Source organism: Micromonospora sp. CMU55-4 (genome assembly GCF_011602315.1).
Taxonomy (GTDB): Bacteria; Actinomycetota; Actinomycetes; order Mycobacteriales; family Micromonosporaceae; genus Micromonospora; species Micromonospora chalcea.
Genome location: NZ_JAAOLH010000014.1, coordinates 1 through 202,920 on the forward strand (window position 1 = coordinate 1; position 202,920 = coordinate 202,920).

Below are 202,920 nucleotides of genomic sequence, written 5' to 3' on the forward strand. Positions count from 1 at the left end.
TTTTTTTTTCAGGCGGAAGCCGCCTTCCGGTTTTTCTGATTTTGACGGGTGTTCGGCCGTGTGCTTTCCCGTTCTGTGGCCTCCCCGCCCGACCGGTGTACGCCGGGACAGCCGTCGTGCTCGCCGTGCTCGGCACGGTGCCAGGGCTGCTGCTCGGCTGGCGGGCGGCCCGGCTGATCGGGCCGTGGCGACCGCCGTACGAGCCGCCGTACCCGCCGGCGGTCCCGGTGGACCGCTCGCGGCCCGGCTGACCCGGCGTCAGGGCAGGCCGATGAGGTCCGCCATCAGGCCGATCTGGTGGTCGAAGTACTCGTCGCGGTGTGGCAGCGCCCGGTTGATCCGGCCGAACAGCTCGAAGCTGATCAGCCCGAACAGCTGGGTCCAGCCGGCCATGCCGCGGGCCAGCAGCGCGGGCGGTACGTCCATGCCGATCTGCTCGACCAGTTCGGCCACGTCGCCGCGCAGCGGCTCGGGCAGTTCCTGGTCGGGCGGGGCGAGCCGGCCGGTGGCCAGCCCGTCGCGCAGGATGCCGATCAGCGTCAGCGGTGGACGCTGGGCCGGCACGATGGTCTCGTCGGGGGCCGCGTACCCGGGCACCGGGCTGCCATAGAGCAGCGCGTACTCGGCGGGGTGGGCCAGCGCCCAGGCGCGCGCGGCCCGGCAGGCGGCGAGCCAGCGTCCGCGCAGGTCGGCCTGGTCGGCGGCGGCGTCGGCCGCCTCCACCGCGTCGCCGAGCGCGTCGTACGCCTCCAGGATCAGCGCGGTGAGCAGGTCGTCTCGGCTGGGGAAGTAGCGGTAGATCGCCGAGGAGACCATGCCGAGGTCCCGGGCGACCGCGCGCAGCGAGAGGTTCGCGCCGTCGGTGTCCAGGTGGCGGCGGGCCACCGTCTTGATCTCTTCGATCATCCCGGCGCGGACCCGGGCGCGCAGTGAGGGAGCGACCATGCCCTCACTCTGCCACGGATGAGAGCAGCAATCAAAAGAGAGAGCACTGCTCTTGACGTCGACCTGCATTTGAGTCATGCTCTGTTTCGAGAGCGGTGCTCTCGCTTCGGACAACTGCTTCAGAAAAGGTGGATCTGTCATGGCCCTGCATGTGATCGTCGGCGCCGGCCCCGTCGGCACCGCCACCGCCGACCTGCTCGCCGAGCGCGGCGAGCAGGTACGGATGGTCACCCGGCGCGGCACCGGCCCGGAACACCCGGCGGTCGAACTGGTGGCCGCCGACGCCGCCGACGCGGACCGGCTCACCGAGCTGACCAAGGGCGCGGCCGCGCTCTACAACTGCGCCAATCCGGCGTACCACAGGTGGGCGACGGACTGGCCGCCGCTGGCCGCCGCCCTGCTCACCGCCGCGGAGCGCAGCGACGCCGTGCTCGCCACGGTCGGCAACCTCTACGGGTACGGCCCGGTCGACGCCCCGATGACCGAGGCGACCCCGCTCGCCGCCACCGGCGTCAAGGGCCGGGTCCGCAACCGGATGTGGGCCGACGCGCTGGACGCCCACCGCGCCGGCCGGGCCCGGGTCACCGAGGTCCGCGGCTCCGACTACATCGGGCTCGGCGGCAGCTCCCTGCCCATGATGGTGCTGCCCAAGGTGCTCGCCGGGCAGCGGGTGTTCCTGCCTGTCGACTGGGACGCCCCGCACACCTGGACGTACGTGCCGGACGTCGCCCGTACCCTCGTCACCGCCGCGACCGACCCGCGCGCCTGGGGACGGGCCTGGCATGTGCCGAGCCCGCCGCCGGTGCCCATGCGGCACCTGGCCGAGCGGGCGGCGCAGCGGGCGGGCGTCGCGGCGCCACGGCTGGCCCGGATGCCCTACCCGGTGCTCTGGCTGGGCGGCCTGGCCGACCCGTTCGCCCGCGAGATGCGGGAGACCGCGCACCAGTTCGCCGCGCCGTTCGTGATGGACTCCAGCGCCGCCACCACCACGTTCGGGATCGAGGCGACGCCGCTGGACCGCGTCGTCGACGAGATGGTCTCCGGCCTGCGCGCCCCGGCCCCCGCCGCCCGTTAGGGGCGGGGGCGGGACGCCGCCGGGCTCACTCCTGCTCGGCCAGCGGGCGGCCGTCGAAGTCGACGGCCGAGTAGAGGGCGAGCTTCTCCAGGCGGTGGTACGAGTCGATCACCCGGATCGTGCCGCTCTTCGAGCGCATCACGATCGACTGGGTGTACGCGCCACCGGAGCGGTAACGCACTCCGCGCAGCAGGTCGCCGGAGGTGACGCCGGTGGCCACGAAGAAGCAGTTGTCGCCGGTGACCAGGTCGTCGGTGAACAGCACCCGGTCCAGGTCGTGCCCGGCGTCCAGCGCCTTGCGGCGTTCCTCGGCGTCCTTCGGCCAGAGCTTGGCCTGCATCATGCCGCCCATGCACTTCAGCGCGCACGCGGCGGTGATGCCCTCCGGGGTGCCACCGATGCCCATCAGCACGTCCACGTCCGACTCGCCGCGGGCCGCCGCGATGGCCCCGGCGATGTCGCCGTCGGAGATGAACCGGATCCCGGCCCCGGTACGCCGGATCTGCTTGACCAGGTCGTCGTGGCGCGACCGGTCCAGCACGCACACGGTCACCTCGGCGGCGTCGGTGCCCTTGACCTTCGCGATCCGGTGGATGTTCTCGGCCACCCCGGCGTTGATGTCGACCACGTCGGCGTACATCGGGCCGACGGCGAGCTTCTCCATGTAGAAGACGGCGCTCGGGTCGAACATCGCGCCGCGCTCGGCCACCGCGAGCACTGCCAGCGCGTTCGGCATGCCCTTGCTCATCAGCGTGGTGCCGTCGATCGGGTCGACCGCCACGTCCACCTCGGGGCCGGTCCCGTCGCCGACCTCCTCGCCGTTGAACAGCATCGGCGCGTTGTCCTTCTCGCCCTCGCCGATCACCACGACGCCGCGCATCGGGATGGAGTTGATCAGCTTGCGCATGGCGTCGACCGCTGCGCCGTCGCCGCCCTCCTTGTCGCCCCGGCCGACCCAGCGGCCGGCGGCCATCGCCGCGGCCTCGGTCACCCGTACCAGATCGAGGGCGAGGTTGCGGTCGAGATCCTGGGGCGTCCGCGTCCTGGTGGTTGTCATGGCGGCCTCCTCGCGACGTTGCGGGGTGGGACCGGCGGTCGTCGCCGCCGGTTTTGTCGCTGATCCTCACACGATCTCAGGTTCGCGGTCCCGGCGGGGCGGAGGAGGCCAGGATCACGCCTCCCGGCGGGCTGCGACAATGGCCGGGTGGAAGCCGCACAGCCTGCCGACCGCGCACCGACCGACGCCACCCCGCCGGACGGCCAGCCACCGGTCCGACCGGGTGGCGGCCCGACCCCGCCCGAGGGCCAGCCCGCGCTCGTCGCGGAGCAGGGCGAACCGGCCGCCGCGGGGGACACGCCCGCGCCGCCCGCCGGCAAGGAGAAGGCCCGCTCCGAGCGGTCGCCGAAGGACATGGCGCTGTCCCTGCTGATCCTGCTGGTCCCGATCGCGCTGCTGCTCGCCTTCTACCGCGGCTTCCTCGGCGGCGACTCGCCGGTCACCGTCGACCCGGCGCCCGCGCTGGAACAGGCCCGCTCCGCGAACGTCTTCCCGGTCAGCGCGCCGACCGGTCTGGGCGACGACTGGCGTACGGTGAACGCCCGCTTCCGGACCGAGGCCGACGGCTCGACGCTGCGGATCGGGTACGTGACCCCGGAGGGCCGCGGCGCGCAACTCGTGGAGAGCAACGTCCCGGCGGAGAAGCTCCTCCCGGCCGAGCTGAGTGAGGGCCGGCCGCAGGGGGCGGCCGACCTGCCCGACGGGCTGAGCTGGCAGCGCTACACCGCCCGCGGCAACGAGCAGGCGCTCGTCCTGCTGGAGCCGAACCGCACCGTGATCGTGGTCGGCGACGCCGGGGAGACGGAGCTGCGCAGGCTCGCCACGTCACTGCGCTGACGTCCGCCCTCCGGGTGAGGCGGGATTGCGGATCCCCGCTTCCGGGAACAGAAGGGACATCGAGCCCGGACGACCCACCTGGAGAGGTTGACGTGAAGATACGACGCTTCAGCGCCACCGCGTTCGCCGCGGCGCTGCTCATTCCCGGCCTGGCGGCCTGCAACGGCGACGCGACGACCTCCGGCGCCTCCTCGACACCGAGCGCCTCCGGCAGCGTCGCACCGAGCGCCACGGCGTCCAGCAGCGCGGCCAAGCAGGCCCTGCTCGACTCCACGAACGCGATCCGTGAAGGGAACTTCAAGTTCACCATGACCGGCGCGGGCTCCACCGCCGAAGGGCAGGTGCACGAGCCGAGCCAGAGCGCCGACATGCGGATGACCATCGGCGACCCGTCGTCGGACCTGATGATGAAGCTGGACCTGATCCACGCCAAGCCGGACAGCTGGGTCAAGCTGGAGCTGGGCGGCACGGCGGCGACCCAGATCCCCGGCGTGAAGAACCTCAACACCGGCAAGTACCACCACCTCGACCAAAACCGGATCAAGGGCAACCGGGCGCTGGGCTTCGACTTCGAGAAGCTCGACCCGGCCGGCAGCGCCGTGCTCACCCAGGGCATCACCGAGGTACGGCAGACCGGCGAGGGCACGTACGAGGGCACCGTCGACGTGTCCAAGGCCGCCGAGGCGGGCTCGCTCGACCCGGCCGTGATCACCGCGCTCGGCGCGCAGGCCCAGTCCGTGCCGTTCACCGCCAAGGTCGACACGCAGGGCCGGCTCAGCGAGATGGTGCTCAAGATCCCGGCGGCCGGGCAGAACGCCGCACAGGACCTGAAGATCACCTACACCGACTACGGCAACGCGGCGGCGGCCCAGAAGCCCCCGGCCGACCAGGTCGTCGAGGCGCCCGCCGAGCTGTACAACCTGTTCAACTGACCTCCGCGGTGGGGTTCGGCGATCACGCCGGACCCCACCGTCAGTCCTCGGCGCGCTGCCGCGCGGCGTCGATACGGGCGCGCGCGCCGTCCAGCCAGCGCTGGCACACCCCGGCGAGCTGCTCGCCGCGCTCCCAGAGGGCCAGCGACTCCTCCAGCGAGGTGCCGCCGGCCTCCAGCTTCTCCACCACCGAGGCCAGCTCGGCGCGGGCCTGCTCGTAGCTGAGCTGCTCGTCCTTCGTCCCGGTCATCGTCTCTCTTTCCTCAGCCGTCGACGGTGGCGGTCAGCTCGCCCTCGGCGAGGCGTACCCGCAGTGGATCGCCCTTGGCGACCTCGGACGCCGCGCGGACGACGTGGCCGTCGGCGCGCTGCACGATCGCGTAGCCGCGCTCCAGCGTCGCGGCCGGGGACAGCGCGCGCAGCCGGGCCAGCGTGTGCCGCAGGTCGTCGGTGGCCCCCCGCAGCCGGTGCTCCAGGGACCGGCCGGCGCGGTCACGCAGCGCCGACACGTCCACCGCCCGCTGCTCGACCATCACCTGCGGCCGGGCCAGCACCGGACGGGAGCGCAGCAGGTCGATCCGGTGCTGCTCCCGGTCGACCAGGTGACGAACGGCCCGTTCCAGCCGGGACCGGGCCTGCCCGATCAGCCGGACCTCCTCGGTCAGGTCCGGCACGATGCGCTTGGCCGCGTCGGTCGGGGTGGAGGCGCGCACGTCGGCCACGTAGTCCAGCAGCGGCGCGTCGGTCTCGTGGCCGATCGCGCTGACCACCGGCGTGCGGCAGGCGAAGACCGCCCGACACAGCGTCTCGTCGGAGAAGGGCAGCAGATCCTCGATGCCGCCACCGCCCCGGGCGATGACGATCACGTCGACCGCCGGATCGGCGTCGAGCACCTTCAGCGCGCCGACGATGTCCGGCACCGCGCTCGGCCCCTGCACCGCCACGTTGATCGTGCGGAAGTCGACGGCGGGCCAGCGGCGGCGGGCGTTCGTCAGCACGTCCCGCTCGGCCGCCGAGGCGCGGCCGGTGATCAGGCCGACCCGGCCCGGCAGGAACGGCAGCCGCCGCTTGCGGGACCGGTCGAACAGGCCTTCGGCGGCGAGCAGCTTCTTGAGCTTCTCCAGCCGGGCCAGCAGTTCACCGAGGCCGACCTGGCGGATCTCGTCGGCGCGCAGGCTGAGCGTGCCCCGCGCGGCGTAGAACTCGGGCTTGGCGTGCAGCACCACCCGGGCGCCCTCGCGCAGCTCCGGCGCGCCGGCGTCCAGCACGTCGCGGTTCGTGGTGACGGTGAGGCTCAGATCGGCCGACGGGTCGCGCAGCGTGAGGAAGACGGTGCTCGCGCCGGGACGGCGGCTGATCTGCGCCACCTGGCCGTCGACCCACACCCAGCCGAGGCGGGCGATCCAGGCGCCGACCTTCTGGCTGACCACCCGGACCGGCCACGGCTCCTCGGCCGTGCTCCGCCCGTCCGGCTTGCTCTGCCCGTCCGGCCTGCTCCGCCCGTCCGGCCTGCTCTGCCCGTCCTCTCCCGCGCTCACCAGCCCACCCTACGGCCCGGGACCGACAGCGCCCGCGCGCGCCTCGCGGCCGCTGCCGCGCGGGAGAGCGCCACGTACGATGGGCGGGTGACTGACGCTGAGACGACTCCCCGGACCGGCAAGCGCGTGCTCCTGGCCAACCCCCGCGGCTACTGCGCGGGCGTGGACCGGGCGGTGCAGACCGTCGAGGAGGCGCTGAAGCTCTACGGCGCGCCGATCTACGTGCGTAAGCAGATCGTGCACAACAAGCACGTGGTGCGCACGCTGGAGGCCCAGGGCGCGATCTTCGTGGAGGAGAACGAGGAGGTGCCGGAGGGCGCCACCGTCATCTTCTCCGCCCACGGCGTCGCCCCCGAGGTGTACGAGCAGGCCAAGGAGCGCTCGCTGCGGGCGATCGACGCCACCTGCCCGCTGGTCACGAAGGTGCACCACGAGGCCCGGCGGTTCGCCGCGCAGGACTACGACATCCTGCTCATCGGGCACGAGGGGCACGAGGAGGTCATCGGCACCGCCGGTGAGGCGCCCGCCCACATCCAGCTCGTCGACGGCCCCGACGGCGTCGACAAGGTCACCGTGCGCGACCCGGAGAAGGTGGTCTGGCTGTCCCAGACCACGCTGTCGGTGGACGAGACGCTGGAGACCGTGGCCCGGCTCAAGAAGCGCCTGCCGCTGCTCCAGTCGCCGCCCAGCGACGACATCTGCTACGCCACCTCCAACCGCCAGCACGTGGTCAAGGAGATCGCCCCCGAGTGCGACGTGGTGATCGTGGTCGGCTCGCGCAACTCCTCGAACTCGGTCCGGCTGGTCGAGGTGGCGCTGGACGCCGGCGCCCGCGCCGGGCACCTGGTCGACTTCGCGCACGAGATCGACGACGCCTGGCTGGCCGGGGCGAGCACTGTAGGTGTGACCTCCGGCGCGAGCGTCCCGGACGAGCTGGTCCAGCAGGTGCTCGCGCACCTGGCCGAGCGCGGCTTCGGCGACGTCGAGGAGATCACCACCGCCGACGAGCGGCTGACGTTCTCGCTGCCGCAGGAACTCAAGCGCGACATGAAGGCCGCCGCCGCGGCGCGCGGCTGACGGGAACGCAACGGCCGTCCGCCGCGTCCAACCGACCATGAAGACTCCTCGTACGGTGCTCGTCGCACTGCTCGCCGGCCTCGCGCTGACCGCCTGCGCCGCACCCGGCGACGGGTCCGCCGATCCCAGCCCCAGCCCGAGTACGACGGGAGCCGCCCCGGTGACCAGCCAGCCCGATCCCGGCACCGGCCCGAGCCGGCCGGACCCCTCCTGGAAGGGCGGCCCGTCGACGCCGCCGGGCGTCGGCGGCACCGTCATCACCGGAACCGTGCAGGCCGGGGTCGAGCCGAACTGCCTGCTGCTCGACGGCCACCTGCTCGTCGGCGGCCCCCGCGACGTGCTCAAGGCCGGCGCCCGGGTCGAGGTCACCGGCCGTCCCGAACCGGGCATGATGACCACCTGTCAGCAGGGCACCCCGTTCGTGGTCGAGTCCGCCCGCCCCGCCTGACGACACGAAAGAGCCCCGCCCCCTGCGAGAGGGGACGGGGCTCCGTCGTGTCAGCGGATCAGTTGACCGCGAGAACCTCCACCGAACCGCGGCCGACGACCGCGCCCTCGGTGGTGGTCACGGCCATGTCGCCGTACAGCTCCCGGCCGGCGGCCGGGGTGGACAGGGCGGTCACCGAACCCGTGAGGGTGGCGGTGGCGCCGTTGGCCAGCGACAGCGGCGTGGACGACGCGGAGAGCGTGCCCAGCTCCGGGGAGGCGAACGAGTCCCGGTAGTCGTACGCGGTGCTCGGGTCGCTCATCGAGTAACCGTCGACCACGACGCGGTAGGTGCCCGGGGTCGGGTTGGTCAGCGTGACCGCCTCCTCCGAGTCACCGTCGGCCGACTGGCCCACCCGGGTGGTGCCCAGGAAGACCGTCAGGTCCAGGTCGGCGCTCAGGTCGGACGGGTTGCCGATCCGCGCGGTGAACGAGGTGGCGCCCGCCGGCACCTCCACCAGGTACTCCTGGCTCGCGCCCTGGGTGATGCTGGGCCGCTCGGACCGGACGCTCGCCAGCGGACCGCCGACGCCGGTCACCTGGACCGGACCGAACGCGTTGGTCAGCTTCCAGCTCACCGGAGCCGGCGTACCGGCGGTGACCGACGGGAGCTGCACCACGGCCGGCTCCACCTTCACGCCCTGCACGCGGGCCTGCAGCCGGAACGGGTTGTCCAGCGCCGGCGAGGTGCGGCGCGCCTCCACCTCGATCTCCCACACACCCGGGATCGGGTTCTGGTAGTCCCGCTCCTGCGGCTTGCAGACCGCGGCGTCGGAGAAGTTGGTGTAGCAGGCGGTGCTGGCGGTGCTCTCGACCGGCACGCCGTACGGGTTGATGGCGATGAAGCGGGTCTGCGAGCCGGTCGCGATGCCGGACAGGTTGACCTGCAGCGCGCCCGCGCCCGGCGGGACGGTCACGAAGTACGACCGGAAGTTGTTCCGCTCGACCGAGCCCTCGGCCGAGAAGGAGTACGCCGGAGCGGACACCGGGTTCGAGGCGACCACGACGGTGGCGACCTCGAAGTCGACCACGTTGGTGGCCGGGTCGTCGACGGTCATGATGGCGCCGTGCGCGCCGGCCGTCATCGGCTTGGCCTTCACCTTGACCGTGACGGTCTTGTTCAGCGGCAGCCAGACCACCTTGGGGGCGGAGTAGGTGCCGTCGTTGCCGCGGAACGCGACCTCGTGCTTGATGCCCTTGTTCGGGCCGCTGGTCCGGGTCAGCTTGACCTCGTAGTGGCGGCTCTCCTTGACCTTCTGGCCACCACGGTCGGCGGCGCAGCGGTTGTAGAGGCCGGTGCCGACGTTCGGGTTCGGCACGAACGTGCCGGAGGCCCGGTCGTAGCGGGTCAGGTTCGGCGACAGCTCGGTGCAGACCGGCGCCTCGGAGGTGTACGTGCGGGTCGGCACGCCCTTGGCGAGCAGGCTCCACGCGCCCGGCACGTTGAACATGCCGTAGCCCTGCGCGTACGTCGGGACGCCGGCGATCGGCTGGGCCGAGGTGTAGACGGCCCGGCGCAGCGCGGCCGGGGTGACGCCCTTGCCGGTCGCCTTGGCGGCCGACAGCAGCAGCGCGGCGGCGCCGGTGGCCTGCGGTGCGGCCATCGAGGTGCCGTTGAGCATCTGGTAGCCCGGGGGCAGCGGGTAGCCCGCCTCCGGCACCGGGTTGCCCGGCTGCCAGGTCGGCGCGGTGGAGATGGCCGAGCCGGGGGCGGCGATGTTCGGCTTGAAGCCGCCGTCCTCACGCGGGCCGCGCGACGAGAAGTTGAACAGCGCGTTGTCCTTGCGGACCACCGAGCCGTAGTTGGCCAGCCAGGTGTCCTTGCTGACGCTCGCCGCGACGCTCACCACGTCGGTGGCCACTGACGGGTCGCCGACGGTGTTCAGGCCCGGGCCGGAGTTGCCGGCCGAGATGAACAGCTGCACGCCGTAGGTGTTGATCAGGTCGTTGTAGAGGACCGCGCGGGCGTTCGAGCCGTCGTTGAGCGCGGGCAGACCGCCGATCGACATGTTCACCACGTCGACCTTGCGGTTGATGACCAGGTCGGCCATGCCGGTGGTGAGCGCCGCCGCGGTGCAGCCGCCACCCCACGAGCAGGCGCGGGCGGAGACCAGCTTGGCACCCGGGGCGGCGCCGTCGAAGGCGCTGTTGCCGAGCATGTCGTTGGCGGCGGTGATGCCGGCGACGTGGGTGCCGTGGGTGCTCTCGATGATGCCGATGTTGACGTAGTCGACCAGGCCCGGGCCGCCGGCCGGCGTGGTGTCCACGTTGCGCCGGTACTCGACGACGAACGGGATCTGCTCGCGTACCGCGGTGGCCGGGTTGTCCGTGCCGAAGTGGCCGACCTGGAACTTCTCCTTGTACGGCCGCATCACCTCGTCGTCGGTGAAGTCGTTGTTCTGGTTCGCGTCGACGCGGACGTCACCGTTGGCGGGGTTGTAGAGCACGCCCCAGAAGTCGGTGGTGTCGCCGTCGCGGTTGAGGTCGCCGCGCGCGTCGCTGTTCGCGGTGATGTTCTCGCGGAACACGTTGAACCGGTAGTTGCCGGCCGGCGCGGTCCAGGTGCCCAGCGAGGTGGTGAACGTCGGGCCGCTGACCTCGGTCAGCATCGGTCGCCAGGAGGCGTCCTCCAGCGGGTCGGTGGCGGTGACCCAGTCGACGATCTTGCGCTCGCCGGTGGTGGTCGTCTGCAGCGCCGGCTGGTCGAGGTCCACACCGGAGTCCATGATGCCGATGGTGACGCCGCGGCCGTCCCACTGCGGGTTCGCGGCCTTGAAGGCCTCCGCGCCGGTCTCGTTCGTCGGCATGTACGGGTTCACCGCACCGGTGTCACCGCCCGGCCCGGCGAGCGTCTGGGCCTGCGCGGCGGTCTTCGCGCCCTTCGGGGCCGCCTCCGGCGCCGGGTCGGGGAGCTTGATGGTCTCGTCGAGGTCGACGGCGGCGACACCGGGCAGCGTGGCGGCCTTGAGCGCCTTGTCGGTGGGGACCTTCGCCAGCACGTAGCCGATCTGGTCGTACCGCTGGCTGACGGTCGCGCCCAGGCCGGTCAGGCCGTCAACGACCTTCTTGGCCGATCCCTTCTTGGCCGCGATGATCATCGTGACGGTCGGCGCGTTCTTCGCCTCGGCCTCGTCGAGCAGCTTGGCGTCGTGTGCGCCCAGTGCCTTCGCGGCGGTCGGCTGCGAGGGTTGCGGGGCGGCGGGGGCGGCGCTCGCGGTGCCGGCGCCACCTCCGACGGTCAGGGCGCCGGCCGCGAGGACCGAGGCCAGGAGCGCGGCGGACGGTCGCCGGCTGCGCGTGCGGGGTTTACTCAACGTTCTCTTCCTCCAGAGAACAGGGCCCCCGAGGGGCAGGGCACGTGTGACGGTGATCCTGCGTGCCAGGACGGCAGGTGTCACTACTCGGCCCAGGTTTGTGATCAGTCCGTGATGGAAATCGGCCTACGTCAACACGTGCGACGTGTTAGGCGTCAACGTCGGTCGACCTCTCGGCCGATGTGGACGGCGGACCCAGCAACTCGGGCGCCTGCGGCTGCCTCGGCGCCAGCTCGACCTGCGCCGGGGCGGCCAGCTCGTCGTCGGAGACCCCCAGCTCGGCCAGCTTCCGCGCGCTCACCAGCACCCGGGCCTCAAGCGAACCCACCGCCCGGTTGTACGCCGTCACCGCCCCGCCCAGCGAGCTGCCCAGCTTGCCGACGTGGTCGCCCAGCGTGGACAGCCGCCCGTACAGCTCGCGGGCCAGCGAGTGGACGGTCGCCGCGTTGCGCGCCAGCGCCTCCTGCCGCCACGAGTAGGCCACCGTGCGCAGCAGCGCCACCAGCGTGGCCGGGGTGGCCAGCACCACGTTGCGGGCGAACGCATGCTCCAGCAGCGTCGGGTCGCGTTGCAGGGCCACGTCGAGGAACGGGTCGGCCGGCACGAACAGCACCACGAACTCCGGCGTCTGGTCGAACGCCGACCAGTAGGACTTGGCGGCCAGGCCGTCCACGTGCGCGCGCAGGTGCCGGGCGTGCGCGTCCAGGTGGGTGTCACGCCCCCGCTCGTCGCGTGCCTCCATCGCGGTCAGGTACGCGTCGAACGGCGCCTTCGCGTCCACCACCACCGTCCGGCCGCCGTGCAGCCGGACCACCAGGTCGGGGCGTACCCCCTGGTGGTCGGTAGCGGCGGTGACCTGCTCGCTGAAGTCGCAGTGCTCCAGCATGCCGGCGGCCTCGACGATCCGGCGGAGCTGGTGCTCGCCCCAGCGGCCCCGCACCTGCGGCGCGCGCAACGCGGCCACCAGCTGCTTGGTCTCGGTGCGCAGCTCGCCGGAGACCGCGCTCATGGACCGCACCTGCTCGCGCAGCTCGGCGTACGCGTCGACCCGGTCCCGCTCCAGCTCGGCCACCCGCTGCTCGTAGCGGCGCAGCGTGTCGTGCAGCGGCGCGACCGCGCGGGCCACCGCCTCCTGCGACTGCGCCGTGGCCTCGTAGCTCAGCGCCCGCATGGACTGCTCCAGCCGGCCCTCGCCCGCCTTGGTCGCGGCGAGAGTCGCCTCCAGGCGGGCGATGTCGGCCGCCGCGCGCGCCCGCGCGGCCAGCCAGCCCACCGCGCCGCCCGCGGCGAGGCAGAGCACCACCACGGCCAGCGTCGCAAAGCTCATGGCCAAGAGCTTGCCAAACGGGTACGACGTGCGCCCGGTGGGTACGTTCGAGTCATGGAGTTCGCGTTGTGGCTGTTCCTGATCCTGCTGCTCGGAGGTGCGTTCATGTTCTGGCGGAGGGGGAGCAGATCGCGTCGCTCGAACGAACTGGCCGACGCCCGCGCCGAGGCGCAGCGGTGGTACGAGCGGCTCGGCGGCCAGCTGATGAACCTGCACGGCGACGCCCCGGCGGTCCGGCAGGCGCTCGCCGACGCGGGTGAGCGCTACAACGCGGCCGGTTCCCAGTTGGAGCAGGCGAGCACGCCGCGCCAGTTCGGGCTGGCCCGGGAGACCGCGCTGGAAGGGCTGGCGTACATCCGGGCGGCGCGTACCGCGATGGGCATCGACCCGGGCCCGGAGCTGCCGCCGCTCGCCGCCGCCCAGGGCGCGGGCGCGCTCACCAAGGAGCGGCAGGTCGACGTGCAGGGGCAGACGTTCCGGGCCGGACCGCAGCCGGGCAACGCGACGCCCTACTACTACCCGGGTGGCCGGTTCCAGGGGCGGCCGGTGCCGGCCGGCTGGTACTCCACGCCGTGGTGGAAGACCGCGCTCGGCGCCGGCGTCGGTGTGGTCGGCGGTCTGCTGATCGCCGACGCGCTGTTCTCGCCCGCGTTCGCCGACCCCGGGTACGGCTACGACGCCGGCTACCAGGAGGGCTTCGGCGACGGCCAGGACTTCGGCGACCAGGGCGGAGACATGGGCGGCGGTGGTGACTACGCCGGTGGCGACTTCGGCGGCGGGGACTACGGCGGTGGCGACTTCGGTGGCTTCGGCGGCGGAGATTTCGGCGGTGACTTCGGCGGCGGCGACTTCTAGCCGGCACCGCCGCGCCGGGCGCGGTGCGCCGCGCGTCGGGCGCTGCTCGCGACGCGCCGCGCGCAGGCGTTAAGAAGGGCCCCCTCTTATGCACGAGGCGTTAAGAGGGGGCCCTTCCTTACACCTCAGCCGGTGTTGCGCATGCCGGCGGCGATGCCGTTGACGGTGGTCAGCAGCGCCCGCTCCAGCGCCGTACCGTCGTTCGGGGCACGCCGCCCACCCGGCGCGGTCGCCACCGCCCGCCCGGCCGCACCTGATTCGCGGTACTGCCGCAGCAACGCCACCTGGAGGTGGTGCAGCGGCTCCAGGTAGGTGTCCCGCACGGCGAGCGTGCGCTGCAGCACGGGGGAGTTCTCCAGCAGCGCCGGTGAGCCGGTGACGGCCAGCACCTCCTGCTTGGTCAGCTCGTACTCCTGCTCGATCTTGTCGAAGATCGGGTGCAGCTTCTTCGGCACCAGCGTCTCCACGTACCGCCGGGCGATGGTCAGGTCGGTCTTGGTCAGCATCATCTCGACGTTCGACAGGAACGTGCGGAAGAAGTGCCAGTTCCGGTTCATCTCGGCGAGCACGTCGGCCAGCCCGGCCGCCCGCGCGGCGGCCAGCCCGGAGCCCACGCCGAACCAGCCCGGCACGATCTGCCGGGTCTGCGTCCAGCCGAACACCCACGGGATGGCCCGCAGGCCGGACAGGCCGGCGCCGGTGTTCGGGCGCTTCGCCGGCCGGGAGCCGATGTTCAGCGCGCCGAGCAGCTCGGTCGGCGTGGAGGCCCAGAAGTACGCGGGCAGGTCCGGGTCCTCGACCAGCGACCGGTACGACCGGAACGCCGACTCGGACACCACGTCCATGGCCGCGTCCCAGCGCTCCAGCATCTCGGCCGGCTGCCGGGGCGCGGTGTGCAGCAGCGTCGCCTGAAGCACCGCCGCGACAGTCAGCTCCAGGTTCTCCCGGGCCAGCGCCGGCAGCGTGTACTTGTCGGAGATGACCTCGCCCTGCTCGGTCACCTTGATCGCGCCGTCCAGCGTGCCGTACGGCTGGGCCAGGATCGCGTCGTGCGTGGGACCGCCGCCACGGCCGACGGTGCCGCCCCGGCCGTGGAACAACCGCAGGTGTACGCCGTGCCGCGCGGCCACGTCCCGCAGCGCGCGCTGCGCCCGGTGGATGGACCACTGGCTGGTGGTGATGCCCGCCTCCTTGTTGGAGTCGGAGTAGCCGAGCATCACCTCCTGCACGTCGCCCCGGGCCGCCACGAGCGCCCGGTACGCGGGCAGCGACAGCAGCTCGTCCAGCAGCTCGCCGCCGGCGTTCAGCTCGGCCGGGGTCTCCAGCAGCGGCACGATGCCGATGCGGGCACGGCCGGAGTGCACGTCCACCAGGCCCGCCTCGCGGGCCAGCACCACGGCGGCGAGCACGTCGTCCACGCCGAGCGTCATCGAGATGATGTACGACTCGATCACCTCGGGGCCGAACCGGTCCTGCGCCTCGCGGATGGCCGCGAACACGTCGAACGTCTTGCGGGCCGACTCGGTGAGCGGGCTGTCCTGGGTGGAGAGCGGCCGGCGGCCGGTCAGCTCGTCGGCGAGCAGCTTGGTGCGCTCCAGCCGGGTCAGCGCCGGGTAGTCGGACACCTCGCCGACGGCCTCGTAGAGCTGGGCCAGCACCTCGTGGTGCTTCTCCGCGTGCTCCCGGATGTCCATGGTGGCCAGGTGTAGCCCGAACGCGGACACCGTACGGATGGTCGAGGCGAGCCGCCCGACGGCGGTGAGCTGGCCGGAGTTGCGGGCCAGCGACGCGCGCAGCAGCTCCAGGTCGGCGATCAGCTCGGCCGAGCCCCGGTAGTCGCGCCCCGGCACGTGCGGGGTGTCGGCGCGCAGCCGCTCCCGGGTGTTGGCGAGCTTCGCCTTCACGCACCGCGCCTTGAGCCGGTACGGCTCCTCCGCGTTGACCCGGCGGAACCGGGGCGCCACCTCGGGCAGCGCGTCCAGGTCCTTGGCCAGGCTGGCGGACAGGTCGAGCGACACCGCGCGCAGCCGCCGGGACACGCTGACCTCGGTGATCAGCTCGTCCATCGCCTTCTCGGTGGCGGCGATGCCGTGCTCGTGCTGGATGCGCAGCACCTCGCGGGTGACCACCGGCGTGACGAACGGGTTGCCGTCGCGGTCGCCGCCGATCCAGGTGCCGAAGCTCAGCGGGCGGGACGTCGGTGACGTCTCCACGCCGAGCGTGCGCAGCGTGTCGGCGAGGTCGTCGAGGACCTGCGGCGCGGCCTCGGCGTACAGGTCGCGCAGGTAGTAGATCGCGTTGCGCGCCTCGTCGGTCGGGTCCGGCCGGTCCAGCCGCAGCTCGTCGGTCTGCCACATCAGGTCGAGCAGTTCGGCCAGGCGGCGGTTCGCCGGGCCCTCGTCGCTGGCGCCGTACAGGATCGCGTTCGCGGTCTCGGTGTCCAGCTCGTCGGCGACCGCGCGCAGCTTGGACAGGATGGACCGGCGGGCCGCCTCGGTCGGGTGCGCGGTGAAGACCGGGCGTACGGCCAGCCGGCGGGCCGCGGCGGCGATCTCCTCGGCCGGTACGCCCCGCTCGGCGATCATCTTGGCGGCCTGGTCCAGCCAGCCTCCGTCGGTGGCGCGGCGGCGGCGCAGGTCCCGGGCGCGGTGTACCTGCTCGGTGATGTTCGCCAGGTGGAAGTAGGTGGAGAAGGCACGGGCGAGCTTCGTGCCGGTGGTGACGTCGAGCCCGGCGAGGCGCTGGGCGGCGGCCGGCGCGTCGGAGCGGACCTGGGCGCGGATCTCCTCGACCAGGTCGAGCAGCGGGCGGCCCTCCTGCCGGGCGAGGGTCTGCCCGAGCAGCGTGCCGAGGCGGCGGATGTCGGCCCGGAGAGCGGCGTCGGGGCCGTCGTGGTCGTGCTGGTCGGTCACGGTTGCGCTCCTTACGCGAGGACGAAGGACAGCGCTGTCCGACTCCCCTGGATCGTATCCGCGTACCCCCGGGGGAGAGGAGGGGGACCGCGTGATGATCTGCACTCTGGGACGGCCCGCCGGTCAGCCCCGGTCGACGGCGTGCCGGCCCGGCGCCGGGCGCCGTCGGGCGCGGAACATGGTCGCGGTGAGCAGCCCGGCCAGGCCGGCGACGACCCAGATCAGCAGGCCGGTCAGCGCCCAGCCGCCGCCGCGCCAGTCGAAGTAGATGGCCGACTTGAACAGGTCGGTGGCGAGGCCTGGAACGTTCCAGCGGTGCATGCCGCGCAGGAGCGGCGGCAGGAACTCGGGCGCGTAGATGCCGCCGGACCCGGGGTTGCCGAGCACCACGAGCAGCAGGATCACGATGCCGGTGCCGAGCAGTCCGAGCCAGCCCTGGACGGCGGCGGCGACCATCCCGGCCGCGAACGCGGCGAGCGCACCGACCACCGCCACCGCCGCCACGTGACCGGCGAACACGCCGAGCACCGGTCCGACCAGGATCGCCCCGATGACGCCGAGCAGGATCGCGTGCACCGCGAGCGTGGCGATCCGCAGCCCGGCCCGGCGCAGGTCGCGGGGGCTGGTGCCGAGTGAGATGCCGAGCGCCGTGGACGCCAGGTAGCCGCCCAGCACCACGCCGACGGCCAGGTAGAACGGGACCAGGCCGCGCGGGTCGTCGCCGGAGACCGGCACGTCGTCGGTGACCTGAAGCGGCACCCCGGCCTGCCGGGCCGCCTCGGTGAACACGTCGGTGACGAGTTCGGTGGCGGCGGGCGCTCCGGCGCTGGCGGTGGCGAGCGTCAGGCCGCCGTCCGGGGCGGAGCTGAGCACCGCGTACACCGATCTGTCGGTGAGGCCGTCCTGGGCGGCGCCGCGGCTGTCGTACCCGACGGGTTTGATCGTGTCGGTGCGGGCGCGGACGGCGGACATCACGGCCTGGGCCTGCTGGTCGCCGGTGACGACGGCGACCGGGATGTCGCGCGGGTCGGGCTTGTGCAGCGCGCCGACGTAGGCGGCGATGAACGCGCTGGCCAGCGCCAGGGTGCCGAGGATCAGCGCCGCCGTGCGCGGCAGCCAGTCCCGGGTACGCAGTTCCGGCTCGTCGTCCACGCGCTCAGCCTATTGGCGGCATTTGCCTGGCTGAGGCGGTTTTGTCAGGGCGAAATCCGCTGGTCCGGGCCGATAGCGTCGGGCCATGCAGGCACCCGTCTATCCCCCCAAACCGAAGCCGGGCGACCGCGTCGCGGTCGTCTCACCCTCCGCCGGCCTGCCGGGTCTCTTCCCCCACGTGTACGAGCTGGGGCTGCGCCGGCTCCGCGACGAGCTGGGGCTGGAACCGGTGGAGTACCCGACCACCCGCGTCATGGGCGCCGACCCGCGCGACCGGGCACGTGACCTGATGGCCGCGTTCACCGACCCGACGATCACCGCCGTGCTGGCCACCGTCGGCGGGGACGACCTGATCACTGTCACCCCGTACCTGAACGACGAGGAGCTGTGGGCCAACCCGAAGCCGTACTTCGGCTACTCGGACAACACCAACGTGCTCAACCACCTCTACCGGCTGGATCTCGTCGGCTACCACGGCGGGTCCGTGCTGGTGCACCTCGGGCGCTCCGGCAAGCCGCACCCGCTGACACTCGACTCGCTGCGCGCCGCGCTGTTCACCTCCGGCTGGTACGAGCTGACCGCCGCCCCCGAGTGGGGCGACGAGCCGTGCGACTGGCGCGACCCGGCCACCCTGGCCGAGGAGCCGCCGATGTACCCGTCCGAGGGCTGGCGCTGGCACGGCCCGGCCGAGGTGGTGCAGGGCCGCACGTGGGGCGGCAATCTGGAGATCCTGCACTGGCTGATGGCGACCGACCGCGTTCCGCGCGCGGCCGACCTGGCCGGCTCGGTGCTGGTGCTGGAGACCTCGGAGGAGATGCCGTCCGCGCAGGAGGTCTTCCGGATCGTGCGGAACCTGGGCGAGCGCGGGTTGCTCGCCGGCTTCCCGGCGATCGTGGTGGGCCGGCCCAAGGCGTGGGACTTCGACCGGCCCCACACGGTCGCGGAGCGGCTGGCCTGGGCCGCCGACCAGCGGGCGGCGATCCTGTCGGCTCTTGCCCCCTACGCGGGCGACCCGGTGGTGGTCTTCGACGTCGACCTGGGCCACACCGACCCGCAGCTGATCATCCCGTACGGCGGCGAGATCCGCGTGGACGCGGTGGAGCGACGGATCGCCGTCCGCTACTGACCTCGCACGAACACACCCGCCGCCCGCCGCCCGGCCATGGGTGTCTACGTCCCCGTTTGACACCCACGCCGTTCCACTCACGGATGGAAGTGCCGGTCAGTGGAACGCCGTGGGTGTCTTGGGCCCGTCTTGACACCCGTGCCGTTCCACTCGCTGCTGGCAGCGGTCGGGTGGGCGCAGAGATCTACTGCGCCTCGGCGAGGCGAGCGGTGGGTGTCGGAGAGCGGTGGGCCGCCATCTCGGCTGGGTCAGGCGGCCACGACGGCGAAGGCGCGGACCGGGAACGTGCCCATGCCGGCGACCCGTGGCGGGGCGGCGGTGAACCGGAAGCCGGTCGGCGGCAGCGCGTCCAGGCCGGTCAGGTGCTCCACGATCGGCACCCCGGCGGCCAGCAGACCGGTGTGCGCCGGGCGCTGACCCGCTGCCGCCGGAGTCATGTCGTCGATGTTGATCGAGTCGATGCCGACCAGCGCCGCGCCCGCCTCGGCCAGCCATTGCGCGCCGTCACCGGTCAGGAAGGGCGCCTCCGGCGCGGCGTACCTGTCGGTGCCGAAGTGCGCGTCCCAGCCGGTGTGCAGCAGCACCGCGCACCCGGCCACGTCGTACGGGGCGAGCATCAGCCGGTCCACCGCCCGGGTACCGGCGGGCACGCGTACCACCAGGCCGGGCAGGTCGGCGAGGCGGTCCAGCGGCACCCCGGTCAGGTCCGGGCCGTCGGCGAAGCGGTGCGACGGCGTGTCCACGTACGTGCCGGTGTTGGCGATCATGTCGATCCGGGCGACGTGGAACTCGACGCCCGGCGCGTACCGATTCCGGGACTCCTCCCGGGTCAGCCAGTCGCTGATCGCCGGGCCGGGCCAGCCGGGCAGCGTGACCAGCCCTTCGGCGATCACGTGACTCAGTTCGACGAGCTTCCGCCCACCCGAGGCCGGCACATCGAGGCCCCGTCCGCCCTTGTGCGGCTCCTCGACGACGGTCCGGTTGGTGATCCGCACCTCGCCGACCATGAGCAGCCCGAGGTGCCGGACCAGCAGAGCGGCCACCTCGTCGTCGGTGACGTCCGGGTGCGGCACGTCCAACCGGAACCCGTCCGTGCGCAGGCCACCACCGTTTGCGAAATCCACCTGGGCGTCGAAGACCGCCCGATACTCGACCATCCGCCCACCGCACCACGCCCGGTCACGGCCGGTCAAGATCGAAGATCGGGCGGGCCCGGATCGTCGGTGGAGGGGGATAGGCTCGAACGGTGCACCCCCCGTCCGGCTGGACGCGGGGTCGTCGTCGTGTGTCGATCCGCTGGAAGTGATCACTGATGCTCACCGGACTCTTCTCCGCCGCCCTGGCCGACCCGGGGCTGGCCCGGGCGCGTGACCTGGCGCGCTCCGGTGCCGCGCAGGTCGACGGGCTCGACCTCACCGCCCCCGCCGCGTTGCGCCCGTTCGCGGTGGCAGCGGTCGCCGCCGACGAGCCGGCCGGCGGCGCGGGCCGTCCCGTGCTCGCGGTCACCGCCACCACCCGGGAGGCCGACGACCTGGCCTCCGCGCTGGGCAGCCTGCTGCCGCCGGAGCAGGTGGCGGTCTTCCCGTCCTGGGAGACGCTGCCGCACGAGCGCCTGTCGCCCCGCTCCGACACGGTCGGGCGGCGCCTCGCCGTGCTGCGCCGCCTCGCCCACCCGGAGGCCGCCGACGCGCACGGCCGCACCGGGCCGCTGCGGGTCGTGGTCGCGCCGGTCCGGTCGCTGCTCCAGCCGCAGCTCAAGGGCCTCGGCGACCTGGAACCCGTCCAGCTCGCCGCCGGTGACGAGGCCGACCTGGAAGAGGTCGCCCGCCGGCTCACCGACATGGCGTACGCCCGGGTCGACCTGGTCACCAAGCGCGGCGAGTTCGCCGTACGCGGCGGCATCCTGGACGTCTTCCCGCCCACCGACGAGCACCCGTCCCGGGTCGAGTTCTGGGGCGACGAGGTGGAGGAGATCCGCACGTTCGCGGTCGCCGACCAGCGCACCATCGAGGGCGTCGCGCAGATGTGGGCGCCGCCGTGCCGCGAGCTGCTGCTCACCCCGGACGTGCGGGAGCGGGCCGCCGCGCTCGCAGCCGAGCACCCCGAGCTGGCCGAGATCCTGGACAAGCTCGCCGAGGGCATCCCGGTGGAGGGCATGGAGTCCCTCGCGCCGGTGCTGATCGGCGCCGACGCGCTGGAACTGCTCGTCGACTGCATGCCGGCCGGCACCCACGTACTCCTCTGCGACCCCGAGCGCATCCGCACCCGCGCGCACGACCTGGTCCGTACCTCGGAGGAGTTCCTCCAGGCCAGCTGGGCCGCAGCCGCCGTCGGCGGCCAGGCCCCGGTCGACCTCGGCGCCGCCGCCTTCAAGACCCTGGCCGAGGTACGCACGGCAGCCCGCGCCCTGCGCCAGCCCTGGTGGACGCTCGCGCCGTTCGGCCTGGTCGAGGCGGACGCGGCACCGGCCCGGCAGCCCTGGGAGGACGCGCCGGCCGAGGTCGACGTCACCCCCGACGACGCCATCGCGGTGAGCCTGGCCGCCCAGCCGGCCCCGCTCTACCACGGCGAGACGGCCCGGGTGGTCGAGGACCTGAAGCGCTGGGCCGGCGAGGGCTGGTCGATCGCGCTGGTCTTCGAGGGGCACGGCCCCGCCCAGCGGGCCGTCGAGGTGCTCCGCGACGCCGGTCTCGGCGCCCGGCTCACCGAGGAGGTGCCCACCGCGCCCGCACCGGGCGAGCTGCTCGTGTCGTGCGGCTGCCTGACCGCCGGCTTCGTCGACGAGGCGTCGAAGTTCGTGCTGCTCACCGGCAACGACGTCACCGGCGGCCGGGGCACCTCCACCCGCGACATGCGCAAGATGCCCAGCCGGCGGCGCAACACCATCGACCCGCTGGAGCTGAAGGCCGGCGACTTCGTGGTGCACGAGCAGCACGGCATCGGCCGGTACGTCGAGCTGGTGCAGCGCACGGTCAACGGCGCCAGCCGCGAATACCTGGTCATCGAGTACGCGCCGAGCAAGCGCGGCCAGCCCGGCGACCGCCTCTTCGTCCCGACCGACCAGCTCGATCAGCTCTCCCGCTACGTCGGCGGCGAGCAGCCCACGCTGCACAAGATGGGCGGCTCGGACTGGCAGAAGTCCAAGGCGCGGGCGCGCAAGGCGGTCCGCGAGATCGCCGCGCAGCTCATCCAGCTCTACGCCGCGCGCAAGGCGTCCAAGGGGCACAACTTCGCCCCCGACACCCCGTGGCAGCGGGAGCTGGAGGACGCCTTCCCCTGGCAGGAGACGCCGGACCAGCTGGCCGCCATCGAGGAGGTCAAGCGGGACATGGAACAAACCGTCCCGATGGACCGGCTGATCTGCGGCGACGTCGGCTACGGCAAGACCGAGATCGCGGTACGGGCGGCGTTCAAGGCGGTGCAGGACGGCAAGCAGGTGGCGGTGCTGGTGCCGACCACGCTGCTGGTGCAGCAGCACTACAATACGTTCGCCGAGCGGATGAGCCAGTTCCCCGTCTCGATCCGGCAGCTGTCCCGGTTCCAGACGCCGAAGGAGACCGAGCAGACGCTGGAGATGGTCGCCGCCGGCACCGTCGACATCGTCATCGGCACCCACCGGCTGCTCCAGGCGTCCACCCGGTTCAAGCAGTTGGGCCTTGTGATCATCGACGAGGAGCAGCGGTTCGGCGTCGAGCACAAGGAGCACCTGAAGACGCTGCGCGCCTCGGTCGACGTGCTCGCCATGTCGGCCACCCCGATCCCGCGCACGCTGGAGATGGCGATCACCGGCATCCGGGAGATGTCCACCATCGCCACCCCGCCGGAGGAGCGGCACCCGGTGCTCACGTTCGTCGGCGCGTACGACGACCGGCAGGTGGCCGCCTCCATCCACCGCGAGCTGCTCCGCGACGGTCAGGTCTTCTACCTGCACAACCGGGTCGAGTCGATCGAGAAGACGGCCCGCAAGTTGCGGGAGCTGGTGCCGGAGGCCCGGGTCGCGGTGGCGCACGGCCAGATGGGCGAGGAGGCGCTGGAGAAGGTGATGGTCGGCTTCTGGGAGAAGGAGTTCGACGTCCTGGTCTGCACCACCATCGTCGAGTCCGGCATCGACATCCCGAACGCCAACACGCTCATCGTGGAGCGGGCCGACCTGCTCGGCCTGGCCCAGCTGCACCAGATCCGCGGCCGGGTCGGCCGGGGCCGCGAGCGGGCGTACGCGTACTTCCTCTACCCGCCGGAGAAGCCGCTCACCGAGAACGCGCACGAGCGGCTGGCCACCATCGCCCAGCACACCGAACTCGGCGCGGGCATGTACGTGGCGATGAAGGACCTGGAGATCCGCGGCGCCGGCAATTTGCTCGGCGGCGAGCAGTCCGGCCACATCGAGGGCGTCGGCTTCGACCTGTACGTCCGGATGGTCGGCGAGGCGGTGTCCGCGTTCAAGGGCGAGAGCACCGAGGAGGAGACGGAGGTCAAGGTCGACCTGCCGATCGACGCGCACCTGCCGCACGACTACGTCGGAGTGGAGCGGCTGCGCCTGGAGATGTACCGCAAGCTCGCCGAGGCCCGCGACGCCGAGCGGCTGCGCGAGGTGGTCGCCGAGATGACCGACAGGTACGGCGAGCCGCCCGCGCCGGTGCAGAACCTGGTCGCGGTGGCACGGTTCCGGCTGCTGGCCCGCCGCTACGGGCTCACCGACGTGTCGATGCAGGGCAAGCACATCCGGTTCGGCCCGCTGCCGCTGCCCGACTCGAAGCAGATGCGGCTCAAGCGCTACCACCCGGACTCGGTCTACAAGCAGGCGCTCGACCAGGTCAGCGTGCCCCGGCCCAGCACCCGGCGGATCGGCGGCGAGCCGCTGCGCGACCAGGCGTTGCTGGAGTGGTGCGAGCAGCTCCTGGCGGATGTCCTGGGCAAGCCCGAGGAGCTGGCTCGTGCGGTCCCGGCGGGTGCGCGATGAGGTGGGTGGAGTCACAGGCCGGTACGGGGCGTGAGAGAGTGAGCCACATGCGTGCACGTCGTTCCCTCGTCGCCGTCAGCGTCGCGGCCCTTGCCGCGCTCTCTCTCGCCGCCTGTGGCCGGTCCGCCCCGGACGTCGCCGCCTACGTCGGAGACACCCGTTACTCCGTCGAGCGGGTCGATGCGATCTACGACGACGCGCAGCGGCAGTACGCGGACGCCGTCCGGAACCAGGCGCCGCAGACGCCCTCGCCGGAGGAGCTGCGGTCCCCGGTGACCCGGCAGGACGTGCTGAACCTGCTCGTCGCGCTCGACCTCGGCAAGCGCGTCGCGGCCGAGAAGGGCCTCCAGGTCACCGACGAGGTGTCCCCGGAGCAGCTTCAGCAGCCGCTGCGGATGCCGGCGACCACCGAGTACACGAAGCTGTGGGGCGAGTGGGTGGACCTCTCCGCCACCCTCCAGCAGAGCCTGCCCCCGGCCGACCTCAGCGACGAGTCCCTGATGGCCGTCTACCGCGCCATCGAGAAGACCGGGGCGATCCAGCCGGGCCTGACCGTCGACCAGGTCCGGCAGGCGTTCGGCGAGGCCGGGTTCGTGCGCAGCGCCACCGCGCTCAGCAACGCGCTGCAGCAGCAGGCCGAGAAGGTGGACGTCAGCGTCAACCCCCGGTTCGGCGTGAGCGCCGTGCCGTCGCTCGTCAACACCGGCCAGTCGCTCGTCTTCTACTCGCTGCCCTACGTCAGCCAGGACGGCCCGGTCACCGACATCTCGACGCCGGAGGCACCGGCCGGTGGTTCGCCGGCTCCCGGAACCGCATGACCGCCCGCATCGTCCTGCTCGTCACCTCACCCCGGCTGCCCGCCGGCCTGCTGACCTCGGCCGCCTGGGACGCCGTACGCTCCGCGCCGGTCCTCGCCGGTGCGGAGAGCGAGCTGACCCGGGCGGTCCGGACGGCCGGCGCCGAGGTGAGCGTGGTGACCGAGGGCGCGACCCAGGCGCTGCTCGACGCCGCCGCCACGCACGGCGGGGCGGTGTGGCTGGCCGGCCCGGCCGGCGACGAGACGCTGGCCCGTGAGCTGGGGCTGCGGCTGGCCCGCGAGCCCGGGCTGGCCGAGCTGGAACTGATGTACGGCTCGTGGGACCCACCCGGCGCCCGGCTGCTCGACGCGGTCGAGGTGATGGACCGGCTGGCCTCCCCGGGCGGAGACCCGTGGAAGCGGGCGCAGACCCACCGCAGCCTGGCCGGGTTCCTGCTGGAGGAGTGCTACGAGGCGTACGACGCGATCAGCGCCGACGACACCGACGCGCTCCGCGAGGAACTGGGCGACGTGTTGCTCCAGGTGCTGCTGCACGCCCGGCTGGCCGAGGACCTACCGGACGGCAAGAGCTGGACCGTCGACGACGTGGCCGGAACGCTCGTCGACAAGATGGTGCGGCGCAACCCGCACGTGTTCTCCGGCGAGCCGGCCGGCTCGATCGAGGAGATCGAGGCGAACTGGGAACGGATCAAGCGGGCCGAGAAGACCCGCGAATCGGTGCTGGACGGCATCGCGCTGAGCCAGCCCGCGCTCGCGCTGGCCGCGAAGATCCTGGACCGCGCCGGTCGGGTCGGCCTCGCTGTACCGCCCCCGCTGGCCGAGTCGCAGGTGGACCCGGAAGCGCGGCTGGGGGCGAGCCTGCTGGCAACTGTCGCCGCCGCCCGGCAGGCCGGCATCGACCCGGAGGCCGCCCTGCGTCGTGCCACCTTGGCGTACGCCGAGGCGGTCCGAGCCGCCGAACGCCCCACCTGACCCCGCCCACCCCTCCCGCCCTCCCGCCCTCCCGCCCCGCGATCTTGCACTTGCGGCCCACTGGGCATCGCAAATGTCCCTTCCGTCCGGGCAGGAAGTGCAAGATCGCGGAGGGCTGCCGGGTCGGGTTGCGTGGTGGCGGGACAGGCTGATGGGGGTTGAGTCGAGCCCTCTCGCTTCCCGAGACTCGTAGACCGCATCTCAAGATCTGCCCAGCCACCCGGCGGGCCGTGTCGGTGATCAAGGAGTTTGGGGTCGCGGCGGGCACCACTGGGGACGCGAACTCCTTGATCAACGCGGAGGGTGGCCCGGCGGGCGGGAGCTGGGTCGGGAAAGGGGTCGGGGGTGATCGGTAGGGTGCCGGGTATGGAGTCGTTCGTACCGCTGGCGGAGCGGATCGTGGAGGCGTTGCTGGAGAGCCGGCCCGGGCTGGCCACCTCCGCCGGGGACCACCGCTACGACGACCGGCTGCCCGATCTGTCCGCGGACGCGCTCGCCGCCGATCAGGCGATGCTGAAGGACGCGGCGGACGCGCTCGCCGAGATCGACCCGGACGCGCTCGACGTGGCGGAGAGCGTCGACCACGCGCTGCTCACCAGCATGATCGACAGAGGGCTGTTCGAGGCCACCGAGATCCGCGCCCACGAGTGGGATCCGCTGCGCCACAATCCGGGGCCGCTGCTGCACGCCCTGCTGGCCCGTCCCTTCGCCCCCGCCGAGGAGCGCCTGACCAGCCTCGCCGGGCGCCTGTCGGCCGTACCCGATGCGCTTGCGACAGCGCGCGCGACGCTGCGGGACATGCCGCGCATCCACGCGGAGACGGCGGTCGGGCAGTTCACCGGCACGGCGGCGCTGATCCGCGACGAGGTGCCGGCGTTGCTCGCCCAGGCGCCGGCGCTGCGTGACCGGGTCGGCCCGGCGGCCACGGAGGCGATCGCCGCGCTGGAGGAGTTCGTGGCGTGGCTGCGGCAGGGTCTGGCGGCCGACGCGGGCCCGGGGCGTGACCCGCGGCTGGGCCGGCGGCGCTGGGAGGCGCGGCTGTGGCACACGCTCGACACCGAGCTGAGCGCCGCCGAGGTGCAGCGCCGCGCCTGGGCCAACCTGGAACGGGTCACCGAGGAGATCCGCGCGGCGGCCGTCGAGCTGGTCGGTGGCCCGGCCGACGACGAGACGGTACGCCGGGCGCTGGACCTGCTGGCCGCCGAGCACCCGGACGACGCCACCATCGTCGACCTCGCCTCGGTGACGCTGGACGAGGCGAGTGACTTCGTGCGCCACCACGACCTGGTCAGCATGGTCGGTGACCCGTGTGTCATCCAGGAGATGCCGGAGTTCGCGCGGGGTGTGGCGGTCGCCTACTGCGATTCGCCGGGGCCGCTGGAGACGGCCGACGTGCCGACGTTCTACTGCATCGCGCCCACCCCGGCGGACTGGCCGGCGCAGCGGGTCGAGTCGTTCTACCGGGAATACAACGACCACATGATCCGCAACCTGACCGTGCACGAGGCGATGCCCGGCCACTTCCTCCAGCTCGCGCACGCCCGCCGCTACGACGGGCCGACGCGGGTACGCGCGCTCACCGAGTCGGGCGTGTTCATCGAGGGCTGGGCGGTCTACACCGAGGAGCTGATGGCCGGGCTCGGCTTCGGCGGGCTGCCGGTGCGGTTGCAGCAGCTCAAGATGCAGTTGCGGATGACCATCAACGCGCTGCTGGACCAGCTCGTGCACTGCGACGACCTGCCCGAGGCCGAGGCGATGGCGCTGATGACCGGGCGCGGCTTCCAGGAGGAGGGGGAGGCGGCCGGCAAGTGGCGGCGGGCGCTGCTCACCTCCACGCAGCTGTCGACGTACTTCGTCGGCTACAGCGAGATGGCCGACATCGCCGCCGCCCGTCCGGACGGCGTGCCGGTGCGCGACTGGCACGACGCCATGCTGGCGTACGACTGCCCGCCGCCGCGCCACCTGCGCACCCTGCTGGGGGTGTGAGGGCTCACCGGCGGGCGGCGACCGCGTCGATCAGCCAGCGCGACAGGGAGTACGCGGGCGGCAGCTCGGCGGGCAGCGCGTCGACCGGGAACCAGCGCGCCTCGGTCAGCTCCGTGCCGTCGGCCACCGGTTCTGCGGCCGGGTCGGTCACCTCGGCGGTGAACCCGGCGAGCAGTGTGCCCGGTCCGGTCAGCGCCCACGGCTGGCTGTCCACGTACGTGGGGCGGCGCAGGGTCAGGCCGACCTCCTCGGCGACCTCGCGGTGCACCGCCGCCTCCAGCGACTCGCCGGCCTCGACGAACCCGGCGACGAGCGCCCACAAACCGGTCGGGCCGTGCGCGTGCCGGACCAGCAGGAGTTCGCCCGCTGCGCCGGCCGGGCCGGGGCGGGTGATCGCGGTCAGCACCGCTACGGACAGCGGCACGAACACGGTCAGCCCGCAGTCCGGGCAGCGCCGCGCGGTCTCGCCCGGCACGTCGGACAGTTCGGCCCGGCACGCCCCGCACCACCTGTGCGTACGCCGCCAGGTGACCACGGCGAGCGCCCGTCCGGCCAGGTCGGCGTGGGGTGCGGGCAGTTCGGCGGCGAGGCCGCGCCAGCCGCGCCACCGGCCGGGCAGCGACTCGGGGTCGGTGACCTCGGCCGCCCATGCCGGGGTGCCGTCGAGCGTGCCGACGGGTGTCCAGGCGAGGTCGCCGGGCAGCGCGCCGATGCGCAGCGGCTGCGCGGCGTCCGGGCCGGTCAGCAGTTTCCGGCCGGCGACCGGCAGCGCCAGGTCGCCCGGCTGCGGCGGCCGCCCGTGATCGGCGGCGGGCCGGAACCCGGCGCCGTCGGGCGGGGTCACGACGTGGCGGGGCGGCGGTCCACCACGCCCGCGCCGGCCGGCACGGCGAACGCGGCGGCCTCGACGCTCTCGGTGTAGCGGCTCAGCGTCACCTCGGCCGGCTTGCCGTCGATCGTGCCGGAGAAGCTGCCCAGCACGCCTTCGTTCGTCACGCAGGTGCTGAAGCGCTCACCGTCGTGGGTGACGTTCACGCAGGTGGCATGGTGCCCGGCCAGCGTGGTGTCGCTCTGCTCGATGACCGCGTCCGGCGCGAGCGCGGCCTCGGTGAGCAGCCGGATCACCGCGGGCGGGGTGACCAGGCCCTGCTTGCGTGCCTCGTCGTAGACGATCACCGAGGGCTTTCCGGCGGTGAGCACGGGCGGAGACACGGTGCAGGAGGTGCGGGCGGCGGTGCTCGCGCACCGGGTCACCGACTCCTGGGTCACCGTGATCTTGCCGCCGGGCCAGGTGTACGTGGAGCGCAGCGGCTTCCTGGTCTGCGCGATCGAGGCGGTGCGACCGCCGTCGAGCTGGTAGTCGGCGGCCCAGGTCTGCTCCAGCGCCCGGTCCATCCGCGCGGCGAGGTCGTTGACCAGGTCGGCCCGACCGAGCGCGACGCCCGCGTCGTCCAGGGCCTGGCAGCCGGTGACCGAGAGCGACGCGATGACCGAGGCGGCGAGCACGCGGAGAGTCGTCGAGGCGGCAGGCATGATGCCCAGCCTTGTCGATCGACGCAACCTCTCGCAAACCGGTTGCCGGTTGACGACCGGTAATCCGGGAATGTCCGTCTCAGCAAGCGCCTCGGGGGCCGCCCCGAGCGGCGTACGGCGGGGCGGGGACCGATACGCTGCGTTCAACACCTGCCTCAGCCGCACCGTCGCGGCCCATATCGGACCGGAACCACACAAACGAGGAGCGACTCAGTGGCAACCATCGAGGGAATCGTCGCCCGGGAGATCCTGGACTCGCGGGGCAACCCGACGGTCGAGGTCGAGGTCGGGCTCGACGACGGCACGATCGCCCGCGCCGCGGTGCCGTCCGGCGCCTCCACCGGCGCCTTCGAGGCGGTCGAGCTGCGCGACGGTGACAAGGACCGCTACCTGGGCAAGGGTGTCGAGAAGGCCGTCGCCAACATCGAGGACCGGATCGTCGACCAGCTCATCGGCTACGAGGCCAGCGAGCAGCGGCTGATCGACCAGAAGATGATCGACATCGACGGCTCGGACAACAAGGGCGAGCTGGGCGCGAACGCCATCCTCGGCGTCTCCCTGGCCGTGGCCAAGGCCGCCGCGGGCAGCGCCGAGCTGAGCCTGTTCCGCTACCTGGGCGGCCCGAACGCGCACCTGCTCCCGGTGCCGATGATGAACATCCTCAACGGTGGCGCGCACGCCGACTCGAACGTCGACATCCAGGAGTTCATGATCGCGCCGATCGGCGCGCCGACGTTCCGGGACGCGCTGCGCTCGGGCGCCGAGGTCTACCACGCGCTGAAGTCGGTGCTGAAGAAGAAGGACCTGTCGACCGGCCTGGGTGACGAGGGCGGCTTCGCCCCGAACCTGCCCACCAACGCCGCCGCGCTGGACCTGATCGCCGAGGCGGTGGAGAAGGCCGGCTACCGGCTCGGCACCGACATCGTCTTCGCGCTCGACGTGGCCGCCACCGAGTTCTTCGACAACGGCACGTACACGTTCGAGGGCACCGCGAAGAGCGCCGAGGAGATGAGCAACTACTACACCAAGCTCGCCGGCGACTACCCGATCGTGTCGATCGAGGACCCGCTGGCCGAGGACGACTGGAGCGGCTGGGCCACCCTGACCGCCGCGCTCGGCGACCGGATCCAGATCGTCGGCGACGACCTGTTCGTGACCAACCCGCAGCGCATCGCCCGGGGCATCGCGGAGCGGGCCGCCAACGCGGTGCTCGTCAAGGTCAACCAGATCGGCTCGCTCACCGAGACGCTGGACGCCGTCGACCTGGCTCACCGGGCCGGCTTCAAGTGCATGATGAGCCACCGTTCCGGCGAGACCGAGGACACCACCATCGCGGACCTGGCCGTCGCCACCGGCTGCGGGCAGATCAAGACCGGCGCCCCGGCCCGCTCGGACCGGGTGGCCAAGTACAACCAGCTCCTGCGGATCGAGGAGGAGCTGGCCGACGCGGCGCGGTACGCCGGCGCCGGCGCGTTCCCGCGTTACCGTTCGGCCTGAGCGAGCGCTCCGGGGGAGGGGTGTGACGATGCAGCAGCGCCGCACACCGGGTGGCCAGCGGCCCGCCCGTCGGCCGGGTCAGCCCGGCCGGACGGGCGGCGCCCGGGTCCGGTCCACGGCCCGCGACAACGGCGTCCGCGCGGAGACGCGCGCCGCCGGCCGGTCACCCGGCGCGTCCCGGGCCAGCGACGGCGTACGCTCCGCGAGCCGCCCCGCCGCGGCCCGGCGTACCGCTGCCGGTGGTCCGGTCAAGCGGCTCACCGCACCCCAACCCCGGCGCTTCACCGGGCGCGCCACAGTGCTGTTCGCGGTGCTGATCGCGCTCGCGCTGGCGTACACCTATCCGGTCCGGGTCTACCTGGACCAGCAGGCGGACATCGAGCGGATGGAGGCCGCGCAGGCCGCCCAGCGGGCCGAGATCGAGCGGCTCACCGCCGAGGCGGCCAAGTGGAAAGACCCGGAGTACGTCAAGACGCAGGCCCGGGAGCGGTTCTTCATGGGCAAGCCGGGCGAGACGCTGCTGGTGGTGCTCTCCGACCCGGAGGGCGCGGCCAAGGACGCCGGCAAGGACGCGAAGCCGGGGGCGCCGACCGCGCCGGAGCCCTGGTACGACACCCTGTGGTCGAGCGTGCGGGCGGCGAACGCCGAGCGCCAGGACAAGTGAGCTTTGATTCGAGAGGCACAACCTTGAGCGTCGTACCACCGCAGGAGCCGGCGGCGGACTCCGTACCCCCGCCGGAACGCCAGCCGGCCACCGAGGCCGACCTGGCCGCGGTGGCCGCGCAGCTCGGACGCCCGCCGCGCGGCACCCGTGCGGTGGCCCACAGGTGCCCGTGCGGCCTGCCCGACGTGGTGGAGACGACGCCCCGGCTGGCCGACGGCACGCCGTTCCCGACGCTGTTCTACCTGACCTGCCCGCGTGCCACGGCGGCGTGCAGCCGGCTGGAGTCGGCCGGGCTGATGAAGGAGATGGCCGAGCGGCTCGCCGAGGATCCGGAGCTGGCCGCGCGCTACCGGGCGGCGCACGAGGACTACCTGACCCGCCGGGAGGCGATCGGCGAGGTGCCGGAGATCGCCGGCATCTCGGCCGGTGGCATGCCGGGGCGGGTGAAGTGCCTGCACGTGCACCTGGGGCACGCGCTCGCCGCCGGGCCGGGGGTCAACCCGTTCGGCGACGAGACGCTGGCGCTGGTGGAGAAGTGGTGGGCCGCCGGCCCCTGCGTGGACGTGCCGGCGGAGTGAGATGAGCGCCGACCAGATCACTGTGCGCCGGGCCCGCACCGCCGACGTGCGCGGCATCCGGCGGCTGGTGGACACCTACACCGACGACCGGCGGCTGCTCAGCAAGGCGACTGTGACGCTGTATGAGGACGTGCAGGAGTTCCGGGTCGCGGTGACGCCGGACGGCACGGTGGTCGGGTGCGGCGCGCTGCACGTGATGTGGGAGGACCTGGCCGAGATCCGGACGGTGGCGGTCGACCCGTCCTGCCGGGGCCACAAGATCGGGCACCGGATCGTCGGTGAGCTGATCGACTCGGCGCGCGACCTGGGCATCGCCCGGATCTTCGTGCTCACGTTCGAGACCGGCTTCTTCGGCTCGTTCGGCTTCCGCGAGATCGACGGCGCGCCCGTGCCGCAGCCGGTCTACGAGCAGCTCCTGCGCTCGTACGACGAGGGTGTCGCGGAGTTCCTGGACCTGGAACGGGTCAAGCCCAACACCCTGGGCAACTCCCGCATGCTGTTGCGCCTCTGAGCTGCCCCGGGCGGGCTGCCGTAGGGTGGGCGCCGTGAGTGCGCGTGTGGCAGCCATCGACTGCGGGACCAACTCGATCCGACTGCTGATCGCCGACCTGCCCGAGGCGTCGGACGGGGAGGCCGCGCCGCTCGTGGACGTCAGCCGGCGGATGGAGATCGTCCGCCTGGGGCAGGGCGTCGACCAGACCGGCATGCTCGCCCCGGAGGCCATCGAGCGGACCCGGGTGGCGCTCGCCGACTACGCGGCCGAGATCGAGAAGTCCGGTGCCGACCGGGTCCGCATGTGCGCCACGTCGGCCTCCCGGGACGCCTCCAACGCCGCCGACTTCCGGACGATGGTCGAGCGCACGCTCGGCGTACCGCCCGAGGTCGTGACCGGCGACGAGGAGGCACGCCTGTCGTTCACCGGCGCGGTGCGCGGCCTGCCCGCCGACGCCGAACCGCCGTACCTGGTGGTCGACATCGGCGGCGGCTCGACCGAGTTCGTCGTCGGCACCCGCGCCGACGGCGTCCGAGGCGCGATCTCGGTGGACATCGGCTGCGTCCGGATGACCGAACGCCACCTGCACGGCGACCCGCCGACCGCGGCACAGATCGCCGCCGCCGAGGCCGACATCGCCGCCGCCGTCGACCGCGCGCTCGCCGCCGTGCCCGGCCGCGAGGCCGCCACGCTGGTCGGGCTGGCCGGTTCGGTCACCACCGTGGTCGCGCTGGCGCAAGGGCTCCAGGAGTACGACCCGAGCCGCATCCACCACGCCCGCGTCTCGTACGAGCAGGTGGCCGAGGTGACCGCCGACCTGCTCGGCAAGAGCAGTGAGCAGCGGCTGGCGTACCCGGTGATGCACCCGGGGCGGGCCGACGTGATCGGCGCGGGCGCGCTGGTGCTGCGAGTGATCATGGAGCGGGCCGGGATGCCGTCGGTGGTCGCCTCCGAGCACGACATCCTCGACGGCATCGCCTGGAGCCTCGCCTAGCCCTCTGGCCCCTTCCGGCGGTGATCAAGGAGTTTGTGTCCGATCCGGACGCCTCCGGGGCCGCCAACTCCTTGGTCAACAAGAAGGGGCGGGCGGCGTCAGTCCGTCGCCAGGTCGGGGCGGTGTTCCCTGATCCACTTCTCGACGTCGGACTTCCGCCAGACCTTGCCCATCGCCAGCACGGCGATCGGCTCCGGGAAGTTGCGCTGGTTGGCGATCACGGATGCGCGCTGACGCGACACGTTGCCGAGCATCGCCCGGATCTCCGACACGCCCACCAGCTCCACACGTTGACGATGGCAGCGTCGACGTCGCCGAACAGCGACAACTACGGAGGCTATTGACACTGACAATAGAAGGCGACACGATCGGGGGATGAGCATGGGGAACTGTTCTCCCGTACCCGATCGCGGTCGCCGGGTCGTGCGGCCGCACGTCCCGATGCGGCCGTTGTGGTTGTGCCGGGTGTGCGCGGCCCCCTGGCCGTGCCAGCCGGCCCGCCTGTTGCTGCTGCTCGACTACCGGCGTGACCGCGTCGCCCTGTCGATCCACATGGCCGGCTGCCTGTTCGACGCCACCGCCGACCTGCTGCGCACCAACCCGAACCCGGCCGACCTGTTCGACCGTTTCATCGGATGGACCGCCCGCCTGTAGGTGCTGTGTCGTTGACGGTAGTGCGTATTGCGCACTACTGTGCGGAGCGTGGATACCACGCAGCTCCTCAAGGGCGTGCTCGACCTCGCGGTGCTCGCCGTGCTCAAGGACGAGGACGGGTACGGCTACGACATCCTGCGGCGGCTACGCGAGGCCGGTCTCACCGAGGTCGGCGACGCCTCGGTCTACGGCACGCTGCGCCGGCTGTTCGCGGCCGGTCTGCTCACCACGTACGTGGTGCCGAGCGAGTCCGGGCCGCACCGCAAGTACTACTCGCTCAACGCCGCCGGGCGTGACCAGCTCACCCGCTCCGGCAAGACCTGGCGCTCGTTCGCCACCACCATGGACGCGCTGCTCGACGATCGGGGGATGGCGGCATGACCGTCACGGGGCAGGAGATCACGGACTACGTCGACCGGGTGCGGGCCGCGCTCGCCGACCTGCCACCGGAGGTCCGCGACGAGTTGACCGAGGAACTGCCGGAACACCTCGCCGAGGTCGCCGCCGAGGGCGAGGGCACGCTGGTCGACCGGCTGGGCACCCCCGAGGCGTACGCCGCCGAGCTGCGCGCCGTCGCCGGTGCCCAGCCGAGCCGGCGGCCGGCGCGTTTCCACCGCCTCGCCGAGGCCCGGCGGGAGGCGGCCACCCAGCTGCGTCTGCTCGACCGCCAGCTCGGCCCGGTCTTCGGGCACGAGACGGTGAGCGACTTCCTGCGTCCGCTGCGTCCGGCCTGGTGGCTGGTGCGCGGATGGCTGGCCGCGCTGATCGTGGCGTGGATGGTGGACGGCCGGTCCGGCCTGGTGCCCCGGCTGGACGGCAACAGCTCGACGGGGCTGTTGCTGCTCATCGGCGCGGTCGTCGCGTCGATGTGGTGGGGTCGCCGCTCCGCCGGGATCACCGGGTGGCGGCGGCAACTGCACCAGATCGCCACCGCCGCGCTGCTGCTGTTCTCCTTCGCCGTGCTGGCCCAGGTGGACGAGCGCGCCGACACCGACAGCTACGGCAGTTACGAGCAGACGTCGGTGGACCACAGGTACGACCGGATCGAGGACGTCTTCGTCTACGACCAGCAGGGGCGGCTGATCCGCGACGCGCGGCTCTTCGACCAAAACGGCGTGCCGATCACGCTCGGCTGGCCGAGCTGCATGGCTGACACGGGCGCGGTGCCGGAGATGCGTAACACCTACCCGTACTGCCCCGAGCAGGCCCCGTTCGGCCCACCGCCCTCGCCGTCGATCGCCCCGCCCGCATTCGCGCCCCCCGGCAGCGCCACCCCCACCGGCAGTGCCACCCCCACCGCGCCCACCACCAGCGCTTCCCCGGAACCCACGTCAACTCCCTGAGCGCGCTCGATCCCGCGAGATCTTGGAAGGAAACGGCCCTCATAGGGGCCGCAATCTTCCAAGATCTCGCCGGGGTGTGGTGCGGGGCGTCCGCCACTGGTCTGTGAGGTCTACAGGAGGTGAATGCCACTGTTGTTCTGTCTTCCCCGGGCCGCTGACCGCGTGGCACGCTACCGGCACATAACAGCCAACTGTGCGACCAGCCAACGTTGACTGACCGCAAGGAGGACAGGCCCATGGGCGAGATGGTGAGCTTCACCGGCAACGGGGGGACGAGCGAGGGGTATCTCGCGATACCCTCCGGCGGTGCGGCGAGCCCGGCGGTCATCGTCATCCAGGACTGGTGGGGTCTCGTACCCCACGTACGGGCCGTGGTCGACCGCTTCGCGGAGGCCGGCTTCGTCGCGCTCGCGCCCGACTTCCGGCACGGCGGACCGGCAGTGAAGCCGACCGAGCCGCGGCTGATGCTCAACAGCTCCCAGATGGACGAGGCGGCGAGCGACATCGCCGCTGCCGCCGAATACCTGGCGAGCCGGCCCGAGGTCGCCGGCAAGGTGGGCTGCGCCGGGTTCTGCGCGGGCGCCAGCCTGGCCCTGTGGTCCGGCACGTTCTCCGAGCGCATCGTGGCCACCGCCGGGTTCTACCCGCGCCTGCCCTGGGAGGGCATGGCCGCCGACTGGGCTGACTACGCCGGGAAGGCAGCCCTCATCCACTGCTCCGAGGCGGATGGCCTGTCCGCCGCCGACGGGGTGCAGAGCGTCCGCCGGTCCATCGAGTCGGCCGGTGGCACCTGCCAGACGTTCGACTACCCGGGCACCGCGCACGCGTTCTTCAACGAGGACCGGCCGGAGCACTTCGACCAGCGGGCCGCCGCCACCGCCTGGGCCCGCACGCTGGAACTGTTCCGGGCGAAGCTTGGCTGAGTCGCGTACCCCGCAGGACGTGGTCGCCCGCGCCGCGCGGGCGGCCGACCTGGCCGACCTCGACGGCGCGGTCAGCGACTGCTTCGCCTGCCCGCGCCTGGTGGCGTGGCGGGAGGAGGTGGCGCGGGTCAAGCGCGCCGCGTTCCGCGACCAGGACTACTGGGGACGGCCGGTGCCCGGCCTCGGCCCGCCGGACGCGCGCATCGCCATTCTCGGTCTGGCGCCGGCCGCGCACGGCGGCAACCGCACCGGCCGGATCTTCACCGGGGACCGGTCCGGTGACGTGCTGTTCGCCGCGTTGCACCGGGCCGGGCTGGCCAACCAGCCGACGAGCGTCTCCGCCGACGACGGCCTGACGCTGCGCGAGACCCGCATCTTCGCGGCCGTGCGGTGCGCGCCGCCGGACAACAAGCCCACCCCGGCCGAGCGGGACACCTGCGCGCCGTGGCTGCACCGCGAGGTCGAACTGATCCGGCCCACGCTGCGCGTCGTGGTCGCGCTGGGTGCCTTCGCGTGGGCCGCGTGGTGGCCGGTGCTCCGTCAGGTGTACGGGCAGCGACCGCCCACGCCGCGACCGGCGTTCGGCCATGGGGCACACTGGTCCGGCGAGTCCGTGCCGGACCTGCTGGGCTGCTACCACGTCAGCCAGCAGAACACGTTCACCGGCCGGCTCACACCGGCGATGCTGGACGACGTGTTCACCCGGGCGAAGGACCTGGCCGGGGTGGACTGAGGAACACCTGAGGCGGTGGGATGGATTTCGGCGTACTGCGCAGGTGGTGGCCGGTCGCCGCGGTGACGGTGCTGCTCGCGCTCGCCGCGTTCGCCGCCGGTCACTCCGCCATCGGGGCCAGCCGGATCCCGCCGGCCGCGGACACCATCCCGTACGTGCCGGAGTACCCGTCGCCCGAGGCGGTGCCGTCGTACCCGGTGGAACCCCGCGACGTGGGTGAGTCCACGTCGGGCGGTGTGCCCGACTGGCTGGCCACCGCCGCCGTGGCGTTGCTGTTCGCGGTGGTGCTGGGCGCCATCGGGTACGTCCTGTGGAACGTGCTCCGGGGCGCGCTGCGGCGGACGACCCGGGCGGTGCCGGTGCGGCGCTCCCGGCGTACCGCCGAGGGGACCGCGCGTGAGGTGGTGGCCGCGCTCGACGCCGGGCTCGTCGAACTGGACGACCGCTCCACCGACCCGCGTACCGCCGTCATCGCGTGCTGGGTACGCCTGGAGGAGGCCGCCGAGGACGCGGGCGTGTCCCGGCACACCGGCGACACCCCGACCGACCTGGTGGCCCGGTTGCTGCGCGGCGACCCGGAGGCCGGCATCCCGGCGATCGCCAGCGCCGACGTGCTCGACGGGTTCGCGCACGTCTACCGGGAGGCCCGGTACGCCACGCACCCGGTCGACGAGCACACGCGGGACCAAGCCCGCGCCGCGCTACGCCGGCTGCGCGGCGAGCTGACCAGCCTGGCGGGGGAGGCGTCGTGAGCACCAGCATCGACGACCTGCTGTCGTTCGGCGAGGAGCCCGCCGGGGAGGACGTACGCCCCTCGGGCGGTGGCCGGGCACGCCTGCTGCTGCGGACCGCCGCGGTCACCGCCGCCGTCGTGGTGGTGGTCGTGGTCGGGCTGCGCGCGGTCGGCCTGAAGGTGCCGATCTGGATCATCGTGGCCGGGGTGCTCGCCGTGCTCGCCGTACGCCGGGTCACCGCCGCGCTGTCGCCCCCGCCGCCGCCCCGCGCCGGCGCCCGGACGCCCGCCGGTGAGGAGCCCGGCACCTGGAACTGGTCCGCCCGGGACGCGCTGCGCACCGCGATCAACGGCTGGGAGCGCCCGCTGGACTGGTCCGCCGACAACCGGGAGCGGTTCACCGAACGCATCCTGCCGCGCCTCGGCGAGCTGGCCGACGAGCGGCTGCGCCAGCGCCACGGCGTCACCCGCGAGTCCGATCCGGCCCGCGCCCGGTCGGTGCTCGGCGAGCCACTGTGGACGTTCCTCACCACCCCCGCCCGCCGCCCTCCGTCGCCGCGCGACCTCGCGGCGATCGTCGCCGAACTGGAGAAGATCTGATGAACGACGTGGACCGGAGCATGGCCCCCGCCGAGGTGGGCCGGCTCGCCCGGGCCGTCCTGGAGGCGGTCGGCACCGTCGTGGTCGGCAAGCGGGACGCGCTGGAGCTGGTGCTGGCCGGCATCCTCGCCGGTGGTCACGTGCTGCTGGAGGACCTGCCCGGCCTGGGCAAGACGCTCACCGCGCGCTGTTTCGCGCAGGCGCTCGGGCTGGACTTCCGGCGGCTCCAGTTCACGCCGGACCTGCTGCCCGCCGACGTGACCGGCTCGTTCCTCTACGACCAGAGCAGCGGCGACTTCGCGTTCCGGGCCGGGCCGGTGTTCACCAACCTGCTGCTCGCCGACGAGATCAACCGGACGCCGCCGAAGACGCAGTCGGCGCTGCTGGAGGCGATGCAGGAGAAGCAGGTGTCGGTGGAGGGCGTGACCTACCGCCTGGACGAGCCGTTCCACGTGCTGGCCACCGCCAACCCCATCGAGTACGAGGGCACGTACCCGCTGCCGGAGGCGCAGCTCGACCGGTTCCTGCTGCGGGTGTCGTTCGGCTACCCCAGCCACGACGAGGAGTGGGACGTGCTGCGCCGCCGGATCGCCCGCCGCCGCGAGGAGGCGGAGATCAAGCCGGTGGTGGACGCCGCGACGCTGCGCGCCATGCAGGCAGCGCTGGAGGACGTGGTGGTCGAGGACTCGGTCGGCCGGTACATCGTGGCGCTCACCGCCGCCACCCGGGAGCACCCGTCGGTGCTCGTCGGCGCGTCCCCGCGCGGCTCGCTGGCCCTGCTGCTGCTGTCCCGGGTCCGGGCGGTGCTCGCCAACCGCGACTACGTGGTGCCGGAGGACGTCAAGGCGGTGGCGGCGCCCGCGCTGGCGCACCGGATCACGCTGCGGCCGGAGATGTGGCTCCGCCGGGTGGATCCGGCGTTCGTGGTCGGCGAGGTGCTGGAGTCCACGCCCGCCCCGGCCAGCGGCGCGCTGCCCAGCTACGCCGCCGGGCGCTGATGGATCGGGCCGAGGCGGCGAGCGGCTGGGCACCCACCTGGGCGCTCGGCCGGGCCGTGCTGCTCACCGGCGTGCTGCTCGTCGCGGCGGTCCTGCTCGGCCGCATCGACCTGGTGGTGCTCGCCACGCCGTTCGCGCTGGGCACCGCGTACGCGCTGCGCCGCCGCCCCGCGGGCCTGCCGGAACTGGAGCTGGGCGTCGGGGACACCCACCTGGTCGAGGGCTCCCCGCTGGCCGCGACCGTCGCGGTGGCCAACCCGGACCTGGTCGGGTACGACCTCGCGGTGGTGCGGACGCGGATGTCGCGCTGGCTGCGCGTGGAGCAGGTCGGCTTCGGCGGCGCCGGGCTGGACGTGAGCCGCTCCGGCGGGGCGGACCGCCCGTTCGTCACCTCCGTACCCCGGGGCAGCGCCGTCGACCTGGAGCTGACCGGCACGGCGCTGCGGTGGGGGCGGCACCCGATCGGACCGGCCGGGGTGCGGGTCGCCGTCGCCGACGGGCTGCTGGTCTCCCGCGCGGTGATCACCGACCCGATCCGGGCCCGGGTCTACCCGCGTACCGAGCCGTTCGACGCGGTCGAGGCGATGCCCCGGGCCGCCGGGCTGGTCGGCGCACACCGGTCGCGGCGGCCGGGGGAGGGCGGCGAGCTGGCCGGGGTACGCGTGTTCGCGCCCGGCGACCGGCTGCGCCGCATCGACTGGCGGGTGTCGCTGCGGGCCCGCCAACTGCACGTGGCGGCGACGCTCTCGGACCGGGACGCCGAGGTGGTGGTGCTGCTGGACGTGCTCGCCGAGGCGGGCCGCTCCGGTGGCGTGAACGGCCCGGCGTCGGTGCTGGACACCACGGTTCGGGCCGCCGCCGCGATCGCCGAGCACTACCTGCACCGCGGCGACCGGGTGTCGATGCTGGAGTACGGCCCGGCCGCGCGCCGGCTGCGTCCGGCCACCGGGCGGCGGCAGTACCTGACCGTGCTGGAGTGGCTGCTCGACGTGCACGCCGAGTCGTCCCCGCACGAGCCGTACGACCAGGTCTTCGGCCCGCAACTGCTCTCCTCGGACGCGCTCGTGGTGGTGCTCACCCCGCTGCTGGACGAGCGGTCCGCGCAGATGCTGGCCCGGCTGGCCCGCGGCGGCCGGTTCGTGGTGGCGGTGGACACGCTGCCGGCCGAACTGCCGGTGCCGAAGGAGCGGGGCTGGGCCGAGGTGGCGTACCGGCTGTGGCGGCTGGACCGGGACACGATGATCGGCCAGCTCCGCGAGCACGGCGTGCCGGTGGTGCGCTGGGCCGGCGCGGGCAGCCTGGACGAGGTGCTCCGCGACGTGGCCCGGCTGGCGACCGCCCCGAAGGCAGGGTTGCGGTGAGCGCGAGGAACGCAGCGAAGCGGAGTCCCGCAGTCGCGAACGAAAGGCCGGCTCAGTGACGGACGCCCTGGTCGAGCGGGTACGGGCGCTGCGGTACGCGGCCGCCCGGGTCAGCCCGCTGCCGCTGCTGGTACGCGGCGGCATCTTCCTCACCGTGCTGGCCGGTTTCCTGCTCGCGTACCCGGTGCAGGCCCTCACCGCGCGCTCGCTGCTGGCCCTGGCGGTGGCCGCGGTGCTGCCGGCGTTCGGTCCGCGCCGGATCTGGCCGACGTTCACCGCGCTGGTGACGGTCGGCGGTTGGCTGCTGGCCACGCTCGGCTTCGACCGGCCGCCGGCGCTGTGGCGGCTGCTCGCCGTGGCGACGCTGCTCTATCTGGCGCACTCGCTCTGCGCGCTCGCCGCGCTGCTGCCCTACGACGGGCTGATCGACCCGGACGTGGTGTTCCGGTGGTTGAGCCGGGCGGGCGGGGTGGTGCTCGCCAGCGCTGTGCTCGGCGTGGTGCTGGCGTGGCTGGGTGGCGTCGGCGGGACGGACGGCTCGCAGGCGGCGACGGTGGTGGGGCTGCTGGTGGCGGTGGGGCTGAGCGCGCTGCTGGGCTGGTTGCTGCGTCGCAAGTGACGCAGCGTTCCGGTGACGTTGCGCAGGTCACATGGGTTGTGCTCCGTCACAGAAGGGGGTCTCGCGCGGGATTACCGGGGGCCGCCGGGGAAAGATAGATGACGTGAACCCGAAGCGGATCCTTGTCGTGGGTGCCGGTCACGTGGGCCTGTACGCCGCTCTGCGCCTGTCCAAGAAGCTGAGCAGGCGTGAGGCCGAGGTCATCGTCGTCGACCCGCAGCCGCACATGACGTACCAGCCGTTCCTCCCGGAGGCATCGGCGGGCAACATCTCCCCGCGGCACGCCGTCGTGCCGCTGCGGCGGGAGTTGCGCAAGTGCACCGTGGTGGCGGGCACCGTCACCCGGATCGACCACGACCGCATGACCGCAGTGGTGCAGCCGATCAGCGGCCCGGCCCGGGAGATCCAGTACGACCACGTGGTGGTCGCGCCCGGCTCGGTCTCCCGCACCCTGCCGATTCCCGGCCTGCACGAGCACGGCATCGGGTTCAAGACCATCGGTGAGGCCATCTACCTGCGCAACCACGTGCTGGACCGGCTCGACGTGGCGGCTTCCACCACCGACCCGGCGGTACGCAGCCGCGCGCTGACGTTCACCTTCGTCGGTGGCGGCTACGCCGGCATCGAGGCGCTCGCCGAGATGGAGGACATGGCCCGCGACGCGCTGCGCTACTACCCGGAGCTGAAGCCGGAGGAGATGCGCTGGGTGCTGGTCGAGGCGACCCAGCGGGTGCTGCCCGAGGTCGACCGGGACATGGGCGCCTACACGGTGCAGCAGCTGATGAAGCGGGACATGGACATCCGCCTGGACACCCGGCTGGAGTCCTGCGTCGACGGTGTGGTGAAGCTCTCCGACGGCGACAGCTTCCCGTCCGACACCATCGTCTGGACCGCCGGTGTGAAGCCGTCGCCGATGCTCGACGCCACGGACTTCCCGCGCGACGAGCGCCGCCGGGTCACCTGCCGGCCCACGCTGCAGATCGTGGACGGCGACCGGGTGGTCGAGGGCGCGTGGAGCGCCGGCGACTGCGCCGCCGTGCCGGACCTGACCAAGGAGCCGGGCAACTTCTGCTCGCCGAGCGCCCAGCACGCGGTGCGGCAGGCGGCGCGGATGGCCGACAACATCGCCAACGTGATCCGCGGGCGCGAGCCGGTCGACTACAAGCACAAGCACGCCGGCAGCGTGGCCAGCCTCGGCCTGCACAAGGGTGTGGCGCAGGTCTACGGCATCAAGATGACCGGCTGGCCGGCCTGGTTCATGCACCGGACGTACCACATGTCGCGGATCCCCTCGTTCAACCGCAAGGTGCGCGTGGTGGTCGACTGGACGCTGGCGTTCTTCCTCAAGCGTGAGGTGGTGGCGCTGGGTCAGCTGCACGACCCGCGTGAGGAGTTCGCCGAGGCGTCCGCCCCGCCGGTCGCCGCGCGCGTCTGACGGATCCGGCGCGGGGACTTTCCGAACGGAAGGTCCCCGCGCCGTTTTCGTGGTTCAGAACCGCCAGGTCCAGGCGTCGGCGAGCCGCGTACCCGGCCGCCCGAACAACTGCTCCAGGGTGCGGCGCAGCATCTCCGCGTGCGGCGCGTCGTCGGTCACCGCGACGCAGGACGCGCGCCAGAACTCGACGTCCCGGGCGGCCTGGCGGCGCTGCCGGTCACCGACCGCCGGCGCCACGCCCCGGCGGGCCACGTCGGCGAGCAGGGCCGAGGTGGGGCGTTGCCAGGTGCCCATGGTGGCCGAGCCGCCCCGCCCGTACGGGCCGATGAAGAAGCCCTCCGGCATGGCGAAGCCGACGCCGGTGGCGGTGGCCCAGCGCATCGGCCAGGGGGTCTGCGGAGTGGCGGTGGGCACCGGCACCAGCACCCCACCGGGGCGTACGCACTGCCGCCAGTGGCCGCCGGTGACGAACTCGGGCAGCGGCGGCCGGTCCATCGTGGGCAGCGGCGTCGGCAGGACGCTGAGCACCGCCGCGCCGACCGCGATCGGGACACCCCGGCGGGCCCGGCCGGACTCGCCGAGCGCCCGGTGCACGGCGAGCGTGAGCACGGTACCGACCAGCGGCAGCACTGCCAGCGCGAAGCGCATCGGCAGCGCGCCGTCCACCACCGGCAGCCCGGCCAGCAGCCGGTACGGGCCGGGGAGCCCGGTCCGTTCGCCGCCGACCACGACCTCGGGGCCGAGCGCGAGCGCGGCCGTCACCAGCGCGCCTGCCACCAGCGCCACCACCAGCGGCCGCCGGCCCAGCCAGGCCGCGCAGCCGACCGCGACCAGCAGCAGCGGCCAGCCGAGGAACGTGGTGAACTCGGCCGGACCGGTGGTCAGCCGGACCGCCTCCGGGCTGCCGAACACGGTCAGCGCGGAGAGGCGGGTCCAGCCGGCCAGGTCGGCGGAGAAGTAGGCGGGCGGGAACATCCCGTCGGCGACGCCCTGCGGACCGGCGAACTGCACCCAGAGCGGGTACGCCAGCACGAGCAGCGCCAGCCCGGCCGCGCCCAGCAGCCCGCGGGCGAAGCCGGGACCGGCCCGGCGCAGCAGTTCCCGGTCGGCCAGCCCGTACGCGAGCGTCATCACCGCCAGCGTGAGCGCGGTGAGGAAGAGCACCTCCTCGCCGACGAACACCTGCACGGTGACGACAGCGGCGAGCCCGGCCGCCGACGACACCATCCGGCGGCGGTCCGGGCCGCCCGGGCGCCCGGCCGGGTCGGCGGCGCGCAGCAGCCGGACGACCAGCCAGACCAGCGCCGGGACCAGCCACTGCGCGGTCATGTGCAGGTGGCCGTTGCTCTGCGAGACCATGCCCGGCCCGAAGCCGCACAGTGACGCGCCCAGCCCGGCCGCGAGCGGACGGGCCCGTAGGACGCGGGTGAACAGCAGGTACCAGGCCAGCGCGGTACCGGCCAGGTTGAGCGCGACCAGCAGCGCGAACGTGACCGGCGCGCCGAACGCCAGCGTGACCGGGGCGAGCGGCACGCCGAGCGCGACGACCGAGGTGTTCGCCATCAGGTTGACCCCGTCCGGCGCGTTCAGGCGGTCGCTGACCAGGCTCAGCTCGCCGCGCAGGGCACGCGCGTCGAGCGCCAGGAACCACTCGTACAGCGTCTGGTCGGCCGGGTTGAGCGCGAGTACCCGCGTGCCCGGCGCCGGCCAGAGGCCGTGGGTGAGCCAGGCGGCGAACGCGGCGAACGCCAGCCCCACGAGCAGGTCGGCGCGGCGCCGCCGGACGGCGGCCGTCATCCGCCGCGTGACCGTCGCCGGGCGGGCCGCCCGGACCTGGTCGGGCCCGGAGGCCGTGCGGGCGGCGCTGGTCACGGCCTCGACCATAACGGCCGCAGCCGTCGGGGTACGCCGGGTCGCGGCCGAGCCGCTACGGTGAGATCTGCACCGCGCGTGTCGGCGCGCCGGTGTCACCCGCCCGGGTGGTGGAACGGCAGACACGGCCGCCTTAAAAGCGGCTGCCGCAAGGCGTGCGGGTTCGACCCCCGCCCCGGGCACACGAACTCTCAGGTTTCCCACAGCTAGCCGTCGCACGCGCGATTGCGGCCACGTCTACCCTGGAGTAGCACGTCTACGTGCGATCGACCCCCTGAGGGAGGCCTGAGAAGTGAAGACCTCGAACCCGGTGCTCGCCCGGCTCGGCCAGGCGGCAGAGCGTGAGCGGGCGGCCGGGTACGCCCAGCCCGGGCCTTACGGTCAGCCCGGATACCCCCAGCAGCAGTACCCGCAGCAGCCCTACGCCCAGCCCTACCCGGGCGGCTACGGCCAGCCGGTGGCACCGCCCACCGTGACCCCGATGACGCTCGACGACGTGGTCGTCAAGACGGTCCTCATGCTCGCCATCCTCGGCGCCTCGGCCGCTGCGGCCTGGGTGCTCGTGCCGGACTCGCTCGTCGGCGTGGCGTGGATCGGCGCCGCGGTGGTCGGCCTGGTGCTGGGTCTGATCATCTCGTTCTCCCGGATGGCCAACCCGGCGCTCGTGGTGGCGTACTCGATCATCGAGGGCGTCTTCGTCGGCATGGTCAGCAAGGCGTTCGAGGCGCGGTACGACGGGATCGTGCTTCAAGCCGTGGTGGCGACCTTCGGCGTCTTCTTCCTCATGGCGATGATCTACAAGGCGCGGATCATCCGGGCTACCCCGAAGTTCGCCCGCATCCTGGTCTCGATCATGGCAGGCCTCTTCGCGGTCATGCTGATCAATTTCGTGTTGTCCCTGGCCGGCGTGAACACTGGCTTGCGGGATGGCAGCAAGTTGGCCATCGGCTTCAGCCTGGTCTGCATCGTGGTGGCGTCGCTGAGCTTCGTGCTCAACTTCGCCGACATCGAGGAGGGGGTCCGGATGGGACTCCCGCAGCGCTACTCGTGGACGGCCGCCTTCGGCATCGTGGTCGGCCTGGTCTGGCTCTACATCGAGATCCTGCGGCTGCTCAGCTACTTCCAGGGCGACGACTGACGTCTCGCTTTCCGCCGACGCCCGCCTGCCGCATCCGCGGCGGCGGGCGTCGCCGTTTTCCCGTCCCTACCGTGCCGACCGGGGCAGAGTGGGACTCGGGTACGTGGGCGGGAGGTGGTCACGGTGCGCAGTGCCAATCCGGTGCTGGACCGGCTGGACGACGTCGGCCGCGCCGAGCGGCAGGTGCTCGGGGTCGGAACCGCCGACGCGATGACGGTGGCCGACGTGGTGAGCCGCACCGTGGGCCTGCTGCTGGTCACCGGCGTCACGGCGGCGCTGTCCTGGGTGCTGGTGCCGCAGGCCGCGTGGATCTCCGCCGCGCTGGCCGGAAGCGCGCTGGCCAGCCTCGCCCTGGTGCTCGTCATCTCGCTGAAGCAGATCACCAGTCCGCCGGTCATCGTCGGGTACGCCGTGTTGCAGGGGCTGCTGCTCGGGGTGGCCAGCCGCGCCTTCGAACTGGTCTACCCGGGCATCGTGGCGCAGGCGGTGGTCGGCACGTTCGGCGTCTTCCTCGGCATGGCGGTGCTCTACCGGGCCCGGCTGGTACGCGCCACGCCGCGCCTGGCCCGCCTGGTCATCGGCACGCTCGTCGGGATCGTGGCGATCGGCCTGGTCAACCTGTTCGCGTACCTGTTCACCGGGCGGCAGGGCGTGGCCGTCTACAGCCTCAGTGACCGGGTGGGCTGGCTGCCGTACGTGTTCTCGGTGGTGGCGATCATCGCCGGGGCGCTCAGCTTCATCCTCGACTTCGACCTGGTCGAGCGGTCGGCCGCGAATCGGCTGCCCCGCCGCTACGCCTGGTACTGCGCGTTCGGGCTGCTCGTCGGGCTGATCTTCCTGTACTGGCAGATCCTGCGCCTGCTCAGCTACGTACGCCGCTGAGCACGCTCCGGCCCGGCGTCGCCGTAGACTCGGCGGCGATGAGCGCAGCGGAACTGGACCGGGCGGTGACCCTGCTGGTCCGACAGGTGGGGCACTGGCAGCAGCCGCGCTGGTCGGCCAAGGCCGAGGGCGGCAACGTGTCCCGGGCCGACCTGGTGCACAAGCTGGTCCAGGAGATCGCCAACCTGGCCGCCGACGCGGCGGGCGAGCCGCGCCGCGAGGTGCCCCGGCTCCCCAGCGACCAGGCGCTCCCAGACCAGCTCCGCGTGGTAACCGCCGACCTGACGCTGGCCGATCCCCCCGCCCCCGTCCTGGCCGAGGCCGCCGAGGCGATAACCCGAACTCGCGCCGCCCTCTGACCCGCCCCCTTCCCTTTCGTCGCGTTGATCATGAAGTTGGCGGCGACAAAACGGACGCGGATCCCCGCTAACTTCATGATCGACCGGGTGGCGGGGGCGGTCAGGGGTTGAGCCAGCGGCGTGCCTTGCGGCGTCGGGCCCGGTCGCGTGCCCGCAGGACGGCGGGGCGGTCGTGGCCGGCGGCCTCCGCCTGCCTCCCGTGCAGCAGGCCGTAGGTGAACGTGTTCTCGCCGTCGGCGTACGCCTGGAGCGCCTGCCGCCGCAGCGTCTCCCGGGTCACCACCGAATCCTGGTGGGCGCCGAGCAGATCCTGGAGCGCCTTGAACCGCTTCACCAGGCGGGCGGCCGGTTTGCCGGCGCTCGACTCACGCACCTCCACCGCGTACCGGGCCGCCTTGTGCTTCTTGCGCGCCTCGTGCAGCGCCGCGTCCCCGGCCCACCCGTCGACAGTGAGCGCCCGGTCCAGCCGTTCGTCAGCGCGGCGTACCGCCTTGCGGATCCGCCGGTCCACCCAGCGCCGGCCGACGTCGGCGGGTGCGCCGTCGACCAGCCGATCCAGGCGGGCCAGCAGCTCGGGGTAGCGGCCGGAGTCCAACGCGGACCGCAGCGCCGCCGTCGTCCCGGCCAGGTCGGCCGCGAACCGCTCGCCGATCCGCGCGGCCACCGGGCCGAGCACCAGCTCGTCCGGCAGCTCGTGCACCGCCTCGGTGAGCCGGGCCGCCATCACCTGGGTGTCGCGGACCCGGCCCAGCTCGCCGCCGAGCCAGCGCAGCTCGGCCCGGACCGCCTCGCTCTCCCGGTGGTCCCACAACCCCCGGAAGGTACGCAGCGTCGCCCGCAACCGGCGGGCCGCGACGCGCATGTCGTGGACCGCGCCCTCGTCACCCTGGTACGCGGCCGCGTGGTTGCCGACGATCGCGTCCCGCTGCGCCCTGGCGTACGTGAGGACCGGCCCCGCCGGGCCGTCCGGTTCCCGGTCGTCGAAGCGCTCGATCCGGCCCGCGACGGCCCGGTGCGACTTGCTGACCGCCACCTCCCGGGCACCTGCCGCGCGCAGCCGCTCGCCCAGCGCGTCGAGCAGCGCCTCGTCGCCGTCGACCAGCTCGATCTCGATCTCGTGCCAGGTCCGCGCGGCGCCGTCCACCAGATCCTCGGACCGGACGTCGTCCTCGGCCACCTCGGCCAGCACCCGGCCGTCCGCGTCCAGCAGCCGCCGTTCCCGGCGGCGGTTGACCACCCGGGCGGCCGGAGCGACGGTACGGCCCCGCGACGCGCCCCGGATCAGCGCGACCATCTCGGCCGGCGGGCCGTCGTCGGACGCCCCGGCCGGGAACTGGTGCTCGACCCGCGCGCCGCCGACCGCGCCCACCTTGAGATGCCAGCCCGCGTCGTGCCCCCCGGTACGCCGACGCAGCGCGTGCCCGCTGCGCAGCAGGAGCAGGTCGTCGGTGTCCCAGTAGACGGCGTCCAGATCCGAGACGGTGGCGTCGGACATGGTCACGACGCCACCGCACCCGGTCAGGTCGGGCAGCTGGAAACCCTCGTCGCCGGAGTACTTGCGCTCACGTTCCACGACGGTCGCCATACGGCCTCCCGTACCCGGCCCGCGCGCCGGCGAACCGGTTTCAGCTCAGTCGCTCCAGCACCATCGCCATGCCCTGGCCGCCGCCGACGCACATGGTCTCCAGACCGATGGTCTTGTCGTGCCACTCCAGCGCGTTGAGCAGCGTGCCGGTGATCCGGGCGCCGGTCATGCCGAACGGGTGGCCGACGGCGATCGCGCCACCGGCGACGTTCAGCTTCTCCTCCGGGATGCCGAGCTGCCGGTATGAGGGGATCACCTGCGCGGCGAACGCCTCGTTGATCTCGACCAGGTCGACGTCGTCGATGGTCATGCCGGCCCGCTTCAGCGCCTGCTTCGACGCCTCGACCGGGCCCAGGCCCATGATCTCGGGAGAGAGCGCGCTGACGCCGGTGGAGACGATCCGGGCCAGCGGGGTGAGACCCAGCTCGGACGCCCGCTCGGCGCTCATGATCACTACTGCGGCGGCGCCGTCGTTGAGCGGGCAGCAGTTGCCGGCGGTGATCCGGCCGTCCGGGCGGAACACCGGCTTCAGACCGGCCACGGCCTCCAGGGTCACCCCGGCACGCGGGCCGTCGTCGCTGCTGACAACTGTGCCGTCCGGCGTGGTGACCGGGGTGATCTCGCGGGCCCAGAAGCCGTCCGCGATCGCCTTCTCCGCGAGGTTCTGGCTGCGGACGCCGAACGCGTCCATGTCCTCGCGGGTCACGTCGTACACCTGGGCCAGGTTCTCCGCGGTCTGGCCCATGGCGAGGTAGATGTCGGGGAGCTGCCCGGCCTCGCGCGGGTCGGCCCACACCTCGGCGCCGCCCTGGGCGCGGGCCGCGGAACGCTCCCGGGCCTCGGCGAAGCGGGGGTTCTCCCAGCCGCCGCCGACCAGCGCCTGCGCCTCCGGCGGCAGCGTGTCCGAGTTGCCCCGGGCGTACCGGGAGACCATCTCCACACCGGCGGAGATGAACACGTCGCCCTCACCGGCCCGGATCGCGTGCATCGCCATCCGCGTGGTCTGGAGCGAGGACGCGCAGTAGCGGGTCAGCGTGGCGCCCGGCAGGCCGTCCAGGCCCATCAGCGTGGCGACCACCCGGGCCATGTTGAAGCCCTGCTCGCCGCCGGGCAGGCCGCACCCGAGGTAGAGATCGTCGATGGTGGTGGGATCGAGCGCCGGAACCTTGTCGAGGGCGGCCTGGACGATGGTGGCGGCGAGGTCGTCCGGGCGGACCTCGCGGAGGGAACCCTTGAACGCGCGGCCGATGGGGGACCGGGCGGTGGCGACGATGACGGCGTCGCGGGGCGACTCAATCGGCATGAGCCAACGTTAACGCGCCGGTAACATGCGCGGGAAGGTGTGCGGCGGGCGGGAAATGTCACCCCGTGGGCGGTCGGCGGTGGTGCCGGAACGCGACAGTCGCCGCCGCCTCGACCGCCGGCAGCAGGGCGTGCGCCCAGACCCGGTAGCCGTCGGCGGACGGGTGGAAGCCGTCGCGGCAGAGCGTGCCGGCATCCGCGCGGAACACCGGGCCCGTCTCGGTGCCCAGGTCGACAACCGTGCCACCGGCGTCCAGCACGGCCGCTGTCTGGGCCCGTGCCATCCGCCGGCCGGACCAGCCGAGCACCTGACGCAGCGGGGCGGCGACCGCGCGTACCGCGCCGAGGTCGGGGCAGGTGCCCACCACCACCTCGACGTGCGCCTCCCGCAGCCGGCGCACCGCCGAGCCGAGATAGGCGGCCGCGTCACCCGGGCGGCTCAGCGCCGTCGCGTCGTTCGCCCCGATCAGCACCACCGCCACGTCGGGCCGCTCGCCGAGCAGCGCCCGGGCCACCTGGGTGGCCAGGTCGGTGGCGCGGGAGCCGGAGACCCCGACGCTGGACAGATGCACCCGGCGGCCGTGCGGCCCCTCGGCGAGCAGGTTCGCGAGCTGACCGCCGATCGTCTCCTCGAAGCGGTCGACGCCGACACCGAGCGCCGACGAGTCGCCGAGCAGCACCAGGCGCAGCGGCGGCGCGTCCGCCCGGCCGACCGTCGCGCGCAACACCAGACCCAGCTCGGGCTGGGCGTACTCCCGGCTGCGGGCGGCGATGGCCTGCCCGGCGAGGACCGCCGCGCCGCCCACCGTGCCGGCCAGCAGCGACAGGGCCGCCGCCCGGCCCCACCGGGCCACCTCGTTCCGCTCGCTCATGACAGCACTCCGCTTCGCTCCGTGCCGTCATGAGGCACGTTTGCGCTGAGCTGGCCGATTCGCTCGCTGCGCTCGCTCATGACAGCACTCCGCTTCGCTCGCTCATGCCGTTTCCTCCAGGGTGGCCGAGTCGGCGGCGCTGCCGGTCGGGGGCAGCGCGCCGACGCCGAAGAAGGCCCGTCGGCGAAGCTGCGCCCAGCGTCCGCCGGGCCCGCGGTCGCGGCCCCGGAGCTGGGCGCCGCTGACCTCCGTGCCGGCGTGCCGGGCCGCCTCGTGAGCCGCCTCCGGGAGCGACCGTACGCCTTCCACGCCGGGCAGGACAGGCCTGCGTTCCGGGACCGCGCCCAGCGCGGACAGCACGGTGGGCAGCAACGCCGCCGCGGCTATCGCGTACCCCTCTGCGGAGGGGTGGAACCGGTCCCAGGCGAACATCCGGGCGGGCTCGGCGGCGAACCGCGGCCCGAGCATGTCGCCGAGTGAGACGGCCCGGCCGCCGGCCTCGACCACGCCCACCGTCTGCGCGGCCGCGAGCTGGCGGCTCCAGCGCCGGGCCAGCCAGCGCAGCGGCGGCTGGATCGGCCGGATGGTGCCCAGGTCGGGACAGGTGCCGACGACCACCTCGCAGCCGGCCGCCCGCAGCGTGCGGACCGCGTCCACCAGGTAGCGCACGGCCAGCCCCGGCGGGGTGCGGTTGGTGACGTCGTTGCCGCCCACCAGGATCACCGCCACGTCCGGCTCGACCTCCAGGGCGGACTCGACCTGCGGTTTCAGCCCGGACGAGAGCGCGCCCACCACGGCGAACCGGTGCAGGCGTACCGGCCGGTGCAGGCGGCGGGACAGCCCGGTGGCCAGCAGCGAGCCCGGTGTCTCCCGGCGCCTGTGCACGCCGTAGCCGGCTGCCGAGGAGTCGCCCAGGATGACCATGGTGACCGGCGGGCCGGGCAGCTTCGCGCCGTACACGCCGTCGCAGCGCGGTGGCGGGGCCTGCGCCATCGGGATGGTGCGCCGGGCCTGCCGGGCCTGGCCGAGCAGCACCCCGCCGGTGGCGGCGGTGGCCGCCACCGTGGCGCCCGTGCCGATCGCCGCGAGGCGGGCGATCTGCCGGACGCGCTGCCAGTGGACCGGCGCGACGGAACCAGCGTCCCCCATGAACCGACAGTATCGCGCCGGTACGACCACTGCTGTCCTTGATCGGATGGCTGGGCGGCGCCCGGACTGGGTACCGATGGGGGTGGCGGACGCGGGCTTGCCCCCGGGCCGCACCATGGTCGGGCGGAGAGGGGCGAAGACATGGGGAAGACGTTGAAGCGCAGCGCCGCGTTCGCCGCGCTGGCCCGGGCGCTGGCGGCCGGTACGCGGGGCGGGCCGTCGCTCGGGGCCCGGCTGGCGGCGCTGCCGAGGATGATCCGCGCCACCACCAGGGGCGAGTACGACGGCGGCCTGCGCCTGGCGCTGATGGCCGGCGCGACCGCGTACATCGTCAGCCCGATCGACCTGCTGCCGGAGATTCCGCTGGCGATCTTCGGGCTGGCCGACGACGCGGTGATGGTCACCTGGCTGGCCGGCAGCGTGCTCGCCGAGACCGAACGGTTCCTGGAGTGGGAGGCACGTCGCAGCTCGGTCATCCCGGGGCATGTGGTGCCCTGACGGCACGTACGCTGGTCGGCGAACTGACGGCTGACCGACCGCCCCACGACGGCGGCGCGACGAAGGGCACAACGAGGTGCAGTACTACGACAACGTCGTCGAGCTGATCGGCAACACCCCGCTGGTCCGCCTGCGCAACGTCACCGAGGGCATCCAGGCCACCGTGCTGGCGAAGGTGGAGTACGTCAATCCGGGCGGCTCGGTCAAGGACCGGATCGCGATGCGCATGGTGGAGGACGCCGAGAAGGCGGGCATCCTGCGGCCGGGCGGCACGATCGTGGAGCCGACCAGCGGCAACACCGGCGTCGGGCTGGCCCTGGTGGCCCAGCTCAAGGGCTACCGCTGCGTCTTCGTCTGCCCGGACAAGGTCAGCCAGGACAAGCAGGACGTGCTGCGCGCGTACGGCGCCGAGGTGGTGGTCTGCCCGACCGCCGTCGCGCCGGAGGACCCGCGCTCCTACTACAACGTGTCCGACCGGCTGGCCCGGGAGATCCCCGGCGCGTGGAAGCCCAACCAGTACAGCAACCCGGCCAACCCGCGCTCGCACTACGAGACCACCGGCCCGGAGCTGTGGAAGCAGACCGAGGGCAGGATCACCCACTTCGTGGCGGGCGTCGGCACCGGCGGCACCATCTCCGGCATCGGCCGCTACCTCAAGGAGGCGTCCGAGGGGCGGGTCAAGGTGATCGGCGCGGACCCGGAGGGCTCGGTCTACTCGGGCGGCACCGGCCGGCCGTACCTGGTCGAGGGCGTCGGTGAGGACTTCTGGCCGGAGACGTACGACCGGAAGATCGCCGACGAGATCGTCGAGGTGTCGGACAAGGAGTCCTTCGAGATGACCCGCCGGCTCGCCCGCGAGGAGGGTCTGCTGGTCGGCGGCTCCTGCGGCATGGCCGTGGTGGGTGCGCTGGAGGTGGCCCGCAAGGCCGGCCCGGACGACGTGATCGTGGTGCTGCTGCCGGACGGCGGCCGGGGCTACCTGTCGAAGATCTTCAACGACAAGTGGATGGCCCGGTACGGCTTCCTGGACGACTCGGGCACCGAGCCGACGGTGGCCGACGCGCTCGCCGGCAAGCCCGGTGGCCTGCCCGAGCTGGTGCACGTGCACCCGACCGAGACGGTTCGCGACGCGATCGACTACATGCGCGAGTACGGCGTCTCGCAGCTCCCGGTACTCAAGGCCGAGCCGCCGGTGGTGACCGGTGAGGTGGCCGGTTCGATCGCCGAGAAGGACCTGCTCGACGCGCTGTTCACCGGCCAGGCCCACCTGCACGACACGATCGAGCGGCACATGGGCGAGCCGCTGCCGATGATCGGCGGCGGCCAGCCGGTGAGCGAGGCGGTCGGGCTGCTGGAGAAGGCGGACGCGGCGCTGGTGCTGGTCGACGGCAAGCCCAAGGGCGTGCTGACCCGCCAGGACCTGCTGGCCCACCTCGGCGCCCGCTGACCCTGCTTGTAAGGAAGGGCCCCCTTTTAACACCGCGGTGTTAAAAGGGGGCCCTTCCTCTACCGGAGGCGTTAATAAGGGGCCCTTCCTTACAAGCGGCGGGCGTAGCGGAGCTGGGGGACCAGCACCCGGCCGATGTGTTCGTCCCGCTCATCACCGGTGGCGGTCCAGCCGCCGCGCTCGTAGAAACGGCGCGCGTGGGCGTTGTCCCGCAGCACCCACAGCACCGCGCGCGTCCAGCCCCGGGCCCGCATCGCGTCGAGCGCGTCCACCATCAGCGCCCGTCCGGTGCCCCGGCCCCGCTCGGACGGCTCCAGGTGGATCGCGTTGAGCAGCCCGGTCGCCGGGTCGCCCTCGTCGTCCGGCCCGAGGTAGCTGAAGCCCACCAGCTTCCCGTCCCGCTCGGCCACCGTCATCCGGTGGTCCGCGCCCTCCCAGGTCAGCCGTTCCACCCAGTAGCGGCCCATCGCCTCCGGCGTCGGGTCGGCCAGCGCCTCGGGCGGCAGAAACGACGAGTACGCCGCCACCCGGGAACGCTGGTGCAGGGCGCCGACCGCCATCAGGTCGGCCTCGGTCGCGGAACGTAGGGAGATCGTCACCCGGGCGACGGTACCCGCCGGGGCGGCACCTGTACCGTCTGAAGATCCTCGGCGATCACCAGATCACCGGAGAAGTGCTCGCGGGCCTCGTCGTGGAAGCGGCGCGGGTCGGCGTACCGCTGGGAGAAGTGGGTGAGCACGAGCGTGCGTACCCCCGACTCGGCCGCGACCCGCGCGGCCTGGCCGGCGGTGAGGTGCCCGACCTCGGCGGCGAGCGCCGCCTCCGACTCCAGGAACGTCGACTCGATCACCAGCAGGTCGGCGTGCTCGGCGAGCGCGTACACGCCGTCGCAGAGCCCGGTGTCCATCACGAACGCGAACCGCTGCCCCGGCCGGACGACGCTCACCTCGTCCCGGGTGACGCGGCGCCCGTCGCGGTCCAGGTGGCCGTCGCGCAGCAGCCTTCCGGTGTCCGGACCGGCGATGCCGTACGCGGCCAGCCGCTCCGGAAGCATCCGGCAGCCGTCCGGCTCGACCAGGCGGTACCCGTACGTCTCGATCGGGTGCCGCAGCCGGCGGGCCTCCAGCGTGCCGATGCCCAGGGTGATCCGCTGCCCGTCGGCGTCGATCGGCTCGACTGCCAGTTCGGCGGTCTCGTAGAAGCTGGAGGCGTGGCGCAGCCGGGCGAAGTACTCGGCGCCGCCGGCCGGGAAGTGCACCGCCACCGGGCGCGGTACGCGGTCCAGCGAGAGCCGCTGGATCATGCCGGGCAGCCCGAGGCAGTGGTCGCCGTGGAAGTGGGTGACGCAGATCCGGGTCAGGTCGGTGGCGGTGACCCCGGTGTGCAGCATCTGCCGCTGGCTGCCCTCGCCCGGGTCGAAGAGGATCACCTCGTCGTCCCAGCGCAGCAGGTAGCCGTTGTGGTTGCGCTGCCGGGTCGGGGCCTGGCTGGCCGTACCGAGCACCACCAGCTCACGCATGGACACCGCACCCTCCCGAGCGCAAAAAGCGACCCCCGGGGCTTCCGCGCTCGCGCGCGGGCCGGCTGGACTGGGCCGGCACCCCGGGGGTCGGGTGGCTGTCGTGGTTTCGCCGCACCGCTGCCACACGGTCTCGACGATCCTGCAGGTGCCCGCCTCGCGGCGGGCGAGTTTTCACTGTCGAGGACAGCGGCTAGCGGACAGCCACCTCACGAGTCCGATTGCTATACAAGTCTGGACCACCTCCTTTCCCGTGTACCGCCACGCTATCCACTTCGCGGCGGCCGCGGCAACGGATTTCGATCACAGGCCCGGTCAGTCCAGGCCGATCGGGCCCTCGCGCGGGCCGTCCTCGTTCGCCGGCTGCACGGCGAGCGACGGGAAGTCGGCCAGGTCGCCCTCCGGCTCGGCGTCCCACTCCGGGAACACCAGCGGGCTCTGCAGGTAGAGGCAGAGCAGCTGGGTGAGCTGGTGCAGGCCGTCGAGGTGGGTGCGCTCGTGGCCGTGGGTGGCGTCCACGCCGAACCCGAGCAGCGCCACCCGGGCGTGCGCCCCGGCCTCGACCGCGGCGGCCACGTCCGAGCGGTAGTAGTCGAACACGTCCCGGACCAGGTCGACGCCGTGTTCCTTGGCGATCGAGGCGAGGTTGCGGGTCAGGTGGTAGTCGAACGGGCCGACCCCGTCGCCCATGGCGAGCGTCGCCGCGGTCTCCCGGGACTGCTGGCCCGGCGCGACCACCGCCGCGTCCACCGACACGATCTCCGCGACGTCCGGGTCCAGCCCGTGGCTCGCGCCGTGGCCGATCTCCTCGGTGACGGTGACCAGCAGGTGCGCGGTGACCGCCGGGGTGACACCGGCGTCGACCATCGCCTTGAACGCGGTCAGCACCGCCGCCACGCCCGCCTTGTCGTCCAGGTGGCGGGACTTGACGTACCCGTTCGGGGTGATGGTGGGGTTGGGCAGGAACGCGACGAAGTCCCCGGCGTCGATGCCGAGCGCCCGCAGCCCGGCCTCGTCGTGCACCGGCTCGTCCACCCGCACCTCGACCAGTTCCCAGCCGACGCCCTGCAGGTCGACCGCCTCGTTGTAGCGGTGCCCGCTCGCCTTCAGCGGCAGCACCTGGCCGGTGACGACCCGCTCCAGGTCGTCGGTGAAGATCCGCACGTGGGCGCCCTCGGCGAAGCGGGCGCTGTGCGTGCCGATCGGGTTGACCTCCAGCCGGCCGTTCTCCTTGAGCCGCTTCACCATGCCGCCGATGGTGTCGGTGTGCACCACGATCGCCCGGTCGGCGCCGGTCGACCGGGGGCCGGGCAGACAGGCGCTCAGCGCCCCGCGACGGGTCAGCGTGGAGCTGATCCCGATCGCGGAGAGCCGCTCGCCCACGTACTGCTGGATGTGGTCGGTGCGCCCCGACGGGCTGGGGATCTCCAGCAGCTCCACCAGCACCTGGCGGAGGTAGTCGAGGTCGAGCTTGAGCGGTTGGGGCTTGCGTGCGGTCATGCCCCAGAGCTTGCCGCACCGGCCGGCGACCAGAGTCGCTGCGGTGCCCGGGTACCCGGGAAGAGCAGGTCGACGAAGCGCTCGGCGGTGGGCTGCGGTTCGTGGTTGGCCAGTCCGGGCCGCTCGTTCGCCTCGATGAACACGTGTTCCGGCCGGTCCGGGGCGGGGACCAGCAGGTCCAGCCCGGTGACCGGGATGTCCAGCGCCCGGCTCGCGGTGACGCACGCCTCGGCGATCGCCGGGTGCAGCTCGGCGGTCACGTCGTGGATCGTGCCGCCGGTGTGCAGGTTGGCCGTCCGGCGTACCGCGAGCACCTCGCCCTCCGGGAGCACGTCGTGCATCCGGTACCCGGCCTCGGCCACCACCTCGCGGGTCATGTCGTCGATCGGGATGCGGGACTCGCCCCCGGTGGCGGCGGCCCGGCGGCGGCTCTGCCGCTCGATCAGCTCGGTGATGTCGTGCACCCCGTCGCCGGTGATCTGCGCCGGGCGGCGTACCGCGGCGGCGACCACCTCGTGGTCGATCACCACGACCCGCAGGTCCTCGCCCGCGCGCAGCTCCTCGATCAGCACGTCCGGGCAGAACCGGCGGGCCAGCTCGACGGCCGCGGTCAGCGCCTCGGGCGTACGCACGCCGACGGTGATGCCGTTGCCCTGCTCGCCCCGCGCCGGCTTGACCACCACCGGACCCACGTCGTTCAGGAACGCCACGTCGTCGGGCTCACCGGTGGCGGTACGCCCGCGCGGCACCGACAGGCCCGCCTCGGTGAGGATGCGCCGGGTCACCCGCTTGTCGTCGCAGCGGCTCATCGCCACCGCCGAGGTCAGCTCCGACAGCGACTCGCGGGTGTGGATGGTCCGGCCGCCGGTGGTCAGCTTCAGCTCACCCCAGTGCGGGTCGGTCACCTCCACCCGGATGCCGCGGCGCATCGCCTCGTCCGCGACGATCTTCGCGTACGGGTTCAGCTCGTCGTACCCCTCGGGCATGGCGGGCAGGAACAGGCGCTCGTTGATCGGGTTCTTCCGCTTCACGCAGAGCGTGCCGGTGCGGTGGAAGCCGAGGCGCTCGTACAGCCGGATCGCGCCCGAGTTCTCGGCCAGCACGGACAGGTCCACGAACGCCCGGCCGCGCCCGTCGAGCCGGTCGGCGAGCGCGGTGAGCAGCGCCTGCCCGGTGCCGGGCGGGGCGGTGTTGAAGTCGACTGTGAGGCACCACAGGCTCGCGCCGTTCTCCGGATCGCCGAAGACCGCGACGTGGTCCACGCCGGTGATGGTGCCGACCACCTCACCCGTGGTGTCCTCGGCCACCAGGTGCAGGAACCGGTCCGTGCCGGCGTTGTCCACCAGCACCTCGACCGGGGCGGTGACCATGCCGTTGCGCGCGTAGATCCGGTTCACCGCCTCCGCGTCGGCGGCGTCACGCAGCGGCCGGACGGTCAGCCCGGGCACCTCGCCGCCCTCGGTCGCGGCGGGCCGCTTCTCGCCCAGCGGCAGCCGGTACGTCAGCGACGGGTCGATGAACAGCTCGTCCGGCAGCCGCGACACCAGCACGTGCGGGTCGCGCAGGTAGATGCAGATGTCCCGGGCGCCGACCGCCTCGGAGCGCAGCACGTCGGCCACGTGCACCTGGTCGTCGAACGTCTGCCCGAACACCAGCCGGCCCCAGCCGCAGTCCAGCACCACGCCCGAGGCGTCGGTGGACGTGGGCTCCGGCTGCCGCTGCTCCGGCGTACCCGGTGCGACCGGGTCACCGCCGGGGCCGATGCGTTCCCGGCGGCGCCCCAGCACCCGTTCCCGGTCGGTACGTGCCGTTCCGGTGGCGAGGGTGTCGGTCACGGTCAGTCGATTCCGTGGCTCTGGAGCCACATTTCCAGGAGTCCCAGTTGCCACAGCTTGTTTCCGTTCAACGGGGTCAGTTCGGCGTTCGGGTCGGCGAGCAGCGCGTCGACGTAGTCGGCGCGGAACAGGTCGCGACGGCGCGCCTCGGGCGCGGTGAGCGCGTCGCGTACCCGGTCGAGGAGCTTGCCCTCCAGGTGGGTGAGTCCGGGCACCGGGAAGTAGCCCTTGGGCCGGTCGATGACCTCGTGCGGCAGGACCCGCCGGCCGATCTCCTTGAGCACGCCCTTGCCGCCCTGGGCCAGCTTCAGCTCCGGCGGGCAGCTCGCGGCCAGCTCGACGAACTCGTGGTCGAGGAACGGCACCCGGGCCTCCAGCCCGTGCGCCATGGTCATGTTGTCGACCCGCTTCACCGGGTCGTCGGTCAGCATGACCTGGGTGTCGATCCGCAGGCCGGCGTCGACGGCGGTCTGCGCGCCCGGGCGGCCCAGGTGCGCGGCCACGAACTCCCGCGCCGGGTCGCCGTCGGCCAGCCACGCCGGGTTGAGCACCCGGGCCAGTCCGGCCGCGTCGCGGTCGAAGAACGCCTTCGCGTACGTCTCGAGCGCCTGCTCCCGGTCCACCCCGGCGAGCGGCGGGTACCAGTGGTAGCCGCCCAGGATCTCGTCCGCGCCCTGACCCGACTGGACCACCTTGACGTGCTTCGCGACCTCCTGGCTGAGCAGCCAGAACGCGACGCAGTCGTGGCTGACCATCGGTTCGCTCATGGCCCCGACGGCGGCCTCCAGCGGCGGCAGCAGGTCGCCGGTGGGCACCCGGATCTGGTGGTGGTCGGTGCCGAACGTCTTCGCGACCAGGTCGGAGTAGACGAACTCGTCGCCCTCCCGCCCGCCCACCGCGTCGAAGCCGATGGAGAACGTGGCCAGGCCGGACTGGGCCTGCCCCTCGCCGGCGAGCAGCGCGACGACAAGGCTGGAGTCGAGGCCGCCGGAGAGCAACACGCCCACCGGAACGTCGGCCACCATGCGGCGGCGTACGGCGGTGGTCAGCGAGTCGAGCAGCGCGTCCTGCCAGTCCCGCTCGGACCAGCCGGCCCGCTCGGCGGCGCGGCCGAACGACGGGTCCCAGTAGACCCGCTCGTGGGTGGAGCCGTCCGCCTCGTACACCCGGACCGTGGCCGGCGGCAGCTTGGTGACGCCGGCGAGGATGGTGCGCGGCGGCGGCACGATGCTGTGGAAGCTCAGGTAGTGGGCGAGCGCCACCCGGTCGATGGTGGTGTCGATGCCGCCACCGGCGAGCAGCGCCGGCAGGGTCGAGGCGAACCGCACCACGCCGGGGGTCTCGGCCAGGTAGAGCGGCTTGATGCCGAGGCGGTCCCGGGCCAGCACCAGGCGGCCGGTGTCGCGCTCGCTGATCGCCACCGCGAACATGCCGATCAGGTGGTCGACGAAGTCGAGCCCCCACTCGGCGTACGCCTTGACCACTACCTCGCTGTCGCCGGACGAGAAGAACCGGTGGCCCTTGGCCTGCAGTTCGGCGCGTAGTTCCCGGTAGTTGTAGATGCAGCCGTTAAAGACACCGGTGAGCCCGGCGGCGGCGTCCACGATGGGTTGGCCGCTCGCCGCGGACAGGTCGATGATCTTCAGGCGCCGGTGTCCCAGCGCGGTCGGCCCTTGCGACCAGACGCCGCTGTCGTCGGGCCCTCGGTCACTCATCGTGGCCGCCATCCGCTCCACGGCCGAGACATCGGCGCGTGAACCGTCACGGCGGAACTCTCCCGCAAGTCCGCACATACGAGCCAATGCTGCCAGAGGTTGTTTCGGTTCGCCTGTTGAGACGATGACGAACGTGTGACAGCTTGCTACGATGCGCCGTCACGCAGCGTGGTTGCCTGTCACGCCTTCGGTTCCTGCCTCATTCCACCCGATGTCGGGATTCGGCACCCGCAGGGGTGTGAGGAATGCCGCAGCAGGCTACTTCTGAAGTAGTATTGATGTCATGTCGATGCCCTTGGAGTCGGTGCCGTTCTCCGAGCTGCTGCGCCAGCCGACGGAAACCGCCGAACGGCTGGCCCGAACCCGGGCGCTGCGGCTCCGTCGCCGCGACGCCGCCGACCTGGTGCTGATGTCCGCCGAGCGGGCTGAAGCCGAGGGGGAGGTGGTCGACCTGACCGCGCGGCTGCTGGCCGGCCTGGCGCGGCGAGAGCCGGCCCTGGTCCGGGAGACGCTTCCGACTGTGCTGCCCTGGATGCGGTTCCTGCCGCAGGGGGACGCCGAGCAGATGACCGACGAGTTCATCGCCACGGCCGAGGCCGCAGCGGCTGTCGGCAGCACCGCGGCGGTGTCCCAGCTGCTCACCGAATGGCGGCACACCGCTGAGGTGCACGCCGATCCCGACCTGCATCGGATCCTGGCCGCGCCCAGCGCCGACGACTTCGGGCCGGTGACGCGCCCGACCGACGAGTGAGCGCGAAGCGCGGCGACCGCGCCGCCCCGCCACCCCGGCCCGGCGGGTACGCCCTGCGGTTCGCCACAAACGACGCGGCGAAGGGCTGGGAGGAACTGTGCCGGCAGGCCGCGGCCAACACGCGCGGCGCGTTCGACGCGATCGAGGCGCACCCGTGCCCGTCTCCGCCGAACAGCCGCCAGCACCCCCTCAAGGGCTCCCTCGCCACAGCCGTGCCCAACGGGCGGTCACTGCCGCAGTGGCAGTACGAGGTCACCGCCGGCGGCCGCATCTGGTACCTGGTCGACGACCAGACCCGAACCTGCTGGATCAAGCACGCCGGAACCGGCCATCCCAGAGCCACCGATTGACCGCAGTGCGTTCGGGCCCCCGTCCCTGAGGGGCGAGGGCCCGAATGGAATGGGCAGTGCTCGGTCTGGCTACGCGGTGCGGGCGACGCCGACCGGGCAGCTCAGCCCGTTCGGTCCGTGGTTGCAGTAGCCGTTCGGGTTCTTCGTCGGCGCCAGGTACTGCTGGTGGTAGTCCTCGGCGAAGTAGTAGTCGCCGAGCGGCGCGATCTCGGTGGTGATCTCACCCTTGCCGGCCCGGGCCACGATCGGCGCGAACGCGTCCCGCGACGCCTTCGCAGCGGCGGCCTGCTCGTCGGTGGTGGTGTAGATCGCCGAGCGGTACTGGGTGCCCACGTCGTTGCCCTGGCGCATGCCCTGGGTCGGGTCGTGGTTCTCCCAGAAGACCTTGAGCAGGTCCTCGTAGGCGATCTTCGACGGGTCGTAGACCACCTGGACCACCTCGGCGTGCCCGGTCATACCCGAGCACACCTCCTCGTACGTCGGGTTGGTGGTGTAGCCACCCGCGTAGCCGGCGGACGTGGTGATCACGCCGGGGAGGGTCCAGAACAGCCGCTCGGCGCCCCAGAAGCAGCCCATGCCGAAGACAGCGACCTGCGCGCCCTCGGGGAACGGGCCCTTCAGCGTCGACGGCAGCACCTCGTGCCGGTCGGCGATCGGCATCGCGATCGGGCGGCCCGGCAGGGCCTGGTCAGGAGAGATCATCTCGGCCTTCATGCGGCGGAGGAACACGGTGGGACTCCTCTCTTGGCTTTCCCAGCGTGTGCAACAGCGTGGCCCTCCGGTTCCTTACCCGCCCACCGCGACGTCAGGCCAGCGCCGCCGAGATCCGCCCGGCGAACGCCTCGGCCTCGGCGTCACCTGCGTACCGGGTACGCGGCCAGAAGAAGCCGCGCAGACCGTCGCCCTTCGTCCTGGGAACCACGTGGGTGTGCAGGTGCGGTACGGACTGGGACACCCGGTTGTTCATCGCCACGAACGTCCCACCGGCGTCCAGACCGGTCTCCACCGCCACGGCGATGCGCTGGACCAGCCGGAAGTAGCCGGGCAGTGCGTCGGGCGGCAGGTCGGACAGGGCGACCAGGTGGGTGCGGGGCACCACGAGCACGTGCCCCTTGAACACCGGGCGGGTGTCCAGGAACGCGACCCCGTCCGGCTCGTCGGTGACCCGGAACGCGGGCACCTCGCCCGCCACGATCCCGCAGAACACGCACCCGCTCATCCGCCCACCCTAGGCCCGGCCCGCCCACCCCACCTCCGGGCGAGCGTTGATCATGAGGTTGGCGGCGACAAATCGGACGGCGACCACCGTCAACCTCATGATCGACGAGAAGACCGGCCGTAGGTCAGGCGCGATCGAGGTAGGCGTCCCAGTCGTCGTCGGGGATGCCGGTCGGGCCGGTCTCGCCGTTGGCGAGGCGCGCCCGGATGTCCGCCTCCCACCGCAGCGCCCATCCGCGCAGCTCGTCGACCTGCTGCTCGGTGAGCCCGTACGAACGGAACGTCCGGCTGTCCCGCTCCGTCACACCACCCAGCCGGTCGGCCAGTTCGTCCAACGAGAAGCCGGCCGTGTGCCGGGCGCCGAGATGCTCCAGCTCCGACCGGGTGAGCCGCTCGGAGGCTGCGCGGACGTCGATGTAGTCGCGGTGGGCGGCACGGTCGTGCAGCGCCCGGACCTTCAGCCCGACCGCGTCCTCGAAGGCCAGCACCGGGCCCAGCGCCATGCGGGCTGGCGGCGCGAGTGCCTCCTTGAGCAGATCGACCTCACAGGAAGAGGCGTCGTCCGAGATCAGCAGGCGAGCCATGCGCGGCGTCGCCTCGATGATCCGGGCGGAGAACCCGGCCGCGACGTAGGCGGCGGCGAGCCGGTCCGCCACGGCACTGAGTGGCATCGCGGCGGCCGTGGCGAAGTCGATGTCCTGGGAAGGCCGGTCGACCAGATCGTGGGCACACATGGCGTAGCCACCGGCGAGCATCAGTCCCAGGTCGTCACCAGCGGCGAAACCGATCTCCAGCAGGCGACGGTGCAGCGCGTCCATCACCCGGCGACGAGGTCGGGCAGTTGCCTCTCCCAGAGCCGGGTCACCCGCCGGGCCGTCAACCGTCGAATACGTGGCCAGTCCTGGCGGAGCAGCGCGGCGTCGACGTATCTGATGATGTCGTCCCGCTGGCCGCAGTCAAGCAGGAGGCAGTAGAGGGTCAGTCGCTCACCCGGGTCGCCCACGTCGTAGTCGCCGGGGCCCGACCAGGCAAGGCGCACGGGCAGGCTGACCCGCCCCGACCGCGGGCCGCTCAAAAGACCCAGCGAGGCCGGGATCCGGTCGGCGACGCCGTGCAGGCGGGAGGGGAGCGCCTCGGTCGTACTCACCGGACCAGTATGGCCGACCACCCCGACAGAGTCCTGGTTGTGACAGGCGCGCCCGGCCTACCGGGAGCAAAGGGGAAGCGGGCGGACTAACGTCTGCGGCATGAGGCACGGCTTCGACACACTCGCCATCCACGCCGGTCAGGCCCCGGAGGCCCGCACCGGCGCGGTGATTCCGCCGATCTACCAGACCAGCACGTACGCCCAGGACGCCGTCGGCGCGCCGCGCGAGGGCTACGAGTACAGCCGCTCCGGCAACCCCACCCGGGACGCGCTCCAGGAGTGCCTGGCCGCGCTGGAGGGCGGCCAGGTGGCACTCGCCTTCGCCAGTGGCCTGGCCGCCGAGGACACGCTGCTGCGGACCGTCTGCAAGCCGGGCGACCACGTGGTGATCCCGGACGACGCGTACGGCGGCACCTACCGGCTGTTCGCCAAGGTGGCCGAGCGCTGGGGGCTGGACTACACCCCGGCGAAGGTCTCCGACCCGGACGCCGTGCGCGCGGCGATCCGCCCGGGCGCCACCCGGATCGTGTGGGTGGAGACGCCGACCAACCCGCTGCTCGGCATCGCCGACATCGCGGCGCTGGCCGCCGTGGCGCACGACGCCGGCGCGCTGCTGGTGGTCGACAACACGTTCGCCTCGCCGTACCTGCAGCAGCCGATCGCGTTCGGCGCGGACGTGGTGGTGCACTCCACCACCAAGTACGTCGGCGGACACTCCGACGTGGTCGGCGGCGCGCTCGTCGCGGCGGACCGGGCGCTCGGCGAGGAGCTGCGTTACCACCAGAACGCGATGGGCGCGATCAACGGCCCGTTCGACGCCTGGCTCACCCTGCGCGGCATCAAGACCCTCGGGGTACGGATGGACCGGCACTGCGACAACGCCGAGCGGATCGCGGCCTACCTGGACGGCCACGCGAAGGTCGCGCAGGTCATCTACCCGGGCCTGCCCTCGCACCCCGGCCACGAGGTGGCCGCCAAGCAGATGCGGCGGTTCGGCGGCATGATCTCGTTCCGCGCGGCGGGCGGCGAGGAGCATGCCGTGGACATCTGCAACCGATCCCGGCTGTTCGTGCTCGCCGAGTCGCTCGGCGGCGTCGAGTCCCTGATCGAGCACCCGGGCCGGATGACACACGCAAGCGCTGCGGGCTCGCCGCTTGAAGTTCCCGGCGATCTCGTGCGACTGTCTGTCGGCATCGAGACGGTCGACGACCTGCTCGCCGATCTGGAGCAGGCCCTGGGCTGACCGCTGGCTGGGGAGGGTGGCAGTGCCGGAGATCTTGCCGACGACGTGGGTCGGTGCGACCGCGAAACAGATCGCCCGGGCGGTACGCCGTGGCGACGTCTCCGCCACCCAGGTCGTCGCCGACCACCTGGATCACGTCACCCGGGTCGACGCCGACCTGGCCGCGTTCCGCACGGTACGCGGCGGTGAGGCGATCACCGAGGCGGAGAAGGTCGACGAGCAGGAGGAACTGGCGAACCTCCCGCTCGCCGGCGTGCCGGTGGCGGTCAAGGAGAACACGCCGGTGGCCGGCCTGCCCACGTGGAACGGGTCGGCCGCCATGCGTACACCGGTGGCGGAGGCCGACCACGAGGTGGTCCGGCGGCTGCGCGGAGCGGGCGCGGTGATCCTGGGCGTGACCCGGATGCCGGAACTGGGCCTGTGGGCGCTCACCGACGACGACACCGCTGCCACCCGCAACCCGTGGGATCCGGCGCGTACCCCCGGCGGCTCCTCCGGCGGCGCGGCCGCCGCGGTGGCCGCCGGGCTGGTGCCGATGGCGCACGGCAACGACGGCCTCGGGTCGATCCGCATCCCGGCGGCCTGCTGCGGCCTGGTCGGGCTCAAGCCCGGCCGGGGCGTGGTGCCCTGCCAGCTCGGCGCGGACGACTGGTTCGGCCTGACCGAGCACGGCATGCTCACCAGCACCGTGGCCGACGCGGTGGTCGGTTTCTCGGTGCTGGCCGGTCGCCGGCCGGACAAGCTGGTCCCGCCGGCGCGGCTACGGGTCGGCGTCTCGCTGCGCTCGCCGGTGCGCGGCGTCTCGCCGGACGCCCCGAACCGGGACGCGGTGGCCGCCGCCGGCCGCCTGCTCGCCGCCGCCGGTCACGACACCGTGCCCACCGACCCGGTCTACCCGACCCGGCTCGGCCTGCAGGGCATCGCCACCTGGTTCGCGGCGGCCGCCGCCGACGTGCGCGCCGCCGGGGTCGCCCCGCGCCAGCTCCAGCGCCGCAGCCGCCGGCACGTCACGCTCGGCGAGTGGGCGCAGCGCCGGGGGTACGTGCGGGAGGCCGACCGGGCGGCCTGGCGCGAACGGTCGGTGAACTTCTTCGCGGACAACTCGATCGACCTGCTGCTCACCCCGGCGCTGGCCGGGCCGCCGCCGGAGGCCGCCGGCTGGTCCGGCCGCTCCTGGCTGGCGAACATGTCGGCGAACATCAGGTACGCCCCGTACGCGGCGCCGTGGAACATCGCCGGGCTGCCGTCGATCGTGGTGCCGGTCGGCCGCCGCCCGGACGGGCTGCCGGTGGGCGTGCAGTTCGTCGGCCCGCCCGGCTCCGAGCTGCTGCTGCTCGGCGTGGCCGGTCAGTTCGAGATGCAGGCGCCGTGGGCCCGGCACGCCCCCGGCTACCCCCGCGTCGGAACGGGGTCGCCGGCCACCGCGTGATCGTCTAGCGTGTGCGCACCCTGTCGCGCACACCAACTCGGACGGTCCCCGATGAACTGCCAGACCTGCGGGGACGCCACGTCCCCGGCCTTTGAGGAGTGCCAGCGCTGCGGTACGCGCGTCGGCCAACCCGCCGTGAGTCCCGGCGTGCCCACGTACGGCGTGCGCGGACTGGCGGTGGCCGGGGCGTCCGCGGTCGGCGCCGCCACCCTGTGCTACCTGCTCACGGCTCTGTTCCCGCTGGTTGGTGTGCGGATGGCCCGCTCGGCCGCCGAGCAGCTCGACCGGGACGTGCTGCTCGGCGCGGTGCTGGTCGAGGTGCTGTTCACCCTGCCCTACCTGCTCGCCCTGCTGACCGCGGGGACGCTCGTGGTGATCTGGACCTGGCGGGCGCGCAAGAACCTGGACGCCTTCCCGGGCGCCGTGCCGAGCCTGAGCCCGGCGTGGGCGATCGCCGGCTGGCTGGTGCCGTTCGCCAACCTCGTGGTGCCGGCCCGGGTGCTCGCCGACCTGCTCCGGAACAGCGTCTGGCAGCGCCGCCAGTCGTGGCTGGTCGGGGTGTGGTGGGTGAGCTGGCTGGTGTTCCTGATCGGTGACCGGTTCGTCGCGCAGGCGCAGCAGCAGCGGTACGACCGGCTGACCGAGCTGCCCCGCAACGACGCGGAGTTCGGCACGTACGTGCGCTACTACGAGGAGGCGCTCGCGCCCCGGCTGGTGCCGGCCTTGGCCTGCCTGGTCGCCGGGATCGCGTTCGTCGTGCTGATCCGCCGGATCTCCGCCGCCCAGCAGGACCGGCTCGCCCGGGCCGTGCCCGCGTGGCCGGGTCAGCAGGGGTGGCCGGGTCAGCCGGCGTGGCCGGGTCAGCCGGGCGGGCCGGGGCACCCCGACCGGCCCGCTTCCGTCGCGTCGGTGCCGCCCGCGCCGTCGGCCACGTCGGCGCAGATCCCACCGGGGCCGGGTGGCACGATCGGGGCATGACGGAACTGGTCGGTCTCGCCGACGTTCAAGCTGCGCGGGAACTGCTCGGCGGTGTCACCCGTACCACCCCGCTGGAGCCGTCCCGGCCGCTCAGCGCCGCGCTCGGCGGGCCGGTCTGGCTCAAGTGCGAGAACCTGCAACGCGCCGGGTCGTACAAGGTGCGTGGCGCGTACGTGCGGATCTCCCGCCTCTCGGCCGAGGAGCGGGCCCGGGGCGTGGTCGCGGCGAGCGCCGGCAACCACGCCCAGGGGGTGGCGCTCGCCGCCGGGCTGGTCGGCGCGCACGCCACCGTCTTCATGCCGGTGAACGCGCCGCTGCCGAAGGTCGCCGCGACCAAGGGGTACGGCGCGCAGGTCGAGCTGGTCGGCAACACGGTGGACGAGTCGCTCGTCGCGGCGCAGACCTTCGCCGAGCGGACCGGTGCGGTGTTCATCCACCCGTTCGACCACGCGGACGTGATCGCCGGTCAGGGCACCGTCGCGCTGGAGATCCTCGAACAGTGCCCGGACGTGCGCACCATCGTGACCGGGGTGGGCGGTGGCGGACTGGTCTCCGGGATGGCGGTGGCGGCCAAGGCGCTGCGTCCCGACGTACGGGTGATCGGGGTCCAGGCGGCGAGCGCCGCCGCCTTCCCGCCCTCGCTGCGGGCCGGCGAGCCGGTACGCCTGCCCTCGTTCGCGACGATCGCCGACGGGATCGCCGTCGGCCGGCCGGGGGAGCTGACCTTCACCCACGTCCGCAAGCTCGTCGACGACGTCGTCACGGTCTCCGAGGAGGACATCTCCCGGGCGCTGCTGATGCTGCTGGAACGCGGCAAGCAGGTGGTCGAGCCGGCCGGCGCGGTAGGGGTGGCGGCGCTGCTGTCCGGCGCGGTTGAGGTGACCGCGCCGGTGGTGGCGGTGCTCTCCGGCGGCAACATCGATCCGCTGCTCATGCTCCGGGTGATCGAGCACGGTCTGGCGGCGGCCGGCCGTTTCCTGCGGATCACGGTGCGCTGCGTCGACCGGCCCGGCCAGCTCGCCTCGCTGCTCGGCGAGATCGCCGAGCACCGCGCCAACGTGGTGGACGTGGTGCACCAGCGGGCCAACCCGCATCTGCGCCTGGGCGAGGTGGAGGTGGCCCTGTCCGTGGAGACGCGCGGGGTGGAGCACTCGGACACCCTGATCAGCGCGTTGCGGGCCAGCGGCTACCAGGTGGTCTTCACCGGCGAGGGCTGAGCCCCTCGGTGGAACACCGACGTCACAGCGGAACGCGAACGCCCCGGCCGGATGATCCGGTCGGGGCGTTCGGGTGTGCGGCTCGGGTCCGAGGAGCCTGTCAGCCTCGGTCGGGTTCGGGACCCGAGCCATCCGGCGCGGGTCCGGAAGGTCAGCCGCTGTACGGCTCGAAGGAGACGATGGTCACCTTGATATCGGCGCCGCTCGGCGCGGTGTAGGTGCAGGTCTGCCCCGCCTTGCCGCCGAGGATGGCCTGGCCGAGCGCGGACTCGGGGCTGTACACCGTCAGGTCGGTGGTGGAGGCGATCTCCCGGGAGCCCAGCAGGAACGTCTCGCTGTCGTCCGCGTCGTCGTCGAAGTAGATCGTCACGACCATGCCCGGCGACACCGCGTCGGTGTCCGGAGCCTCACCGACCTTGGCGGTGCGCAGCAGCTCCTTGAGGTAGAGAATGCGGCCCTCGGCCTTGCCCTGCTCCTCGCGGGCGGCGTGGTAGCCACCGTTCTCCCGCAGGTCGCCCTCCTCGCGCCGGGCGTTGATCTCGGCAGCGATGACCGGCCGGTTGGCGATCAGCTCGTCGAGCTCTGCCTGCAGACGGTCGTAGGCGTCCTGGGACAGCCAGGTGGCGGGCGCCTCGTTTCCATTTGTGGACACAGGCGGTCTCCTCGGTTGGTGCGGACTGGCTGACAGGTGAACTTGCAAGGCTACCAGTGCCGCACACGTCGAGGTGTGCTCAATCACCCCGGTGCCGGCGACGGGACCGGGGTGCGGTTGCCGGCGGCTCGCCGGCGCTCCGGCTCAGCCGGCCGGCCGGCAGCGCAACACCTCACCGATGAACGGCCGGGCGCTCGTGGGCACCTCCTGGCGGGTCCGGATGTGGCGCTGGCCCGGCTCGGCGCTCACAGTGGTCTCGATGCTGCCCACCTGGGCACCGTCGTGCGAGCGGGCCCGCAGCAGACAGGTGGCGGAGCCACCCGGCGGCACGGTGACCCGGAAGTCGACTGTCACCCGGGAGTCGGTGATGTCGGAGTAGCTGATCATCTCGCCCTGGTACTCCGGGTCGCCGTACTGGTAGTAGAGCTTCGCCGCGCCCAGCCCGAGGACGGCGAGCAGGACCGCCACCGTCAGGGCGAGCAGGACCGGCCGGCGGCGCCCCGGCTCCCGGCGTCGGCCGTACCGGCCGGGCGGGTAGACCGGCGCCTCCGCGGCGACTGTGGCGTGCGTCTCGCTCACCGGCGGGTATCTCCTGGCGTTGTTGTCGGCGGCATCGGCAAGAATGGCTAGGTCCATCTTCCCAGCCCGGCGCTGAGTCAAGGATGGCAGGTCGGCCTGGACCGGCGGGCGTGGCCCTGGCCACTCCGGTGGCGGCCCCCGACCGGCCGTCACGGGGGCTTTCGCGGGCGCGGGGGGAGATTCCGGCAGGTCAGCCGACCGGAGGGTGGTCGGCGGGCACAGACGAGGAGCGCCGAAGGTGGCAGAACAGCTGCGTCTCATGGCGGTGCACGCCCATCCCGACGACGAGTCGAGCAAGGGTGCCGCCACCATGGCGAAATACGTCGCCGAGGGGGTGGACGTCCTCGTCGTCACCGCGACCGGTGGCGAACGGGGCAGCGTGCTCAACCCGAAGATGGACCGCCCCGACGTGTGGGCCAACATCGGTGACATCCGGCGGGCCGAGATGGACGCCGCCCGGGCGATCCTCGGCGTCGAGCAGGCGTGGCTCGGCTTCGTCGACTCCGGGCTGCCCGAGGGCGACCCGCTGCCGCCGCTGCCGGAGGGCTGCTTCGCCCTGCAGGACGTGGACGTCGCCGCCGCGCCGCTGGTGCGCCTGATGCGGCAGTTCCGCCCGCACGTCGTCACCACGTACGACGAGGAGGGCGGCTACCCGCACCCCGACCACATCATGACCCACAAGGTCACCGTGGCGGCGTTCGACGCGGCCGGTGACCCGGAGCGCCATCCCGAGCTGGGCGAGCCGTGGCAGCCGCTCAAGCTCTACTACGACGTGGGCTTCTCCCGGGCCAAGATCATGAGCCTGCACGAGGCGGTGCTCGAAGCCGGGCTCGAATCGCCGTACGGCGAGTGGATGAAGCGCTGGGACGAGCGCCCCGACAAGGGTGCGCGGATCACCACCCGGGTCGAGTGCGCCGACTACTTCCCGGTCCGCGACGACGCCCTGCGCGCCCACGCCACCCAGATCGACCCGGACGGGTTCTGGTTCCAGGTGCCGATGGAACTGCAGAAGCGCGCCTGGCCGACGGAGGACTTCCAACTCGCCCGGTCGCTGGTGGACAGCCCGCTGCCCGAGTCCGACCTCTTCGCGGGCGTACGGGAGGCGTGCCGTGCCCACTGACCGGGCCGGGGTCTACCCTGGTGCGCAGTCGCACATCGGAGGAACACCATGCTGACCGCCGTCGAGGTGCTCGCACAGAACAACTTCGGTGACACCCGCACGGGTGGTCTGGCCGGTCCGATGGGCCTCTTCCTCATCGTTGCGCTGGCCACCGTCACCGTCCTGCTGATCCGCAACATGAACGCCCGGCTGCGCCGGCTGCCCGACCGCTTCCCGCACCAGGGCGCCCCGGGCCGGGCCGATTCCGCAGTCGCCGATCCGACAGAAGGGCTCGTCGAGCAGGATTCACCGACGAACACGCCCAGCGGCTCCCAGCAGCGACGGAACAGCTGAACGCCGCGTGAATCACGCCCAAGCCGGTCGTCGCCCCCTGTTGCGACCACCGGCTTTGGCTTAGCCTTCCGCCGGGGGGACCGTCAGGCCCCGGACCCTGCGCGGAAGGGGGACGCCGATGTCGAAGGCAGCACCGGCCCCCGGCCATGCCTCCGCCCGGCCCGGTGACGGGGCGGCCCCGTGACCACCGAGCCGGCCGACCGTCCCCCGGACCGGGTCGGCCTGCGCGGGACGCCGACGGGCGTCGTCGTGTTGACCGTCGCGGTCGCGTTCACCGGTCTGCTGGCCGCCGTCCTCGGCCTGGTCGTCCCGCCACACCTCCCGGTGGACCACCCGCTGCCCGGCCCGGCGCGGTTCGGCATCGCCACTGTCGCGTTCGCGGTTGCCCAACTCGCCCGGCTGCGCTTCCGTACCGCTTCGGGGATGGTGAGCATCACCTGGGGCGAGGCCGCGCTGGTGGTCTGCCTCTGGCTGGTGCCGGCCGGCTGGCTTCCGGCCGCCGCCCTGCTGGGCGTGGGCACCGCCTGGACCGTGATGTCGGTGGTGTCGGACCGTCGACCGGCCCTGGAACTGGCGGGGATCGCCGGCTCGCTCACCGCCGCCACCGCGCTCGCGGCGGCCGTCGCGACCGCCCTCGGCCCGCCGCTGCTCGCCGCGCCCACCCCCGAGCTCGCGCTCACGCTCACCGCCGCCGCGGTGACGTACCTGCTCACCACCGCCTTCCTGGGCGCCGTGACGCTCGCGCTGCGGCACGGCATCCCGATGGGGCCGCCGCTGTTCGCCGCGCTGCGCGGCAAGCTGCTCATGTTCGTCGGCAACGTGGCGGTCGGCCTGGTGGTCGTCGCGCTGCTCGAACTCGACGCGCGCTGGCTGCTGCTCCTGCCGCCGCCGCTCTGGCTGCTCCAGCAGACCTACCGGCACCGGCTGCGGGCCGACCATGAACGGCGGACCTGGCGGGCGTTCGCCGAGGCCACCGCCGCGCTCAACCAGCTCGACGAGCGGGGCGTGGCGACCGCCGCGGTGACCGGAGCGCTCACGCTGTTCGGCGCCGAACTGGTCGAGGTCGACGTGGCCCGGGGCGAGGGACGCTGGCGCCGGTACCGGGCCGACCGTGGCGGGCAGGTCCGGGACCGGGAGGTGGAACCCGCCGGGTGCGCCGGCGTCGCCGAGCACGAGTTGATGCGCCGGCTCGTCGTGGGCTCCGCCGAGGTCGGCCGGCTGCGGGTGCGGTTCGCCCGGTCCGCCCCGCCGAGCGCCCGGGAACGCGACGGCGTGGCGGCCTTCGGGGACGCGCTCGCCGCCGCCCTGCACGACGCCGCCACGCATCGGGAGCTGCGGCTTGTCACCGCCCGCTCGTCGTACGACGCGGTGCACGACCAGCTCACCGGCCTGCTGAACCGGGCGGCGCTGCTCACCAAGGGGGACCAGGCGTTGCGGCAGCGCCCGCACGACCACCCGGTGGCCCTGCTGCTGCTCGACGTGAACCAGTTCAAGGAGGTGAACGACACGCTCGGGCACTCGGCGGGCGACCAGCTGCTGCGGCTCACCGCCAGCCGCCTCGCCGCGCTGACCCGGCCGGGCGACCTGCTCGGGCGGCTCGGCGGCGACGAGTTCGCGCTGCTGCTGACCTCGGTGCCGATGGTCGAGGACCGGACGGCCCCGCTGGCGTACGCGCTGCGCCAGGCCCGGGAGGTCGCCGAACGCCTCGCCGCCCCGACCGAGGTGGCCGGGGTACGGATGTCCGTCGAGGTGGCAGTGGGCGTGGTGGTGGCCGACGCGGGCGCGGCCGACCTGACCGAGCTGCTGCGGCGCGCCGACATCGCCATGTACCAGGCGAAGGAGGGCGGCGGCAGCGTCGCCGCGTACGACAGCTCCCGCGACGCGGCGAGCACCGACCACCTGGCGTTGCTCGCGGAGATGCGGGAGGCGCTGGCCGCCGACGACCAGCTGGTCCTGGCGTTGCAGCCGGCGGTGGACCTGGCCACCGGCGCGCCGACCGGCGTGGAGGCGCTGATCCGGTGGCGGCACCCGCGCCGGGGATGGCTCGGCCCGGCCGACTTCATCCGCCCGGTGGAGAACAGCGAGCAGCTCGGCAGCTTCACCCGGTACGTGCTGGACAAGGCGCTGGCCGTGGCGTCCGCGTGGGCGCGGGACGGGCTGGACGTCCCCATCTCGGTGAACCTGTCCGCGCGCAGCCTGCTCGACCCGCGACTGCCCGCCGAGATCGACGAGGCGCTTCGCCGCCACCAGGTCCCGCCGCACCGGCTGGTCCTGGAGATCACCGAGACGGTGGTGATGAGCGAGCTGGAGATCATCGACGAGGTGCTGGCCACGCTGCGCGCCATGGGCGTGCAGCTCGCGGTGGACGACTTCGGCACCGGTTTCTCCTCGCTGACGTTCCTCACCCGGATCGCCGTGGACGAGCTGAAGGTGGACCGGTCGTTCGTGCTCCGGATGGCCGACTCGCCCGAGGCGGCGGCGATCGTCCGGACCACCGTCGGGCTGGCCCACGAGTTGGGGCTGCGGGTCGTGGCCGAGGGCGTCGAGACCGCCGAGCAGCGCACCGCGCTGGCCGAGCTGGGCTGCACAGCCGCCCAGGGCTACCACTTCTTCAAGCCGATGCCCGCCGACAAGATCGCGGCGGTGCTCGGGTCGCTGCGCGACGGCGCCCGGGGCAACGTCTTCCCGCTGCGCGCCGACGGCGCTTCCTGACGCCTGCCGCACCGGCGGCGTCGGAAGGCGATGGTGGATAGGGTCGGGTGGTGAACCGACTCGCCAAGGCCACCTCGCCATATCTGCTCCAGCACGCCGACAACCCGGTCGACTGGTGGCCGTGGTGCGAGGAGGCGTTCGCCGAGGCGAAGCGGCGCGACGTGCCGGTGCTGATCTCGGTCGGTTACGCGGCCTGCCACTGGTGTCATGTGATGGCTCACGAGTCGTTCGAGAACGAGGCAGTGGCCCGGCTGATGAACGACGACTTCGTCTGCGTGAAGGTCGACCGCGAGGAGCGCCCCGACGTCGACGCGGTCTACATGACCGCCACCCAGGCGATGACCGGGCAGGGCGGCTGGCCGATGACCGTCTTCGCGACGCCGGACGGCACCCCGTTCTTCTGCGGCACGTACTTCCCGCGCGCCAACTTCATCCGCCTGCTCGGCTCGGTCGCCACCGCCTGGCGCGACCAGCGCGAGGCGGTGCTGCGCCAGGGCGCCGCCGTGGTCGAGGCGATCGGCGGCGCGCAGGCGGTCGGCGGCGTGACCGCGCCGCTCACCGCCGACCTGCTCGACGCCGCCGCGAGCCAGCTCGCCCGGGAGTACGACGAGACGAACGGCGGTTTCGGCGGCGCGCCGAAGTTCCCGCCGCACATGAACCTGCTCTTCCTGCTCCGGCACCACCAGCGCACCGGCTCGGCGCGCAGCCTGGAGATCGTCCGGCACACCTGCGAGGCGATGGCCCGAGGCGGCCTCAACGACCAGCTCGCCGGTGGGTTCGCCCGCTACTCGGTGGACGGCCACTGGACGGTGCCGCACTTCGAGAAGATGCTCTACGACAACGCACTGCTGCTGCGCGTCTACACCCAGCTCTGGCGGCTCACCGGCGACGGGCTGGCCCGCCGGGTGGCCCGCGACACCGCCCGGTTCCTCGCCGACGAGCTGCACCGGGCCGGTGAAGGCTTCGCCTCGGCGCTGGACGCGGACACCGAGGGCGTCGAGGGGCTCACCTACGTCTGGACGCCCGACCAGCTCGTCGAGGTGCTGGGGGCCGACGACGGCCGGTTCGCCGCCGACCTGTTCGAGGTCACCGCCGAGGGCACGTTCGAGCACGGCAGCAGCGTGCTGCGGCTGGCCCGGGACGTCGACGACGCCGACCCGGCGGTGCGGGCCCGATGGCAGGACGTGGTGGGCCGGCTGCTCGCCGCCCGCGACACCCGCCCGCAGCCGGCCCGCGACGACAAGGTTGTGGCCGCCTGGAACGGGCTCGCGATCACCGCCATCGCCGAGTTCCAGCAGGTCGCCGCGCTGCTCGTGTCCCCGGACGACGAGGACGCGAACCTGATGGACGGCGTGCTGATCGTCTCCGACGGCGCGATGCGGGACGCCGCCGAGCACCTGGCCACCGTGCACGTGGTGGACGGGCGGCTGCGCCGGGTCTCCCGGGACAAGGTCGTGGGCGAGCCGGCCGGGGTGCTGGAGGACTACGGCTGCGTCGCCGAGGCGTTCTGCGCGATGCACCAGCTCACCGGCGAGGGGCGGTGGCTGAGCCTGGCCGGTGAGCTGCTCGATGTGGCGCTGGCCCGGTTCGCCGGCCCGGACGGCGCCTTCTACGACACCGCCGACGACGCCGAGCGCCTGGTCACCCGGCCCGCCGACCCGACCGACAACGCGACCCCGTCGGGCCGCTCGGCGATCGTCGCGGCGCTCGTGGCGTACGCGGCGCTGACCGGGGAGACCCGCTACCGGGAGGCGGCCGAGCAGACGCTGTCGACTGTCGCGCCGATCGTCGACCGGCACGCCCGGTTCACCGGCTACGCCGCCACTGTCGGCGAGGCGCTGCTGTCCGGGCCGTACGAGATCGCGGTGGCGACCGGCGACCCGGAGGGCGACCCGCTGGTGGCCGCCGCCCGGCGCCACGCCCCGCCCGGCGCGGTGGTGGTGGCCGGCGCCCCGGACCAGCCCGGCGTGCCGCTGCTGGCCGGACGGCCGTTCGTCGACGGGCGGCCCGCCGCGTACGTCTGCCGGGGCTTCGTCTGCCAGCGGCCGGTGACCGGCGTCGAGGAGCTGGTCGCGCAGCTCGGCTGAGCGGAGCGGGCCGGGCCGCCCTCGCGGTCCGGCCCGGCACCGGCCCTTATAGGCTGGCGGCGCTATGGACTCCCGTACCGGTCTCCCCGTCGTGGGCATGGTGGGTGGCGGCCAGCTCGCCCGGATGACCCACCAGGCCGCCATCGCCCTCGGCCAGTCGCTGCGCGTGCTGGCGCTCGCCCCGGACGACGGCGCCGCGCTGGTCGCCGCCGACGTCCAGTACGGCGACCACACCGACCTGGCCGCGCTGCGTACGTTCGCCAAGGGCTGCGACGTGGTCACCTTCGACCACGAGCACGTGCCCAACGAGCACATCCGCGCGTTGACCGACGAGGGCGTGAAGCTGTTCCCGCCGGCCGAGGCGCTGGTGCACGCGCAGGACAAGCGGGTGATGCGGGAACGGCTCGGTGAGCTGGGCGCGCCGAACCCGGCCTGGCGTCCGGTGGAGTCCCCGGCCGACCTGGTCGCCTTCGGCGAGGAGACCGGCTGGCCGGTGGTGCTCAAGGCCGCCCGGGGCGGCTACGACGGGCGCGGCGTCTGGATGGTCGACGACGCCGGCGCGGCCGGTGAGCTGGCCGCCACGCTGCTCGCCGGTGGCACGCCGCTGCTGGTCGAGGAGCGGGTGAAGCTGCGCCGGGAACTGGCCGTGCAGGTGGCGCGGTCGCCGTTCGGGCAGGTCGCCGCGTACCCCGTGGTGGAGACGGTGCAGCGCGACGGCATCTGCGTCGAGGTGCTGGCGCCCGCGCCCGACCTGCCGGAGGAGCAGGCCGTCGCCGCGCAGCAGCTCGCCATCGACCTCGCGACCGCGCTCGGTGTGGTCGGCCTGCTCGCGGTGGAGCTGTTCGACACGCCGTCCGGGCTGGTCGTCAACGAGCTGGCCATGCGGCCGCACAACTCCGGGCACTGGACCATCGAGGGGGCCCGGACCTCGCAGTTCGAGCAGCACCTGCGGGCGGTCCTCGACTACCCGATGGGGGACACCTCGCTGACCGCGCCGGTCGTGGTGATGGCGAACGTGCTCGGCGGCGAGCCGGGCGGCATCTCCATCGACGAGCGGCTGCACCACCTGTTCGCCGCCGAGCCCGGGGCCAAGGTCCACCTGTACGGCAAGCAGGTCCGCCCCGGCCGCAAGATCGGGCACGTCACCGTGCTCGGCAACGACCTTGAGGACGTACGGGCCCGGGCCGCGCGTGCCGCCCGCTGGCTTCAGGAGGGGCACTGATGAGCACCGTCGGGCTGATCATGGGCAGCGACTCGGACTGGCCGGTCATGCGGGCCGCCGCCGAGGCGCTGGACGAGTTCGGCGTGCCGTACGAGGTGGGCGTGGTCTCGGCGCACCGCACCCCGGGCAAGATGATCGAGTACGGCCGGGCCGCCGCCGGCCGGGGCGTTCAGGTGATCATCGCGGGCGCGGGCGGGGCGGCCCACCTGCCCGGCATGGTCGCCTCGGTCACCCCGCTGCCGGTGATCGGTGTCCCGGTGCCGCTGAAGTACCTGGACGGGATGGACTCGCTGCTGTCCATCGTGCAGATGCCGGCCGGTGTGCCGGTCGCCACCGTCTCGATCGGCAACGCCCGCAACGCCGGCCTGCTGGCGGTACGCATCCTGGGCGCCTCCGACCCGGTGCTGCGCGACAGGATGGCCGCCTACCAGGCGAGCCTGGAGGATCTGGTCGTCGAGAAGGAAGCCGCGCTGCGCGCCTCCCTCACCTGACCGTTCGTCACTCTTCGTACTTAACTCGGCTGGTTGCTGAGCGTGACCGGCTGGGTGGGCGGCTGTTTGTGCCCTCCGCCGACTTTGCTCTGCAGCCATCGACGCAGCGCGGCCTTGACCTGCGGTTCTGCGTTTCCTTGAAATTGGCTCCGCACCGGCACTCGTCACGGTGGGTGACCGTTGCCTCCGTGGCTGCAGAGCAAAGTCGGCAGGGAGGTGCCCCGCCCGCCCCGGCACTTCGACACGGAGTGTGACCGGACTGAACGGCCGGGGAGACGCCGCGAGCCGGCCGGGCAAGGCGCTGCGGACCGGCCGGCAGAGTGCCGCGGACCGGCCGGGTGAGGTGCCGCGGACCGGCCGGGTGAGGTGCCGCGGACCGGCGGCACGCGGACCGGCGGCGGGCGAGTCGGGCGTGAGTCGGGCGGGCCCGGCACCGCCAGGCCCGCTCGGCTCACCGCATGCCGCGCAGCGCGGTCTGCAGGCGCTCCTGGGCGCGGCGGCGACGCTCGTTGCTCGCGCCCAGTGCCAGCAGCACGATGCCGACCGGGATCAGCACCAGCCACGGGCCGAGGCTGAACAGCGCGTGCACGGCCGCGATCGCGGTCACCGCGGCGCCCACGATCACCGGGGCCTGCTGCCGGCTGGTCGAGCCGAAGATGAGCACCGCGACGGCGCCGAGCAGCAGCAGCACCTGACGCAGCATGCTGGAGTCGGTGGCGATCACGATCGCCAGCGTGGGCAGGAAAGCGGTGACGAGCGCCGGGCCGTACGCCACCCAGCTCGACAGGTCGGGCCGGTGGCGCAGTTGCAGCACCCCGACCAGCAGGGCGAGCGCCGCGAACGGCAGCGTGTACGCCTCCGGCAGCGCCACGTCGGCCACCCGCATCAGGATCCACCAGGCGCTGATCTCGCAGGCCACTACCGCCCAGAACAGCAGGTTGCGCTCCATCGGCCGGCGCCCCGGACGGGTGGCCGCCACCCCGAGGACCGCGCCCCACGCGGCCAGCAGCGCGGCGATGTGCCGGGGCGAGTCGTACGCCAGGGCCAGCGCGATGAGCGCCGCCCCGAAGCCGCTCCACTCGACGGTGGCCGCCTCCCGGTACGCCTCGGGGCGGCGCAGCCGGGGCAGCGTGGCGGCGAAGACCTGCAACGCCGCGCCGACAGCGAGTACCCCGAAGGCGGACCAGACCGCGGCGAGCCCGGACTTCAGGCCGACGGTGAGCACGAAGAGTTGCGCCATCAGCGAGCCGAACAGCCAGCCCAGGATGCGGGCACGCTGGGTGGTGCCGAACAGCGCGGCGACGGCGCCCACGCCCACCGCGCCGCCGAGCGTGAACACGGTCAGGTCGCTGGTGGCGAGGCTGCCGGCCAGCCCGGCGCCACCGGCGGCCAGCCCGAGGGCGAAGACCAGCACCCGGGCCACCCGGATCGACCGGCCCGGCTCGGCCAGCGCCGGCGGTGGGGTCAGCGCCAGGCCGAGCATCGAGATGGTGAACACCGCCAGCGCGGCCAGCGCGGTCACCGGCCAGCCCCGGCCGAGCGCCACCGGCGTGATCAGCAGCGTGACCGCCGCCCCGGGCAGGATCACCGGCACCGCACGGGACCGCCGGCCCCCGCTGAACCCGGTGGCGGCGAGCGCCGCTGTCACTGTGAGCAGCAGCGCGGTGAGCACGTGGGTGGGATTCACCGCGTTCGCCGGCGGGGTCAGCAGCTCCGGTGGCGGCCCCTGCCACACCCGGCTCAGCACCGCGAACGGCGAGAACAACGCCACCACAAGCGCGGGCGCCAGTGTGGCCAGCGCCAGCGCGGTGGGCAACGCCGCGGCGGCGAGCGCGCCGGCGGCCGGGCTGACCCGCCAGCGCAGCACCGGATCGTCCGGGTCACGTCGCATCGCCCCGTTCAGCAGGACGGTCCAGCGGCGTACCGGCCGGGCCGAGCCGGCGGGCGGGACCGTGGAGGCCCGTACCAGTTCGGCGAGCACGCCGAGCAGCGCGGCGGCGGCGGCGAACACGCCCGCCGGCAGGCCGACCGCGAGCGCGGCGGCAGCGGTGACGGTGGCCGCGCCGACCACCGCCACGCTGGCGAACGGGAGGTACTGCGGCACGTACCGGCGCGCGGCCGCGATCGCGGCCAGACCGATGCTGGTGGCGGCCAGCGCGGCGGTCAGCACCACCTGGGGCGGGTGGCCGAACGCGGCGGCCAGGGCGGCCACCGCGCCGGGCAGGGCGAGCACCGCGGCGCCCGCGCCGGCGCCGCCCACCTGCACCAGGTGCGGCGGCATGCCCTCGGCGCGTACGTCGTCCACGAGCGACGGCGCGAGCGTACGGGCCAGGGCGGCCACCGTCGCCCCGATCAGCGCGATGCTGCCGAGCGCCAGCGCCGTGGTCCCCGGGCGGACCAGTCCCGCCCCGGCCGCGTGCAGCGCGACCACACCGGCCACCGTGGCCCGGGACAGCGAGGCCCGGGGATCGACAGCGGCCACGGCCGCCATGCCGTAGACAGTGGCCACCATTGCGCCCACCACCACCGGGGACCACCAGGGCAACTCGAACGCGGCCGGCGCGCCCACCGTGGCGAGCACGACGGCCAGGCCAGAAACGTCGTACTTCCACGGCGCCGGCAGCAGGACGGCGGCGGTCACCGCGAGCAGCACCAGCGCGACCGGTGCCTGCCAGGTCGACCCGCCCGTCGGCGCGGCCGGCCACCCGCTCAGGTCCCCGGCCCAGATCGGGCCGGGGGTGGCCAGCACGCCGAGCCCGCCGCGCAGCGCGCTCCAGGCGGCGATCAGGCCGAGGAGCAGGCCACCGGCGGCGATGCCGAGGATCGGTCCGCGCCGCCACTCCTCCGGCAGCGCCCGGGCCGCCACCGCGACCAGCAGCACCAGCGCGGAGGCCACCACGAGCTGACCGCCGGGGGCGAGCACCGCGGCGATCCGGGCCAGTGTGGCGACGAGCGCCACGGTGGTGGCGGCCAGGGCCAGGTCGGACCCGTCCAGGGACATGTCGGCCCGGCGCCCCGCGTCGATGCGCGGCGCGAGCGCCAGCAGCGCGGCGGCGACCAGGAGCAGACTGCCCACCCAGGCGTCCGCCGAGGTCGCGCCCGGCGCGCCGAACGCGGCGGCGGCGACGGCCACCGTGCCGAGCACGGTGCCCAGCGCGTGCGGAATGCTCAGGTGCCGCTGCGCCACCTGCACCAGGGCGGCGTAGCCGAGCGTGACGCAGACGGCGAGGAAGCTCGCCGCGAGGATCGGAACGGTGATCTCGCGCAGGTTCGCCGGAGTGGCGATCGGCGGGGTCGGCGCGGTGGCGGCGACGAACGCGGCGACGGCGCCCGGCAGCGCGAACGCCGCGCCGCCGGCCGCCCAGGCGCAGACGGTGTCGGTCGCGGCGGCGGCGAGCCGGACCCGAGGGGCGAGGGAGACCAGCGCGCCGGCCAGGAAGAGCAGCGTCAGCGCCGCGGCGGTCAGCGCCGGCCGGGCGAGCGCGGCGCCGGCGCCGATCAGGCCCAGCCCGGCCGCGGTGACCGCGTGTGTCACCGCCGCGCGTTCGGTGCCGGCGCTCAGCCCGAGCACACCGACGACGACCGCGGTCAGCAGCATCGGCCAGCAGGCCGCCGCCCACCCCAGGCCGAGCGACGCGGGTACGGCGAGCGCGGTGAGCGCCGCGCCGACCACCGCGAACTCACGCCGGATCTCGGGCGGCAGCGCGATCACGGCGGCGACGGTGAGCAGCAGCGCGCTGGCGGCGAGCTGCCAGCCGGTCGGGCCGACCGCCCGGGCCAGCTCGGCGTGCCATCCGCTCAGGTCCGCCGACCAGGCCGGCAGCGCGGCCCGGAGCGGCGCCAGCCCGGCGCGCAGCGCGCCACCGGCGACCACCAGGCCGCTGACCGTGAGCGCCACCGCCGACGCGAGCTGCGGACCCCGCCGGGCCGCCTCCGGTACGGCCCGGACGGCGAGCCCGGTCAGCGCGATGACGGCGGAGATCAGCAGCAGGGACCGGCCCGGCAGGGCCACCGAGGCGACCCGGCCGAGCGCGCCGATCACCGCGAGCGTGAGGATGCCGGCGCCGACATCGGGCAGCGGCGGCCGGCGCAGCACGAGCGTGCCGGCCAGCGCGACCAGCGCGGCGAGCAGCAGCACCGCGCCCGATGCGGCGGCCGGCGGGACGGTGGCGGCGCGCAGCAGGCCGGTGACCGCGTACGCCAGCGCGACAGCGACCGCCACGCCGTGCAGCAGCCAGGTCAGCTCGGGCAGCCACGGCACCGGCCGGGCGGTGGCGGCCGGCTCCGGGGGAGCGTCCCCGCCGAGCACCTCGCCGACCTCCTCCGGCGCCGACTCGGGCCGGTCCTCGTCGGCGCGTTGCCGGGGCGGGACGGGCGGGGTCGGCGCGGTGGCGGGCAGGTCACGCCGGACCGGCCGCTCACGTACCACAGCGGAACGGACGAGCGCGAGGTCGAGCACGGCCACCGCGGTGAGCACCAGCGCCCAGCCGACCGGCCCGGTGATCCGCTCGTACGCCAGCAGCGGCAGCACCGGCTGGGCGGCGAGCACTGTGGCGAAGCGTGGCGCGCGCAGACCCGTCCCGTACGCGTACCCCAGGGCGACGAGCGTGGTGACCAGGAAGATCGTCCCGGCGAACGCGGCACCTGATCCGTCGCCGCCGATCCGGTCCACGGCCCAGAGCGCGTACCCGGCCAGCGGCACCAGCAGCAACCCGACCGCGGCGACGGTCTCGGCGGTGGAGGTCAGCCCGCGCCGGGCCAGGACCGGCGGGGCGACGAGCATCAGCGCCGTCGCCACCAGCAGTACGCCGAGACGAGCCAGCGCGTCCATCGAGCTGGTGGCCACCGCCGCGAAGACCACCGCGGCGACGCCGAGCAGGAGCGCGCCCAGCCCCAGCGGGATGTTCTGCACCTCGCGCGAGGACGCCTCGGGCGGGTGCTCCGGGTCGTCCGCATCGAGCCAGCGGGGGCGACCGCGCGGCGGCGACGGAGGCAGGTCCTCCGGCGGCCCGGGCGGCGAGGTGCCCTGGCGGGGCACCCGGGGCGGCGCGCCGGTGGCGGCGGTGGGCGGGCGGCGGCCGGGCCGGCGGCGCAGGACCCGGCGCGGCCGGGTGGCCTGCCGGACCCGTTCCTCACCGGCGTGCGCCAGGATGTCCCGCTGGAAGAGGGCGGCCTGCATCTTGGCGGCGATCTGCCGCTGTTCCCGGGCGATCTCGGCGTCGCGGGCCTTCATCTCGGCGATCGAGCGCTCGATGTCGGCCAGGTGCTCGGCCCACTGCGGCTGGTGCGCGCCGCAGTGCGGGCAGACGACGGCGGGCTTGATGTCCTGCCCGCACGAGGCGCACCTGAAGCTCTCCACGACAGTCTCCCGTCCGCCCGTGCCCTCGCACTGTGGACCTCCCAGAGGCAGCATGCCTTGAGTGGGCCGGGATTTCGACAGTTGCCGCCGCGTTCCGGACAACAAAAAGCGGACCGGCCGCCGGGAGACGTTCCCGGCGGCCGGTCCGCGCGGTCATCGGATCAGGGGCGGCCCATGCCGCGGTACTCCCAGCCGGCCTGCGTCCACAGTGTGGAGTCGAGGCAGTTGCGCCCGTCGACCACCTTGCGGCCGTTGGCCAGCTCGCCCAGGGCCACCGGGTCGGCGTTGCGGAACTCGGCCCACTCGGTGAGCACGCAGACCAGGTCGGCGCCGCGGACGGCGTCGTTCATGGTCTCCTCGTACGTCAGCTCGGGCACCGCGCGGCGCGCGTTCTCGATCCCCTGCGGGTCGAACACGTGCACGTCGGCGCCGGCCTTGCCGAGCAGCGCGGCGACCGCGAGCGCCGGCGCGTCGCGTACGTCGTCGGTGTTGGGCTTGAACGTGGCGCCGAGCACCGCGACGCGGGTGCCGGACAGGTCCGGCCCGGCCGGGCCGGAGCGGCGGCCGAGCAACTCGGCGGCGAGCTGCACGACGCGGCTGCGCCGGCGCAGGTTGATCAGGTCGACCTCGTGCAGGAAGCGCAGCGCCTCACCGGCGCCCAGCTCCTGCGCGCGGGCCTGGAAGGCGCGGATGTCCTTGGGCAGGCACGCGCCGCCGAAGCCGAGTCCGGCCTGGAGGAAGCGGTTGCCGATGCGCGGGTCGTAGCCGATCGAGCGGGCCAGCTGGGTGACGTCGCCGCCGGCGGCCTCGCAGACCTCCGCCATCGCGTTGATGAAGGAGATCTTGGTGGCGAGGAACGCGTTCGCGGCGACCTTGACCAGCTCGGCGGTGGCGAAGTCGGTGACCACGAGCGGTACCTCGCGGTCCTCGGTGGCGGCGAGGTCGAAGACGCCCTTGTGCGCGGCGTAGAGCATGCCGTTTGCCCACTCGCTCTTGACGCCGACCACGATCCGGTTCGGACGCAGCACGTCGTCGACGGCGAAGCCCTCCTGGAGGAACTCGGGGCTCCACGCCACCTCGACGCCGAGGTCGGCCGGGCTGTGCTTGCCGACGAGCTGCTCCACCCACTCGGCGGTGCCCACCGGCACGGTGGACTTGCCGACGATCAGCGCCTTACGGGTCAGGTGCTGGGCCAGGCTGGTCACGGACGCCTCGACGTACGACAGGTCGGCGCCCATGCCGTCGGCCCGCTGCGGGGTGCCGACGCAGATGAAGTGGACGTCGCCGAAGTCGGCGGTCTCGTTGATGTCCGTGCTGAATCGCAGCCGGCCCGCGGCCAGGTTGCGCCGCAGCAGCTCGTCGAGGCCGGGCTCGTGGATCGGCACCTCACCGGCGTTCAGCTTGGCGATCTTGTCCGCGTCGACGTCGAAGCCGAGCACCTCGTAGCCCAGTTCGGCGTAGCAGATGGCGTAGGTCGCACCGAGGTAGCCGGTGCCGAGGAACGTCACCCGGGGGCGGGGGGCGCCGGACGGCGGGGTCACCGCGGCGATGGCGGGCATCGGCTGGGTGTTCGGGTACGGAATCGTCACGCCTGTCTTCTCCGCTCGCACTGGCGGCGCTTCCATGCGTCGCATTCTGCTGGGGGCGCCTGGGCCGGGCACCGAGGGAACTGAATTTCTGCTGTGAGGGTAGTGGGGCCGGGCGGGCGACGCTCGGGCGCGAGCCTACCCGCCGGTAAGGTCCGGCAGGGGCCGGTGGCTATCCTTCAGTTTGCGGCAGTCTTCGGCCCCCGGGCGGTACAGACTGCGCATGATAGCGGTGAAAGGGGAGGGCCGACATGGCCGCAGAGCAGTCGTTCGACGTCTACCGGTTGCCGGAGGAGCACGAGGCGATCCGGGAGGCGGTCCGTGAGGTCTGTGCGGCCAAGGTGGCACCGCATGCCGCTGAGGCCGATGAGACAGGTGAGTTCCCGAAGGCGTCCTACGAGGCGCTGCGGTCCGCCGACTTCCACGCCCCGCACATCCCGGTCGAGTACGGCGGCGCCGGCGCGGACGCGCTGGCCACGGCCATCGTGATCGAGGAGGTGGCGCGGGCCTGCGCCTCGTCCTCGCTGATCCCGGCGGTGAACAAGCTGGGCACCATGCCGCTGCTGCTGGCCGGCTCCGAGGAGCTCAAGCGCAAGTACCTGACTCCGGTAGCGGCCGGGGAGGGCATGTTCTCCTACTGCCTCTCCGAGCCGGAGGCGGGCTCCGACGCCGCCGCGATGACCACCAAGGCGGTACGCGACGGCGACCACTGGGTGCTCAACGGCGTGAAGCGGTGGATCACCAACGCGGGCGTCTCCGAGTACTACACCGTCTTCGCCGTGACCGATCCCACAGCCCGGTCGAAGGGCATCTCCGCCTTCGTCGTGGAGAAGTCCGACCCGGGCGTCAGCTTCGGCGCCCCGGAGAAGAAGCTCGGCATCAAGGGCTCGCCGACCCGCGAGGTCTACTTCGACAACGTGCGGATCCCGGCCGACCGCATGATCGGCGCCGAGGGCACCGGCTTCGCCACCGCCATGAAGACGCTGGACCACACCCGGGTCACCATCGCCGCGCAGGCCGTCGGCATCGCCCAGGGCGCGCTGGACTACGCCAAGGGCTACGTCCAGGAGCGCAAGCAGTTCGGCAAGCCGGTCGCCGACTTCCAGGGCATCCAGTTCATGCTCGCCGACATGGGCATGAAGCTGGAGGCGGCCCGGCAGCTCACGTACGCCGCCGCCGGCAGGTCCGAGCGCGGCGACGCGGATCTGACCTACTTCGGCGCGGCCGCGAAGTGCTTCGCGTCGGACGCCGCCATGGAGATCACCACCGACGCGGTCCAGTTGCTCGGCGGCTACGGCTACACCCGCGACTACCCGGTCGAGCGGATGATGCGGGATGCCAAGATCACCCAGATCTACGAGGGCACCAACCAGGTGCAGCGCATCGTCATGGCCCGTCAGCTGCTCAAGGGCTGACCGGAGGCGTTCGGGCGGGCGGGCCGGTGCACACCGGCCCGCCCGCGCTCGTTCAACGGCTCTCGGTGCCCTCCGGCCGGCCCGCGCCGCGCGGCGGGGCGGACCACGGCGACTCGCCGCCGGTACGGCGGGGCAGCGGCTCGGTCGGGCTCTCGGGGTACGCCAGCGTGAGCGGTGGCGTGTCCGGGTCCTTCGCCGGCGCCGGAGGCCAGTCGGTGAGCGTCGGCTTGTGCTCCACCGGCGCGGCGGCCGGGGTCAGCTCCGCCTCGGCCGGCGCGGGTGTGGCGGGACGCCGCCAGCGGCTCGTGCTGAACACGGCCATCAGCAGCAGCACGCCGATGAGGAACAGCGTGCCGTTGTCGAGCGGGTCGCGCAGCGGCAGCGGGTCACCGAGCAGCTTCAGGTCACCGGGCACCCGGTCCCGCACGCTGAACGGCGCGACGAACAGCCCGAGGTACGGGACCGCGAGCAGCAGGCCGGCCACGAGCGGGCCGAGCGGCGAGAAGCGCAACGTGCCGAGCAGGCCGAGCAGGATGCCGGCGACGCCCAGATAGACGGCCGGCTCGATCAGGTTCGGCGTGCTGTACGTCCCGATCTCCACCCAGCGGTCGACGGTCCGCTCAGATCCGTCCTGACCGAGCGTGACGAGCACCCAGGTGACGGGCGCCACCGCCAACCCGGCGAGGAAGCTCCAGAGATGTCGCATCCGCGCACCGTACCGTTTTCGGCATGACAGATCATCCCGCGGTCCCGCCGGGTAAACCGACCTCGTACTCCCGCGTCACGCTCAGTCGCATCATGACCGCGGTCGATGTCAATCTGTACGGGACCGTGCACGGTGGGGTACTGATGAAATTTGTGGACGACGTTGCCGGCGCGGCGGCGGCCCGGCACAGTGGCGGCACCGCGGTGACCGCCTCCATCGATGAGATCGTCTTCTCCGAGCCGGTCCGGGTGGGCGACCTCGTGCACGCGCACGCCCAGATCAACTGGACCGGCAGCACCTCGATGGAGGTCGGGGTGAAGGTGGTCGCCGAGCGCTGGGACTCGGCCGAGGAGGAACCGGTCCGGGTCGCCACCGCGTACCTGGTCTTCGTGGGCGTCGACGTGGGTGGCACGCCCCGTCCGGTCCGGCCGGTGCTGCCGGAGACGCCGGAGGACGAGCGCCGCTTCCGGGAGGCCGAGATCCGGCGGGCGCACCGGCTGGCCCGCCGCCGGGCGATCCAGGCCCACCGCGCCGGCTGAGGTGTAAGGAAGGGCCCCTTGTTAACGCCTCCGGTAGAGGAGGGGACCCCTATTAACACCCCCGCCGACACACGCCGCCTCCACCGGCGCCTGGACACCCGCGGAGGGCGAGGTGTTAACAAGGGGCCCTTCCTCTACCGGAGGCGTTAATAGGGGGCCCTTCCTTACACGCGGGCCACATGGGGTGGGGGTGCGGGGTGTGGGCGGGCCACGCCCCGTGCGCCGTGCCCGGCGCGGACAATGGCGGCACGAGGTAGGGCAAGATGGCGCCACGGCCCCGGCACACCGTCGTGGCAGGGCCTCAGGGAGGGTGGATCAGTGGCTGACGTGCTGTGGACGCCGCCGGCGGACGTGCGGGAGCGGTCCCGGATCGGTGACTACCTGCGCTGGCTGGCCGAGCACCGCGGGCTGGAGTTCGCCGACTACGACGCGCTGTGGCAGTGGTCGGTGACCGACCTGGAGGCGTTCTGGCGCTCGATCTGGGACTGGTTCGACGTGGTCGCGCACACCCCGCCGACGGCGACGCTGACCGACCGGGCCATGCCCGGCGCCCGCTGGTTCCCCGGCGCGACGCTCAACTACGCCGAGAACGTGCTGCGCATGCCGGGGCTGGGCGACGACGACCCGGCGGTGATCGCGCACGGGCAGACCCGCGCCCCGGAGACGCTCACCGCCGCCGAGCTGCGCGAGCGGGTCCGCCGGGTGGCGGCCGGGCTGCGCCGCCTCGGCGTGGGTGCGGGCGACCGGGTGGCCGCGTACGCGCCGAACATCCCGGAGACGTACGTCCTGCTGCTCGCCACCGCCAGCCTCGGCGCGATCTTCTCCTCCTGCGCGCCCGAGTTCGGCACCCGCAGCGTCACCGACCGCTGGCAGCAGATCGAACCGACGGTGCTGGTGGCAGTGGACGGCTACCGGTACGGCGACAAGCCTGTGGACAGGCGCGCCGAGGTGGCCGCGATCCGGGCCGCGCTGCCGTCGCTGCGGCACACGGTCGCCATCGCGTACCTCGATCCGGACGGCCCGGCCCCCGACGGCGCGCTGCCGTGGGCGGAGCTGGCGGCGCCGACCGACGAGCCGTTGACGTTCACGCCGGTGGCGTTCGACCACCCGCTCTACGTGCTCTACTCCTCCGGCACCACCGGCCTGCCCAAGCCGATCGTGCACGGCCACGGCGGCATCCTGCTGGAACACCTCAAGATGCTGGCGCTGCACCACGACCTGGGTCCGTCCGACCGGTTCCTGTGGTTCACCACGACCGGCTGGATGATGTGGAACTTCCTGGTCTCCGGCCCGGCGGTGGGCGCGGCGATCGTGCTGTTCGACGGCAACCCGGGCCACCCCGACCTGGGTGCGCTGTGGCGGCTGGCCGCCGACACCCGCACCACGTACTTCGGCACGTCCGCGCCGTTCCTGCTGGCCTGCCGCAAGGCCGGCCTGGTGCCGCGTGAGATCGCCGACCTGTCCGCGGTGCGAGGCCTCGGCTCGACCGGCGCGCCGCTGCCGGCCGAGGGCTTCACCTGGGTGTACGAGAACGTCAGCGACCGCCTCCAGCTCCAGTCGCTGTCCGGCGGCACTGACGTGTGCACCGGGTTCGTCGGCGGCGTGCCGCTGCTGCCGGTGTACGCGGGGGAGATCGCCTGCCGGGCGCTGGGCGCGAAGGTGGAGGCCCGCTCGGCCGACGGCAGCGCGGTGATCGGGCAGCTCGGCGAGCTGGTAATCACCGAGCCGATGCCGAGCATGCCGGTCGGGTTCTGGAACGACAGGGACGGCGCGCGCTACCGGGAGGCGTACTTCGAGGTCTATCCCGGGGTGTGGCGGCACGGCGACTGGATCACCGTGAACGAGCGCGGCGGGTGCGTGATCACCGGCCGGTCCGACGCCACGCTCAACCGGGGCGGGGTGCGGCTCGGCACCGCCGAGTTCTACTCCGTGGTCGAGGGCCTGGACGAGGTGGTCGACTCGGTGGTCGTGCACCTGGAGGACGACGAGGGCGGCGCGGGTGAGCTGCTGCTGTTCGTGGTGCTCGCCGAGGGCCTGGAGCTGGACGACGACATGCGTAAGAAGATCTGCCGGGAGCTGCGTACCGCGCTGTCGCCGCGGCACGTGCCGGACGAGATCCACCAGGTCCGGGCCGTGCCGAGAACGTTGAGCGCCAAGAAGCTGGAGGTCCCGGTCAAGAAGATCCTCACGGGTACCCCGGTGGACAGCGCGGCGGCCAAGGGCGCCCTGGCCAACCCCGAGTCCCTGACGGCGTTCGCCGCCCTGGCCCAGCGCCGGTCCACCACCGACAGCCCCGTCTCGCCTCGCTGATCCCGCCGTCCCCGCCGACCCGCCCGTTGATCTTGCACTTTCTGCCCCGGCGAACGGGGCGAATCACCCGCCCCGAGGGCCGAAACTGCAAGATCAACGGGGAGAGGGCGGGCGAGGGTCAGGGCAGGGTGTGGGTGGTCTTCTCGGTTTCGGCGCGGGAAGCCAGGCGGGCCGGGTCGGGGTGGGCGCACGCCACCACGCTGGCTCCTGCCGTGAGCGGGGTGAGCAGCCAGTCGACCGGGTCGGGGTGGGTGGTCACGTCTACCAGGAGGCGGTCGCCCTGGGTCAGGCCCAGCTCGGTGGCGCGGGCCTGCGCGCGGGCCAGCAGCGCCGCGTCCCCCTCGCCACCCTCGGGGTACGGCGTGAAGTGGTCGCCGTGTCCGCGTACCGCCGTCACGAAGTCGGCGTAGCCGGCGGGCACCTGCCGCATCGGCAGCGCGAACGGGTCGAGCGCCAGCGCGTACCGCTCGCCGGCCGGCCACCCGGCCGCCTCGTCGACCCGGTCGGCGGCCACGAACAGCACCTCCACCGGCCCCGGCGCGTCGGTCACCGTCAGTTTCGCCGACCAGCAGCCGAGCAGCACGGCGGCGGTCTGCCAGTGCGGCGGCAGCAACACGCCGGCCGGGTCGCCGGGCGCGGCGCCGATCTCGTCGGTGAGCAGGTTCGCGGTCTTCGCCACCCAGTTCGCAAGCGTCGCGCCGGACAGTTCGGTGCGCTCGCCGGTGGCGTCGTCGTACCAGGTCAGCAGCGGTCGGGTGGGATCCGGCGCGATCGCGTCGGCGAACACCCGGGCAATGTTGTCGGCCATCGGCGCGAACGATACGCGCCCCGCGTGCGTACTCGATGACAACGTCAAGTCGGCGTACCGTCGGGTCGCGGTCAGCGTTGTGCGCCCGGCGCGGCGTACGCTTGCCGACAGTGTTCTTCCCCACAACTGCGCCATCTGAGGAGCCGCCCCGTGACCGCCGGTCGCCCGCCCCGCGTTCTCATCGACGCCACGAGTGTCCCCGCCGACCGTGGCGGCGTCGGTAGATACGTCGACGGACTGCTCGGCGCGCTGGGCCGGGTCTGCGGCACCGGCGTCGACCTGGCGGTGGTGAGCCTCCGCACCGACCTGGAGCGCTACACCCGGATGCTGCCCGGCGCCGAGGTGATCCCCGCCCCGGCGGCGGTGGCGCACCGGCCGGCGCGGCTGGCCTGGGAGCAGACCGGCCTGCCGCTGCTGGCCCAGCAGGTGGGCGCGGAGGTGCTGCACTCGCCCTTCTACACCTGTCCGCTGCGGGCCGGATGCCCGGTGACGGTCACCGTGCACGACGCGACGTTCTTCACCGAGCCGGAGCACTACGACAAGTCGCGCCGGACGTTCTTCCGCAGCGCCATCAAGACCTCGCTGCGGCGGGCCGGCCGGGTGATCGTGCCGAGCAAGGCCACCCGGGACGAGCTGATCCGGCTGCTGGACGCCGACCCGACCCGGATCGACGTCGCCTATCACGGCGTCGAGCAGGACGCCTTCCACGCGCCCGGCGACGAGGAGAAGGCGCGCGTGCGGGCCCGCCTGGGGCTGGGCGACAGCAGCTACGTCGCGTTCCTCGGGGCCAAGGAGCCGCGCAAGAACGTACCCAACCTGATCCGCGGCTGGGCGCGGGCGGTGGCCGACCGGCCGAACCCGCCGGCGCTCGTGGTCGCGGGCGGTCAGGGGCACGACGACGACATCGACCGCGCGGTGGCCGAGGTGCCGTCGCACCTGCGGCTGCTGCGCCCGGGCTACCTGCGTTACGCAGACCTGCCCGGCTTCCTCGGTGGCGCGCTCGTGGCCGCCTACCCCTCCTACGGCGAGGGCTTCGGCCTGCCGATCCTGGAGGCGATGGCGTGCGCGGCCCCGGTGCTCACCACGCCGCGTCTGTCCCTGCCCGAGGTGGGCGGCGACGCGGTGGCGTACACCAGCGAGGACCCGGACCAGATCGCCGCCGACCTGGCCGCCCTGCTGGACGACGAGCCGCGGCGGCTGTCGCTGGCCAAGGCCGGGTTCGACAGGGCCAAGGAGTTCACCTGGGAGTCCAGCGCGGACGTGCACATCGCGGCCTGGCGACGGGCCCGGTCCTGAGGGCCGGCGGGCCGGCCCCGGCCGACCGACCGTGACGACTCGCCCGCTTCGGGCATGATGTGCTGATGTTCTACGCCGTCATCCCGGCGGGTGGCAGTGGCACACGGTTGTGGCCGCTGTCCCGTGCCGGCCATCCCAAATTCCTCCACCCGCTGACCGGTACCCCCGCCTCGCTTCTGCAGGCCACTGTCGACCGGTTGTCGCCGTTGACCACACCGGAGCGCACGCTCGTGGTCACCGGGGCCGCGCACGCCGCGGCGGTGGCCCGGCAGCTGGCCGGCGTGCCGGAGGAGAACATCCTGGTCGAGCCGTCGCCCCGGGACTCCTGCGCGGCGATCGCGCTGGCCGCCGCGGTGATCGCCGCGCGTACGCCGGACGCGGTGATGGGCTCGTTCGCCGCCGATCACCTGATCGGCGACCCGGCCCGGCTGGCCGAGGTGGTACGGCAGGCCATCCGCGGCGCGGAGCAGGGGCTGCTGATGACGGTGGGCATCACCCCGACCCGCCCGGAGACCGGCTACGGCTACCTGGAGACCGGCGACCCGGTGGGGGACGGCACGCTGCGCCCGGTACGCGAGTTCAAGGAGAAGCCGGCCGCCGAGGTGGCCGAGGTCTACGTCAACTCCGGCCGGCACCTCTGGAACGCCAGCATGTTCGTCTGGCGGGTGGACGTCTTCCTCGCCGAGCTGGCCCGCCAGGAGCCCGAGCTGCACGCCGGGATCACCGCCATCGCGGCGGCGTGGGGCACCCCGGAGCAGGACGACGTGCTGGGCCGGGTCTGGCCGACGCTGCCCCGGATCTCGGTCGACTACGCGGTGATGGAGGGCGCGGCGACGGCGGGCCGGGTGGGCACCGTGCCGGGTGACTTCGGCTGGAACGACGTCGGTGACTTCCACACGCTCGGCGAGGTGCTGCCGGCCGACGGCGCCGGCAACGTGGTGCTGGGCGGCGACGCCAAGCCGGGCGTGCTGCTGCACGACACCACCGGCACGGTCGTGGTGTCGCACTCCGGCCGGCTCGTCGCCACCGTGGGGGTGCACGACCTGATCGTGGTGGACACCCCGGACGCGCTGCTGGTCTGCCCGCGTGACCGCGCGCAGGACGTGAAGAAGGTCGTGGACGAGCTGAAGGAACGCGGCGAGGAGGGCCTGGTCTGATCCGGCCGGTGCGGCCGCCCGCTTCCGGTCAGCGGGCGGCGCGACGGGCCAGCACGGCGAGCGCCGGTGGCACCAGCTGGGCCGTCGCGTGGGCGAGCGGCTCGGGCAGCCGGTCCGGCGGGAACCAGCCGAGCGCCTCGGACTCCGCGCTCACCTGCTCGACCGCCCCGGCCGGGGCCAGCACCGCGTACCGGACGTCGTAGTGGAACGACCCGCCCTGGCAGGCGACCTGGTGGATGTCCACGTCGATCGGTTCCGGCTCGATCGTCAGACCGGCGATGCCGGACTCCTCGGTGGCCTCGCGCAGCGCGGCCGCCACCAGCGTCCGGTCGCCCGGCTCGCAGTGCCCGCCGAGCTGCACCCACCTGCGGATCTTGCCGTGCAGGCAGAGCAGCACCCGGCCGTCCGGGTCGAGCACGAGCGCGCTGGCGGTGACGTGCCCCGCCCGGTGTGTCCGGCTCATCGCCGCCGGCCCGTCGGCCAGCAGCGCCAGCGTCCGGTCCCGGGCGGCGCCGGCGGCGGGGCTGGTCGCCGTCCAGCGGCTCAGCGCCGCGACGGCGTCGGCGTGCAGGTCGGCATACGTGGTGAGATCGGTGTCGGGCACCCGGACACTCTACGAGCGCCACCACGGTACGCCGGCGCGGCGACCCACCGGCGGACGAGCGAAAGCCGGGCGGCACCCCTGCGACGATGTCGCAGACCCTCGTGGTGCCGCCCGGCCACGCCCGTCAGCCGGCGACCGGGTCGAGACTGCGCCCCGGCGTCGGCGGGCAAGGAAGAGTTTGCCGAACCGGTCACCTCACCGTCGAGGTCTTTCACCTCAGGCTTAAAGATGGAGATTACTGCCGACGGGTAAAGTCGAGCCGTGGCGGGCACCCCCGCCGTCCGCACGGGAGCACTCCATGTTGAAGATCGTTTTCTCGGGCGAAGACGTCCTGCGGACCCGGGTCGCCCCGCGCGCGGACCCGCTCTGGGAGCTGGTTCTCAGCCTGCACCTGCTCCAGGGGCGCAGCCGCGACCCGATGATGACCACATGGCGGCGGACCGTGGCGCACGGGCTGCGCACCGACAGCGACGCCGAGCAGTACCGCCTGCTCCTCGCGCTCAACCCGCCGCGCGGCTACTTCCCCGACTTCCTCACCCCGTTCGCCAGCCGGGAGGGCTTCGAGGTGGGGCTGGACGCGGTCCGCGGCACCCCTACGGACATGCTGCGCCGCGACCTGACCCGGCTCGCCGAGGAGACCACGTTGCCGCCCTCGGCGACGGCGCTCGCCCGGGGTGAGCCGGAGACACTGCACCACCTCACCGACTCCATGGCGCGATACCAGTCGCTGGCCGTCACGCCGTACTGGGCCCGGGTGCAGGCAGCGGTCGAGGCGGACCGGGCCCGGCGTGCCCGCGCCATGCTCGACGGCGGCGCCGAAGGGCTGCTGGCCAGCCTGCGTCCGAACATGCGGTGGAACTCCGGCGTGCTGGAGGTGCTCGACTATCCGGACACCCGGGAACTGCACCTGGACGGGCGCGGGCTGCTGCTCGTCCCGTCGTTCTTCTGCTCGCGTACCCCGGTGGCGCTCGTCGACCCGACCCTGCCGCCGGTGCTCGTCTACCCGGTGGACCGGCTGGCCGGCCTGACCCCGGCGTCCGGCGCCGCCGGGTCACCGCAGGGCGAGGCGCTCGCGGCCCTGATCGGCCGCACCCGGTCGCGGGTGCTGCATGCCGCCGACGAGGGCTGCACGACCGGCGAGATGGCCCGCCGGCTGCACATCTCCGCCGCCGCGGCCAGCCAGCACACCACAGTGCTGCGCAACGCCGGGCTGCTGGTCAGCCAGCGCGAGCGCAACACCGTCCTGCACACGCTGACGCCGCTGGGCCGAGCCGTCCTCGACGCCTGACCTCCGCCGGGCCGTCTCAGAGCGCCAGCGTGGCGCTGGCGGCGCTGCCGGCCGGGGGCGGGAGCAGGACGGAACCGATTCCCTCGGCGGCCAGCGCGGCGCGCAGGCGTTGCACGTCCGCGCCGAACCGGACCAGGTCCGCCGGGTCGAGCGGGGTCGGCGCCGCGCCGAGCAGCAGGCCGGTGGCCGAGGCGGGCCAGCCGGGCACGGTGGCGGCGAGCCCGGCGCGTACCTCGTCGTCGGTGACGTGCGTGAAGGTCGTGCCCGGCGCTACCACGTCGGCCACCGAGCCGATCGCCCGCCGCACCGCGTCCGCGTCGGCGGGCTCCGGCCCGGGCCGGTCCGGCAGCGTCGCCGCCGCCCGCAGGCCGGCGGCGCGCGCCTCGGCGGTACCGAGCGAGAACAGGTCCATCGAGGCGTCGCGGACGAGCGCCCGGGCGCCCTCGTCGTCGTCCCGGGGGGTGCCGAGATAACCCCGGACCACCGCGACCGGCACCTGGTCGCACTTGCCCTTGATCAGCTCGCCGGCGCCGGCCAGTTCGTCGACCACCGCCATCTGGGTGACGAACAGTTCGTTGCCGTACGGGTCGACCTCGCCCCGGTGGTCGCGGATCGCCGGCATGCCCGCCACCCCGAGCGCCACGTCGGTGAGCCCGTTGCGCCACGGGCGGCCCATGGTGTCGCTGACGATCACGGCGACGTCGAGGCCGTACCGGTCGCGCAGCGCGGCACGCAACGCCCGCGCGGAGGCGTCCGGGTCGGCCGGCAACAGCACCAGGCGGGTCTTGTCCACGTTCGACGCGTCGATGCCGGCGGAGGCCATCACGAACCCGTGGTGGGTCTGCACGATCCGGGTGGCGCCCCGCGTCGCCACCACCCGGGCGGTCTCGCCGTCCAGGATCCGGTCCCGCGCCTCGAGCCGTTCCGGGCCGTCGGCGGGCACGTCGACCAGCCGGCCCTCCGCCTTCGACACGATCTTGCTGGTGACCACCAGCACGTCGCCGTCACGCAGCCACGGCGCCGCGCCGGCGATCAGCGCCGCCAGGTCGTCGCCCTCGGTCACGTCGCCGATGCCCTGCACCGGCAGAATCTCCAGCCTCACATCAGCTCCAGCGCGGCGCGCACCATCGCGGCGGTCGCCGCCTCGTCGGTCATCCGCAGCGGCGCCGCGCGGACCACCACGTCCGGCACCGCCGTGCCCTCGTCCTCCGGCGCCACCAGCCAGCCGTCGAGCAGCCCGCCGGTGGACCGGGCGCCGTAGAGCCCGGCCACCCCGGCCGCGCTGCACTCCACGCCGAGCACGGCGAGGCAGCGGTCGGCCATGCCGCGTACCGGCGCGCCGCCGATGATCGGTGACACCCCGATCACCGGGGCCGGCCCGCCGGTCACCGCGTCGCGCAGGCCGGGCACGGCCAGCACCGGGGCGATGCTGACGACCGGGTTGCTGGGCGCGATCAGCACCACGTCCGCGGCGGCGATCGCCTCCACCACGCCGGGCGCGGGCTTCGCCGCTTCGGCGCCCACGAAGACGAACCGGTCGGTGGGTACGTCGGCGCGGTACCGCACCCACCACTCCTGGAAGTGGATCGCGCGCCGCCCCTGCTCGTCGGTGACGACGGCATGGGTCTCCAGGCGCTCGTCGGTGGCCGGCAGCAGCCGTACGCCCGGTTGCCAGCGCGCCGCCAGCGCCTCGGTGACCTGGGACAGCGGATAGCCGGCGTTGAGCATCGTGGTGCGGACCAGGTGGGTGGCGATGTCCTTGTCGCCCAGACCGAACCAGCTCGGCTCCGCGCCGTACGCGGCCAGCTCGTTCTTCACCGTCCAGGTCTCGCCGACCCGGCCCCAGCCGCGTTCCGGGTCGGCGCCGCCGCCGAGCGTGTAGAGCACGCTGTCCAGGTCGGGGCAGACCTTCAGCCCGTGCAGCAGCAGATCGTCGCCGACGTTCACCACGGCGGTCACCTCGGCGCCCACCTCGCGGGCGTACGCCCGTACGCCGAGCAGGAAACGGGCGCCCCCGATGCCGCCGGTCAGAACCACGATGCGCATGCGTCCATCCTTCCGCACGTGCCGCCGTCGATCGCTCGGTGGCCGGAGAGACTACGCTCACTTCGGCAACTGTCCGCTTTCGTCCCCTGGGGGAGTCCGTGACCAGCCCCGCCGAGCCCGCGTCCGGCGACGCCGCGCAGGCCAGCCAGTTGATCAAGCCGTTGCGCGAACTGGCCGCGCTCGTCCTTCTCGGCGCCAACGCCGTGCTGCTCTTCGTCGGCCTGCTGCGCCTGCTGGTGCCGGTCGACGACTACAGCACGTTCAGCGGCCGGGCGGGAAGCACGTACTTCAGCTTCGTCGGCCTGGAGGCGACGGTCCTGCCGTTGCTCGCCGTCCTGATCGCCACCGTGATCCGCCCGGTCGTGCCGAAGGCCAAGCTGATCACGCAGGTGGCGCTGGTCGAGTACGCCGTGTCCGCCGTGTTCGGCGCGCTGACGTTCCTGATCTGGCTGGTCGGCCGGCTCGCCGACGGTGAGGTGCTCGATGCGTTCCTCGGTCTGCTGACCCGCGCTGCCTGGCTGGCGCTCTTCGCGGTCGCCGCGTTCGTGGTGTTCAAGATCTGGCGCACCCTCTACTACGTGCCGAAGCCCAAGGCGCAGCCGGGCGTGTACGGCCAGGCCCAGCCCGGCTGGCCGCAGCAGCCGGGTCAGCCCGGCGGCTACCCCGGTCCGGGCGGCTACCCGCAGCAGCCCGGCCCGGGCTACCCGCAGGCCGGCTCGCCGCCGCCCGGCTGGCCGCAGCAGCCCGGCCAGTACGGCCAGCCGCAGTCGGCGCCGCCGTTCAACACCGCGCCGCCGCACGCCCCGCAGTCCGGCCCGCCGTTCGCCGACCCGCAGTCGGCCCCGCAGGCCGGCTCGCCGTTCGCCGGTCCGCAGCAGGCGCCGCAGTACGGCTCGCCGCAGTCCGCGCCGCCGTTCGGCCAGCCGCCGTCGGCCGATCCGACGCAGGCGATCCCGCGCCAGTCCGCCGAACCGGGCGCGTCGACGCCCGCCGCCGACGACGAGCGCACCCAGCGGTTCGACCGCGAGGACCCGAACCAGCCCCGCTGAGCCGCGCGGCGGGCGACGGAGCGCCGTCGCCCGCCCGACGGCAGGCTCCCGACGGCCCGCGCCGGCCCGCTGTGAGGCGGGCCACGCGGGCCGTCCCGTTGCCCGGACCGCGAGCGGGCGCGGGCGGCCTGTCGCCCGGCAGCGCATAGGCTGGGCGGATGGTTGATCGCAGCGACCCCGAACCGACCGAGGCGAGCGTCCGGCGGGCGCTGGGACGGGCCGCCACCGGCCGGGCGCTCGACGCCGACGAGGCCGGCGCGCTGCTCGCCGCGCGCGGGCAGATGCTCGACGAACTGCTCCGGATCGCCGGTGAGGTCCGCGACGCCGGGCTGCGCGACGCCGGGCGGCCGGGCGTGGTCACGTACTCGAAGAAGGTCTTCATCCCGCTGACCCGGCTCTGCCGGGACCGCTGCCACTACTGCACGTTCGCGACCGTGCCGCACCGGCTGCCCGCCGCCTACCTGGAGCGCGACGAGGTGCTGGCGATCGCCCGCGAGGGCGCCGCGCAGGGCTGCAAGGAGGCGCTGTTCACGCTCGGCGACCGGCCGGAGGAGCGGTGGCCGGCGGCCCGCCGGTGGCTGGACGAGCGGGGGTACGACTCGACGCTGGACTACCTGCGCGCCTGCGCGGTGGCGGTGCTGGAGGAGACCGGCCTGCTGCCCCACCTCAACCCGGGCGTGCTCTCCTGGTCGGAGCTGCAGCGGCTCAAGCCGGTCGCGCCGAGCATGGGCATGATGCTGGAGACCACCGCCACCCGGCTCTGGTCCGAGCCGGGCGGCCCGCACTACGGCTCACCGGACAAGGAGCCGGCGGTCCGCCTGCGGGTGCTCGACGACGCCGGCCGGGTCGGGGTGCCGTTCACCACCGGCATCCTGATCGGCATCGGCGAGAACCGGGCCGAGCGGGCCGACGCGATCTTCGCGATCCGCCGCGCGATGCGGGAGTACGGCCACCTCCAGGAGGTGATCGTGCAGAACTTCCGCGCCAAGCCGGACACGGCGATGCGCGGCATGCCGGACGCGGAGCTGCACGACCTGGCCGCCACCGTGGCGGTGGCCAGGGTGCTGCTCGGCCCGAAGGCCCGCATCCAGGCTCCGCCGAACCTGATCGCGGGCGAGTACGACCTGCTGCTGCGCGCCGGCATCGACGACTGGGGCGGCGTCTCCCCGGTCACGCCCGACCACGTCAACCCGGAGCGCCCCTGGCCGCACCTGGAGGAGCTGGCGGCGCGTACCGCGAGTGCCGGGTTCACGCTGCGCGAGCGGCTGACCGTCTACCCGGAGTACGTCCGCGCGGGCGGCCCGTGGCTGGACCCGCGCCTGCTGCCGCACGTCACGGCGCTCGCCGACCCGGCCACCGGGCTCGCCGTCGAGGAGGCCCGCCCGGTGGGGCAGCCCTGGCAGGAGCCGGAGGAGACCTACGGCGGCCGGACCGACCTGCACGCCACCATCGACGTCACCGGCCGCACCGAGGACCGGCGGGGCGACTTCGACAGCGTGTACGGCGACTGGGCCGAGGTAGCCGGCAAGGTGGCGCCGCAGGCGCGCGCGGGCGTACCCCTTGCCGGTGGCGCGGACGCCGACCTGCGCGCGGGCCTGCGGCTGGCCGCGGACGACCCGGCCGCGCTGCTGACGCCGGCGCACGAGGCGAAGGCGCTGGCGCTGTTCGGCGCGGACGGCCCGGCGCTGGACGAGTTGTGCCGGCTCGCCGACGACGCGCGCCGGGACGCGGTGGGTGACGACGTGACGTACGTGGTGAACCGGAACATCAACTTCACGAACGTCTGCTACGTGGGGTGCCGGTTCTGCGCGTTCGCCCAGCGGGAGAGCGACGCCGACGCGTTCCGGCTGTCCCTGGAACAGGTCGCCGACCGGGCCGAGGAGGCGTGGACGGCCGGCGCGACCGAGGTCTGCCTTCAGGGCGGCATCGACCCGAAGATGCCGGTCACCGGCTACGCCGACATCGTCCGGGCGATCAAGGAGCGGGTGCCGGGCATGCACGTGCACGCGTTCTCCCCGATGGAGATCGTCACCGCCGCCGCGAAGGCCGGCGTGCCGGTGCGGGAGTGGCTGCTCCAGCTCCGCGAGGCCGGGCTGGACACCATCCCGGGCACCGCCGCGGAGATCCTCGACGACGACGTGCGCTGGGTGCTCACCAAGGGCAAGCTGCCGGCCGCCGCCTGGGTCGAGGTGGTGAGCACGGCGCACGAGCTGGGCATCCGGTCCAGCTCCACGATGATGTACGGCCACGTCGACCACCCGGGCCAGTGGCTGGCCCACTTCCGGGTGCTGGCCGGGGTGCAGGACCGTACCGGCGGCTTCACCGAGTTCGTGGCGCTGCCGTTCGTGCACACGAACGCGCCGATCTACCTGGCCGGCATCGCCCGCCCGGGTCCGACGTGGCGGGAGAACCGGGCGGTGCACGCGATGGCCCGGTTGCTGCTGCACGGGCGGATCGGCAACATCCAGTGCTCCTGGGTGAAGCTCGGCGACGAGGGCACGGTGGCGATGCTGCGTGGCGGCTGCAACGACCTCGGCGGCACGCTGATGGAGGAGACCATCTCCCGGATGGCCGGCTCGGGCAACGGCTCGGCCCGTACCGAGGAGCAGTTGCGGGCCATCGCCACCGCCGCGGGCCGCCCGTTCCGCAAGCGGACGACCGCGTACGGTCACGCCGGCGCCTGAGGTCGAACCTTTCCCCGTCGCCTGCCGTACCTGTGGATGCCGGCGGCGGTTTCGGCGAGGACCGCCGCCGGTGACCCCAGAACCGGGGCCCGGCGGTGTCCGGGCGTCCCGGGCCCGTTGCGGCGCTGCGGCGCCGGTCCGGAAAGGTTGCCGATGAGCACTGACGAGACCACCGACGCGCCGAAGAAACGGCGGACCTGGCCGCGGTTGACCCGCAGGCAGACGCTCACCGCCGCGGCGAGCGCGACGCTGGGCGCCGCCGCCCTCACCGTGCCGGGCCTGTCCGCCGCGCAGAACTCCCCCACGGCGAGCCGGCGCGACGAGCCGATCGTGGCTCACCTCCGCGACGCCGCCACCGGCGCGATCGACGTCTTCGTCGGTACGACAAGGGTCGAGATCCGCGACCGCGGTCTGGCCGACCGCCTGGTGCGCGCCGCCGGCCGGCGCTGATCCCACCCCTCCACCGGCGTGGGCTCCCGGCGCCGGTTCCGTCTTCCGTTCTCCCGACGAAGGTGCGTCCGCCATGTCCTCTCACCGCGAGGCCCCGGAGATCGCCAAGGATCCGGTCGCCGACAGTTCCGACCTGTACGCGTTCGTCACGCCGAGCCAGCCGGACACGGTCACGTTGATCGCCAACTACGTGCCGCTGCAACTTCCCTCCGGCGGCCCGAACTTCTTCGAGTTCGGCGACGACGTCCGGTACGAGATTCACATCGACAACGACGGCGACGGTAATCCGGACGTCACCTATCGTTTCGAATTCACCACGGAGATCACGAACCAGAACAGCTTTCTCTACAACACCGGGCCGATCGAGTCGCTGGAGAGCAAGAACTGGAACCGGCGGCAGTTCTACCGGCTGACCCGGATCGCCGACGGCCGCGCGCGGGTGCTGGCGCACAAGCTGCCCTGCCCGCCCTGCAACGTCGGGCCGCTGTCCACCCCGAAGTACCAGAACCTGGTACGCCAGGCGACGTTCAAGCTGTCCACCGGCGAGAAGGTGTTCGCCGGCCAGCGTGCCGACGGCTTCTTCGTCGACCTGGGCGCGGTGTTCGACCTGGGCACGCTGCGGCCGTTCCAGCAGCTGCACGTGGCCGGCAAGAAGCTGTTCCAGGCCGAGGGTGAGCCGGTTAACGCGCTGGACCGGCTGAACGTGCACAGCCTCGCCGTGCAGGTGCCGCTGAACCAGGTGCGCCGTAAGGCCGCCCGCTACGGCGTGGCCGACCGCGCCTCGACCATCGGGGTGTGGACCAGCGCGTCCCGCCAGCAGGTCCGGGTGCTCGGCGACCGGGTCTCCGCGGACACCGCCGCCGGCCCGTTCACCCAGGTGTCGCGGCTCGGTAACCCGTTGTTCAACGAGGTCATCGTGCCGATGTCCAGGAAGGACGTCTGGAACACGCTGCCGCCGTCGGAGGACAAGCGCTTCGCCGGGTTCGTCGAGCGGCCCGAGCTGGCCGCGCTGCTGCCGGCGCTGTACCCGGGCGTGTTCGGAAATCTGGACGCGCTGAACAAGTCCAAGAAGCCGCGCGCCGACCTGGTGGCGATCCTGCTCACCGGAATCCCGGCCGGACTGATCGACGGCTTCGCCAACACCACCGGCGACGTCCAGGCGGACATGCTGCGGCTGAACACGGCGATCCGGCCCAGCCGCACACCGGACCGGTTCGGCGTGCTCGGCGGCGACCTGGCCGGTTACCCGAACGGCCGTCGCGTCGCCGACGACGTGGTGACGATCGCGCTGCGTGCCATCGCGGGACTGACCGTGCCACTTGTCGACAAGACGTTCCGCCCGGACGCCGCCGCCGCGGCGGTCACGCCGGGTCTGAGCGCGGCCGACGTCACCGCGCCGTTCCTGGCCGACTTCCCGTTCCTCGGCACACCGTACGACGGGTTCGGCAACCCGCAGGCGAAGAAGTCCTGACGGGAGACGCGGATGTCACACCATCACGATCTCGGCCCGTCGGAGGTCGGCAGCGTCGTGCTCGACCTCGGCGGCGACCGCGGCGCGCTGATCATCCACACCGGCCGGGACCTGCACGGCCGGGAAATCGAGATCAGCCGGGCGGACCTCGACAGCCCGCGGACCCACTCCGCGGTACGCGAGCGGCACGTCCTGGACGGGGTCTTCCACAGTGCCGTCTACCCGGACCTGGAGGCGGGTGTCTATACCGTCTGGTGGGACGAGAACACATCGGCCGGCGCGATCTCTGTTACCGGTGGGTGTATCGCCGAATTCGTCTGGCCGACCAGCTCACCCGCCCGGGTGGACTGAACCGGCGACCGCGCCGACGCCTGCGCCCTGTCCACATGGTGGACGGGGCGCAGTCGGCGTTGGACGGCTCGGCGGGCGGTACCGCAACGAGCGCGTTACCCTTTGGCCCACCAATTCTGATCTTGGTACGAGCGGCCGGCGGGGGCGTCCGGCCGGCCCGCCGGCGGTGCGCCACGGCAGAAAACTTCCGGCAACTCGCCGGGGAGGGCGTTACTCGTCCGGGGTCTGAATCGATAGGGCAGGTTGCGAGGCTACGGGCGGCCGCGGCGGTCGTCCCGGACGTGTCGGGAGGGCGACTCCATTATCAAGTTTGGCTTGACGGCGCACGCATTACACGCGTGTAATTTGAATGGGGTTGTTCGCACGGAACGCAACAAATGGTGACCGTACGGACAGGCACGCCTTTCGCGTGGGGGGTTGCAGCGGCGAATGACGCCGGTGCGCGACAAGGAGGCAATCGATGGACGGCCAGCTCGAGGTGGCCGACCTGCTCGGGAACGCGCCGGAGTGGCAGGAGCGGGCGCTCTGCTCGCAGACCGACCCGGAGGCGTTCTTTCCCGAGAAGGGCGGCTCGACCCGCGAGGCGAAGCGCATCTGCTCGCGGTGCGAAGTGAAGACGGAATGCCTGGAGTACGCGCTCGGCCACGACGAGCGGTTCGGAATCTGGGGTGGCCTCTCCGAGCGGGAGCGGCGCAAGCTCAAGCGGCGGGTCGCCGCCTGATCCACGTACGGGCCGACGGGCGGTGGGGGCCGCCCGGGCCCGGGTCGCTGTCCGGCCGGCGGGGGCCGGCCGGGTGGCGGCGTCAGGCCAGCTCGTCCGGGTCCACCCCGAGCAGATTCGCCACCTGCTCGATGATCACGTCGTGCACCAGGTCGGCGAGGTCCTCGCGGTCCATCGCGCGGAACTCCAGCGGCCGCCGGTAGAGCACGATCCGGGGCGGCACCTCCTGGCGGCCGGGCCGCCCGGGCAGCAGCCGGGCGAGCGGCACCTCGCCGTCCTCCAGCACGTCCGAGTCGTAGACGTTCAGATCCGGCGGGACGTCCTCGACCGCGAACTCCACCCCGGCCAGCTCCTTGGCGAACCGGCGTTCGAGCGTCTCCACCGTGTCGAGCACCAGGTCGTCGAAGACCTCGGCCTTCGTCCGGGCCAGCGGGACGGTGGCCGGCACCAGCCGCCCGCGCAGCCCGCGACCGTGCCGGTCACGGTGGGTGCGCCGGCCGGAGCCGGGGCGGCGGTTCTGCGGGCTCGTCATGACGGACAGGGTAGCCCGGGGTGGCGGTCCACCCGTCGCCGCGCGGCTGTCCGGCGCGCCGGGGAGCCGATCGGAGGAATTGTGATCACCATGACGGGCGTGTCGTAACGCGAAGCGGTGCGCCGGACCCGGTAATGGGGATACCCTGCCGCCGTGAGGTCACCACGGCGCTGCTCCCGTAACGGCTGCCCCCGGCAAGCGGTCGCCACATTGACCTATGTCTACAACGAGTCGACGGCGGTGGTGGGCCCGCTCGCCGCGTTCGCCGAACCGCACACGTACGACCTGTGTGAGCCGCACGCCCGCAGCCTGACCGCCCCGCGCGGCTGGGACGTGGTGCGGCACGAGGGTGAGTTCGAGCCGCCGCCGCCCACCACCGACGACCTGGTGGCGCTGGCCGAGGCGGTCCGTGAGGCCGCCCGCCCCGCCCCGCCCCGTCCCCCCGAGGACGAACCCACCACCAAGCCCCAGGCCCCCCACCAGCAGGGCCGCCGGGGCCACCTCCGGGTCATCCCACCCCACCACTGACCCCCTCCGCCGGCCTCCGCGCGTTGATCAAGGAGTTTGTGTCAAGGAAACCGTGTCCGGAAGACACAAACTCCTTGATCAACGGATTGGGAACCCGGGGTCAGTGGCCCAGGAAGCGGTTGAAGAGATCGGCTCGGCGGGACGTGCGGGACGTACGGTGCTCGGTGTGGTCGGCTGAGGACATGATCCTCAGGCCGGCGTTCATCGCCAGCCAGCGCAGCGGCTCCGGTTCCCAGCGCGGGGAGCGGTGGCCCACCCAGGGAAGTGCCGTGAGGTCGGTCTCCACGCCGCGGATCAGGTCGGCCAGCGTACGACCGGCGAGGTTGCTGGTGCCCACTCCGTCACCGACGTACCCGCCGGCCCAGGCGAGCCCGGTGCGGCGGTCCAGCCCCACCGACGCGGCCCAGTCCCGGGCCACGCCGAGCGGCCCGCCCCAGGCGTGCGTCACCGGCACGTCCGGCCCGAGCACCGGGAACAGTTCCCCGAGCGTCCGGCGCAGCGCCGCGAACACCCGCGGCTCCCGGTCGAAGCCCGGCCGCACCCGGGAGGCGTAGTGGTAGGGCGCGCCCCGCCCGCCGAACGCGAGCCGGCCGTCGGCGGTGCGCTGGCCGTACACGATGACGTGCCGGTAGTCGGAGAACGTCTCCCGCTCCGCCAGCCCGATCCGCGCCCACGTCTCCTCGGGCAGCGGCGGGGTGGCCACCATCAGCGAGTAGACGGGCGCCACCGTGCGCCGCTGGCCGGGTAGCCCGGGCGTGTAGCCCTCGGTCGCGCGGACCACCACCGGCACCCGGACCACGCCCGCCGGTGTCACCGCCGCGCCCGGCCGCAGCGCGGTCACCGGGGTGCGCTCGTGGATGCGTACGCCCCGGCGCTCCACCGCCCGCGCCAGGCCCCGGACCAGCTTCGCCGGGTGCACGGCGGCGCAGTGCGGGGTGTACGTGCCGCCGCGTACCCCCTCGGCGTCGCACCGCGCGGCGGCCTCGGCGGCGTCCAGCAGCGTCAGGTCGTCGTCGGTGAGCCCGTGCGCGTGGGCCTGGTCGACCTCGGCGCGGGCCCGGGCGAGCTGGACCTCGCTGCGCGCCAGCGTCACCGTGCCGCCGGCCCGCCAGTCGCAGTCGATGCCCTCGGCGGCGGCAACCCGCCCCACCTCGCCGACCGTGTCGTGCATGGCCCGTTGCAGGGCGAGCGCGCGGTCCCGGCCGTGGCGTCGGGCCAGCGCCGGCAGCGAGGTGGGGAACAGCGCCGAGCACCAGCCGCCGTTGCGCCCGGATGCGCCGTACCCGGCGATCTCCCGCTCCAGCACGACGACGCGCAACGTGGGGTCGGCCTCGGCCAGGTAGTACGCCGTCCACAGCCCGGTGTACCCGGCGCCCACGATCGCCACGTCGGCGTCCGTGTCGCCGGGCAACCCGGGTCGCGGTGTCAGCGGCTCGTCCAGGCTGGACAGCCAGTACGAGAGGTGCCGGTAACCGGTCATCGGCGTCAGAGCCGGGACCACGCCTCGGTCAGCACCGCGCGCAGGATCTGCTCGATCTCGTCGAAGTGCTGCTGGTCGGCGATCAGCGGCGGGGCGAGCTGCACCACCGGGTCGCCACGGTCGTCGGCCCGGCAGTAGAGCCCGGCGTCGAACAGCGCGGTGGACAGGAAGCCGCGCAGCAGCCGCTCCGACTCGGCCTCGTCGAACGTCTCCCGCGTGGCCTTGTCCTTGACCAGCTCGATGCCGTAGAAGTAGCCGTCACCGCGGACGTCGCCGACGATCGGCAGGTCGTGCAGCTTCTCCAGGGTGGACCGGAACGCGCCCTCGTTGGCCCGGACGTGCCCGATCAGGTCCTCCCGGGCGAACACCTCCAGGTTGGCCAGCGCGACCGCGCAGGAGACCGGGTGGCCGCCGAACGTCACGCCGTGCGCGAACATGCCGGTCTCGGTGAGGAACGGCTCCATCAGTCGCTCGCTGGCGATCATCGCGCCGAGCGGGGCGTAGCCGGAGGTGATGCCCTTGGCGGTGGTGATGATGTCCGGCTGGTAGCCGTACCGCACCGCGCCGAAGTACTCGCCGAGCCGGCCCCAGGAGCAGATCACCTCGTCGCTGACCAGCAGCACGTCGTACGCGTCGCAGATCTCGCGTACCCGCTCGAAGTAGCCGGGCGGCGGCGGGAAGCAGCCGCCGGAGTTCTGCACCGGCTCCAGGAAGACGGCGGCGACCGTCTCCGGCCCCTCCCGCTCGATCGCGCGGCCGATCTCCTCGGCGGCCCAGCGGCCGAACGCCTCGGGGTCGTCGCCGTGTTCGGGGGCGCGGTAGAAGTTGGTGTTCGGCACCTTGATGCCCCCGGGCACCAGCGGCTCGAAGTCGGTCTTGATGCCGGGCAGGCCGGTGATCGACAGCGCGCCCATCGAGGTGCCGTGGTAGGCGATGTAGCGGCTGACCACCTTGTGCTTGGTGGGCTTGCCGGTGCGCTTGAAGTAGGCCCGGGCCAGCTTCCACGCCGCCTCGACGGCCTCGGAGCCGCCGGTGGTGAAGAAGACCCGGTTCAGGTCGCCGGGCGTGAGCGTGGCGATCTTCTCGGCCAGCTCGACGGCCTTCGGGTGGGCGTACGACCAGAGTGGGAAGTAGGCCAGCTCGCCGGCCTGCTTGGCGGCGGCCTCGGCCAGCTCGGCGCGGCCGTGGCCGGCGTTGACGACGAACAGCCCGGCCAGCCCGTCCAGGTAGCGGCGGCCCTGCGCGTCCCAGACGTACGCGCCCTCGCCCCGGACGATTGTCGGAACCTCGCCGGCGGGGTAGCTCGCCATGCGGGTGAAGTGCATCCACAGGTGGTCGGTGGCGTTGGCCATGTCAGCCCCATCGGGTCTCGGGCCGGTCAGGGGTGACACCGGCCGCTCTGCCCACGGTTATCCCACAGGCGGTGCCGATAAGGCAAGCGAAGAAGCTTCACCGCGACGGATTCAGCGCCATATCACTGCGCTGTCAACGGAATCCGCATCAGGCGGTGCCCCAGCTGTAGGTCTGCTTGCGGAGCTTCAGGTAGACGAATGCCTCGGTGGAGAGCACTCCGGGCACGCCGCGCAGCTTCTGCAGGATCTCCAGCAGGTGCGCGTCGTTGCGGCAGACCACCTCGGCCAGCAGGTCGAACGAGCCGGCGGTGATCACCACGTAGTCGATCTCCTCGAACTCGGCCAGCCGGTCGGCCACCGACTCCAGGTCACCGTCGGTGCGCAGCCCGATCATGGCCTGGCGGGGGAAGCCGAGCTGGAGCGGATCGGTGACCGCGACGATCTGCATGACGCCCGCGTCGAGCAGCCGCTGCACCCGCTGGCGTACCGCTGCCTCGGAGAGGCCCACCGCCTTGCCGATGCTCGCGTACGGGCGGCGCCCGTCCTCCTGGAGCTGCTCGATGATCTGCTTCGCCACGTCGTCGAGCAGAACGTGATTGGCGCCTTCACGCACGGTGACCCGACGGCCGCCGTTGGCGTTCTCCTGGTGCCGGTTGACCATCGACGCTCCTTGTGTCCGATTCTTCGTATCGAGCGTAGTGCCCCGCGCAGTCTGGCGTATTTCGTGGCGACTGGCTATTCCAGCAACGGAATCCCTTGTGAGAGAGGTTTTCTCATGTCAGGATCAGTCGTCCATCGCCACTGACCCTCCCGCCGGCGTGCCGCCCCCCGTCCCGCCGCCGACGATGCCCCCCAAGGAGTCGTCACATGCGTAGTCCCCTTCGGACCCTCACCCGGCGTGGTCTGCTCACCGGGACCGTCGGCTCGGCCGCACTGCTCGCCACCGCGGGCGCCCTGGCCGGCTGCGGGACCAAGGGCGCCCAGCAGACCGAAGCCGGTTGCAAGAGCGAGGATCTGTCCGCCACCGAGAAGAAGGTCGCCTTCTCGAACTGGCCGCAGTACATGGACACCGACGAGAAGGACGAGTCCAAGCGCCCCACGCTCGACGCGTTCGTCGCCGCCACCGGCATCCAGGTGACGTACACCGAGGACGTCAACGACAACAACGAGTTCTTCGGCAAGGTGCGCAACCAGCTCGCCGGGTGTCAGAGCACCGGCCGGGACATCATGGTGCTCACCGACTGGATGGCCGCCCGGGTGATCCGCCTCGGCTGGGTCCAGAAGCTGGACAAGTCGAAGATGCCGAACGTCGAGGCGAACCTGCTGCAGTCGCTGCGCGGTCGCTCCTTCGACGCCGAGACCCAGCTCGCCGTCCCGTGGCAGTCCGGTCTCGCCGGGCTCGCGTACAACGCGAACGTCACCAAGGAGATCCGCACCGTCGACGAGCTGCTCACCCGCCCCGATCTCAAGGGCAAGGTGACTGTGCTGTCGGAGATGCGCGACACCATCGGCCTGCTACTCCAGTCGCTCGGCCACGACCCGGCCAAGTTCACCTCGGCCCAGTTCGACGACGCGCTGAACAAGCTGAAGAAGGCCGTGGACAGCAAGCAGATCCGGCGGTTCACCGGCAACGACTACGCGCCCGATCTGGCCAAGGGCGACATCGCCGCGTGCATCGGCTGGTCCGGCGACGTGGTCCAGCTCGGCTTCGACGACGAGAAGATCAAGTTCGTGGTGCCCGAGTCCGGCGTGATGCTCTGGTCGGACAACATGCTGGTGCCGAACAAGGCCACCCACAAGGCCAACGCCGAGGCGTTGATGAACCACTACTACGACCCGGCGGTGGCGGCGAAGCTGGCCGCGTACGTCAACTACATCTGCCCGGTGCAGGGCGCGCAGGCCGAGATGGAGAAGATCGACCCGGACCTGGCGAGCAACCCGCTGATCTTCCCGGACGACACGATGCTGTCCAAAGCCAAGGTCTTCATGGCGCTCGACGAGGCGCAGGAGAAGGAGTACGAGACCAAGTTCCAGCAGGTGATCGGCGCGTGAAGGGGCAGCAGACCCCGGCCGGCGACCTGCGCCTGGTCGACCTGACCAAGCGGTTCGGCGTCTTCACCGCCGTCGACGACCTCACCCTCACCATCCCGCAGGGCTCGTTCTTCGCCCTGCTCGGCGCGTCCGGCTGCGGCAAGACCACCACACTGCGGATGATCGCCGGGCTGGAGCAGCCGACCAGCGGGCAGGTGCTGCTCGGCGAGCAGGACATCGCCGGGCTGCGGCCGTACAAGCGGCCGGTGAACACCGTCTTCCAGAGCTACGCGCTCTTCCCGCACCTGGACATCCACGAGAACGTGGCGTTCGGGCTGCGCCGCCGCGGCATCCGCAAGGTGAGCGACCAGGTGGAGCAGATGCTCGCGCTGGTGCAGCTCGAAGGGTACGGCCGACGCCGCCCGGCCCAGCTCTCCGGCGGCCAGCAGCAGCGCGTCGCGCTGGCCCGGGCGCTCATCAACCACCCGCAGGTGCTGCTGCTCGACGAGCCGCTCGGCGCGCTCGACCTGAAGCTGCGCCGGCAGATGCAGATCGAGCTGAAGCGGATCCAGACCGAGGTCGGCATCACGTTCGTGCACGTCACCCACGACCAGGAGGAGGCCATGACGATGGCCGACACGGTCGCGGTGATGAACGCCGGCCGGATCGAGCAGCTCGGCGCGCCCGCCGAGATCTACGAGTACCCGGCCACCGCGTTCGTGGCGAACTTCCTCGGCCAGTCCAACCTGCTCGCCGCCGAAGCCGGCGGGCGCGCCGCCGACGACGTGCTGGTCACGGCGCACGGCTCGCGCTTCTCGGTGCCCGCCGGCCGGGCCCGGCTCACCGACGGGCCGGCCTTCCTCGGCGTACGTCCGGAGAAGCTGCACCTGGTCGACGACCCGGACCGGGTGCCGGCCGGACACCAGCACGTCGGTGGCGTGGTCAGCGACGCCTCCTACGTCGGGGTGAGCACCCAGTACCTGGTGCGCACCGCGTGGGGCAGCGAGCTGACCGCGTTCGCCGCGAACAGCGGGCTGGGCGGTCAGTTGGCGGTCGGCACGGCGGTGACCGCGCACTGGGATCCGCGGCACGCGTTCCTGCTGCCCCGGGCCGCCGGTGAGGACGACCAGACCGCGCCGCTGCTCGACGAGCCGCCGGTGGGTGCGTCGGCATGAGCGAGCGCAGCGAGCGAATCGGCTGGCTCAGCGCGAAGGTGTCTCATGGCGGCACGGAGCGAAGCGGAGTGGCGGCATGAGCGCGCTGGCCCACGTACCGACCTCCGCCGGGAAACCGGCGCCGCCGCCGTTGCGGCGCGGGCGCAGCCGGCTCCTGCCGTACCTGTTGCTGCTGCCCGGCGCGGTCTGGCTGCTCGTCTTCTTCGCGCTGCCGCTGGTGCAGCTCGCCTCGGCCAGCCTCTACGACCCGGCCGGCTCGCTCTCCACCGGGTACGCGATGACCTGGGCGTTCGGCAACTACCCGGACGCGCTCCAGGCGTACTGGCCGCAGTTCTCCCGGTCGTTCCTCTACTCGGCGATCGCGCTGGTGCTCGCGCTGCTGATGGGCTACCCGCTGGCGTACGCGATCGCGCAGAAGGCCGGCCGGTGGAAGAACCTGCTGCTGGTGGCCGTGGTCGCGCCGATGTTCACCAGCTTCCTGGTGCGCACGCTGGCCTGGAAGACCATCCTGTCGGACAACGGCGCGCTGGTCGGGCTGCTGCGCGACGTGCACCTGCTCGGACCGGACGGCCGGCTGCTGGCCACCCCGATCGCCGTGGTGCTCGGCCTGACGTACAACTTCCTGCCGTTCCTGGTGCTGCCGCTGTACGCGAGCCTGGAGCGGCTCGATCCCCGGCTGCTGGAGGCGGCGAGCGACCTGTACGCGAGCCCGCTGCGCGCGTTCGCCAAGGTCACGCTGCCGCTGTCGATGCCCGGCCTGATCGCCGGCACGCTGCTGTTCTTCATCCCGGCCACCGGTGACTACATCAACGCCGAGCTGCTCGGTACGCCGAACGAGTACATGATCGGCAACGTCATCGACTCGGCGTTCCTGGTCCGGCTGGACTATCCGCAGGGCGCGGCGCTGTCGTTCCTGCTGATGGCCGCGATCCTGGCGATCGTCTTCGTCTACTTGCGGAAGGCCGGCACGGAGGAGGTGCTCTGATGAGCGCGAGGAGCGCAGCGAAGCGGAGCCCCGCAGTCGCGAATGGAGGCAGGCTCTGATGAGGCGCTGGCTCGCCGACCGGTGGGTGATGGGCGTGGCCCTGCTCGTCCTCGGCTACCTGACGCTGCCGATCATGGTGGTCGCCGGTCTCTCCTTCAACCGGCCCTCCAGCCGGCTCTCCTACGACTTCAACGAGTTCACGCTCGACAACTGGAAGCAGCCCTGCGCCACCTCGGACATGTGCGACGCCGTGGTGCGCAGCATGCAGATCGGGCTCATCGCCACAGTCGTCTCCACGCTCCTCGGCACGCTGATGGCGTTCGCGCTGGTCCGGCACAGCTTCCGCGGCCGGTCCGGGCTCAACGGGCTGATCTTCCTGCCGATGGCCACCCCGGAACTCGTGATGGGCACCTCGCTGCTCGCCCTCTTCGTCGCCGCCGGGGTGCCGCAGGGCTTCTGGACCATCGTCATCGCGCACGTCATGTTCTGCGTGTCGTTCGTCGTGGTCACCGTGAAGGCCCGGCTCTCCGGCATGGACCGGCGGCTGGAGGAGGCCGCGATGGACCTGTACGCCAGCGAGTGGCAGACGTTCCGGCGGATCACGCTGCCGCTGGTGCTGCCGGGCATCGTGGCCGCCGCGCTGCTGGCCTTCTCGCTCAGCTTCGACGACTTCATCATCACGAACTTCAACGCCGGCACCACAGTCACGTTCCCCATGTACGTCTGGGGCGCCTCCCAGCGGGGCATCCCGCCGCAGGTGAACGTGATCGGCACGGCCATGTTCGTGATCGCGTTGCTGCTCGTCGGGGCCACCTCGCTGCGCGGGCGGCGGGCGCGACGGGCTGCCCTCGCGGTGGTCGCCACACCGGCGGGCAAGCCATGACACTCCCGCATACCGGCCGGGCGCTGGCCGACGCCGCGCCCGTGTCGTACTGGCTGGACCGCCCGGAGCGGCCCGACCCGCTGCCGCCGCTGACCGGGACGTACACCGCCGACCTGCTCGTGGTCGGCGGCGGGTACGCCGGACTGTGGACCGCGCTGCTGGCGAAGGAGGCCGACCCGGACCGCGACGTCCTGCTCGTCGACGCGGGCACGTGCGGCTGGGCGGCGTCCGGGCGTAACGGCGGGTTCTGCGCCGCCTCGCTGACCCACGGGCTTGCCAACGGCGTCGATCGGTTCCCCGGCGAGATCGGCGAGCTGGAACGGCTGGGCCGGGAGAACCTGGACGCCATCGCCGCCACCGTGGCGAAGTACGACATCGACTGCGACTTCGAACGCACCGGTGAGCTGGCGGTGGCGGTCGAGCCGTACCAGCTCGACGGGCTCGCCGCGGACGCCGAGCTGGCCCGCCGGTACGGCCACGACGTGCGGCTGCTCGACCGCGACCAGGTACGCGCCGAGGTGGCGTCGCCGACGTACCTGGGCGGGATGTGGGATCGCGACCGGGTGGCGCTGCTCGACCCGGCGAAGCTCGCCTGGGGACTCCGCCGGGCCGCACTCGACCTGGGCGTACGCGTGCACGAGCACACCCGCGTCACCGGCCTGGCCGACGGCGGCGCCGCGCTGCGGGCCACCACTGCGGGCGGCGCGGACGCGGCGCCCGGCGCGGTACGGGCGCGGCAGGTCGTGCTCGCCACGAACGCGTTCCCGCCGCTGCTGCGCCGGCTGCGCTCCTGGATCGTGCCGGTCTACGACTACGCGCTGATGACCGAGCCGCTGACCGCCGCGCAGCGCGACGCGATCGGCTGGCGGCACCGGCAGGGGCTCGCCGACACCGGCAACCAGTTCCACTACTACCGGCTCACCGCCGACAACCGGATCCTGTTCGGCGGCTACGACGCGATCTACCACTACGGCAACCGGGTGGCGCCCGCGCTGGAGCAGCGCGAGGCCACCTTCACCACGCTCGCCTCGCACTTCTTCACGACGTTCCCGCAGCTCGCCGATGTGCGCTTCAGTCACCGCTGGGGTGGCGTCATCGACACCTGCACCCGGTTCTGCGCGTTCTTCGGCACCGCGTACTCCGGACGCCTGGCGTACGCGGCCGGGTTCACCGGGCTCGGCGTGGGCGCGACGCGATTCGGCGCCCGCGTGACGCTCGAGCTGCTCTCCGGCACCGACACCCCGCTGACCCGGCTCGACCTGGTGCGCCGCAAGCCGCTGCCGTTCCCGCCGGAACCGGTCCGGTCCGTGGGCATCAACCTCACCCGCTGGTCGCTCGCCCGCGCCGACGCGCGCGACGGACGGCGCAACCTCTGGCTCCGTACTCTCGACCGTCTTGGACTGGGGTTCGACTCCTGATGCGTATCCTCCTCGTCGGCGCCGGTGGCGTCGGCTCCGCAGCCGTATCCATCGCCGCCCGCCGTACCTTCTTCGAGCTCATGGTGGTCGCCGACCACGACCCGGCGCGGGCGGCGCGGGCCGTCGCCGGGCACGGCGACCGGTTCGTCGCCGCCACTGTGGACGCTTCCTCCGCCGACGCGGTGGCCGCGCTGTGCCGGGAACACCGGATCACGCACGTGCTGAACGCGGTCGACCCGCGTTTCGTCATGCCGATCTTCGAAGGCGCGTTCGCCGCCGGGGCCGACTACCTGGACATGGCGATGTCGCTGTCCCGGCCGCACCCCGAGCGTCCCTACGCCCAGACCGGGGTCAAGCTCGGCGACGAGCAGTTCGCCGTCGCGGAGCAATGGGCCGCCGCGGGGCGGCTCGCGCTCTGCGGCATCGGCGTCGAACCGGGCCTGTCCGACGTCTTCGCCCGCTACGCCGCCGACGAACTCTTCGCCGAGATCGACGAGATCGGGGTACGCGACGGCGCGAACCTGACAGTCGCCGGCTACGACTTCGCGCCCTCGTTCTCCATCTGGACCACCATCGAGGAGTGCCTCAACCCGCCGGTGATCTGGGAGGCCGGGCGCGGCTGGTTCACCACCGAACCGTTCAGCGAGCCGGAGGTCTTCGACTTCCCGGCCGGGATCGGCCCGGTCGAGTGCGTCAACGTCGAGCACGAGGAGGTGCTGCTCATCCCGCGCTGGGTCCAGGCGAAGCGGGTCACCTTCAAGTACGGCCTCGGCGCCGAGTTCATCGAGGTGCTGCGCACGCTGCACAAGCTCGGGCTCGACTCGACCGAGCCGGTGCGCGTACGCGGCGTCGACGTGTCGCCGCGCGACCTGGTGGCCGCCGCGCTGCCCGACCCGGCCACGCTCGGCGACCGGATGAGCGGCAAGACCTGCGCCGGCACGTACGTCACCGGCACCGGCCCGGACGGGCAGCCGCGCCGGGTCTACCTGTACCACGTGGTCGACAACGAGTGGTCGATGGCCGAGTACGGCCACCAGGCGGTGGTCTGGCAGACCGCAGTCAACCCGGTCGTCGCGCTGGAACTGCTCGCCACCGGCGCCTGGTCCGGCACGGGCGTGCTCGGCCCGGAGGCGTTCCCGCCGACCCCCTTCCTCGACCTGCTCACCGGCTACGGTTCGCCGTGGGGGATGGAGGAACGATGACCCGGTACGGCCCGATGTACGGCCCCGACATCACGTTCCTCGGCGTGCCGCCGTGCACGGTCGAGGAGCCGGTCACGTACGCCGACGCGGACGTGGTGATCATCGGGGCGCCGTTCGACGGTGGCACCTCGCACCGGCCGGGCACCCGGTTCGGGCCGTCCGCCATCCGGCAGGCCTGCTACCTGCCGCACGACGGCTCCCGGCCGTCGCTGGCGCTGCGCGTGGACGGGCTGAAGGACCTGTGCGTCTACGACGCCGGGGACGTGGAGATGTTCAGCGGCGACATCGAGCGTTCGCTCGCCGCGCTGGAGACCGCCGTGCACGCGGTCGCCGCCGCCGGCGCGATCCCGGTGGTCCTCGGCGGCGACCACTCCATCGCGCTGCCCGACGCCACAGGCGTGGCCCGGCACCACGGGCTCGGCCGGGTGTCGCTGGTGCACTTCGACGCGCACGCCGACACCGGGGACGTCGAGTTCGGCTCGCTGCACGGCCACGGCCAGCCGATGCGCCGGCTCATCGAGTCCGGCGCGGTACGCGGCGACCGCTTCCTCCAGATCGGGTTGCGCGGCTACTGGCCCGGCCCGGACACGCTGGCGTGGATGGCCGAGCAGCGGATGCGCTCGTACGAGATGACCGAGATCGTGGCGCGCGGCCTGGACACCTGCCTGACCGAGGCGTTCGGGATCGCGACCGACGAGTGCGAGGGCGTGTTCCTCTCCGTCGACGTGGACGTGGTCGACCCCGGCATGGCGCCCGGCACCGGCACGCCAGAGCCGGGCGGGTTCACGTCCCGGCAGCTGCTCGACGCGGTCCGCCGGGTCTGTTACGAGCTGCCGGTGGTCGGGTTGGACGTGGTCGAGGTCGCCCCGCCGTACGACCACGCCGACATCACCGCGTACCTGGGCAACCGGGTGGTGCTGGAGGCGCTCTCAGCGATAGCCCGCCGCCGCCACGACGCCGAAACCGGAACCCCGTGGAACCCCACCCAGCCGCTCCTGGATGACCGCTGACTGGTAGGCCGGGATGTTTAGCCCGGGCTATAGTCAGGGCATGGGTGCGGACGGGAAGCGCTGGTCGGTCCGGGTCACCGGAGAGGTCCGGCACTGGCTGCGCGACCTGCGGGACCACGACCCGGCGTCGTACGAGAGCGTCCGGGTGGCGGTGGACAAGCTGGCCGAGGTCGGGCCGGGGCTGGGCCGCCCGCTCGTGGACACGCTGCGCGGAAGCAGTCTCCGTAATCTCAAGGAGTTGCGGCCCCGCTCCGGTCGGGACGTGGCTATCCGGGTGCTGTTCGTCTTCGATCCGTGGTCGCAGGCGGTCCTGCTGGTCGCCGGCAACAAGGCGGGCGACTGGAGTCGCTGGTACCGGCAGCACATCCCGGCGGCGGAGGTTGCCTACAAGGCTTGGCTCGACAGCGAGCGCGAGCGAAGGGGGGAGTCGTGACGGAGTTCTATCACTGGGACGAGGTCCGCGCCGAACTCGGCGGCGACGACGAGGCCTACGAGGCGGAGCGCGCCCGGACCGACGCCTGGGTGAGCGCGTTCCACCTGGCCGAGGAGCGCAAGCGGCTGGGCCTGACCCAGCGGCAGGTCGCCGAGATCATGGGGGTCACGCCCGGCCGGGTGAGCCAGATCGAGAACGGCGACCTCGACGTCAACGAGGTGGCAACGCTGAGCCGGTACGCCAATGCCCTCGGAGCCCGGCTGCGGATCATCTTCGACTACGGCGACGACCTCCGGCAGATCGCCTGACCGGAGGCCGCCGAGACGGTCAGGGGCGGGCGCAGCGGGGGCGCAGGCGTACGGGCTCGGTGGTTTCGGTGATCGAGTTGGGCTCGATCACCAGGCGGGCGATCGTGGTGGCCGGGCCGGGGCGGAACCTGCCCTGGTCGGCGGGGATGGTCGCGGTCCAGGTGCCGGCGGTGCGCTCGTCGGTGCACGCGCCGATCACGCCGAACCCGAAGCCGGTGACCGAGCCGCGCCGCTGGTCGAGGTGCACCTCGATGTAGGCGAGGCCGCGCTCGGCGCCGCAGTCGAACCGGCCGCCGACGGTGGCGGTGTGCGCCCGCCCGTCGGCCGTGCCGAACCAGTTGACGGAGATGCTCGGAGAGGCCGCCGGGGTGGCGACGGCGGCGCCGGGTGAGAGCCCGAGCGTGGCGGCGGTGGCCAGGGCGGTGAGGCCGGCGGCGAGCACTGGCTGTCGGACCGGGTGCATGGGCGGTCTCCTGTCGGGCGGTGGGATGCGACTCCGAAGTGGACGGCGTCAGCATCCCACCGCCGCGATGCCCGCGAGCTGCAAGATCTCGGACAGATCAGCGGTTCAGGTGGGACCGGATGAGGAACCGGACGCCCTCCGGTGCCTCCAGGGAGAAGCCGCTGCCCCGGCCGGGCACCACGTCGACGGTGAGCCGGGTGTGCTTCCACAGCTCCCACTGGGCCTTCGACATCCAGAACTCCACCGGCTCGGGCACGCCGTCGACAGTCAGCGAGGCGAGCAGCACGTCCGAGCCGCCGGTGCGGAACTCTCCGGCCGGGTAGCACATCGGGGCGCTGCCGTCGCAGCAGCCGCCGGACTGGTGGAACATCAGCGGGCCGTGCTGCCCCCGCAGCGACCGGATCAGGTCGGCCGCCGCGGGGGTCACTGTCACGGTGTCGCCCATCAGAAGAAGCCGAGCTTCTTCGGCGAGTAGCTGACCAGGAGGTTCTTGGTCTGCTGGTAGTGCTCCAGCATCATCTTGTGGTTCTCCCGGCCGATGCCGGACTGCTTGTAGCCGCCGAACGCCGCGTGCGCCGGGTAGGCGTGGTAGCAGTTCGTCCAGACCCGGCCGGCCTGGATGGCGCGCCCGGCCCGGTACGCGGTGTTGAGGTCCCGGGTCCACACGCCCGCGCCGAGCCCGTACAGCGTGTCGTTGGCGATCTTCACGGCGTCGTCCAGGTCGGCGAAGGACGTCACCGACACCACCGGGCCGAAGATCTCCTCCTGGAAGATCCGCATCGAGTTGTCGCCCTCGAAGATCGTCGGCTGGACGTAATAGCCGCCGGACAGCTCGCCGCCGAGGTCGGCCCGCTCGCCGCCGGCCAGGACGCGAGCGCCCTCCTGCCGCCCGATGTCCAGGTAGGACAGGATCTTCTCCAGCTGGTCGTTGGAGGCCTGCGCGCCGACCATCGTGTCGGTGTCCAGCGGGTGCCCCTGCTTGACCGCCTTCGTCCGCTCGACGGCGGCGGCGAGGAAGTCGGAGTAGTGGCCCTGCTGGATGAGCGCCCGGGACGGGCAGGTGCACACCTCGCCCTGGTTGAGGGCGAACATGGTGAAGCCTTCGAGAGCCTTGTCCAGGAAGTCGTCGGAGGCGGCGCTGACGTCGTCGAAGAATATGTTCGGGCTCTTGCCACCGAGTTCCAGCGTGACCGGCTTGATGTTCTCGCTGGCGTACTGCATGATCAGCCGCCCGGTGGTGGTCTCGCCGGTGAACGCCACCTTCGCCACCCGCGGCGAGGACGCCAGCGGCTTGCCCGCCTCGACGCCGAAGCCGTTCACCACGTTGATCACGCCCGGCGGCAGCAGGTCGCCGATCAGCGAGAGCAGGTAGTGGATCGAGGCGGGCGTCTGCTCGGCCGGCTTGAGCACCACCGCGTTGCCGGCGGCCAGCGCCGGGGCGAGCTTCCACACCGCCATGAGGATCGGGAAGTTCCACGGGATGATCTGCCCGACCACGCCGAGCGGCTCGTGGAAGTGGTAGGCGACGGTGTCGTCGTCGAGTTCGCCGAGCGAGCCCTCCTGCGCCCGGATCGCCCCGGCGAAGTAGCGGAAGTGGTCGATCGCGAGCGGGATGTCGGCGGCGAGCGTCTCGCGTACCGGCTTGCCGTTCTCCCACGTCTCGGCGATCGCCAGGGACTCCAGGTTGTCCTGCATGCGGTCGGCGATCCGGTTGAGGATCAGCGAGCGTTCGGCGACCGACGTGCGGCCCCACGCGTCGGCCGCGCCGTGTGCCGCGTCCAGCGCCTTCTCCACGTCCTCGGCGGTGCCCCGGGCCACCTCGCAGAAGGTCTGCCCGGTCACCGGGGTCGGGTTCTCGAAGTACTTGCCACCGTGCGGCTTCACGTACTCGCCGCCGATGTAGTGGTCGTAGCGGGACTGCCAGTGGGTGGGGGCGTCGTAGCGCGTCATGGGTACCTCCGCCGTCCGTCTGGGGTGGATGGCGGGCAGGCTAGTTTCCAGGACGTTGCAGGAACGTTGCGCGCGGCAGCGCGTACTCCTCGGCGAGCTGGCGGGCCCGCGCGAGCGCGAGCGGCCGGCGGGGCGCGCCCGGCGGCAGCGCCCGCGCCAGGGCCTGCCAGGCGGCCAGGTCGTCGGCGCCGGCCGCCGTCGCGGTCCAGGCCGCGAGCAGCCCCGGGTCGCCGCCGGCCAGCACGGCGGCGCGCAACTGGCCGTCGACCAGGCGGCGCAGTCGCGCGACTCCCGGTGCGTCCGACAGGGGCAGCAGGGGCCCACGGTACGCGCGCAGCGCCGCCGCCGGATCGCCACGTTCCAGCAGTTCGGTGACGGTACGGAAGTCGGCGCGCACGGTCGGGCGCAGCCGGTACGGGCGGGAGTCGAGCAGCTCCTCGCCGAGCACGCGGCGCAGCCGGGACAGCTCGGCGCGCAGCGTGACCGGGTGCCGCCTGTCGTCGCCGTAGAGGTCGAGGCCGAGCTGTTCCCCGGTGCGCCCCTCGGGATGGTCGACGAGCAGCACCAGCAGCTCGCTGTGCCGGCGACCGAGCCGGATGCGCCGGCCGCCGACGCGCAGCTCCGCCTCGTCGCGGCCGAGCGCCGACACGTACGCGACGTCCGGCGCGGCGGGCGCGACGCCGGCCAGGAACGCCTCGGCGGCCCGGGCGGTGGCCCGGACCAGAGCCAGGCTCTGCGGGTTGGCCAGGTGGTCCCCGCCGGTGATGTCGACGGCGCCGAGCAGCGCGCCGCTGACCGGGTCGTGGATCGGCGCGGCGGCGCAGGTCCAGCGCTGCACCGGCCGCACGAAGTGCTCGGTGGCGAAGATCTGCACGCCGTGGTCGACGGCGAGGGCGGTGCCGGGCGCGTTCGTGCCGGCGTGCGCCTCGTCCCAGCGTGCGCCCGGTACGAAGTTCATCCGCTCGGCGTGCCGCAGCACCCCGGGGTGGCCCTCCACCCAGAGCAGCCGCCCGGCGGCGTCGCAGACCGCCATCAGGTGCGCGCCGTCCTGCGCGATGCCGCCGAGCAGGTCGCGGAAGAGCGGCATCACCCGGGCGAGCGGGTGCGCGGCGCGGTACGTCTCCAGCGCGTCGTCGGTGAGGTCGACCGGCGCGGTGGCCTCCGGGTCGAGCAGCGCGGACCGCTCCCAGGAACGGGCCACCACCTCCCGGACCCGGCCGGATGTGGTGCCGGCGGTGAGGAACGCCTCGTGGGCGGCACCGACCTGCGCGATCCGCTCCGCCGGATCCGCGCCGAACTCCAGGGCGAGCCACGGGTCAGCCACCAGCGCCTCCTTCCACCCATCGTGACCCACCTCACGCCCGAGCGCCAATGCGTGATCCGGGTCACTTCAGCGGTGCTCGCGCCGCCCGCGGACCGGACGAACGGCCCAGACGGCCGTACGCCGGTTGTCGCAGCGTGGCCCGCGTGGAGGATGGCTGCTGCGGACGCTTACAGAACCCTTAACTCCGGCCTGCGAAGGTGTGCCGGACGACGAGGGAAGACACGGGGAGCGCAAGGTGCGGGTGCTGGTGGCGGACGACGAGCGGCTCTTGGCGGACACGGTCGCCGAGGGGCTGCGACGGTTCTCCATGGCTGTCGACGTCTGCTACGACGGCGACGGCGCGCTGGAACGGATCGGGGTCAACCGGTACGACGTGGCGGTGCTGGACCGGGACATGCCCGGCGCCACCGGCGACGAGGTGTGCCGGAGCCTGGCCGGGTCCGACGCCGGCACCCGGGTGCTGCTGCTGACCGCAGCCGCCGGCATCCGGGACCGGGTCGCCGGCCTCGGGCTGGGCGCCGACGACTACCTGACCAAGCCGTTCGCGTTCGCCGAGCTGGTGGCGCGGGTCCAGGCGCTGGGCCGCCGGTCCACGCCGGCGCTGCCGCCGGTGCTGGAACGGCACGGCGTGGTGCTCGACGTGGCCCGGCACACCGCTACCCGGGACGGCCGCCCGCTCGGGCTGAGCCCGAAGGAGTTCGCCGTCCTGCACGTGCTGATGCGGGTCGGCGGCCGGGTGGTCAGCGCCGAGGAGCTGCTGGAACAGGCGTGGGACGAGTTCGCCGACCCGTTCACCAACGCGGTCCGGGTGACGGTGATGACCCTGCGCAAGAAGCTCGGCCAGCCGTCGGTCGTCCACACCGTGCCGAAGGCCGGCTACCGGATCGGCGAGCCGGAATGAGCCCCCGTCGCCGCATCCTGCTGGTCGGGCTGCTCGCCCTGCTCGCCGGGTTCTTCGTGCCCAACATGGTCAAGTCGCTGCTCGAACTGGTTTGGGGGCAGGCCCAGTGGTTCTGCGGCCTGGCCACCATCGGCGCGGTGTGCGAACCGGGCCGCCCGTTCGTCCCGCTGTTGCCGCTGCTGGTCCAACTGCTGGTGCTGGTGGCCGCCGGATTCGCGGTGTGGGGAGCGGCCCGCTGGTGCCTGCGTCCGGTGCGCGACCTGGCCGCCCCGATGGCGAACCTGGGCCCGCAGAACCTCGGTTACCGCATCCGGCATCGCGGCCGGGACGAGCTGGCCGGGCTCGCCCGCGCGATCGACGCGATGCTGGACCGGGTCACCGCCGGGTACGAGGGGCAGCGGCGGTTCGCCGCGAACGCCTCCCACGAGCTGCGTACGCCGCTCGCGGTGCAACGCACGCTGATCGAGGTCGGCATGGCGCAGTCGCTCACCGGTGAGCAACTGGAGCTGCTGACCGCGCAACTGCTCGCCACGAACGAACGCAACGAGCGGCTGATCGAAGGGCTGCTGGCGCTCAGCGAGAGCGACCAGGGCCTGCGGTCCTCCACCCCGCAACGCCTCGAACAGATCGTCAGCGGCGTGCTGGCCGCGTACGCCGATCGGGCCGCCGAGGCCGGCGTGACGGTCGAGACCCGGCTGTCGCCCCGGATCGTGACCGGCGAACGGGTGTTGCTGGAACGCCTGGTCACCAACCTGGTGGAGAACGGCATCAAGTACAACCGCCCGGGCGGCCGGCTCGTCGTCACCGTCGGCGGCGACCCCGCGCTGACCGTCACCAACAGCGGGCAGGCCGTGCCCGCCGAAGCGGTCGACGGGCTGTTCGAACCGTTCCGGCGCCTCGCCCGGGACCGGACCAACCAGGGCGGCGGCGCCGGGCTCGGCCTGGCCATCGCCCGCTCCATCACCCAGGCGCACGGCGGCATCATCGCTGCCCGCCCAGGTGACGACGGCGGCCTGCGGGTCGACGTCCACCTGCCCCACGTGGGCTGACCACCCCACATACGACTCCGGGAACCGCCGTCGCGGCATCCCGCGATGACACCTGCCCGAGGACCGGACCGGCGGCACCGCCGCCTGCCCCGGAGAGGGCCGGAGAGGAGACCGCAGTGCCGACGCGTACCGAGGGGAGCGCACCACCCGGTGACCGGGTGGCCTGGGCCGACGTGGCGAAGGGCGCCTGCATCGTGCTCGTGGTGCTGTGGCACGTCGTCGTCAAGGACTACCTGCGCATCGACTGGCGGGCCGGCCTGCCGGTGCCGGGCGCGTGGGGGCTGCTCGGCGAGCAGCTGCTGCCGCTGCGGATGCCGTTGTTCTTCGCGATCTCCGGCATCTTCGCGGCGAACGCGGTGGCCCGCCCGTGGCGGGTGTCCGGACGGCCCCGGATCACGCGGAACCTCTACCTGTACGCGATCTGGCTGCTGATCCACACCGCGCTGCTGGCGCTGGCGCCCGGCTTCCCGACCGACCGGGCCACCGACCCGGGTGAGCTGCTGGCCCAGCTCACCGTGACGCCCTCGAACCTGTGGTACCTGTACGCGCTGGCGCTCTACTTCGTGCTCGCCAAGGCGCTGCGCCGGGTCCACCCGGCGGTGCTGCTGACCGCCGCGGGCGCGCTGTCCGCCGTGGCGGCCACCGGGCTGCTGGACAGCCCCGGCAACCGGGGGCAGGTCTACCAGAACCTGGTGTTCTTCCTGGCCGGGGTGCGCCTGAAGCCGTACCTCACGCGGTGGGCGGACGGCGCGAGCACCCGGCGGCTCGCCGGCACCGGCGCGGCGTACGCGATCGGGCTGGCCGCCATGGGCCTGGCCGGCGCGCAGAGCTGGCCCGGCGCGTACCTGCTCGTCTCCGTGCTCGCTGTGGCGTTCGGGCTGACCGCCGCCGCCCGGCTGGCCCGGCACCGCCTGGCCGGTCCGGCGCTGGCCCGGCTGGGCCGCCGCACGCTTGGTGTCTACGTGATCCACATGCCGGTGCTGGCGCTGCTCGACCGGCTCCTCGCCGCGCCGGTGGCCGGTCTGGGCGGACCCGCCCGGGCGCTGCTGGTGACCGTCTACCCGGTCGTGCTCACCGCGCTCGTGTTGGCGCTCAGCCTCGCCGCGCACCGCGGCCTCACCGCGCTCGGCGCGCACTGGCTGTTCGACCTGCCGCGCAGCCGCGTCCACTCGAATCCCGAAGGAGAGACCATGCCCCGAATCGACGGGCCGGCGCTGCCGGACCGCACACATGTCGAGGAGGCCGCCCGCGCGCTGTCCGGCCGGGTGGTGCGTACCCCGGTGCTGCACAGCCCGGTGATCGACCGCCTGGCCGGCGCCCGGATCCTGCTCAAGGCGGAGAACCTGCAGGACGGGGGCTCGTACAAGATGCGCGGCGCGATGCTGGCGGTGGGCCGGCTCGCCGCCGCCGGGCACACCGGCGTGGTCGCGCAGAGCACCGGCAACCACGCCGTCGCGGTGGCGCTGGCCGCGCGCCGGCACGGGCTGGCCGCCACTGTCGTGCTGCCGGTGGACGCCGCGCCGGTCAAGGTGGACCGAGCGCGGGCGGCGGGCGCCCGGGTGGTCCGGGCGGGCACCACGGTCGAGGAGCGCCTCGCCGTCGCCCGGCGGATCGCCGAGGTGGAGGGCCACCCGCTGGTCGACGCGTACGACCACCCGGATGTGGTGGCCGGGCAGGGCAGCGCCAGCCTGGAGCTGATCGAGGAGGCGGCGCGTCGCGGCACACCGCTGGACGCGCTGGTGGTGCCGGTGGGCGGGGGCGGCGGCATCGCCGGTGCCTGCCTGGCCGTGGCCGGAACGCCGATCCAGGTGTACGGCGTGGAGCCGGTCGGGTGCGACTCGCTGGCCCGCAGCCTGGCCGCCGGACGGCCCACACCCGTCGCCCCGGCGCCGAGCCTCGCCGACGGGCTGCGCCCCGGGTGCGTCGGCGACCTGCCGTTCGCGGTGGCCCGCACCGGTGTGCGGGGCGTGGTCCGGGTCGACGACGACGCGATCGTCGAGGCGTTCCGGCTGCTCCTGCTGGACCTGAAGGTGCTGGTCGAGCCGTCCGGCGCGGCCGCGCTGGCCGGCGCGCTGCGGCTGGACGAGGTGAGCGGTCCCGGCAGCTCGGGCGCCGGGACGCGGCGGACGGTCGGCGTGGTGCTGACCGGCGGAAACGTGGAAGCGGACCTGGTGGCCCGGCTGGCGGGCGACCCGATGACTGTGGGAGTTGCGGCATGAGGTCGACAGTGCGGATCGGTGTCCTGTTCGGAGGCCCGTCGGCGGAACACGAGGTCTCCTGCGCCTCGGCGCTGGGCGTGGCCCGCGCCCTGGCCGGGCAGGGGCACCGGGTGGTGGCGCTCGGCCTCACCCGTACCGGCGGGCTCCGGCTGCTGCCCGAGCCGGTGCTCGCGCAGCACCTCGGCACGGTGGCGGCCGGACGGGCGATCGACGACCGGCTGCCGGTCACCGGCGAGGCGGTGGAGCTGCGACGCGGGGCAGCCGCCGGCACCGTCGCGGTCACCGCCGCCGACGCCCCGGCCACCGTGCACGCCGAGCTGGACGTGGTGTTCCCGGTGCTGCACGGCCCGTACGGCGAGGACGGCGTGGTGCAGGGGCTGCTGGAATCACTCGGCGTGCCGTACGTCGGGTGCGGCATCCTCGCCTCCGCCGTCGGCATGGACAAGGTGGCGATGAAGCGGGCGCTGCGCGCCGAGGACGTGCCGACGACGCCGTACGTCTGGTTCGACGAGCCGACCTGGCGGGCCGCGGCGGACCCGGAGAAGCTGGTCGTCGGGCTGCGCGGGCCGCTGTTCGTCAAGCCGGCCCGGATGGGCTCCTCGATCGGCATCTCCCGGGTCGCAGGCGGCGACGACCTGGTCGCGGCCGTGGAGGAGGCGTTCCGGCACGACCACGTGGTGCTGGTCGAGCAGGGCGTGACCGGCCGGGAACTGGAGTGCGGCGTGCTCGGCGGCTGGCAGCCCGAGGCGTCGGCGGTCGGCGAGGTCCGGGTCGCGGGCGGCTGGTTCGACTACCGGCAGAAGTACTTCGGCGACGCCGACCCGATGATCGTCCCGGCCCCGCTGCCGGACGAGGTCACCGAGCGGATCCGCGAGCTGTCGGTACGGGCGTTCACCGCGATCGGCGGCTGGGGCCTGGCCCGGGTCGACTTCCTCTACGACGAGACCACCGGCGACCTTTACGTCAACGAGCTGAACACGCTGCCCGGCTTCACCGCGCACTCGATGTACCCGAAGGTGTGGGCCGAGTCCGGCGTCGCGTACCCCGAGGTGGTGGACCGGCTGGTCGCGCTCGCCTTCACCCGGCACGCGGCCCGGCCGTCCACCGCACACCCCGGGGGTACGCCGTGATCCTCCTCTCCGACCCCCGCGTCGCCGCGGTGTCCAGCCGGGACGACGGCGAACCCCTGGTTGACCTGCGCGAGGTGCCCGGGCTGCTGGTGGACGCGCGGGCCGCCGACCCCGCCGGGGCGTACGCGCGGGTGCGGCGCGGTGTCGCGGACCGCCTGCTGGCCGCGCAGCGCGCGCTGCCGGCCGGGCTGCGCCTGCTCGTGGTCGAGGGCTACCGGCCGTACCGGGCGCAGCTCGACATCTTCACCGGCTACCGGGACGAGCTGCGGCGGCGGCACCCGGACTGGCCGGCGGACCGGCTGCACCGGGAGACCACCAAGTTCGTGTCGCCGGTCGAGGTGGCCCCGCACAGCACCGGCGGAGCAGTCGACCTCACGCTGTGTGACGCCGACGGAATGGAGTTGGACATGGGCACGGTGCTCGACGCCACCCCCGAGGAGAGCGCCGACGCCTGCTTCACCGCGGCCCGGCACATCCCGGTGAGCGCGTGGCGCAACCGGAACGTGCTGGTGGCGGCGTTGAGCGGCGCGGGGATGGTGAACTACCCGACGGAGTGGTGGCACTGGTCCTACGGCGACAGGTACTGGGCGCTGATGACCGGTGCGCCGCACACCCGTTACGGTCCGTTGTAGCCCGTCGGTTCAGGTGAACGTTCCGGCCCTCCCGTCCGTACCACGCGGGGAACGACAGCGACGACGGGAGAGAACGTGAGGGTGCAGCGTAAGCACGCGATGGCGGCAATCGTGGCGGTGACCGCCACGGTGGCGGTCTCGGTGGGAACCGGACTGGGATTCGCGGACACCGCGCCGGTCGGGCGGTCGGCCTGCGCCGGGTCGGTGACCTTCTCGGCCGAGAGCGGCCCGCCGGCCGCGACGAGCGACAGGTTCCCGGTGGGCACACGCCTGCGGGTGACGAACCTCGACAACCGCAAGGTGGCCACGGTGACGGTCACCGGGCCGTCCGGTAGCTGCGTGCTGCTCAACGCCGCCGCCATGGACCTGGTACGCGAGCCGGGCAAGAACGTCATCCGCCGCAACGTGGTGGAACGCCTCGACGGCGCCGCCGCTCCGGCCCCGGGCGCGCAGCCGGGCGAGACCCGGCCCGGCGCCGCGCAGCCGATCGGCGGCAGCGTCTGCTCCGGCGCGCTCACGTTCTTCGCCGAAGGTGGGGCGCCGGCCGCCACCAGCGGCCAGTTCCCGCTCGGCACCCGGCTTCGGGTGACGAACCTGGACAACAACAAGGTGGTGACCGTGACTGTCACCGGGCCGTCCGGTAGTTGCGTGCTGCTCAACACCGCCGCCATGGACGCCATCCGGGAACCGGGCAAGAACCTGGTCCGGCGCAACACCGTCGAGCTGATTCGCTGAATTCCGGGGTGGGACACCATGGGCCGGTCCTGGGGATGATCGGCCCATGGTGTTCCACGTCCGGGGTCAGCCGAAGGCGGCCGCCAGGATGTCCAGCCCTCGGCCCAGCTCGTCGTCGGAGATGACCAGCGGCGGCAGGAACCGCAGCACGTTGCCGTAGGTGCCGCAGGTCAGCGTGAGCAGCCCGGCCGCGTGGCAGGCCGCCGAGATCGCCGCCGTGGCGGCCGGGTCGGGGGTCGACGTGCCCGGTACGACGATCTCCACGGCGAGCATCGCGCCCCGGCCGCGTACCTCGGCCACGCGCGGGTCACCGGCGGCGATCGCGCGCAGCCGCTCACCCATCACCGCGCCGATCCGGCGCGCGGCGGCGGCCAGGTCCAGCTCCCGCATCGTCTCGATCGACGCGAGCGCGGCGGCGCAGGCGATCGGGTTGCCGCCGTACGTGCCGCCCAGACCGCCGACGTGCACCGCGTCCATCAGCTCCGCCCGGCCGGTCACCGCCGCCAGCGGCAGCCCGCCCGCGATGCCCTTGGCCAGCGTGATCAGGTCCGGCTCGACGCCCTCGTGCTCGCAGGCGAACCAGTCGCCGGTGCGGCAGAAACCCGTCTGGATCTCGTCGGCGACGAAGACCACCCCGGCCGCCGTCGCCCACTCGCGCAGCGCCGGCAGGAAACCCTCAGCGGGTACGACGAAACCGCCCTCGCCCTGGATCGGCTCGATCAGCAGCGCGGCCACGTTCTCCGCGCCCACCTGCTTCTCGATCATCTCGATCGACCGGGCCGCCGCGATGGCGCCGTCCAGCCCGCCGTCGCGCAGCGGGTACGACATCGGCACCCGGTAGACCTCACCGGCGAACGGCCCGAACCGGTGCTTGTACGGCATGTTCTTCGCGGTCAGCGCCATGGTCAGGTTGGTCCGGCCGTGGTACGCGTGGTCGAACACCACCACCGCCGGCCGCCCGGTCGCGTGCCGGGCGATCTTCACCGCGTTCTCCACCGCCTCGGCGCCGGAGTTGAACAACGCCGAGCGCTTCCCGAAACCACCCGGGGTCAGCGCGTTGAGCTGCTCGCAGACCGCCACGTACGACTCGTACGGCGCGACCATGAAGCAGGTGTGGGTGAACCGCTCGACCTGCGCGCGTACCGCCTCGACCACGCGCGGCGCGGAGTTGCCCACGTTGGTGACGGCGATGCCGGCGGCGAAGTCGATCCACTCCCGCCCGTCCACGTCGGTGATCGTGCCGCCGCCCGCCCGGTCCACGTACGCGGGAATGGTGCTGCCGACGCCCCGCGCCACCGCCTCGACCCGGCGCTTGTGCAGCTCCTCGCTGGTGGCCATCGCGATCAGCCCTCGATGTTGTGCATGACGTGCTTGACCCGGGTGTAGTCCTCCAGGCTGTAGACCGACAGGTCCTTGCCGTGGCCGGAGTGCTTGAAGCCGCCGTGCGGCATCTCCGAGACGAACGGGATGTGCGTGTTCACCCAGACGCAGCCGAAGTCCAGCCGCCGCGTCATCCGCATGGCCCGGCCGTGGTCGCGCGTCCACACCGAGGCGGACAGGCCGTAGTCCACGCCGTTGGCCCAGCGCACCGCCTCGTCCTCGTCGGAGAAACGCTGCACGGTGATGACCGGCCCGAACACCTCGTCCTGGATGATCTCGTCGGCCTGGCGTACGCCGGAGACCACGGTCGGGGCGTAGAAGAAGCCGCGCTCGCCGACCCGCGACCCGCCGGTGGTGACGTTCGCGTGGTCCGGCAGGCGGTCCACGAACCCGCTCACCCGGGCGAGCTGGTTGGCGTTGTTCAGCGGGCCGTAGAGCACGTCGGCGTCGTCCGGCCCGCCGGTACGGGTGTTGCGGGCCTGCTCGGTCAGCGCGGCCACGAAGTCCTCGTGGATGCCCGGCCCGGTCAGCACCCGGGTGGCCGCCGTGCAGTCCTGACCGGCGTTGAAGTAGCCGCCCATCGCGATCGCCTCGGCCGCCGCCGTCACGTCGGCGTCGTCGAAGATCACCACCGGGGCCTTGCCGCCCAGCTCCAGGTGCGTCCGCTTCAGGTCCGGCGCCGCCGCGGCGGCGACCTCCATGCCCGCGCGGGTCGAGCCGGTGATCGACACGAGCTGCGGGGTCGGGTGGGAGACCAGCGTACGGCCGGTGTCGCGGTCGCCGCAGACCACGTTGAACACACCCGGGGGCAGGTGCTCGGCGGCGATCTCGGCCAGCAGCAGCGTCGACACCGGCGTGGTGTCCGACGGCTTCAGCACCACCGCGTTCCCGGCGGCGAGGGCCGGGGCGATCTTCCAGACCGCCATCATCAGCGGGTAGTTCCACGGCGTCACCTGGGCGCAGACGCCGATCGGCTCGCGCCGCACGTACGAGGTGTGCCCGGCCATGTACTCACCGGCCGAGCGGCCCTCCAGCAGACGCGCGGCGCCGGCGAAGAAGCGCAGCTCGTCCACTGCCGGCGGCAACTCCTCCTCGGTGGTGAGCTGCCGGGGCTTGCCGGTGTTGCGGACCTCGGCGTCGACCAGCTCGGCGGCCCGCGCCTCCACCGCGTCGGCGAACTTCAGCAGCGCCCGCTGCCGCTCGGCCGGGGTGGTGTCGCGCCAGGTCTCGAACGCGGCGGAGGCGGCCTTCATCGCCGCGTCCACGTCCGCCGCGCCGGAGACCGGGGCCTGGGCGAAGACCTCGCCGGTGCACGGGTCGATCAGGTCGGCGTAGCCGCCGTCCACCGGGTCGACGTACTCGCCGTTGACGAAGTTGCGCAGCTGCTGCTGGTCGCTCATCAGAAGTCTCCGTGAAGGTGGCCGGGGAGAGGGTCAGCGGAGGTTATCGCAATCTGACTGCCATCTTGGCTACTAAATCCGAGGCAGACAAGGGTTTGGGCAACTGTTTCCGCGTGAGCGCCTGTGGTCTAGGCTGCCGGTCGTGGAGCCGAGAGCCTTCTACGTCGCCGGTCGCCCCGCCCACGGCGAGGACGAGCTGACAGTCACCCACCCGTACGACGGGCAGCCGGTGGGGCGTACCACGCTCGCCACGGCCGACCAGGTCGAAGCCGCAGTCGCGGGGGCCGCCCGGGTAGCGGCGGAGGCCGCGGCCCTGCCCGCGCACGCCCGCGCGGCGGCCCTGGACCACGTCTCCCGCCGGCTCGCCGAGCGGGCCCACGAGGTCGCCGCGCTGATCACCGCCGAGAACGGCAAGCCGGTCAAATGGGCCAAGGCCGAGGTGGGGCGCGCGGTCTCCACGTTCCGCTGGGCCGCCGAGGAGGCCCGCCGCTTCTCCGGCGACCTGCAACGACTCGACACCGACCCCGCCGCCACCGGCCGGATCGCCCTGGTCCGGCGGGTTCCGCGCGGCCCGGTCCTCGGCATCACGCCGTTCAACTTCCCGCTCAACCTGGTCGCCCACAAGGTCGCCCCAGCGCTCGCCGTCGGTACGCCGATCGTGGTCAAGCCGGCCCCGGCCACCCCGCTCACCGCGCTGCTGCTCGGCGAGATCCTGGCCGAGACCGACCTGCCCGAGGGCATGTTCTCGGTGCTGCCGCTACCGAACGAGCGCGCCGCCGAACTGGTCGCCGACCCGCGCCTGCCGGTCGTGTCGTTCACCGGCTCCGGGCCGGTCGGCGCGGCCATCCGCCGGGCCGCCCCGGACAAGCACGTCACGCTGGAACTCGGTGGCAACGCCGCAGCGGTCATCTGCGCGGACTGGTCGGCGGACGACGACCTGACGTTCGCCGCACAGCGCATCGCCACGTTCTCCAACTACCAGGCCGGGCAGTCCTGCATCGCGGTGCAGCGCGTCTACGTGCACGAACGGCTATACGACGGCTTCCTGCCCCGGCTCGTCGCGGCGGTACAGGCGCTGCGAACCGGCGACCCGCGCGCCGAGCTGACCGACGTCGGCCCGCTGGTGTCGGTCGAGGCGGCGCAGCGCGTCGAGACCTGGGTGGACGAGGCGGTCACCGCCGGCGCCGTCGTCGAGACCGGCGGGCGGCGCGACGGCGCGACCTACCCGCCCACAGTGCTCAGCGGCGTACCGGCCGACGCGAAGGTGTGCGCCGAGGAGGTGTTCGGACCGGTGCTGGTGGTCGCCCCGGTCGCGGACGACCGGGCCGCGTTCGCCGCCGTCAACGACTCCGCGTACGGCCTGCAGGCCGGCGTCTTCACCCACCGGCTCGACGTGGCGTTCGACGCCGCCCGCACGCTCGAAGTGGGCGGTGTGATCGTCGGGGACGTGCCGTCGTACCGGGCCGACCAGATGCCGTACGGCGGGATGAAGGGCTCCGGCGTCGGGCGGGAAGGGCTGCGCAGCGCCATGGACGACTACACCGAGCCGCGGGTCACGGTGCTGACCGGCGTGGCCCTCTGATCGCTCGCCCGCCCGCCGCTCACCACGTGCCGTCGTCGCGGACCCGGGCGGGGGCGCGGCCGAGCAGCAGGGTGGTGAGGGCGGCGTCGATGTCGGCGCCGAGGAACCACTCGCCGGCCTGGTCGAGGGCGAAGATCCGGCCGTGCTCGTCGACGGCGAGGATGCTCTCCTGACGTTCGCTGCCGAGCGGGAAGAGGCGCGCGCCGATGACCGCGCCGAAGTCGGCGAGAGAGTCGGCGCTGTGCGCGGCCCGGAGCGGATTCGTGGTGAACCGGCTGATCCAGACCTGCTCCCCGGGGCCGCGTCGCCGGCTCAGGACGGCCGGGAACGCGGTGAGCGCCGCCTCGGCGGCAGGGAAGGGCTCATGCCGGTGATGCTGCCCCGCGATCTCTCTCGTCTCCGTCATCGCGCCCATCGCGAGCGCCTCGTTGAACATGCTGATCTGCCAGCCGCCGTCCATGAGCGCGTGGGCCACCTCGTCGGGAAACCTCCCGGGTTGAATGACCTCGCGTGGTTCCGGGCGCCATTCCTCGACAAAGGCGAGGTCAGGCCACGGCAGTACCCCGAAGCGCACCAGGAACTTGACGCACGAGTCGCAGGGAAGGTCGGCGAGGCCGCCAAGCGGATCACCCGGCTCGCGGCTGCGGTAGACCTCGATCCGGCTGGTGCCGAGCAGGTCGCGGGCGTCCTCGATGGTCAGTGGCGGCAGACCCTCGGCGGCCCGGCGGTGGTCGTGCTCGTACAGCGCGTCGGAGACCACGATCATCTCGGCGTGCCGCTCGCCGCCCCGCACCAGATGGCCCGGGGTCAGGTCGTCCAGGTAGGACTGCACCAGCGGATGGTGCCGGACCTCGACATCTCCTTTGGCACCCTGCGCGACGTGCCGGCGGCCGTCGAGCGTGAGGTGCGCCGCCGCGCCCGGCGTGGGCAGCCGGGTCAACTCGCGCAGCAGTTGGGCGGCCGGGTCGACGGCGCGTGGCGCACGGGGTTCATCGGGCCGCTGCTGCCGGTACAACGCCTCGACCGCCGGCGCCGGAATCCGCGGCCAGGTGGAGACCTCGCCGGTCTCCTTGTCGATGACTGTGGTCGGCAGGTCGCCGGGCAGCGCCCGGGCATCGGCGGACACAGTGGACAACACCACGTAGCCCAGGTCGAACTCCTCGACCACCGGCGTGCAGGGAAAACCGAGGCGGTCGGAGTCCCGCCGGGCCCATACCGAGGCGATCTGCTCGGCCTGCTGTCGCTCGATCACCACTTGAAATTACCGGACCCCACGGATTTCGTGGCACCCGGTATGGTCGGGCCTACCCACGGTGACGGAAGGGGTGCGGCGGTGGCCGAGAGTGCGGACCGGGATGCGAACCGTGCACTACGCGCGCGATTCGACGAGGTGTACGGCCAGTACCAGCGGTTACGGTCCGGTCTGGACGAACTTCAGGTCAAACTGGCCGAGCTGCGGGTCACCGAACGCTCCGACGACGGTCAGGTGACCGCTGTGGTCGGCGCGCGAGGCGAGCTGATCAGCGTCGAGGTGAGCCCTGCCGTCTTCCGGGACCGGGATGCCGGAGGGCTGAGCCGGAAGATCACCGAGACCGTGCTGCGCGCCTCCACGGCCGCTGTCACCGCCACCCGTGAGCTGGTCTCCGGCTATCTGCCCCCGGGTTCACCGTCGGTCGAGTTCCTGCGTACCAATGACTTCGGCGCGCTGCTCGGCCGGGCCGACGCCGTGCTGGCACGCGGCGAGTGACAGGTGGCCGGGGGAGAGATCTGGCTGGACCCGGACCGGGCCCGGCGCGGCGGCGCCGACCTGACCCTGTCCGGTAAGGCGATGAGCGCGGCCCGGCGGGAGACAGGCGACCCGATCGCGACTGCGAGCGCCCAACGACCCTGGGGCCGGGACGACATCGGCGTCGCCTTCGACAAGCACTACCAGGGCTACGCCGAGACGCTGCTGCGCGCGTGGGAACAACTCGGCCGGTCGCTGGAGGTGCTCGGGTCGGACGTCGTCCGCTCGGTCGCGGCCACCGTGGAGACGGACCTGAGCAACGCCCGTGACCTCGGAAAGATCCCCCAGCAGGGCCACAACCCGCGTCGGCCCTGGCGCTGACCACCGGAGGATCCGCGCGTGAGCATGCTGCCCAGCCCGATCCCGCACCCGCTCGACTTCTGCCCGTGGGACGTGCCCGGCTGGATCTACGAAGCGCTCGACTGGGTCGTGGGCGTCGAGTGGCCGGAGGGCAACGAGCGCTCCGTCTGGGACCTGGCCGACCAGTGGTACGGCGTCGCGGGCGTCCTGACCGGTCCGCGCGACGACGCCACCGCCGCCGCCGGCGAGGTGAAGAGCGGATACGGCGGCGTCGGCCTGGTCGCCGGCGCGTTCGACAGGGCCTGGCACAAGCTCGCCGAAGGTGAGGATGCGCCGCTGCACGTCCTCGTGGCGGCCACCGACGAGTTGGGCCGGCTGGTCGACTCCTGCGGCTGCGACATCGAGGGCGCGAAGCTCGAAGCCTGGATCGAGCTGGGCATCCTGGTCGTGGAGCTGCTGGCCCTGGCGGTGGCCGCCGTGCTCACCCTGGGCGCCGCCTCCCCGGCGGCCGCCGCCGCGATCACCGCGACGAGAGTCGTCGTCCAGCAGATCTTCAAGCGCCTGGTGGCCCAGCTCGCCCGCAAGGCGGTCAAGCAGGGGCTCAAGGAGGCGGGTGAGCGGGCCGCGAAGGAGGCGGCGAAGGCCGGTGCCCGTGGACTGGCCCGACGGGCGGCGCTCGGCGGCCTGGTGGAGGCCGGTCAGGAAGCGGGCACCAGCCTCGCGACGCAGGCGTATCAGAACACCACCGGCCGACGTGACGGCCTGGACCTGACCGACGTGAGCACGTCGGCTCTCGGCGGCTTCGCCGGTGGGGCGGTCGCGCCGCTCGCGGGTCTGGGCCGTCATGCGAGCGGGCGGTTCGCCGAGATCGGCGAGCGGTTCGGCCGGGAGATGGCCGGGGAGACGCTGGCCGAGACCGCGGCCGGATTGGCCACCGGTCACGGCCCGTCGCTGGAGGATCTCGCGCGCGCCGCGGCGTCCGGCGCGACCGGCTCCGCCACCGGCCAGACCGACTCCGCGCTGCAACGCCGCCTCGACGGGCAGTTGAGCGGGCTGACCGTTCCGCCGGTCGGGCTGGACGTGCCACCCGTCGGCGACCCCGTCGGGCTCATCCCGGCCCAGCGGGTCGCCGAGCCGGTCGTCCAGGGCGGCGATGCGATCGCGGGCGCCGTTCCCGTGACATCGACGCACGTCTCGCCCCAGGTCGTCGGCCCGCACCCGCTCGCCGTGGACCTGCCCCGCTCCGCGCCGGAACCCCCAACGACGCCGCTCGGCGATGCTGTCCCGCACGACGTGGCACGTCCGACGGTCGCCGCGAGCCCCACGTTGTCCTCGGTGATCACGGACGCGCCCGGCGTCCACAGCGGCGCGGGTCCGGTGGCGGCGCCGATCGACCACCCCACGCCGTCCCCGACCAACTCGATTCACACAGCAGCAGTGCCGACGACACTGCCAGCATCCCCTGCCGACCACTCGCAGGTCGCGACGCCACCCGCGGCGGACCGGGCCGTTCCCACCAGCAATGGAGGTCAGGCAGGACCGCCTCCGACCTCACCGGTCAGCGCTCAGCCGGGACCGCATCCGGGAGCGCCGGCCGTGGGGCCCGACCCCCGGCCGGGGCCGAATCCCCGTTTCCCGCTGTTGGAGTCCTTGGCTCCGCATCGCCCTCCCACCGACTCCCCAACGCCCCACCCCGGCCCGTTCGATGTCCAGCCGCGGCCCCGCGAGACCGCCGAGCAGCGTGCCGCGCGGCTGAAAGCTGATCGGGAGGGCCTCGACCGGCGGCGCTACCAGGGCTATCTGCAGTCTCAGCGTGCCCTGCACGAGGAGAACCGGCAGCAGGCGCAGATCAAGGAACTGCGTGACCTCGCCGAACAGCACTACGAGGCGGCGCGTTGGCTCCTCACGCAGGCACACGAGCTGCGCCAAGCCGGGCAACACGACCTCGCCGACCGGCACGTGCGGGAAGGGCGGCGGCGAGAGCGCCTGCACTACCGAGCCGTCGACGAGGTGGAGGCGGTGCGTGCCGGCCAGCGTCTGCCGCGCGAGGTGATGGTCGAGGACGACCTCGACTTCTACCGGATCAACGACGACGTGGCGGACCTGGCCGTCGGCGCGGTCGAGACGGCCGACCATTCCGCGCTCACCGGCCACGGCCACCCCGAACCGATCGACAGGTCCCGGCCCTACGGCCGCCGGGGAGGGCTCCGGCCACCGCTCGCGCTGCATCAGACCGACCTGGAACGGCAGATGCCCCGCAACCCGGACGGCAGCGTCGCGCGTACCGCCGATCCCCGGCGTGGCGGATGGTTCCGCCTGGCGAACGACGGCGGACCGGCGGCGGACGTGACCCGGGGCATCAACTGCCTCGACTGCACCCTGTCGCTGTTCGAGACATGGGTCCACGGACGGCCGCGGGTCGCCGCTCCGCGTACGTTCGACGGCTACCTCGGCGGTGACGTGCTCCGGCCGGTGGGCGGCGAGGCGGACGGACCGCTGCGGGTCGAGCAGACCACTGGCGGCCGGTTCCAGAACCTGTGCCCGGTCGACCGGCCCGGCATCACCGGCCCGCAGCGCCAGTGGCTGGTGGATCGCGGCTACCGCGACCTGTACGCGCAGTTGGCGTCGGGCGGCCACGGCAGCTACGCCTTCCTCATCACCAGCTTCGAGGGTGGCGGATCGCACGCCTGGGTGGCGTTGAACCAGAACGGCACGGTCCTCTTCCTCGACCCGCAGTCGGGCGCCGTCGCCGACCGGCCGCTCTACCACCACAGCGGTCGCCCGTTCGAGGGCAACGTGGTCGGCGTTGACGCGCTGGTGCTCGGCCCTGACGGACGGCCGATGCCGCTCACCGGCCGCCCGCCCGGCACGTTCAACGTCCTGCCCGAGCCCTTGCCCCGCCCGGCGCCGCCACGCCTGCCCGAGCCGCCGCCGGCCGACGACGGGAACGCGCCGGACTTCAATCACGTCCACCTGCTCGGCGAGTCCACCACCTTCCACACCCGAGCGGACGCACCCCCGCCGGGCAGCGCGCCGCCCGTCGAGCCGCAACCCGACCAGGTACGCGAGGAACACCGGCAGGCGCACGCCGACCGGATAGCCGGCGGGCTCTACGTACGCGACGTGCTCGCCGAGAGCGGAAGCCTCGACGCGGCCTTCGCCGCCGGGGTGACACCCGTGGAGCTGGCGCAGGCCGCCGACGCGCCGACGCTGCGGCGGCTCGCACCCGGGCTGGACGATGCCGCAGCGGCCGACCTCAGCCGGTTGTTCGCCGACCCGCGCGTGCAACGGATGCTCGACCAGAGCTGGGAGGCGCCGCCGCGACGGGAGGAGTTGCTGGCCGAGACGCTGGTACGGCAGCTCGCCGAGCGGCCCGACCTGGTCCGGATGATCCTGGCGACACCGGAACTCGCGAACTCGCTGACCGCGCGACCGCTGACCCTGCATCACCTGGCCAGCCACCAGCAGGCCATCGACGTACTCGGCGAGGTCATCAACGACATAGCCGTCCGCGGGGCCGAGGCGGTGATCGCGCCCGAGCCACTGAAACCCCACTCGACGCCTGTCAGCCAAGCCCAGCGTCAACTCACCAGTTCGGTAGCAGCGCGCAGTCAGTCGACACTGCAGCTCGGATTCGATGAGACGCGACGCCATGATGAGGTGTATCGCCTCGCATACATCGACCGGCTCTATGCAGATGCGGCGGTCGCCCAGGAACAGTTGAACACACTCGCCGTCAAGCTCGCTGCGGACGAGGGCAGGCCCGACTGGAGAAGCGAGCCCAAGAGCCGGGAGCGGGTTCTCGACAAGCTGGAGGCTGAGTACGGGTATGACGCGTCGCAGCTCAAGGACTTGGCTGCGGCCAAAGTGCAGTTCCATACCCTCGACGCGGTCTACCAGGCGCTTGGACGCCTTGAAGCCGATCCAGAGATCGTGATCCTGCACATAAAGGACCGCTTCCTTAAGCCGCAGGCCAGCGGTTACCGAGACATACTGCTGAATCTCGGAATGCCGAACGGTCATGTGGCAGAGCTTCGGCTGCACCTGGTGTCGCTCGACGACGTCGCAGAGTGGGAGCATGCGCTGTACGAGATCCGACGCGATCTGGAAGCGGTGGCTGAGATCGAGGGCAGGTCGTTGACGCAGGGTGAACGCGCTATACGTGATGGACTTCTCCGGAGAGCGCAGAGTGCCTACTGGGGCAAGGTGCAGGAAAGTCTTGGGGAGGAATCACCGCGATGAGGCAGGTGGAGGGCTTGCAGCTGCCGAAGTTCTTCGACTACTACCACTCTCCCCTGAAGCTTGTAGCCACCCCCGACGGCGGCGTAGCGGGCTGGATCCTGTTCAAGGACACCGGAGGCTGGCGCGAGGCCAACAATCTCATCGACAAGGTGCTTTTCGTCGGCGGCGACGAGATCAATGAGATATCGCGAGATGAGTTCATTCAGCTCACTGAGCATGAACGGGGCCGTTATCTGAGTGGTGACGGTCCGATCTTCGCTCTCTACGAGACCGTTCGGGCAATCCAGGACACGCTACGGGAGGAGCGTCGGTATCCGACGCCCCAGGAGCAGGCGTTGATCAGGGGAGTCAGGCGGCGGACCTTCGTGATGTTCGAGGAGCAGCTCCAGCAGGCCGGTGACCCCGCCGCCGACCCCACCATCGCCGCCACCCCCTCCTGACACGCCATGTCCGTCGACGAAGATCCGGCCGTGCCGTACGTGCCGCCCGCCGACGCGACGGAGGCGAGGCGCGTACAGGAGGAGCTGCGGTCGCGGGTGGACCTGGTGGGGCCCGGTCCCGCCGCGCCCGCGACGGTGGCCGGCCTGGACGTGGCGTACGCGCAGGACGGTGATTTGCTCGCCGCCGCCGTCACGGTGCTGGACGCAGTCAGCCTCGCCGTGGTGGACGAGGCGGTGTGGGTGGGGCGGCCCGCCTTTCCGTACGTGCCGGGGCTGTTCGCCTTCCGGGAGATGCCGGCGCTGCTGGCCGCGTTGGACCGGCTGACCGTCCGCCCGGAACTGCTGGTGTGCGACGGGCACGGGCTGGCGCACCCGCGCCGGTTCGGGCTGGCCTGCCATCTGGGTCTGGTGACCGGGCTGCCCGCGATCGGCGTGGGGAAGACGCCGCTCGTCGGCTCGTGGACCGGGCCGGGCCCCGAGCGTGGTGACAGCGCCGACCTGTGTGACGAGGGCGACGTGGTCGGGCGGGTGCTGCGTACCCGGGAGGGCGTCCGGCCGGTCTTCGTCAGCGTCGGGCACCGGATGGGGTTGGACAACGCGGTCGAACGGGTACTGGCACTGACGCCCCGGTACCGGCTGCCGGAGACGACCCGGACGGCCGACCAACTGTGCCGCCGGGCGCTCGCCTCGGCCGTCGTCTCCGGCGGTGACCTGGACCGGCGGTGATCGCGTGGCGCGGCACACATGTGGCGTGGTCGATGCGAAGGTGCCCTCCGGGCCCGGTAGTAACCTGACCGGCGGATCCGGTCCGGACGCAACGGTGAGGTGGGGATGTCGGTGGGGCGGCACGCGGCGCGGTGGGCCATTGTCGGCGCGCTGCTGGGTGGCCTGATCGCCGTACCGGCGTCGCCGGCGTCGGCCCGGGACGACCGGGTCGGGCTGCGCTCGGCGGGCAGCTTCACCGCCGGGGGTTCGCCGGGTGGCGTGACTGTCGAGGTGCGCAAGCGCACCGACGGCTGCGTGCAGCTGCGTACCGCGATCGGGCTCCGGTTGGAGGGCCTTCGGGCGGACCAGGTGCGGGTGCAGGTGGCCGCCGGCGACGGCTGGATGCCGGTGCCGGTCTCCGGTGGTGACGGCGCGGTCGCCACCGCCCAGGTCGCGCCGGTCGACCGGCCGCTGTGCAAGGGCAAGGGCGCCACCGTGCGCTACCGGGTGTCCTTCCTGGCCGGCGTCGTCGGCGGGCGGTTGGAACTGGCGGGCGAGGCGAGCGCCGCGAACGGTGACGTGCTCGGCCGGGCCGGTGGGTCGGCCCGGCTGGTGGGCGCGCCGCGTACGCCGAGCCCGAGTCCGTCCCGCAAGCCCTCGCCGACGCCCAGCGCGAGCGAGACCACACCGGCCGAGGCGACTGACACGTCGCCGGTCGCCGCTGCCGTCGCCCCGGCCACCGCCGCGGCCGACGACTCGTCGTTCGGAGGTTCCATGATCATGTGGTTCGGTATCGGGCTGGTGCTCGTCGGCGCCGCGCTCATCGTCCTGCTGCTGCGCCGCAGTCGCGCCGACCGCAGCGGCGGCGGGCCGGTCGCCGACCAGCCGCCGGTCCCGCTGCCACGCAGCACCACCACCTACCGCTCCGGCGCCACCGGGCCGGCCCCCACGGTGTACGGCGGCACGCCGGCGCCCCGTCCGGCGGGCAGCGTGTACGGCGCGCCTTCGTCCGGTCCGACCCCGCCCGTCTCCGGGTCGACGCCGCCCGCGCCCGCGGGCGGGGACGCGACGAGCCTCCTGCCCCGCTTGCCGGACTGAGGCCGAACCCGACCGGCTCCCGGGGTTACCGTGACGGTGGGTGGTCACGCCGTGACCCGGTGGCCGCCACCTGCCCGGCCGGAGGACCGGACACCGGGGCCGAACGGGGCCCGGTGCCGGGGCCGGTTGGCCGATAAGATCGCGTGCGCCGATCGGCACCGCCGACCGGTGAGACCGCATACGTGGAAGGAGCCGCGCCGTGGCCCTGGACCCGCAGTTGCTCGAGATCCTCGCCTGCCCGGACACGCATCACGCCCCGCTCGACTACGACGCGCAGGCGCAGACGCTCACCTGCACCGAGTGCGGTCGCATCTTCGAGGTCCGCGACGACGTACCGGTGCTCCTGCTGGACGAGGCGCGCGGTGGACCCGCGGCCGACGAGGCGCGGGGCGGGTCGTCGCGGTGATGGAGGGTACGGCCGGGGTCAGCGGGCACCGGCACGCCGATGAGGCCCTGCTCGACGACGCGGCGCTGCTGGCCGAGCGGGACCCGGGCGGCATGCTCCGGCACACCGCGTCCGCCGGCGCGCAGGTGCGTGAGTCGGCGGCGCTGGCCGCCGAGGCCAACCTGTCAGTGCTCGCCGACGACGGCCGGCCGCGCGCGGTGGTCATCGCCGGTATCGGCACCGCCGGGCGTACCGGTGACGTGCTGGCCACTGTCGCCGGGCCGCGCTGCCCGGTGCCGGTCATCCCGCACCGCAGCGCCGGCGTGCCGGGCTGGGTGGGCGCGGCGGACGTGGTCATCGCGGTGAGCGCGTCCGGGCGCAGCCCCGAGGCGCTGGGCGCGGCCGAGGCGGCGCACCGCCGTGGCGCCCGGCTGGTGGCGGTGGGCGCGCCCGACTCGCAACTCCAGTCGGTGGCGGAGCGGGCCCGGGCGCCGTTCATCCCGGTGCCCCGGCGCGCGCCGGCGAGGGCCAGCCTCTGGGCGCTCACCGTGCCGGTTCTGCTCGCCGCCCGTACCCTCGGGCTGGTGAAGGTCAACGAGGCCGACCTGGCGGAGACGGCGGCCCGGCTCGACGCGGACGCCGATCGATGCCGGCCGACCGCGGAGTCCTTCGTCAACCCGGCGAAGTCGCTGGCGCTGGGGCTGTCCGGCTCGATCCCGATCGTCTGGGGCTCGTCTCCGCTGGCGACCGTCGCGGCCCGGCGGTTCGGCGACACGTTGTCCGCCAACGCCCGCTACCCGGTGGTCGCCGGCGCGCTGGGCGAGGCGGGGCGGGGTCGTGTCGGCCTGCTCGACGGCGTGTTCGGCGGCCTGGCCGAGGGCGAGCGGGACATCTTCGCCGACCCGGGCGACGACGAGTCCGACGGCACCCGGCTGCGGCTGGTGCTGCTGCGCGACGGCGGGCTCAACGCCGACGACGACACCGACGAGCCGCTGGCGGTCGAGGAGCGCCGCGCGGACGCGGTGCAGACGCTCGCCGAGCGCCGTGGGGTGCGCTGCGACGTGGTGACCGCCGAGGGCGGCTCCGCGCTGGAGCGGCTCGCGTCGCTGGTGGCGGTCCCCGACTTCGCCTCGATCTACCTCGCCCTGGCACACGGCCTGGACCCGATGGCGGTACCGGCCATCACGGAGATGAAGGAGCTAGCGAACCAGTGAGCACACGGGGCATCGAGCGAGGCGGGGAATGAGCGCGAACGGGGGCACGAAGGCGATCGTCGCCGCCCTGGCGGCGAACCTCGGTATCGCCGTCACCAAGTTCGTCGCGTTCGCCCTCACCGGCTCGTCGTCGATGCTGGCCGAGTCGATCCACTCGGTGGCCGACTCGGGCAACCAGGGCCTGCTGCTGCTCGGTGGCCGGCGGGCCAAGCGGCAGGCCACGCCGCAGCACCCGTTCGGGTACGGCCGGGAGCGCTACATCTACGCGTTCATCGTGGCGATCGTGCTGTTCAGCCTCGGTGGCCTGTTCGCGCTCTACGAGGCGTACCACAAGGCGTCCGATCCGCACCCGATCGAGAGCTGGCAGTGGGTGCCGGTGGCGGTGCTGGTGGCCGCGATCGTGATGGAGGGCTTCTCCTTCCGTACCGCGATCAAGGAGTCCAACCTGATCCGGGGCAACCAGACCTGGGTGCGGTTCATCCGCCGGGCCAAGGCCCCGGAGCTGCCGGTGGTGCTGCTGGAGGACTTCGGCGCGCTCGTCGGTCTGGTCTTCGCGCTGTTCGGCGTCGGCATGACGCTGATCACCGGAAACGGCATGTGGGACGCGGCGGGCACCGCGATGATCGGTGTGCTGCTCGTGGTCATCGCGGTCACGCTGGCGATCGAGACCAAGAGCCTGCTGCTCGGCGAGGGCGCGGAGCAGGGCGAGCTGGCCAAGATCGAGCAGGCCGTCACGAACGGTCCCGAGGTCGAGCGGATCATCCACATGAAGACGCTCTACCTGGGCCCCGAGGAGCTGATGGTGGCCGCGAAGATCGCGGTGCCGGCCTGGGAGACCGCCGAGGATCTGGCCCGCGACATCAACGCGGTCGAGGCCCGGATCCGGCGTGAGGTGCCGACCGCCCGGGTGATCTACCTAGAGCCGGACATCTACTCGCCGGAGGCGGAGCGGGCGGGCACCGGGCAGGCGGCGGCGACCGCCGTCCCGGAGGCCGCGACCACCGGCGAGGCGCACGCGGCCGACGAGGTGGCCGGGCGGCCCGGGAGCTGACCGATGGAGCTGTTGCAGGGCCGGATCCGCGACTACGCCTGGGGCTCGCGCACCGCGATCGCCGAGTTGCAGGGGCGGCCGGTGCCGAGCAACGGGCCGGAGGCGGAGCTGTGGCTGGGCGCCCACCCGGGCGCCCCGGGCACCGTTCAGCGGGACGGCCGTCCGGTCAGCCTCACGGAGCTGCTGGTGGCCGAGCCGGGCCACTGGCTGGGTGAGCGGCTGGTCGGCCGGTTCGGCACCCGGCTGCCGTTCCTGCTGAAGGTGCTGGCCGCCGACTCCCCGCTGAGCCTCCAGGCCCATCCGGACGCCGAGCAGGCCCGCGCCGGGCACGCCGCCGACGTGGAGCGGATCAACTACGTCGACCCGTACCACAAGCCGGAGCTGCTGGTGGCGCTCTCGGAGTTCGACGCGCTGTGCGGCTTCCGCGACCCGGGGGAGTCGGCGGCGGCGATCGCCGCGTTCGGCGTACCCGCGCTGGAACCTGTGGTGGCGGCGTTGCGCGCCGGGCCGGCGGGGCTGCGGGAGGCGGTACGCCTGCTGTTGAGCTGGCCGCGGGCGGAGCGCGCCGGGCTGGTGGCGGCCGTGCTGGCGGCGGCGGACGCCGGTCCCGGGTCGGCGGACGCCGAGCTGGTACGCACGCTGGCGGCCGGCTATCCGGAGGATCCGGGCGTGGTGGTGGCGTTGCTGTTGCACCACGTCCGGCTGGCGCCCGGCGAGGGCATCTGGATGCCGGCCGGGAACCTGCACGCCTACCTGCGCGGCACCGGCGTGGAGATCATGGCGGCCAGCGACAACGTGCTGCGTGGCGGGCTGACCCCGAAGCGGGTGGACGTGGACGAGCTGCTGCGGGTGCTCCGGTTCGAGGTGCTGACCGAGCCGGTGCTGCGGCCGGAGACGGTGGCGCCCGGGGTGCTGACGTGGCCGGTGCCGGTGGAGGACTTCGCGCTGCACCGGGTCGAGGTCGCCACCGGGTCGCCGGGGGCGCGGTTGACGCTGCCCGGGCCGCGGGTGGTGCTCTGCCGGACCGGGAAGCTCACCGTGGACGACGGGGTGGGCGTGGTCACGCTGGGCGCGGGACAGGCCGCTGTGGGCACGGCGGCGGGAGGTCCGCTGACGCTGAGCGGGGACGGCGAGGCGTTCGTCGCCACCTGTGGCCTGCGCTGAGCGCTCGGCAAAAGCCGCAAGTCCGACTTTCCCGAAATAGCTTGACGGCCCACTGGCGTGGTGTGACCCTATGGGTACGCAGCGTTGTCGCGACGAAGGTCCGATGACGTGCGGGGGAACCAAACCGGGGGGATGCACGGGGCGGCCGGGCCGTGGACGGAAAGTCCGTCCACGACCGACCGCCCCGTGCGCTGTCCGCCGACCGGCCGATTGTGTGCTCGGTCAACCGGGCACCGGCCGGGTGGGTCGCGCGCGTAAGGTGGAAGGCTGCGCACCACATCGTTCGACAGGAGCTTCCATGACCAGCACCCTCCCCGCGGCCTCCAGCGGCGCGTCGTCGCAGGCTCGGCCGAGCACCCTCGCCGAGGGCGACTACAAGGTGGCGGATCTGTCGCTCGCCGCGTTCGGTCGCAAGGAGATCCGGCTCGCCGAGCACGAGATGCCCGGCCTGATGGCGATCCGGCGTGAGTTCGCCGAGGCCCAGCCGCTGGCCGGCGCCCGCATCACCGGCTCGCTGCACATGACCGTCCAGACCGCCGTCCTGATCGAGACCCTTGTCGCGCTCGGCGCGCAGGTCCGCTGGGCGTCCTGCAACATCTTCTCCACCCAGGACCACGCCGCCGCGGCGATCGTGGTCGGCCCCGAGGGCACCCCGGAGGCCCCGGCCGGCGTGCCGGTCTACGCCTGGAAGGGCGAGACGCTGCCGGAGTACTGGTGGTGCACCGAGCAGGTGCTCGCCTGGCCGGACGGGCAGGGCCCGAACATGATCCTGGACGACGGCGGCGACGCCACCCTGCTCGTCCACAAGGGCGCCGAGTTCGAGAAGGCGGGCGCCGTACCGCCGGTCGAGTCCGCCGACTCCGAGGAGTACGCGGTCATCCTCGAACTGCTGCACCGCTCGCTGGCCGAGGACAACCAGCGCTGGACCCGGATCGCCGCCGGCATCAAGGGCGTCACCGAGGAGACCACCACCGGTGTGCACCGGCTCTACGAGATGCACCGCGCCGGCACGCTGCTCTTCCCGGCCATCAACGTCAACGACTCGGTGACCAAGAGCAAGTTCGACAACAAGTACGGCTGCCGCCACTCGCTCATCGACGGCATCAACCGGGCCACCGACGTGCTGATCGGCGGCAAGATGGCAGTGGTCATGGGCTACGGCGACGTGGGCAAGGGCTGCGCCGAGTCGCTGCGCGGCCAGGGCGCCCGGGTCGTGGTGACCGAGGTCGACCCGATCTGCGCGCTCCAGGCGGCGATGGACGGCTACCAGGTCGCCACGCTGGACGACGTGGTCGAGCAGGCGGACATCTTCATCACCGCGACCGGCTGCTTCGACGTCATCACCAACGAGCACATGGCCCGGATGAAGCACCAGGCCATCGTGGGCAACATCGGCCACTTCGACAACGAGATCGACATGGCCGGCCTGGCCAAGCGCAGCGACGTGACCCGGGAGAACATCAAGCCGCAGGTCGACGTGTGGCGCTTCGACGACGGCCACGCGATCATCGTGCTCTCCGAGGGCCGCCTGCTGAACCTGGGCAACGCCACCGGCCACCCGAGCTTCGTGATGTCGAACTCGTTCGCCAACCAGACGATCGCCCAGATCGAGCTGTTCACCAAGACCGAGGAATACCCGATCGGCGTCTACGTGCTGCCCAAGCACCTGGACGAGAAGGTCGCCCGGCTGCACCTGGACGCGCTCGGCGCGAAGCTGACCACGCTCACCAAGGAGCAGGCCGCCTACCTGGGCGTCTCCACGGAGGGCCCGTTCAAGCCCGACCACTACCGCTACTGAGTTCACACTCCGGAAGGGACCGGGGTCGGCCGCCGCGCGGCCGTCCCGGTCCCTTTTCGCGTACGGGGTGGGCCGGCGGGTGCCGAACCGGGTGACGTTACCGCGATCAGCTTGACGTTTGCTGTGAACAGGAGGAAGGTATGCCTGCCCTAAGTTAGCGACCACGGAGCAGCTGATGTTCGCCACGTACCTGATCGGCCTGCGCGAGGGCCTGGAAGCGACACTTGTGGTCAGCATCCTCGTCGCGTTCCTGGTGAAGTCGCAGCGCCGGGACCGGCTGCCGCAGGTGTGGACCGGCGTCGGCCTGGCCGTGGCGCTCTCCGTCGGCTTCGGCTCGCTCATCCAGTACACCTCGACCTCGCTGCTGCGCACGTCGGAGTCGCGCGAGCTGTTCGAGGCGGTCACCTCGGTCGCCGCCGTGGTGTTCGTGACCTGGATGATCTTCTGGATGCGCCGGGCCGCCCGCACCATCGCGGGTGAGCTGCGCGGCAAGCTCACCGACGCGCTCGCGGTCGGCTCCCTGGCGGTCGCCGGCATGGCGTTCCTCGCGGTCATCCGGGAGGGCCTGGAGACCGCGCTGATCTTCTACGCCGCCGCCGAGAGCGCGGCCGGCGGCACCGGGCCCGGCTCGCTGCTCGCCCTGGCCGGCGGCATCGCCACCGCCGTGGTGATCGGCTTCCTGCTCTACCGCAGCGCCGTCCGGATCAACCTCAGCCGGTTCTTCACCTGGACCGGGGCGCTGCTCATCCTGGTGGCCGCCGGCATCCTCAAGTACGGCGTGCACGACTTCCAGGAGGCGGGCGTGCTGCCCGGCCTGAACGACCTGGCCTTCGACATCTCCACCACGCTCGACCCGAACGCCTGGTACGGCGCGCTGCTCGCCGGCATGTTCAACGTCACCGCCGCGCCGACGGTGCTGGAGCTGGTCGCCTGGGTCGCGTACGCGGTCCCGGTGCTCGTGCTCTTCCTGCGCAAGCCCGCCCGGTCCGCCAAGCCGGTTCCGGCCGCCGCCACACCCACCGCGCCGGCCGACGTCGCCGCTGTTCCGTCCCCCCGCGCCTGAACCACCCGTTCCCGAGGAGACCGCACGATGCGTACCACCCGACTCGTCGCGCCCGCCGCCGCCGGGCTGCTCGCCGTCGCCGGACTGACCGGCTGCGGGGGCGGTGACGACGCCGACGCCAAGAACGGCGGGCCGATCGCCGTCAAGGCCACCGACACCGTCTGCGAGGTCGCCGACACCGAGATCGACGCCGGTCAGGTCACGTTCAAGGTGACGAACAACGGTTCCAAGGTCAACGAGTTCTACGTCTACGCCGCGGGTGACCGGGTGATGGGCGAGGTGGAGAACATCGCCCCCGGGCTCAGCCGGGAGCTGCGCGTCGAGCTGACCGCCGGCACGTACGAGACGGCCTGCAAGCCGGGAATGAGCGGCCGGGGCATCCGGGGCGCGCTGAAGGTGAGCGGCACCGCCGCGACTGTCGCCCCCGACGCCGCGCTGACCCAGGCCACCGCCAGCTACCAGCGGTACGTGCGCAGCCAGACCGCCGCGCTGCTGACGAAGACCGAGGAGTTCGTGGCCGCGGTCAAGGCGAACGACGTGGCGAAGGCCAAGGCGCTGTACCCGGTGGCCCGCACCTACTGGGAGCGGATCGAGCCGGTCGCGGAGAGCTTCGGCGATCTCGACCCGAAGATCGACGGCCGCGAGGAGGTGGTCGAGGAGGGCATGGAGTTCACCGGCTTCCACCGGATCGAGAAGGACCTCTGGACCACCGGCGACGTCAGCTCCGACGGCCCGATCGCCGACCGGCTCCTGGCCGACGTCAAGGCGATCGTGGCCAAGGCGGACGCCGAGAAGCTCACCCCGCTCCAGCTCGCCAACGGCGCCAAGGCGCTGCTCGACGAGGTCGCCAGCGGGAAGATCACCGGCGAGGAGGAGCGCTACTCGCACACCGACCTCTGGGACTTCAACGCCAACCTGGAGGGCTCCAAGGCGGCCATCGCCGCGCTGCGTCCGGCGCTGGAGCAGCGCGCGCCCGACCTCGTCAAGCAGCTCGACAGCGAGTTCGCGAACGTGGAGACCACGCTCGGCAAGCACCGCGCCGGCGACGGCTGGAAGCTGCACACCCAGCTCGGCAAGGACGAGCTGAAGGAGCTGTCGGACGCGGTCAACGCGCTGGCCGAGCCGGTCAGCAAGGTCGCGGCGGCAGTAGCGCGATGACCGGCCCGGCCGGCGGCGACGCGACGAGCGAGCCGAACCGCGAGCGGACCGGCCGTGGCCTGTCCCGGCGCCGGGCGATGACCCTGGCCGGCGTCGGCGTGGCCGGTGTCGCCGGGGTGGCGGGTGGCGCGGGCGCGCTGCTCGCCGGCGGGAACGAGGCATCAGCGACCGGATCGGCCGCCGGTTCCGTGCCGTTCCTCGGCGAGCACCAGGCCGGCATCACCACCCCGGCCCAGGACCGGCTGCACTTCGTCGCGTTCGACGTGGTCACCAAGGACCGGGACCGGCTCGTCGCCATGCTCCAGGAGTGGACCGCCGCCGCGGCCCGGATGACCGCCGGGAAGGACGCCGGGGTGATCGGCGCGGTCGGCGGCATGCCCGAGGCCCCGCCGGACGACACCGGCGAGGCGCTCGGGCTGCCCCCGTCGCAGCTCACCCTCACCGTGGGCTTCGGACCGACGCTGTTCCGCGACGCGCAGGGCCGGGACCGCTTCGGCATCGCCGCCCGGCGTCCGGCCGCCCTGGCCGACCTGCCGCACTTCGCCGGGGACGCGCTGCGGCCGGAACTGTCCGGCGGCGACATCTGCGTCCAGGCGTGCGCCAACGACCCGCAGGTCGCGGTGCACGCCATCCGCAACCTCGCCCGGATCGGCATGGGCGTGGTGAGCGTCCGCTGGTCGCAGCTCGGCTTCGGGCGTACCTCGTCGACGTCGCGGGACCAGGCCACGCCACGCAACCTGTTCGGTTTCAAGGACGGCACCGCCAACCTCAAGGCCGAGGACGCCGCCCTGCTCCGCGACCAGCTCTGGGTGCAGCCCGGTGACGGCCCGGACTGGATGACCGGCGGCTCCTACCTGGTCACCCGGAAGATCCGGATGCTGATCGAGACGTGGGACCGCAGCCCGCTGGCCGAGCAGGAGATGATCGTCGGCCGGACCAAGGGCAGCGGCGCGCCGATCGGCCGCCAGGACGAGTTCGACGAGCCGGACTTCGCCGCCAGGGGCGACGACGGCGAGCCGCTCATCGCCGACACCGCGCACGTACGGCTGGCCCACCCGGACACCAACGACGGCGCCCGTCTGCTGCGCCGCGGCTACAACTTCGTGGACGGCTCGGACGGGCTGGGCAGGCTCGACGCCGGGCTGTTCTTCATCGCCTACCAGCGCGACCCGCGCCGGCAGTTCGTGCCGATCCAGACCCGGCTGGCCCGCAACGACGCGATGAACGAATACCTGCGGCACGTCTCCAGCGGCCTGTTCGCCTGCCCGCCCGGCCTGCGCGACGCAGCCGACTGGTGGGGGCGCGCGCTGTTCTCCTGAAGCCGGCTCAGCTCCCCGAGGCGGCTCAGCGGCGTACCGGATCGGGTTCGACCTGCGGCGCGGCGGGCCGCAACCGGCCCGCGCCCGGCCCGGCGGGGCCTGGCAGGACGGCGCCCGGCCCGGTGGAGCCCGGCACCACGGCGGGCGCCGGGACCAGCTCCGGCCAGAGCGTGGCGGCGACCGCCCGGCTGCGGCCCAGCCGGTGCGCCGCCCGCCGCCCCCGCTCGGCGAGCACCGCCGACAGGTACGCCCAGTCCGGCGCGGCCCACGGCGGAGGCGGCGAGGTGACCGCCGCGACCTCCGTCCACAGCCCCCGGCCCAGCCGGAACCGGTCCGGTTCGGCGAGCTGGGGCAGCCGGTCCAGGTACTGCCGCACGGCCAGCGCCAGCCCGTCGTCGAGGCGGGTCAGGTCGAGCGTGCCGGCCCAGGCCAGCAGCGGCGGCGCGGCCGGCGGCAGCGGCCGCCACAGCGTCGCGCCCCGGGTGTGCACCACGAGCGTGCCGGCGACCAGGTCACCCAGCCGGCGTCCGCGCGGGTCGGTGAGCATCACCGTGACGCTCGCCGCCCAGCTCAGCAGCGGCAGCACCAGCCCGGGCCACTCCACCGCGACGCCGACGAGCGCCCGCGTCAGCGACTGGCCCACCCCCACCGGGCCGCCGTCGGCCCGGACCACCCGCAGCCCGACGGCCAGCTTGCCCACCGTCCGGCCACCGGCGAAACGTTCCATCACCACCGGATAGCCGATCAGCACCAGCACCAGCAGCACGATCTGCAGCGCCCCCGCCAGGGCGGCGTCGAGGTAGTCCCCGAGCAGGGCGAGCGCCACCATCCCCAGCACCGCGCCGAGCACGAGCGCCAGCGCGAGCTGGATCACCGCGTCGATCAGCAGGGCCAGCACCCGGGAGCCCAGCCGGGCCGCCCGGACGTCCAGCTCCACCGCCTCGCCGCTGACCAGACCGGCGTCGGCCCACCGGGGCGGTGGGGGAGGTTGCGCGCGCACCCCGACAGTGAACACCATGGACGCCGAACGGGGGAGGGCGAGTGGATCTCGATGCGTACGTGGCCGAACACAACGCCGAATGGCGGCGGCTGGAGTACCTGACCGGGCGGCGTCGCCTCGACGCGGCAGAGGTCGACGAGCTGGTGGCGCTCTACCAGCGCAGCGCCACGCACCTGTCCGCCCTGCGCGCCCGGGCGCCCGAGCCGGCGCTGGTCAACCGCCTGTCCCACCTGGTCCTCGCGGCCCGCGCCCGGGTCACCGGCCGTCAGCGGTTCTCCTGGGCGGCGGTGGGCCGGTTCCTGGCCGCCGACCTGCCCGCCGCCCTCTACCGTGCCTGGCCGTGGTGGTGCGGCGTGGCCACCGGGTTCAGCCTGCTCACCGCGTTCCTCATCTGGTTCGTCGCCGGCAACCCGGACACCGCCGCCGCGTTCGTCGGCGACGAAGCCGCCCGGGAACTCGTCGACTCCGGTTTCGCCGGCTACTACACCGAGTTCGCCGCGCCCACCTTCGCGTTCCACCTGTGGACGCACAACGCCTGGCTGGCCGCCCAGTGCCTGGCCGCCGGCGTGCTCGTGGTGCCGGTGCTCTGGCTGCTGTGGCAGAACGCGCTGAACATCGGCGTGGTCGGCGGCGTGATGGTCGCCTACGGCCGGGGGGACGTCTTCTTCGGCCTGATCACACCGCACGGCCTGCTGGAACTGACCGGCATCTACGTCGCCGCCGGGGTCGGACTGCGTACCGCCTGGGCCTGGATCGCCCCGCCCGCGGACCTCGGGCGCGGCCGGGCGGTCGCCGAGGCGGGCCGGCTCGCCGTCGTGGTCGCGGCCGGGCTGGTCGGCCTGTTCGCGGTCTCCGCGCTGGTCGAGGCGTTCGTCACCCCGGCGCCGCTGCCGGTCGCGCTCCGGGTGGCCGCCGGCGCCGCGGTGTGGCTGGCCTTCCTCGCGTACGCGCTGGTGCTCGGCCGGCGCGCGGTCAGAGCTGACCGAGGGACTTGAGCCGCAGGTAGGTGTCCGCGACGGCCGGGGCGAGCCGGTGCGCCGGCACGTCCACCACCGTCACCCCGTAGCGGGACAGCGCGGCGCGTACCCGGTCCCGCTCGGCCAGCGCCCGCCACGCCGACGCGGCCGCGTACGGGTCGTCCGGGCCGGTCGGGGTGGCAGTGGCGAGCCTGCTCAGCACCGGGTCGCTGCCGGCGGCCAGCACCACCCGGTGCCGGGTCGCCAGCCGGGGCAGCACCGGCAGCAGCCCTTCGCCGATCGCGCCCGCCTCCAGCGCGGTGAAAAGCACCACCAGGCTGCGCTGCCGCTCCCGGCGCAGCACCTCGCCGGCGATCAGCTCGAAGTCGGTCTCGGCGAGCGTCGGCTCCAGCGGCGCCACCGCCTCGACCAGCCGGGCGAGCAGGGCCGGACGGCCGCTGCCGGTCACCCGCGCCCGGATCTCGGTGTCCGCCGCCAGCAGGTCCACCCGGTCACCGGCGCGGGCCGCGAGCGCGGTGAGCAGCAGCGCCGCGTCGATGGCGGTGTCCAGCCGGGGCTCGTCGCCCAGCCGGACCGCCGAGGTGCGGCCGGTGTCCAGAACGCAGACCAGGCGCCGGTCCCGTTCCGGGCGCCAGGTGCGGACCAGGATGTCGGCGCGCCGGGCGCTGCCCCGCCAGTCGATCGAACGGACGTCGTCGCCCACCGCGTACTCGCGCAGCGTGTCGAACTCGGTGCCGTGGCCGCGCCCCCGGGTCACCTGCACACCGTCGATGACCCGCAGCCGGGCCAGCTTCTCCGGCAGGTGCCGGCGGGAGTCGAACCGGGGCAGCACCCGCAGCGTCCACGGCGGGGTGGCGGGCTGCCCGGCGCGCTGCCGGGCGCCCAGGCGCATCGGCCCGAGCGAGCGTACGGTCAGCGCCACCGCGGGCCGGTCGCCGCGCCGGGTCGGGGTGAGCCGGACCGGCAGCGTGGCGGTGCCACCGGGCGGCACGGTGAGCAGGCGCTGCGGCGGCACGTCCGGGCGGGCCCCGGCCGACGGCACCCAGGCGTCGCGCACCTGGGCGTACAGCGTGTGGTGGGTCGGGTTGGTCAGGTGCAGCGTGACGGTGGCGGTGCCGCCGAGCCGCACCGTACGGTCGCCGGAGCGGGTCACCGTGAGCGCGTGCGGCGGGGCGGCCATCGCCCGGTCGAGCGCCACCAGCAGCAGCACCACGACGGTCAGCACGGCCACCCCGACGAACGGCGCCGGCCAGAACGGCAGCGTCAGCGCGCCCACGCCGAGCAGCAGACCCGCCCGCCAGGTCATCGCGGCGTCGGCACGGTGGCCAGCACCGAGTCCAGCACCGCGTCCACGGTCACGCCCTCCAGCTCCGCCTCCGGGCGCGGCCGCAGCCGGTGCCGCAGCGTGGGCCGGGCCACCGCCTTCACGTCGTCCGGCGTGACATGGTCCCGGCCGGCCAGCCAGGACCACGCCTTGGCGGTGTTCAGCAGCGCGGTGGCGCCCCGGGGCGACGCGCCCAGCTCCAGCGCCGGGGCGGAACGGGTGCCCCGGCACACGTCCACGATGTAGCCGAGCACCGGCTCGGCCACGTGCACCCGCTGCACCTCGGCCCGGGCCGCGGCCAGGTCCGCCGCACCGGCCACCGGGCGTACGCCCGCGGCACGCAGGTCACGCGGGTCGAAACCGGCGTGGTGCGCGCGGAGCACACCCAGCTCCTCCTCCCGCTCCGGCAGCGGCACCGTCAGCTTGAGCAGGAAGCGGTCGAGCTGCGCCTCGGGCAGCGGGTAGGTGCCCTCGTACTCGACCGGGTTCTGGGTGGCCGCGACGATGAACGGGTCAGGCAGCGGACGGCGCTCGCCCTCGACCGAGACCTGCCGCTCCTCCATCACCTCCAGCAGCGCCGACTGCGTCTTCGGCGGGGTGCGGTTGATCTCGTCGGCGAGCAGCAGGTTGGTGAAGACCGGCCCCTCCCGGAACGTGAACGCGGCGGTGCGCTGGTCGAAGATCAGCGAGCCGGTGACGTCGCCGGGCATCAGGTCGGGGGTGAACTGCACCCGCTTGGCGTCCAGGTCGAGCGCGGCGGCAAGCGTCCGCACCAGCAGCGTCTTGGCCACCCCCGGTACGCCCTCCAGCAGCACGTGCCCCCGGCAGAGCAGCGCGATCACCAGCCCGGTGACCACGGCGTCCTGCCCGACGACGGCCTTGGCCACCTCGGCGCGCAGCCGGTGCAGGGCGGCGCGGGCGCCGGACGGGGCGGTGGTCGTGACGGGTCCGGTCACCGGGTGTCTCCTTCGCTCGGATGCGGGGCCAGGGTACGGGTCAGGGCGTCCAGTTCGCGGGCCAGCTCCAGCAGCTCGCGGTCCTTCTCCGGGGCGGGGCCGTAGAGCAGTTCGGCCACCCGTTCCGGGTCGGCGCCGGCACGCTCGGCGATCCGGGCGGCCACCTCGTCGTCGGGCGTGTCCGGAGGCAGGTTGAGCCGGGGCAGGAGCCGGTCCAGCGCGGCGGCGCGCAGCGTCTCGGCGACCGTGTCCCGCGCGCCCGCCCGGCGGTAGAGCCGCGCCCGGCCGCGTACCGTCTCGGCGGCCCGCACGGTCACCGGCAGCGGCTCCGACACCGGCGGCCCGAGCCGGCGGGCCCGCCAGAGCACGACGAGCAGCCCGGCCAGGGCGAGCTGCGCCAGGAGCGCCCAGAACCACTGCGGGAAGGCGCCCCAGAGCGGGTTCTCCCACGGCGGGTCGGCGCGGTCGGGCGGGTCGGGCCGTTCCGACCGTTCGCCGTCGCCGCCCTGGGCGGGCTCCTCGGTGAAGGGCTCCGGGGACCAGCTCGGGCGGGTCGGGGCCGGTACCGGCTCGGGCAGGTCGAGCCAGACGAGCGGGCGATTCCCGCCGAGCAGACCGGTGGCGAGGGCTTCGTTGCCCCACTCGCCGATCCGGTCGTTGCGGAACGGGTCGCTGGCGCCGGCCAGCACCACCTCGACCCGGCCGGGGACGCGCAGCAGCGCGCCGCCGTAGCAGTGGTCGACCTCGGCCGGCCCGGCGTAGCGCTGCAGGTCGATCGCGGCGGTGCCGGCCCGGACCGCCTCGGGCAGCGGGCACGGCGTGCCGTCCGCGTCCGGCGGCACGGCCCGCGCGGCCCAGCGCCGGGCGGCCGCCTCGACCGGCGTGTCCAGTTCGGCGAGCACCCGCGGGGAGGGCTCGACGAACACCAGGCGGGTGCCCGGGGGCAGGGCGGTCAGGCGGTCGAGCAGGTCCGGGTGCACCAGTCCGGGCGCGGGCACGAAGACGGTGCTCGGTGCGATGCCGGCGGTCTGCAGCACCCCGTCGAACGCCGTCTCCCGGCGCACCGGCACACCCTGCGCGCGCAGCGCCTCGGCGAGCCGACTGCCCCCGTCGTCGTCGGTGGCGACCGGGGAGAGGAAGCCGGGCTCGTCGGTGTCGGGCCGGTCGACGGCGTGCAGCACGAGCGTGGTCACGATCAGCAGCACGGCCAGCCCGAGCGGGACGAGCAGCCGGTGCCGCCGACGGCGCGGCGTCGCGGCGGTGGCCGTTTCCGCCGGCGTCACGGTGGCGGTCATCGCGGCTCCTCCCCGGTCAGCTCGCGACGCAGGTCGGCGGCGAGTTCACGCATCCGGTGGTCGTGCGCGGCGGTGGCGGGACGCTGGGCGTACCAGAGGTCGGAGAAGATCGCCCCGGCGGTGTGCAGCGTCGGCCGCACCTGGGGCCGGGCACGGGCCGCCGCCTCGGTCAGCTCGACCACCGTGAGCCCGGGGCGGGGCTCCACGACGTGCCGCGTGACCAGGAGCCGGACCATCTCGCGCAGCCGTTCCCGGACCGCCTCGGCGTACCGGCCCTCGGCCGCGAGCCGGTCGGCCAGCCCGGGCGCGCCGGCCGGCACGGCCTCCGGGGTCCGGGGCTCGGGCACGCGTACCGGCGGCGGATCGGAGCGGCGGCGGCGCGCGGGCCGGCGCAGGCGGGGCAGCCGCAGCCGGGGCAGGCGCGGCAGGCGCAGCCGGGGCAGTGAGAACCGGGGCAGCCGGCGGGGCACCCAGGCCGGGAAGAAGTACCAGCCCAGGGCGGCCAGCAGCGCGACCGCCAGCAGGATCAGCGCGGCCAGCGGCAGCGGCAGCAGGTCACCGAGGGCCGCGACCGTCTCGGTCCACCACCGGCTCACCGCTGCGCCGCCAGCAGGACCGGTTCCGGTACGCCCGCCGGCGCGCGGGAGAGCCGGATGTCCAGCCCTTCGGTGCGGATCCGGGTCTCCAGGTGCAGCACCGCGTCCAGGCAGGCCAGCGCCGGGTACGCCAGCGCGTTCACCGCGGCGAAGGCGGCGACGGTCACCGGCAGCGCCCAGGCGGACACGTCGAACAGGCCCAGCATGCCGAGACCGTGATAGACGCCCAGCCCGATGCCGAGCCGGATCAGCCACCAGCCCAGGTAGCCCAGCAGCCGGACGGCGGCGGCCCGCGCGCTCACCCGGCCCGCCAGGCGGATCGCCCGCCACGGGGCCCGGTGTCCGGGCACCCCGTCCAGCACCAGCACCGGCACCACCAGGCCGAGCAGCCCGTACGCCAGGAACCAGCCCGGCCCGGTCAGTGCGGCGAGCGCGACGACGGGGCCGACCGCGAAGGCGGCCAGCACCACGGGGCCGAGCCGGGAGCCGCGCAGCAACTCGGCCGGCCCGGGACGGCGCCCCAGCAGGGCCGCGCCGGCGCCGCGCGCGGCCGGGCCGCCCAGCAGCGCGATGATCGCCGCCTCGGTGCCGGCGCCGGTCGCCAGCAGCAGCCAGTACCAGGGCAGCGAGTCACCGAAATCCGCCGGCCACCACTGCGGCGGGTCGGCCTCGACCAGCAGCCGCAGCGGGTGGAGCACCGCCTGCTCGGCGAGGGCCAGCACGAGGGCGAGCGGGACGAGCACCCGGGCGTGGTCGCGCAGCAGCAGCACTGCCGCGTCGAGCAGTTCGCCGACGGTCAGCGGACGGCGCGGCAGCACCGCGGTCGGGCCGGCGTCGGGCACGCGTACTCCTGGCGGGCAGGGCGGAGGTGGCGGGCGGCGCGGCGCCCGAGGGATCATGGTTGCACGGCGGGTCCGCATCCGGTGGACCCGTCCGCCCTGACGCGCCACGCTGTGCGGCCACGCCGCTTGCTGTGGTGCGCGGGCCCGCTCGGCGCTACCGTGCCGTGGAGACGCCGAACCCCTCCAGACGAACGGGGATGGAACGATAAACCCCATGAGAGCCCGGGTACTCGTGGTCGACGACGACCCCGCCCTCGCCGAGATGCTCGGCATCGTGCTGCGCAGCGAGGGCTTCGTGCCGTCCTTCGTCGCGGACGGCGAACGGGCGTTGGCCGCCTTCCGCGACAACCGACCCGACATCGTCCTGCTCGACCTGATGCTCCCCGGCATGAGCGGCATCGACGTGGCCCGCGCCATCCGGGGCGAGTCCGGCGTGCCGATCGTGATGCTGACCGCCAAGAGCGACACCGTGGACGTGGTGCTCGGCCTGGAGTCCGGCGCCGACGACTACGTGGTCAAGCCGTTCAAGCCCAAGGAGCTGGTGGCCCGGATGCGGGCCCGGCTGCGCCGGGGCGAGGACGTGGCCCCGGAGATGCTGACGATCGGGCCGCCCGGCAACCAGATCACCATCGACGTGCCGGCGCACACGGTCAGCCGCGACGGCGACGAGGTGAAGCTGACCCCGCTGGAGTTCGACCTGCTGGTCGCGCTCGCCCGCAAGCCGCGTCAGGTCTTCACCCGCGAGGTGCTGCTGGAACAGGTCTGGGGCTACCGCCACGCCGCCGACACCCGCCTGGTGAACGTGCACGTGCAGCGGCTGCGCGCCAAGATCGAGCCGGATCCGGAGCGACCCGAAATCATCCTGACCGTGCGGGGCGTGGGTTACAAGGCGGGTACCGGATAGCCTGGTCAGCACTGTGGTGACCACCCCGCTGCCGGACACGCCGACCGCCGAGCCCCGCCGGCTCCACGCCGTGCGGGCGCTCTGGCTCGCCCTGAGCGGCCGGGTCGCCCGGCTGGTCGCCGCGGTGCACCAGGCCTGGCGGCGGTCGCTCCAGGTGCGTGTGGTCACCATCACGCTGGTGGCGTCGAGTCTGCTGGTGGGCGGTTTCGCCTACCTGATCGCCGACAAGATCACCAGCATCCTGCTGGAGAACGCCGAGACCGACGTGCGGCTGCGGCTGAGCAACGGCAGCGAGTACGCGGCGAAGCAGTTCAACCTCTACAGCCAGCCGCAGGAGGCGCAGCTCCAGAACACCATCGACGGCACGGTGAACTACCTTGCCGGCGGTGACCCGACGCAGACCAGCGGCGTCGTGGTGGCGATCACCGCCGACAACTTCGCCGAGTTCATCGAGCCGCGCACCACGCCCGAGGTGCCGGTCGGCACGGTGATCGGCGACGAGCTGCGGGCCGCCGTGGCCTCCGGCAAGGTCGCCCACCAGATCCGCAGCGGGTCGCTCGGCGGCGAACGCACCAAATACCTGGTCTACGGCTCCCCGGTGCCCACCAAGTTCGGGCAGGTCGAGCTCTACTACCTCGTACCCCTGGCCCGGCAGGACGCGACGGCGGCCGACGCCCGGGCCACGGTGGTCGCCACCGGCGTCGCGCTCGTGCTCCTGCTCGGCCTGCTGGCCGCCCTGGTCACCCGCCTGGTGGTGACGCCGGTACGGGTGGCCGCGCGCACCGCGCAGCGGCTCTCCGCCGGCCTGCTCGACCAGCGCATGGTGGTGAACGGCGAGGACGACCTCGCCCTGCTGGCCGCCTCGTTCAACCAGATGGCGACGAACCTGCAACGGCAGATCCTCCGACTGGAGGAGATGTCCCGGCTGCAACGCCGGTTCACCTCGGACGTCTCGCACGAGCTGCGGACGCCGTTGACCACGGTCCGGATGGCCGCCGACCTGATCTTCGCCGAGCGGGACGAGTTCGACCCGGCGGTGGCCCGCAGCGCCGAGCTGCTCCAGGCCGAGCTGGACCGGTTCGAGGAGCTGCTCACCGACCTGCTGGAGATCAGCCGGTTCGACGCCGGCTTCGCGGTGCTGGACAGCGAGCCGACCGACCTGGTGCCGGTGGTGCACCGGGTCACCGAGCGGCTGGCCGGGCTGGCCGAGCGGGTCGGGGTCACGATCGAGCTGGACCTGCCGGACACTCCGGTGATCGCCGAGGTCGACCCGCGCCGCGTCGAGCGGGTGCTGCGCAACCTGGTCGGCAACGCGGTCGAGCACGGCGAGGCCAAACCGGTACGGATCACCCTGGGCCAGGACCGCAGCGCGGTGGCGATCACCGTGCGGGACCACGGCGTCGGCCTCAAGCCGGGGGAGGAGAAGCTGGTGTTCAACCGCTTCTGGCGGGCCGACCCGTCGCGGGCCCGGCAGACCGGCGGCACCGGGCTCGGCCTGTCGATCAGCCTGGAGGACGCCCGCCTGCACGGCGGCTGGCTGGAGGCGTGGGGCGCGCCCGGCCAGGGCGCCCAGTTCCGGCTCACGCTGCCGGCCCGGGCCGGGGACCGGCTCACCACCTCCCCGCTGCGGCTGGTGCCGGCCGACGCCACGGTGCCGTTCGGCGGTCCCCGCGACGGCGGCCTGCTCGCCATCGGCCCGGGCACCGACGCCGGAACGCTGGCCGTGGAGCCCGCCACCGACGGCGACCGGGCGGAGGTCCGGCCGTGAGCCGCCGCGCCCTGGCCCTGCTGCTGGCCGGCGCCCTGCTTCCGGCCGCGCTCGTCGGCTGCGGCATCCCGGGTGAGACAGACGTCCAGATCGACGGCTCGGTGCCGGCCGCGCAGGGCGGGGCGCTCAACGGCAGTCCGGCCCGGCCGCCCGAACCGGCCGACAGCAGCGAGCCGGTGCCGTTCATCGAGAACTACCTGCGGGCGGCGGCGGCCGGGGAACGCGACCAGGCGTACGCCCGGGCCCGGAAGTTCCTCGCCGAGGAGTCCCGCGACCTGCTCCCGGGCAAGCCGCAGACCAGCGAGGTCGAGTTGACCGTGGTGCGGCTGCGGGAGAAGCCCGAGAGCACGCCGCCGAACAACCAGGGCACCAGCACGGTGACGCTCAAGGTGCAGCAGGTCGGCGTGCTGCGGGCGGACGGCACGCTCGGGCCGCCGGTGGCCAGCGACACGCAGTACGTCTTCGAGCTGCGCCGCGCCGAGCCGGCCGGGACCGGGCTGCTGATCACCGAGGCGCCGAACGTGCTGCTGGCCAGCGACTCGGCGATTCGTGAGTACTACCGCCCCCGCACCGTCTACTTCTGGAACTCGGACCAGACCCGGCTGGTGCCGGACCAGCGCTACCTGCTCTCCTCGGCGCCGACCGAGCGGCGGATCACCGAGGTGATGAAGTGGCTGGCGGACCGCCCCTCGGACTGGCTGGCCGCCGGCGTGACCGGGTTGCCCGACGGCACCCAGCTGATCAACAACGCGACCGGGACGGACGGGCACTGGGAGATCAACCTGAACATGCCGGGGGCCAACGAGCAGCGGCTGAACCGGCTCGGCACCCAGTTGGCCTGGTCCCTGTCGGACCTGGACGGCGTGGTCGACCTCAAGATCCAGAACCAGAAGCGGCTGACCGTCGACCTCCGGCGGGAGCGCGTCTCGGTCGTCGCGTACCCGCGCGGGGCGAACCCGATGCGGTTGGGCGTCTACGACGGCGCCGTACGCCCACTGGCGTTCGGCAACGAGCCGCGGGCCGCCGTGCCGCTGCCGCCGGAGGAGAACCGCAACGTGGTCTCCGCCGCGCTCGCCCGTGCCGAGGAACAGGTGCTGGCCGCGCTCGTCGTCACCGGCGCCGACAACCGCAAGCGGCTCAAGGTGGGCTCCGGCGCGGAGCCGGTGGCCACGCTCAACGCGAGCGACCGCACGTTCCGCGCGATGAGCCGCCCGACCTGGCTGCGGTCGCTGACCAAGGCCCGGCCGGGTGGCCTGGTGGCGGCAGACGGCAAGCTCTACCGGTTCGACGGGTCGGGCCGGATGAGCGAGATCGCGCTGTCCGTGTCCGGCCCGGTGACGGCGGTCGCCGGTTCCCTCGAAGGCCACCGGGTCGCACTGGTCAGCGGCGGCGCGCTCTACGTCGCCGCGGTCAGCGTCGACGGCGGCGTGGTCAACCTGGGACAGCCGCGCCGGGTGGCCACCCTGCTCACCGGCGTGACGGTGGTGGACTGGGTGGCGGAGAACGAACTCGTGCTGGCCGGCAACGAGGCGGACCGGCGTTCGGCGATCCACCAGCTCAGCGTCGACGGCGTGTGGGAGACCCCGCTGGCGGTGGAGATCGGCGCCCCGGTCACCCAGCTCGCCGGGTATCCGGGCGGCAGCGACCGGGGCCTGGCCGCGTTCTCGTTCATGTTCGAGACGGACGGGGCGGCCTGGCGGAACAACCCGTTCGACTTCGTCAAGCGGGAGCAGGTGCTCGACGTGCCGGCCGGCAGCCGGGCGACCAACCCGACCGCCCCGTTCTTCCTCTACTGAGCCGCCGTGCGTGACCTGGGCGGGCTCTGGTCGGACCTGACCGACCTGGTGCTGCCCGCCGGGTGCGCCGGCTGCGGCGGGGGAGCGGCGCGGCTGCGGCAGGGCTTCTGCCCCGGCTGCGTACGCGAACTGGAGTCGCTGCGCCCCGCGCCCACCCGGCCCGATCCGGCCCCGCCCGGCCTGCCGCCCTGTGTCGCGCTCGGCCCGTACGGCGGGGCGCTGCGCGAGGCGCTGCTCGCGTACAAGGAACGGGGCCGGCACGGGCTGGCCCGGCCGCTCGGCGCGCTGCTGGCGGAGGTGGTAGCCGAGGCGGTGGGGCCGCCCGGCCCGGTGACGCTGGTGGCGGTGCCGGACACGGCCCGCGCCGCCCGGGCCCGCTACGGCGACCACCTGGACCGGCTGGTCCGCCCGGCGGCGTCCCGGCTGCGCGCGGCCGGCTGGCCGGTACGCGTGCTGCGACCGCTGCGGGCACTGTCCCGGCCCGACTCGGTGACGCTGGACAGCGCCGGACGGGCCACCGCGGCCGAGGCGGCGTTCCGGTTGCGCCGCCCCGTGACCGGACACCGCCCGGCCGGGACCGTGGTGCTGCTGGACGACATCGTCACCACCGGCGCGACGCTCGCGGCGGTGAGCCGGATGTTGCACCGCGCGGGAATGACGCCAAAGGCCGCGGCCGTGCTCGCCGCAACGCAAAAGCGGCACGTTCGGTGACGCTTCGTGTATCCGTTTCACCCCATGGTGTATGAGGTGTTAAATTCCGCAACCCCTTTCGGCAACCAGGGGTGACGGTTGGCAGTACAGGAGTTAGCGTTTCGGTGTCGGGGGTAGAGAGGATGCCAACCTTCCCCCGGCGCTGGAAGGAGGCGTAGCCGAACACCACCGGTCGACGCCGAGCGGGGCCCTCCCGGGCGGGTCGACCGGATTCTCCGGACCGAACGACCGTCCGAACAAGGGAGGTCACGTGGACATCGTGGTCAAGGGCCGTAACGTCGAAGTGCCGGACCATTACCGGGTGCACGTAGCCGAGAAGCTCGCGAAGATCGAACGCTACGACCAGAAGCTCATTCGCGTGGACGTCGAGTTGTTCCACGAGCGCAATCCACGCCAGGCGGACCACTGCCAGCGAGTGGAGATCACCTGTGTCACGCGCGGCCCGGTGATCCGGGCCGAGGCCTGCACGAGCGACTTCTACAGCGCGCTCGACGCCGCAATCGCCAAGTTGGACACCCGCTTCCGCCGCGCGGCGGACCGCCGCCGGGTGCACCGGGGGCGGCACGCGCCGATCTCCGTGGCCGCCGCGACCGCCGGACTGCCGGTGGCCGACCTCGACGGGCCCGGCCTGGCGGCGCGCGACGGCCACGGCGCCGCCACCGCCGTCGCCGAACGTCCCGACGAGGACGGTTACGTCGAACCCGACGACCAGCCGTGGCACATCGCCCGGGCGAAGGTCCACCCCGCCGATCCGATGACCGTCGACGACGCGCTGTTCCAGATGGAACTGGTCGGCCACGACTTCTACCTGTTCCAGGACAAGGAGTCCGGCCGCCCGAGCGTGGTCTACCGGCGGCACGCGTACGACTACGGGATCATCCAGCTCGACACGTGACCCCTTGACCGGTGAGACGGGCCCCCGCACGCGCGGGGGCCCGTCTCAGTTCTCGTCGGTGGCGAGCCGGCCGTAGACCACCGAGTCGACCCGGGCACCGTCCGGGCCGGGCAGCCGCCCGCGCAGCAGCCCTTCCCGCCGGAAGCCGGCCCGTTCCAGCACGCGCTGCGAGGCCACGTTGTCCGGCCGGGTGCCGGCCCAGAGCCGGGCCACCCCGATGCCGAACGCCCACCCGGCGACCAGCCGGACCGTACGCGCGGCCAGCCCGCGCCCGCGCGCCTCCGGCAGCAGGCTGTAGCCGATCATCGCCTGGCCGGTGGCGGGCTCGTCGTAGAACAGCGCGCACCCGCCGACGACAGCGCCGGTCGCCGCGTCGACGATCGCCAGGTCGGCGGCCTCGCCGGCCAGCCAGCGGCTCGCCGCCAGCCGGCAGCGCCGCGCGAGCGCGGCCCGCTCCGGCGCCACCGGCGGCACTCGGTTCGCCACCACCTCCGGCAGCGAGTGCAGCCGGTGCAGCACGTCGGTGTCCGCCGGCCCCACCGGGCGCAGCGTCACCACGCCGTCGGTGAGCCGGCCGCCGGGCAGGTCCGGCAGCAGACGGGCGACCGGTCCCGGCGGGTCGTCGGCCAGCCGTACCCAGGCGATCAGATCCTCGCGTACGCCGCCCGCGCTCGCGCCCGCCGCCCGGCGTACGCCCTCGTGCCGGTAGCCGCAGGCCAGGGCGATGCGCTGGCTCGGCACGTTGTCGACGCGGGTGAGCAGTTCCAGCCGGGCCGCCCCGGCGGCAAACGCACGCTCGGTCAGCAGCCGGGTGGCGGCGCTCGCCACGCCCCGGCCGCGCGCCGCGGGACCCACCCAGTAACCGATCTCGTAGCTCGCCCGCTCCGCGCTGAGCCGGCTCAGACCGATGCTGCCGAGGAGCCGGTCGGTGGCCGGGTCGGCGATCGTGTACGCGGCCCCACCCGCCGCCCACGCCGCCGGCGAGCCCTCGGTGATCCACCAGCGGGCGGCGTCCTCGTCGTAGGGATCGGGCAGCAGGGGCATGAACCGGCGGGTCTCCGGGTCGGCGCACCCGGCCACCATGTCCGGCACGTCCGCGAGGTGGCACGGCCGCAGCCGTACGCCGTACCCCTCGATCGTCTCCGGCGTCACACCAGGTCCTCCGGCAGCAGCGCGCCGATCCACGCGTCCTGGCGCTCGCCGCGGTGCTGGACGCCGCCGCGCAGCGTGCCCTCGACGGTGAAGCCGGCCTTCTCGGCGGCCCGCCGCGAGGCGGTGTTGCCCACGTTGGCCCGCCACTCGATCCGGGCCAGGCCGAGCGTGGTGAAGCCCCAGGCGCACACGGCGGTGAGCGCGGCCGGCAGGTAACCCCGGCCGCGCGCGTGCGGCGCGGTCATGTAGCCCACGTCGGCCACCAGCGGGTCGTTGGGGAGGATGCGCAGGTCGATCGAGGCGACGTAGCTGTCGTCCGGGTCGGCCACGGCGAACGTCGCGGCGGTGCCCCGGGCCCAGGCCGGGCGGACCAGGTCGTGCAGGAAGCCCTCGGCGTGCTCCGGCCGGTACGGGTGCGGCACAGTGGTCCAGCGGATCGTCTGCTCGTCCTGGCAGGTGCGGGTCACCGCGGGCAGGTCGCGCTCCTCCAGCGCGCGCAGCCGCAGCTCGGTGTCCCCGGCGGTGGCGAACAGGACCGGCTGCGGCCGGCCGAAGACCGCCGCGCGGCGGGCCTGCAGCGTGTCCGGCCCGTAGGGGACCGGGTCGCCGGGCGCGGCCAGCTCGGCCGGGAACAGGGAGCCGATCCAGCCCTCCGGACGGCCGCCGGAGCTGGGGTGGGCCAGCCGCAGTTCACCCTCGACGCGGAAGCCGGCGCGCAGCGCGACCAGCCGGGAGGCGTGGTTGCCGATCTCGGCCTGCCAGGTGAGCCGGCGCAGCTTGAGCGCGTCGAACGCCCAGCGGGCGAGCGCGCGGGTGGCGCGGACCGCGACGCCCCGGCCCCGGGCCCACGGCGCGGTCCAGTAGCCGACCTCGGCCGAGTCCAGCTCGCGGTCCACGGAGACCAGGCCGCACGAGGCGAGCAGCTCCCCGGTGCCGGCGTCGCAGACCGCGAACGGTGCGCCCGCGCCCTCGGCCCAGGCGGTCGCGCTGAACGTGGTCACGAACTCGGCGGCGTGCTCCGGCAGGTACGGGCGAGGTACGGTGGTCCAGCGCTGGATGTCCGGATCCTGGCAGGCACGGTGCACCGCGTCGGCGTCCGCCGCACGCCAGGGGCGCAGCAGCAGGCCGTCCTCGATGATCTCCACAGGCTCCATCCGAGCCATCGTGCCGGATCGTTCGCGCACGGCGTAACCCGATTAGCGGCCGGTGGCGCACGGTCGCGGCGTTATGTCGGGTTCCGGAGCCCGGACCGCCGCCACCAGTGACCATCGTCGCCTCCGAGCGCCTACGATGGTTCGAGACCGTCTAGGGGAGCGTTGATCCGTGTCGATTCTGGAAAAGGTCCTTCGCGCCGGCGAGGGGCGCATGGTGCGTCGGCTCAAGGCCATCGCGGCCGCCGTCAACTCGATCGAGGACGACTACGTCAACCTCAGCGACGACGAGCTACGCGGCATGACCGACCAGTTCAAGGAGCGGCTCGCTGACGGCGAGACCCTCGACGACCTGCTGCCCGAGGCGTTCGCGGTGTGCCGTGAGGCGGCCTCCCGGGTGCTCGGCCAGCGTCCCTACGACGTCCAGGTCATGGGTGGCGCGGCACTGCACTTCGGCAACATCGCCGAGATGAAGACCGGTGAGGGCAAGACGCTCACCTCGGTCATGCCGGTCTACCTGAACGCGCTCGCCGGCAAGGGCGTGCACGTGGTCACCGTGAACGACTACCTGGCCGAACGCGACGCCGCCTGGATGGGCCGGGTGCACGAGTTCCTCGGCCTGCGCGTCGGCGTGGTGCTGCCCAACCGGCCCGCCACCGAGCACCGCGCGGCCTACGAGTGCGACATCACCTACGGCACGAACAACGAGTTCGGCTTCGACTACCTGCGCGACAACATGGCCTGGTCGAAGGACGAACTGGTCCAGCGCGGCCACTTCTTCGCCGTGGTCGACGAGGTCGACTCGATCCTCATCGACGAGGCGCGTACCCCGCTGATCATCTCCGGTCCGGCCGAGCACTCCGCCCGGTGGTACCAGGAGTTCGCCACCGTGGTGGCCCGGCTCCAGCCCGGCACCGACGGCGAGGGCGACTACGAGGTCGACTACGCCAAGCGCACCATCGCGATCACCGAGCGCGGCGTGGCCAAGGTGGAGGACCGCCTCGGCATCGACAACCTGTACGAGTCGGTGAACACCCCGCTCGTCGGCTACCTGAACAACGCCATCAAGGCCAAGGAACTCTACAAGCGCGACAAGGACTACATCGTCAACGACGGCGAGGTCCTGATCGTCGACGAGTTCACCGGCCGCATCCTGCACGGCCGCCGCTACAACGAGGGCATGCACCAGGCGATCGAGGCCAAGGAGGGGGTGGAGATCAAGCAGGAGAACCAGACCCTGGCCACCATCACCCTCCAGAACTACTTCCGCCTCTACGACAAGCTCTCCGGCATGACCGGTACCGCCCAGACCGAGGCGGGCGAGTTCAACAAGGTCTACAAGGTCGGCGTCGTGACCATCCCGACGCACCGGCCGATGGTCCGGCTCGACCGGCCCGACGTCATCTACAAGACCGAGAAGGCCAAGTTCAACGCCGTCGTCGAGGACATCGCCGAGCGGCACGAGCAGGGCCAGCCGGTGCTCGTCGGCACCGTCTCGGTGGAGAACTCCGAGATCCTGTCGCACATGCTGCGCCGCCGCGGCATCCCGCACTCCGTGCTGAACGCGAAGTTCCACGCCAAGGAGGCGGAGATCGTCGCCCAGGCCGGGCGCAAGGGCGCGGTCACCGTCGCGACCAACATGGCCGGCCGCGGTACGGACATCCTGCTCGGCGGCAACCCCGAGTTCCTCGCCGCGAACGAGCTGCGCCAGCGCGGGCTCGACCCGGTCGAGCAGCCGGAGGAGTACGCCAAGGCGATGGAGGAGATCCTCCCGACCTGGAAGCAGGCGTGCGACGTCGAGGCGGAGGAGGTCGCCGCCGCCGGTGGCCTCTACGTGCTGGGCACCGAGCGGCACGAGTCCCGCCGGATCGACAACCAGCTGCGCGGTCGCGCCGGCCGGCAGGGTGACCCGGGCGAGTCCCGCTTCTACCTGTCGCTGCAGGACGAGCTGATGAAGCGCTTCCGGGCCGGCGCGGTCGAGGCCGTGATGGACCGCTTCAACATCCCCGAGGACGTGCCCATCGAGTCGAAGATGGTCACCCGGCAGATCAAGAGCGCCCAGGCCCAGATCGAGGGCCAGAACGCCGAGATCCGCAAGAACGTCCTCAAGTACGACGAGGTGCTGAACAAACAGCGCCAGGTGATCTACGCCGAGCGTCTGCGGGTGCTCAACGGCGAGGACCTGTCCGACCAGGTCCGCAACATGATCGACGACGTGGTGACCGCGTACGTGGTCGGCGCGACAAGCGACGGCTACGCCGAGGACTGGGACCTCGATCAGCTGTGGTCCAGCCTCAAGCAGCTGTACCCGGTCGGCGTCACAGTCGACGAGCTGGAGGAGGAGGTCGGTTCCCGCTCGGGCATCGACCAGGACTTCCTGCTCGCCCGCCTGAAGGAGGACGCGCACGCCGCGTACGACAGGCGCGAGGAGAGCCTCGGCGAGGAGGCGGTCCGCCAGCTCGAGCGGATGGTCCTGCTCCAGGTGATCGACCGCAAGTGGCGCGAGCACCTCTACGAGATGGACTACCTGCAGGAGGGCATCAGCCTGCGGGCGTACGCCCAGCGCGACCCGGTCATCGAGTACCAGCGCGAGGGCTTCGACATGTTCGCCACCATGATGGACGGCATCAAGGAGGAGACGGTCGGCTTCCTCTACAACCTGGACGTGCAGGTCGAGGAGGCCGAGCCGGAGGCCGAGGAGGTGCAGCTGCTGGAGAAGCCGGTGGAGATCCGGGCGAAGGGTCTCAACCGCGCGCCGCAGCAGCAGGGCCTGCAGTACTCCGCTCCCGCCGTGGACGGCGAGGCCGGTCGCGGCGCTCCGGTGATCGAGCGGCCCGAGCAGCAGGCGCCGGCGCTCGGCATCGGCCAGCAGTCGGAGCGCCCTGCCGCCGCCGGGCCGCGCCGGGCTCCGGCCGGTGCGAGCGGCCAGGCGGTCGCGGCGAGCACCGCCCGGCGGGCCGCCCCGGGCCAGGTCGACGGCGGCGAGGGCCCGTCCCGTAACGCGCCCTGCCCGTGTGGCTCGGGCCGCAAGTACAAGCGCTGCCACGGCTCGCCCAACGGCGGCAACTGACCCCGAACGCCCACGACGGGCCCCGGCCTCCCGGCCGGGGCCCGTCGCCGTCCCTGGGTTCCCCCAGGGCCCTCGCTCTCTCCCGCGATCTTGCAGTTCCGGCCCTCATCATGCCCGATTCATGCCGTTATCTACGGGACGGAAGTGCAAGATCGGCGCCGGTGGAGGCGCGGGTGGCCGCGGCGCGGTCGAGCCGGGTCGGGGGGCCACGACCGGGCTCAGAGGACGTCCAGGACGAGGCACAGCCAGGTGCCTCGGCGGCGTTCCAGGCGTATCGCAACGGCCCAGCTCGTGCCTCCGACGCCGGCGAACACGGCGGTGGCCTCGACCGCGCCCGCGCGGGGCTCGCAGACCCGCAGACGCCGCAGGAGCAGAGTCGGCCGGGCGGTACGGCGGCGGACCGGGGTCACCCGGCGGGCTGCTCGGGTCAGCTCGGCCGCGACCGGGCCGGCCGACTCGGGCACGCAGAGCGGCCGGAGCTGGCCGGGTGGCCGGAAGCCGTTGACGATCTCCAGGAAGGTGCGGACGAATCGGTGTGCGGCCCGCGTTCCCTCGGGTGCGGCGGACGCGAGGGCTGACGCGGGGGTGCCGGTCCAGCGTGGCCAGGCGGGTGCCGGGTCCGGGGCGCGGCCGGCGGGGCGTGCGGCGGCACCGCGGCGCGGATCGCTCAGGTCGAGGGTGAGCTGCCCGACGGGACTCCACAGCGGCTCCTCGTCGACGCACGGCGGGTCGAGTGGCGGGGCGGGCCGGAGACGGACCGGCGGGCGGGGTGCGCGGGGACGGCGGGTGTCGACCATCTCGAATCCTTGCGTTTGCCTTCGTTTGCCTCCGACAGGGCTTCATCTTCCCGGAATGGCGTCACCGGCGTCAATGGCCGACGGTCCTCGGGTGGTCACTCCTCGTCGCGCTCACCGAGCGGGTTCCCGCGTACCCACTCCGCCGTCTCGGCGTACTTCCGCTCGATGTATTCCTCCAGCCGGGAGCGCTCGACCCGCCACTGCCCCCGACCGCCGATCTTGATCGCCGGCAGCTCGCCACTGCGAACCATGTGGTAGACCTGCGAGTCCGAGACGTTCAGCTCGGCGGCGACGTCGGACAGCAGCAGGAACCTCGACTCCACGGTGACTCCCGGGGTTGGCTTCGTTTGCCTTAGTTTGCCATCACCGGCTGACATCGCCCCATGCCCGTTCGCCTGACACACCGGCGGGAGACTTCACCCGCGCGGATGCCGGGTGTATGACGGTCCTGGCGTACGGCATGATCGGCGCCCGGAGCCGGCGTCCGCCGGTGAGTGGCCTGAATGCGGGAGTGACCGGTGACCGACGAGCTTGTCCGGGTGTACCTGCCGGCGACCGTACCCATGCTCGCCCGGCTGCGCGAGGAGGGGCTGACCGCCGAGGCGGCGCACGCGGTCACCCCGGAACTGCGCGAGTGGTACGCCGAGGGCGACGAGGAGGAACTGGAGTACGTGGCCTTCACCCGGGCCGCCCAGGACGCGCTGTTCCTGCTCCGGAGCGACCCCGCCGCGCCCCGGCGACGGGTTGTCGTCTCGGCCGACCTGCCCGCCCGGGCGGTCGGACGGGTCGGCGGCGAGTTGGGGTCCAGCGTGGTCCGGCCGGCCGGACCGGTGCCGGTGAAGTCGGTCGCCGCGCTGCACGTCGACGGCGCGGAGGCGGTCGAGGACGTGGCCGCTGCCGTCGAGGTGGTGGCCGAGGCCCAGGCCGGGGACCCCGACGCCCAGTTCACCGTCGACGGCGCCGAGGACCACGAACTGGAGTGGTACGACGTGACCGAGCTGGACCTGCTGCTGCGCGAGGCCGGCTGAGCCGGCGGCTCAGGACGCCGCCGGCTCGTCCGTCTCGTCCTCGACCGGGCGGGGGCCGAGCGTGCGGCCGAACACGATGAGCGTGGTCAGCGCGCCCACGAAGAGCACCCAGATCCCGTTGTCCACCCGCGAGGTGCCGAGCGCGGTCTGCGCCACCTCGTCGGCCTCGCTGAGCGCGGCGGCCAGGTCGAGCAGCCCGCGGCCGCCGATCCGGATGATCACCTCGGTGAGCAGCAGGAGCAGGCCCGCGCCCGCGCCGGCCACCAGGTACGCCGGCCAGCGCAGCGGCGACGCCACGCCGTCGCGGCGCTCCGCCCGGCGACGGGACCAGGTCAGATAGAGGTACGCGGCGAGGCCGGCGAGCAGGCCGGCGAGCAGCGATTCGGTACGCGAGACCCACTTGGCGGCGTCGAGCACCGACTGCTGGGTCTCCCCGGCGCCGAACAGGTCGGACAGCGGGTCCCGGGCGCGGCTGAACAGCACCACGAAGATCTGCGCGGTGAGCGTCGCAGCGGTGATCGCACCCACCACCCGGGCCTGACGCGCGCCCGCCATCGCGCCGCCGATGATCGCGGCTGCCGCCGTGGTCCCGGCGATCGTGTTCGTGGTGGCGTTGTCGGCGTACGTCAGGTTGATCGCCACCGCGGCGAGCAGCCCGACCACCAGGCCGGTCCCGACGGCGGCCAGGAACCGCAGCGTGGCCCGGCCGAGCCGGTTGGTCGCGGCCAGGGCGACGGTGGCGCCGGTGACCAGCGCCGCGGTGATGACGCCGGGCAGCGCGTACGCGGAGAGGCTGATCGCGGTGACGCCGGCCGCGGTCGAGTGGATCGCCTCGCGGGTCGACCAGAGCATGGCGGCCAGCCATCCGAGCGAGAGCAGGGCGAGTACGAGCGCGCCCGGGGCGAACTCCGGCCGGCCGCCGGTGACAGTCCCCTCGTCCGCACGCGCGTGTCCGGCTGCGTCCTCGGCCGTCCGAGCCTCGCTCGCCGGTGCCTCGGCCAACGGTGCCTCTCCGGAGGACGCCTTGACGGAGGACGTCTCGACGGTGGCCCCGTCGCCCGTGGTCGGCCCGACGGTCTCGGGCTGATCCGTCTCCGCGGCCGTGGAGCTGCCGGGCTGGTTGCTCATCGTCTTCCCTTCGACGGTCGCCGGATCCCCGGGCCGGGCCGGGCAGGTCACCGGTCATCCAGCGTACGCGGCGCATCACCACTCCTCGGGCGGGCCGTGTGCCGTGTGCGCGTTGATCGACTGCAGTACGGCGATGTGGTGGCATCCCGAGGGCCCGGATACCGCCATTTCCCCGAGGTGGAGTGGATCAATGGCCGATAACCGCCAGCCGGGCGGGCCGTGTGATGCCGTTGGTCGACTCCAGCTCGGGGAGGTGCCGCCCGGAGGCCCGGAACACCGCCACCCCGAGGTGGGCTGGATCAAAGGTCGAGTAAGCGCCGACGAATCGTCGACGAACTGGGGGCGCGATCCGATGTTTCGTCGGATCCGGGTGGGTTGGGGCCGACGGTCCGGAGATGAACCGGCCGTCCGGTGTGCCAGGGAGGCGCGTCCGGCGAGGGCTTGTCGTGACAGAATCGGGCCAGGTCCCGCCGCCGCCCACCCCGCGGCGCCCCGGTGTCCGGCCGCCCGGCCGGCGCCCGCGGGTCCGGTTTCGCCGTCGCCGTCGAGATCGCCAGGAGCCTGTTGATGGACGCCGTGTTCTCCGTACCCGAGCCGCTCAACGAGCCGGTCCACTCCTACGAGCCCGGCAGCGCCGACCGGGAACGGCTCCAGCGGCGGCTGGCCGAACTGGCCGCCGAGCGGATCGAGCTGCCCATGACGATCGCCGGCGAGCGGCGGATGGCCGGCGGCGCGTCGATCGACGTGGTGCAGCCGCACAAGCACGCGCACGTTCTCGGCGTCACCGGGCACGCCACCCACGACGACGCCCGCGCCGCGGTGCAGGCCGCCAAGGACGCCGCGCCGATGTGGCGCGCGCTGCCGTTCGAGGAGCGGGCCGCGATCTTCCTGCGCGCCGCCGACCTGCTTGCCGGCCCCTGGCGGGACACGCTCAACGCGGCCACCATGCTCGGCCAGTCCAAGACCGCCGTGCAGGCCGAGATCGACTCGGCGTGCGAGCTGATCGACTTCCTGCGCTTCAACGTGCACTTCGCCCGGCGGCTCCTGGCCGAGCAGCCGCTGTCCTCGCCCGGGGTCTGGAACCGCCTCGACCACCGGCCGCTGGAGGGCTTCGTCTACGCGATCACCCCGTTCAACTTCACCGCGATCGCCGGCAACCTGCCGTCCGCGCCGGCCATGCTCGGCAACACGGTGGTCTGGAAGCCGTCCCCGACGCAGCAGTTCGCGGCGCACTTCACCATGCGCCTGTTCGAGGCCGCCGGCCTGCCGCCCGGCGTGATCAACATGGTCACCGGCCGCGGCGAGGAGGTCTCCGAGGTGGTGCTCGCCGACCCGGACCTGGCCGGCATCCACTTCACCGGCTCGACCAAGGTGTTCCAGCACCTGTGGAAGACCGTCGGCGACAACATCGCCCGCTACCGCGGTTACCCCCGCCTGGTCGGCGAGACCGGCGGCAAGGACTTCGTGGTCGCGCACACCAGCGCCGACGTGGACGCGCTGCACACCGCGCTGATCCGGGGCGCCTACGAGTACCAGGGGCAGAAGTGCTCGGCTGCCTCCCGCGCATACGTCCCGCGGTCGATCTGGGAGGGCGGGCTGCGCGACCGGCTCGCCGCCACGGCGGACTCGCTGACCTACGGCGACGTGACCGACTTCAGCAACTTCGGCGGCGCGGTGATCGACGACAAGGCGTTCGGCCGGCACACCGCCGCGCTGGAGCTGATCAAGGGTGACGACTCCTGCCGCGTCCTGGCCGGCGGCACCGCCGACGACTCGGTCGGCTACTTCGTCCGGCCGACGCTGTTCGAGTGCTCCGACGCGGCGCACGAGACGTTCACCACCGAGTACTTCGGGCCGATCCTCGGCGTGCACGTCTTCGACGACGCCCGCTTCGACGAGGTGGTCACCCAGGCCGAGTCGATCGCGCCGTACGCGCTGACCGGGTCGATCTTCGCGACCGACCGCCGGGTGGTCGACCAGGTGGCGGAGAAGATGCGGTACGCGGCCGGCAACTTCTACATCAACGACAAGCCGACCGGCGCGGTGGTCGGGCAGCAGCCGTTCGGCGGCGCCCGGGCCAGCGGCACCAACGACAAGGCGGGTTCCTGGCACAACCTGGTCCGCTGGATGTCGCCTCGGACGATCAAGGAGACGTTCGTTCCGCCGACCGATCACACCTACCCGCACATGGGCTGAGACGCTCGAAGAGGGCCCGTCCCGGCCGGGACGGGCCCTCTTCCTCATCCGACAGTGCACATCGGACCGGTCCGCGGGTGCCGAAATAGGCAAATCCTGGACGCCAGAGCCGACAAAGTGGCAGCTTAGAGGGCATGGCGGATTCCGGAGTCAACCCGACGGCGGCAGCTTTGCTCGGCCTGCTGCACGACGGCCCGATGACTGGCGGCCAGTTGATGGCCGCGGCTGAGCGCCGGCTGGCGCCGTACTGGTCGATGACCCGCAGTCAGGTCTACCGGGAGCTACCGGTCCTGGCCGAGAAGGGTCTGGTGCGTCTCGGCAAGCCCGGGCCGCGCATGAGTCAGCCGTACGCGCTGACAGCTGCCGGTAAACGGACATTCTCCCGCTGGCTGGCGGAGAATCCCGGCAAGGACACCATCCGTAACCCGATAGCGCTACGGATGGCGTTCGGCAACCTGCACTCGGCGAGCCAGCTCAAGAACCTCTACGCGACGGCGAACGAGTACCACACCGAGGCGCTGGCGGCGGTGCGGGAGCAGGTCAAGAACGCCAAGAAGGAAGGCGAGAGCTACGACGCCAGCGCGCTGGAGTTCGCCGTCGCCTACCACAAGGCGGCGCTGTCCTGGCTCAAGACCGCGCCGGTCGGCTGACCACCTGCAGCAGGTTGAGGGAACGACGCAGTAGTCTTGTCTGTCGTGACCGCTGCCGATTACGCCGAACAGCTCAAGGAACTCGACGCCACGCTGCGCAACATCGAGGCCGTGCTCGACCTCGACAAGCTGCGCGAGCAGAAGGCACGGCTGGAGCAGGAGGCCTCCGCGCCCGACCTCTGGGACGACCAGGCCAAGGCGCAGCAGGTGACGTCGCAGCTGTCGTACGTCAACGGCGAGATCACCAAGCTCGGCGACCTGCGCTCCCGGCTCGACGACGCCGGGGTGCTGCTGGAGCTGGCCCAGGCGGAGGACGACCCGGGCGCGCTGACCGAGGTCGAGTCGGAGATCGCCGGGCTGACCAAGGCCATCCAGGAGATGGAGGTCCGCACGCTGCTCTCCGGCGAGTACGACTCGCGGGAGGCGCTGGTGGCGATCCGGGCCGGGGCCGGCGGCGTGGACGCCGCGGACTTCGCCGAGATGCTGCTGCGGATGTACCTGCGCTGGGCCGAGCGGCACGGCTACCCGACCGAGGTCTACGAGACCTCGTACGCCGAGGAGGCGGGCCTCAAGTCGGCCACCTTCACGGTGAAGGTGCCGTACGCCTACGGCACGCTCAGCGTGGAGTCCGGCACGCACCGGCTGGTGCGGATCAGCCCGTTCGACAACCAGGGCCGCCGGCAGACCAGCTTCGCCGGCGTCGAGGTGCTGCCGGTCACCGAGCAGACCGACCACATCGACATCCCGGAGAACGAGGTCCGGGTGGACGTCTACCGGTCGTCCGGGCCGGGTGGGCAGAGCGTCAACACCACCGACTCGGCGGTGCGGCTGACCCACATCCCCACCGGCATCGTGGTGACCTGCCAGAACGAGAAGTCCCAGCTGCAGAACAAGGCCTCCGCGATGCGGGTGCTCCAGGCCCGGCTGCTGGAGCGCAAGCGGCAGGAGGAGGAGGAGAAGATGGCCGGCCTGAAGAGCGGCGGCACCAGCTCCTGGGGCGACCAGATGCGCTCGTACGTCCTGCACCCGTATCAGATGGTGAAGGATCTGCGTACCGAACAGGAGACGGGCAATCCGTCCTCGGTCTTCGACGGTGACCTGGACAGCTTCATCGAGGCGGGAATCCGCTGGCGGAAGCAGCAGCAGCTCAGCGCTGACGGTGCGTGATCACGTTCGGACTGAGCGCGTCATCGATCCCGTTCTGACCGGGTAAATCGATGACGCGCACCGCTTCGGCGGGCCTGGGGGCTTGGCTCTGCGGTTACACCGCGTAGACTACCGACCCGTGATTCAGCTTGAGCAAGTGACGAAGACGTACCCGAAGGCGTCCCGGCCTTCGCTCGACAACGTGTCCGTCTCGATCGAGAAGGGCGAGTTCGTCTTCTTCATCGGTCCATCCGGCTCCGGCAAGTCCACCATCATCAAGTTGCTGCTGCACGAGGTCACGCCCAACAAGGGTCGCGTCGTCGTCAACGGCAAGGACGTGACGTCGATGCGTTCCTGGAAGCGACCACACTTCCGGCGTTCCATCGGCTGCGTCTTCCAGGACTTCCGGCTGCTGCCGAACCGCACCGCGTACGAGAACGTGGCGTTCGCGCTGGAGGTGATCGGTAAGACGAAGGCGGTCGCCCGCCGGGTCGTGCCGGAGGTGCTGGAGCTGGTCGGTCTCGGTGGCAAGGAGCACCGCTACCCGCACGAGCTCTCCGGTGGTGAGCAGCAGCGTGTGGCGGTGGCCCGGGCGTTCGTCAACCGGCCGCTGATCCTGCTGGCCGACGAGCCCACCGGAAACCTGGACCCGGACACCTCGATCGAGATCATGCGCCTGCTGGACCGGATCAACCGCACCGGCACGACCGTCGTGATGGTCACGCACGACTCCAACATCGTGAACCAGATGCGGCGCCGGGTGATCGAGATCGAGAGCGGCCGCATCGTGCGCGACCAGGCCCGCGGCGTCTACGGCTGAGCCGTACGACGTTCCGTAGACCCTGACGACGAACCCTCACGCCGGAGAGCCGGAGGAATATCCCGATGCGGATGAAGTACGTCCTGTCCGAAGTGCTGGTCGGGCTGTGGCGCAACGTCACCATGACCATCGCCATGATCATCACAATGGCGGTGTCGCTGTTCATGTTGGGCGGCAGCGGCCTTCTGTACCAGAAGGTCGGCGACATGAAGGACCTCTACTACGAGAACGTCGAGGTCTCGATCTTCCTGAAGACCGACGCCACCAAGGAACAGGTCGACGCGCTGGGTCAGCAGCTCGACCAGGACCCGCTGGTCAAGGACTCGACGTACGTCAACAAGGACCAGGCGTACGAGCGCTTCCAGCAGATGTACGCCGACGCCCCGGACCTGGTCAGCGCGGTCAAGCCGGACCAGCTTCCCGAGTCGTACCGGGTGAAGCTCAACGACCCCGAGCAGTACAAGGCGATCTACGACAAGTACAAGACCGCCGAGGGCATCGACACGATCGTCGACCAGAGCAAGCTGCTCGACAAGGTCTTCGGCGTGCTCAGCGGCTTCCAGAACGGCGCGCTCGCGATCGCTATGGTGATGGCCGTCGCCGCCCTGCTGCTCGTCGCGAACACCATCCAGGTGGCCGCGTACAGCAAGCGGCGTGAAGTGGCGGTCATGAAGCTGGTCGGCGCGTCGAACTGGTTCATCCAGGCGCCGTTCGTGCTGGAGGCGGTGGTGGCCGGTCTGTTCGGCTCCATCCTCGGTCTGCTGGCGTTGATCGCGGTGAAGGTGCTCGCGGCCGGCAGTTCGATGGCGGCCCTGGAGGGTCTGATCACCCCGATCTCCTGGTCCGACATCTTCCTGACCTTCCCGCTGATGGCCGCCGTCGGTGGCGTGGTCAGCGCGGTCACCGCCTGGGTCACGCTCCGCTTCTACCTGCGGGTCTAGTCACCCGTCCGGCTCCGGCAAGGGCCCTCCCGCGCGGAATAAACCGCGCGGGAGGGCCCTTGTGGTTCCGGTAGCATGATCTTCGCTCGCCGGCCGGTGGCCGGCGACGGACCGGGAGGGAGGTGGCGCCGATGCCACGGGAAAAGGGTCGCAAGGTGGTCGCCTCCAACAAGAAGGCGCGCCACGACTACGCCATCCTCGACACGTACGAGGCGGGCATGGCGCTGACCGGCACCGAGGTGAAGTCGCTGCGGGCCGGGCGGGCGTCGCTCGTCGACGCGTTCGCCCAGGAGCGTGACGGCGAGATCTACCTGCACGCCATGCACATCCCGGAGTACGCCCAGGGCACCTGGACCAACCACGAGCCCCGGCGTACCCGCAAGCTGCTGCTCAACCGGATCGAGATCGACCGGCTGCTGGGCAAGCTCAAGGAGAGCGGCCTGACGCTGGTGCCGTTGCAGGTCTACTTCTCCGACGGCTGGGCCAAGGTGGAGATCGGCCTGGCCCGGGGTAAGAAGTCGTACGACAAGCGCCAGGACCTGGCCAAGCGGGACGCCGCCAAGGAGATCGCCCGGGCGGTCGGCCGGCGCGGCAAGGGCATGGCTGAGTGATACGTCCGGTTCGTCCGGCTGCCCACGTCGGGCGGGCCTCGGGATGAATCCGGTTGCGCCAGGCGTTACGCTTGGTGTGCTGCCGACAGGGGCAGCGCTTCGAGGGGGTGACTGGTTTCGACTTCGTACGCAGCGACAGGGGAAGCGAGCCGAGGAAGCCGACGTCGTCTCGAGAATCGGTCGTCGGAAACCAATAAGCGCCAAGAACAATCGCGCTGACTTCGCTCTCGCCGCCTGAGGCGAGTAGCAAGTCTGTCGGCCTGGGAGCGCCTTCGACCCAGTTAGCCGGCATCAGCTAGAAGGCTGGCCAATCGGACCCGGTCGCGGGGTCCGTGCGGCGAGATCAATCAGCGACTGGGCCCGTCACACCAACTTGCTCGCGTGAGCGGTGGGGCCGAGTAGAGGCACAGCGAGCTGCGCTCGGAGAAGCCCTGACAAACCGGCGAAGGACCCGGGTTCGATTCCCGGCACCTCCACCACACGGCCTGTGCGCCCCGGTCCACGAGGACCGGGGCGCACAGTCGTCTGAGGCCTCTGAGCCTGCCGGGGCAGATGGTGCCAATGCGGCAGATGAGACGCGTTGCAGCGCTGGACAGCGCCGCGTACCGGGTCCACCATCGCCATACGGGTTCGCCCAGCAGCGGGAGGTGTCCCATGGTCACCAGTCCGATCCAGCAGCCGATCTCCGTGCTCCCCACCGCTCCCGGTGACCTGCGCGCCCTCGCCCGGGCCACCGGCGGCCCGCGCTGGCGGGAGCGCCTGCTCACCGACCTCGACCCGGTCCGGCGGGGCTTCACCGAACACGTCCGCGTCACCGAAGGGCCGGGAGGCCACTACGCCGACCTGGTGCGCGCCGCGCCGCGGCTGCACCGGGGCGTACGCCTGCTGGTCGCCGAGCACGCCGCGATCCTGGTGGCGCTGGCCGCGCTCCAGCACACGGTCCGGCTGCCCGGGGCGTCCGCCGCCCAGGTGCGGGCCCGCACCGTGGACCTGCTGCGCGCGCTCGACCGGCACCGCCGCCACGGTGCCGACCTGCTCTGGGAGGCGTACCAGGCCGACCTCGGCGGCGAGGACTGAGCCCGGGGGAACCGGCCGGGACGGGCCGGCGTCCAACCGGTATGCGTCGCGTGCTCGCCCTGCTCGGGATCTCGTTGCTGACCCTCTCCGCCTGCGCCACGCCCGGCGCCGCTCCCGTCCGGACGCCGCCCACCGGTCCGGACCAGCGGCCCGCGTTCACCGAGCGGGCCGAGGAAGTCGCCGCGGGCTGGCGTCCCGGGCCGGGCTGGCGCGACGGGTACGTGCCGCTCCAGGACGCCACTGTGCTCACCGGCGACCCGGGCTTCACCGACGAGACGAAGGTGGCGTTCGGAGCGGGCTGGTACCGGGACCAGACCCCGATCCCGGCCGCCGTGCCGAAGGACGGCACGATCCGGTTCCCCGACGGCACGCTGCGGGTGCCGCTGGTCAGCGCCGCCGACGCGTACGCCCAGCTCCGCCAGGGCGACCCGCCGCCGTGCGACGGGCGCCCGGCCGCGCCGGACCCGGCACCGACCGGACGGCCCGGCCCGAACGACCCGGTGTCGACCTCGGCGCCGACGCCGTGCGTCCCGCTCACAGTGACCGAGGTACGGCTGGGCAGCGCGCCGGTGTGGACCAGCCGGGGCCGCGCCGACGTGCCCGCCTGGCTGTTCACCGTGGACGAGCTGGCCGTACCCGTGGCCCGGATCGCCGTCGCGCCGCGCGTGACCGGCCGGGCGCCCGGCGGCGCGGTGCCCACCCGGCCGCTCCCGGCCGGCCTGGTGTCCGCTCAGCAGTTGCGGGCGGTCGAGGGCAACCGGATCGACTACGTGCTCGGCGTCGGCGCCTGCGACGGCCCGCCCACCCCGCTCGTGCTGGAACGGCCGGACGTGGTGGTGATCGGCGGCGCCGTGATCGCCTCCACCGGCGTCTGCACCGCGCAGCTCGTGCTGAAGCCGGTCAGCGTCACGCTCGACGCGCCGCTCGGCGGCCGGGCCGTGCTGGACGCCGCCAGCGGCGCCCCGCTGATCGTCCAGCCCGGCTGAGTCTCAGAGGATCCGTGGCACGTCGGTGCTGATCGGCACCGGCAGCACCGTCGGCCGGTCCGCGGCCGACGCGGCGGCGAGCGCGGTGCCGAGCCCGTCCAGCGTGGTCACCGCACCGGCGCAGCCGTAGCCGTGCGCCACCGCCGTCACGTCCAGCCCGGGCAGGTCCAGCGCGGGCACACCAGGGGTGTGCTTCAGCTCGGCGAACGCCTTCAGGATCGCGTACTGCTGGTTCACCGGAACCACGACGGCGAGCGGCAGGCGCAGCCGCGCCGCCGTCCACAACGCCTGGACCGAGTAGTGGAACGAGCCGTCGCCGACCACCGCGACCACCGGGCGGCCGCGCCCGGTGTCGCGTTCGGCGAGCGCCATGCCGACCGCCGCCGGCAGCCCGAAGCCGAGCCCGCCGCTGGCCATCGTCAGGTACGAGCGCGGCCGCTCGATCGGCAGCCGGCGGCGCAGCGCGGCCAGGTTGGACGGCGACTCCTGCACCAGCACCCCGTCCGCCGGCCACGCGGCGGCGAGCGCGGCGAACAACGCGTCGGCGCTGGGCGGGTCAGCCTGCTCCGGCGGGGCCGGCTGCGGGCGCGGTGACGGCGCGGGACGGTCGGTCGCCGGCAGCCGCTCGCACAGCGCGGCCATGGTCAGGCGGGCGTCGCCGAGCAGGCTGTCCCCGACCGGGGCGCGGGCCGCCTCGTCCGGGTCGTCTGTGACGTGCAGCAGCCGCGCGTCGCCGGGCAGGTAGTCGCCCGGCACGTGCGGGTAGTAGCGGAACACCGGCGCACCCACCACCAGCACCACGTCGTGGCCGCGCAACGCCTCCGACAGCGGCCCGATCGCGTACGGCAGCACGCCCCGGAAGTGCGGATGCCGCTCGGGGAACACGGCCCGCTCCGGGGCCGGGGCGGCCCAGACCGGGGCGGCCAGACGCTCGGCCAGCGCCACCGCGTCCGGCCAGGCGTCCGACCGGTCCACCGCCGCGCCGAGCACCAGCGCCGGGGCACGGGCGGCGGCCAGCGCGTCGGCGAAGCTCCGCAGCCGGTCCGGGTCCGGCGCGATCCGGGTGGCGACGGTACGCACCTGCGGCGGCGGGTCGGCCGGGCGGTCCCAGTCGTCCATCGGCACAGAGAGGAAGACCGGCCCGGCCGGTGGCTGCACCGCCGAGGCGTACGCCCGCATGAAGGCCGCCGGGATGTCCTGCGCGCGGGCCGGCTCGTGGGCCCACTTGACGTACGGCTGGGCCAGCTCGACCGCCCGGGGGCTGGCCAGGCGCGGCTCGATCAGCAGCATCTCGCGGGTCTGCTGGCCGGCGCTGACGATCAGCGGCGTCCGGTTGTGCCAGGCGGTGACCAGGTTGCCCATGCCGTTGCCGGTGCCCGGCGCGGTGTGCAGGTTGACGTGCGCGGGCCGGCCGGTGCCCTGGGCGTAGCCGTCGGCCATCGCGACCGCCGACGCCTCCTGCAGCGCGTGCACGTAGTGGAAGTCGGCCGGGAACTCCTGCAGGAACGGCTCCTCGGTCGAGCCCGGGTTGCCGAAGACCGTGGTCAGCCCGAGCGCGCGCAGCAGGTCGTAGGTCGCCTCCCGCACCGTCGCCATCGCCGGCTGCCTCCGTCCTCCACGCGGATGCCGGAGACGGCCCGGTGCCCGGTCCCCCGACCAGCCGAATCTATCGGGCCGAGGCCGACTTTTCGGGCGCTTCCCGCGCTCAGGGCAGCGGGAACGGCAGCTTGATCCCGTCCAGCGCGTGCCCGCACCCGCACTCCCGCTCGGCGGGCAGCGCCGCCACGGCGTCCAGCAGCAGCCCGCGCAGCCGGTCGGTGTTCTCCGCGAAGACCCGGAACACCTCCTCGTGGGTGACCGACTCGCCCGCCTCGACGCCCGCGTCCAGGTCCGTGACCAGCGCGATCGACGTGTAGCAGAGTGCCAGCTCACGGGCCAGCACCGCCTCCGGGTGGCCGGTCATGTTGACGATCGTGCCGCCCATCGAGGCGAACCAGCGCGACTCCGCCCGGGTCGAGAAGCGCGGACCCTCGACCACCACGACGGTCCCGCCGTCCACCGCCGGCACGCCCCGCCCGGCCGCCGTGTCCAGCAGCGTGCGCCGCCCCGCCGGGCAGTACGGATCGGCGAACGACACGTGCACCGCGCCCCGGTCGTAGTACGTCTGCACGCGCCCGCTGGTGCGGTCGATCAACTGGTCCGGCACCACGAACGTGCCCGGACCCAGCTCCGGCCGCAGGCCGCCCACCGCGCAGGGTGCCAGCACCTGGCGTACGCCCAGCGACCGCAGCGCCCACAGGTTCGCCCGGTAGGGGATCAGGTGCGGCGGGTAGCGGTGATCACGCCCGTGGCGGGGCAGGAACGCCACCCGGCGACCGCCCACCTCGGCGACGGTGATCGGGCCCGACGGCTCGCCGTACGGGGTGTCCACCACGTGCTCCACCCCGTCGAGCAGGGCGTAGAGACCCGACCCGCCGATCACCGCCAGTTCGGCCTGCGCCGCCATCCGACCCTCCCTCGATCCGTCGTGATCACCCGCCGTCAGACCTTAACCAGCGGGCCGGACGCAGGCTATGGTGCGTGACATGGCGTTGACAGGATGGACGGTCGACGGCCTCGGGCCCGTACGGGCGCACGGCTGACGGGTGTCGGACATGCAGAGTGAGGGGCAGGCGATCGGTGGCCGAGCCATGGAGTCGATGACCGGACGACTGCTGGTCGCGACACCAGGGCTCAAGGATCCGAACTTCGACCGTACGGTCGTGCTGCTCGTCGCCCACGAACCCGGCGGCGCCCTCGGGGTGGTGCTGAACCGCGCCACCGAGGTCTCGGTGGCCGACGTGCTCGGCGACTGGAGCGACCTGGCCCGCGACCCGGCCGTGCTGTTCGAGGGTGGCCCGGTGCAGCCCGACTCCGCCATCTGCCTGGCCCGGATGCGGCACCCCGTCCGGCCGGTCAAGGGCTTCCACCGCGTCTCCGGCGCGGTCGGCACCATCGACCTCTCGGTCGACCCGGAGAAGCTGCGCGAGGCGGTCGGCGGGATCCGGGTGTTCGCCGGCTACTCCGGCTGGGGCGCCGGACAGGTCGAGCGCGAGATCGAGGAGGGCTCCTGGTTCGTGCTCGACGCGCTGCCCGGTGACGCCTTCGTCGACCGGCCGGATGATCTCTGGCCGATGGTGCTGCGCCGGCAGGGCGGCATGATGGCGGCGGTGGCCCACTTCCCGCCGGACGTGGCGCTGAACTGACCCCCTCGGTGGGGGACCCCCGCGAGATGACCATGCGGGGCGGCGTGTGTATAGTTCTTCCCGTGCCCGGGCGACCGGGTGCGAACGCAAGGGGCCGTGGCGCAGCTGGTAGCGCACCACACTGGCAGTGTGGGGGTCAGGGGTTCGAGTCCCCTCGGCTCCACCGACCGCACCGTTGTGCGAACCGGTGGCTTTAAAATGCCCTCGTCCGTTTCGGGCGGGGGCATTGTAGTTTCGGTGGGGACCTTGAACGCGGTGTGACTCCCCGCCCGGTGAGTTGACTTCGGCGATGAGGGCCTCGATGGTCGCCCTGCTGTCGGTGTCGCTGCCACTAGCGATGATCATGGGAGTCGCGGATCAGGGCGACGCCGCCCGGCGCCGGTGGGGTGGGCCGGGCGGCGATATCCTCCCCGGGAGGGCAGGTCCGTTGCAGACTGCAATCACGTCGCGCTGAGGTGACTCGCCGATGATCTCCAAGCGAGCGTGCCGCTCCGAGTCGAGGAAGGCTCGTCCCATACCTGGGCTCTTGATCGGTCAGATCCTCGGGGCCGTTACCGAGACGGACCTCCCAGTACTCCCAGCGAGGTGCCACCTCCATGCCAGGGTTGCGGCAGCGGCCGGACCGACGCGTGGTTGCCGCCAGCCGCGACCACTCCGTATGGGCCGCCGCCCTGCTGCAGTGCCGCGACGTACCAGCAGCACCAACGGATCCGCCTCGCCGGGCCGGACACGCTCGATCCGCCTCGGCCAGCACCTGCTGAAATTCACACGGCAAGTTTCGTAGCCTCCACCGGGTCAAGAGGCCACCCTGGCACTGCAATTCCGGCCGAATTGATGGCCCAAACGGCTTGGCGCGAGCCTGACCGGCCGGTGGATGTTGCTGCTGGGCAAATCCCAATGACTTCTTGTCGGAAATCCGACGCATACGCCGGCTCGTCATACGGCCTATCCTGTAGGGCTTTGCCTCGGGCGGTCTGCCCGAGTCGAAGCATTGGCGTCCGACGATTGACTCGGAGACAAGATGCTGTTGACGCAACCGGATGTACTCCACCTCGTTGAACAGGCCGCCGGCCGATGGGCAGACCAACTGATCGACTTCGGCCCGCGCAACACGCTGCTCTACTTCAAGGAGCGGCAAACCACCAGCCTCGATCTCGCGGATGCGGCTGCCGACGCCGTCGCTGACCTGCTCCGAGGGCAAAAGGTTCGCCTGCGGACGCTGTTCCCGGATCAGGAACGGCACAACACCGCCTGCAACACTGCGCGCAGTCTCCGGCGGAAGCTAGTCGAGCTGGAGGAGGAGCAGGGCATCCAAGCCGGTTGGGTGACCCGCGGTCTGCTTTGCATGGTGGGCCCCTACACCCGTGGGTCTACACCGATGCAACCGCTGCGAGCGCCGCTGATCTTGCAGCAGCTTGCGCTGGACAGCAGGACTGCGACCGAGAACGACTTCACGCTGGAGCTTTCCGAGTCACCCGAGATCAACCCCGTTCTCCTATACGCGCTGGAACGGCAGTACGGCGTGGAGGCCGACATCAGCGCCCTCGGCGAAAAGCTGAGCGCGATGCTGTCAGAGATTACTGACCCGGACCAGCAGCTCAGCGTCGCCTACGATCTGATCGGCGAGGCGGTAGCTCCCAGCGGCCTGTCTCTCCGGCTCGAGCCTGCGGTGGTTGCCGGCGTCTTCAGCTTCGACAAGCTCGCCATGGTCAAGGACCTGCGTAACTCGGCCGAGCTGCTGGCATCGCACCCGGTGATCGGTGCGATGGCGGGCGACGCCGAGACTCGGCAGAAGCTGCGCACGGAGCAAGCTCAGGGGGCTAGCTCCAGTGCCGATCACATCGATCCGGCCAAGGAGTTCCTGGTCCACGACGCGGACTCGTCTCAACAGTCTGCGATCGATGCGGTGCTGTCCGGCCGGCACGTGGTCATCGAGGGGCCGCCGGGCACCGGGAAGAGCCAGACGATCGCGAACATCATCGCGTACATGGCCGCGATGGGTCGCAGCGTGCTGTTCGTCTCCGAGAAGCGGGCCGCCATCGAAGCGGTGATGAACCGTCTTGGCGACGTCGGGCTCGAAAATTTGGTGTTCGACCTACACGACCGCAAAATCAGTAAGCGGCAGATAGCCCAGCGCATCGCCAACGTTCTGGCGCAGGCGGGTGCCGAACCACCCGTCGACACCGATGAGTTGCACCGCCGCCTGCAGAGCCGCCGAGCTTCCGCGAAACGACACCCGGCCGAGCTGCACGAGGTTCGCCGACCTTGGGGTTTCAGTGCTTTTCAGGTCATCGAGCAACTTCTCGCGCTTCCGGCCCGCGATGTCAGTGGCTACAACCTGCGCGCATCGGAGCTGCGGAACCTCGACCGGTCGAGGCTGGAGTCGGCACGGGAGGACCTTCGCACGTTCGTGGATCGTGGCGGACTGAGGATCTGGTGCGGGGAGTCGCCGTGGGCGAAGGCTGCCATCCGCACACCAGACGACGTCGGCAAGGTGCTGGTGCATCTCGACGAACTCGCGGCCGGTGCCTTGCAAGGCGCCCAGCGCCAGATCCGGGACCTGGTCGACCGGGCCGGGCTGGATGTGCCGGACGACCTAGCTGCGTGGAGAGATCTGTTCGACCTGCTCGGCGAGGTCGACCGCACCATCGCGAGCTACGGCGAGCAGATCTTCGGCCCCGGTCTGGACGACTACGTCTACGCGACAGCACCAAGCCGGTCCCGCCCGCGTAGGCCGGAACCGCTCGGAATCTTCCGCCGGTTCCAACTGCGCCGCGAGCTGCGACGGACCTGTCCGGCCCCTCCCAAGAGCCGATCCGAGATGTACCAGGGCTTGGTCGCCGCAGCCGATCAGCGGGAGCGGTGGCAGAGACTAAGCCGCCAGGACAGCGCGCCCACTGTGCTGGCAGGTGCCGACCTCTGCATGTCGTCCTTCACGCAGGTGCGGAACCACCTTGCAGCGGTGGCAGCATGTGCTCGAATCGACGGTCTTGAGCGTGGACCGACGACCACGGCGGCCAATACCCTCGCCGAGTTGAACGCTGACCGCGAGACGTTGTTCCTGATGCCGGACCTGAACGAGAAGCAGCATCTGTTCCGTTCATTGGGGCTGAGTCACATGCTCGATGACCTCGCCAGGCGGCAGGTCTCAAGCGACGAGGCAGCCGACACCCTCTTGCGCTCCTGGTTGCAGGTGATCCTCGACGAAATGCGCATGCGTGTTCCGTACCTTGGTCAGTTCGTCGGACAACAGCACGCCACGGTGGTTCAGGACTTCCGCAATGCGGACAGCCGGCACATCGAGATGGCTGCCCGGCACGTGCGCCGCAACGTGGCAGTGAACCTACGGAAGGTTCGAGATGCCTATCCCGACCAGAACGGCCTCGTCCGGCGGGAAGCGGCCAAGAAGGGCCGCCATCTTCCTCTTCGGAAGCTGCTCAGCAGCGCACCGGAGGTGCTCCTCGCCGCGTTCCCGTGCTGGGCCATGTCACCACTCGTGGTCAGCCGCATCCTGCCGCCCGAGCGGTCGTTCGACGTAGTGATCTTCGATGAGGCCAGCCAGATCGAGCCGCACGACGCAGTCGCCTCGATCATGCGTGGCACCCAAGTCGTCGTGGCCGGTGATCCGAAGCAGCTTCCACCCACGCCTTTCTTCCGGCGGCTCGTTCAGCAGAGCACGGCAGGCGAAGAGGACGACCTCGGGGACGGAAGCCTGGAGGACTACGAGTCCGTACTTGACGTTCTCGGTGGTCTGATCTCGGACCGGTACCGGCTGACGTGGCACTACCGCAGTCGAGACGAGCGTCTGATCGCATTTTCGAACGTTGAGATCTACAACCGGTCCCTCGTCACGTTCCCTGGCGTGCAGGTCGACAGCCCGCTGCGTTTGGAAACGGTGGACGGTCGTGTCGCACCCGGACAGAGCGGCTCGTCACCGGAGGAGGTCAACCGAGCGGTTGAGCTAATTCTGGAACACGCCGAGCAGCGACCGAACGAGAGCCTCGGCGTCATCACCATGGGACAGAAGCACGCCCTGCGGATCGAGGCGACCCTCCGCAGCCGGCGGCGCGAGCATGAGCATCTCGATGACTTCTTCTCCCAGGACCGGGCTGCGAGCCAGCGCTTCTTCATCAAGAGCCTGGAGAACGTCCAAGGCGACGAGCGGGACGCCATCATCCTGAGCATCGGCTACGCCCGGACCCGAGACGGCCGACTTCCGCTGCGCTTCGGGCCGCTCAACCAGGAGGGCGGCGAACGCCGCCTGAACGTCGCGGTCACCCGAGCGCGGAGCCGGATGACCGTGGTTAGTGCGTTTTCCCATCACGACATGGACCCGAACCAGACCGCTGCGACGAAGAACCGTGGGCCCGAACTGCTCCGCCGATATCTTGAATTCGTTGACCTCGGCGGCGACCTGGGCGCGCGACAGCACACCGGGGTCGAGCTCAATGGCCTCGAACGAAGCGTCCTGAAGGCACTGCAGCGTGAGGGCATCAACGCCGTGCCGCAGTGGGGAGTGTCCGGTTACCGCATCGACCTAGCGCTCGCGCATCCGGAGCAGCCCGGGCGCATGGTCCTCGCCGTGGAGACCGACGGTCACTCGTACCATCAGGCACACAGCGCCCGGGATCGGGACCGGCTGCGCCAGCAGCATCTCGAGCGTCTCGGGTGGGAGTTTCATCGGATCTGGTCGACTGATTGGTACGTGGACCCGGCAGGCCAAACGGCCCGGCTCGTCGCCCGTTGGAAGCAGGCGGTCGACCGCGCCAGCCAGGCCGCGAGGAGCCACCCCATGCCGGCGGCACGCCGATCCGCTCAGCTACCGTCGCCACCGGCAACCCGCCGTGGCCCACGCCCCGACGTGCCGACCGGTCTGCGGATCAACGAATACACGCGGGAACAACTGGTGCAGATCTGTACCTGGCTGGTGAGCGACCAGCTCCAGCGTGATCGGGATGAGCGTCTCCAGGAGGCCATGGCCGAGCTTGGGTTCCGGAAACGGGGCTCAAACATCCTCCGACGATTGACCGAAGCCCTTGACATCGCGCAGCAGCGCGCCGACTGGGAGGTATCCCGATGATCGCCCTCGACCCGCTCACTCTGGAACGTGTCGCTCGGTTGATCTGCGACGTCGATGGTCCCTATGAACGGACAGGTACGCAGGTCGAGCGGTTTCTGCACCGTGTCCGGTGGCCTAGCGACCCGCAGTACGATGGCTCTCCGCGGATTCCCTGGCTCACGGAAGTGCTGGGTTCTCATGCCAATGATGCCGCCGCCCTCGACCGGCTGCTCTGCCGCATCGGTGATCCGCTGGAGTATGACGGCGGCATTGAGGCCGCCGAGCCGATCACACAGGAGTTGAACCGCATCCTGGCTCCCGAGCAACTGACCATTACCTACGTCGGCGGGCGCCCTGTCCTCGGTCAGCTTAGCCAGACCAGTGACGTTCCCCTGTACGGGCCGCCGCCGGACCTGCACGAGCGGGTGCGAGGGCTTTCCCGAGACAGCAAGGCGGTCGACATCCTCATGGCACGTGCCGATGAAGCGTCGATCTGTCAGAAAAACGGGGCCTACGCGCTGGCGATCATCGGCATCGGCAGCTTTGTCGAAGGACTGCTGCACATCGTAGTGACCGACCGCGACGAGAAAGTGCGAAGGAATGGCCTGGTCGGCCGGAACGGCCGACGGGTTCCGGCCGAGCGAGCCGGCCTTCACCTGCTTCTTGACTACGCGCATCAGCGGAAGTGGGTTCAGACCGACGCCAAGGACTTCATGGAGAAGGTCCGGGACTACCGCAACTTCGTGCACCCTCGCCACCAGATCGACTACGGGCTCGTGCCCGACCTGGACACAGTGCGGATGTGCTGGGCGCCTGTGCACGCGCTCCTCAACGACCTGGAATCCACACCCTGATAAGGCATATTCGGTGCCCAGTAAGAAAGTGTATTGACCTCCCCTGTCCAGATGCCGGCCTGAACCGCTGCTGCTACCCCAGCTTCCGAGCCAATACCAGTGCTGGGGCAGCAGGCGAGGTCACCGGGCGGCATCGAGCGAGTACGGCGGCGCGACCGGCGCAGCCTTTCGACTGCAACCCGCGAGGATGGCAGAATGCTCGGCTTCAGGTCGGTGTTTACGACCCACCACAATCGAAACCATTTGCAGCCACTGGTACGGGAGCAACTCGACCATTGGATTGCCAACCCCAAGGGCTGGGATCCGTCTGCTCTTCGTGAGAATCGGTGGGCGACAATCGGCGACAATGTCAGGGCTTTGCTGCTGCAGCACGAAGGGCGGGACGGATCGGCCTCGACCCGCGTGCGGATCGTCGAAACGAAGCCGGACGGACAGTGGGTCACCCAGCTGACCGTCCATTCACCCCATGCGAGAGAACGTGCGGCCTGGGCTTGGGTCGACATCGAGTCTCCCGACCCCGACCCCGACGGCGAGGGCCCGCGTACCCGTCCCCGCCGCGCCGGCACTCCTCGCTTTCTCGCCCCCATGCTCGACATCATCGATGCCTGGGACGGTGCAGCACGCCTCACCACGCGACCGATCGTCATCCGTGGCAGCGAAGTCGACGAGGTCTACGGCGCGCTCGTCGACACCGAACGACGAGGTGTCGTCTTCGTCGCCGGCAACGACGACTCGCTGCCGTCAGTCCCGTGGACGGACCGGATCGCGAACCTGACCCGGTTCACAATTGGGATGGCCTCCTGCTATGTGCTGGACGGGGAGGCAACACAGTCGCTCAACGACCGGCTCGGCCATGCCCACGCCGTTCTGCCCGGCCGGCTTCGGACCTATCGCTCGCAGGTTGAAGCGGACTCCGTCGTTGACGGACTGAGGCACCGGGTCCTGAGCGCCGAACGGATCGCCGACGACAACGAACAGCCCCGGCTCGCGAGGGTCCTCGCCTCCAATGCTCAACTGCAGGCTCTCGAACAGCCGCTACCCGCATCGGTGGCGCGGGTACACCGGATGTTAGAACGTATCGCCGACGACATGTTGGTGCACCGGCTCGGCGAGGTCGATTCGAAGCGCCCATCGCTCGTTCCGTCACAGTCCCGGCCGGCAGCCGTCGAGACGCGAGAGAGTGATAGCCGGCAGGGCGACGTCAGCGCGCAGCAAGGCATGTTGCTCGATTACCTGAAGATCAAAATCGGGATCGATGATCTGACCGTCGACAAGGTCGACGAGATCGTGCGTCTGGTCGAGGTCGGTCGGTCATCGCAGGAGGCGCAGGAAGACATCGCATCCCGACTCGCGCAGCTCCAAGCCGAACTCGATGAGACGCAGAAGGCGTATCACGACGTCAAGTGGCAGCTCGACGATGAGCAGATCGAGAACCGGGACGCGGTCGACCGGCTGACCCGGTACGCGGAGACTGAACGGACGCTACGCCATCGGCTCGCCTCGATGGGGCAGGCAGAGGCGGCCTGGACGGCGCAGCCGTCGGAAGCGGATGTCTCCCGGCCCGACAGCTTCGGTGAGTTGCTCCGCTGGCTGCCAAGGCTTCAGCGCGTCGTGTTCACCGGCGATCCTGACTGCGCTGAGGAGCTCGACAGCAACGATCCCTTGGGCGCTTGGGCTTCGAAGGCCTGGGACGCGCTGCTGGTGCTCCAAGACTATGCAGCGGCGAAGGCGGACGGGCGCTGGGATCGGGATGTGCATGGCTTCCTGGAGAACACTCCTGATGGCTGCCACGAGTGGCCGACGCGACGACATGCCCGTGACGAGAGCGAGGAGGTCCGAAACAATCCGGCGTTCTGGAGGAAGCGGGTCCTACCCGTGCCGGTCTCCGTTGCTGAGGCGGGGAGGACCTTCATGGGTGCGCACTTCAAGATCGCTCAGTTCGCGATGATCAGCCCTCGCATGCACTACTACGACGACACGGCGCCGAGCGGACGTATCTACGTGGGCTACATCGGCCGCCATCTACCGAACGGGCAGACGAACTGACCGGTGCTGGCGTCGGCGGGCTCGCGACTGCGGCATATTTGTTCTCCGCATCCTGGTGCATGCATAATGAATGCATGGTCGCTCTTCAGATCCGCGACGTGCCGGAAGAGGTGCGAGATGCCCTGGCGGCGCAGGCAAAGGCGCGCGGGCAGTCGCTCCAGACGTACCTGCTGGAACTGGTGGAGACTCAGGCTCGACGGCTGCGCAACACAGCCGCCCTCGATCGCTTCGCCGGTCGATCGGACGGCGCTCGCGCCCTGCCGGGCGAGAGTGCCGCCGAGCTGAACGACCAGCGGGAGCGGCGCGGGCCGCAGGGGAGTGCCGCGTGATAGTGGTGGATGCGTCGGTGCTGGCCGACGCCCTGATCGACGACGGCCCGATCGGGCATGCGGCGCGAGCGGAACTGACCGGAGATCCGCATTGGGCCGCGCCGAGCCATCTGCTGGTCGAGGTCATGTCCGTTATCAGGGGCAAGGTGCTCGGTGGGAAGCTCGGCCCTGCCCGGGCGCAAGAGGCGATCGACGTCCTGCCCTCGCTGGTCATCGACGAGGTAGGCGTCGCAGCGCTGTTGGACCGGATGTGGCAGTTGCGGGGCAACGTGTCGGCATACGACGCGGCCTACGTCGCCGCGGCAGAGCTGCTGGCCTGTCCCCTGGTCACCGGTGACGGACGGCTCGCGAAGGCCAGCGGCGTGCGCTGCGAGATCCGACTGCTCGCGGCGTCCTGACGGCAGGAGTCTCGGCCCGAAAGTCGGATCATGGTGTGACACCTTCCGGGGTGATCATGAGCATCCGCCCGTGATCCGACCGTGAGGGAGAGCACCGTGAACGACGCCATCCGCATCCGCCAGGCCGGTCCGGACGATGCGGCTGCGGTCGACGCCCTGGTCCGGGAGATCGCGGCCCACGAGGGGGAGAGCGAGCACGTCGGCGCGACCCCCGACCGGTGGCGCGAGGTGCTCGGCCGCGCCGACGTGACGGTCCTGCTTGCCGAGCGGGACGGTGAGACGCTCGGCTACGTCTCCGCGCAGCGGCGGCTGCACATGTGGAGCGGTGAGGACATCCTCGCGCTCGACGATCTGTTCGTCCGCGCCGAGGCCCGCGACGGTGGCGTGGGCCGGCGGCTGATGACCGCGCTGGCCGAGCGGGCCGCCGCCGAGCGGCTGGTCATCCGCTGGGAGGTGAAGCCGGAGAACGAGGCGGCGCAGCGCTTCTACCGCCGGCTCGGCGGGACGCTGTTCCCGAAGGTGGTCGTCCGCTGGCTGCCGGAGAGCTACCTGCCGCTGATCGAGGACAAGGCGTAGCGGCTCAACCGGACGCGCGGCCCGCGAGCACCAGCGCCCAGCACAACGCGCCGAACCCCGCAGTGCTCGCCACCGCCCGGACCACGTTCCAGGTGACCCAGGCGGACTCGAAGCGCTCGCGCGCCGCACCGGGATCGGCGGAACCGGCCGCCGCGAGCGCGTCGTTCAGCGGCACGTTCACCGCTACGGTGACGACGAACATCACCAGGTATAGAGCAAGCCCGACGACGATCCACGGCAGCGCCGGCCGGACCGCCCCGCGCCACGCCAGCACCGCCGCGAGCGCGGCCAGCACCGGCGTACCCAGGAAGGCCAGCAGGAACCAGCCGTTGACGATGGTGACGTTGATGCGCTGCATCGCGTCCACGAACGTGCGGTCGTCCGCGCCGCGCAGCGCCGGCATCACCGCGTACGCGAACGCGGCGAACAGGCCCGCCATCAGCCCGGCCCCGACTGTGGCGCCGACCAGCGTCAGGTGTTGTACGAGTCGCATGTGTCCATCGAACCGCCGCGCGGTGAGACGGCCCATGGCCAGGACGCGCGATCCTGTGTTCAATCGTCTCCGTGGACGCCGTCTCCGGCCTGCTCGACGGTCCCCGGGCGCGGGGCGCCTTCCTGCTGCGCTCGATCCTCACCCCGCCCTGGTCGATGCTGATCCGGGACGAGGCGCCGCTCACGCTGGTCGCCGTGGTGCGGGGGGACGCCTGGATCGTCCCGGAGGAGGGGGAGGCCGCGCGGCTCGGCGATGGTGACGTGGCGATCGTGCGTGGCCCGGCCCCGTACACGGTGGCGGACGACCCGGCCACGGCGCCGCAGGTGGTAGTGCACCCGGGGCAGCGCTGCACCACGCCGGACGGGCGCGAGCTGTTCGCGATGACGCGGTGGGGCGTACGCACCTGGGGCAACGGACCGGACGGCCGGACCGTGTTGCTCACCGGCACGTACCCGGTGCGGGGCGCTGTCGGGCGGCGGCTGCTCGACACGCTGCCGCCGCTGGCGGTGGTCCGCCGCGAGTCCTGGGACTCTCCGCTGGTGCCGTTGCTGGCCGACGAGATCGTCAAGGACGACCCCGGCCAGGATGCGGTGCTGGACCGCCTGCTGGACCTGCTGCTCATCGCCGCGCTGCGGGAGTGGTTCGCACGGCCCGGGGCTGCCGCGCCGGGCTGGTACCGGGCGTACGCGGATCCGGTGGTCGGCCGCGCGCTGCGTATGCTGCACGACGACCCGGCCCGGCAGTGGACGGTGGCGTCGCTGGCCGCCGAGGTCGGGTTGTCGCGTGCGGCGCTGGCCCGGCGGTTCACCGCCCTGGTGGGCGAGCCGCCCATGGCGTACCTGACGGGCTGGCGGCTGGCGCTCGCGGCCGACCTGCTCCGCGAGCCCGGCGCCACTGTCGGCGCGGTGGCCCGCCGGGTCGGCTACGGCAGCTCGTTCGCGCTGAGCACCGCGTTCAAACGCCGGTACGGCGTGAGCCCTCGTCGGCACGTCGACGCGGCTAGATTGACCGGATGACTGTCGACCTGTTCGCCGGCGTCCCGATCCATGACATCGCCGTGTCGACGGCCTGGTACGAGCGGCTGCTCGGCGCCCCGCCGCAGTTCCTGCCCAACGACCACGAGGCGGTGTGGGAGCTGGCCGAGCACCGCTACCTCTACATCGAGGTGCGGCCCGACCACGCCGGTCACGCCATGCAGACTGTCTTCGTCGAGGACTTCGACTCCCGTCTCGCGGCGATCGCGGCCCGAGGGTTGGAGCCGGCTGCGCAGGAGACCTACGACAACGGCGTCCGGAAGGCGATCTTCCACGACCCGGACGGCAACGAGATCGGCTTCGGCGGCGGCCCCGCCTGACCGGGCCGCGGCGATCCGCGGCCCGGTCGGCGACGTCAGCGTGGGCCGCGCGTCTTCGGCAGGTCGAACTGGTCCGCCCGGCGGCAGTCCTTCGGGCCGCCGACCGCCTGCGGGCCGACCTCCTCCAGTGCCTTACGGGCGCGCTGCCGACCGAGGTTCCAGGCGTACCAGGGGTCGGGCTCGGCGAGGTCGTCGGCGATCCAGCTCAGCGTGCACCGGCGTACAGGGTCGGGAAGCTTGGCCAGCGACGGCGTCGCGTCGGCGGACAGCGCCCGCAGGTACCAGGCGTCGATCTTGCCGGTCTGCTCGTACCGCAGCGTGTTGCGGCGGGCGACGTAGTCCTCCGGGTTGAGCACCGCCAGGCCGAGCAGCATCATCACGGCCAGCGCGACGGTGGCGCCGGGAATCCACTGGCCCTTGAACCGGACGCCGGCCAGGATGATCATCAGGAAGACCGTGCCGAGCAGCATCTCGAACGCCATCACGAAGATCCGCTCGCCGGTGAAGCTGTAGACCTTCTGGTACGTCCACATGCGGGACAACGCCGACGCCACGATCACCACGCTCAGCGCGCTGATCAGCCCGAGCAGCACACGCAGCAGGACGCGCTCGACCGGCCGCTCCCGGCGCGCCCAGCGGCCCACGCCGCCGAGCACCGCCACCGTCAGCAGCGTGACGAAGAGCAACTGCCAGAAGCCGCTGCGCGCGTACTCGGCGTAGCTGAGACCGGCGACCCGCTGCACGTGCTGCTGCCCGCCGAAGAGCACAGTGAACTGCACCACCACGAACCCGGCGAACAGCAGGACGAGCGCGCCGATGGCCGGGGCCCACTCCAGCAGGCCGATCCGCCGCTCGCCGGACCTGTCCACGGTGGACAGGTCGGGCGGCGCGGCGAGCGTGTAGACCGCGGCCACCGCGATCAGCCCGCCCACCACGGCCAGGAATACCCAGCTGAACACCGAACCCATGTCGGTCTCGGGAACGAGCGAGCCGAGCGCCTCGGAGAACGCCGCGTCGGCGGAGGCGAGCAGACTGCCGAAGACCACGAGCACCACGACCGTGGCGACCACCGAGACGGTCACCTTGCTCACCGTCGCCGCCGACGCCGAGGCGGTGACGTGCCGGCGTACCCAGGGCAGGCCGCGTAGCGCCGCGAACGGCGTGGCGACCAGGCCGAACAGGATCGATCGCACCAACCGCCCGCCGACGATCGCGAGGGTGGCGCAGCCCAGCGCGCCGAGCACGCAGAACGTCACGAGCCACCAGGCGTTGCGGAACGCCGGCACGGCCATCAGCGCCAGCGCGGCCGCCGCCCACCCGGCCCGGATGAGCCGGTCGGCGCGCGGCAGGTCAGTGGTCTTCGACCGGATCGCCAGCACCACCGCGACAGTGAGCGTGAGCCACCCCAGGAACCAGCCGACGCCGACCCGGCCCAGCGGCACGAAGACCGCGCCGCCGACCGCGCCGGCCAGCACCGCGAGCGGCACGGCCCGGCCGGTCGCCGCCTTCGGGCCGGGCCACCGCGCGCCGAGGAACGAGGTCCGCGGCGTCGGCGGTCGCGGCGCCCAGACCGGCGCCTGCGGATGGCCGGTCCACCCCACACCGGGGTACGGCGGCGCGCCCACCGGCCGACCGGGAGGCTGCGGCATCCCCGGAGCGTGCGGTGTGACCGGCGCGGGCGACGCGCCGGGGATCAGCGCGGGCGACGCGCCGGGGATCGGCGGCGTGCTCGGGGTCCCGGGCCGGCCGGAAGCGTGCGGCGTGCCGGGCGCGCCGGAACCGGCCTGCGGGTGCGCACCCGGTGCGCCCGAACTGGCCAGTGTGCCGGAGCCGGCCTGCGGGTTCGGCGCATCCGACGGGGACGAACCCGGGGCGGCAGGCGAACCGGTGGCCGGAGCCGTCGTGCCGGCGCCCGAGGTGGACGGACCCGCCGATGCGGCGTCCTCGGCAGCCGAAGGGGTTCCGTCGGCTCGGGTGGCGGCAGGCCGGGCCGCCGGAGCGGCGTCCGGCGTGGCGGCGACGGGCTCCGCCGGACGGTCGGCCGGTGCGGTGGCGGGCTCCCCATGATCAGCCGCCCCCGTCGAACCGTCCCCGGCCGGGGACACGCCCGCGCCTGCGGAAGTCGGCGGCGTCTTGGCGACGTCGCCGGTGGTGGGGGAGAGGGCGGCATCCTCCACCGGGGAGCGTTCGACGGCCGGTGCTGTCGCCTGGGCAGGCACCGCGCTCGGCTGGCCGGCCGCCGGCACCAGCGGGAGGAACAGCGCGTACCCCTGGGTGCCGGGCGGGACGGTGACCGGAATCGCCCAGCCGGGCTGCCCCTCCGCGCCGGGCCACGGCACCGGTGGGGGCGCGCCCTCCATGCTGGGCATCACCAGCAGATAGGGCTGGGAAGGTGGGACGTCGCCCGCGGGAGGCCCGTTCGCCGGGGCGGCGCGGGAGGGCTCGGGGGACGGTTCCGGCTCGGGCAAGGGACGCTCCTCGATCACAGGGTTTCGTCACTGTAGGTCCCCCCACACGCGCCCCGCCGCCCCGTCTGTCCGTTCGGTCACGTCGGCCCGGCCGATCGGCGCGGATCGAACCTTTGACGTCTCGCGGCCGTACCAGTGCGCGGGAGGTCGATCACATGGCCGCACGCCGCGCGCTCGTCGCGCTCGCCGCCGTCGCCGTGACGGTGCCGCTCGCCGCCACGCCGGCCGGCGCGCACGGTGCGCCGACCAGCCCGCTGAGCCGGGCCGCCGCGTGCGGGCCGGAAGGTGGTGGCCGGGCGCGGACGCCCGCGTGCCGGGCCGCGATCGCCGCCGGAGCGGCGGTACGCGAGTGGGACAACATCCGGGTCGCCCGCGTCGACGGGCGGGACCGGGAACGCATTCCGGACGGGGAACTGTGCAGCGGCGGGCTGTCCGCGTACCGGGGGCTGGACCTGCCGCGCGCGGACTGGCCGGCCACCACGCTCACCGCCGGCGCCCGGCACACGTTCCGCTACCGCACCACCATCCCGCACCAGGGCACGTTCCGGTTCTACGTCACCACCGGCTCGTACTCGCCGCAGCGGCGGCTGACCTGGGCGGACCTGGAGAAGAAGCCGTTCCTTCAGGTCACCGACCCGCCGATCCGCTCCGGCGCGTACGAGATGCGGGGGCGGCTGCCGGCCGACCGGACCGGCCGGCACATCGTCTACGTCATCTGGCAGAACTCGGACACCCAGGACACCTACTACTCCTGTTCGGACGTGATCTTCCGGGCGGCACGCGGTGAGCCGGACGCGACACCGGCAGCGCCGGAGGCGAGCGCGTCGCCTCCGCGTACCCTCGCCGGGGCGGCGACCGACGACGAGCCGGCGGTGCCGGTGGCGACGGTGACCGACGGCGGACCGCTGTCCCGGCCGCTCGTGCTCGGCGCGGCGGCGCTCGTCGTCGCGCTGCTCGCCGCGGCCGTGGTCGGACGGCGGCTGAGCCGGGCCGGCGGCCCTCCGCCCGGACGGCCGTGCGGTGTCCGCAACCACCGCGCCGGGCGGCGCCGCGTCTGGTGAGTCAGCCGAGCAGGCCCTCGATCTCGGCCAGGTCGTCACCGGCGAGGTCGAGGTTGTCCAGCGCGGCCACGTTGCCCTCCAGCTGCGCCACGCTGCTCGCGCCGATGATGAGGCTGGTCATGCGCGGGTCGCGCAGCGCCCAGGCGAGGGCGAGCTGGGCGAGCGTCTGACCGCGCCGCTCGGCCACCGCGGCGAGCCCCCGGACCGTCGCCATCGTCTCCTCGTCGAGGTCGGCCTCGTTGAGGAAGACGCTCGTGCGTACCCGGGAGTCGGCCGGGATGCCGGTGAGGTAACGGTCGGTGAGCAGGCCCTGGGCGAGCGGGCTGTACGCGATGCAGCCGGCGCCGACGCCCTCCAGCGTGTCCAGCAGGCCGTCGCTCTCCGTCCAGCGGTTCATCATCGAGTACGACGGCTGGTTGATCAGCAGCGGCGTGCCCAGGTCGCGCAGGATCGCGGCGGCGCGCTCGGTCTGCTCCGAGTCGTAGTTGGAGATGCCCACGTAGAGCGCCTTTCCGGAGCGGACGATCGCGTCGAGCGCGCCCATCGTCTCCTCCAGCGGGGTCTCCGGGTCGAAGCGGTGCGAGTAGAAGATGTCGACGTAGTCCAGCCCGAGGCGGCGCAGCGACTGGTCCAGCGACGAGATCAGGTACTTGCGCGAGCCCCACTCGCCGTACGGGCCGGGCCACATCAGGTACCCGGCCTTGCTGGAGATCACCAGCTCGTCCCGGTACGGCTTCAGGTCGCCTGTGAGCAGCCGGCCGAAGTTCTCCTCCGCCGAACCGGGCGGCGGGCCGTAGTTGTTGGCCAGGTCGAAGTGGGTGATGCCGAGGTCGAAGGCGCGGCGGACGATGTCGCGCTGCCGCTCGAAGGGCCGGTCCGGTCCGAAGTTGTGCCACAGGCCGAGGGAGATGACGGGGAGCTTCAGCCCGCTCCGGCCGCTGCGCCGGTAGATCATCTCGTGGTAACGGTCGTCGCTGGCGAGGTATGTCACGAGGTCATTCTGTCCGCAGCGGAGTGCGGCCGCAGCGGCGCGGGTACGTTCGGCCACATGCGTTACGTGCAGCTCGACACCCCCAAGCCCATCTCCAAGATCGGCCTCGGCACCTGGCAGTTCGGCTCCAAGGAGTGGGGCTACGGCCCCGACTACGAGCGCCGCGCCGCCGAGATCGTCCGGCGGGCGCTCGACCTGGGCGTCACCCTGTTCGACACCGCCGAGCTGTACGGCTTCGGCCGCAGCGAGCGCATCCTCGGCGCGGCGCTGGGCGACGACCGGAGCAAGGTCGTCGTCGCCAGCAAGATCTTCCCGCTGCTGCCTGTCGCCCCCGTGGTGCAGCAGCGCGCGGTCGCTTCCGCCGCCCGGCTCGGCGTCGACGGCATCGACCTCTACCAGGTGCACCAGGCCAACCCGGTGGTCGCCGACACCACCACCATGCGCGGCATGCGCTCGCTGCAGGACGTCGGACTGGTCGGCGAGGTCGGCGTCAGCAACTACGGCCTGCGCCGGTGGCGGTTCGCCGAGGCCGCGCTGGGCCGCCGGGTGCTGAGCAACCAGGTCCGCTACAGCATGATCGACCGCGGCCCCGAGGAGGACCTCATCCCGTACGCGGAGCAGGCCGGCCGGATCGTCATCGCGTACTCGCCGCTGGCGCAGGGTTTCCTCTCCGGCCGCTACGACGCCACCAACCCGCCCGCCGGTGCGGTACGCCGGGCCAACCCGTACTTCCTGCCGGAGAACCTGGAACGCGGCACCGCGCTGATCGCCACGCTGCGCGAGGTCGCGGACGCGCATGACGCCACGCCGAGCCAGATCGCGCTCGCGTACGTGCTGCGGCACCCGAACGTGGTGGCCATCCCCGGCGCGTCCGGGGTCGAGCAGATGGAACGCAACGCGGCCGCCGCCGAGATCGACCTGACCGACGACGAGTACGCCGCGCTGGTCGCCGCCGCGCGCGCGTTCCGCCCGGTCACCGGCCTGGCCGCGGTGCCCCGGATGGTCCGCGCCCGCCTCGGGAGGTGAGCGGCGCTCCGGCGGCGTCAGTGGCGACGGGCGCCGCCGGTCACCGGAGCGCGCTAGCGTGGATCGGGTGACCGCTCCCAACCAGGTTCCCCCGGTCCCGCCCGCCGAGCTGCCGAGCACGCTCGGCGCGTTGCGCGCGGCCGGCCACCAGTACCGCACGGTCAAGCAGGAACTCCGAGACAACCTCCTCGCCCGGATGGGCTCCGGCGAGGACCGCTTCCCCGGCATCGTGGGCTACGAGGACACGGTGCTGCCCGAGGTCGAGCGCGCGCTGCTCGCCGGGCACGACATGGTGCTGCTCGGCGAGCGCGGGCAGGGCAAGACCCGCCTGATCCGCTCGCTCGGCGCGCTGCTGGACGAGTGGACCCCGGTGATTCCCGGCTCGGTGCTCAACGAGCACCCGATGCACCCGATCACCCCCGCCTCCCGGGCGCTGGTCGACTCGGCCGGCGACGACCTGCCGATCGGCTGGCTGCACCGCTCGATGCGGTACGGCGAGAAGCTCGCCACGCCGGACACCAGCGTCGGCGACCTGATCGGCGACGTCGACCCGATCCGGCTCGCCCAGGGGCGCACGCTCGGCGACCCGGAGACCATCCACTTCGGGCTCGTACCGCGCACCAACCGGGGCGTCTTCGCCGTCAACGAGCTGCCCGACCTGGCCGAACGCATCCAGGTGGCGCTGCTCAACGTGCTGGAGGAGCGCGACATCCAGGTCCGCGGCTACCAGCTGCGGTTGCCGCTGGACCTGCTGCTGGTGGCCAGCGCCAACCCGGAGGACTACACCAACCGGGGCCGGATCATCACGCCGCTCAAGGACCGGTTCGGCGCGGAGATCCGTACCCACTACCCGCTCGACCTCGACCTGGAGCTGTCGCTGATCCGGCAGGAGGCCGACCTGGTCGCCGTCGTGCCGGAACACGTGCTGGAGGTGCTGGCCCGGTTCGCCCGCGACGTGCGGGAGTCCCCGTCGGTGGACCCGCGCTCCGGCGTGTCCGCCCGGTTCGCCATCGCCGCCGCGGAGACGGTGGCCGCCGCCGCGTTGCGTCGGTCCGGTCTGCTGGCCGGTGCCTCTGCTGCCTCGGGTGGCGGGGCCGGGTCGGCGTCCCGGCCGGAGGCGCCGGTGGCCCGGATCGGCGACACCGTGTCGGTCACCTCCACGCTGCGCGGCAAGGTCGAGTTCGAGAGCGGCGAGGAGGGACGCGAGATCGAGGTGCTCGCGCACCTGCTGCGTACCGCCACCGCCGAGACGTTCCGCGCCCGCCTGGCCGGGCTCGACCTGTCCGGCTTCACCGCGATCGTCGCCGAGGGCGGCGCCGTCGAGACCGGAGAACTGGTCTCCTCGGCCGAGCTGCTGCGCCAGGTCGGCACCGTACCGGGGCTGGCCAAGGTGCTCGACCGGCTCGGGCTCGGCGACGCGCCCAGCCCGGAGGAGGCCGCCGCCGGCATCGAGTTCGTGCTGGAAGGGCTGCACCTGACCCGCCGGCTCGGCAAGGACGTCACCGACTCCGGGCGCACCGTCTACGGGGACCGGGACTGACAATGGCCGGCGGCAACCGCTTCCGGTACGGGCAGTGGCGCGGCGGACCCGACCCGCTCGCCCCGCCGTACGACGTGCGCGCCGCGGTGGACGCGGTCGGCTCGGACGTGCTCGCCGGCGGCAGCCTGCGCGAGTCGCTGCGTGAGCTGCTGCGGCGCGGCCCGCAGGGGCGGGGCGGCCTGGACGACCTGGCCGCCCGCGCCCGCCGCCTGCGCCGGGAGGCGCTGCGCCGCGGCGACCTGGACGGCGCCGTAACCCGGGCCCGCGCGCTGCTCGACCAGGCGCTCGCCGCCGAACGTGACGAGCTGCGCGGCCGCGACGGCGACGACGCCCGGTTCGCCGAGGCCGTGCTCGACAACCTGCCCCGCTCCACCGCCCGCGCGGTGTCGGAGCTTTCCGGGTACGACTGGGCCAGCGCCGAGGCCCGGCAGACCTACCAGCGCATCCTCGACGGGTTGCGTGGCGACGTGCTGGAGCAGCGCTTCGCCGGGCTGCGCGACGCGGCGCGGGCCGCCGCCGACCCGGCCGCCCAGCGGCAGCTCGCCGAGATGATGCGCGACCTCAACGACCTGCTCGCCCGGCACGCCCGCTCGGAGGACACCACCGACGCGTTCGCCGAGTTCATGGGGCGGCACGGGGAGTTCTTCCCGGAACGGCCCAGGAACGTCGACGAGCTGATCGACGTGCTGGCCCGGCGGGCGGCTGCAGGTGAGCGGCTGATGCGGTCGCTGTCCGACCGGCAGCGCGAGGAACTGGCCGGACTGATGCGCCAGTCGCTCGGCGACCGGCTCGCCGGTGAGCTGTCCCAGCTCGACGCGCACCTGCGGTCGCTGCGGCCGGACCTCAACTGGCAGCGCGGCGAGCGCGTACGCGGCGACCAGCCGCTCGGCTACGGCGAGGCCACCGGCGCGCTCGACGAGATCGCCGAACTCGACGAGCTGCTGGACTCCCTCGACCAGGACCAGCCCGGCGCCACGCTCGACGACGTCGACGTGGAGGCGGTCGCCCGCACGCTGGGCCGTGACGCCGCCGACGACGTACGCCGGTTGCAGGAACTGGAACGCGAACTGCGCCGCCAGGGCTGGGTCACCCGCGACGCGGACGGGCTGACGCTCAGCCCGAAGGCGCTGCGCCGGCTCGCGAGCACCGCGCTGCGGCGCGTCTTCTCCGACCTGACCGCCGGCCCGCGCGGCCAGCACGACCTCCGCACCGCGGGCGCGGCCGGCGAGGTGAGCGGGGCGTCCCGCCCCTGGGAGTACGGCGACGAGCAGCCGCTGGACGTGGTGCGCACACTCACCCGCGCGGTACGCCGGGCCGGCCCCGGAGTGCCGGTACCGCTCGCGGTCGAGGACTTCGAGGTGGTGGAGACCGAACGGCGGGCGTCGGCGGCTGTCGTGCTCTGCGTCGACCTGTCGTACTCGATGATCTCGCAGGGGCGCTGGGGCCCGATGAAACAGACCGCGCTGGCCCTGTCGCACCTGATGGCCACCCGGTTCCCGCAGGACGCGTTGCAGATCGTCGGCTTCGGCCGGGAGGCGATGCCGCTGACCCAGCAGGAACTGGCGGCGGTGGAGCCGGACATGCAGCAGGGCACGAACCTGCAGCACGCGCTGCGGCTCGCCGGCCGGCACCTGCGCCGCCACCCTGGTGCCGAGCCGGTGGTGCTCGTGGTCACCGACGGCGAGCCCACCGCGCACCTGGACCCGGAGGACGGCGAGGCGTACTTCCACTGGCCGCCGCTACCGGAGACCATCTCGGCGACGATCCGGGAGGTGGACCGGCTGACCCGGTACGGCGCGACGCTCAACCTGTTCATGCTGGGCGACGATCCGGGGCTGCGCCGGTTCGTGGACGCGGTGGCGCGGCGCTCTGGTGGCCGGATGTTCACCCCCGACCTGGACGACCTGGGCGAGTACGTGGTGTCCGACTACCTACGAGCCCGCCACGGCCGCCGCTGACCCGCGCTCCCTCGTCCTCCCGCTCCCGTCCCCGCGTCCCCGCATGTTCTCGTCGATCTTGGAGTTGTGGTGCCCGGGATGCCCGGCTTGACACCTTTCGCGAGGCACCACAACTCCAAGATCCCCGACCCCCGGGGCCCGTCGGGCTAGCTCGCGGCGCCCCGGATCCGCCCAGACCCCTGAGTGTGCGCGATCTTGCACTTTGGTGCCCCGCGAGCCGGACAAATCGGGTGCTCGGAGGGCGCGAACTGCAAGATCGCGGGGCCGGTCGCGGCCGCTTCGCCCCCGTCCAGCGCACCGTCCTGCCCGCTC

At 72.8% G+C, this 202,920-nt stretch carries 179 protein-coding genes, 2 tRNA genes and 1 other RNA gene; 120 read left to right on the forward strand and 62 right to left on the reverse strand.

Going from position 1 to position 202,920, the window contains the following annotated elements:
* Positions 1-116: 116 nt before the first annotated feature.
* A complete protein-coding gene (locus HA073_RS30935; protein ID WP_255481590.1) occupies positions 117-251 on the forward strand; it encodes a hypothetical protein in 135 nt (44 codons plus the stop codon).
* A gap of 7 nt (positions 252-258) precedes the next feature.
* Here HA073_RS30935 and HA073_RS22535 read toward each other — a convergent pair whose 3' ends face one another.
* Positions 259-945 carry a TetR/AcrR family transcriptional regulator gene (locus HA073_RS22535; protein WP_113972034.1) on the reverse strand — a complete coding sequence of 229 codons (687 nt, stop codon included), beginning with the start codon at positions 943-945 and terminating at the stop codon, positions 259-261.
* A 139-nt stretch (positions 946-1,084) separates the two neighbouring features.
* Between HA073_RS22535 and HA073_RS22540 the strand changes: the two genes are divergently transcribed.
* Entirely contained in the window at positions 1,085-2,020 is a 936-nt protein-coding gene (locus HA073_RS22540) for an NAD-dependent epimerase/dehydratase family protein (protein WP_166457225.1), read from the forward strand.
* Between the two features lie 25 nt (positions 2,021-2,045).
* On the opposite strand, the gene glpX is transcribed toward HA073_RS22540, so the two are convergent.
* Positions 2,046-3,077: a class II fructose-bisphosphatase gene (glpX, locus tag HA073_RS22545; RefSeq protein ID WP_043326614.1), complete on the reverse strand. Its 1,032-nt coding sequence runs from the start codon at positions 3,075-3,077 to the stop codon at positions 2,046-2,048.
* Positions 3,078-3,224: 147 nt separating this feature from the next.
* Between glpX and HA073_RS22550 the strand changes: the two genes are divergently transcribed.
* Both HA073_RS22550 and HA073_RS22555 read left to right on the forward strand, forming a co-directional pair.
* Positions 3,225-3,914, forward strand: a complete 690-nt coding sequence (locus HA073_RS22550) for a DUF4245 domain-containing protein (RefSeq protein ID WP_043326612.1) — start codon at positions 3,225-3,227, stop codon at positions 3,912-3,914.
* A 92-nt stretch (positions 3,915-4,006) separates the two neighbouring features.
* Positions 4,007-4,846: a hypothetical protein gene (locus tag HA073_RS22555; protein ID WP_064447664.1), complete on the forward strand. Its 840-nt coding sequence runs from the start codon at positions 4,007-4,009 to the stop codon at positions 4,844-4,846.
* A gap of 40 nt (positions 4,847-4,886) precedes the next feature.
* Here the strand turns inward: HA073_RS22555 and HA073_RS22560 are convergent, their stop codons facing one another.
* Positions 4,887-5,096: an exodeoxyribonuclease VII small subunit gene (locus tag HA073_RS22560; protein ID WP_064447665.1), complete on the reverse strand. Its 210-nt coding sequence runs from the start codon at positions 5,094-5,096 to the stop codon at positions 4,887-4,889.
* 13 nt (positions 5,097-5,109) lie between these two features.
* Positions 5,110-6,276 carry an exodeoxyribonuclease VII large subunit gene (gene xseA, locus HA073_RS22565; protein ID WP_069087478.1) on the reverse strand — a complete coding sequence of 389 codons (1,167 nt, stop codon included), beginning with the start codon at positions 6,274-6,276 and terminating at the stop codon, positions 5,110-5,112.
* Positions 6,277-6,471: 195 nt separating this feature from the next.
* On the opposite strand from xseA, the gene HA073_RS22570 reads away from it, so the two are divergent.
* Positions 6,472-7,461, forward strand: a complete 990-nt coding sequence (locus HA073_RS22570) for a 4-hydroxy-3-methylbut-2-enyl diphosphate reductase (RefSeq protein ID WP_064447666.1) — start codon at positions 6,472-6,474, stop codon at positions 7,459-7,461.
* A gap of 37 nt (positions 7,462-7,498) precedes the next feature.
* Entirely contained in the window at positions 7,499-7,909 is a 411-nt protein-coding gene (locus tag HA073_RS22575; protein ID WP_043326603.1) for a hypothetical protein, read from the forward strand.
* A 58-nt stretch (positions 7,910-7,967) separates the two neighbouring features.
* On the opposite strand, the gene HA073_RS22580 is transcribed toward HA073_RS22575, so the two are convergent.
* Positions 7,968-11,261, reverse strand: a complete 3,294-nt coding sequence (locus HA073_RS22580; protein WP_043326601.1) for a S8 family serine peptidase — start codon at positions 11,259-11,261, stop codon at positions 7,968-7,970.
* A gap of 148 nt (positions 11,262-11,409) precedes the next feature.
* Positions 11,410-12,588, reverse strand: coding sequence for a DNA recombination protein RmuC (locus tag HA073_RS22585; RefSeq protein WP_069087409.1), 1,179 nt, complete (start codon positions 12,586-12,588; stop codon positions 11,410-11,412).
* Positions 12,589-12,642: 54 nt separating this feature from the next.
* On the opposite strand from HA073_RS22585, the gene HA073_RS22590 reads away from it, so the two are divergent.
* Positions 12,643-13,443: a hypothetical protein gene (locus HA073_RS22590; protein WP_043326597.1), complete on the forward strand. Its 801-nt coding sequence runs from the start codon at positions 12,643-12,645 to the stop codon at positions 13,441-13,443.
* Between the two features lie 125 nt (positions 13,444-13,568).
* Here HA073_RS22590 and ppc read toward each other — a convergent pair whose 3' ends face one another.
* Positions 13,569-16,355: a phosphoenolpyruvate carboxylase gene (gene ppc / locus HA073_RS22595; RefSeq protein WP_064447670.1), complete on the reverse strand. Its 2,787-nt coding sequence runs from the start codon at positions 16,353-16,355 to the stop codon at positions 13,569-13,571.
* A 123-nt stretch (positions 16,356-16,478) separates the two neighbouring features.
* Positions 16,479-17,507, reverse strand: coding sequence for a membrane protein (locus HA073_RS22600; RefSeq protein WP_043326592.1), 1,029 nt, complete (start codon positions 17,505-17,507; stop codon positions 16,479-16,481).
* A gap of 85 nt (positions 17,508-17,592) precedes the next feature.
* Here HA073_RS22600 and HA073_RS22605 point away from each other — a divergent pair, with 85 nt between their 5' ends.
* On the forward strand, positions 17,593-18,633 hold the full coding sequence (locus tag HA073_RS22605; protein WP_069087411.1) for a S66 peptidase family protein: 1,041 nt from the start codon (positions 17,593-17,595) through the stop codon (positions 18,631-18,633).
* A 248-nt stretch (positions 18,634-18,881) separates the two neighbouring features.
* Here HA073_RS22605 and HA073_RS22610 read toward each other — a convergent pair whose 3' ends face one another.
* On the reverse strand, positions 18,882-19,790 hold the full coding sequence (locus tag HA073_RS22610; protein ID WP_043326589.1) for a cyclase family protein: 909 nt from the start codon (positions 19,788-19,790) through the stop codon (positions 18,882-18,884).
* Between the two features lie 155 nt (positions 19,791-19,945).
* Here HA073_RS22610 and mfd point away from each other — a divergent pair, with 155 nt between their 5' ends.
* The 4 genes from mfd (at position 19,946) to HA073_RS22630 (ending at position 27,368) form a co-directional block, all read left to right on the forward strand.
* Positions 19,946-23,593, forward strand: coding sequence for a transcription-repair coupling factor (gene mfd / locus HA073_RS22615; RefSeq protein WP_166457227.1), 3,648 nt, complete (start codon positions 19,946-19,948; stop codon positions 23,591-23,593).
* A 47-nt stretch (positions 23,594-23,640) separates the two neighbouring features.
* Positions 23,641-24,411 carry a SurA N-terminal domain-containing protein gene (locus HA073_RS22620; protein ID WP_166457228.1) on the forward strand — a complete coding sequence of 257 codons (771 nt, stop codon included), beginning with the start codon at positions 23,641-23,643 and terminating at the stop codon, positions 24,409-24,411.
* Complete coding sequence (locus HA073_RS22625; RefSeq protein WP_043326583.1) at positions 24,408-25,382, forward strand: nucleoside triphosphate pyrophosphohydrolase; 975 nt, start codon at positions 24,408-24,410, stop codon at positions 25,380-25,382. Before HA073_RS22620 ends, HA073_RS22625 begins: the two co-directional genes overlap by 4 nt.
* Before the next feature lie 366 nt (positions 25,383-25,748).
* On the forward strand, positions 25,749-27,368 hold the full coding sequence (locus tag HA073_RS22630) for a DUF885 domain-containing protein (RefSeq protein ID WP_166457229.1): 1,620 nt from the start codon (positions 25,749-25,751) through the stop codon (positions 27,366-27,368).
* Between the two features lie 4 nt (positions 27,369-27,372).
* On the opposite strand, the gene HA073_RS22635 is transcribed toward HA073_RS22630, so the two are convergent.
* Both HA073_RS22635 and HA073_RS22640 read right to left on the reverse strand, forming a co-directional pair.
* On the reverse strand, positions 27,373-28,212 hold the full coding sequence (locus HA073_RS22635; RefSeq protein ID WP_166457230.1) for an NAD(+) diphosphatase: 840 nt from the start codon (positions 28,210-28,212) through the stop codon (positions 27,373-27,375).
* Positions 28,209-28,901 carry a hypothetical protein gene (locus HA073_RS22640; protein ID WP_064447679.1) on the reverse strand — a complete coding sequence of 231 codons (693 nt, stop codon included), beginning with the start codon at positions 28,899-28,901 and terminating at the stop codon, positions 28,209-28,211. The genes HA073_RS22635 and HA073_RS22640 overlap by 4 nt, the downstream gene beginning before the upstream one ends.
* A gap of 213 nt (positions 28,902-29,114) precedes the next feature.
* Between HA073_RS22640 and eno the strand changes: the two genes are divergently transcribed.
* Genes eno through HA073_RS22665 form a run of 5 tightly spaced genes read left to right on the forward strand, consistent with a single transcriptional unit; the run spans position 29,115 to position 33,127 of the window.
* The gene (gene eno, locus HA073_RS22645) at positions 29,115-30,398 is read left to right on the forward strand and encodes a phosphopyruvate hydratase (RefSeq protein ID WP_064447680.1); all 1,284 of its coding nucleotides are present in this window, start codon (positions 29,115-29,117) and stop codon (positions 30,396-30,398) included.
* A gap of 28 nt (positions 30,399-30,426) precedes the next feature.
* Positions 30,427-31,062 carry a septum formation initiator family protein gene (locus HA073_RS22650; protein ID WP_043330639.1) on the forward strand — a complete coding sequence of 212 codons (636 nt, stop codon included), beginning with the start codon at positions 30,427-30,429 and terminating at the stop codon, positions 31,060-31,062.
* 23 nt (positions 31,063-31,085) lie between these two features.
* Positions 31,086-31,640: a DUF501 domain-containing protein gene (locus HA073_RS22655; protein ID WP_064447681.1), complete on the forward strand. Its 555-nt coding sequence runs from the start codon at positions 31,086-31,088 to the stop codon at positions 31,638-31,640.
* A 1-nt stretch (position 31,641) separates the two neighbouring features.
* Positions 31,642-32,151: an amino-acid N-acetyltransferase gene (locus tag HA073_RS22660; protein ID WP_043326570.1), complete on the forward strand. Its 510-nt coding sequence runs from the start codon at positions 31,642-31,644 to the stop codon at positions 32,149-32,151.
* Positions 32,152-32,197: 46 nt separating this feature from the next.
* Complete coding sequence (locus HA073_RS22665; protein WP_166457289.1) at positions 32,198-33,127, forward strand: Ppx/GppA phosphatase family protein; 930 nt, start codon at positions 32,198-32,200, stop codon at positions 33,125-33,127.
* A gap of 98 nt (positions 33,128-33,225) precedes the next feature.
* Here the strand turns inward: HA073_RS22665 and HA073_RS22670 are convergent, their stop codons facing one another.
* Positions 33,226-33,414, reverse strand: coding sequence for a hypothetical protein (locus tag HA073_RS22670; RefSeq protein WP_176921700.1), 189 nt, complete (start codon positions 33,412-33,414; stop codon positions 33,226-33,228).
* A 178-nt stretch (positions 33,415-33,592) separates the two neighbouring features.
* Between HA073_RS22670 and HA073_RS22675 the strand changes: the two genes are divergently transcribed.
* The 11 genes from HA073_RS22675 (at position 33,593) to HA073_RS22725 (ending at position 42,526) form a co-directional block, all read left to right on the forward strand.
* Positions 33,593-33,781: a hypothetical protein gene (locus HA073_RS22675; RefSeq protein ID WP_370446773.1), complete on the forward strand. Its 189-nt coding sequence runs from the start codon at positions 33,593-33,595 to the stop codon at positions 33,779-33,781.
* Positions 33,782-33,829: 48 nt separating this feature from the next.
* The gene (locus tag HA073_RS22680) at positions 33,830-34,162 is read left to right on the forward strand and encodes a PadR family transcriptional regulator (RefSeq protein WP_030271259.1); all 333 of its coding nucleotides are present in this window, start codon (positions 33,830-33,832) and stop codon (positions 34,160-34,162) included.
* On the forward strand, positions 34,159-35,124 hold the full coding sequence (locus HA073_RS22685; protein ID WP_166457231.1) for a hypothetical protein: 966 nt from the start codon (positions 34,159-34,161) through the stop codon (positions 35,122-35,124). The genes HA073_RS22680 and HA073_RS22685 overlap by 4 nt, the downstream gene beginning before the upstream one ends.
* A 236-nt stretch (positions 35,125-35,360) precedes the next feature.
* Positions 35,361-36,047 (forward strand): dienelactone hydrolase family protein, encoded by a 687-nt coding sequence (locus HA073_RS22690; protein WP_166457232.1) that lies wholly within the window; start codon positions 35,361-35,363, stop codon positions 36,045-36,047.
* Between the two features lie 19 nt (positions 36,048-36,066).
* Positions 36,067-36,780 carry a uracil-DNA glycosylase gene (locus HA073_RS22695; RefSeq protein ID WP_064447684.1) on the forward strand — a complete coding sequence of 238 codons (714 nt, stop codon included), beginning with the start codon at positions 36,067-36,069 and terminating at the stop codon, positions 36,778-36,780.
* Positions 36,781-36,800: 20 nt separating this feature from the next.
* Positions 36,801-37,532 carry a DUF4129 domain-containing protein gene (locus tag HA073_RS22700; RefSeq protein ID WP_104114262.1) on the forward strand — a complete coding sequence of 244 codons (732 nt, stop codon included), beginning with the start codon at positions 36,801-36,803 and terminating at the stop codon, positions 37,530-37,532.
* A complete protein-coding gene (locus HA073_RS22705; protein WP_043326557.1) occupies positions 37,529-38,113 on the forward strand; it encodes a hypothetical protein in 585 nt (194 codons plus the stop codon). Before HA073_RS22700 ends, HA073_RS22705 begins: the two co-directional genes overlap by 4 nt.
* On the forward strand, positions 38,113-39,111 hold the full coding sequence (locus HA073_RS22710) for a MoxR family ATPase (RefSeq protein ID WP_043326556.1): 999 nt from the start codon (positions 38,113-38,115) through the stop codon (positions 39,109-39,111). The genes HA073_RS22705 and HA073_RS22710 overlap by 1 nt, the downstream gene beginning before the upstream one ends.
* Positions 39,111-40,472, forward strand: coding sequence for a DUF58 domain-containing protein (locus tag HA073_RS22715; RefSeq protein ID WP_166457233.1), 1,362 nt, complete (start codon positions 39,111-39,113; stop codon positions 40,470-40,472). The genes HA073_RS22710 and HA073_RS22715 overlap by 1 nt, the downstream gene beginning before the upstream one ends.
* Before the next feature lie 55 nt (positions 40,473-40,527).
* Positions 40,528-41,091 (forward strand): hypothetical protein, encoded by a 564-nt coding sequence (locus HA073_RS22720; RefSeq protein ID WP_104114266.1) that lies wholly within the window; start codon positions 40,528-40,530, stop codon positions 41,089-41,091.
* 103 nt (positions 41,092-41,194) lie between these two features.
* Positions 41,195-42,526, forward strand: a complete 1,332-nt coding sequence (locus tag HA073_RS22725; protein WP_043326553.1) for an NAD(P)/FAD-dependent oxidoreductase — start codon at positions 41,195-41,197, stop codon at positions 42,524-42,526.
* Between the two features lie 54 nt (positions 42,527-42,580).
* Here HA073_RS22725 and HA073_RS22730 read toward each other — a convergent pair whose 3' ends face one another.
* Positions 42,581-44,398, reverse strand: coding sequence for a hypothetical protein (locus tag HA073_RS22730; RefSeq protein WP_281605146.1), 1,818 nt, complete (start codon positions 44,396-44,398; stop codon positions 42,581-42,583).
* A gap of 101 nt (positions 44,399-44,499) precedes the next feature.
* Between HA073_RS22730 and HA073_RS22735 the strand changes: the two genes are divergently transcribed.
* The 4 genes from HA073_RS22735 (at position 44,500) to HA073_RS22750 (ending at position 46,777) form a co-directional block, all read left to right on the forward strand.
* A tRNA-Leu gene (locus HA073_RS22735) sits at positions 44,500-44,580 on the forward strand.
* A 110-nt stretch (positions 44,581-44,690) separates the two neighbouring features.
* On the forward strand, positions 44,691-45,536 hold the full coding sequence (locus HA073_RS22740; RefSeq protein ID WP_043326550.1) for a Bax inhibitor-1/YccA family protein: 846 nt from the start codon (positions 44,691-44,693) through the stop codon (positions 45,534-45,536).
* 123 nt (positions 45,537-45,659) lie between these two features.
* Positions 45,660-46,418: a Bax inhibitor-1/YccA family protein gene (locus HA073_RS22745; RefSeq protein ID WP_030501314.1), complete on the forward strand. Its 759-nt coding sequence runs from the start codon at positions 45,660-45,662 to the stop codon at positions 46,416-46,418.
* 38 nt (positions 46,419-46,456) lie between these two features.
* On the forward strand, positions 46,457-46,777 hold the full coding sequence (locus HA073_RS22750; protein ID WP_069087424.1) for a hypothetical protein: 321 nt from the start codon (positions 46,457-46,459) through the stop codon (positions 46,775-46,777).
* Between the two features lie 100 nt (positions 46,778-46,877).
* Here the strand turns inward: HA073_RS22750 and HA073_RS22755 are convergent, their stop codons facing one another.
* The 4 genes from HA073_RS22755 to HA073_RS22770 form a co-directional block, all read right to left on the reverse strand.
* The gene (locus HA073_RS22755; RefSeq protein ID WP_166457235.1) at positions 46,878-48,362 is read right to left on the reverse strand and encodes a CYTH and CHAD domain-containing protein; all 1,485 of its coding nucleotides are present in this window, start codon (positions 48,360-48,362) and stop codon (positions 46,878-46,880) included.
* A 40-nt stretch (positions 48,363-48,402) separates the two neighbouring features.
* Positions 48,403-49,665: an acetyl-CoA C-acetyltransferase gene (locus tag HA073_RS22760; RefSeq protein WP_113972009.1), complete on the reverse strand. Its 1,263-nt coding sequence runs from the start codon at positions 49,663-49,665 to the stop codon at positions 48,403-48,405.
* A 58-nt stretch (positions 49,666-49,723) separates the two neighbouring features.
* On the reverse strand, positions 49,724-50,536 hold the full coding sequence (locus HA073_RS22765; RefSeq protein WP_043326542.1) for an SGNH/GDSL hydrolase family protein: 813 nt from the start codon (positions 50,534-50,536) through the stop codon (positions 49,724-49,726).
* Between the two features lie 102 nt (positions 50,537-50,638).
* Complete coding sequence (locus tag HA073_RS22770; protein WP_043326540.1) at positions 50,639-51,685, reverse strand: SGNH/GDSL hydrolase family protein; 1,047 nt, start codon at positions 51,683-51,685, stop codon at positions 50,639-50,641.
* Between the two features lie 141 nt (positions 51,686-51,826).
* Here HA073_RS22770 and HA073_RS22775 point away from each other — a divergent pair, with 141 nt between their 5' ends.
* Complete coding sequence (locus HA073_RS22775) at positions 51,827-52,183, forward strand: YkvA family protein (protein ID WP_013474058.1); 357 nt, start codon at positions 51,827-51,829, stop codon at positions 52,181-52,183.
* Positions 52,184-52,259: 76 nt separating this feature from the next.
* Positions 52,260-53,630, forward strand: coding sequence for a cystathionine beta-synthase (locus tag HA073_RS22780; protein ID WP_043326537.1), 1,371 nt, complete (start codon positions 52,260-52,262; stop codon positions 53,628-53,630).
* Between the two features lie 89 nt (positions 53,631-53,719).
* Here HA073_RS22780 and HA073_RS22785 read toward each other — a convergent pair whose 3' ends face one another.
* The 5 genes from HA073_RS22785 to HA073_RS22805 all read right to left on the reverse strand — a co-directional run bounded on the left by HA073_RS22785 (position 53,720) and on the right by HA073_RS22805 (position 60,277).
* Positions 53,720-54,229: a GNAT family N-acetyltransferase gene (locus HA073_RS22785; protein WP_043326535.1), complete on the reverse strand. Its 510-nt coding sequence runs from the start codon at positions 54,227-54,229 to the stop codon at positions 53,720-53,722.
* Positions 54,226-55,155: a ribonuclease Z gene (locus HA073_RS22790; RefSeq protein WP_166457236.1), complete on the reverse strand. Its 930-nt coding sequence runs from the start codon at positions 55,153-55,155 to the stop codon at positions 54,226-54,228. Before HA073_RS22790 ends, HA073_RS22785 begins: the two co-directional genes overlap by 4 nt.
* Before the next feature lie 309 nt (positions 55,156-55,464).
* Complete coding sequence (locus HA073_RS22795) at positions 55,465-56,649, reverse strand: osmoprotectant NAGGN system M42 family peptidase (protein WP_030501323.1); 1,185 nt, start codon at positions 56,647-56,649, stop codon at positions 55,465-55,467.
* Entirely contained in the window at positions 56,646-58,484 is a 1,839-nt protein-coding gene (gene ngg / locus HA073_RS22800; RefSeq protein WP_113972006.1) for an N-acetylglutaminylglutamine synthetase, read from the reverse strand. Before ngg ends, HA073_RS22795 begins: the two co-directional genes overlap by 4 nt.
* 2 nt (positions 58,485-58,486) lie before the next feature.
* The gene (locus tag HA073_RS22805) at positions 58,487-60,277 is read right to left on the reverse strand and encodes an N-acetylglutaminylglutamine amidotransferase (protein WP_166457237.1); all 1,791 of its coding nucleotides are present in this window, start codon (positions 60,275-60,277) and stop codon (positions 58,487-58,489) included.
* 205 nt (positions 60,278-60,482) lie between these two features.
* Between HA073_RS22805 and HA073_RS22810 the strand changes: the two genes are divergently transcribed.
* On the forward strand, positions 60,483-60,950 hold the full coding sequence (locus tag HA073_RS22810) for a hypothetical protein (RefSeq protein ID WP_043326527.1): 468 nt from the start codon (positions 60,483-60,485) through the stop codon (positions 60,948-60,950).
* On the forward strand, positions 60,947-61,300 hold the full coding sequence (locus HA073_RS22815) for a hypothetical protein (protein ID WP_166457238.1): 354 nt from the start codon (positions 60,947-60,949) through the stop codon (positions 61,298-61,300). The genes HA073_RS22810 and HA073_RS22815 overlap by 4 nt, the downstream gene beginning before the upstream one ends.
* A 69-nt stretch (positions 61,301-61,369) precedes the next feature.
* Here HA073_RS22815 and msrA read toward each other — a convergent pair whose 3' ends face one another.
* The 4 genes from msrA to HA073_RS22835 all read right to left on the reverse strand — a co-directional run bounded on the left by msrA (position 61,370) and on the right by HA073_RS22835 (position 63,665).
* Positions 61,370-62,029, reverse strand: a complete 660-nt coding sequence (gene msrA / locus HA073_RS22820) for a peptide-methionine (S)-S-oxide reductase MsrA (protein WP_043326524.1) — start codon at positions 62,027-62,029, stop codon at positions 61,370-61,372.
* A gap of 76 nt (positions 62,030-62,105) precedes the next feature.
* Complete coding sequence (locus HA073_RS22825; protein ID WP_043326522.1) at positions 62,106-62,519, reverse strand: HIT family protein; 414 nt, start codon at positions 62,517-62,519, stop codon at positions 62,106-62,108.
* A gap of 124 nt (positions 62,520-62,643) precedes the next feature.
* Positions 62,644-63,336, reverse strand: a complete 693-nt coding sequence (locus HA073_RS22830; protein ID WP_043326519.1) for a nucleotidyl transferase AbiEii/AbiGii toxin family protein — start codon at positions 63,334-63,336, stop codon at positions 62,644-62,646.
* The gene (locus tag HA073_RS22835) at positions 63,336-63,665 is read right to left on the reverse strand and encodes a hypothetical protein (RefSeq protein WP_281605144.1); all 330 of its coding nucleotides are present in this window, start codon (positions 63,663-63,665) and stop codon (positions 63,336-63,338) included. The genes HA073_RS22830 and HA073_RS22835 overlap by 1 nt, the downstream gene beginning before the upstream one ends.
* 100 nt (positions 63,666-63,765) lie before the next feature.
* Between HA073_RS22835 and HA073_RS22840 the strand changes: the two genes are divergently transcribed.
* From HA073_RS22840 to ilvA, 4 genes are all read left to right on the forward strand, one after another.
* On the forward strand, positions 63,766-64,908 hold the full coding sequence (locus tag HA073_RS22840) for a cystathionine gamma-synthase (protein ID WP_043326515.1): 1,143 nt from the start codon (positions 63,766-63,768) through the stop codon (positions 64,906-64,908).
* 16 nt (positions 64,909-64,924) lie between these two features.
* Complete coding sequence (locus HA073_RS22845) at positions 64,925-66,337, forward strand: amidase (protein WP_043326513.1); 1,413 nt, start codon at positions 64,925-64,927, stop codon at positions 66,335-66,337.
* A 147-nt stretch (positions 66,338-66,484) separates the two neighbouring features.
* Positions 66,485-67,315: a DUF4328 domain-containing protein gene (locus HA073_RS22850; RefSeq protein WP_280841791.1), complete on the forward strand. Its 831-nt coding sequence runs from the start codon at positions 66,485-66,487 to the stop codon at positions 67,313-67,315.
* Complete coding sequence (gene ilvA / locus HA073_RS22855) at positions 67,312-68,532, forward strand: threonine ammonia-lyase (RefSeq protein ID WP_043326509.1); 1,221 nt, start codon at positions 67,312-67,314, stop codon at positions 68,530-68,532. The genes HA073_RS22850 and ilvA overlap by 4 nt, the downstream gene beginning before the upstream one ends.
* A 151-nt stretch (positions 68,533-68,683) precedes the next feature.
* Here the strand turns inward: ilvA and greA are convergent, their stop codons facing one another.
* Both greA and HA073_RS22865 read right to left on the reverse strand, forming a co-directional pair.
* Positions 68,684-69,184: a transcription elongation factor GreA gene (greA, locus tag HA073_RS22860; protein ID WP_043326508.1), complete on the reverse strand. Its 501-nt coding sequence runs from the start codon at positions 69,182-69,184 to the stop codon at positions 68,684-68,686.
* Between the two features lie 144 nt (positions 69,185-69,328).
* The gene (locus tag HA073_RS22865; RefSeq protein WP_043326506.1) at positions 69,329-69,763 is read right to left on the reverse strand and encodes a DUF4307 domain-containing protein; all 435 of its coding nucleotides are present in this window, start codon (positions 69,761-69,763) and stop codon (positions 69,329-69,331) included.
* A gap of 238 nt (positions 69,764-70,001) precedes the next feature.
* Here HA073_RS22865 and mca point away from each other — a divergent pair, with 238 nt between their 5' ends.
* The 6 genes from mca to purE all read left to right on the forward strand — a co-directional run bounded on the left by mca (position 70,002) and on the right by purE (position 77,728).
* Positions 70,002-70,883: a mycothiol conjugate amidase Mca gene (gene mca, locus HA073_RS22870; protein WP_043326504.1), complete on the forward strand. Its 882-nt coding sequence runs from the start codon at positions 70,002-70,004 to the stop codon at positions 70,881-70,883.
* Between the two features lie 48 nt (positions 70,884-70,931).
* The gene (locus tag HA073_RS22875; protein ID WP_104114278.1) at positions 70,932-71,216 is read left to right on the forward strand and encodes a hypothetical protein; all 285 of its coding nucleotides are present in this window, start codon (positions 70,932-70,934) and stop codon (positions 71,214-71,216) included.
* 222 nt (positions 71,217-71,438) lie between these two features.
* The gene (locus tag HA073_RS22880) at positions 71,439-73,928 is read left to right on the forward strand and encodes a bifunctional diguanylate cyclase/phosphodiesterase (RefSeq protein WP_205798294.1); all 2,490 of its coding nucleotides are present in this window, start codon (positions 71,439-71,441) and stop codon (positions 73,926-73,928) included.
* A 50-nt stretch (positions 73,929-73,978) separates the two neighbouring features.
* Entirely contained in the window at positions 73,979-76,015 is a 2,037-nt protein-coding gene (locus HA073_RS22885; protein WP_166457242.1) for a thioredoxin domain-containing protein, read from the forward strand.
* Between the two features lie 64 nt (positions 76,016-76,079).
* Positions 76,080-77,237, forward strand: a complete 1,158-nt coding sequence (locus HA073_RS22890; RefSeq protein WP_166457243.1) for a 5-(carboxyamino)imidazole ribonucleotide synthase — start codon at positions 76,080-76,082, stop codon at positions 77,235-77,237.
* Entirely contained in the window at positions 77,237-77,728 is a 492-nt protein-coding gene (purE, locus tag HA073_RS22895; RefSeq protein ID WP_166457244.1) for a 5-(carboxyamino)imidazole ribonucleotide mutase, read from the forward strand. The genes HA073_RS22890 and purE overlap by 1 nt, the downstream gene beginning before the upstream one ends.
* A gap of 451 nt (positions 77,729-78,179) precedes the next feature.
* On the opposite strand, the gene HA073_RS22900 is transcribed toward purE, so the two are convergent.
* Positions 78,180-83,087, reverse strand: coding sequence for an SCO7613 C-terminal domain-containing membrane protein (locus HA073_RS22900; protein WP_166457245.1), 4,908 nt, complete (start codon positions 83,085-83,087; stop codon positions 78,180-78,182).
* A gap of 161 nt (positions 83,088-83,248) precedes the next feature.
* Positions 83,249-84,676 carry a UDP-glucose/GDP-mannose dehydrogenase family protein gene (locus HA073_RS22905; RefSeq protein WP_043326489.1) on the reverse strand — a complete coding sequence of 476 codons (1,428 nt, stop codon included), beginning with the start codon at positions 84,674-84,676 and terminating at the stop codon, positions 83,249-83,251.
* A 248-nt stretch (positions 84,677-84,924) separates the two neighbouring features.
* Here HA073_RS22905 and HA073_RS22910 point away from each other — a divergent pair, with 248 nt between their 5' ends.
* The gene (locus HA073_RS22910; RefSeq protein ID WP_043326488.1) at positions 84,925-86,088 is read left to right on the forward strand and encodes an acyl-CoA dehydrogenase family protein; all 1,164 of its coding nucleotides are present in this window, start codon (positions 84,925-84,927) and stop codon (positions 86,086-86,088) included.
* A 52-nt stretch (positions 86,089-86,140) separates the two neighbouring features.
* On the opposite strand, the gene HA073_RS22915 is transcribed toward HA073_RS22910, so the two are convergent.
* On the reverse strand, positions 86,141-86,794 hold the full coding sequence (locus tag HA073_RS22915; protein WP_064447700.1) for a hypothetical protein: 654 nt from the start codon (positions 86,792-86,794) through the stop codon (positions 86,141-86,143).
* A 23-nt stretch (positions 86,795-86,817) separates the two neighbouring features.
* Between HA073_RS22915 and HA073_RS22920 the strand changes: the two genes are divergently transcribed.
* On the forward strand, positions 86,818-87,333 hold the full coding sequence (locus tag HA073_RS22920) for an acyl-CoA thioesterase (protein ID WP_030501344.1): 516 nt from the start codon (positions 86,818-86,820) through the stop codon (positions 87,331-87,333).
* A gap of 318 nt (positions 87,334-87,651) precedes the next feature.
* Positions 87,652-89,643: an acetoacetate--CoA ligase gene (locus HA073_RS22925; RefSeq protein ID WP_166457246.1), complete on the forward strand. Its 1,992-nt coding sequence runs from the start codon at positions 87,652-87,654 to the stop codon at positions 89,641-89,643.
* A gap of 118 nt (positions 89,644-89,761) precedes the next feature.
* On the opposite strand, the gene HA073_RS22930 is transcribed toward HA073_RS22925, so the two are convergent.
* On the reverse strand, positions 89,762-90,451 hold the full coding sequence (locus HA073_RS22930) for a TIGR03089 family protein (protein WP_166457247.1): 690 nt from the start codon (positions 90,449-90,451) through the stop codon (positions 89,762-89,764).
* 150 nt (positions 90,452-90,601) lie between these two features.
* Between HA073_RS22930 and HA073_RS22935 the strand changes: the two genes are divergently transcribed.
* Positions 90,602-91,747, forward strand: a complete 1,146-nt coding sequence (locus HA073_RS22935) for a glycosyltransferase family 1 protein (RefSeq protein WP_166457248.1) — start codon at positions 90,602-90,604, stop codon at positions 91,745-91,747.
* A 65-nt stretch (positions 91,748-91,812) separates the two neighbouring features.
* Positions 91,813-92,904: a mannose-1-phosphate guanylyltransferase gene (locus HA073_RS22940; RefSeq protein WP_043330633.1), complete on the forward strand. Its 1,092-nt coding sequence runs from the start codon at positions 91,813-91,815 to the stop codon at positions 92,902-92,904.
* A gap of 28 nt (positions 92,905-92,932) precedes the next feature.
* Here HA073_RS22940 and HA073_RS22945 read toward each other — a convergent pair whose 3' ends face one another.
* Complete coding sequence (locus HA073_RS22945) at positions 92,933-93,508, reverse strand: NUDIX hydrolase (protein WP_064447703.1); 576 nt, start codon at positions 93,506-93,508, stop codon at positions 92,933-92,935.
* A gap of 298 nt (positions 93,509-93,806) precedes the next feature.
* Between HA073_RS22945 and HA073_RS22950 the strand changes: the two genes are divergently transcribed.
* Complete coding sequence (locus tag HA073_RS22950; RefSeq protein WP_043326482.1) at positions 93,807-94,796, forward strand: helix-turn-helix transcriptional regulator; 990 nt, start codon at positions 93,807-93,809, stop codon at positions 94,794-94,796.
* A gap of 16 nt (positions 94,797-94,812) precedes the next feature.
* On the opposite strand, the gene HA073_RS22955 is transcribed toward HA073_RS22950, so the two are convergent.
* Positions 94,813-95,898, reverse strand: a complete 1,086-nt coding sequence (locus HA073_RS22955) for a coenzyme F420-0:L-glutamate ligase (RefSeq protein ID WP_069087434.1) — start codon at positions 95,896-95,898, stop codon at positions 94,813-94,815.
* A complete protein-coding gene (gene cofD, locus HA073_RS30745; RefSeq protein ID WP_069087435.1) occupies positions 95,895-96,842 on the reverse strand; it encodes a 2-phospho-L-lactate transferase in 948 nt (315 codons plus the stop codon). The genes HA073_RS22955 and cofD overlap by 4 nt, the downstream gene beginning before the upstream one ends.
* Before the next feature lie 98 nt (positions 96,843-96,940).
* Between cofD and HA073_RS22965 the strand changes: the two genes are divergently transcribed.
* From HA073_RS22965 to HA073_RS22990, 6 genes are all read left to right on the forward strand, one after another.
* The gene (locus HA073_RS22965; protein ID WP_043326476.1) at positions 96,941-97,891 is read left to right on the forward strand and encodes a hypothetical protein; all 951 of its coding nucleotides are present in this window, start codon (positions 96,941-96,943) and stop codon (positions 97,889-97,891) included.
* A gap of 158 nt (positions 97,892-98,049) precedes the next feature.
* Positions 98,050-100,575, forward strand: a complete 2,526-nt coding sequence (locus HA073_RS22970; RefSeq protein ID WP_166457249.1) for a bifunctional FO biosynthesis protein CofGH — start codon at positions 98,050-98,052, stop codon at positions 100,573-100,575.
* Positions 100,576-100,728: 153 nt separating this feature from the next.
* On the forward strand, positions 100,729-101,025 hold the full coding sequence (locus HA073_RS22975) for a hypothetical protein (RefSeq protein ID WP_030501355.1): 297 nt from the start codon (positions 100,729-100,731) through the stop codon (positions 101,023-101,025).
* 73 nt (positions 101,026-101,098) lie between these two features.
* Positions 101,099-102,496, forward strand: a complete 1,398-nt coding sequence (locus tag HA073_RS22980; protein ID WP_166457250.1) for a DUF4331 domain-containing protein — start codon at positions 101,099-101,101, stop codon at positions 102,494-102,496.
* A 12-nt stretch (positions 102,497-102,508) separates the two neighbouring features.
* Positions 102,509-102,847 carry a hypothetical protein gene (locus tag HA073_RS22985; protein ID WP_043326469.1) on the forward strand — a complete coding sequence of 113 codons (339 nt, stop codon included), beginning with the start codon at positions 102,509-102,511 and terminating at the stop codon, positions 102,845-102,847.
* Positions 102,848-103,307: 460 nt separating this feature from the next.
* Positions 103,308-103,568: a WhiB family transcriptional regulator gene (locus HA073_RS22990; RefSeq protein WP_013284161.1), complete on the forward strand. Its 261-nt coding sequence runs from the start codon at positions 103,308-103,310 to the stop codon at positions 103,566-103,568.
* Between the two features lie 82 nt (positions 103,569-103,650).
* On the opposite strand, the gene HA073_RS22995 is transcribed toward HA073_RS22990, so the two are convergent.
* On the reverse strand, positions 103,651-104,100 hold the full coding sequence (locus HA073_RS22995) for a metallopeptidase family protein (RefSeq protein WP_018787548.1): 450 nt from the start codon (positions 104,098-104,100) through the stop codon (positions 103,651-103,653).
* A 153-nt stretch (positions 104,101-104,253) separates the two neighbouring features.
* Here HA073_RS22995 and HA073_RS23000 point away from each other — a divergent pair, with 153 nt between their 5' ends.
* Complete coding sequence (locus tag HA073_RS23000; protein ID WP_043326466.1) at positions 104,254-104,628, forward strand: DUF3499 domain-containing protein; 375 nt, start codon at positions 104,254-104,256, stop codon at positions 104,626-104,628.
* A 100-nt stretch (positions 104,629-104,728) separates the two neighbouring features.
* On the opposite strand, the gene HA073_RS23005 is transcribed toward HA073_RS23000, so the two are convergent.
* From HA073_RS23005 to HA073_RS23015, 3 genes are all read right to left on the reverse strand, one after another.
* Positions 104,729-106,108 (reverse strand): FAD-binding oxidoreductase, encoded by a 1,380-nt coding sequence (locus HA073_RS23005; protein ID WP_166457290.1) that lies wholly within the window; start codon positions 106,106-106,108, stop codon positions 104,729-104,731.
* Positions 106,109-106,113: 5 nt separating this feature from the next.
* The gene (locus tag HA073_RS23010; protein ID WP_064447710.1) at positions 106,114-107,460 is read right to left on the reverse strand and encodes an aspartate aminotransferase family protein; all 1,347 of its coding nucleotides are present in this window, start codon (positions 107,458-107,460) and stop codon (positions 106,114-106,116) included.
* A 148-nt stretch (positions 107,461-107,608) separates the two neighbouring features.
* Entirely contained in the window at positions 107,609-108,121 is a 513-nt protein-coding gene (locus tag HA073_RS23015) for an Lrp/AsnC family transcriptional regulator (protein ID WP_030501361.1), read from the reverse strand.
* Positions 108,122-108,327: 206 nt separating this feature from the next.
* Between HA073_RS23015 and HA073_RS23020 the strand changes: the two genes are divergently transcribed.
* The 9 genes from HA073_RS23020 to HA073_RS23060 all read left to right on the forward strand — a co-directional run bounded on the left by HA073_RS23020 (position 108,328) and on the right by HA073_RS23060 (position 116,905).
* Positions 108,328-109,512 carry a spermidine/putrescine ABC transporter substrate-binding protein gene (locus HA073_RS23020; protein WP_064447711.1) on the forward strand — a complete coding sequence of 395 codons (1,185 nt, stop codon included), beginning with the start codon at positions 108,328-108,330 and terminating at the stop codon, positions 109,510-109,512.
* Positions 109,509-110,666 (forward strand): ABC transporter ATP-binding protein, encoded by a 1,158-nt coding sequence (locus HA073_RS23025; RefSeq protein WP_166457251.1) that lies wholly within the window; start codon positions 109,509-109,511, stop codon positions 110,664-110,666. The genes HA073_RS23020 and HA073_RS23025 overlap by 4 nt, the downstream gene beginning before the upstream one ends.
* 76 nt (positions 110,667-110,742) lie before the next feature.
* Positions 110,743-111,651, forward strand: a complete 909-nt coding sequence (locus tag HA073_RS23030) for an ABC transporter permease (protein ID WP_166457252.1) — start codon at positions 110,743-110,745, stop codon at positions 111,649-111,651.
* Positions 111,652-111,709: 58 nt separating this feature from the next.
* Entirely contained in the window at positions 111,710-112,534 is an 825-nt protein-coding gene (locus HA073_RS23035; RefSeq protein ID WP_043326456.1) for an ABC transporter permease, read from the forward strand.
* On the forward strand, positions 112,531-113,952 hold the full coding sequence (locus tag HA073_RS23040) for an FAD-binding oxidoreductase (protein ID WP_166457253.1): 1,422 nt from the start codon (positions 112,531-112,533) through the stop codon (positions 113,950-113,952). The genes HA073_RS23035 and HA073_RS23040 overlap by 4 nt, the downstream gene beginning before the upstream one ends.
* Positions 113,952-115,154, forward strand: a complete 1,203-nt coding sequence (locus HA073_RS23045; RefSeq protein WP_166457254.1) for a saccharopine dehydrogenase family protein — start codon at positions 113,952-113,954, stop codon at positions 115,152-115,154. Before HA073_RS23040 ends, HA073_RS23045 begins: the two co-directional genes overlap by 1 nt.
* A complete protein-coding gene (gene speB / locus HA073_RS23050; RefSeq protein ID WP_043326451.1) occupies positions 115,151-116,164 on the forward strand; it encodes an agmatinase in 1,014 nt (337 codons plus the stop codon). The genes HA073_RS23045 and speB overlap by 4 nt, the downstream gene beginning before the upstream one ends.
* Before the next feature lie 40 nt (positions 116,165-116,204).
* Positions 116,205-116,597 (forward strand): type II toxin-antitoxin system RelE/ParE family toxin, encoded by a 393-nt coding sequence (locus tag HA073_RS23055; protein ID WP_043326449.1) that lies wholly within the window; start codon positions 116,205-116,207, stop codon positions 116,595-116,597.
* The gene (locus HA073_RS23060; protein WP_013284175.1) at positions 116,594-116,905 is read left to right on the forward strand and encodes a helix-turn-helix domain-containing protein; all 312 of its coding nucleotides are present in this window, start codon (positions 116,594-116,596) and stop codon (positions 116,903-116,905) included. Before HA073_RS23055 ends, HA073_RS23060 begins: the two co-directional genes overlap by 4 nt.
* A 19-nt stretch (positions 116,906-116,924) precedes the next feature.
* Here the strand turns inward: HA073_RS23060 and HA073_RS23065 are convergent, their stop codons facing one another.
* The 4 genes from HA073_RS23065 to HA073_RS23080 all read right to left on the reverse strand — a co-directional run bounded on the left by HA073_RS23065 (position 116,925) and on the right by HA073_RS23080 (position 120,642).
* Positions 116,925-117,368, reverse strand: a complete 444-nt coding sequence (locus HA073_RS23065; RefSeq protein ID WP_166457255.1) for a hypothetical protein — start codon at positions 117,366-117,368, stop codon at positions 116,925-116,927.
* 97 nt (positions 117,369-117,465) lie between these two features.
* Positions 117,466-117,813, reverse strand: a complete 348-nt coding sequence (locus HA073_RS23070) for a DUF779 domain-containing protein (protein WP_043326443.1) — start codon at positions 117,811-117,813, stop codon at positions 117,466-117,468.
* The gene (gene adh, locus HA073_RS23075) at positions 117,813-119,318 is read right to left on the reverse strand and encodes an aldehyde dehydrogenase (protein WP_043326441.1); all 1,506 of its coding nucleotides are present in this window, start codon (positions 119,316-119,318) and stop codon (positions 117,813-117,815) included. The genes HA073_RS23070 and adh overlap by 1 nt, the downstream gene beginning before the upstream one ends.
* 40 nt (positions 119,319-119,358) lie before the next feature.
* Positions 119,359-120,642, reverse strand: coding sequence for a hypothetical protein (locus tag HA073_RS23080; protein WP_064447716.1), 1,284 nt, complete (start codon positions 120,640-120,642; stop codon positions 119,359-119,361).
* A gap of 235 nt (positions 120,643-120,877) precedes the next feature.
* Between HA073_RS23080 and HA073_RS23085 the strand changes: the two genes are divergently transcribed.
* From HA073_RS23085 to HA073_RS23110, 6 genes are all read left to right on the forward strand, one after another.
* Positions 120,878-121,543, forward strand: coding sequence for a response regulator transcription factor (locus HA073_RS23085; RefSeq protein WP_166457256.1), 666 nt, complete (start codon positions 120,878-120,880; stop codon positions 121,541-121,543).
* Positions 121,540-122,592: a HAMP domain-containing sensor histidine kinase gene (locus HA073_RS23090; protein ID WP_043326434.1), complete on the forward strand. Its 1,053-nt coding sequence runs from the start codon at positions 121,540-121,542 to the stop codon at positions 122,590-122,592. Before HA073_RS23085 ends, HA073_RS23090 begins: the two co-directional genes overlap by 4 nt.
* Positions 122,593-122,708: 116 nt before the next feature.
* Positions 122,709-124,811 (forward strand): pyridoxal-phosphate dependent enzyme, encoded by a 2,103-nt coding sequence (locus HA073_RS23095; RefSeq protein ID WP_166457257.1) that lies wholly within the window; start codon positions 122,709-122,711, stop codon positions 124,809-124,811.
* Positions 124,808-125,941 (forward strand): D-alanine--D-alanine ligase family protein, encoded by a 1,134-nt coding sequence (locus tag HA073_RS23100; protein WP_166457258.1) that lies wholly within the window; start codon positions 124,808-124,810, stop codon positions 125,939-125,941. Before HA073_RS23095 ends, HA073_RS23100 begins: the two co-directional genes overlap by 4 nt.
* Complete coding sequence (locus tag HA073_RS23105; RefSeq protein ID WP_166457259.1) at positions 125,938-126,573, forward strand: M15 family metallopeptidase; 636 nt, start codon at positions 125,938-125,940, stop codon at positions 126,571-126,573. The genes HA073_RS23100 and HA073_RS23105 overlap by 4 nt, the downstream gene beginning before the upstream one ends.
* A gap of 75 nt (positions 126,574-126,648) precedes the next feature.
* Positions 126,649-127,308, forward strand: coding sequence for a hypothetical protein (locus tag HA073_RS23110; protein WP_166457260.1), 660 nt, complete (start codon positions 126,649-126,651; stop codon positions 127,306-127,308).
* Between the two features lie 66 nt (positions 127,309-127,374).
* On the opposite strand, the gene gabT is transcribed toward HA073_RS23110, so the two are convergent.
* A complete protein-coding gene (gabT, locus tag HA073_RS23115) occupies positions 127,375-128,646 on the reverse strand; it encodes a 4-aminobutyrate--2-oxoglutarate transaminase (protein WP_113971980.1) in 1,272 nt (423 codons plus the stop codon).
* Between the two features lie 5 nt (positions 128,647-128,651).
* Complete coding sequence (locus HA073_RS23120) at positions 128,652-130,088, reverse strand: gamma-aminobutyraldehyde dehydrogenase (protein ID WP_166457261.1); 1,437 nt, start codon at positions 130,086-130,088, stop codon at positions 128,652-128,654.
* A 142-nt stretch (positions 130,089-130,230) separates the two neighbouring features.
* Here HA073_RS23120 and HA073_RS23125 point away from each other — a divergent pair, with 142 nt between their 5' ends.
* Positions 130,231-131,670, forward strand: coding sequence for an aldehyde dehydrogenase family protein (locus HA073_RS23125; RefSeq protein ID WP_166457262.1), 1,440 nt, complete (start codon positions 130,231-130,233; stop codon positions 131,668-131,670).
* A 19-nt stretch (positions 131,671-131,689) separates the two neighbouring features.
* On the opposite strand, the gene HA073_RS23130 is transcribed toward HA073_RS23125, so the two are convergent.
* Positions 131,690-132,925 carry an SUKH-3 domain-containing protein gene (locus HA073_RS23130; protein WP_166457263.1) on the reverse strand — a complete coding sequence of 412 codons (1,236 nt, stop codon included), beginning with the start codon at positions 132,923-132,925 and terminating at the stop codon, positions 131,690-131,692.
* Positions 132,926-133,003: 78 nt separating this feature from the next.
* On the opposite strand from HA073_RS23130, the gene HA073_RS23135 reads away from it, so the two are divergent.
* From HA073_RS23135 to efeB, 14 genes are all read left to right on the forward strand, one after another.
* A complete protein-coding gene (locus HA073_RS23135) occupies positions 133,004-133,417 on the forward strand; it encodes a YbaB/EbfC family nucleoid-associated protein (protein ID WP_043326418.1) in 414 nt (137 codons plus the stop codon).
* A 3-nt stretch (positions 133,418-133,420) separates the two neighbouring features.
* Positions 133,421-133,777: a hypothetical protein gene (locus HA073_RS23140; RefSeq protein ID WP_064447725.1), complete on the forward strand. Its 357-nt coding sequence runs from the start codon at positions 133,421-133,423 to the stop codon at positions 133,775-133,777.
* Positions 133,778-134,104: 327 nt separating this feature from the next.
* The gene (locus tag HA073_RS23145) at positions 134,105-137,998 is read left to right on the forward strand and encodes a toxin glutamine deamidase domain-containing protein (protein ID WP_309228055.1); all 3,894 of its coding nucleotides are present in this window, start codon (positions 134,105-134,107) and stop codon (positions 137,996-137,998) included.
* Positions 137,995-138,438 (forward strand): hypothetical protein, encoded by a 444-nt coding sequence (locus HA073_RS23150; RefSeq protein WP_104113178.1) that lies wholly within the window; start codon positions 137,995-137,997, stop codon positions 138,436-138,438. Before HA073_RS23145 ends, HA073_RS23150 begins: the two co-directional genes overlap by 4 nt.
* Before the next feature lie 6 nt (positions 138,439-138,444).
* Positions 138,445-139,164: a deoxyribonuclease V gene (gene nfi / locus HA073_RS23155; RefSeq protein ID WP_166457265.1), complete on the forward strand. Its 720-nt coding sequence runs from the start codon at positions 138,445-138,447 to the stop codon at positions 139,162-139,164.
* Positions 139,165-139,269: 105 nt separating this feature from the next.
* Positions 139,270-140,241 carry a hypothetical protein gene (locus HA073_RS23160; protein ID WP_166457266.1) on the forward strand — a complete coding sequence of 324 codons (972 nt, stop codon included), beginning with the start codon at positions 139,270-139,272 and terminating at the stop codon, positions 140,239-140,241.
* A 199-nt stretch (positions 140,242-140,440) separates the two neighbouring features.
* Complete coding sequence (locus HA073_RS23165) at positions 140,441-140,647, forward strand: Trm112 family protein (protein ID WP_030501390.1); 207 nt, start codon at positions 140,441-140,443, stop codon at positions 140,645-140,647.
* Complete coding sequence (locus tag HA073_RS23170) at positions 140,644-141,840, forward strand: SIS domain-containing protein (RefSeq protein WP_043326408.1); 1,197 nt, start codon at positions 140,644-140,646, stop codon at positions 141,838-141,840. Before HA073_RS23165 ends, HA073_RS23170 begins: the two co-directional genes overlap by 4 nt.
* A gap of 28 nt (positions 141,841-141,868) precedes the next feature.
* Positions 141,869-142,891: a cation diffusion facilitator family transporter gene (locus HA073_RS23175; protein WP_069087457.1), complete on the forward strand. Its 1,023-nt coding sequence runs from the start codon at positions 141,869-141,871 to the stop codon at positions 142,889-142,891.
* A gap of 3 nt (positions 142,892-142,894) precedes the next feature.
* Complete coding sequence (gene manA / locus HA073_RS23180) at positions 142,895-144,055, forward strand: mannose-6-phosphate isomerase, class I (protein ID WP_043326406.1); 1,161 nt, start codon at positions 142,895-142,897, stop codon at positions 144,053-144,055.
* Positions 144,056-144,353: 298 nt separating this feature from the next.
* Positions 144,354-145,853 (forward strand): adenosylhomocysteinase, encoded by a 1,500-nt coding sequence (ahcY, locus tag HA073_RS23185; RefSeq protein ID WP_043326405.1) that lies wholly within the window; start codon positions 144,354-144,356, stop codon positions 145,851-145,853.
* A gap of 175 nt (positions 145,854-146,028) precedes the next feature.
* Positions 146,029-146,916 (forward strand): iron uptake transporter permease EfeU, encoded by an 888-nt coding sequence (gene efeU, locus HA073_RS23190; protein ID WP_104113182.1) that lies wholly within the window; start codon positions 146,029-146,031, stop codon positions 146,914-146,916.
* Between the two features lie 27 nt (positions 146,917-146,943).
* Complete coding sequence (gene efeO / locus HA073_RS23195; protein ID WP_104113183.1) at positions 146,944-148,074, forward strand: iron uptake system protein EfeO; 1,131 nt, start codon at positions 146,944-146,946, stop codon at positions 148,072-148,074.
* Positions 148,071-149,393 carry an iron uptake transporter deferrochelatase/peroxidase subunit gene (gene efeB, locus HA073_RS23200; protein ID WP_069087460.1) on the forward strand — a complete coding sequence of 441 codons (1,323 nt, stop codon included), beginning with the start codon at positions 148,071-148,073 and terminating at the stop codon, positions 149,391-149,393. Before efeO ends, efeB begins: the two co-directional genes overlap by 4 nt.
* A 25-nt stretch (positions 149,394-149,418) precedes the next feature.
* On the opposite strand, the gene HA073_RS23205 is transcribed toward efeB, so the two are convergent.
* Complete coding sequence (locus tag HA073_RS23205; RefSeq protein ID WP_140946164.1) at positions 149,419-150,411, reverse strand: RDD family protein; 993 nt, start codon at positions 150,409-150,411, stop codon at positions 149,419-149,421.
* A gap of 23 nt (positions 150,412-150,434) precedes the next feature.
* Here HA073_RS23205 and HA073_RS23210 point away from each other — a divergent pair, with 23 nt between their 5' ends.
* Complete coding sequence (locus HA073_RS23210) at positions 150,435-151,388, forward strand: stage II sporulation protein M (RefSeq protein ID WP_064447730.1); 954 nt, start codon at positions 150,435-150,437, stop codon at positions 151,386-151,388.
* On the opposite strand, the gene HA073_RS23215 is transcribed toward HA073_RS23210, so the two are convergent.
* From HA073_RS23215 to HA073_RS23235, 5 genes are read right to left on the reverse strand one after another with little or no spacing between them, the layout of a single operon-like run.
* The gene (locus HA073_RS23215; RefSeq protein WP_166457267.1) at positions 151,366-152,676 is read right to left on the reverse strand and encodes a DUF58 domain-containing protein; all 1,311 of its coding nucleotides are present in this window, start codon (positions 152,674-152,676) and stop codon (positions 151,366-151,368) included. The two genes, HA073_RS23210 and HA073_RS23215, sit on opposite strands and share 23 nt — an antisense overlap.
* The gene (locus HA073_RS23220) at positions 152,673-153,650 is read right to left on the reverse strand and encodes a MoxR family ATPase (protein ID WP_064447732.1); all 978 of its coding nucleotides are present in this window, start codon (positions 153,648-153,650) and stop codon (positions 152,673-152,675) included. The genes HA073_RS23215 and HA073_RS23220 overlap by 4 nt, the downstream gene beginning before the upstream one ends.
* Positions 153,647-154,945 (reverse strand): DUF4350 domain-containing protein, encoded by a 1,299-nt coding sequence (locus HA073_RS23225; RefSeq protein WP_166457268.1) that lies wholly within the window; start codon positions 154,943-154,945, stop codon positions 153,647-153,649. Before HA073_RS23225 ends, HA073_RS23220 begins: the two co-directional genes overlap by 4 nt.
* Positions 154,942-155,541: a DUF4129 domain-containing protein gene (locus HA073_RS23230; RefSeq protein WP_064447734.1), complete on the reverse strand. Its 600-nt coding sequence runs from the start codon at positions 155,539-155,541 to the stop codon at positions 154,942-154,944. The genes HA073_RS23225 and HA073_RS23230 overlap by 4 nt, the downstream gene beginning before the upstream one ends.
* On the reverse strand, positions 155,538-156,383 hold the full coding sequence (locus tag HA073_RS23235) for a hypothetical protein (protein WP_166457269.1): 846 nt from the start codon (positions 156,381-156,383) through the stop codon (positions 155,538-155,540). The genes HA073_RS23230 and HA073_RS23235 overlap by 4 nt, the downstream gene beginning before the upstream one ends.
* A 214-nt stretch (positions 156,384-156,597) precedes the next feature.
* Here HA073_RS23235 and mtrA point away from each other — a divergent pair, with 214 nt between their 5' ends.
* From mtrA to hpf, 5 genes are all read left to right on the forward strand, one after another.
* Entirely contained in the window at positions 156,598-157,287 is a 690-nt protein-coding gene (gene mtrA, locus HA073_RS23240; RefSeq protein WP_030501405.1) for an MtrAB system response regulator MtrA, read from the forward strand.
* A gap of 16 nt (positions 157,288-157,303) precedes the next feature.
* Positions 157,304-159,055, forward strand: coding sequence for an MtrAB system histidine kinase MtrB (gene mtrB, locus HA073_RS23245; RefSeq protein ID WP_375336242.1), 1,752 nt, complete (start codon positions 157,304-157,306; stop codon positions 159,053-159,055).
* Positions 159,052-160,851 (forward strand): LpqB family beta-propeller domain-containing protein, encoded by a 1,800-nt coding sequence (locus tag HA073_RS23250; protein ID WP_166457270.1) that lies wholly within the window; start codon positions 159,052-159,054, stop codon positions 160,849-160,851. Before mtrB ends, HA073_RS23250 begins: the two co-directional genes overlap by 4 nt.
* A gap of 6 nt (positions 160,852-160,857) precedes the next feature.
* Positions 160,858-161,562: a ComF family protein gene (locus HA073_RS23255; protein ID WP_043326388.1), complete on the forward strand. Its 705-nt coding sequence runs from the start codon at positions 160,858-160,860 to the stop codon at positions 161,560-161,562.
* A gap of 250 nt (positions 161,563-161,812) precedes the next feature.
* The gene (gene hpf, locus HA073_RS23260) at positions 161,813-162,457 is read left to right on the forward strand and encodes a ribosome hibernation-promoting factor, HPF/YfiA family (RefSeq protein ID WP_166457271.1); all 645 of its coding nucleotides are present in this window, start codon (positions 161,813-161,815) and stop codon (positions 162,455-162,457) included.
* A gap of 45 nt (positions 162,458-162,502) precedes the next feature.
* Here hpf and HA073_RS23265 read toward each other — a convergent pair whose 3' ends face one another.
* A complete protein-coding gene (locus tag HA073_RS23265; protein ID WP_166457272.1) occupies positions 162,503-163,609 on the reverse strand; it encodes a GNAT family N-acetyltransferase in 1,107 nt (368 codons plus the stop codon).
* Entirely contained in the window at positions 163,606-164,763 is a 1,158-nt protein-coding gene (locus HA073_RS23270; protein WP_166457273.1) for a GNAT family N-acetyltransferase, read from the reverse strand. The genes HA073_RS23265 and HA073_RS23270 overlap by 4 nt, the downstream gene beginning before the upstream one ends.
* Positions 164,764-164,932: 169 nt before the next feature.
* Between HA073_RS23270 and secA the strand changes: the two genes are divergently transcribed.
* Positions 164,933-167,830 carry a preprotein translocase subunit SecA gene (gene secA / locus HA073_RS23275; RefSeq protein ID WP_043326381.1) on the forward strand — a complete coding sequence of 966 codons (2,898 nt, stop codon included), beginning with the start codon at positions 164,933-164,935 and terminating at the stop codon, positions 167,828-167,830.
* A gap of 218 nt (positions 167,831-168,048) precedes the next feature.
* Here the strand turns inward: secA and HA073_RS23280 are convergent, their stop codons facing one another.
* Both HA073_RS23280 and HA073_RS23285 read right to left on the reverse strand, forming a co-directional pair.
* On the reverse strand, positions 168,049-168,627 hold the full coding sequence (locus HA073_RS23280) for an Rv3235 family protein (RefSeq protein ID WP_043326379.1): 579 nt from the start codon (positions 168,625-168,627) through the stop codon (positions 168,049-168,051).
* 95 nt (positions 168,628-168,722) lie between these two features.
* Positions 168,723-168,950, reverse strand: coding sequence for a helix-turn-helix domain-containing protein (locus HA073_RS23285; RefSeq protein ID WP_030501414.1), 228 nt, complete (start codon positions 168,948-168,950; stop codon positions 168,723-168,725).
* Between the two features lie 195 nt (positions 168,951-169,145).
* Here HA073_RS23285 and HA073_RS23290 point away from each other — a divergent pair, with 195 nt between their 5' ends.
* Positions 169,146-169,655 carry a DUF6912 family protein gene (locus HA073_RS23290; protein WP_043326377.1) on the forward strand — a complete coding sequence of 170 codons (510 nt, stop codon included), beginning with the start codon at positions 169,146-169,148 and terminating at the stop codon, positions 169,653-169,655.
* A gap of 9 nt (positions 169,656-169,664) precedes the next feature.
* Here the strand turns inward: HA073_RS23290 and HA073_RS23295 are convergent, their stop codons facing one another.
* A complete protein-coding gene (locus HA073_RS23295) occupies positions 169,665-170,783 on the reverse strand; it encodes a hypothetical protein (RefSeq protein WP_166457274.1) in 1,119 nt (372 codons plus the stop codon).
* Positions 170,784-171,350: 567 nt separating this feature from the next.
* Between HA073_RS23295 and pruA the strand changes: the two genes are divergently transcribed.
* From pruA to HA073_RS23340, 9 genes are all read left to right on the forward strand, one after another.
* The gene (pruA, locus tag HA073_RS23300) at positions 171,351-172,979 is read left to right on the forward strand and encodes an L-glutamate gamma-semialdehyde dehydrogenase (RefSeq protein ID WP_166457275.1); all 1,629 of its coding nucleotides are present in this window, start codon (positions 171,351-171,353) and stop codon (positions 172,977-172,979) included.
* 134 nt (positions 172,980-173,113) lie between these two features.
* Entirely contained in the window at positions 173,114-173,629 is a 516-nt protein-coding gene (locus HA073_RS23305) for a PadR family transcriptional regulator (RefSeq protein WP_043326375.1), read from the forward strand.
* Between the two features lie 45 nt (positions 173,630-173,674).
* Positions 173,675-174,796, forward strand: coding sequence for a peptide chain release factor 2 (gene prfB, locus HA073_RS23310; RefSeq protein WP_043326373.1), 1,122 nt, complete (start codon positions 173,675-173,677; stop codon positions 174,794-174,796).
* 118 nt (positions 174,797-174,914) lie between these two features.
* Positions 174,915-175,595 carry a cell division ATP-binding protein FtsE gene (gene ftsE, locus HA073_RS23315; protein WP_013284225.1) on the forward strand — a complete coding sequence of 227 codons (681 nt, stop codon included), beginning with the start codon at positions 174,915-174,917 and terminating at the stop codon, positions 175,593-175,595.
* 65 nt (positions 175,596-175,660) lie between these two features.
* Positions 175,661-176,536: a permease-like cell division protein FtsX gene (gene ftsX / locus HA073_RS23320; RefSeq protein ID WP_030501420.1), complete on the forward strand. Its 876-nt coding sequence runs from the start codon at positions 175,661-175,663 to the stop codon at positions 176,534-176,536.
* Positions 176,537-176,667: 131 nt separating this feature from the next.
* Positions 176,668-177,147, forward strand: a complete 480-nt coding sequence (gene smpB, locus HA073_RS23325) for an SsrA-binding protein SmpB (RefSeq protein ID WP_030501421.1) — start codon at positions 176,668-176,670, stop codon at positions 177,145-177,147.
* Positions 177,148-177,250: 103 nt separating this feature from the next.
* Positions 177,251-177,626: a transfer-messenger RNA gene (gene ssrA / locus HA073_RS23330) on the forward strand.
* A 175-nt stretch (positions 177,627-177,801) separates the two neighbouring features.
* Positions 177,802-178,224, forward strand: a complete 423-nt coding sequence (locus HA073_RS23335) for a hypothetical protein (protein WP_166457276.1) — start codon at positions 177,802-177,804, stop codon at positions 178,222-178,224.
* A 41-nt stretch (positions 178,225-178,265) separates the two neighbouring features.
* Positions 178,266-179,210: a hypothetical protein gene (locus tag HA073_RS23340; RefSeq protein WP_166457277.1), complete on the forward strand. Its 945-nt coding sequence runs from the start codon at positions 178,266-178,268 to the stop codon at positions 179,208-179,210.
* A 3-nt stretch (positions 179,211-179,213) separates the two neighbouring features.
* Here the strand turns inward: HA073_RS23340 and mdlC are convergent, their stop codons facing one another.
* Positions 179,214-180,806 carry a benzoylformate decarboxylase gene (gene mdlC, locus HA073_RS23345; protein ID WP_166457278.1) on the reverse strand — a complete coding sequence of 531 codons (1,593 nt, stop codon included), beginning with the start codon at positions 180,804-180,806 and terminating at the stop codon, positions 179,214-179,216.
* Between the two features lie 109 nt (positions 180,807-180,915).
* A complete protein-coding gene (locus tag HA073_RS23350) occupies positions 180,916-181,716 on the reverse strand; it encodes an S-methyl-5'-thioadenosine phosphorylase (protein WP_043326365.1) in 801 nt (266 codons plus the stop codon).
* A 148-nt stretch (positions 181,717-181,864) separates the two neighbouring features.
* On the opposite strand from HA073_RS23350, the gene HA073_RS23355 reads away from it, so the two are divergent.
* From HA073_RS23355 to HA073_RS23390, 8 genes are all read left to right on the forward strand, one after another.
* Positions 181,865-182,455, forward strand: a complete 591-nt coding sequence (locus tag HA073_RS23355) for a YqgE/AlgH family protein (RefSeq protein ID WP_043330624.1) — start codon at positions 181,865-181,867, stop codon at positions 182,453-182,455.
* A 90-nt stretch (positions 182,456-182,545) separates the two neighbouring features.
* A tRNA-Ala gene (locus HA073_RS23360) sits at positions 182,546-182,618 on the forward strand.
* An 858-nt stretch (positions 182,619-183,476) separates the two neighbouring features.
* Entirely contained in the window at positions 183,477-187,535 is a 4,059-nt protein-coding gene (locus HA073_RS23365) for an AAA domain-containing protein (protein WP_166457279.1), read from the forward strand.
* Positions 187,532-188,368 (forward strand): hypothetical protein, encoded by an 837-nt coding sequence (locus HA073_RS23370; protein ID WP_166457280.1) that lies wholly within the window; start codon positions 187,532-187,534, stop codon positions 188,366-188,368. Before HA073_RS23365 ends, HA073_RS23370 begins: the two co-directional genes overlap by 4 nt.
* A gap of 195 nt (positions 188,369-188,563) precedes the next feature.
* Positions 188,564-190,414, forward strand: coding sequence for a hypothetical protein (locus tag HA073_RS23375; RefSeq protein WP_166457281.1), 1,851 nt, complete (start codon positions 188,564-188,566; stop codon positions 190,412-190,414).
* Positions 190,415-190,488: 74 nt separating this feature from the next.
* On the forward strand, positions 190,489-190,743 hold the full coding sequence (locus HA073_RS23380; RefSeq protein WP_166457282.1) for a hypothetical protein: 255 nt from the start codon (positions 190,489-190,491) through the stop codon (positions 190,741-190,743).
* Positions 190,740-191,141 (forward strand): type II toxin-antitoxin system VapC family toxin, encoded by a 402-nt coding sequence (locus HA073_RS23385; protein ID WP_166457283.1) that lies wholly within the window; start codon positions 190,740-190,742, stop codon positions 191,139-191,141. The genes HA073_RS23380 and HA073_RS23385 overlap by 4 nt, the downstream gene beginning before the upstream one ends.
* Before the next feature lie 96 nt (positions 191,142-191,237).
* Positions 191,238-191,717, forward strand: coding sequence for a GNAT family N-acetyltransferase (locus HA073_RS23390; RefSeq protein WP_043330622.1), 480 nt, complete (start codon positions 191,238-191,240; stop codon positions 191,715-191,717).
* A gap of 4 nt (positions 191,718-191,721) precedes the next feature.
* On the opposite strand, the gene HA073_RS23395 is transcribed toward HA073_RS23390, so the two are convergent.
* Entirely contained in the window at positions 191,722-192,210 is a 489-nt protein-coding gene (locus HA073_RS23395; RefSeq protein WP_166457284.1) for a DUF1772 domain-containing protein, read from the reverse strand.
* 71 nt (positions 192,211-192,281) lie between these two features.
* On the opposite strand from HA073_RS23395, the gene HA073_RS23400 reads away from it, so the two are divergent.
* Together HA073_RS23400 and HA073_RS23405 are read left to right on the forward strand one after the other, a co-directional pair.
* A complete protein-coding gene (locus tag HA073_RS23400) occupies positions 192,282-193,226 on the forward strand; it encodes an AraC family transcriptional regulator (RefSeq protein ID WP_166457285.1) in 945 nt (314 codons plus the stop codon).
* Entirely contained in the window at positions 193,223-193,564 is a 342-nt protein-coding gene (locus HA073_RS23405; RefSeq protein WP_064447743.1) for a VOC family protein, read from the forward strand. The genes HA073_RS23400 and HA073_RS23405 overlap by 4 nt, the downstream gene beginning before the upstream one ends.
* A gap of 35 nt (positions 193,565-193,599) precedes the next feature.
* Here the strand turns inward: HA073_RS23405 and HA073_RS31035 are convergent, their stop codons facing one another.
* Positions 193,600-196,032 (reverse strand): DUF4153 domain-containing protein, encoded by a 2,433-nt coding sequence (locus tag HA073_RS31035; RefSeq protein WP_166457286.1) that lies wholly within the window; start codon positions 196,030-196,032, stop codon positions 193,600-193,602.
* A 155-nt stretch (positions 196,033-196,187) separates the two neighbouring features.
* On the opposite strand from HA073_RS31035, the gene HA073_RS23415 reads away from it, so the two are divergent.
* Entirely contained in the window at positions 196,188-197,093 is a 906-nt protein-coding gene (locus tag HA073_RS23415) for a lytic polysaccharide monooxygenase (protein ID WP_113971955.1), read from the forward strand.
* A gap of 1 nt (position 197,094) precedes the next feature.
* Here the strand turns inward: HA073_RS23415 and mgrA are convergent, their stop codons facing one another.
* Positions 197,095-198,084 carry an L-glyceraldehyde 3-phosphate reductase gene (gene mgrA / locus HA073_RS23420; protein ID WP_166457287.1) on the reverse strand — a complete coding sequence of 330 codons (990 nt, stop codon included), beginning with the start codon at positions 198,082-198,084 and terminating at the stop codon, positions 197,095-197,097.
* A gap of 57 nt (positions 198,085-198,141) precedes the next feature.
* Between mgrA and HA073_RS23425 the strand changes: the two genes are divergently transcribed.
* From HA073_RS23425 to HA073_RS23435, 3 genes are read left to right on the forward strand one after another with little or no spacing between them, the layout of a single operon-like run.
* On the forward strand, positions 198,142-199,110 hold the full coding sequence (locus HA073_RS23425; RefSeq protein ID WP_166457288.1) for an aldo/keto reductase: 969 nt from the start codon (positions 198,142-198,144) through the stop codon (positions 199,108-199,110).
* 58 nt (positions 199,111-199,168) lie between these two features.
* The gene (locus tag HA073_RS23430) at positions 199,169-200,650 is read left to right on the forward strand and encodes a magnesium chelatase (RefSeq protein WP_043326352.1); all 1,482 of its coding nucleotides are present in this window, start codon (positions 199,169-199,171) and stop codon (positions 200,648-200,650) included.
* Between the two features lie 2 nt (positions 200,651-200,652).
* Positions 200,653-202,608 carry a VWA domain-containing protein gene (locus HA073_RS23435; protein ID WP_140946169.1) on the forward strand — a complete coding sequence of 652 codons (1,956 nt, stop codon included), beginning with the start codon at positions 200,653-200,655 and terminating at the stop codon, positions 202,606-202,608.
* Positions 202,609-202,920 lie beyond the last annotated feature (312 nt).

What these genes read in the sequence shown, in the direction of transcription:
- HA073_RS22535 (WP_113972034.1), bottom strand. Translation starts at nt 945, where the DNA reads ATGGTCGCTCCCTCACTGCGCGCCCGGGTCCGCGCCGGGATGATCGAA.
- HA073_RS22540 (WP_166457225.1), top strand. Translation starts at nt 1,085, where the DNA reads ATGGCCCTGCATGTGATCGTCGGCGCCGGCCCCGTCGGCACCGCCACC.
- glpX (WP_043326614.1), bottom strand. Translation starts at nt 3,077, where the DNA reads ATGACAACCACCAGGACGCGGACGCCCCAGGATCTCGACCGCAACCTC.
- HA073_RS22560 (WP_064447665.1), bottom strand. Translation starts at nt 5,096, where the DNA reads ATGACCGGGACGAAGGACGAGCAGCTCAGCTACGAGCAGGCCCGCGCC.
- HA073_RS22575 (WP_043326603.1), top strand. Translation starts at nt 7,499, where the DNA reads ATGAAGACTCCTCGTACGGTGCTCGTCGCACTGCTCGCCGGCCTCGCG.
- HA073_RS22585 (WP_069087409.1), bottom strand. Translation starts at nt 12,588, where the DNA reads ATGAGCTTTGCGACGCTGGCCGTGGTGGTGCTCTGCCTCGCCGCGGGC.
- HA073_RS22590 (WP_043326597.1), top strand. Translation starts at nt 12,643, where the DNA reads ATGGAGTTCGCGTTGTGGCTGTTCCTGATCCTGCTGCTCGGAGGTGCG.
- HA073_RS22605 (WP_069087411.1), top strand. Translation starts at nt 17,593, where the DNA reads ATGCAGGCACCCGTCTATCCCCCCAAACCGAAGCCGGGCGACCGCGTC.
- HA073_RS22610 (WP_043326589.1), bottom strand. Translation starts at nt 19,790, where the DNA reads ATGGTCGAGTATCGGGCGGTCTTCGACGCCCAGGTGGATTTCGCAAAC.
- mfd (WP_166457227.1), top strand. Translation starts at nt 19,946, where the DNA reads ATGCTCACCGGACTCTTCTCCGCCGCCCTGGCCGACCCGGGGCTGGCC.
- HA073_RS22620 (WP_166457228.1), top strand. Translation starts at nt 23,641, where the DNA reads ATGCGTGCACGTCGTTCCCTCGTCGCCGTCAGCGTCGCGGCCCTTGCC.
- HA073_RS22625 (WP_043326583.1), top strand. Translation starts at nt 24,408, where the DNA reads ATGACCGCCCGCATCGTCCTGCTCGTCACCTCACCCCGGCTGCCCGCC.
- HA073_RS22630 (WP_166457229.1), top strand. Translation starts at nt 25,749, where the DNA reads ATGGAGTCGTTCGTACCGCTGGCGGAGCGGATCGTGGAGGCGTTGCTG.
- HA073_RS22640 (WP_064447679.1), bottom strand. Translation starts at nt 28,901, where the DNA reads ATGCCTGCCGCCTCGACGACTCTCCGCGTGCTCGCCGCCTCGGTCATC.
- HA073_RS22650 (WP_043330639.1), top strand. Translation starts at nt 30,427, where the DNA reads ATGCAGCAGCGCCGCACACCGGGTGGCCAGCGGCCCGCCCGTCGGCCG.
- HA073_RS22660 (WP_043326570.1), top strand. Translation starts at nt 31,642, where the DNA reads ATGAGCGCCGACCAGATCACTGTGCGCCGGGCCCGCACCGCCGACGTG.
- HA073_RS22685 (WP_166457231.1), top strand. Translation starts at nt 34,159, where the DNA reads ATGACCGTCACGGGGCAGGAGATCACGGACTACGTCGACCGGGTGCGG.
- HA073_RS22690 (WP_166457232.1), top strand. Translation starts at nt 35,361, where the DNA reads ATGGGCGAGATGGTGAGCTTCACCGGCAACGGGGGGACGAGCGAGGGG.
- HA073_RS22700 (WP_104114262.1), top strand. Translation starts at nt 36,801, where the DNA reads ATGGATTTCGGCGTACTGCGCAGGTGGTGGCCGGTCGCCGCGGTGACG.
- HA073_RS22710 (WP_043326556.1), top strand. Translation starts at nt 38,113, where the DNA reads ATGAACGACGTGGACCGGAGCATGGCCCCCGCCGAGGTGGGCCGGCTC.
- HA073_RS22715 (WP_166457233.1), top strand. Translation starts at nt 39,111, where the DNA reads ATGGATCGGGCCGAGGCGGCGAGCGGCTGGGCACCCACCTGGGCGCTC.
- HA073_RS22750 (WP_069087424.1), top strand. Translation starts at nt 46,457, where the DNA reads ATGAGCGCAGCGGAACTGGACCGGGCGGTGACCCTGCTGGTCCGACAG.
- HA073_RS22755 (WP_166457235.1), bottom strand. Translation starts at nt 48,362, where the DNA reads ATGGCGACCGTCGTGGAACGTGAGCGCAAGTACTCCGGCGACGAGGGT.
- HA073_RS22760 (WP_113972009.1), bottom strand. Translation starts at nt 49,665, where the DNA reads ATGCCGATTGAGTCGCCCCGCGACGCCGTCATCGTCGCCACCGCCCGG.
- HA073_RS22765 (WP_043326542.1), bottom strand. Translation starts at nt 50,536, where the DNA reads ATGAGCGAGCGGAACGAGGTGGCCCGGTGGGGCCGGGCGGCGGCCCTG.
- HA073_RS22770 (WP_043326540.1), bottom strand. Translation starts at nt 51,685, where the DNA reads ATGGGGGACGCTGGTTCCGTCGCGCCGGTCCACTGGCAGCGCGTCCGG.
- HA073_RS22775 (WP_013474058.1), top strand. Translation starts at nt 51,827, where the DNA reads ATGGGGAAGACGTTGAAGCGCAGCGCCGCGTTCGCCGCGCTGGCCCGG.
- HA073_RS22795 (WP_030501323.1), bottom strand. Translation starts at nt 56,649, where the DNA reads ATGACCGCACGCAAGCCCCAACCGCTCAAGCTCGACCTCGACTACCTC.
- HA073_RS22805 (WP_166457237.1), bottom strand. Translation starts at nt 60,277, where the DNA reads ATGTGCGGACTTGCGGGAGAGTTCCGCCGTGACGGTTCACGCGCCGAT.
- HA073_RS22810 (WP_043326527.1), top strand. Translation starts at nt 60,483, where the DNA reads ATGTCGATGCCCTTGGAGTCGGTGCCGTTCTCCGAGCTGCTGCGCCAG.
- HA073_RS22825 (WP_043326522.1), bottom strand. Translation starts at nt 62,519, where the DNA reads ATGAGCGGGTGCGTGTTCTGCGGGATCGTGGCGGGCGAGGTGCCCGCG.
- HA073_RS22830 (WP_043326519.1), bottom strand. Translation starts at nt 63,336, where the DNA reads ATGGACGCGCTGCACCGTCGCCTGCTGGAGATCGGTTTCGCCGCTGGT.
- HA073_RS22840 (WP_043326515.1), top strand. Translation starts at nt 63,766, where the DNA reads ATGAGGCACGGCTTCGACACACTCGCCATCCACGCCGGTCAGGCCCCG.
- ilvA (WP_043326509.1), top strand. Translation starts at nt 67,312, where the DNA reads ATGACGGAACTGGTCGGTCTCGCCGACGTTCAAGCTGCGCGGGAACTG.
- HA073_RS22875 (WP_104114278.1), top strand. Translation starts at nt 70,932, where the DNA reads ATGCTGACCGCCGTCGAGGTGCTCGCACAGAACAACTTCGGTGACACC.
- HA073_RS22890 (WP_166457243.1), top strand. Translation starts at nt 76,080, where the DNA reads ATGGACTCCCGTACCGGTCTCCCCGTCGTGGGCATGGTGGGTGGCGGC.
- purE (WP_166457244.1), top strand. Translation starts at nt 77,237, where the DNA reads ATGAGCACCGTCGGGCTGATCATGGGCAGCGACTCGGACTGGCCGGTC.
- HA073_RS22910 (WP_043326488.1), top strand. Translation starts at nt 84,925, where the DNA reads ATGGCCGCAGAGCAGTCGTTCGACGTCTACCGGTTGCCGGAGGAGCAC.
- HA073_RS22915 (WP_064447700.1), bottom strand. Translation starts at nt 86,794, where the DNA reads ATGCGACATCTCTGGAGCTTCCTCGCCGGGTTGGCGGTGGCGCCCGTC.
- HA073_RS22920 (WP_030501344.1), top strand. Translation starts at nt 86,818, where the DNA reads ATGACAGATCATCCCGCGGTCCCGCCGGGTAAACCGACCTCGTACTCC.
- HA073_RS22930 (WP_166457247.1), bottom strand. Translation starts at nt 90,451, where the DNA reads ATGGCCGACAACATTGCCCGGGTGTTCGCCGACGCGATCGCGCCGGAT.
- HA073_RS22940 (WP_043330633.1), top strand. Translation starts at nt 91,813, where the DNA reads ATGTTCTACGCCGTCATCCCGGCGGGTGGCAGTGGCACACGGTTGTGG.
- HA073_RS22950 (WP_043326482.1), top strand. Translation starts at nt 93,807, where the DNA reads ATGTTGAAGATCGTTTTCTCGGGCGAAGACGTCCTGCGGACCCGGGTC.
- cofD (WP_069087435.1), bottom strand. Translation starts at nt 96,842, where the DNA reads ATGCGCATCGTGGTTCTGACCGGCGGCATCGGGGGCGCCCGTTTCCTG.
- HA073_RS22970 (WP_166457249.1), top strand. Translation starts at nt 98,050, where the DNA reads ATGGTTGATCGCAGCGACCCCGAACCGACCGAGGCGAGCGTCCGGCGG.
- HA073_RS22975 (WP_030501355.1), top strand. Translation starts at nt 100,729, where the DNA reads ATGAGCACTGACGAGACCACCGACGCGCCGAAGAAACGGCGGACCTGG.
- HA073_RS22980 (WP_166457250.1), top strand. Translation starts at nt 101,099, where the DNA reads ATGTCCTCTCACCGCGAGGCCCCGGAGATCGCCAAGGATCCGGTCGCC.
- HA073_RS22985 (WP_043326469.1), top strand. Translation starts at nt 102,509, where the DNA reads ATGTCACACCATCACGATCTCGGCCCGTCGGAGGTCGGCAGCGTCGTG.
- HA073_RS22990 (WP_013284161.1), top strand. Translation starts at nt 103,308, where the DNA reads ATGGACGGCCAGCTCGAGGTGGCCGACCTGCTCGGGAACGCGCCGGAG.
- HA073_RS22995 (WP_018787548.1), bottom strand. Translation starts at nt 104,100, where the DNA reads ATGACGAGCCCGCAGAACCGCCGCCCCGGCTCCGGCCGGCGCACCCAC.
- HA073_RS23005 (WP_166457290.1), bottom strand. Translation starts at nt 106,108, where the DNA reads ATGACCGGTTACCGGCACCTCTCGTACTGGCTGTCCAGCCTGGACGAG.
- HA073_RS23010 (WP_064447710.1), bottom strand. Translation starts at nt 107,460, where the DNA reads ATGGCCAACGCCACCGACCACCTGTGGATGCACTTCACCCGCATGGCG.
- HA073_RS23015 (WP_030501361.1), bottom strand. Translation starts at nt 108,121, where the DNA reads ATGGTCAACCGGCACCAGGAGAACGCCAACGGCGGCCGTCGGGTCACC.
- HA073_RS23020 (WP_064447711.1), top strand. Translation starts at nt 108,328, where the DNA reads ATGCGTAGTCCCCTTCGGACCCTCACCCGGCGTGGTCTGCTCACCGGG.
- HA073_RS23030 (WP_166457252.1), top strand. Translation starts at nt 110,743, where the DNA reads ATGAGCGCGCTGGCCCACGTACCGACCTCCGCCGGGAAACCGGCGCCG.
- HA073_RS23035 (WP_043326456.1), top strand. Translation starts at nt 111,710, where the DNA reads ATGAGGCGCTGGCTCGCCGACCGGTGGGTGATGGGCGTGGCCCTGCTC.
- HA073_RS23040 (WP_166457253.1), top strand. Translation starts at nt 112,531, where the DNA reads ATGACACTCCCGCATACCGGCCGGGCGCTGGCCGACGCCGCGCCCGTG.
- HA073_RS23045 (WP_166457254.1), top strand. Translation starts at nt 113,952, where the DNA reads ATGCGTATCCTCCTCGTCGGCGCCGGTGGCGTCGGCTCCGCAGCCGTA.
- speB (WP_043326451.1), top strand. Translation starts at nt 115,151, where the DNA reads ATGACCCGGTACGGCCCGATGTACGGCCCCGACATCACGTTCCTCGGC.
- HA073_RS23055 (WP_043326449.1), top strand. Translation starts at nt 116,205, where the DNA reads ATGGGTGCGGACGGGAAGCGCTGGTCGGTCCGGGTCACCGGAGAGGTC.
- HA073_RS23065 (WP_166457255.1), bottom strand. Translation starts at nt 117,368, where the DNA reads ATGCACCCGGTCCGACAGCCAGTGCTCGCCGCCGGCCTCACCGCCCTG.
- HA073_RS23070 (WP_043326443.1), bottom strand. Translation starts at nt 117,813, where the DNA reads ATGGGCGACACCGTGACAGTGACCCCCGCGGCGGCCGACCTGATCCGG.
- adh (WP_043326441.1), bottom strand. Translation starts at nt 119,318, where the DNA reads ATGACGCGCTACGACGCCCCCACCCACTGGCAGTCCCGCTACGACCAC.
- HA073_RS23090 (WP_043326434.1), top strand. Translation starts at nt 121,540, where the DNA reads ATGAGCCCCCGTCGCCGCATCCTGCTGGTCGGGCTGCTCGCCCTGCTC.
- HA073_RS23100 (WP_166457258.1), top strand. Translation starts at nt 124,808, where the DNA reads ATGAGGTCGACAGTGCGGATCGGTGTCCTGTTCGGAGGCCCGTCGGCG.
- gabT (WP_113971980.1), bottom strand. Translation starts at nt 128,646, where the DNA reads ATGGCCACCAGCGAGGAGCTGCACAAGCGCCGGGTCGAGGCGGTGGCG.
- HA073_RS23120 (WP_166457261.1), bottom strand. Translation starts at nt 130,088, where the DNA reads ATGAGCGACCAGCAGCAGCTGCGCAACTTCGTCAACGGCGAGTACGTC.
- HA073_RS23150 (WP_104113178.1), top strand. Translation starts at nt 137,995, where the DNA reads ATGAGGCAGGTGGAGGGCTTGCAGCTGCCGAAGTTCTTCGACTACTAC.
- nfi (WP_166457265.1), top strand. Translation starts at nt 138,445, where the DNA reads ATGTCCGTCGACGAAGATCCGGCCGTGCCGTACGTGCCGCCCGCCGAC.
- HA073_RS23160 (WP_166457266.1), top strand. Translation starts at nt 139,270, where the DNA reads ATGTCGGTGGGGCGGCACGCGGCGCGGTGGGCCATTGTCGGCGCGCTG.
- HA073_RS23175 (WP_069087457.1), top strand. Translation starts at nt 141,869, where the DNA reads ATGAGCGCGAACGGGGGCACGAAGGCGATCGTCGCCGCCCTGGCGGCG.
- manA (WP_043326406.1), top strand. Translation starts at nt 142,895, where the DNA reads ATGGAGCTGTTGCAGGGCCGGATCCGCGACTACGCCTGGGGCTCGCGC.
- ahcY (WP_043326405.1), top strand. Translation starts at nt 144,354, where the DNA reads ATGACCAGCACCCTCCCCGCGGCCTCCAGCGGCGCGTCGTCGCAGGCT.
- efeU (WP_104113182.1), top strand. Translation starts at nt 146,029, where the DNA reads ATGTTCGCCACGTACCTGATCGGCCTGCGCGAGGGCCTGGAAGCGACA.
- efeO (WP_104113183.1), top strand. Translation starts at nt 146,944, where the DNA reads ATGCGTACCACCCGACTCGTCGCGCCCGCCGCCGCCGGGCTGCTCGCC.
- efeB (WP_069087460.1), top strand. Translation starts at nt 148,071, where the DNA reads ATGACCGGCCCGGCCGGCGGCGACGCGACGAGCGAGCCGAACCGCGAG.
- HA073_RS23205 (WP_140946164.1), bottom strand. Translation starts at nt 150,411, where the DNA reads ATGGTGTTCACTGTCGGGGTGCGCGCGCAACCTCCCCCACCGCCCCGG.
- HA073_RS23215 (WP_166457267.1), bottom strand. Translation starts at nt 152,676, where the DNA reads ATGACCTGGCGGGCGGGTCTGCTGCTCGGCGTGGGCGCGCTGACGCTG.
- HA073_RS23225 (WP_166457268.1), bottom strand. Translation starts at nt 154,945, where the DNA reads ATGACCGCCACCGTGACGCCGGCGGAAACGGCCACCGCCGCGACGCCG.
- mtrA (WP_030501405.1), top strand. Translation starts at nt 156,598, where the DNA reads ATGAGAGCCCGGGTACTCGTGGTCGACGACGACCCCGCCCTCGCCGAG.
- HA073_RS23270 (WP_166457273.1), bottom strand. Translation starts at nt 164,763, where the DNA reads ATGGAGCCTGTGGAGATCATCGAGGACGGCCTGCTGCTGCGCCCCTGG.
- HA073_RS23280 (WP_043326379.1), bottom strand. Translation starts at nt 168,627, where the DNA reads ATGGTCGACACCCGCCGTCCCCGCGCACCCCGCCCGCCGGTCCGTCTC.
- HA073_RS23295 (WP_166457274.1), bottom strand. Translation starts at nt 170,783, where the DNA reads ATGAGCAACCAGCCCGGCAGCTCCACGGCCGCGGAGACGGATCAGCCC.
- pruA (WP_166457275.1), top strand. Translation starts at nt 171,351, where the DNA reads ATGGACGCCGTGTTCTCCGTACCCGAGCCGCTCAACGAGCCGGTCCAC.
- HA073_RS23305 (WP_043326375.1), top strand. Translation starts at nt 173,114, where the DNA reads ATGGCGGATTCCGGAGTCAACCCGACGGCGGCAGCTTTGCTCGGCCTG.
- ftsX (WP_030501420.1), top strand. Translation starts at nt 175,661, where the DNA reads ATGCGGATGAAGTACGTCCTGTCCGAAGTGCTGGTCGGGCTGTGGCGC.
- smpB (WP_030501421.1), top strand. Translation starts at nt 176,668, where the DNA reads ATGCCACGGGAAAAGGGTCGCAAGGTGGTCGCCTCCAACAAGAAGGCG.
- HA073_RS23335 (WP_166457276.1), top strand. Translation starts at nt 177,802, where the DNA reads ATGGTCACCAGTCCGATCCAGCAGCCGATCTCCGTGCTCCCCACCGCT.
- HA073_RS23340 (WP_166457277.1), top strand. Translation starts at nt 178,266, where the DNA reads ATGCGTCGCGTGCTCGCCCTGCTCGGGATCTCGTTGCTGACCCTCTCC.
- mdlC (WP_166457278.1), bottom strand. Translation starts at nt 180,806, where the DNA reads ATGGCGACGGTGCGGGAGGCGACCTACGACCTGCTGCGCGCGCTCGGG.
- HA073_RS23350 (WP_043326365.1), bottom strand. Translation starts at nt 181,716, where the DNA reads ATGGCGGCGCAGGCCGAACTGGCGGTGATCGGCGGGTCGGGTCTCTAC.
- HA073_RS23355 (WP_043330624.1), top strand. Translation starts at nt 181,865, where the DNA reads ATGCAGAGTGAGGGGCAGGCGATCGGTGGCCGAGCCATGGAGTCGATG.
- HA073_RS23365 (WP_166457279.1), top strand. Translation starts at nt 183,477, where the DNA reads ATGCTGTTGACGCAACCGGATGTACTCCACCTCGTTGAACAGGCCGCC.
- HA073_RS23370 (WP_166457280.1), top strand. Translation starts at nt 187,532, where the DNA reads ATGATCGCCCTCGACCCGCTCACTCTGGAACGTGTCGCTCGGTTGATC.
- HA073_RS23375 (WP_166457281.1), top strand. Translation starts at nt 188,564, where the DNA reads ATGCTCGGCTTCAGGTCGGTGTTTACGACCCACCACAATCGAAACCAT.
- HA073_RS23380 (WP_166457282.1), top strand. Translation starts at nt 190,489, where the DNA reads ATGGTCGCTCTTCAGATCCGCGACGTGCCGGAAGAGGTGCGAGATGCC.
- HA073_RS23395 (WP_166457284.1), bottom strand. Translation starts at nt 192,210, where the DNA reads ATGCGACTCGTACAACACCTGACGCTGGTCGGCGCCACAGTCGGGGCC.
- HA073_RS23405 (WP_064447743.1), top strand. Translation starts at nt 193,223, where the DNA reads ATGACTGTCGACCTGTTCGCCGGCGTCCCGATCCATGACATCGCCGTG.
- HA073_RS23415 (WP_113971955.1), top strand. Translation starts at nt 196,188, where the DNA reads ATGGCCGCACGCCGCGCGCTCGTCGCGCTCGCCGCCGTCGCCGTGACG.
- HA073_RS23425 (WP_166457288.1), top strand. Translation starts at nt 198,142, where the DNA reads ATGCGTTACGTGCAGCTCGACACCCCCAAGCCCATCTCCAAGATCGGC.
- HA073_RS23435 (WP_140946169.1), top strand. Translation starts at nt 200,653, where the DNA reads ATGGCCGGCGGCAACCGCTTCCGGTACGGGCAGTGGCGCGGCGGACCC.